The 228,283-nt window shown below is 66.0% G+C and carries 193 protein-coding genes and 11 pseudogenes (2 of these 204 running past the window's edge); 95 read left to right on the forward strand and 109 right to left on the reverse strand.

Translation table 11 applies throughout. The features are described 5' to 3' along the window. Window positions 1-94: the 5' portion of a phenylacetate--CoA ligase family protein gene (locus ACRQ5J_RS15260; protein WP_432377736.1), read on the reverse strand. It extends 596 nt beyond the left edge of the window; only the first 94 of its 690 coding nucleotides appear in the window; it begins with the start codon at window positions 92-94; the stop codon falls past the left edge of the window. Between ACRQ5J_RS15260 and ACRQ5J_RS15265 the strand changes: the two genes are divergently transcribed. Next, window positions 93-740 (forward strand): hypothetical protein, encoded by a 648-nt coding sequence (locus tag ACRQ5J_RS15265; RefSeq protein ID WP_432377737.1) that lies wholly within the window; start codon window positions 93-95, stop codon window positions 738-740. The two genes, ACRQ5J_RS15260 and ACRQ5J_RS15265, sit on opposite strands and share 2 nt — an antisense overlap. Window positions 741-844: 104 nt before the next feature. Here ACRQ5J_RS15265 and ACRQ5J_RS15270 read toward each other — a convergent pair whose 3' ends face one another. The 15 genes and pseudogenes from ACRQ5J_RS15270 to ACRQ5J_RS15340 form a co-directional block, all read right to left on the reverse strand. Continuing rightward, window positions 845-2,071, reverse strand: coding sequence for a glycosyltransferase family 4 protein (locus ACRQ5J_RS15270; protein WP_432377738.1), 1,227 nt, complete (start codon window positions 2,069-2,071; stop codon window positions 845-847). Beyond that, window positions 2,068-3,282: a TIGR04063 family PEP-CTERM/XrtA system glycosyltransferase gene (locus ACRQ5J_RS15275; protein ID WP_432383659.1), complete on the reverse strand. Its 1,215-nt coding sequence runs from the start codon at window positions 3,280-3,282 to the stop codon at window positions 2,068-2,070. Before ACRQ5J_RS15275 ends, ACRQ5J_RS15270 begins: the two co-directional genes overlap by 4 nt. Before the next feature lie 41 nt (window positions 3,283-3,323). Further along, window positions 3,324-5,219, reverse strand: coding sequence for an XrtA/PEP-CTERM system amidotransferase (locus ACRQ5J_RS15280; protein ID WP_432377739.1), 1,896 nt, complete (start codon window positions 5,217-5,219; stop codon window positions 3,324-3,326). Next, the gene (locus tag ACRQ5J_RS15285; protein ID WP_432377740.1) at window positions 5,207-6,382 is read right to left on the reverse strand and encodes a TIGR03088 family PEP-CTERM/XrtA system glycosyltransferase; all 1,176 of its coding nucleotides are present in this window, start codon (window positions 6,380-6,382) and stop codon (window positions 5,207-5,209) included. Before ACRQ5J_RS15285 ends, ACRQ5J_RS15280 begins: the two co-directional genes overlap by 13 nt. Next, window positions 6,379-7,989: an exosortase A gene (xrtA, locus tag ACRQ5J_RS15290; RefSeq protein WP_432377741.1), complete on the reverse strand. Its 1,611-nt coding sequence runs from the start codon at window positions 7,987-7,989 to the stop codon at window positions 6,379-6,381. Before xrtA (ACRQ5J_RS15290) ends, ACRQ5J_RS15285 begins: the two co-directional genes overlap by 4 nt. 88 nt (window positions 7,990-8,077) lie before the next feature. After that, complete coding sequence (locus ACRQ5J_RS15295; protein ID WP_432377742.1) at window positions 8,078-9,292, reverse strand: TIGR03087 family PEP-CTERM/XrtA system glycosyltransferase; 1,215 nt, start codon at window positions 9,290-9,292, stop codon at window positions 8,078-8,080. Between the two features lie 4 nt (window positions 9,293-9,296). Next, entirely contained in the window at window positions 9,297-10,379 is a 1,083-nt protein-coding gene (locus ACRQ5J_RS15300; RefSeq protein WP_432377743.1) for a FemAB family XrtA/PEP-CTERM system-associated protein, read from the reverse strand. After that, window positions 10,376-11,218, reverse strand: coding sequence for an XrtA system polysaccharide deacetylase (locus ACRQ5J_RS15305; protein WP_432377744.1), 843 nt, complete (start codon window positions 11,216-11,218; stop codon window positions 10,376-10,378). The genes ACRQ5J_RS15300 and ACRQ5J_RS15305 overlap by 4 nt, the downstream gene beginning before the upstream one ends. Then, on the reverse strand, window positions 11,215-12,375 hold the full coding sequence (gene wecB, locus ACRQ5J_RS15310) for a non-hydrolyzing UDP-N-acetylglucosamine 2-epimerase (protein WP_432377745.1): 1,161 nt from the start codon (window positions 12,373-12,375) through the stop codon (window positions 11,215-11,217). Before wecB (ACRQ5J_RS15310) ends, ACRQ5J_RS15305 begins: the two co-directional genes overlap by 4 nt. Further along, window positions 12,372-13,379, reverse strand: coding sequence for an XrtA/PEP-CTERM system-associated ATPase (locus ACRQ5J_RS15315; protein WP_432377746.1), 1,008 nt, complete (start codon window positions 13,377-13,379; stop codon window positions 12,372-12,374). Before ACRQ5J_RS15315 ends, wecB (ACRQ5J_RS15310) begins: the two co-directional genes overlap by 4 nt. Before the next feature lie 12 nt (window positions 13,380-13,391). Next, a complete protein-coding gene (locus ACRQ5J_RS15320) occupies window positions 13,392-13,997 on the reverse strand; it encodes a hypothetical protein (RefSeq protein ID WP_432383660.1) in 606 nt (201 codons plus the stop codon). Between the two features lie 55 nt (window positions 13,998-14,052). Further along, window positions 14,053-14,466 (reverse strand): annotated as a pseudogene (locus tag ACRQ5J_RS15325) (TIGR03016 family PEP-CTERM system-associated outer membrane protein); the annotation flags it as partial. A gap of 479 nt (window positions 14,467-14,945) precedes the next feature. Then, window positions 14,946-15,659 carry an XrtA-associated tyrosine autokinase gene (locus ACRQ5J_RS15330; RefSeq protein WP_432377747.1) on the reverse strand — a complete coding sequence of 238 codons (714 nt, stop codon included), beginning with the start codon at window positions 15,657-15,659 and terminating at the stop codon, window positions 14,946-14,948. 364 nt (window positions 15,660-16,023) lie between these two features. After that, a complete protein-coding gene (locus tag ACRQ5J_RS15335) occupies window positions 16,024-16,605 on the reverse strand; it encodes a GNVR domain-containing protein (RefSeq protein ID WP_432377748.1) in 582 nt (193 codons plus the stop codon). Next, window positions 16,602-17,546: an XrtA system polysaccharide chain length determinant gene (locus ACRQ5J_RS15340; protein WP_432377749.1), complete on the reverse strand. Its 945-nt coding sequence runs from the start codon at window positions 17,544-17,546 to the stop codon at window positions 16,602-16,604. The genes ACRQ5J_RS15335 and ACRQ5J_RS15340 overlap by 4 nt, the downstream gene beginning before the upstream one ends. Before the next feature lie 190 nt (window positions 17,547-17,736). On the opposite strand from ACRQ5J_RS15340, the gene ACRQ5J_RS15345 reads away from it, so the two are divergent. The 7 genes from ACRQ5J_RS15345 to ACRQ5J_RS15375 all read left to right on the forward strand — a co-directional run bounded on the left by ACRQ5J_RS15345 (window position 17,737) and on the right by ACRQ5J_RS15375 (window position 23,223). Next, window positions 17,737-18,501: a S1 family peptidase gene (locus tag ACRQ5J_RS15345; RefSeq protein WP_432377750.1), complete on the forward strand. Its 765-nt coding sequence runs from the start codon at window positions 17,737-17,739 to the stop codon at window positions 18,499-18,501. Between the two features lie 103 nt (window positions 18,502-18,604). Then, window positions 18,605-19,240 (forward strand): XrtA/PEP-CTERM system exopolysaccharide export protein, encoded by a 636-nt coding sequence (locus ACRQ5J_RS15350; protein ID WP_432377751.1) that lies wholly within the window; start codon window positions 18,605-18,607, stop codon window positions 19,238-19,240. A 162-nt stretch (window positions 19,241-19,402) separates the two neighbouring features. Then, window positions 19,403-19,963 (forward strand): hypothetical protein, encoded by a 561-nt coding sequence (locus tag ACRQ5J_RS15355; protein ID WP_432377752.1) that lies wholly within the window; start codon window positions 19,403-19,405, stop codon window positions 19,961-19,963. A gap of 31 nt (window positions 19,964-19,994) precedes the next feature. Beyond that, the gene (locus tag ACRQ5J_RS15360) at window positions 19,995-20,246 is read left to right on the forward strand and encodes an HPr-rel-A system PqqD family peptide chaperone (protein WP_432377753.1); all 252 of its coding nucleotides are present in this window, start codon (window positions 19,995-19,997) and stop codon (window positions 20,244-20,246) included. Then, on the forward strand, window positions 20,240-21,154 hold the full coding sequence (locus ACRQ5J_RS15365) for an HprK-related kinase A (protein ID WP_432377754.1): 915 nt from the start codon (window positions 20,240-20,242) through the stop codon (window positions 21,152-21,154). Before ACRQ5J_RS15360 ends, ACRQ5J_RS15365 begins: the two co-directional genes overlap by 7 nt. Further along, window positions 21,151-22,251: a nucleotidyltransferase domain-containing protein gene (locus ACRQ5J_RS15370; protein ID WP_432377755.1), complete on the forward strand. Its 1,101-nt coding sequence runs from the start codon at window positions 21,151-21,153 to the stop codon at window positions 22,249-22,251. Before ACRQ5J_RS15365 ends, ACRQ5J_RS15370 begins: the two co-directional genes overlap by 4 nt. 42 nt (window positions 22,252-22,293) lie before the next feature. Next, window positions 22,294-23,223, forward strand: a complete 930-nt coding sequence (locus tag ACRQ5J_RS15375) for a GAF domain-containing protein (protein ID WP_432377756.1) — start codon at window positions 22,294-22,296, stop codon at window positions 23,221-23,223. Here ACRQ5J_RS15375 and pepA read toward each other — a convergent pair. The 5 genes from pepA to prsT (ACRQ5J_RS15400) form a co-directional block, all read right to left on the reverse strand. Beyond that, the gene (gene pepA / locus ACRQ5J_RS15380; protein ID WP_432377757.1) at window positions 23,105-23,962 is read right to left on the reverse strand and encodes a flocculation-associated PEP-CTERM protein PepA; all 858 of its coding nucleotides are present in this window, start codon (window positions 23,960-23,962) and stop codon (window positions 23,105-23,107) included. The two genes, ACRQ5J_RS15375 and pepA, sit on opposite strands and share 119 nt — an antisense overlap. A gap of 167 nt (window positions 23,963-24,129) precedes the next feature. Then, window positions 24,130-25,182 carry a molybdopterin biosynthesis protein MoeY gene (locus tag ACRQ5J_RS15385; RefSeq protein WP_432377758.1) on the reverse strand — a complete coding sequence of 351 codons (1,053 nt, stop codon included), beginning with the start codon at window positions 25,180-25,182 and terminating at the stop codon, window positions 24,130-24,132. Continuing rightward, the gene (locus ACRQ5J_RS15390; protein WP_432377759.1) at window positions 25,179-26,810 is read right to left on the reverse strand and encodes an N-acyl amino acid synthase FeeM domain-containing protein; all 1,632 of its coding nucleotides are present in this window, start codon (window positions 26,808-26,810) and stop codon (window positions 25,179-25,181) included. The genes ACRQ5J_RS15385 and ACRQ5J_RS15390 overlap by 4 nt, the downstream gene beginning before the upstream one ends. A 42-nt stretch (window positions 26,811-26,852) precedes the next feature. Continuing rightward, the gene (locus ACRQ5J_RS15395) at window positions 26,853-27,632 is read right to left on the reverse strand and encodes a tetratricopeptide repeat protein (protein WP_432383661.1); all 780 of its coding nucleotides are present in this window, start codon (window positions 27,630-27,632) and stop codon (window positions 26,853-26,855) included. Continuing rightward, complete coding sequence (gene prsT, locus ACRQ5J_RS15400) at window positions 27,632-29,167, reverse strand: XrtA/PEP-CTERM system TPR-repeat protein PrsT (protein ID WP_432377760.1); 1,536 nt, start codon at window positions 29,165-29,167, stop codon at window positions 27,632-27,634. The genes ACRQ5J_RS15395 and prsT (ACRQ5J_RS15400) overlap by 1 nt, the downstream gene beginning before the upstream one ends. A 125-nt stretch (window positions 29,168-29,292) precedes the next feature. Here prsT (ACRQ5J_RS15400) and ACRQ5J_RS15405 point away from each other — a divergent pair, with 125 nt between their 5' ends. Next, on the forward strand, window positions 29,293-29,739 hold the full coding sequence (locus ACRQ5J_RS15405) for a hypothetical protein (protein WP_432377761.1): 447 nt from the start codon (window positions 29,293-29,295) through the stop codon (window positions 29,737-29,739). Here ACRQ5J_RS15405 and ACRQ5J_RS15410 read toward each other — a convergent pair. Genes ACRQ5J_RS15410 through ACRQ5J_RS15445 form a run of 8 tightly spaced genes read right to left on the reverse strand, consistent with a single transcriptional unit; the run spans window position 29,696 to window position 39,323 of the window. Further along, window positions 29,696-30,694, reverse strand: a complete 999-nt coding sequence (locus ACRQ5J_RS15410; RefSeq protein ID WP_432377762.1) for a glycosyltransferase family 2 protein — start codon at window positions 30,692-30,694, stop codon at window positions 29,696-29,698. The two genes, ACRQ5J_RS15405 and ACRQ5J_RS15410, sit on opposite strands and share 44 nt — an antisense overlap. Continuing rightward, a complete protein-coding gene (locus ACRQ5J_RS15415; protein WP_432377763.1) occupies window positions 30,691-31,908 on the reverse strand; it encodes an ATP-grasp domain-containing protein in 1,218 nt (405 codons plus the stop codon). The genes ACRQ5J_RS15410 and ACRQ5J_RS15415 overlap by 4 nt, the downstream gene beginning before the upstream one ends. Next, window positions 31,901-33,028 carry an acyltransferase family protein gene (locus ACRQ5J_RS15420; RefSeq protein WP_432377764.1) on the reverse strand — a complete coding sequence of 376 codons (1,128 nt, stop codon included), beginning with the start codon at window positions 33,026-33,028 and terminating at the stop codon, window positions 31,901-31,903. The genes ACRQ5J_RS15415 and ACRQ5J_RS15420 overlap by 8 nt, the downstream gene beginning before the upstream one ends. Beyond that, complete coding sequence (locus ACRQ5J_RS15425; protein WP_432377765.1) at window positions 33,025-33,633, reverse strand: hypothetical protein; 609 nt, start codon at window positions 33,631-33,633, stop codon at window positions 33,025-33,027. Before ACRQ5J_RS15425 ends, ACRQ5J_RS15420 begins: the two co-directional genes overlap by 4 nt. Further along, window positions 33,630-34,664, reverse strand: coding sequence for a hypothetical protein (locus tag ACRQ5J_RS15430; protein WP_432377766.1), 1,035 nt, complete (start codon window positions 34,662-34,664; stop codon window positions 33,630-33,632). Before ACRQ5J_RS15430 ends, ACRQ5J_RS15425 begins: the two co-directional genes overlap by 4 nt. Window positions 34,665-34,666: 2 nt before the next feature. After that, on the reverse strand, window positions 34,667-36,487 hold the full coding sequence (locus ACRQ5J_RS15435; protein ID WP_432377767.1) for an asparagine synthetase B family protein: 1,821 nt from the start codon (window positions 36,485-36,487) through the stop codon (window positions 34,667-34,669). After that, a complete protein-coding gene (locus tag ACRQ5J_RS15440; protein WP_432377768.1) occupies window positions 36,484-37,743 on the reverse strand; it encodes a pyridoxal-dependent decarboxylase, exosortase A system-associated in 1,260 nt (419 codons plus the stop codon). Before ACRQ5J_RS15440 ends, ACRQ5J_RS15435 begins: the two co-directional genes overlap by 4 nt. After that, window positions 37,740-39,323 (reverse strand): acyl-CoA ligase (AMP-forming), exosortase A system-associated, encoded by a 1,584-nt coding sequence (locus tag ACRQ5J_RS15445; protein WP_432377769.1) that lies wholly within the window; start codon window positions 39,321-39,323, stop codon window positions 37,740-37,742. The genes ACRQ5J_RS15440 and ACRQ5J_RS15445 overlap by 4 nt, the downstream gene beginning before the upstream one ends. Before the next feature lie 234 nt (window positions 39,324-39,557). On the opposite strand from ACRQ5J_RS15445, the gene ACRQ5J_RS15450 reads away from it, so the two are divergent. Genes ACRQ5J_RS15450 through ACRQ5J_RS15490 form a run of 9 tightly spaced genes read left to right on the forward strand, consistent with a single transcriptional unit; the run spans window position 39,558 to window position 48,141 of the window. Further along, window positions 39,558-40,106: an aminotransferase class I/II-fold pyridoxal phosphate-dependent enzyme gene (locus ACRQ5J_RS15450; RefSeq protein WP_432383662.1), complete on the forward strand. Its 549-nt coding sequence runs from the start codon at window positions 39,558-39,560 to the stop codon at window positions 40,104-40,106. Then, window positions 40,103-40,798 (forward strand): hypothetical protein, encoded by a 696-nt coding sequence (locus ACRQ5J_RS15455; RefSeq protein ID WP_432377770.1) that lies wholly within the window; start codon window positions 40,103-40,105, stop codon window positions 40,796-40,798. Before ACRQ5J_RS15450 ends, ACRQ5J_RS15455 begins: the two co-directional genes overlap by 4 nt. After that, complete coding sequence (locus ACRQ5J_RS15460) at window positions 40,795-41,853, forward strand: GNAT family N-acetyltransferase (protein WP_432377771.1); 1,059 nt, start codon at window positions 40,795-40,797, stop codon at window positions 41,851-41,853. Before ACRQ5J_RS15455 ends, ACRQ5J_RS15460 begins: the two co-directional genes overlap by 4 nt. A gap of 6 nt (window positions 41,854-41,859) precedes the next feature. Continuing rightward, window positions 41,860-42,111: an acyl carrier protein gene (locus ACRQ5J_RS15465; RefSeq protein ID WP_432377772.1), complete on the forward strand. Its 252-nt coding sequence runs from the start codon at window positions 41,860-41,862 to the stop codon at window positions 42,109-42,111. A 2-nt stretch (window positions 42,112-42,113) separates the two neighbouring features. Further along, window positions 42,114-42,965, forward strand: coding sequence for a hydrolase 2, exosortase A system-associated (locus ACRQ5J_RS15470; RefSeq protein WP_432383663.1), 852 nt, complete (start codon window positions 42,114-42,116; stop codon window positions 42,963-42,965). After that, complete coding sequence (locus tag ACRQ5J_RS15475; RefSeq protein WP_432377773.1) at window positions 42,955-43,788, forward strand: hydrolase 1, exosortase A system-associated; 834 nt, start codon at window positions 42,955-42,957, stop codon at window positions 43,786-43,788. Before ACRQ5J_RS15470 ends, ACRQ5J_RS15475 begins: the two co-directional genes overlap by 11 nt. Continuing rightward, window positions 43,782-45,080: a glycosyltransferase gene (locus ACRQ5J_RS15480; RefSeq protein WP_432377774.1), complete on the forward strand. Its 1,299-nt coding sequence runs from the start codon at window positions 43,782-43,784 to the stop codon at window positions 45,078-45,080. The genes ACRQ5J_RS15475 and ACRQ5J_RS15480 overlap by 7 nt, the downstream gene beginning before the upstream one ends. Beyond that, window positions 45,077-45,712, forward strand: a complete 636-nt coding sequence (locus ACRQ5J_RS15485) for a tetratricopeptide repeat protein (protein WP_432377775.1) — start codon at window positions 45,077-45,079, stop codon at window positions 45,710-45,712. The genes ACRQ5J_RS15480 and ACRQ5J_RS15485 overlap by 4 nt, the downstream gene beginning before the upstream one ends. Next, window positions 45,691-48,141, forward strand: coding sequence for a hypothetical protein (locus tag ACRQ5J_RS15490; RefSeq protein ID WP_432377776.1), 2,451 nt, complete (start codon window positions 45,691-45,693; stop codon window positions 48,139-48,141). The genes ACRQ5J_RS15485 and ACRQ5J_RS15490 overlap by 22 nt, the downstream gene beginning before the upstream one ends. Here the strand turns inward: ACRQ5J_RS15490 and prsR (ACRQ5J_RS15495) are convergent. From prsR (ACRQ5J_RS15495) to ACRQ5J_RS15520, 6 genes and pseudogenes are all read right to left on the reverse strand, one after another. Then, entirely contained in the window at window positions 48,107-49,480 is a 1,374-nt protein-coding gene (gene prsR, locus ACRQ5J_RS15495) for a PEP-CTERM-box response regulator transcription factor (protein WP_432377777.1), read from the reverse strand. The two genes, ACRQ5J_RS15490 and prsR (ACRQ5J_RS15495), sit on opposite strands and share 35 nt — an antisense overlap. 12 nt (window positions 49,481-49,492) lie before the next feature. Further along, on the reverse strand, window positions 49,493-51,517 hold the full coding sequence (prsK, locus tag ACRQ5J_RS15500; RefSeq protein WP_432377778.1) for an XrtA/PEP-CTERM system histidine kinase PrsK: 2,025 nt from the start codon (window positions 51,515-51,517) through the stop codon (window positions 49,493-49,495). 36 nt (window positions 51,518-51,553) lie between these two features. Then, window positions 51,554-52,957: a TIGR03013 family XrtA/PEP-CTERM system glycosyltransferase gene (locus tag ACRQ5J_RS15505; protein WP_432377779.1), complete on the reverse strand. Its 1,404-nt coding sequence runs from the start codon at window positions 52,955-52,957 to the stop codon at window positions 51,554-51,556. Between the two features lie 83 nt (window positions 52,958-53,040). Next, window positions 53,041-54,096 carry an SDR family oxidoreductase gene (locus ACRQ5J_RS15510; RefSeq protein ID WP_432377780.1) on the reverse strand — a complete coding sequence of 352 codons (1,056 nt, stop codon included), beginning with the start codon at window positions 54,094-54,096 and terminating at the stop codon, window positions 53,041-53,043. A gap of 2 nt (window positions 54,097-54,098) precedes the next feature. Further along, window positions 54,099-55,387, reverse strand: a pseudogene (locus ACRQ5J_RS15515) (nucleotide sugar dehydrogenase). A 203-nt stretch (window positions 55,388-55,590) separates the two neighbouring features. Next, window positions 55,591-56,550, reverse strand: a complete 960-nt coding sequence (locus tag ACRQ5J_RS15520) for a glycosyltransferase family 2 protein (RefSeq protein ID WP_432377781.1) — start codon at window positions 56,548-56,550, stop codon at window positions 55,591-55,593. Window positions 56,551-56,727: 177 nt separating this feature from the next. Here ACRQ5J_RS15520 and ACRQ5J_RS15525 point away from each other — a divergent pair, with 177 nt between their 5' ends. The 4 genes from ACRQ5J_RS15525 to ACRQ5J_RS15540 are packed head-to-tail and all read left to right on the forward strand — an operon-like array spanning window position 56,728 to window position 60,819. Further along, window positions 56,728-58,182, forward strand: a complete 1,455-nt coding sequence (locus tag ACRQ5J_RS15525) for a lipopolysaccharide biosynthesis protein (protein ID WP_432377782.1) — start codon at window positions 56,728-56,730, stop codon at window positions 58,180-58,182. Beyond that, complete coding sequence (locus tag ACRQ5J_RS15530; RefSeq protein ID WP_432377783.1) at window positions 58,179-59,096, forward strand: glycosyltransferase family 2 protein; 918 nt, start codon at window positions 58,179-58,181, stop codon at window positions 59,094-59,096. The genes ACRQ5J_RS15525 and ACRQ5J_RS15530 overlap by 4 nt, the downstream gene beginning before the upstream one ends. Beyond that, window positions 59,093-59,848: a methyltransferase domain-containing protein gene (locus ACRQ5J_RS15535; RefSeq protein WP_432377784.1), complete on the forward strand. Its 756-nt coding sequence runs from the start codon at window positions 59,093-59,095 to the stop codon at window positions 59,846-59,848. The genes ACRQ5J_RS15530 and ACRQ5J_RS15535 overlap by 4 nt, the downstream gene beginning before the upstream one ends. Further along, a complete protein-coding gene (locus ACRQ5J_RS15540) occupies window positions 59,845-60,819 on the forward strand; it encodes a glycosyltransferase family 2 protein (RefSeq protein ID WP_432377785.1) in 975 nt (324 codons plus the stop codon). Before ACRQ5J_RS15535 ends, ACRQ5J_RS15540 begins: the two co-directional genes overlap by 4 nt. Before the next feature lie 8 nt (window positions 60,820-60,827). Here the strand turns inward: ACRQ5J_RS15540 and ACRQ5J_RS15545 are convergent, their stop codons facing one another. Continuing rightward, window positions 60,828-61,478, reverse strand: a complete 651-nt coding sequence (locus tag ACRQ5J_RS15545; RefSeq protein ID WP_432377787.1) for a choice-of-anchor C family protein — start codon at window positions 61,476-61,478, stop codon at window positions 60,828-60,830. 203 nt (window positions 61,479-61,681) lie between these two features. Between ACRQ5J_RS15545 and ACRQ5J_RS15550 the strand changes: the two are divergent. Together ACRQ5J_RS15550 and ACRQ5J_RS15555 are read left to right on the forward strand one after the other, a co-directional pair. Then, window positions 61,682-62,260, forward strand: a pseudogene (locus ACRQ5J_RS15550) (DUF1349 domain-containing protein); the annotation flags it as partial. A gap of 43 nt (window positions 62,261-62,303) precedes the next feature. Continuing rightward, window positions 62,304-62,609, forward strand: coding sequence for a hypothetical protein (locus ACRQ5J_RS15555; RefSeq protein ID WP_432377788.1), 306 nt, complete (start codon window positions 62,304-62,306; stop codon window positions 62,607-62,609). On the opposite strand, the gene ACRQ5J_RS15560 is transcribed toward ACRQ5J_RS15555, so the two are convergent. Together ACRQ5J_RS15560 and ACRQ5J_RS15565 are read right to left on the reverse strand one after the other, a co-directional pair. After that, the gene (locus tag ACRQ5J_RS15560; protein ID WP_432377790.1) at window positions 62,610-63,638 is read right to left on the reverse strand and encodes an AraC family transcriptional regulator ligand-binding domain-containing protein; all 1,029 of its coding nucleotides are present in this window, start codon (window positions 63,636-63,638) and stop codon (window positions 62,610-62,612) included. Next, window positions 63,635-64,528, reverse strand: coding sequence for a GGDEF domain-containing protein (locus tag ACRQ5J_RS15565; protein WP_432377792.1), 894 nt, complete (start codon window positions 64,526-64,528; stop codon window positions 63,635-63,637). Before ACRQ5J_RS15565 ends, ACRQ5J_RS15560 begins: the two co-directional genes overlap by 4 nt. A 311-nt stretch (window positions 64,529-64,839) precedes the next feature. Here ACRQ5J_RS15565 and ACRQ5J_RS15570 point away from each other — a divergent pair, with 311 nt between their 5' ends. The 3 genes from ACRQ5J_RS15570 to ACRQ5J_RS15580 are packed head-to-tail and all read left to right on the forward strand — an operon-like array spanning window position 64,840 to window position 69,250. Beyond that, window positions 64,840-65,904 carry a TonB-dependent receptor plug domain-containing protein gene (locus ACRQ5J_RS15570; protein WP_432377794.1) on the forward strand — a complete coding sequence of 355 codons (1,065 nt, stop codon included), beginning with the start codon at window positions 64,840-64,842 and terminating at the stop codon, window positions 65,902-65,904. After that, window positions 65,847-67,400, forward strand: coding sequence for a TonB-dependent receptor (locus tag ACRQ5J_RS15575; protein ID WP_432377796.1), 1,554 nt, complete (start codon window positions 65,847-65,849; stop codon window positions 67,398-67,400). The genes ACRQ5J_RS15570 and ACRQ5J_RS15575 overlap by 58 nt, the downstream gene beginning before the upstream one ends. After that, entirely contained in the window at window positions 67,400-69,250 is a 1,851-nt protein-coding gene (locus ACRQ5J_RS15580) for a phytase (protein WP_432377798.1), read from the forward strand. The genes ACRQ5J_RS15575 and ACRQ5J_RS15580 overlap by 1 nt, the downstream gene beginning before the upstream one ends. 26 nt (window positions 69,251-69,276) lie before the next feature. On the opposite strand, the gene ACRQ5J_RS15585 is transcribed toward ACRQ5J_RS15580, so the two are convergent. Beyond that, on the reverse strand, window positions 69,277-69,855 hold the full coding sequence (locus tag ACRQ5J_RS15585; RefSeq protein ID WP_432377800.1) for a DUF6630 family protein: 579 nt from the start codon (window positions 69,853-69,855) through the stop codon (window positions 69,277-69,279). A gap of 96 nt (window positions 69,856-69,951) precedes the next feature. On the opposite strand from ACRQ5J_RS15585, the gene ACRQ5J_RS15590 reads away from it, so the two are divergent. Then, window positions 69,952-72,324: an acyl-CoA dehydrogenase gene (locus tag ACRQ5J_RS15590; RefSeq protein ID WP_432377802.1), complete on the forward strand. Its 2,373-nt coding sequence runs from the start codon at window positions 69,952-69,954 to the stop codon at window positions 72,322-72,324. Between the two features lies 1 nt (window position 72,325). On the opposite strand, the gene ACRQ5J_RS15595 is transcribed toward ACRQ5J_RS15590, so the two are convergent. After that, entirely contained in the window at window positions 72,326-73,132 is an 807-nt protein-coding gene (locus tag ACRQ5J_RS15595) for a ferritin-like domain-containing protein (RefSeq protein WP_432377804.1), read from the reverse strand. 177 nt (window positions 73,133-73,309) lie between these two features. Between ACRQ5J_RS15595 and ACRQ5J_RS15600 the strand changes: the two genes are divergently transcribed. The 7 genes and pseudogenes from ACRQ5J_RS15600 to ACRQ5J_RS15630 all read left to right on the forward strand — a co-directional run bounded on the left by ACRQ5J_RS15600 (window position 73,310) and on the right by ACRQ5J_RS15630 (window position 79,754). After that, on the forward strand, window positions 73,310-73,840 hold the full coding sequence (locus tag ACRQ5J_RS15600; RefSeq protein ID WP_432377806.1) for a PRC-barrel domain-containing protein: 531 nt from the start codon (window positions 73,310-73,312) through the stop codon (window positions 73,838-73,840). 154 nt (window positions 73,841-73,994) lie between these two features. Continuing rightward, window positions 73,995-74,369, forward strand: coding sequence for an Hpt domain-containing protein (locus ACRQ5J_RS15605; protein ID WP_432377808.1), 375 nt, complete (start codon window positions 73,995-73,997; stop codon window positions 74,367-74,369). 301 nt (window positions 74,370-74,670) lie between these two features. Beyond that, window positions 74,671-75,093, forward strand: a complete 423-nt coding sequence (locus ACRQ5J_RS15610) for a hypothetical protein (protein ID WP_432377809.1) — start codon at window positions 74,671-74,673, stop codon at window positions 75,091-75,093. Window positions 75,094-75,289: 196 nt separating this feature from the next. Continuing rightward, entirely contained in the window at window positions 75,290-77,245 is a 1,956-nt protein-coding gene (locus tag ACRQ5J_RS15615; protein WP_432377811.1) for a serine protein kinase, read from the forward strand. Between the two features lies 1 nt (window position 77,246). Continuing rightward, window positions 77,247-78,364, forward strand: a pseudogene (locus ACRQ5J_RS15620) (DUF444 family protein). Further along, window positions 78,361-78,576: a SpoVR family protein gene (locus ACRQ5J_RS15625; protein ID WP_432377813.1), complete on the forward strand. Its 216-nt coding sequence runs from the start codon at window positions 78,361-78,363 to the stop codon at window positions 78,574-78,576. The pseudogene ACRQ5J_RS15620 and the gene ACRQ5J_RS15625 overlap by 4 nt, the downstream one beginning before the upstream one ends. A 29-nt stretch (window positions 78,577-78,605) precedes the next feature. After that, window positions 78,606-79,754: a SpoVR family protein gene (locus ACRQ5J_RS15630; protein WP_432377815.1), complete on the forward strand. Its 1,149-nt coding sequence runs from the start codon at window positions 78,606-78,608 to the stop codon at window positions 79,752-79,754. Here ACRQ5J_RS15630 and ACRQ5J_RS15635 read toward each other — a convergent pair. Both ACRQ5J_RS15635 and ACRQ5J_RS15640 read right to left on the reverse strand, forming a co-directional pair. Continuing rightward, entirely contained in the window at window positions 79,711-80,772 is a 1,062-nt protein-coding gene (locus tag ACRQ5J_RS15635; protein WP_432377817.1) for an SDR family oxidoreductase, read from the reverse strand. The two genes, ACRQ5J_RS15630 and ACRQ5J_RS15635, sit on opposite strands and share 44 nt — an antisense overlap. Beyond that, on the reverse strand, window positions 80,772-82,052 hold the full coding sequence (locus ACRQ5J_RS15640) for a nucleotide sugar dehydrogenase (RefSeq protein WP_432377819.1): 1,281 nt from the start codon (window positions 82,050-82,052) through the stop codon (window positions 80,772-80,774). Before ACRQ5J_RS15640 ends, ACRQ5J_RS15635 begins: the two co-directional genes overlap by 1 nt. A 136-nt stretch (window positions 82,053-82,188) precedes the next feature. Here ACRQ5J_RS15640 and prsT (ACRQ5J_RS15645) point away from each other — a divergent pair, with 136 nt between their 5' ends. The 3 genes from prsT (ACRQ5J_RS15645) to ACRQ5J_RS15655 are packed head-to-tail and all read left to right on the forward strand — an operon-like array spanning window position 82,189 to window position 85,506. Next, on the forward strand, window positions 82,189-83,880 hold the full coding sequence (gene prsT, locus ACRQ5J_RS15645) for an XrtA/PEP-CTERM system TPR-repeat protein PrsT (RefSeq protein ID WP_432383664.1): 1,692 nt from the start codon (window positions 82,189-82,191) through the stop codon (window positions 83,878-83,880). Further along, window positions 83,772-84,731 (forward strand): tetratricopeptide repeat protein, encoded by a 960-nt coding sequence (locus ACRQ5J_RS15650; RefSeq protein WP_432377821.1) that lies wholly within the window; start codon window positions 83,772-83,774, stop codon window positions 84,729-84,731. Before prsT (ACRQ5J_RS15645) ends, ACRQ5J_RS15650 begins: the two co-directional genes overlap by 109 nt. 22 nt (window positions 84,732-84,753) lie before the next feature. Next, window positions 84,754-85,506 carry a S1 family peptidase gene (locus tag ACRQ5J_RS15655; protein ID WP_432377822.1) on the forward strand — a complete coding sequence of 251 codons (753 nt, stop codon included), beginning with the start codon at window positions 84,754-84,756 and terminating at the stop codon, window positions 85,504-85,506. Here the strand turns inward: ACRQ5J_RS15655 and ACRQ5J_RS15660 are convergent. Together ACRQ5J_RS15660 and ACRQ5J_RS15665 are read right to left on the reverse strand one after the other, a co-directional pair. After that, complete coding sequence (locus ACRQ5J_RS15660) at window positions 85,489-86,106, reverse strand: N-acyl amino acid synthase FeeM domain-containing protein (RefSeq protein WP_432377824.1); 618 nt, start codon at window positions 86,104-86,106, stop codon at window positions 85,489-85,491. The genes ACRQ5J_RS15655 and ACRQ5J_RS15660 overlap by 18 nt on opposite strands. Window positions 86,107-86,305: 199 nt before the next feature. Continuing rightward, window positions 86,306-86,899, reverse strand: coding sequence for an XrtA/PEP-CTERM system exopolysaccharide export protein (locus ACRQ5J_RS15665; protein WP_432377826.1), 594 nt, complete (start codon window positions 86,897-86,899; stop codon window positions 86,306-86,308). Window positions 86,900-87,026: 127 nt separating this feature from the next. On the opposite strand from ACRQ5J_RS15665, the gene ACRQ5J_RS15670 reads away from it, so the two are divergent. From ACRQ5J_RS15670 to ACRQ5J_RS15710, 9 genes are all read left to right on the forward strand, one after another. Further along, on the forward strand, window positions 87,027-88,526 hold the full coding sequence (locus ACRQ5J_RS15670) for an XrtA system polysaccharide chain length determinant (RefSeq protein WP_432377828.1): 1,500 nt from the start codon (window positions 87,027-87,029) through the stop codon (window positions 88,524-88,526). A 31-nt stretch (window positions 88,527-88,557) separates the two neighbouring features. Further along, complete coding sequence (locus ACRQ5J_RS15675) at window positions 88,558-89,292, forward strand: XrtA-associated tyrosine autokinase (RefSeq protein WP_432377830.1); 735 nt, start codon at window positions 88,558-88,560, stop codon at window positions 89,290-89,292. Beyond that, window positions 89,276-90,802 carry a TIGR03016 family PEP-CTERM system-associated outer membrane protein gene (locus ACRQ5J_RS15680; RefSeq protein WP_432377832.1) on the forward strand — a complete coding sequence of 509 codons (1,527 nt, stop codon included), beginning with the start codon at window positions 89,276-89,278 and terminating at the stop codon, window positions 90,800-90,802. The genes ACRQ5J_RS15675 and ACRQ5J_RS15680 overlap by 17 nt, the downstream gene beginning before the upstream one ends. Window positions 90,803-90,814: 12 nt before the next feature. Continuing rightward, entirely contained in the window at window positions 90,815-91,960 is a 1,146-nt protein-coding gene (gene wecB, locus ACRQ5J_RS15685; RefSeq protein WP_432377834.1) for a non-hydrolyzing UDP-N-acetylglucosamine 2-epimerase, read from the forward strand. A gap of 98 nt (window positions 91,961-92,058) precedes the next feature. Then, entirely contained in the window at window positions 92,059-93,315 is a 1,257-nt protein-coding gene (locus ACRQ5J_RS15690) for a TIGR03087 family PEP-CTERM/XrtA system glycosyltransferase (RefSeq protein WP_432377836.1), read from the forward strand. Continuing rightward, the gene (xrtA, locus tag ACRQ5J_RS15695) at window positions 93,312-94,889 is read left to right on the forward strand and encodes an exosortase A (protein ID WP_432377838.1); all 1,578 of its coding nucleotides are present in this window, start codon (window positions 93,312-93,314) and stop codon (window positions 94,887-94,889) included. The genes ACRQ5J_RS15690 and xrtA (ACRQ5J_RS15695) overlap by 4 nt, the downstream gene beginning before the upstream one ends. A 35-nt stretch (window positions 94,890-94,924) precedes the next feature. Next, window positions 94,925-95,116 carry a hypothetical protein gene (locus ACRQ5J_RS15700; protein ID WP_432377840.1) on the forward strand — a complete coding sequence of 64 codons (192 nt, stop codon included), beginning with the start codon at window positions 94,925-94,927 and terminating at the stop codon, window positions 95,114-95,116. Beyond that, window positions 95,113-95,655 (forward strand): hypothetical protein, encoded by a 543-nt coding sequence (locus ACRQ5J_RS15705; RefSeq protein WP_432377842.1) that lies wholly within the window; start codon window positions 95,113-95,115, stop codon window positions 95,653-95,655. Before ACRQ5J_RS15700 ends, ACRQ5J_RS15705 begins: the two co-directional genes overlap by 4 nt. Next, on the forward strand, window positions 95,652-97,538 hold the full coding sequence (locus tag ACRQ5J_RS15710) for a glycosyltransferase (RefSeq protein WP_432377844.1): 1,887 nt from the start codon (window positions 95,652-95,654) through the stop codon (window positions 97,536-97,538). Before ACRQ5J_RS15705 ends, ACRQ5J_RS15710 begins: the two co-directional genes overlap by 4 nt. 17 nt (window positions 97,539-97,555) lie before the next feature. Here the strand turns inward: ACRQ5J_RS15710 and ACRQ5J_RS15715 are convergent, their stop codons facing one another. After that, a complete protein-coding gene (locus tag ACRQ5J_RS15715; protein ID WP_432377846.1) occupies window positions 97,556-97,948 on the reverse strand; it encodes a hypothetical protein in 393 nt (130 codons plus the stop codon). Between ACRQ5J_RS15715 and ACRQ5J_RS15720 the strand changes: the two are divergent. Then, window positions 97,862-98,035 (forward strand): annotated as a pseudogene (locus ACRQ5J_RS15720) (class I SAM-dependent methyltransferase); the annotation flags it as partial. The gene ACRQ5J_RS15715 and the pseudogene ACRQ5J_RS15720 sit on opposite strands and share 87 nt — an antisense overlap. 240 nt (window positions 98,036-98,275) lie before the next feature. Here the strand turns inward: ACRQ5J_RS15720 and ACRQ5J_RS15725 are convergent. Genes ACRQ5J_RS15725 through ACRQ5J_RS15745 form a run of 5 tightly spaced genes read right to left on the reverse strand, consistent with a single transcriptional unit; the run spans window position 98,276 to window position 105,418 of the window. After that, on the reverse strand, window positions 98,276-99,433 hold the full coding sequence (locus ACRQ5J_RS15725) for a hypothetical protein (protein ID WP_432377848.1): 1,158 nt from the start codon (window positions 99,431-99,433) through the stop codon (window positions 98,276-98,278). A gap of 2 nt (window positions 99,434-99,435) precedes the next feature. Beyond that, the gene (locus ACRQ5J_RS15730; protein WP_432377850.1) at window positions 99,436-100,839 is read right to left on the reverse strand and encodes an MBOAT family O-acyltransferase; all 1,404 of its coding nucleotides are present in this window, start codon (window positions 100,837-100,839) and stop codon (window positions 99,436-99,438) included. Then, window positions 100,829-101,869: a glycosyltransferase family 4 protein gene (locus tag ACRQ5J_RS15735; protein ID WP_432377852.1), complete on the reverse strand. Its 1,041-nt coding sequence runs from the start codon at window positions 101,867-101,869 to the stop codon at window positions 100,829-100,831. The genes ACRQ5J_RS15730 and ACRQ5J_RS15735 overlap by 11 nt, the downstream gene beginning before the upstream one ends. 40 nt (window positions 101,870-101,909) lie before the next feature. Beyond that, entirely contained in the window at window positions 101,910-103,289 is a 1,380-nt protein-coding gene (locus tag ACRQ5J_RS15740) for a lipopolysaccharide biosynthesis protein (protein WP_432377854.1), read from the reverse strand. A gap of 50 nt (window positions 103,290-103,339) precedes the next feature. Next, the gene (locus ACRQ5J_RS15745; RefSeq protein ID WP_432377856.1) at window positions 103,340-105,418 is read right to left on the reverse strand and encodes a glycosyltransferase; all 2,079 of its coding nucleotides are present in this window, start codon (window positions 105,416-105,418) and stop codon (window positions 103,340-103,342) included. A gap of 91 nt (window positions 105,419-105,509) precedes the next feature. Here ACRQ5J_RS15745 and ACRQ5J_RS15750 point away from each other — a divergent pair, with 91 nt between their 5' ends. After that, entirely contained in the window at window positions 105,510-106,766 is a 1,257-nt protein-coding gene (locus ACRQ5J_RS15750) for a putative O-glycosylation ligase, exosortase A system-associated (protein WP_432377858.1), read from the forward strand. Between the two features lie 20 nt (window positions 106,767-106,786). Here the strand turns inward: ACRQ5J_RS15750 and ACRQ5J_RS15755 are convergent, their stop codons facing one another. The 3 genes from ACRQ5J_RS15755 to ACRQ5J_RS15765 are packed head-to-tail and all read right to left on the reverse strand — an operon-like array spanning window position 106,787 to window position 111,434. Continuing rightward, entirely contained in the window at window positions 106,787-108,643 is a 1,857-nt protein-coding gene (locus tag ACRQ5J_RS15755) for an asparagine synthetase B family protein (protein ID WP_432377860.1), read from the reverse strand. Beyond that, window positions 108,640-109,866, reverse strand: a complete 1,227-nt coding sequence (locus ACRQ5J_RS15760; protein ID WP_432377862.1) for a pyridoxal-dependent decarboxylase, exosortase A system-associated — start codon at window positions 109,864-109,866, stop codon at window positions 108,640-108,642. The genes ACRQ5J_RS15755 and ACRQ5J_RS15760 overlap by 4 nt, the downstream gene beginning before the upstream one ends. Continuing rightward, window positions 109,863-111,434, reverse strand: coding sequence for an acyl-CoA ligase (AMP-forming), exosortase A system-associated (locus ACRQ5J_RS15765; protein ID WP_432377864.1), 1,572 nt, complete (start codon window positions 111,432-111,434; stop codon window positions 109,863-109,865). The genes ACRQ5J_RS15760 and ACRQ5J_RS15765 overlap by 4 nt, the downstream gene beginning before the upstream one ends. Before the next feature lie 159 nt (window positions 111,435-111,593). On the opposite strand from ACRQ5J_RS15765, the gene ACRQ5J_RS15770 reads away from it, so the two are divergent. From ACRQ5J_RS15770 to ACRQ5J_RS15790, 5 genes are read left to right on the forward strand one after another with little or no spacing between them, the layout of a single operon-like run. Next, entirely contained in the window at window positions 111,594-112,322 is a 729-nt protein-coding gene (locus tag ACRQ5J_RS15770; RefSeq protein WP_432377866.1) for a hypothetical protein, read from the forward strand. After that, the gene (locus ACRQ5J_RS15775; RefSeq protein WP_432377868.1) at window positions 112,289-112,531 is read left to right on the forward strand and encodes an acyl carrier protein; all 243 of its coding nucleotides are present in this window, start codon (window positions 112,289-112,291) and stop codon (window positions 112,529-112,531) included. The genes ACRQ5J_RS15770 and ACRQ5J_RS15775 overlap by 34 nt, the downstream gene beginning before the upstream one ends. Then, window positions 112,528-113,373 carry a hydrolase 2, exosortase A system-associated gene (locus tag ACRQ5J_RS15780; protein ID WP_432377869.1) on the forward strand — a complete coding sequence of 282 codons (846 nt, stop codon included), beginning with the start codon at window positions 112,528-112,530 and terminating at the stop codon, window positions 113,371-113,373. Before ACRQ5J_RS15775 ends, ACRQ5J_RS15780 begins: the two co-directional genes overlap by 4 nt. Beyond that, window positions 113,373-114,200 carry a hydrolase 1, exosortase A system-associated gene (locus tag ACRQ5J_RS15785; RefSeq protein ID WP_432383665.1) on the forward strand — a complete coding sequence of 276 codons (828 nt, stop codon included), beginning with the start codon at window positions 113,373-113,375 and terminating at the stop codon, window positions 114,198-114,200. The genes ACRQ5J_RS15780 and ACRQ5J_RS15785 overlap by 1 nt, the downstream gene beginning before the upstream one ends. 17 nt (window positions 114,201-114,217) lie before the next feature. Then, entirely contained in the window at window positions 114,218-114,826 is a 609-nt protein-coding gene (locus ACRQ5J_RS15790; protein ID WP_432377871.1) for a tetratricopeptide repeat protein, read from the forward strand. On the opposite strand, the gene prsR (ACRQ5J_RS15795) is transcribed toward ACRQ5J_RS15790, so the two are convergent. Genes prsR (ACRQ5J_RS15795) through ACRQ5J_RS15805 form a run of 3 tightly spaced genes read right to left on the reverse strand, consistent with a single transcriptional unit; the run spans window position 114,827 to window position 119,614 of the window. Then, the gene (prsR, locus tag ACRQ5J_RS15795; protein WP_432377873.1) at window positions 114,827-116,167 is read right to left on the reverse strand and encodes a PEP-CTERM-box response regulator transcription factor; all 1,341 of its coding nucleotides are present in this window, start codon (window positions 116,165-116,167) and stop codon (window positions 114,827-114,829) included. Beyond that, the gene (prsK, locus tag ACRQ5J_RS15800) at window positions 116,139-118,241 is read right to left on the reverse strand and encodes an XrtA/PEP-CTERM system histidine kinase PrsK (RefSeq protein ID WP_432377875.1); all 2,103 of its coding nucleotides are present in this window, start codon (window positions 118,239-118,241) and stop codon (window positions 116,139-116,141) included. The genes prsR (ACRQ5J_RS15795) and prsK (ACRQ5J_RS15800) overlap by 29 nt, the downstream gene beginning before the upstream one ends. Further along, window positions 118,241-119,614: a TIGR03013 family XrtA/PEP-CTERM system glycosyltransferase gene (locus tag ACRQ5J_RS15805; RefSeq protein ID WP_432377877.1), complete on the reverse strand. Its 1,374-nt coding sequence runs from the start codon at window positions 119,612-119,614 to the stop codon at window positions 118,241-118,243. Before ACRQ5J_RS15805 ends, prsK (ACRQ5J_RS15800) begins: the two co-directional genes overlap by 1 nt. Before the next feature lie 165 nt (window positions 119,615-119,779). Between ACRQ5J_RS15805 and nadB the strand changes: the two genes are divergently transcribed. Beyond that, window positions 119,780-121,390: an L-aspartate oxidase gene (gene nadB, locus ACRQ5J_RS15810; protein ID WP_432377879.1), complete on the forward strand. Its 1,611-nt coding sequence runs from the start codon at window positions 119,780-119,782 to the stop codon at window positions 121,388-121,390. 166 nt (window positions 121,391-121,556) lie between these two features. Here nadB and ACRQ5J_RS15815 read toward each other — a convergent pair whose 3' ends face one another. The 4 genes from ACRQ5J_RS15815 to ACRQ5J_RS15830 all read right to left on the reverse strand — a co-directional run bounded on the left by ACRQ5J_RS15815 (window position 121,557) and on the right by ACRQ5J_RS15830 (window position 126,014). After that, window positions 121,557-122,294, reverse strand: a complete 738-nt coding sequence (locus ACRQ5J_RS15815) for a substrate-binding periplasmic protein (protein ID WP_432377881.1) — start codon at window positions 122,292-122,294, stop codon at window positions 121,557-121,559. A 94-nt stretch (window positions 122,295-122,388) separates the two neighbouring features. Beyond that, on the reverse strand, window positions 122,389-123,255 hold the full coding sequence (gene nadC / locus ACRQ5J_RS15820; protein WP_432377882.1) for a carboxylating nicotinate-nucleotide diphosphorylase: 867 nt from the start codon (window positions 123,253-123,255) through the stop codon (window positions 122,389-122,391). Beyond that, window positions 123,252-124,406, reverse strand: a complete 1,155-nt coding sequence (nadA, locus tag ACRQ5J_RS15825) for a quinolinate synthase NadA (protein ID WP_432377884.1) — start codon at window positions 124,404-124,406, stop codon at window positions 123,252-123,254. Before nadA ends, nadC begins: the two co-directional genes overlap by 4 nt. Window positions 124,407-124,412: 6 nt before the next feature. Further along, a complete protein-coding gene (locus ACRQ5J_RS15830; protein ID WP_432377886.1) occupies window positions 124,413-126,014 on the reverse strand; it encodes an ABC-F family ATPase in 1,602 nt (533 codons plus the stop codon). 500 nt (window positions 126,015-126,514) lie between these two features. Here ACRQ5J_RS15830 and ACRQ5J_RS15835 point away from each other — a divergent pair. Together ACRQ5J_RS15835 and ACRQ5J_RS15840 are read left to right on the forward strand one after the other, a co-directional pair. Continuing rightward, window positions 126,515-127,453 (forward strand): annotated as a pseudogene (locus ACRQ5J_RS15835) (acyltransferase family protein); the annotation flags it as partial. Window positions 127,454-127,639: 186 nt separating this feature from the next. Beyond that, window positions 127,640-128,005 (forward strand): Arc family DNA-binding protein, encoded by a 366-nt coding sequence (locus ACRQ5J_RS15840; protein ID WP_432377888.1) that lies wholly within the window; start codon window positions 127,640-127,642, stop codon window positions 128,003-128,005. Between the two features lie 25 nt (window positions 128,006-128,030). Here ACRQ5J_RS15840 and ACRQ5J_RS15845 read toward each other — a convergent pair. Next, a pseudogene (locus ACRQ5J_RS15845) lies at window positions 128,031-128,129 on the reverse strand (PEP-CTERM sorting domain-containing protein); the annotation flags it as partial. Window positions 128,130-128,748: 619 nt separating this feature from the next. Here ACRQ5J_RS15845 and ACRQ5J_RS15850 point away from each other — a divergent pair. Next, on the forward strand, window positions 128,749-129,207 hold the full coding sequence (locus ACRQ5J_RS15850; RefSeq protein WP_432377890.1) for a hypothetical protein: 459 nt from the start codon (window positions 128,749-128,751) through the stop codon (window positions 129,205-129,207). Here ACRQ5J_RS15850 and ldcA read toward each other — a convergent pair whose 3' ends face one another. Genes ldcA through queE form a run of 5 tightly spaced genes read right to left on the reverse strand, consistent with a single transcriptional unit; the run spans window position 129,208 to window position 132,688 of the window. After that, window positions 129,208-130,128 carry a muramoyltetrapeptide carboxypeptidase gene (gene ldcA, locus ACRQ5J_RS15855; protein WP_432377892.1) on the reverse strand — a complete coding sequence of 307 codons (921 nt, stop codon included), beginning with the start codon at window positions 130,126-130,128 and terminating at the stop codon, window positions 129,208-129,210. A 6-nt stretch (window positions 130,129-130,134) separates the two neighbouring features. Then, window positions 130,135-131,082 (reverse strand): alpha/beta fold hydrolase, encoded by a 948-nt coding sequence (locus tag ACRQ5J_RS15860; RefSeq protein ID WP_432377893.1) that lies wholly within the window; start codon window positions 131,080-131,082, stop codon window positions 130,135-130,137. A 48-nt stretch (window positions 131,083-131,130) separates the two neighbouring features. Beyond that, a complete protein-coding gene (gene tadA / locus ACRQ5J_RS15865) occupies window positions 131,131-131,613 on the reverse strand; it encodes a tRNA adenosine(34) deaminase TadA (protein WP_432377894.1) in 483 nt (160 codons plus the stop codon). Beyond that, window positions 131,603-132,052 carry a 6-carboxytetrahydropterin synthase QueD gene (gene queD, locus ACRQ5J_RS15870; protein WP_432377896.1) on the reverse strand — a complete coding sequence of 150 codons (450 nt, stop codon included), beginning with the start codon at window positions 132,050-132,052 and terminating at the stop codon, window positions 131,603-131,605. The genes tadA and queD overlap by 11 nt, the downstream gene beginning before the upstream one ends. Continuing rightward, the gene (gene queE / locus ACRQ5J_RS15875; protein ID WP_432377898.1) at window positions 132,053-132,688 is read right to left on the reverse strand and encodes a 7-carboxy-7-deazaguanine synthase; all 636 of its coding nucleotides are present in this window, start codon (window positions 132,686-132,688) and stop codon (window positions 132,053-132,055) included. 140 nt (window positions 132,689-132,828) lie between these two features. On the opposite strand from queE, the gene ACRQ5J_RS15880 reads away from it, so the two are divergent. Both ACRQ5J_RS15880 and ACRQ5J_RS15885 read left to right on the forward strand, forming a co-directional pair. After that, a complete protein-coding gene (locus ACRQ5J_RS15880; RefSeq protein ID WP_432377900.1) occupies window positions 132,829-133,602 on the forward strand; it encodes a sensor histidine kinase in 774 nt (257 codons plus the stop codon). A gap of 46 nt (window positions 133,603-133,648) precedes the next feature. Next, the gene (locus tag ACRQ5J_RS15885) at window positions 133,649-134,608 is read left to right on the forward strand and encodes a sensor domain-containing diguanylate cyclase (RefSeq protein WP_432377902.1); all 960 of its coding nucleotides are present in this window, start codon (window positions 133,649-133,651) and stop codon (window positions 134,606-134,608) included. A gap of 3 nt (window positions 134,609-134,611) precedes the next feature. On the opposite strand, the gene ACRQ5J_RS15890 is transcribed toward ACRQ5J_RS15885, so the two are convergent. The 3 genes from ACRQ5J_RS15890 to ACRQ5J_RS15900 all read right to left on the reverse strand — a co-directional run bounded on the left by ACRQ5J_RS15890 (window position 134,612) and on the right by ACRQ5J_RS15900 (window position 136,463). Further along, window positions 134,612-134,860, reverse strand: a complete 249-nt coding sequence (locus ACRQ5J_RS15890) for a hypothetical protein (protein ID WP_432377904.1) — start codon at window positions 134,858-134,860, stop codon at window positions 134,612-134,614. After that, a complete protein-coding gene (locus tag ACRQ5J_RS15895; RefSeq protein ID WP_432377906.1) occupies window positions 134,857-135,639 on the reverse strand; it encodes a DNA/RNA non-specific endonuclease in 783 nt (260 codons plus the stop codon). The genes ACRQ5J_RS15890 and ACRQ5J_RS15895 overlap by 4 nt, the downstream gene beginning before the upstream one ends. Before the next feature lie 152 nt (window positions 135,640-135,791). Next, the gene (locus ACRQ5J_RS15900) at window positions 135,792-136,463 is read right to left on the reverse strand and encodes an HAD family hydrolase (RefSeq protein WP_432377908.1); all 672 of its coding nucleotides are present in this window, start codon (window positions 136,461-136,463) and stop codon (window positions 135,792-135,794) included. Window positions 136,464-136,637: 174 nt separating this feature from the next. Here ACRQ5J_RS15900 and ACRQ5J_RS15905 point away from each other — a divergent pair, with 174 nt between their 5' ends. Beyond that, window positions 136,638-139,337: a PAS domain S-box protein gene (locus ACRQ5J_RS15905; protein WP_432377910.1), complete on the forward strand. Its 2,700-nt coding sequence runs from the start codon at window positions 136,638-136,640 to the stop codon at window positions 139,335-139,337. Here ACRQ5J_RS15905 and ACRQ5J_RS15910 read toward each other — a convergent pair. Next, a complete protein-coding gene (locus ACRQ5J_RS15910; RefSeq protein ID WP_432377912.1) occupies window positions 139,334-139,972 on the reverse strand; it encodes an FABP family protein in 639 nt (212 codons plus the stop codon). The genes ACRQ5J_RS15905 and ACRQ5J_RS15910 overlap by 4 nt on opposite strands. 98 nt (window positions 139,973-140,070) lie before the next feature. Between ACRQ5J_RS15910 and ACRQ5J_RS15915 the strand changes: the two genes are divergently transcribed. After that, window positions 140,071-141,366 carry an NCS2 family permease gene (locus ACRQ5J_RS15915; protein WP_432377914.1) on the forward strand — a complete coding sequence of 432 codons (1,296 nt, stop codon included), beginning with the start codon at window positions 140,071-140,073 and terminating at the stop codon, window positions 141,364-141,366. On the opposite strand, the gene ACRQ5J_RS15920 is transcribed toward ACRQ5J_RS15915, so the two are convergent. Further along, a complete protein-coding gene (locus ACRQ5J_RS15920) occupies window positions 141,354-141,635 on the reverse strand; it encodes a hypothetical protein (RefSeq protein ID WP_432377916.1) in 282 nt (93 codons plus the stop codon). The two genes, ACRQ5J_RS15915 and ACRQ5J_RS15920, sit on opposite strands and share 13 nt — an antisense overlap. Before the next feature lie 120 nt (window positions 141,636-141,755). On the opposite strand from ACRQ5J_RS15920, the gene ACRQ5J_RS15925 reads away from it, so the two are divergent. The 9 genes from ACRQ5J_RS15925 (at window position 141,756) to ACRQ5J_RS15965 (ending at window position 149,358) form a co-directional block, all read left to right on the forward strand. Next, entirely contained in the window at window positions 141,756-142,214 is a 459-nt protein-coding gene (locus tag ACRQ5J_RS15925) for an Lrp/AsnC family transcriptional regulator (RefSeq protein ID WP_432377918.1), read from the forward strand. 73 nt (window positions 142,215-142,287) lie between these two features. Then, the gene (locus tag ACRQ5J_RS15930) at window positions 142,288-143,091 is read left to right on the forward strand and encodes a beta/gamma crystallin-related protein (protein WP_432377920.1); all 804 of its coding nucleotides are present in this window, start codon (window positions 142,288-142,290) and stop codon (window positions 143,089-143,091) included. A 67-nt stretch (window positions 143,092-143,158) separates the two neighbouring features. Continuing rightward, window positions 143,159-143,668 (forward strand): sigma-70 family RNA polymerase sigma factor, encoded by a 510-nt coding sequence (locus ACRQ5J_RS15935; RefSeq protein WP_432377922.1) that lies wholly within the window; start codon window positions 143,159-143,161, stop codon window positions 143,666-143,668. Then, complete coding sequence (locus ACRQ5J_RS15940) at window positions 143,665-144,618, forward strand: FecR domain-containing protein (RefSeq protein WP_432377924.1); 954 nt, start codon at window positions 143,665-143,667, stop codon at window positions 144,616-144,618. The genes ACRQ5J_RS15935 and ACRQ5J_RS15940 overlap by 4 nt, the downstream gene beginning before the upstream one ends. A gap of 90 nt (window positions 144,619-144,708) precedes the next feature. Then, window positions 144,709-145,050: a hypothetical protein gene (locus ACRQ5J_RS15945; protein WP_432377926.1), complete on the forward strand. Its 342-nt coding sequence runs from the start codon at window positions 144,709-144,711 to the stop codon at window positions 145,048-145,050. Continuing rightward, complete coding sequence (locus ACRQ5J_RS15950) at window positions 145,026-147,155, forward strand: TonB-dependent siderophore receptor (RefSeq protein ID WP_432377928.1); 2,130 nt, start codon at window positions 145,026-145,028, stop codon at window positions 147,153-147,155. The genes ACRQ5J_RS15945 and ACRQ5J_RS15950 overlap by 25 nt, the downstream gene beginning before the upstream one ends. Before the next feature lie 18 nt (window positions 147,156-147,173). Beyond that, complete coding sequence (locus tag ACRQ5J_RS15955) at window positions 147,174-147,422, forward strand: DUF3649 domain-containing protein (protein ID WP_432377930.1); 249 nt, start codon at window positions 147,174-147,176, stop codon at window positions 147,420-147,422. Then, window positions 147,419-149,011, forward strand: coding sequence for a PepSY-associated TM helix domain-containing protein (locus ACRQ5J_RS15960; RefSeq protein ID WP_432377932.1), 1,593 nt, complete (start codon window positions 147,419-147,421; stop codon window positions 149,009-149,011). The genes ACRQ5J_RS15955 and ACRQ5J_RS15960 overlap by 4 nt, the downstream gene beginning before the upstream one ends. Beyond that, window positions 149,008-149,358: a DUF3325 domain-containing protein gene (locus tag ACRQ5J_RS15965; protein WP_432377934.1), complete on the forward strand. Its 351-nt coding sequence runs from the start codon at window positions 149,008-149,010 to the stop codon at window positions 149,356-149,358. The genes ACRQ5J_RS15960 and ACRQ5J_RS15965 overlap by 4 nt, the downstream gene beginning before the upstream one ends. Before the next feature lie 129 nt (window positions 149,359-149,487). Here the strand turns inward: ACRQ5J_RS15965 and ACRQ5J_RS15970 are convergent, their stop codons facing one another. After that, on the reverse strand, window positions 149,488-149,820 hold the full coding sequence (locus ACRQ5J_RS15970) for a DUF4124 domain-containing protein (protein ID WP_432377936.1): 333 nt from the start codon (window positions 149,818-149,820) through the stop codon (window positions 149,488-149,490). A 169-nt stretch (window positions 149,821-149,989) separates the two neighbouring features. Here ACRQ5J_RS15970 and ACRQ5J_RS15975 point away from each other — a divergent pair, with 169 nt between their 5' ends. Further along, a complete protein-coding gene (locus tag ACRQ5J_RS15975) occupies window positions 149,990-150,751 on the forward strand; it encodes a DUF481 domain-containing protein (protein ID WP_432377938.1) in 762 nt (253 codons plus the stop codon). A gap of 16 nt (window positions 150,752-150,767) precedes the next feature. Next, window positions 150,768-151,979, forward strand: coding sequence for a formate-dependent phosphoribosylglycinamide formyltransferase (gene purT / locus ACRQ5J_RS15980; RefSeq protein ID WP_432377940.1), 1,212 nt, complete (start codon window positions 150,768-150,770; stop codon window positions 151,977-151,979). 7 nt (window positions 151,980-151,986) lie between these two features. Here the strand turns inward: purT and ACRQ5J_RS15985 are convergent, their stop codons facing one another. From ACRQ5J_RS15985 to ACRQ5J_RS16010, 6 genes are all read right to left on the reverse strand, one after another. Then, on the reverse strand, window positions 151,987-152,751 hold the full coding sequence (locus tag ACRQ5J_RS15985) for a LytR/AlgR family response regulator transcription factor (protein WP_432383666.1): 765 nt from the start codon (window positions 152,749-152,751) through the stop codon (window positions 151,987-151,989). 20 nt (window positions 152,752-152,771) lie between these two features. Continuing rightward, a complete protein-coding gene (locus ACRQ5J_RS15990; RefSeq protein ID WP_432377942.1) occupies window positions 152,772-153,935 on the reverse strand; it encodes a sensor histidine kinase in 1,164 nt (387 codons plus the stop codon). After that, complete coding sequence (locus ACRQ5J_RS15995; protein WP_432383667.1) at window positions 153,932-155,170, reverse strand: carotenoid oxygenase family protein; 1,239 nt, start codon at window positions 155,168-155,170, stop codon at window positions 153,932-153,934. Before ACRQ5J_RS15995 ends, ACRQ5J_RS15990 begins: the two co-directional genes overlap by 4 nt. Next, the gene (locus tag ACRQ5J_RS16000; protein WP_432377944.1) at window positions 155,092-155,400 is read right to left on the reverse strand and encodes a hypothetical protein; all 309 of its coding nucleotides are present in this window, start codon (window positions 155,398-155,400) and stop codon (window positions 155,092-155,094) included. Before ACRQ5J_RS16000 ends, ACRQ5J_RS15995 begins: the two co-directional genes overlap by 79 nt. Before the next feature lie 12 nt (window positions 155,401-155,412). Further along, complete coding sequence (locus tag ACRQ5J_RS16005) at window positions 155,413-155,820, reverse strand: DUF2141 domain-containing protein (protein ID WP_432377946.1); 408 nt, start codon at window positions 155,818-155,820, stop codon at window positions 155,413-155,415. 82 nt (window positions 155,821-155,902) lie between these two features. Beyond that, complete coding sequence (locus ACRQ5J_RS16010; protein ID WP_432377948.1) at window positions 155,903-157,615, reverse strand: ATP-binding protein; 1,713 nt, start codon at window positions 157,613-157,615, stop codon at window positions 155,903-155,905. Window positions 157,616-157,733: 118 nt separating this feature from the next. Between ACRQ5J_RS16010 and ACRQ5J_RS16015 the strand changes: the two genes are divergently transcribed. The 3 genes from ACRQ5J_RS16015 (at window position 157,734) to ACRQ5J_RS16025 (ending at window position 162,019) form a co-directional block, all read left to right on the forward strand. Then, a complete protein-coding gene (locus tag ACRQ5J_RS16015) occupies window positions 157,734-161,264 on the forward strand; it encodes a CHASE domain-containing protein (protein WP_432377950.1) in 3,531 nt (1,176 codons plus the stop codon). Between the two features lie 87 nt (window positions 161,265-161,351). Next, the gene (locus ACRQ5J_RS16020; RefSeq protein ID WP_432377952.1) at window positions 161,352-161,726 is read left to right on the forward strand and encodes a group III truncated hemoglobin; all 375 of its coding nucleotides are present in this window, start codon (window positions 161,352-161,354) and stop codon (window positions 161,724-161,726) included. A gap of 11 nt (window positions 161,727-161,737) precedes the next feature. Next, window positions 161,738-162,019: a DUF1971 domain-containing protein gene (locus ACRQ5J_RS16025; RefSeq protein WP_432377953.1), complete on the forward strand. Its 282-nt coding sequence runs from the start codon at window positions 161,738-161,740 to the stop codon at window positions 162,017-162,019. A gap of 6 nt (window positions 162,020-162,025) precedes the next feature. On the opposite strand, the gene ACRQ5J_RS16030 is transcribed toward ACRQ5J_RS16025, so the two are convergent. From ACRQ5J_RS16030 to ACRQ5J_RS16060, 7 genes are all read right to left on the reverse strand, one after another. Then, window positions 162,026-163,372: an MATE family efflux transporter gene (locus ACRQ5J_RS16030; protein WP_432377954.1), complete on the reverse strand. Its 1,347-nt coding sequence runs from the start codon at window positions 163,370-163,372 to the stop codon at window positions 162,026-162,028. Between the two features lie 85 nt (window positions 163,373-163,457). Then, window positions 163,458-164,120 (reverse strand): hypothetical protein, encoded by a 663-nt coding sequence (locus tag ACRQ5J_RS16035; protein WP_432377955.1) that lies wholly within the window; start codon window positions 164,118-164,120, stop codon window positions 163,458-163,460. Between the two features lie 47 nt (window positions 164,121-164,167). After that, window positions 164,168-165,562, reverse strand: a complete 1,395-nt coding sequence (locus ACRQ5J_RS16040; protein ID WP_432377956.1) for an alkaline phosphatase — start codon at window positions 165,560-165,562, stop codon at window positions 164,168-164,170. A gap of 26 nt (window positions 165,563-165,588) precedes the next feature. Further along, window positions 165,589-167,049, reverse strand: coding sequence for an alkaline phosphatase (locus ACRQ5J_RS16045; RefSeq protein WP_432377957.1), 1,461 nt, complete (start codon window positions 167,047-167,049; stop codon window positions 165,589-165,591). 79 nt (window positions 167,050-167,128) lie between these two features. Continuing rightward, on the reverse strand, window positions 167,129-168,499 hold the full coding sequence (locus ACRQ5J_RS16050; protein WP_432377958.1) for a serine hydrolase domain-containing protein: 1,371 nt from the start codon (window positions 168,497-168,499) through the stop codon (window positions 167,129-167,131). Next, window positions 168,435-169,202, reverse strand: coding sequence for a hypothetical protein (locus tag ACRQ5J_RS16055; RefSeq protein WP_432377959.1), 768 nt, complete (start codon window positions 169,200-169,202; stop codon window positions 168,435-168,437). The genes ACRQ5J_RS16050 and ACRQ5J_RS16055 overlap by 65 nt, the downstream gene beginning before the upstream one ends. Then, a complete protein-coding gene (locus ACRQ5J_RS16060; protein WP_432377961.1) occupies window positions 169,192-172,167 on the reverse strand; it encodes a sensor histidine kinase in 2,976 nt (991 codons plus the stop codon). The genes ACRQ5J_RS16055 and ACRQ5J_RS16060 overlap by 11 nt, the downstream gene beginning before the upstream one ends. A gap of 52 nt (window positions 172,168-172,219) precedes the next feature. Here ACRQ5J_RS16060 and ACRQ5J_RS16065 point away from each other — a divergent pair, with 52 nt between their 5' ends. Further along, the gene (locus ACRQ5J_RS16065) at window positions 172,220-172,714 is read left to right on the forward strand and encodes a GNAT family N-acetyltransferase (RefSeq protein WP_432377963.1); all 495 of its coding nucleotides are present in this window, start codon (window positions 172,220-172,222) and stop codon (window positions 172,712-172,714) included. A 55-nt stretch (window positions 172,715-172,769) separates the two neighbouring features. Here the strand turns inward: ACRQ5J_RS16065 and ACRQ5J_RS16070 are convergent, their stop codons facing one another. Together ACRQ5J_RS16070 and ACRQ5J_RS16075 are read right to left on the reverse strand one after the other, a co-directional pair. After that, complete coding sequence (locus tag ACRQ5J_RS16070; protein ID WP_432377964.1) at window positions 172,770-173,312, reverse strand: GNAT family N-acetyltransferase; 543 nt, start codon at window positions 173,310-173,312, stop codon at window positions 172,770-172,772. Window positions 173,313-173,349: 37 nt separating this feature from the next. Then, window positions 173,350-174,969: a methyl-accepting chemotaxis protein gene (locus ACRQ5J_RS16075; protein WP_432377966.1), complete on the reverse strand. Its 1,620-nt coding sequence runs from the start codon at window positions 174,967-174,969 to the stop codon at window positions 173,350-173,352. 214 nt (window positions 174,970-175,183) lie between these two features. Here ACRQ5J_RS16075 and ACRQ5J_RS16080 point away from each other — a divergent pair, with 214 nt between their 5' ends. The 4 genes and pseudogenes from ACRQ5J_RS16080 (at window position 175,184) to ACRQ5J_RS16095 (ending at window position 178,125) form a co-directional block, all read left to right on the forward strand. Continuing rightward, entirely contained in the window at window positions 175,184-176,386 is a 1,203-nt protein-coding gene (locus tag ACRQ5J_RS16080) for a SpoIIE family protein phosphatase (protein WP_432377968.1), read from the forward strand. Window positions 176,387-176,398: 12 nt separating this feature from the next. After that, the gene (locus ACRQ5J_RS16085) at window positions 176,399-176,956 is read left to right on the forward strand and encodes a SiaB family protein kinase (RefSeq protein WP_432377969.1); all 558 of its coding nucleotides are present in this window, start codon (window positions 176,399-176,401) and stop codon (window positions 176,954-176,956) included. A 19-nt stretch (window positions 176,957-176,975) separates the two neighbouring features. Next, a pseudogene (locus ACRQ5J_RS16090) lies at window positions 176,976-177,361 on the forward strand (DUF1987 domain-containing protein). Beyond that, window positions 177,361-178,125, forward strand: a complete 765-nt coding sequence (locus tag ACRQ5J_RS16095) for a GGDEF domain-containing protein (protein WP_432377971.1) — start codon at window positions 177,361-177,363, stop codon at window positions 178,123-178,125. The pseudogene ACRQ5J_RS16090 and the gene ACRQ5J_RS16095 overlap by 1 nt, the downstream one beginning before the upstream one ends. Here ACRQ5J_RS16095 and yjjJ read toward each other — a convergent pair. Both yjjJ and ACRQ5J_RS16105 read right to left on the reverse strand, forming a co-directional pair. Further along, a complete protein-coding gene (gene yjjJ / locus ACRQ5J_RS16100) occupies window positions 178,085-179,455 on the reverse strand; it encodes a type II toxin-antitoxin system HipA family toxin YjjJ (protein ID WP_432377973.1) in 1,371 nt (456 codons plus the stop codon). The genes ACRQ5J_RS16095 and yjjJ overlap by 41 nt on opposite strands. A gap of 86 nt (window positions 179,456-179,541) precedes the next feature. Then, the gene (locus ACRQ5J_RS16105; protein WP_432377974.1) at window positions 179,542-180,492 is read right to left on the reverse strand and encodes a 2-hydroxyacid dehydrogenase; all 951 of its coding nucleotides are present in this window, start codon (window positions 180,490-180,492) and stop codon (window positions 179,542-179,544) included. A 126-nt stretch (window positions 180,493-180,618) separates the two neighbouring features. On the opposite strand from ACRQ5J_RS16105, the gene ACRQ5J_RS16110 reads away from it, so the two are divergent. Further along, entirely contained in the window at window positions 180,619-185,643 is a 5,025-nt protein-coding gene (locus tag ACRQ5J_RS16110; RefSeq protein ID WP_432377976.1) for a response regulator, read from the forward strand. 9 nt (window positions 185,644-185,652) lie between these two features. Here the strand turns inward: ACRQ5J_RS16110 and ACRQ5J_RS16115 are convergent, their stop codons facing one another. The 8 genes and pseudogenes from ACRQ5J_RS16115 to cyoA form a co-directional block, all read right to left on the reverse strand. Then, entirely contained in the window at window positions 185,653-186,234 is a 582-nt protein-coding gene (locus ACRQ5J_RS16115) for a 2'-5' RNA ligase family protein (protein ID WP_432377978.1), read from the reverse strand. Beyond that, window positions 186,231-186,770: a response regulator transcription factor gene (locus ACRQ5J_RS16120; RefSeq protein WP_432377979.1), complete on the reverse strand. Its 540-nt coding sequence runs from the start codon at window positions 186,768-186,770 to the stop codon at window positions 186,231-186,233. The genes ACRQ5J_RS16115 and ACRQ5J_RS16120 overlap by 4 nt, the downstream gene beginning before the upstream one ends. Further along, on the reverse strand, window positions 186,767-188,092 hold the full coding sequence (locus tag ACRQ5J_RS16125; protein ID WP_432383668.1) for an ATP-binding protein: 1,326 nt from the start codon (window positions 188,090-188,092) through the stop codon (window positions 186,767-186,769). Before ACRQ5J_RS16125 ends, ACRQ5J_RS16120 begins: the two co-directional genes overlap by 4 nt. Window positions 188,093-188,179: 87 nt before the next feature. Next, window positions 188,180-188,905, reverse strand: a pseudogene (locus ACRQ5J_RS16130) (SURF1 family protein); the annotation flags it as partial. Beyond that, complete coding sequence (gene cyoD, locus ACRQ5J_RS16135) at window positions 188,902-189,306, reverse strand: cytochrome o ubiquinol oxidase subunit IV (protein ID WP_432377981.1); 405 nt, start codon at window positions 189,304-189,306, stop codon at window positions 188,902-188,904. The pseudogene ACRQ5J_RS16130 and the gene cyoD, both read right to left, overlap by 4 nt. After that, on the reverse strand, window positions 189,303-189,932 hold the full coding sequence (gene cyoC / locus ACRQ5J_RS16140; protein ID WP_432377983.1) for a cytochrome o ubiquinol oxidase subunit III: 630 nt from the start codon (window positions 189,930-189,932) through the stop codon (window positions 189,303-189,305). The genes cyoD and cyoC overlap by 4 nt, the downstream gene beginning before the upstream one ends. Beyond that, on the reverse strand, window positions 189,925-191,925 hold the full coding sequence (gene cyoB / locus ACRQ5J_RS16145; RefSeq protein WP_432377985.1) for a cytochrome o ubiquinol oxidase subunit I: 2,001 nt from the start codon (window positions 191,923-191,925) through the stop codon (window positions 189,925-189,927). Before cyoB ends, cyoC begins: the two co-directional genes overlap by 8 nt. Before the next feature lie 2 nt (window positions 191,926-191,927). Next, window positions 191,928-192,929 carry a ubiquinol oxidase subunit II gene (gene cyoA / locus ACRQ5J_RS16150; protein WP_432377987.1) on the reverse strand — a complete coding sequence of 334 codons (1,002 nt, stop codon included), beginning with the start codon at window positions 192,927-192,929 and terminating at the stop codon, window positions 191,928-191,930. 133 nt (window positions 192,930-193,062) lie between these two features. Here cyoA and ACRQ5J_RS16155 point away from each other — a divergent pair, with 133 nt between their 5' ends. The 5 genes and pseudogenes from ACRQ5J_RS16155 (at window position 193,063) to ACRQ5J_RS16175 (ending at window position 198,420) form a co-directional block, all read left to right on the forward strand. Then, window positions 193,063-194,415 (forward strand): MFS transporter, encoded by a 1,353-nt coding sequence (locus tag ACRQ5J_RS16155; RefSeq protein WP_432377989.1) that lies wholly within the window; start codon window positions 193,063-193,065, stop codon window positions 194,413-194,415. A 204-nt stretch (window positions 194,416-194,619) separates the two neighbouring features. Further along, on the forward strand, window positions 194,620-196,413 hold the full coding sequence (locus tag ACRQ5J_RS16160) for a thiamine pyrophosphate-requiring protein (protein ID WP_432377991.1): 1,794 nt from the start codon (window positions 194,620-194,622) through the stop codon (window positions 196,411-196,413). A 129-nt stretch (window positions 196,414-196,542) separates the two neighbouring features. Beyond that, window positions 196,543-197,387 (forward strand): annotated as a pseudogene (gene ppk2 / locus ACRQ5J_RS16165) (polyphosphate kinase 2). Between the two features lie 161 nt (window positions 197,388-197,548). Beyond that, window positions 197,549-198,007: a hypothetical protein gene (locus ACRQ5J_RS16170; protein WP_432377993.1), complete on the forward strand. Its 459-nt coding sequence runs from the start codon at window positions 197,549-197,551 to the stop codon at window positions 198,005-198,007. A 35-nt stretch (window positions 198,008-198,042) separates the two neighbouring features. Then, window positions 198,043-198,420, forward strand: a complete 378-nt coding sequence (locus tag ACRQ5J_RS16175; protein WP_432377994.1) for a glyoxalase superfamily protein — start codon at window positions 198,043-198,045, stop codon at window positions 198,418-198,420. A gap of 1 nt (window position 198,421) precedes the next feature. Here ACRQ5J_RS16175 and motA read toward each other — a convergent pair whose 3' ends face one another. From motA to ACRQ5J_RS16195, 4 genes and pseudogenes are all read right to left on the reverse strand, one after another. Further along, on the reverse strand, window positions 198,422-199,282 hold the full coding sequence (motA, locus tag ACRQ5J_RS16180; protein ID WP_432377996.1) for a flagellar motor stator protein MotA: 861 nt from the start codon (window positions 199,280-199,282) through the stop codon (window positions 198,422-198,424). A gap of 73 nt (window positions 199,283-199,355) precedes the next feature. Then, window positions 199,356-201,023, reverse strand: coding sequence for a GH92 family glycosyl hydrolase (locus ACRQ5J_RS16185; RefSeq protein ID WP_432377998.1), 1,668 nt, complete (start codon window positions 201,021-201,023; stop codon window positions 199,356-199,358). A 34-nt stretch (window positions 201,024-201,057) separates the two neighbouring features. Further along, window positions 201,058-201,636, reverse strand: a pseudogene (locus ACRQ5J_RS16190) (glycoside hydrolase family 92 protein); the annotation flags it as partial. A 44-nt stretch (window positions 201,637-201,680) separates the two neighbouring features. Next, the gene (locus ACRQ5J_RS16195; protein WP_432378000.1) at window positions 201,681-202,907 is read right to left on the reverse strand and encodes a cyanophycinase; all 1,227 of its coding nucleotides are present in this window, start codon (window positions 202,905-202,907) and stop codon (window positions 201,681-201,683) included. A 157-nt stretch (window positions 202,908-203,064) separates the two neighbouring features. Here ACRQ5J_RS16195 and ACRQ5J_RS16200 point away from each other — a divergent pair, with 157 nt between their 5' ends. From ACRQ5J_RS16200 to ACRQ5J_RS16225, 6 genes are all read left to right on the forward strand, one after another. Continuing rightward, a complete protein-coding gene (locus tag ACRQ5J_RS16200) occupies window positions 203,065-204,399 on the forward strand; it encodes an amino acid permease (protein ID WP_432378002.1) in 1,335 nt (444 codons plus the stop codon). A 165-nt stretch (window positions 204,400-204,564) separates the two neighbouring features. Next, entirely contained in the window at window positions 204,565-207,312 is a 2,748-nt protein-coding gene (locus ACRQ5J_RS16205) for an NAD(P)-binding protein (RefSeq protein WP_432378004.1), read from the forward strand. Window positions 207,313-207,387: 75 nt separating this feature from the next. After that, window positions 207,388-207,894: a TspO/MBR family protein gene (locus ACRQ5J_RS16210; RefSeq protein ID WP_432378006.1), complete on the forward strand. Its 507-nt coding sequence runs from the start codon at window positions 207,388-207,390 to the stop codon at window positions 207,892-207,894. Window positions 207,895-208,045: 151 nt separating this feature from the next. Next, window positions 208,046-210,223 (forward strand): TonB-dependent receptor, encoded by a 2,178-nt coding sequence (locus tag ACRQ5J_RS16215; RefSeq protein WP_432378008.1) that lies wholly within the window; start codon window positions 208,046-208,048, stop codon window positions 210,221-210,223. A gap of 3 nt (window positions 210,224-210,226) precedes the next feature. Then, entirely contained in the window at window positions 210,227-213,307 is a 3,081-nt protein-coding gene (locus ACRQ5J_RS16220) for a response regulator (protein WP_432378010.1), read from the forward strand. Beyond that, on the forward strand, window positions 213,304-214,218 hold the full coding sequence (locus ACRQ5J_RS16225) for a diguanylate cyclase (RefSeq protein ID WP_432378012.1): 915 nt from the start codon (window positions 213,304-213,306) through the stop codon (window positions 214,216-214,218). The genes ACRQ5J_RS16220 and ACRQ5J_RS16225 overlap by 4 nt, the downstream gene beginning before the upstream one ends. Here ACRQ5J_RS16225 and ACRQ5J_RS16230 read toward each other — a convergent pair. The 6 genes from ACRQ5J_RS16230 to ACRQ5J_RS16255 all read right to left on the reverse strand — a co-directional run bounded on the left by ACRQ5J_RS16230 (window position 214,215) and on the right by ACRQ5J_RS16255 (window position 224,361). Then, complete coding sequence (locus tag ACRQ5J_RS16230; RefSeq protein ID WP_432378014.1) at window positions 214,215-217,658, reverse strand: DUF6250 domain-containing protein; 3,444 nt, start codon at window positions 217,656-217,658, stop codon at window positions 214,215-214,217. The two genes, ACRQ5J_RS16225 and ACRQ5J_RS16230, sit on opposite strands and share 4 nt — an antisense overlap. Before the next feature lie 12 nt (window positions 217,659-217,670). Continuing rightward, complete coding sequence (locus ACRQ5J_RS16235; RefSeq protein WP_432378016.1) at window positions 217,671-220,256, reverse strand: TonB-dependent receptor domain-containing protein; 2,586 nt, start codon at window positions 220,254-220,256, stop codon at window positions 217,671-217,673. 97 nt (window positions 220,257-220,353) lie between these two features. Continuing rightward, complete coding sequence (locus ACRQ5J_RS16240) at window positions 220,354-221,292, reverse strand: FecR domain-containing protein (RefSeq protein ID WP_432378018.1); 939 nt, start codon at window positions 221,290-221,292, stop codon at window positions 220,354-220,356. After that, window positions 221,289-221,801 (reverse strand): sigma-70 family RNA polymerase sigma factor, encoded by a 513-nt coding sequence (locus ACRQ5J_RS16245; RefSeq protein WP_432378019.1) that lies wholly within the window; start codon window positions 221,799-221,801, stop codon window positions 221,289-221,291. Before ACRQ5J_RS16245 ends, ACRQ5J_RS16240 begins: the two co-directional genes overlap by 4 nt. Window positions 221,802-221,919: 118 nt before the next feature. Beyond that, window positions 221,920-223,065 (reverse strand): glycerate kinase, encoded by a 1,146-nt coding sequence (locus tag ACRQ5J_RS16250; protein ID WP_432378021.1) that lies wholly within the window; start codon window positions 223,063-223,065, stop codon window positions 221,920-221,922. A gap of 9 nt (window positions 223,066-223,074) precedes the next feature. Continuing rightward, window positions 223,075-224,361 carry an MFS transporter gene (locus ACRQ5J_RS16255; RefSeq protein ID WP_432378023.1) on the reverse strand — a complete coding sequence of 429 codons (1,287 nt, stop codon included), beginning with the start codon at window positions 224,359-224,361 and terminating at the stop codon, window positions 223,075-223,077. Between the two features lie 130 nt (window positions 224,362-224,491). Between ACRQ5J_RS16255 and ACRQ5J_RS16260 the strand changes: the two genes are divergently transcribed. Next, window positions 224,492-225,601 carry a sugar diacid recognition domain-containing protein gene (locus ACRQ5J_RS16260; RefSeq protein ID WP_432378025.1) on the forward strand — a complete coding sequence of 370 codons (1,110 nt, stop codon included), beginning with the start codon at window positions 224,492-224,494 and terminating at the stop codon, window positions 225,599-225,601. A 169-nt stretch (window positions 225,602-225,770) separates the two neighbouring features. Further along, window positions 225,771-227,126 (forward strand): amino acid permease, encoded by a 1,356-nt coding sequence (locus ACRQ5J_RS16265; RefSeq protein WP_432378027.1) that lies wholly within the window; start codon window positions 225,771-225,773, stop codon window positions 227,124-227,126. Here ACRQ5J_RS16265 and tyrS read toward each other — a convergent pair. Next, window positions 227,123-228,196 (reverse strand): tyrosine--tRNA ligase, encoded by a 1,074-nt coding sequence (gene tyrS / locus ACRQ5J_RS16270; protein ID WP_432378029.1) that lies wholly within the window; start codon window positions 228,194-228,196, stop codon window positions 227,123-227,125. The genes ACRQ5J_RS16265 and tyrS overlap by 4 nt on opposite strands. Window positions 228,197-228,238: 42 nt before the next feature. Next, window positions 228,239-228,283, reverse strand: partial view of a GlxA family transcriptional regulator gene (locus ACRQ5J_RS16275; RefSeq protein WP_432378031.1) — the 3' end only. 909 nt of this gene lie beyond the right edge of the window; only the last 45 of its 954 coding nucleotides appear in the window; its start codon lies beyond the right edge, outside the window; it ends in the stop codon at window positions 228,239-228,241.

A 228,283-nucleotide genomic window follows, 5' to 3' on the forward strand; every position in this document is an offset into this window, starting at 1 on the left:
CCGGGCAGCCGAACACCTGCGCGATCAGCTCGCGCTGGGCGTCGTACAGCCGTTCGGAGGTGACGAAGGCCACCTTGATGCCAAGATCGTCCATGCGCTGGCCGCGCAGCTGCGCGGTGGCGCGCGATGTGCGACAGCGACGACGGATAGCCGAACAGCATGCGCGGCCGGCGCGCGCGGATCTGCGCCAGGTAGCCGTCCAGCCGTTCGGGCGACATGGCAAAGGCCGGCAGCAGTTCTGTGCGCATCAGCTTGTCACGGATGGCGCGCACGCGGTCCTGCGCGCCCAGCTCGATCGGCGAACCCCACACCACGATTTCCGGATCGCCGATGTCCACGCCCCACCAGCGCGTGGCGCGCCACTTGGCGGCAACGTCGTGGCTCACGCGCTCCCGGCCCAGCTGGAAAATCAGCGGCTCGCCGCTGGAGCCGCCCGTGTTGAAGCGCGCCAGGCCGACGGCGTCGTCTGCCTGCATGCGCTGACCCTGCTCGCGGATGATGCGCTTGTCCAGCAGCGGCAGGCGCGACAGGACGTCAAGCGAGGTGGCGTCACGCAGCGGGTCGAAGTCCAGGCTGGCGAACAGCTCGCGGTAGTACGGCACGCGCGTCTGCGCGCGCAGCAGCAACCGGCGCAGGCGCGACAATTGCAGCGTGCGCAGCCGCGAGGCGCTCCAGAACTGGCTCTGCTCCATCTCGCGCCGCGCCGCCACGGTCGTGTGGTGCTTCAGGCGTTCCTGTAGCGGGAACAACAGTTCCGCCACCAGCGTAGTGTAAAGGCCGCGCCGGGGCGGCGTCGGCGCGGCGTCGGGCGGCAGCGGCAAGGCGCCGGAAGTCACGCGATCGCTCATGCCTTGCTCCTGTGCATGCCGGGCTGGCCGGCGTGGTTGGCTAGCGCCTGCTGATAGGCTGCAAGCAGGCGCGGACGCACCTGCTGCCAGGTAAACTGGCGCACCATCTGCAAGCCGGCGGCGCGCAAGCGCCCTGCCAGCGCTGGTTCTTCCAGCAGGCGCAGCATAGCGGCGGCCATCGCCGGCGGATCGGCCGGCGGCACCAGCAAGGCGGTTTCGCCATGCTGCACGAGATACGGCACGCCGCCGACATTGGTGCTGACCACCGCCACGCCGCTGGCCAGCGCTTCCAGCACCGAATTCGGCATGTTGTCGACCAGGCTGGGATTGAGCATGATGTCCGCCGCGCGGTACAGGCCGGCCATCTCGGCGTTGCTGACGCGGCCGGTGAAGTGCACGGCCGCCGCGATGCCCAGTTGCGCCGCCAGCGCCTGCAGCGCCTCATGTTCCGGGCCGCTGCCCGCCACCACCAAGCTGGCGCCGGGATGGCGGGCCAGCACCAGCGCGAAGGCGCGCAGCGCGCTCTGGTTGTCGTAGATCGGCTCAAGGTGGCGCGCCACCAGTATCGATGGCGCGGCCTTGGCGCCCGGCTGGCGCTCGGCGGCGCTGAAGCGTTCCAGGTTGATCACATTGGGGATCACCGTGTTGTTGAAGCCATGGCGGTCGAACACCGCCGCCAGATAGCCCGACGGCACCAGCAGCGCGGCGCTGCGCGTCAGGCTGGGTGCAATCCATGCGCGGGCGCGCTGCAGGAAGGCGTCTGCCTCGCCGCCGCGGTAGTTGATCAGCACCGGGCAGCCGCGCAGGCGCGCCACCCAGATCACCGGCGCAGAAAACAAATGCCACGACCAGCCGGAATTGGCCATCACATGCAGCAGCTGCACGCGGCCGGCGGTTTGCCACACGCGCCACAGGTAAGGCAACAGGCGGACGCCGGCCCGCAGCAGCGGAATGCGGCCGGCCCAGGCCGGGCGATACGGCGCGTTCATCTGCACCAGTTCGACTTGATGGCCATCCTGTTCCAGCAGCCCGTGCAGCTGTACAGTCTGGTTGGCCATGCCGCCTGGCGGCGGCGGCAGCGGCCCGACCAGGCCGATATGCAGCGGCCCGGCCGGCACGTCCGCAGGCTCGGCGCGCGGCGGCCGCTGCGGCGCGCCAGCGGCTGTGCCGCCTGGCGGTGCGGGCTGCGCCGGGATCTGGCCGGCGGCGGAGGCTGCGTTCATTGCGCGCCGCCTTTGCGGGCGTTGCCGTAGACGGCGCGGTAGCGCGCCACGCTGGCGCCCCAGTTGCGCTCGTCCTCGACGAAGCGGCGGCCGGCGGCGCGCAGCGCCGGCCAGCGTTCCGGCGTCGCCAGCAGCGCCAACACCTGCGCCGCCAGCGCGCCGGCATCGCCGGCGGTGAACAGGATGCCGGTGCGGCCATCTTCGATCAGCTCGCGGTGGCCGCCGACGTCGGACGCCACCAGCAGGCGTCCTTGCGCCATCGCTTCCAGCGGCTTGAGCGGCGTGACCAGGTCGGTCAGGCGCATTTTTATGCGCGGATAGACCAGAATATCGACCAGATCGTAATAGCGCTGTACTTCGCTGTGCGGCACGCGGCCGGTGAAAATCACCTGCTCGGCAATGCCCAGCGCGGCTGCCTGCGCGCGCAGCGCCTGCTCCTGGGCGCCGCCGCCGACCAGCAACAAGCGCAAGTCCGGCGCCAGCCGCAACATGGCCGGCATCGCCTCCAGCAGCACGTGCAAGCCTTCGTAGCCATAGAACGAGCCGATAAAGCCCAGCACGCGCTTGCCGCACAGGCCCAGTTGCGCCGCCAGCGCCTCGTCCCGCGCACAGCCGACCGTGAAATCCTCGATGTCGACCGCGTTCGGGATCACCGTCACCTTGTTGGCGGCGATGCCGCGCGCGGCGATATCGTCGCGCAGGCCTTCGCAGATGGTGGTGGCGGCGTCCACCTGGCGCAGCGCGTAGGTTTCCAGCGCGCGCGTGGCGCGGTAGCGCAGGCCGCCGGCGCTGCTGGTGCCGTGGTCGACGGCGGCGTCCTCCCAGAACGCGCGGATTTCATACACCACCGGTATCCCCAGCCGCTTGCCGACGCGCAGCGCCGCCAGCGCGTTCAGCGCCGGCGAATGGGCGTGCAATATATCCGGCTGCAACTCGCGCGCCAGCCGTAGCAGGCGTTCCTCGAGCGCGTCGATGATGGCCACCTGGCGCAGCACCGGCAGCCGCGCTTTCAGCCCGCGCGCGGGGCCAGAGCGGTAAAACGCCAGCCCGTCGACCTGCTCGCAATCGCCGCTGCTGGGGCCTTGCTTGGGCCCGGTCAGCTGAAAGGTTTCCCAGCCGAGCAGCTGCTGCTGGCGCAGGATGGCGCGGGTGCGGAAGGTATAGCCGCTGTGCAGCGGAATCGAGTGGTCGAGCACATGCAGGATGCGCAGCGGTTGCTGCGCCAGGCCGGATGCGGCAGCGGGACGGGCGTTCATGCGTGGGCCTCCTTGCGCAGGAATGCTTCAAACATCAGCAGCGACCAGATCGGCGCGCTGTAGTCGCGCATGCCGGATTGATGCTGTTCGACCAGTTCGCGCAGATAGTGTTGGTTGAACATGCCGCTGTCGGCCAGCAGCGGACCGAGCAGCGAATCGCGCACGCGCTGGCGCAGCGGGCCGCGGAACCACGACGCCAGCGGCACCGAAAAGCCCATCTTGCGCCGGTACAGGATGTCGTGCGGCAGGTGCGGTTCCAGGCTTTTCTTGAAAATATACTTGCCCTCGCTGCCTTGCAGCTTCAGCGACGGCGGCAGGCCGGAAATCCATTCCACCAGCTGATGGTCCAGCAGCGGCACGCGCACTTCCAGCGCGTGCGCCATGCTGGCGCGGTCGACCTTGGTGAGGATGTCGCCCGGCAGATACGTCTTCAGGTCCAGGTATTGCAAGGTTGACAGCGGATCGCTGGCCGGCGCGTTGGCGGCGTGGCCGCGCATCACCTCGATGGCGCGGTAGCCTTGCAGGCCGCTGCGGAAACGGTCCGAGAACAGCTGGCCGCGCATGGCGTCGCTCATCAGCGACACGCCATGGAAATAGCCTTCGACCAGATCGCGCGACAGCGCCTCGAAGGTGGTCTTGGCGCGAAATACGCGTGGCGCCCAGTCGGCTTTCGGATACCAGCGGCCGAGCGTGCCGAACAACGGCCGGCGCAGGCCTTCCGGGATGCGGCCGCGCACCCGCTGCTCGGCCATGGCGTAGCGGTAGCGGCGGTAGCCGGCCAGGTTTTCATCGCCGCCGTCGCCGGACAGCGCCACCGTCACGCGCTGGCGCGCCAGCTGGCAGACGCGGTAGGTCGGAATGGCCGAGCTGTCGGCGAACGGCTCGTCATACAGGCCGGCCAGCGTATCGAGCAGGCCGTAGTCGTCCGGATCGACCTGTTCCATATGATGCGCGGTGCGGTGCTGCTGCGCCACCTGGGCGGCGTAGTCGGATTCGTCGAAATTCGGGTCCTTGAAGCCGATCGAGCAGGTATTCACCGGGCTATCGCTGAGGCCGGCCATCATGGCCACCACGGCGCTCGAATCGACGCCGCCGGACAGGAAGGCGCCCAGCGGCACGTCGGCCACCAGGCGGATGCGCACCGCCTCGCGCAGGCGCTCGATCAGCTCGTGCTGGACCTCGCCCTGGCTCATGCTGGCATGCGGCTGGAACGGCACGTCCCAGTAGCGCACCGGCTGCGCCGGCGGCGCGCCGACGCGCTGGGTCAGGATGTGGCCGGGCGACAGCTTCAACGCGCCGTCGTAGATGGTGCGCGGCTCCGGAATGTAGCCGTAGGCGAAGTAATCCTCGACCGCGCGCGGGTCGAGCTGGCGCGAAATGCCGGGCAACTGGCGCAACGCCTTCAGTTCGGAGCTGAAGGCGAGGAAGCCGTCGGTGGTGTGCGCGTAGTACAGCGGCTTGACGCCGAGCCGGTCGCGGCCGAGGAACATCAGTTGCTGGCGGCGGTCCCACAGGCCGAAGGCGAACATGCCGCGGAAGCGGTGCACGCACTGTTCGCCCCATTCTTCCCACGCGTGGACGATGACTTCAGTGTCGCAGCGGGTGCGGAACACATGGCCGGCCGCTTGCAGCTCGGTGCGCAGCTCGCGGAAATTGTAGATTTCGCCGTTGTAGCAGACCATGACGCTGCCGTCTTCATTGCCCAGCGGTTGCAGGCCGGAGGCGATGTCGATGACCGACAGGCGGCGGTGGCCGAAGCCGACGCCAGGTTCCAGGTACAGGTCGGCCTCGTCCGGACCGCGATGGTGCTGGGTCTCGTTCATACGCGACAACAGCTCGCGGTCGATGTCGCGCTTGCCGCGCACATCCAGCATGCCCACTATTCCGCACATGATTCGACCTGCCCTTTCAGTTTGAGTTTGCGTTTGCACAGTTCGTCGTACAGGCCTTGGTAGGCGGCCACCATGGCAGTCATCGCGTAGCGTTGCTGCACGCGGGCCCGTCCGGCGGCGCCGTGGGCGGCGGCCAGTTGCGGCTCGGCGGCGTAGCGTTCCAGTGCCGCCGACAGCGCCGCCGGGTCGTTCGGCGGCACCAGCGCGCCGCAGATGCCGTCGGCCACCACTTCCGGCACGCCGCCGACGTCGCTGCCGACCACCGGCACGGCGCTGGCCATGGCTTCCAACGCCGCTCCGGGCGTGCCTTCGGCTACCGATGGCAAGGCGAAGATGGCCAGGCCGCGCAGGATGTCGGCGACGTCGCTGCGGGCGCCGGGCAGCCAGGCGGCCGCGTCCAGGCCGGCTGCCTGCACGCGCGCGCGCAGTTGCGGCAGTTGCGGGCCGTCGCCGATGATGGCCAGGCGCAGCTTCGGCGCCAGGTCGGGCCGGCGCGCCGTCAAGGCGGCGAAAGCGTCCACCAGGCAGCCATGGTTCTTGACCGGCTCGACCCGGCCGACGCTGCCGATGACGATATGGCCGGGCCCGAAAATCTGTTCCAGCGGGCGGTTGCCGTCGTCGTGCGAGGCTGGGCGGTAACGTTCGGTGTCGATGCCATTGGGCAGCAGCGCGCTTTTATGCTGCGGTACGCCGATGACGTTGCGGTTCCACTGCTGCATTTCGGCGGAATTGGCGTAGCAGGTGTCGTAGAACGGCAGCATCAGGCGGCGCAGCAGGTTGTGCTTGCGGTTGCTGCCGGTCGGGTCGCCTGCGCTGCGGCCGTGGGCGCCGTTGATGCGCACCGGCACGCCGGCCAGCCAGGCCGCCGGGCCATATTCGATGGCCGACAGGTTGTAGCTGTGCAGAATGGTCGGGCGCAGCCGGCGCAGCAGGCGGTACAGCGCGGCGTGGGTGGCCAGCGCCAGGCCGGGCGGCTTGTGCAGCGCGTGCAGTTCGACGCCGGGGCGGCGGATGCGCTGGGCGAAGTCGGTGTGATCGGTCAGGCAGATGACGGCGTGGCGGTAGCTGGCGGGCGGCATGCGGTTGATGCGCTCGATCAGCAGGTTTTCCATGCCGCCGCAATCGAGCTTGTAAATCAGGTGAACCACCAGTGGCGCAGTCATGGCGTCGCTCCCGTTGCGCCGGCGCGACCGGCTGCGGGAGCCATCACGCCGCCGCCCGTCGTCTGGCCGGCGGCCGAGAGGGCCGCGTCTAGTGCAGCGGCGTTGGCGGCCAGGAAGTGGCGCAGTCCCGTGCGGGCGTCGTCCGGCTGGTCGTCGTAAGGCGCGTAGAGCATGACGGCGGCACCGTCGTCGTTGCCGGTGCGCAGCGTCTGCCAGACCTGCCGCAGTTTGCCGCGCGTGTCGCTGGTTTCGGTGTGGCCGTCAATCCAGTACCAGCTCCATACCAGCAGCTTGCCGCCGGGGCCAGTCAACACGGATTCACGCACATTCCGCTGGCCTGCGCCAACGCTGACACTGCGTACATCGCCCCCGGTCAGGTGCCAGGCGGACTGCACCATCGGTGTCAGCCGGTTGGTGGAGGAAATCAATTTGGCATGTTCGTCCTGATTGCGGTAATACAACACGGTCAGGCCGATGTTCTGGCCGTCTTGCAGATAGGCCTGGCGCAGGCTGGCCGCCGGCGTGGCCCACGCCGGTTGCCAGTCGGTAAACAGCGCCGCGCCCGGCGTAGCGGTAGACAGCGCCAGCGCCGCAGGCGCGGGACCATGCTGGCGCTGAAGTTGCCACGCATACGCCGGCCAGATGCCGATCGCCAGCAGCACACCGATGGCGATGGGCGCCAGCCGCGCGGGCGTGGGCCAAGCGGCCACATGCCCATCTCCAGGCTCGGCCGGGCTTGCCGGCGGCTGGCGCCAGCGGTTGCCGAGCCAGAACAACATCAGCATGACAAGACCAAAGAATACCCAGCCATATAACAGATGGTCGGCGCCGGTGGCGACAGTCATGTCGCTCATATGGCCGAGCATGACGATCATATAAGCGCGCAAGCCGTTGGCCAGCACCGGCACCAGCGCGGCGGCCAGCACGAACAGCGCGCGGCGGCGCCAGCTGGTATAGCTCAGGTAGGCGAACAGGCAGCCCAGCGTCAGCGAAGCGACCAGATAGCGCAGGCCGCTACAGGCTTCGACCACCGACCAGTCGCCGGTGGGCAGCGTGAAGTTGTTGCCCTCGTGGAGGACCGGCACGCCGCTCAGGCGCAGCGCGGCCACGGTGAATTCGGCAGTAAGGTGCATCAACGGTTCGATCAGGCTGTCGCCGACCGGGACGGCGAACAGCAGGAAGCACAGCGGGAAAGCCCATTGAGCGGCCATGCGGAGGCCGAGCACGGCAGCGGCGGTCAGCGGGATCATGGCGACGATCGCGTATTGCGCGGCAACCTGCACGCCAGCCAGGCGGGCCAGCAGCCACACCGCGCCACAGCCGGCCAGTGCCAGCAACGGCGGCCACCACGGGCGCGGCGACATCGTGGCCAGCACGGCGCGTTGTTGCCAGGCCAGCCACAGGCTGATCGGAACGATCAGGTAGCCGTGGGCGTAGGTGTCCGAACGCGCCCAGATGGCGACGATGGAGGCTGCGGTCGGCCAGTAGGCCAGCAACGGTGACAGCAGCAGCGCGGCCACCAGCAGCAGCGTAGCCGGGCGCGGCCCTGGACGGGCATCCGCCCCGCTGGCGTGCGGCGGATAAGCCAGGGCGGCGCGATTGACCATCATGCGCTCCTCGCCAGCGCATCGGGCTGTGCGGCGGCGGCCTGCTCTGCGCCGATGATACGCAGCGTCGCCTCGGCCGGCTCGGCGGTTAAGGTCTGCGGCGCGGTGGCGCTTCGGCCCTCCAGCAGTGCGGGAACGGCCTGCAGGTGCTGGTCCCAGCCGTAGCGGCGCAGCACCAGGTCACGGGCGGCGGCGCCGATGGCCGGATCGGGGCGCGCAGCGCGTCGAGGATGGCGGAAATGGTGGTGACGGCGTCCCCGGCCAGCAGCAGCTCGCGGCCGGGCACGGCGTCGATGCCCTCCAGCGCTTGCGGCGACACCAGCACCGGCCGCGCCATCGCCATCGCCTCCAGCACCTTGTTCTGGATGCCGCGCGCGATGCGCATCGGGGCGACGCACAGGGTTGCGTGCGCCACATACGGCCGCACATCAGGCACCGTGCCGGTCACGTGCACGCCCGGCAGTTCGGCCAGCTTTTGCACCGCCGCCGACGGCCGCGCGCCAACGATATAGAACAGCACGTCGCCGGCCGCCTGACGCACGGCCGGCAACACCTCCTGCGCGAACCAGGTGACGGCGTCCACATTCGGCCAGTAATCCATCGCTCCGGTAAAGACCAGCGCGCGCGCATCCGCCGCAAACGGCGACGGATAGCGGTGCGACGGCGAGAATTTGGCGGTATCCACGCCGTTGCTGTAGTGGCCGATGCGCGCCGCGCTCTCCGGCGCCAAGTCGCGGAACAACTGCGCCTCGGGCGAGGAAACGAACAGCGATGCATCGAAATCGCGCGCCACATCGCGTTCATACGCCAGCAGCAGGCGCGCCTCGCGCGCATACAGCCAGCGCGCGGCGCCGCGCCGGCCGGCCGCATATTGCCGCCACTTGTCCGAATCGACGTCAACGAAATCCATCACCCGCCGCGCCTGCGCGTAGCCGCTGACATACTGCGCCATGGGCGACGAATAGCACACCATCAGCCCGATCTGCTGCGCATCCACCGTGCGCGCTACCCACCCGGCCAGCGCCCGGTCGCTGTAATAGTCGACCGACAAGGCCCGGCCAGCCGCCAGCGCCCGCAGGCTGCGCACGCGCGCCTTCAGCGGCGACAGCGGCAAAGCCTTGACCTCGGCGCACAGGCCGCGCAACAGCGTCAGATGCTGCCAGTCGCGCTCATCGTCGACAAACGTGCCGAGATACACCTCGTAGCGTGTGCTAAGGTAGCGCAGCAGGTGGTAGGAACGGATTTTGTCACCCTTGTCCGGTGGATAAGGGATGCGATGCGTTAGCAGCAGCAACTTGTCCACGATATCAGCCCAGGTTCTTGACGATCAAAGGGCCGACCAGATTCGCCACCGGCAACGGCAAGCGCTGCCACAGGCGGATGAACAGCCGGTACTTGGGATTAAGCGGATTATTCTCCGGCACCGCCGGCGCCGCGTGCAATTGGTATTCATAGCCCAGCAGTTCCGGCTCGAAGCCCCAGTTCTTCTTGAAATCGAAGGCGCCGGTGCCCAGCTTGCTGCGGCCGAAGTCGAACAGGCGGCATCCGCGCGTGGCGCAATCCTGCATCAAGTCCCAGTACATGAAATCGTTGGCGGCCAGCGCGCGGGCGTCGTCGGTGCCGCCGCCGTAGTACGGCAACACCTGGTCGCGGAAGAAAAAGCTCATGACGGCGGCCACGGTTTTGCCCTCGTGGGTAATGACGCGCAGCTCGCAGTCGTCGCCGAACTCCTGCTTGAGCAAGGCGAAATAGCGGCGCGAAAACACCGGCGTCCCCAGGCGATGCACGCTGCTGGCGTAGGCATGATAGAAACGGCCGATGTCCTGGTCGATCTCGCCTTTCAGCCCGAACTTGATGCCTTTGCGGACCATGGCGCGCTGCTTGCGCGGAATGGCGTTCATATTCGCCTCGTTGTCGGCGACGATGGCCTTGCGGAAGGTCGCATACAGCGGCTTTACGTGCCAGGACGGATCGCCTGGATGGCTGGCCTGCACGCTGCGGTATTCCAGGTGCCCGACGCCCAGCTCGGCAGCCAGCGCCTGCGCGGCCTGGTCGAGCAGCGCGCGCGCGGCCGGCGTGGCAGCCGCTACGCCGCCATACACGCAGAATGGCAGCGCGCCCAGCCAGTCACCGAACAGCCGGCTCCTGACCCGGCACAGCGGCAACACGCCGACGATCGCGCCATCCTGCTCGACGTAGTAGAACCAGGTGCGGTGGCCCATGCCCTGCTCCAGCACGCGCTGCCAGCCGGCGCGGTGGAAAAAGGTCGCCTCCGGGCATTGCGCGACGAAGGCGTCCCAGCGCCGCTGGTCCTGCGCGTCCAGCAGCCGCAGCCGCAGCGCGGCCGTCGTGGCGGCGCGCGCGGTTTCCGGCGCCAGCGCCGTGCTCATGCGGCCTCCAGGAACAGGCGGTCCATGCGGTCCCAGGCGAAATCGCGCGTCAGCGCGCGAATCCGGTCTTCCATGCGACCCAGGTTGACGTAGTGGCGGAAGCGGGCTTTCCAGTGCAAGCCGCCGGGACGCGGCTGGTCCGGATCGATTTCCCACGGATGGAAATAGAAGATCGCCGGGCGCTGGTCCTGCCGGTTCACCTGGCGCATCATCCAGCGCGACATGGCGTACGGCATCAGGCGGAAATAGCCGCCGCCGCCGGCCGGCAGGTTGCGCCGCATCAGCCGCACGGTGGTGATCGGCACTTCCAGCAGCCCATCGGCGCCGTTCGGGTGGAAGGCGAAGCGCGGCGCATCGGGCATGCCGTAGTGGTCGTGGCGGATCGGATAGATGCTGGAGCTGTAGCGGTAGCCGGCCTCCTGCAGCGCGTCCAGCGCCCACAGGTTGGCCGGGCCGATGGAAAAGCTCGGCGCGCGGTAGCCCAGCACGCGGGTGCCGCTGATGTCTTCCAGTATCGCCTTGCTGGAAACTATGTCGTTGCTGAACTCGGCGCGGTCCTGGTCGGAGGCGCGCAGGTGGCTGTAGCCGTGGCTGGCCAGCTCGTGGCCGCCGGCGACGATGCGCCGCACCAGTTGCGGATAGCGCTCGGCGATCCAGCCCAGCGTGAAGAAGGTGCCGCGCGCCCCGCCCTGCTCCAGGATGGCCAGGATGCGCTCGACATTGGCCTCGACCCGGCATTCGCGCTCGGCCCAGCTGTCGCGCCCGATGTACGGCGCGAAGGCCGACACCTGGAAATAATCCTCGACGTCGATCGTCATGGCGTTGCGCAGCGCGTTCATGGCTGGTCCCCGGCGCGTTCCTGCAGCCAGCGCAGCAGGATGTGGGCGATGCGGCCGGCCGCCTGGCCATCCCAGAACAGCGGCACGCGGCCGGTCTTGCCGCCGCCGGCCAGCACCTTGTTGTAGGCCGCCATGATGGCCGACGGCTCGACGCCGGCGATGGTGTTGCTGCCCTGCTCCACCGTGATCGGCCGTTCGGTGTTCTCGCGCAGCGTAATGCACGGCACGCTCAGGGCCGTGGTTTCCTCCTGCACGCCGCCGGAGTCGGTCAGCACCACGCGCGCGCCGCGCATCAGGCCCAGCATTTCCAGGTAGCCCATCGGCGGCAGCGCCAGGATGCCCGGATGGTCGATCAGCGACTGCAGGCCGGCGCGCTCGATCATGGCGCGGGTGCGCGGATGCAGCGGGAACAGCAGCGGCGTGCGGTTGCCGATCAGGCGCGCCGTCTCCAGCAGGCTGCGCAGGATGGCCGGGTCGTCCACGTTGGCCGGGCGGTGCAGCGTCAGCAGCGCGTAGCCTTGTTCGTTGTCGGTGAAATGCGGGCGCCCGGCCAGCGCCGCCACCGTCGATGCCGGCACCGCGCGGTCCAGATTGGACAGCAGCGTGTCGATCATCACATTGCCGACGAAATGGATGCGGTCGCCCTCTATGCCTTCACGCAGCAACTGCTCGCGCGCCGAGCTTTCTGTGGTGAACAGCAGGTCCGACAGCTGATCGGTCAGCACCCGGTTGATTTCCTCGGGCATGGTGCGGTCATAGCTGCGCAGCCCGGCCTCGACGTGCACCACCGGGATGCCGCGCTTGCAGGCCACCAGCGCGCAGGCCAGCGTCGAATTGACGTCGCCGACCACCAGCACCGCGCTCGGTTTGACCTCGTCCATGGCCGGCTCGAAGCGGCGCATCACCTCGGCCGTCTGCTGGGCGTGGCTGCCGGAGCCGACTTCGAGGTTGATGTCCGGCGCGCGCATGCCCAGCGCCGAGAAATACTGGTGGTTCATCGCCACGTCGTAATGCTGGCCGGTGTGCAGCAGCACCGCCGACAGTTGCGGCGCCAGCGCATCGAAGGCGGCGATGATGGGCGCCATCTTCATGAAGTTCGGGCGCGCGCCCACCACGCACAGGATGCGGTGCGCCGCCGGGGAGGATGGATGGCTCATTCGATGTGGTCCAGATTGTTCAGGGTGGAGGGAGCGGCAACGATTTTCTTCAACACCTGCAACACCGACAGCACCGAGCGCTCGACCCGCAGCAGGCGCTCGTCGACGCTGGCAAAGGCATCGCCGCCGGCCTGGCTAGCGGAAGGCACGCCTTCGGCCGGGGCCTGGATGCCCTCGTCGGACGGCGCCAGCGCGCCTTCGGCGCGGATGTCGCGGATGGTGGCCTCGACGTCGGAGCCGTGAAAGGTGGTCAGCTGTTCCAGATAGCCCATCAGCATCAGCCGGTCGCACAGGTGATTGGTGGTGCGCGGGATGCCGCCGGCGTAGTCATAAATGGCGGCGTGGGCGGCGTCGGTGAAGCGCGGCGCGCCGCGCCAGTTGACGGTGCGCAGCCGGTGCTCGATGTAGGCGCGCGACTCCGGCGCCGTCAGCGGCCCCAGGTGGTAGGTGGCGATGACGCGCTGGCGCAACTGGCGCAGCTCCGGGCTGTGCAGCACATTGCGGAACTCCGGCTGGCCCAGCAAAAAGGTTTGCAGCAGGCACTGGTCGCGGCTGTGGAAGTTCGACAGCATGCGCAATTCCTCGACCGTGTGCGGGGTCAGGTTTTGCGCCTCGTCGACCACCAGCAGCGCCCGCTTGCCCTCGCGTTCGCACTGGTGCAGAAATTGTTCCAGGCGCAGCAGCAGCGCGCTCTTGTTGCCCTGCTCGGCCGGCTGGCCGAACGAGGCCAGCACCATGCGCAGCGTGTCCTCGGTGTTCAGGTAGGTATTGGTCAGCTGTGCCACCACGATCTTGTCGGCCGGCAGCCGCTCCAGCATGCTGCGCACCAGCGTGGTCTTGCCGGCGCCGATTTCCCCGGTGATGACGATGAAGCCCTCGCCCTGCGCCAGGCCGTAGTCGAGATACGACATGGCGCGCTTGTGGCCCTGGCTGCCGTAGAAGAAATGCGGGTCCGGCCGCAACTGGAAGGGCTTGGCGCTGAGGCCGTAATAATTCTCGTACATCGCCTCAGCTCCTCAAAAGCGTTGATTCAGATGAAATACAACAGCGTTTTCGCGGTAGCCGCCGACGCTGGCGCCGACTTGGCCGCGCTGGTGGCGCAGCTCGATATCGCCGCTGAGGCGGCGCCCCAACTGGTGCGTCAGGCCGATGCGGAACAGCCGGTTGGCGCTGGCCACGTCGTCGCTCAGCGAGCGGGCGCGCAGGTACGAGGCCGACAGGTTGAGCGCGCTGCGCGGCGTCAGGCGCAGATTCAGCGTGGCGGCGCCGCCCTGCTGGCGCGTGTTGTCATTGATGGTGCCGCCGAAGCCGCCCTGTAGCGCGCTGTCGGCCTGCACCTCGGACAAGGCGGTGCGGCGCGTGTCGTAAATGCTCAGAATGATCGCGCTGCGCGGCAGGTTCCAGGCGGTCGACAGCTGGAATTGCTTTTGCAGCACGTAGCGGTTGCTCATGTAGTTGATGCTGTCGGCCAGCGTCGGCGGCAAGCCGTTGGCGGCGATGAAGGCCTGCACCACCTGGCGCCGGGCCGCCTGGTCCGGCACGCTGGCGGCGAACATGCGGTCCAGCAAATCGGCGGTGGAGACGGCGGCCGGCAGCAGGAACTGGTCGCGCGTGGTGGTGATGTCGGTGGTGTAGCTGAGCTGTCCAGACCGTGCGCAGGCTGCGGTGGGCGGCGTTCAGGCTGTGGCTGTTGCCGAAATAGCGCTTGCCGAAGCTGGCCGCCAGGCTGGTGCGGCTGGTGGGTGTCCAGTTGAAGCCGAGCGACCACGATTTGCCGCCCGGCAGCTCGTTGAGCTGGGCTTCGTACTCATAGCGGTCATGGCCGGCGCTGGCCGTCAGCGCCAGCGCCGGCGACAGCCGCCAGCTGGTGCCGAGGTTGTACGTGGTGTTGGTGTAGCTGGGGCCGACGCCGGTGTCCAGTTCCTGGCGCGCGCCCTGCAAGCTCCAGGTCAGGCGGCCGCCGGCGGCACCGCCGGCAATGCTGGCCTGCAGCCGGTTGCTGTCGCTGTGGCCGAAGCCCTGCTGATCGGAGCTGACCGCGTCGTGGACATAATGCACTTCGGTCACCAGCGAGCCGCCCCAGCGGTGCACCGTAGGGACTGATGCGGTAGCTTTTCACGTGGGCGCGGTTGGTGGTGCTGTAGCCGCTGTCCGTGACCGGCTGGCCGAAGGCCGACACCGCCTGCTGGCTGTAGGCGCCGGCGGCGTCCAGATACAGCCAGTCGTTGATGGCCTCGGCGTGCAGGCTGCCCTGGAATTCCGAGTTGGCGCTTTGCGTGGCGCTCGGATCATCCTTCGAATAGCCGTACAGGTGACCCTGATAGCTAGCGTCGAAGCGCAGCCGTGGCGTCTGGTCGCTGACGCTGACGCGCGGCGCCAGCTCGGCGATCCACAGCGAGCGCTGCTCTCCTTCCGGCGCCAGGTTGACGTTGTCGGTATAGGTGGCGCGCGTTTCCACGGCGGTTTCGACCTTGACTGCGGCGTGCGCCCACGGCGCCGCCAGCGCCAGCAGCATGGCCGCAGGCAGCGGCCGCAGGACTGGACGCCAGGCTGGCCCGCGCGCGCCGCGCTCAGGCCTGGCCATTGTGGTAGTTGTATTTATATTGGTAGTCATAGGCGGCCGTGCCGGGGAACTCGCGGGTCTTGTTGTACACCAGGTTGACGTTGTGCAAGCCTTCCAGCTGGCGCAGCGATTCGCGCACGGCGTGCTGACTGGTCACCTCGGCCTCCACCACCACCACGATCTGGCCCATGTGGGCGGCCAGCACGTGGGCTTCGGTGGTGATCAGCAGCGGCGGCGAGTCGAAAATGATGATGCGGTCCGAATAGCGGTGCGCCATTTCATGCAGCAGATTGGCCATCGCGTGGCTGGCCAGCAGTTCGGTGGCGCGGGCGTTGCCGGTGCCGGCCGGCAGTACCGTCAGGCCGTCGATATTGGTGTGCAGCATGACGTCCGCCATGTCGACCTGGTCGTCCAGCAGCAGGTCCATCAGGCCGCGCTGGGACGGCAGGCCCAGGGTGCGCAGCACCGACGGGCGCGCGACGTCGGCGTCGACCAGCAGCACGGTGTGGTCCAGTTCCATGGCGATGCTCATCGCCAGGTTGATCGAGCAAAAGGTCTTGCCTTCGCCCGGCAGCGAACTGGTCAGCATGATCAGGTTGCCCGGCTGGACGCCCTTGGTGTTGGCGCCGAAGGCGCGCTTGATCAGCGGGCGCTTGATGGTGCGCACCTCTTCCATCAGTGGCGTGCGGTTGCCGGGCGTGATGAAGCCCATCGCGTGCATGCGCTCCTCGTCCAGCTCGACGCGGCGGCCGTTGCGCAGCGTGGCGGGCGCTGTCGAGGCGCGCGCCGGCTCGGCCGCGTGGCGCGCTGCGCGCTCGCCGTTGTTGCCGTGCTCGTTGCCGCGATGGCGTTCGGCCGGCGCTGCGGCGCGGGGGCGTCGGGCCTGTCGACGCTGGCGTGGGCCAGGCGCTCCTCGCCGTGCGCGTTGAGGTGCGTATCGGCATGGGGGCGGCGCGGCCGGGGGCTTGCGCGTCGGCTGGCGCCACGGCCGTTTCGACCCGCTGCTGGCGCTCCTCTTCCAGTTCCTGCAACATGCGGCTGGTGGCCCGTTCGATTATGCTCACGATGAGACTCCTGATTCAGATTCAGTGGCCGCCGGCCCACAGGGCCGAGGCCATCACCAAGCCATAGCTGCCGAAGAACAAGGACAGCGCCACGCTGAAGGCATACAGCCGGCGGCGCCGCTTGATGCGCTGCGGCTCGGTCCAGTTCATCGAGATGCCGCCCAGCACCGGAATGCCGGTCGCTTCACGCAGCGCGCGCTGGCTGACGAAGGTCGGACGGATCTGGCTCAACAACAACGCCACGCCAAGGCCGGCGGCCAGCGCGCCAACAAACACCAGGCTGGCCAGGCGCGGCCGGTTCGGGCCGGCCGGCGTCGACGGCACGCTTGGCGGATCGATCACGCGGATGGTCATGATGTCGCTCGCCGAGCTGAGGTCGCCGGACAGCCGCGCCGCCTCGCGCCGTTCCACCAGCTTGGTGTAATTCTCCTTGTTGATCTGGTAGTCGCGATTGAGCTGCGCCAATTCCGCCTCGACTTCCGGCGCCGCGTTGCTCAGGCTGCGCAGCGTCGCCAGCCGGTTGCTGTATTCGCGCACCCGCGCCTGCAATGCCGCCAGCCGCGCCTCCTCGACCGACAGCGCCACCGTCATCTGCTGCATCATCGGGCTGAAACTGGCGGTGCGGACTTTTTCTTTGCTTCTTCGCGCTTGCGCGCCTGTAACTGTTCGATCAGGCGCTTGGCCGACAGGATGTCCGGATGTTCCTCGGTGTACTGCATGCGCAGCTGGTCGAGATTTTTTTCCAGCGACTGGATGCGGGCGTCCAGCTCGGGATTGCCTTCGTCCTCGGCGGCGGCGCCCGCCACCGGCGCCAGTTCCTCGCCAGCGATCTGGCGCTTGATGGCGTTGCGCGACTGCTCGGCTTCCAGCGCGGCCAGGCGCGCCTGGTTGAGTTCCTCGGTCAGCTCGGCCAGCTTGCCGGCGTAATCGCCGCCCTGGCGCGGCATCAGGCCCATGTTGCGGATCTTGAAGTCTTTCAGCGCGCTTTCGCCGGCCGCCAGCTTGGCTTCATACGACTTGATCTGTTCCTCGATGAACTGCACCGCTTTTTCAGAATCGAGCTTTTTGCCGCCGACGCTGCCTTCGACAAAGATGGTCAGCAGCGACTGCACCACGTCCTTGCCCAGCTTGGGATTCGGATTACTGTAGGAAATCGTATAGATATCATCGCGGTCGGTGCCGCCGATGCGGATTTGCGAGCCGAGTTCGTCGATCAGCTGCTCGCGGTCCTGGTCGCCATGCGACTTGATGTCGAGGTCGACCATGCGGATCACTTTTTCCAGGTTCGGCCGGCTGATCAGCGTGCGCCGCATGAACGTCACCTGCTGCTCGACATTGGGCATGGTGGTCATGCCGGCCATCAGCGGCTTCAGGATGCCCTGGGTGTCGACGTACACCCGCGCCGAGGCCTGGTAATCGTCCGGCAGGCGGTACACGACGGCCCAACCCGTCAATGCCACGACCCAGCCCACAGCTACCGCATACCAGCGGTATTTGCCGATGGCCTTCAAAAAGGTCAGCAGCAATGCACTCAGTTCCGCCATCATCACCTCAGCTGAGACCGGCTCTGGAAGCTAGCCGACCAATTATCAAAACGGCATTTACCAAGGGCAATCATACAATAAAATTTTGCTATCTTCTTGCATATTTTTACATTATTTTTTAAGCTCGTTGCATTTAGTGAACACTGACTTTTATCGCTGAACTTTTCCATTCAAAAGGAGCGTGCCCGTCATGAATGCCCTGTTCTCCTGCCTGTTGCTGGGCGCCCTCCTGGGCCTGGCGCGGCCCGCCGCGGCCGGCCTGCCCGACACCGTGGCGATGGTCAAACCGGCGGTGGTGGCGATCGGCAGCCACCTGCCGACGCGCAGTCCCGCCATCGCCTACAGCGGCACCGGCTGGGTCACCGGCGACGGCCTCAGCGTCATCACCAGCGCCCATGTCTGGCCGCAGGCGCCGGATCTGGCGCGCCAGGAAAGCTGGGGCATCGTGGTCGAGGAGCGGGGCGTGGTGCGCTTCCGCCCGGCGACGCTGGCGGCGCGCGACAGCGAGCACGATCTCGTGCATCTGCGGCTCGACGGCGCCCCGCTGCCGGCGCTGACGCTGGGCGATTCCGGCGCGCTGCGCGAGGGCCAGGACCTGGCGTTCACCGGCTTCCCGCTCGGCATGGTGCTGGGACTGCGCCCGGCCACGCACCGGGCCACGCTGGCGGCCATCACGCCGCTGGTGGCGCCGGCCGTGTCGCCGCGCCAGCTTGACGCGCGCGCCGTGCAGCAGCTGCAAAAAGCGCCGGTCACCGTGTTGCAGCTGGACGGCACCGCCTATCCCGGTAACAGCGGCAGTCCGTTGTATGACCCCGACACCGGCGCCGTGCTCGGCGTCATCAGCATGGTGTACGTGCAAGGCCTGAAGGAAAACGCCATCAGCCATCCGAGCGGCATCAGCTACGCGATTCCTTCCAGCTATGTGCGGGCGTTGTTGCAACAACGAAGCCGTTGAGAAAAGCCATTTTCGGACTTGCCATGATTAAAAAGTCATGCAAAAATGAAAATAGAGTTGTTTTATTTTCGGCCAGCGCGCCGCCTGTTTAAGGACCTTCGAGATGCTTACTACCAGCCCCCGTTTTTCGTCCTCCTGGCGCGTTGGCGCCCTGCTGTCGCTGGCCGCCGCGCTGCTGCTGGGCGGCTGCGCCAGCACGCCGGCGTCGGCGCCGCCGTCGGCCAGCGTGGCGCAGCAGGATTACCTGATCGGGCCGGGCGACAACATCAGCATCAATGTCTGGCGCAACCCGGAGGTGTCGCAATCGGTGCCGGTGCGCCCGGACGGCAAGATCACCGCGCCGCTGGTCGAAGACCTGGAAGCCAGCGGCAAAACGCCGACCCAGCTGGCGCGCGATATCGAGCGCGCGCTGTCGAAATACATCCAGCAGCCGGTGGTGACGGTGATCGTGACCGGCTTCACCGGCACCTACGGCGAACAGATCCGCGTGATCGGCCAGGCCGCCAAGCCGCAGGCGCTGCCGTACCGGCGCGACATGTCGCTGATGGACGTGCTGATCGCCGTCGGCGGCGTCACCGAATTTGCCGCCGGCAACCGCGCAGCCATCGTCCGCACGGTCGATGGCAAGCAGCAAAAGTTCGTCGTCCGCCTGAACGACCTGATCAAGGAAGGCGATATCTCGGCCAACGTCCCGATGCGTCCGGGCGATGTGCTGATCATCCCGGAAAGTTTCTTTTAAACACGGCGTGAGTGTCGATTTTTTTACACTTTCATTTTGCGTGATCATAGGTTCTTCAGTAAGCCTTTGATTTAACGCAAACTAGTATCACGCTACAGCGACAGGCACGAGAATTGCTCACGACTAGGCAAGCGCAATAAACAACCATGAGGATGGGACGACGTGGCTAAGCAAACGCAAGACGAACAACGCGGTCAGCCGGCGCAGCCGAGCCGGCGGCGTTTCGGCCGCGCCAGCGTGGCCGGCGGCGTCATACTCACCCTCAAGAGCCAGTCCGGCATGGCCGGCGGGGTGTGCAAGTCGCCCTCGGCCGCGCTGTCGGGCGGCTTGAGCAGCCATCAGCCGGTGAAAGCGCCTGTGTGCCAGGGCCGCGGCCCCGAATACTGGCGCACCATCGGCGCCGCCGCCTGCGGCAACGGCACCACCTTTGGCATGGTGTTCCGCTGCAACGCGCGCTTGCAGATCTATGGCCGCAGCCTGCTGCTCACCATGCTCAGTCCGCAGAGATTCGATCCGGACCGGGTTGGCATGTACCTGGCGGCCGCCTACCTGAACGCCGTCAACAACCGCACCTCTTTTCTCAAGGTGCCGGCGGTGTACGCCATCTGGAACGAATGGCAGGCCACCGGCGGCAATGCCGGCGGCTATTACACGCCGATCGCCGGCAGCAAGCCGTGGAACTCGCGCCAGATTGTGTCCTACCTCGCCGGCACCATGACATGAGCATGGTGCGCCTGCTTTCCGTGGGCCTGCCATGTGGCGCGTGAGCGGCGGCCAGCAGTTGCGGCACCGCGTGTGGGCGCCCGAGTGCGTGCTGTATAACGACCTGTCGGGCGACACCCACGTGCTGGGCGCGGACGCGCTGGCCTTGCTGCTGCAACTGCGGGCCTGCCCGGCCAGCGAGGCCGACCTGGCGCGCCTGCTCGGCTATGGCGACGACGATGCGGCGCTGGCTGCGCTGCTGGCCCAGCTCGAAAACCTCAGCCTGGTCGAACGCGCATGTTGACGGTCGGCCAGCTGACCGCGCCGCAGCTGCGCCAGCGCATGGCCGGCGACGGCCTCTACCTGCGCACCGGCGCCTTCGTGACCTGCTTGCGCAGCAATATTCCGCAGGTGGTGCGCGCCATCGCCCTGATGTATCCCGATTACCCGCTGGCCAACGACGACGGCTACGCCGACTTCCATCTGCGCATGGTGCGGCCGTTCGGCTGGCGCCGCTGGTTCCGGCCCCAGGTGCAGTTGCTGTACGACGGCCAGCCGCCGTTCAAGCCGCTGCCGCTGGCGCAGGCCTACCCAATGTTCGAGTGGGGCTTGAACTGGTGCGTGGCCAGCCGCGCCCACAACTATTTGCTGCTGCACGCGGCGGTGGTCGAGCGCAACGGCCGCGCGGCCATCCTGCCGGCGCCGCCCGGCTCGGGCAAGAGCACGCTGTGCGCGGCGCTGGTCCACCGTGGCTGGCGGCTGCTGTCGGACGAGCTGACACTGCTGCGCCTTAGCGACGGCCTGATCATGCCGATGCCGCGGCCGATCAGCCTGAAAAACGGTTCGATCGAGCTGCTGCGCGCGATCCTGCCCTCCTCCACGTTCACGCCGGTGGTGCGCGACACCAGCAAGGGGGCGGTGGCGCACCTGCGCGCGCCGGCCGACAGCATCGCCCGCCACAACGAGCCGGCGCGGCCGGCATGGATCGTGTTCCCGCGCTACGAGGCCGGCCGGCCGGCGACGCTGGAGGCGCTGCCCAAGGCGCGCGCGCACCTCGAGGTGGCCGAGAATTCCTTCAACTACAGCCTGCTGGCGGCCGCCGGCTTCGAGGCGCTGGCGCAGCTGATCGCGCACAGCGACTGCTACCGCTTCACCTACAGCCGCACCGACGACGCGCTGGCCACCTTCAACGCGCTGGAGGCGCCGCCATGAGGCCGGCGCTGCTGGACGTGCTGCGCCAGCCGGCGGCGCTGGCCGCCTGCACGCTGGCCGAGGCCGACCTGGTGCTGCGCCAGGCCGAGAGCGCCGGGCTGCTGGCGACGCTGCACGCGCGCTGCGCCGCCGCCGGCCTGTTGCCGCGGCTGGCGGCGCCGGTGCACGCGCGGCTGGAATCGGCGTGGCGCCAGGCCGAGCGGCACAGCCAGGCGGTGCGCTGGGAAGTGCGGCAGATCCGCGCCGCGCTGGCCGGGCTGGAGGTGCCGCTGATCCTGCTCAAGGGCGCGGCGTATTCGATGGCGGGGCTGCAGGCGGCCGAGGGCCGGCTGTTTTCCGACATCGACATCCTGGTGCCGAAGGCGCGGCTGGCCGACGTCGAAGCGGCGCTGATGCTGCACGGCTGGGCCGACGTCGGCCATGACGAGTACGACCAGCAATACTACCGCCGCTGGATGCACGAGCTGCCGCCGCTGCGCCACATCTGGCGCGACACCGTGATCGACGTCCACCACGCCATCCTGCCGGAAACGGCGGCGGCGCGGCCCGACGCCGCCGCGCTGCGGCGCGAGGCCCGGGTGCTCCCCGGCTGGGAGGCGCAGGGGCCGCTGCCGGCGCTGCTGGTGCTGGCGCCGAACGACATGGTGCTGCACAGCGCCACGCACCTGCTGTACGAAAGCGAATTCGGCCACGGCCTGCGCGGCCTGGTCGACCTCGACCGGCTGCTGCACCAGCACGCCGCCGAACCGGGCTTCTGGCCGGCGCTGACGGCGCGCGCGCGCCAGCTGCAACTGGGGCGGCCGCTGTTCTACGCGCTGCGCCGGGCAGCGCGCCTGCTGGGCACGCCGGTGCCGGCGTCCGCGTTCGCCGAGCTGGAGCGGCCGGCCGCGCCGCTGCTGGCCGTCATGGATCAATTGCTGGGACGCGCCCTGCTGCCGCAGCACGCCAGCAGCGGCGGCGCGCTGCACGCGCTGTCGCGGCAGCTGCTTTACCTGCGCGGCAACTGGCTGCGCATGCCGCCGTGGCTGCTGGCGCGGCACCTGTGCCACAAGGCGGTGTTGACGCCGCTGCAGGCGGCACGCGCGCGCAGCCAGTGAGGCGGGCGCCTGCTACAATGGACGCACACAACGGAGGCCACCATGAGCGAGCGCGAGAACCTGTTGATGCGTCTGCAAGACCTGTCGCAATTTTTCAATGGCGACAGCCTCGATGACAACCTCAGCCGCCAGACCGAGCTGACCGCCCGCCTGGTCGGCGCGGAAACCTGCTCGGTGATGTTGCTCAACGGCGAGCCGGGCCAGGACCTGCGGCTGACCGTCTGCGCCCATTACGGCCCGCTGGCGGACGCCGCGCGCAGCGCCTCGGTGGGTCCAGGCGAAGGCATCGCCGGCCGCGTGCTCGACAGCGGCCGCTCGCTGCTGGTCGAAGACATCGCCCTATCGAGCTATGCGCCGCTGGCGCGCCGCGCCGGCAGCGCCGGCCGCAGCCTGATGATCGCGCCGATCAGCATCGACGGCCGCATCATCGGCATGCTGTGCGCCAGCGCGGCGATCGGCAAGCCGGCCTTCAGCGCCGCCGACCTGCACATGCTCGATGTCATCGCCCTGTTTGTCGGCAAGTCGATCCAGGTGGTGCAATTGCAGCGCATTATCGAATCGCGCTTCCTGCAACTGGCGCTATTGCAGGACGCCAAGGCGCACAGCGACAACCTGGCCAGCGCCTACCGCCAGCCCGACCAGATGGCGCGCCTGCTGGCCAAATCGCTGTACCGCGAAATGGCCAAGGCCGGGTTCGACTCGGCGCAGATCATCGGCGCCGCCACCGAAATCATCGACCAGCTCAACCACAACCTGCAACGCCACAGCGAACGCGCGGCGCGCCACGCGGCCGTGAAACGGCGCAACGCCCCGCACACGGCGTGTGCGGGGCGTTGCGGTTGCAGCGGGAAAATCAGGCTTTGCTGTTGCGGCGACGGGCCAGCACCACGCCCATCAGGCCCAGGCCCATCAGGGCCAGCGTGCCTGGTTCAGGCACCGGCGTCACGTCCAGTTTCAGCTGGCCGCCATTGACCACCAGGAAGTTGCCCGGTGGCGCGTTCGGCGCTACGCCGCCCAGCGCGGTCAGCAGGTTAGGGTCGACCGTGCACGATGGGCCGGGGCAGTTGTTGGACAAGTCTTGCGACGCGTTGGTGGTGACGAAGCCCAGCGTGGCGCCGACGTTCAGTGGATCGCCGTTGCTATCGAACCAGGTGTTGGCCAGGAAGTAGGTCGAGCGGAAGAACAGCGACAGGTCGCCGTTGGCCGCTGGCGTGCCGTCCGGGTTGACGTTGCCGCCGCCGCCAGCGATCTGCTGGAAGGTGGCCAGCAGCGTGCCGTCGGTGGCGCCGTAGCGGTTGGCCGCGGTGGTGCCATAGGTCACGGTCGGGTTGTAGTACACCTCCAGAACGCCGGTGTCGGTAAACGTGAAGTTACCGGTGTTCAGGTTGCCGCTACCGGTCGCGTCGCGGTAGTTCAGCGTCAGCTGACCGCCGCCCAGCAGCAGCGCACCGCCGACGTTCTTTTGCAGAATGTTGAACACGCCGGTGTCGGTGAACGTGAAGTTGCCGGTGTTGGTATCGACCGTGTTGACGATCGAGCTGGCGCCGTTGAACGAGAGGTTGTTGATGTTCAGGTTCAGTGGCGCCGCGCCCGGCAGGTCCAGCTGCCAGTTGAACAGCTGATCGGCGTACGCTGCTGGCGCGAACGTCACGGCAGCGGCGACTGCCAGGCCGGCGGCGTAGGAAGAAAGCTTGTTGGTAATCGATTTCAATTTAACCCCCTTGTTAGCAATTGGATTTCTGGTACTACGCTGCTCTATAAGCAGTAAGCGTGCCAGTTTGATAAGTCATTGATTTGACGGAAGTTCCTCAAAATGGTTTGTGCTGGATCAAAGAAAGTGTAAAGTTTTTCGACACCTGTTTGATCCGGCTCAACGCTTCAACGCATCAGGTCCTGCAAATCCTTGCGGATCGAGCGCGACTTGGACGCCGCGCCATAACCCAGCCGCCCCATGTACACGGCACGCTCGATCTCGCCGCCGAGCACCGCGCCCAGCTCGCGCGACAGCGCCTCGGCCTCGGCCGCGACCGCGCTGTCGTTGGTGAAGCGCACGCCGTCGCGCAGGTAGGCGCTGAAGATCAGCGGCGTCAGTTCGGGCTGCATCGCCAGGCCGAGGCTGGTCAGGGTCAGCCACAGGCGCTGCACGGCGCGGCCGGCGTCGACATAGTCATCGATGCCTTGCGGCGGCCGGGGCGCGCGCAGCACGTAGTGGGCGGCGCAGGCCAGCCCCGGCAGCAGGTCCATCTGCAGCCGCGGCGCCCACGTGCCCAGCAGCGCGTTCATCTTGCGCATGCGTTCCCAGCTGTGCATGCCCCAGCGCATCAGCTTGACCGTCATCGCGTCCACGCCCAGCGCGCCGGCCGGCACCTTGTCCTTGCTGCGGACGTTGTCCCAGTCGATGATGTCGCGGTGCACGGTGAACGCCTCCGGCATCGTCAGGCGCACGCGGGCGTTGCGGTACATCAGCCGCGCGGCGCCCGCGCGCGCCGGACCTTCCAGCCATTGCAGCGTGTAACCGGGACCGACCGCCGTCTCCAGCGCCCGCTTGTGTTCGGGCGTCAGCGCCTGGCGGCTCAACGGCCGCCGCTGCACCGAGCGCTTTTCGATGACGTCGATCAGCGGGCTGCGCACCAGCGCCGGATCGGCCTCGAAGCGCACCTCGAACACCGGCGCCTGCTCGCTGCCGGCGCGCGTCACCTGCGGCCGCAGCTGATGGGCGGTGGCGGCGATGGCCATGGTTTCCAGCAGCGCGCCGTAGGACACCTGGCTGGCGTGGCCGCGCAGGTCGTACACCACGTGGTCGCGCGTGTCGCGGCAATGGATGGCCACGTCCAGCGGGCCGCGCCGCTCGAAGCTCCACGGCTGCGTGTTGTCGCCGCTGGGCGCCCAGCGCGCCAGCGACAAAATCTCGGTCAGCGGATCGGTGCTCATGATTTGTTGTATGCCTTGCTGTACATTTTTACCCCCATCGATATGGCCAGGCGGTGCAGCGGGTGCCTGTTGCCGCCGGGCCGCCAGGTGTGCACCAGCTGGTTGCGGTAGGCGTCGAAATGCAGGCCGTGCGGCGCCGCCAGCACCTTGCCGCGCCCGAGGAAGATCTTCAGCGCCGCCGTGGCTGCCATGCCAGCGCACAGATTGATCGCCATGATGGTCGACGGCCCGCGCCGCTCGGCCAGGTTGATGGCCGACGGCACCACCAGGTAGCCGCGGTGCAGCCCGGCCGGCGCCAGCCCGACCATGAAGCGCACCGCCTTTTCCAGCTCGGAGCGCTGGCCCCACTGGAAATACTCTTCAAAGCTCATCTGGCCCGGCAGGAAGCTCAGCGTGGCGGCGCCGATGCCCAGCGGCGCCGCCGTGGTCGAGGGGATGCCGCGCCGTTCGCAGGCGTCGAAGGTCTGCTGGCGGGCGTCGAAGGCGAAGAAGTCGAGGCTGTCCACATACAGGTCGACGCCTTGCAGGAAGCGGTCCATATTGCCCGGATGGACGCCGTCGGCGAATACTTCGACCTCGGCCTCGGGATTGATGTCGCGCACCATGCGCGCCATGACCTCGACCTTGGGCTGGTCCAGCGTGCTCATGGTGGCGCCCACCTGGCGGTTGAAGTTGACCACGTCGAAGGTGTCGAAATCGGCCAGGTGGAACTTGCCGACGCCGAGCCGCGCCAACGTGGTGGCGTGGATGCCGCCGACGCCGCCGGCGCCGGCGATCGCCACGCGCTTGCGGCGCAGCAGCGCCTGCTCCTCCGGCGTCACCCAGCCGATGTTGCGGGAGAACGCCTGTTCATAGGAAAAGCGTGATGCCATATCACCCCTGTCGAGATTGCTCCGGTACACGCGGTCGGCCTCTTTCAGGCGGCCGATGATGCCCTCCTCCTCGCGCGGCGAGAAGAACAACGGATACAGCGAACGCTCGTTCTCGGCCGGCGGCTTGCCGGCCTTGAGCTGGATCTGCTCTTTCATGTAGGCCAGGCTGACCCAGAGCAGGTGCGCCGGCGCGTCGACGCGCGGATTGTGCTTGGGTTCGCCCAGCTGCTTGAAGCCCAGCATGTTCTGGTAAAACCGCCGGTGGCGCGGGTTGACCTCGATGAACATGTCGGTGCAGCCATGCACGTCATTGGCGATATTGATGGTGAAATGGATCAGCCCCGCCATCACGCTCTGCGACTGGATGTGCGAGGCGAAGGCAAACTTGGTGAATTCGCAGACGCGGGCGCCGCGCGCGCGGAAGGCATCGACCTCGTCCTTGAACAATTCGTCGGCCAGGATGCCGTGCTGCGGCGAATCGAGGCCGACGGTCAGCGTGCCGCACACCTCGCCCTGATGGGTGGCGATCAGCGTCACCCGGTTCGGGTCTTCCTTGAGCCGGTGGTTGCCGCTGTAGCCGCGCCACGAATACATCTTTTCGATCAGCACGCTGGCGCCGTTGCGGCCCTGCGCCGTGTCGGCCATGCGCAGGCCGAACTTTTTCTCGTCTACGACGACCTGCGCCAGGTCGCCGTCGTCGTCGTCGCCACTGCCTATCCTGTCGCGTGGCTCAAGGCTGTTCGGCTCGCTACCCATGTCTCGCCTCCTGTTCCGGACCTTTACCGGTTGTGCTTGTTTTTATGCCGTGCCAGGAGCGCCATCGAGTTTCTTGCGCAAATCCAACGCCTGCTGGCGCTGCGCGAACGGCAGCTTGCTCGACAGTGCCTGGTCCAGCTCCTTGCGCGCCTGCCCCCGGTCGCCGGCCTGGAACAGGCCATAAGCGAGGTGATACCGGTACGATGGCGCGTCGGGGGACTGCGTCACCGCTTGCTTCAACAGCTGCACGCCGCGCTCATGCTTGCCTTCCTGGAGCAGTATCCAGCCCAGGGTGTCGAGCACGGCGGGATTGCGGCCGTCCAACTGCAGCGCCTGCTCCGCAGTAGCGCGCGCCTGCGGATCTTGTTGCTGCTGGTATGCGTAAGCCAGGTTGTTGAGCGCGGCCACGTCGCGCGGCTGCTGCGCCAGCACCACGCGCAGCTGGCGCACGGCGGCGCCGTATTCTTTATAAAACAGCGCCGACTCGGCCAGGTAATGGGCCGCCTCGACATCGGCCGGCCGGCCCTGCAGCCAGCGCGCCATGCGCTCGTCGGCGGTGGCGCGCCGGCCGGCCTGGCTGAGCAGGATGTGCTGGCGTATCATCAGCCGCGTGGTCGGTTGCAGCGCAAACGCGCGCTCGTAGGCGGCCAGCGCCGGCTGCGGCTGGGTCGCGCTCAGCAGGTCGCCTTCCATCGAGTAGCCGGCGGCCGCGTTGTCGGGCTGGCGCTGCAGCTGGCGCGCCACGGCCAGCGCCTTGTCGAGCTTGTTCTGCCGCATGTACAGCGTCGACAATTGCAGCTGGGCCGGCACATAGGTCGGCATCAGCGCCACGGCTTTTTCAGGCTGTCCTCGGCGGCCGATTCGTTCCTGGTGGCCAGGTAGGCACTGGCCAGGCGGGCGTGGGCCAGCGGATTGCGCGGCGCCAGGCCGGTCAGCTTGCTGTAGCTTTCCAGCGCGGCCGGCGCGTCGCCGCCGGCCAGCTGCGCCTGGGCCAGCACGTCCAGTATTTCCTCGTTGGCCGGCTGCGCTGCATGTGCCTTGCGCAACAGCGTCAGGGCCTCGGCCTGCTGGCCGTTGGCCAGCAACTCGCGCCCCAGCGCCACCGTCGTGGCCGGCGCGTCGGGCTGAACGGCGGCGGCCTTGCGCGCCCATTGCAGCGCCTGGTCGCCGGCGCCGCGCGCGCGCGCCAGGTCGGCCAGCAGCGTCAGCGGCGCCACCTGCTTGGGCTGGGCGGCGGCGAAGTCGCTGAGGCGGCGCTGGGCCGCGTCGAGCTTGCCGGCCTGCGCGTCCATCCGCGCCAGCGCGGCCACCGCCGGGAAGTAATCGGCTTGCAGCGACAGCGCTTTCTCGTAGCTGGCGCGGGCCTGGGCGTCGTTCTGCTTGCCCTGGTAGGCGCCGCCGCGCAGCAGTTGCAGCACCGGGTCCTTGGGCGTGGCCTGCTCCAGCTGTTCCAGCGCGGCCAGCGCCTTGTCGTAATGCCTGGTTTGCAGCAAACTCGTGGCCAGCGCCAGGCGCGCCGCCGTGTCGGCTTTTTCCATCCGGGCGGCGGCGTCCATGTCGGCCAGCGCGGCGGCCTCCTGGCCCTGGCTCATGCGGCTCATGCCGAGCGCCGTGCGCAGCGCCGGCGAGTTCGGATTGGCGGCGGCCGCGCGCGCGAACACGGCGGAGGCGGCGTCGAACTGGCCGGAGGCGACATAGGCTTTGCCGGCCAGCGTCAGCGCCTCGATGTCGTGGTCGTCCTTCAAAAGCGGCGCCAGCCGGGCCAGCGCCTGCTCGCCCTGCCCTTGTCGCAGCAGCGCGGTGGCCAGCAGCTTGCGGGCGTAGCGGTTGTCGGGCGCGTCTTCCAGATAGCGCTCCAGGTCCTGTTGCGCCTGCGGCAACGCGCCCAGCGCCAGTTGCACCGCGCCCGACAGCAGCACCGACGGCATATGCTGTGGCGATTTGCTGAGCACTGTTTGCAGCCCTTCGAGCGCCTGCTTGTGGCGGCCGCTGTTGTAGTCGACGATGGCCTGGGCGTACAGCACGGCCAGGCTGCCGGGCGCGATTTTGGCGGCTTGCCTGACCTCCGCCTGGGCGCCGGCCTGGTCGCCCTTGACGCCCAGCAGGTAGCTGCGGACGATGTGCGGCTGCAACTTACCGGGGTCGAGCGCGCTGATGCGCGCATACGCGGCCAGCGCCTGGTCCTGCTCGCGCATCGCGTAAGCCAGGTCGGCCTTGAACTGCCAGGCGGCGGTGCTGTTCGGATGGCGCTGCACCAGCCGCTCGGCAACGCCGCGCGCGCCCTCGGCGTCGCCGCCGCGCATGGCCAGTTGGCCCAGTCCGGTGAGCGCTTCGATCTGTTCCGGGTCGCTTTGCAACGCCTTTTCAAAGCCTGGCGCGCCGGGTCGACGCGGCCAAGGCCAAGCAAGGCGCTGCCGCGCATGCTGAGCAATTCCGCCGTGGCCGCGCTTTCCGTCACCTCCACCACTTCCTTGAACTTGTTTTGCAACAGCAGCGCGCGCACCAGCACCGGCTGGGCTTGCTTGCTGTCGGCGCCCAGTTCGATGGCTTTGCGGATTTCCTTTTCGGCCGACGGGCCGTCGAAGCCGCGGTTATGCAGCTGCGCCAGCAACTGGCGCGCGGCCGGCAGCGATGGCTGTTGCTGCAACGCGCTCTTGACCTGGATGACGGCGGTTTTGTCGTCGCCCTGCTGATAGGCGCTCTGCGCTTTTTGCAGCAATACCTCGGGCTTTTCAGCGCTGCCGCAGGCCGCCACGGTGGCCACCGACAAGGCGCCGACGGATCGAAGGATGAGCTTGCCAACAACGCTAGACATGGACTGCACCTCTCAGAAATGGTCCCACCAGAATATCAGAAATTATCATTTTTTAATTCATTAAGGATAACTATTTTCTTGGCATGCACCGTTGCAACACCAAGCCCGCCGTGAGGGGCAGCGCGTATAAAAACGTCTGGGGATCGAGCCGCCACTGACGCCCCAGAAGACCCGGCGCCCAGCTGCGCCTGTGCAACAATCGATGCAGCAAATCAGCAACAAAACCCTGCCGAAGTTGCCTTACGGCCAGGCGATTCGCGCGCAGTTGCGGCGCCGACAGCGGAAACAGCCGCGGCAGCGATTTTTTGTATTTCATCTCATGGTGCAGCCGTAACAGCGAGGTTTCACTGCCCCAGCCCGAGCCGGCAAACACGTTCACGCCTTCGCCGTACGTGCATTCGACCTGCGCCGAGAAGACGATGCGGCCGGTGTGCCGCGTCAGCTCCAGCCAGAACAGATAGTCCTCGCCCGCGTACACGAATTCCTCGCGGAAGCGCAGCGCCGGCGCCGTGGCGTGGCGGTACACCACGGTCGAGGTGCCGATGATGTTGCCGCTCAGGATTTGGTCGAACATATCGCCTTCGTAGCGGTGCAATCCGGCGCCGCCGGTCAGCGGGGCGTGGCGCGCCACGTCGATGCGGCCGGCGCGCCGGAAGGCGCTGACGCTCTGGTGCAGCTGGTAATGGTCGGCGAAATAGAAGTCGCCGTCCTGCGCCAGCGCGGCCACCGCGCGCTCCAGGTGTTCCGGTATCCAGGCGTCGTCGGAGTCGAGGAAGGCGACGAAGTCGGTGCCGGGCGGAATCGCGTTCAGCGCCGCGTTGCGCGCCGCCGCCGGGCCGCCGTTGGCCTGTTCCAGCAGCGCGATGCGGTCCGGGTATTGCCCGATCAGCTCCGCCAGCTCATCGCGCGCCGGCACCGGCGAGGCGTCGTCCACCACGATGATGGTGCTGCGCTGGGTCCCGCGCTGCGCCAGCGCCGACGCCACCGCCTTGCGCAAAATGCCGGCGCGGCGCTGATAGTAGGGGATGACCACCGCCACCGTGGGCGTCGCCGGCGTCGCTTGATTCATGTGCTCTTCCTCTTCGGCGTGGCGGCCGGCAGGCGCAAGACGCGGCGCAGCATGTGCGTCAGGTCGGCCCACAGCGGGCCGGGATCGCGCCAGTCGTGCACGTAGTAGCGGGTGCCGGGGCGCACAAAGTCGATCAGGTAGGCGGCCAGCTCGCCGGCGCGTCCCGGCCGCCGCAGCACGCGCAGCAGGCGGCGCGTCTCGGGGATCATGAAACGGCAACGCAGGCCGGCGCGGTAGCTGGTTTGCGCCACCGGCCGGCCCAGCCCGTGCAACTGGTAGGCCAGCCATGGAAACGCCGCGCCCGCATGGCAGGCCAGCGGCAGGCTGCCCCAGAAGCGGCCGTTGACTTCCATCAGCGCCGATTGGCCGGTGGCTGGATCGTGCCGGTACTCGACCATCGCCACGCCGTCCCATTGTAGCGCCTGCAACAGCGCCACGGAGCGGCGCATCAGCTCCTCATGCTGGCCGAGCGGCAGCGACAGGCAAACGGTCGAGACGCCGCCTTCCGGCGGCCATTCGTGCAGGCGCCGGTGCTGGAAAAGATAATGCGGCTGGCCGTCCCGCATCAGGATGAACTGGCCGAGGCCGTAGCCGGCGCAGTACTCCTGCACCAGCGGATAGCGGCCGACCGCTTCGAACGGCCGCAAATAGGCCAGCAGCGCTGCCGCATCGGCGCCATACCATACCTTGTCCAGCGCCAGTCCCGCCTGGCGCAGCAGCGGCGCCACGCCGTTCGGATCGGCCCATTTCAGCACCACCGGATAGCGCAGCCGGCCTGCTTGCTGCGCCACATCGTCGATCGACGCCGGTTGCAGCGTGCGCGGCACGTACACGCCGACGCGGCTGGCCACCTCGTAGGTGGCGCCCTTGTCCAGCACGCGCGCCATCGCTTCCGGCGGCGCGAACAGCAGGCGGTAGCCGTGCAGTTGCCCGCGCTCGGCGTTCAAGGCGCTGATGTCGCTTTCCGAGATGGCGAACAGGCAGGCTTCGCCGATTTCCTCGCGCAACTGGCGCAACTGCGCCAGCAGGCCGGCCACGCCGCCGCCCGCGCGCAGCAGACCACGCCGCAAATAGCGCGACCGCAGGCCGATCGCATCGTCGCTGCGGGCGATGCCGTAGACCGGCACGCCGCGCCGGCCAAGGTCGCGGATGATGGCCAGCCCGATCGGCGTATCGATGCCCAGCACCACCGCCGGCAGCAGCGTCTCAGCCATGATCCCTCCCCGCCGGCGCCAGTCCGCGCGGCGCCCAGCCGCTGGCGGTCCAGCGCAGCAGCGCGGCCCGCACCACGGCGCGCCAATAATGGCGGCGCCCTTCCGTCACGCTGCCGATCGCCACGATGCTGGCCAGCGTCGCCGCCATGGTGGCCAGATAAAACCATGGCTGGCGCGGGTCGCCATTGAACAGCGCGGCGTAGAACTGCAACAGCGGCTGGTGCAGCAGGTAGGCGCTGAAGGTGTAGCCGGCCAGCAGGCGGATCGCCGGCCCGGCCCACAGCAGCGGCTTGCCGACATACGGCGCGATGGCGCGCATGCCGACGAAATTGCAGGCGACGATCAAGGCCAGCAGATAGTCGGTGAGGAAAAACTTGGAAAACGCCATCTTGTGATGCAGCGCGGGCCCGATCAGCTGGCGCAGCCAGTCGCTGCCGGTTTCGGTCAGTCCGTATGCGTGGAACAAGCCGTACGCCGGCAGCGAGCCGAGAAACAGCAGCGCGCCGGCCGCCGGCCCGGTCTGCTGCAGGCGGCGCCAGCGTTGCAGCAGCACGCCCAGCGCCCACACCGGCGCCAGCAGCATGATCTTGGGACCGAGCAGCAAGGCCACGGCGCCCGCCCAGTACCAGCGCGCGCGGCCACGCACAAAGGCGAGGATGGCGAACAGCGCGTAGTACCAGAACTCGTAGCAGAGCGACCAGTACGGCACATTCGAAAACGACATGATCGACGCCAGCCACACCTCGTTGAGGAAGGTCAGGCTGGTGGCGATGCGCAGCGCCGCCCAGCCGTGGGTGGTGGCGCCGTCGTAGAACTGCGGCGCCATCGCCTGTCCGGCCAGGTCCAGCAGCGGCGTCAGCAACACGGTCGGTATGGCCAGCGCATAAAAGCGCGAGAGCCGGCTAGCCCAGTATTCCAGCGGCGTGTTCTCGCGCTGCTGCGCGATGTGGGCGATGACGTAGCCGGACAGCACGAAGAACACCATCACCGCCGCGTGGCCGTGCTGGCTGAACGGCAGCTTGTCGGCGGTCAGCAGGCGCAGATTGGAGTGGTACAGGATCACCGCGCCGGCCGCCAGCACCCGCACCAGGTCCAGGTAAAGCGAAAATTCGCGTCTCATCGCCCTGCTCCGGCCGTGCGCCGCGACACTTGCGGCAGCGCCCGGTGCAAGGCGCGCACGGCGTCGCGCACGCGGCTGAAACACTGGTCGAAATAGGCGTCGCTCAAGGTGAAAGGATCGTGCAGGTGCGGCATCGGCGGCGCGCACCACAGGCCCAGCAGCGCCACTTCGACATCGTCGCGCGCGCCGAGCCGGCGGCGCAACTCGCGCGCCTGGCGCACTTCCATCACCAGCAACAGGTCGCCCGGGCGGACCTCGAAATCGCTCAGGTCGGTGGCGCGATGGGCCGCCATATCATAGCCATGGCGGCTGGCGGCACGCAGCGCGCTGTCGGGCGAGCCGGCGCCGGTGCTGGTCGACAGGCCCAGCGACGCCACCTCCATCTCCAGCCGCGCCGCCACCTGGTGGGCGAACGCGCTGCGGCAGATATTGCCGAGACAGACGAACACCACGCGCCGCACCCGGTGCGGATGGCGCAGCTGGAACGGCCGCAGCCGGCCGCTGGCCAGTTCCAGCCGCGCCAGCAGGCTGCGCACGCCGCCGCGCCAGGTGCCGTGGCGGCGGTCGACCCAGTCGGCCAGCGGCTTGAGCGGACGCCAGCTCATGCCGCCGCCCCCTGCGCCGCGCGGCGCGCCAGCCGCCACTCGCCGTAGCGGTCGTACAGCAGCTGGGTGGCGATGCGGCCGGCGCTTTGCCACGCCTGCCCGCGCAGCAGCGGATTGGCCGCCGAGGCGGCGCTCAGCGGCTGCGCCGCGGCCTGCGCCATGCCGCAGCCTTGGTATTGCTGGCGGTGCGCGCCCAGGTAGTCGCACAGGCCGCGCAGCCGGCGCTGGTTGACCGCGTGCGGCCGCAGCAGGCCGAAATCGTCGCCGCGGCTTTGCACATATTCAAACGGATGGGTCAGCAACACCACCTGCTCCAGCCCGGCGGCATGGGCGCGCTCCAGCAGCGTGATCGTCTCGGCCAGGCTGGTGCCGGAAATGGTCAGCGTCTTCAGGTGCGGGCGCCACAGGCGCCAGTCGCTGAAGGTCAGCACCGGGCATTCGAGCACGCCCTGGCGCAGATGGCGGCCGGCGTACAGCCGGTACTCGGGCAGGCCGCTGTCGTAAATCGCCAGGCCGACGTTGGAGGCGTACGGGATGCCGGCCTCGGCCAGCGCGGCGTACAGCGCGTCATCGTGTTGCAGGCTGCCGCTGCGGAATACCTGCGGCCGCGGCAGGCCCCAGTCGGCAAACGTCTCCAGCCCCTGGCGCAGCAAGGCGCGGGTGGAGGCGGGATCGCGGCCGGCGAAGTCGTCCTGGCGCGGCTGCCGCCGCACGCGCTCGGCCCAGTCGGGATGCTGGAACAGCGACCAGCACGGATGCTGGTGCAGCTGCACCTCGTGGCCGGCGCCGGCCACGCGCCGCGCCAGCGCGCCCATCGGGTCGGCGGCGCCGAAATAATAGCGTTGCAGGGTCTCGACGAAGAAGGTCGCCTGCAGGTCGTGACGGCCGAAGCAGTCGAGCATGAAGTCGAGCCCCTGCGAGCGGCCGTCGACGTCGCAGCGGACCATGGCCTCGCCCACCGGTCGGCGCGCCGGATCGGCAAAGGCGCCGCCAATGCTGAACTCGGTATCGATGGTGATGCACACGCGCATGGTCAGTCCTGGTGCTGTTGAAACCACTGTTCCAGCATCATCAGCACCCACACCATGGTGCCGTGGTAGCCGGCGTGCTCCTGCACATGGCGGCCCAGCAGCGCGTCGATGAAGTCGCCGCGCACCACGCCGCGCTTGCGCAGCGATTGCAGGCTGTCGCCGGCCAGCGCGCGCAGCCCCGGATGCTGTTGCAGCCAGACGCCGAACGGCAGGCCGAAGCCGTGCTTTTGCTTGTGGATGATCTCCTGCGGCAGGAAATCGTTGAGCGCCTGCTTGAAGAAGTAGCGCAGTTGCTGGCCGTTGAGCTTGTCGCGCGGCCGCAGCCGCGCCGAGAACGCCACCATGGCCTCGTCGAGAAACGGAAAGCGCACCTCGACGCCGGCCAGCGCGCAGGCGCGGCTGACCTTGGGCAGGTCGTTGTCGGCCAGCGTGATCTTCAGGTCCAGCGCCAGCATGCGGTTGATCAGGCTGGCGGCGTCGCTCTGGTCGTAGCTGTCGCGCAGGCTTTGCAGCGGGACGCTGGTGTCGGCGGCGGCCAGGAATTCCGGCGCGAACAGGTTTTCCGGCCCGTAGCGGTGCAGCAGGTTATAGGTTTCCAGCCGCGCCGGCATCGGCACGGACGCTTGCTCGACGTAGCTGCGCGCCTTGCGCAGCAACGCCACGCGGCCGGCGCCCGGCAGCCGCAAGGTCGGCTCCAGCACACCTTTGCGCAGCAGCGCCGGCACCTGCTGGTACAGGCCGAACAGTTGCTGGCGCGCGTAGCGCTCGTTGCCGCCGAATAGCTCGTCGCCGCCGTCGCCGCCGATCATGCAATCGATGCCGTCGGCGGCCGCCATGCGCGCGCAGTAATAGGTTGGCACCGCCGAGGCGTTGCCGAACGGCTGGTCGAACACGCGGGCGATGCGCGGAATGGCGTCCACCACATCGTCGGCCGTCACGTAGTACTCGTGGTGCGCGGTGCCGAAGTGCCTGGCGGCGATGCGGGCGTATTCCATCTCGTCGTAGCCGTCGGCCGCGAAGCCGATCGAGTAGGTCGGCGCCGGTCGCCCCAGCGTGTCGCACAGCACGCCGGCCAGCGTCGAGCTGTCGGTGCCGCCGCTGAGGAAAGCGCCGACATTGTGGCCGTCGGCGGCGCGGCCTACGCTGTCGCTCAACACCTGGCGAAAGCCGGACTTGAGCGTGTCGAACGGCGTTTCCTGGCTTTCCTCGAACTGCATGCGCCAGTAGCGCGCCAGTTCCACCCGGCCCTGGCGGTAATGCAGCAGGCTGCCCGGCAGCAGGCGCTGCTGATGGCGATAAGCGCTCAGCGGCGCCGGGATCATGTGGAAGAACACATAGTTGTACAAGCCCTGCGGGTCGATCTCGGCCGGCGCGCGCGGATGGCGCCGCAGCGCTTCGGCCGAGCTGGCGAACACCAGCGTCTCGCCGCTGTGCTGGTACAGCAGCGGATGCGTGCCGAGATGGTCGGTGGCCAGCAGCGCCTCGCCGCTAGCCTCGTCGATGACGCACAGCGCGAACGAACCGCTCAAGGCAGCGCACAGCGCCCGCGCGCCGGACTGGCGCCACAGCGCGGCCCAGGCCGGCCCCGGCGCGCCGGCGGCGCCGTTGACGTCGCGCAAACGCGCCTTGCCCCAGACGAGGATGGTCAGTCCGGCGCTTTCATGCAGCGTGGCGCCGCTGGCCGCGGCCGCGCTGGCGCGCCCGGCCCATACCTGCGGCGCGGCCGTGGCGCCATGCCCGGCCAGCGGCGCCGCCATGGCCTGGGCCAGCGCGTGGTTGCCACCGGCGTCGGCGTGACCTATCCATCCGCATACACCGCTCATGGCTGCTCCTTGCGTTCGCGTTCGCCCACCAGCACTTCCAGCGCGGCGGGATGGCCGAGAAAGGCCGTGGGACTGGCGCTCAAACCGTAAGCGCCCGATTGCAGCACCGCCACCAGGTCGCCGGGGCCGGCCTGCGCCAGTTCCATGCGCTCGGCCAGCAGGTCCAGCGGCGTGCACAGCGGCCCCACCACGCTGACTGTCTCGCGGGCGTCGCCGCGCACGCGGTTGCCGATCACCACCGGATAATTCTTGCGCAGCACCTGGCCGAAGTTGCCCGAGGCGGCCAGATGGTGGTGCAGGCCGCCATCGGTGACCAGATAGGTTTCGCCGCGCGACGCCTTGCGCTCGACCACCCGCGCCACGTAGACGCCGGCCTCGCCGACCAGATAGCGGCCCAGCTCGATGACGATGCGCGCCTGCGGCAGTTGCCGCTGCACGTCCGGCAGCAGCGCGGCCAGCGCGGCGCCGACGGCCGCGACGTCGAGCCGCTGCTCGCCGGGGAAATATGGAATGCCGAAGCCGCCGCCGATGTTAAGCAGGCGCAGCGGTCCGGGCGCGCGTCCGGCCAGCCGCAGCGCCAGCGCCAGCGTCTGCTGGTGGGCTTCCTGCAAGGCTGCCGCGCGCAGGTTTTGCGAACCGCTGAAAATATGGAAGCCTTGCCAGTCCAGCCCCAGCGCCGGCAGGCGCGCCAGCAGCGCCGGCACGCGCTCGGCGTCGATGCCGAACGGCCGCGCGCCGCCGCCCATGCGCATGCCGGACGATTTCAGCTCGAAGTCCGGATTCACGCGCAGCGCCACCTTGGGCCGCACGCCCAGCGCGCGGCCGGCCGCCGCCAGGCGTTCCAGTTCGTTTTCCGACTCGGCGTTGACGATGATGCCGGCGGCGGCCGCGCAGGCCAGTTCGGCGTCGGTCTTGCCGGGACCGGCAAAGCTGATGTCGTCCGGCGCCATGCCGCTGTCGAGAGCCAGCCGCAGTTCGCCGCCGGACGCGACGTCGAGGCCGTCCACCAGCCCGGCCAGATGCTGCACCACGGCCGGCATCGGATTGGCCTTGAGCGCGTAATGCAGTTGCACCGACGGCGGCAGCAGGCGCCGCAGCTCCGCCACGCGCGCGCTGATGGCGCCGCGGTCGTAGGCATAGAACGGTGTGCGGCCGACCCGCGCCGCCAGCAGCGGCAGCGGCACGCCGCCGACCACCAGTTGATCGTTCTCGACCGGGAACTGCAGCAGTTCCGCATGCTGGGCCGGGCCGCTCATGGCGCCTCCGTGGCAAAGGCGGCGGCATGGCGCTGCGCCAGCAGCTTGCGGTCGATCTTGCCGTTGGGATTGCGCGGCAGGCTGTCGCCGGCCATCACCACCAGCTGCGGCAGCATATAGGCCGGCAGCTGCGGCTTGCAGGCGGCCAGCAGGGCGTCGCCGTCCAGCGTGCTGCCGGGCCGGGCCTGCACCACCACCACAATGGCTTGCCCCAGTGCCGGATGGGGCACGCCGAGCGCGGCCGCTTCGGCCACGTCCTCCAGCGCGTACAGCACCGCCTCCACCTCGGCCGGGCTGACGCGGTAGCCGGAGGTCTTGATCATCTCGTCGTTGCGGCCAATGTAGTACAGGAAGCCGTCCTCGTCGCGGCGCACGGTGTCGCCGGACCAGACCGCCATCTCGGCCAGCGGCAGGCCGCCGGCGGCGCGCCACGGACGGAAGCGCTCGGCCGTGCGGGCCGGATCGTTCCAGTAGCCGAGCGACACCAGCGCGCCACGGTGCACCAGTTCGCCCGGTTCATTGGCGTCGCATTCGCTGCCGTCCGGCCGCAGCACCAGCACCTCGGCGTTGGGGATGGCCTTGCCCATCGAATCGGGCCGGCGTTCCAGCTCGGCTGGCGGCAGGTAGGTCGAGCGGAAGGCCTCGGTCAGGCCGTACATCAGGAACGGCTGCGCGTTCGGCAGCTTGGCGCGCAGCTGGTCCAGCGTGGCGCGCTGCAGGTGGCCGCCGGAATTGGTCAGATAGCGCAGCGTGCAGTCGGCCGGCCAGTCGAGCGCGGCCAGCTGTATCCACAGCGGCGGCACGCCGGCCAGGCCGGTGATGCGCTCGGCCTGCACCGCGCGCACCACGTCGCGCGCCAGCAGATGGTTGATCAGCACCACGCAGGCGCCGCGCAGGAAGGCGGTGGTCAGCTGGCTGAGGCCATAATCGAAACTCAGCGGCAGCAAGGCAAGCAGGCGGTCGCCCGCGTGATTTTCCAGATAGCTGGCGACGCTGTGGGCGCCAGCCACCATGTTACGGTGCGACAGCACCACGCCCTTGGGCTGGCCGGTGCTGCCCGAGGTGTACAGGATGGCGGCCACGTCGGTGTCGATCGCCCGCCTGTCTTGCGGCGCCGGCGCGGCGTCCAGCGCCGTGTCCCAGTCGAGCACGGCCGCCTGCGGCAGCTGCGCGGGATCGGCGCCAGCGCGCACCGCCAGCACCGTATGCAAGGCCGGGCAGCCCGCCAGGCTGGGCGCCAGCAGGCGCAGCCGTTCAGCGCTGGTGACCAGCACCCGCACCTCGCAATCGCGCAGGATGTAGGCCACCTGTTCCGGCTTGAGCAGCGGATTGACCGGCACGAACACCGCGCCGGCGGCCGCCGCGCCGAACAGCGCGCCGACCTGCTCCAGGTTTTTTTCCATGTAGACGGCGACCTGTTCGCCGCGCGCGACACCGCGCGCTTGCAGCAGGCCGGCGGCGCGACCGACATAGCGGGCCAGCGCGGCGTAATCGAGGCGGCGGGCGCCGTCCACCAGGGCTTCGGCCCCGGGAGTGGCGACAGCCGATGCGGACAGCAGGTCATGCACCAGATAGCTCATAGCAGCCCTTGCAAGCGTGGACACGCCGCACCGCCAACAGTGCGTGTGTTGCCGGCCGTGCCGACACCTTATCATTTAATCATGCAATTATTATGAAAACAACATAATTTGTGCGAGTGCGTTGCAAAATGTACATTTGCCCCGGCAACGGCGTTATACTCGCTGAAAAGTATCTAATTGGTAACTTTGTTGTCATATTGCTTCAGCCTTGAAGCCGATGGGAGCGTGACTGGCATGCTGAACCTGGAACACAACATCGCGCTGGCGCCGCCGCCCGCCGCCGGCACGGCGCCGGCGTTCCCGCCGCCGCCCATCCCGTTGGCGCCCGTGTTGTCGGCGGCCTCGTTCCGGCACCTCGGACTGCCGGCCGTGCGCGCGATCACCGACGCCGGCCCGGCGCGGCTGGTCACCAGCGGCCGCGTCGCCATCGCGCTTGCCCTGCGCGAAATGGGCGTCGGCGCCGGCGATCAGGTGCTGGTGCCGGCTTACCACTGCGGCTCCATGATCGAGCCGGTGATCTGGGCCGGGGCCACGCCGGTGTTCTACCGCGTCCATGCCGACACCTCGGTGGATCTGGACGACCTCGGCGCCAAACTGGGGCCGCGGGTCAAAGTGCTAATGGCCACCAACTACTTCGGCTTCCCGCAACCGCTGGACCGCCTGCGCGCATTTTGCGACCGCCACGGCCTGCTGCTGCTGGAAGATTGCGCCCACTCCTTCCTCGGCGAGTACCGCGGCCGCCCGCTGGGGGCTGGGGCGACTACGCGATCGCCAGCAGCATGAAGTTTTTCCCGATTTATGAAGGCGGCTGCCTGGTGTCTTCGCGGCTGGGCCGCGCTGCCGTGCCGCTGCGTTCGGCCGGTGCCGGCTTCGAGGCCAAGGCCGCCATCAACGCGCTGGAAGACAGTTGCGCGCATGCCCGGCTCGGCCTGCTGCGGGCGCTGCTGGCGCCGCCGATGGCGCTGAAGAGCTGGTTGTGGTCGCGCATCAAGGCGCGCAATCCGGCGCGCGCGCAGCCGATGGCGCCAGGCTCGTCCGACGGTGGCTTCAGCTTCGATCCGGCCTGGCTGGACAAGCGCTGTTCGCTGTTCTCACGGCTGATGGTGCGGCTGGTGTCGCGCCGCCGCATGGGCGCGCTGCGCCGCCGCCATTACCTGCGGCTGCTGCAGGAACTGGCCGGCCTGCCGGGCTGCCGCCCACTGCACGCGCAATTGCCGGACGGCGTTTATCCATGGGTGTTCCCGCTGTGGGTGGAGCAGCCGCAGCAGGCTTTTGTCGCGCTCAAGCAGGCGGCCGTGCCGGTGCTGCGCTTCGGCGAGTACCTGTGGCCCGGCGTCAACGCCGAGCTGTGCCCGAACAGCGTGGCCTTGTCGCGCCACGTGCTGCAATTCCCCTGCCATCAGGAGCTGACGCCGGACGAGCTGGGCTGGATGATAGGCCGCATCCGCGCGGTGCTGGGCGGAGGTGCGCCATGAGCTGGTCGCTGATCCCGGCCGCGCGCTATGGCGAGCACGCCGAAGACTGGGCCGCGCTGAACGTCGCCGGCCCTGCCGCCGCCCTGCTCGCGCCGGAATTCGTGCAGCCGCTGCTGACCGAATTCGGCAACGGCAGCGAACAACTGGCGCTGTGGCGCCAGCCCGACGGCCGCATCGGCGTGATGACGCTGCTTACCGCGCGCAAGCCGGGCGTTTGGGAAACCTTCCAGCCGTCGCAGGCGCCGGTGACGCTGTGGCTGGAGCGCGACGGCGCGGTGGCGCCGGACGGCCTGCCCGAACTGTTGCAAGCGCTGATGCGCGCCCTGCCCGGCAAGCCGCTGCTGCTGGGCGTGACGCAGCGCGATCCCGCCGTGCATCCGCAGCCGCTGGCGCACGCGCGGCTGGAAATCACGCCGTATATCGACACGGCGCGCATTTCGCTGACCGGCAGCTTCGCCGAATTCTGGGAGAAGCGCGGCAAGAACCTGCGCACCAATATGAAAAAGCAGCGCAACAAGCTGCAAAAGGAAGAGATCACGCCGCGCATGGAGGTGAGCCGCCTGCCGCAGCAGATGGCGGCGGCGGTCGACGACTTCGGCCGGCTGGAAAGCGCCGGCTGGAAGGCCGGCGAAGGCACGGCCATCCATGCCGGCAACGCCCAGGGCCGCTTCTACCGCAGCATGCTGGAGAACATGGCGCGCCAGGGTAAGGCGCGCGTCTACCGCTACTGGTTCGACCAGCGGCTGGTGGCCATGAATATCTGCGTCGAGGGCGACGACAGCCTGGTCATCCTGAAAACCACGTACGACGAGTCGCTGGGGGGCCAGTACACGCCGGCCTTCCTGCTGCTGGAGGAAATCTGCCAGCAACTGTACGCCGAGCGCCGCTTGCGCGGCCTGGAATTCTACGGCAAGGTGATGGAGTGGCATACCCGCTGGAGCGACGACATCCGCACCCTGTATCACATCAACAGCTACCGCTGGTCCGGCCTGCGCCGTCTGCACCAGCTGTGGCAGCAGCGCCGGCGTGTTGCCGCCGCGCCTCAACCGGAGTAAGCAAGCATGCACCTGGAATCCGTCAAAAACCTGCTGGCCGAGATCCTGGCCCTGAGTCCCGCCGCCGCCGGCGCCTTGCAGCGCGATTCCGCGCTGCTGGGCAGCATCCCCGAGCTGGACTCGATGGCCGTGCTGCAATTGATGGCCGCCATGGAAGAGCGCTACGGCTTCGCCATCGACGACGACGATATCGGCGCCAGCACCTTTGCCACCGTCGGCACGCTGAGCGATTTCGTCAGCGCCAAACTGGCCGCGTGACCATGTACACCGACGGCGCCGCGCCGCAGCCGTTCTTTCTGCCGGTGGAAGGCAGCGGCCAGCGCTTTTGCCTGTACCACGCGGCGGCCGCGCCGTGCCGCGGCGCGCTGCTGCTGGTGCCGCCGTTCGGCGACGAGATGAACAAGTCGCGCCGCATGCTGGCGCTGCTGGCGCGCGCGCTGGCGCGCCAGGGCGTGGCGACGCTGCAAATCGACCTGTACGGCTGCGGCGACAGCAGCGGCGATTCCGGCGACGCCCGCTGGTCGCTGTGGCTGGACGACCTGCACCACGCCAGCGCCTGGCTGCAAGCGCGCAGCGGCCACGCGCCCGCCCTGCTCGGCCTGCGCCTCGGCGCGCTGCTGGCGCTCGAATTTGCTGCCACGGCGCCGGTCACGCGGGTGCTGCTGTGGCAGCCGGTGCTCGATGGCGCCACTTTCCTGACGCAGTTGCTGCGCCTGCGCATGGCCGGCGCCATGCTGGAACACCCGGACGCACCGCGCGAAAACACCGCCGGCCTGCGCCGCCGCCTGCTCGACGGCGAGGCGATGGAGATCGGCGGCTACCTGATCGCACCGGAGTTTGCGCAAGCGCTAGAAACCCGCCGGCTGGGCAACTGGGGCCGGGCGGATTGTCCGCTACACTGGTTTGACGTCGGCCAGCCGGGCCGCGCGTGGCCGCCGGCGGCGCTCGCCGTGCAGGACGCGTGGCGCATGCGCGATATCGCGGTCGACGCGCACCTGGTGGACGGCCCGCAATTCTGGGGCACGCAGGAAATCACCACCAGCGCGGCCCTGATCGGCGCCAGCGCCGCGCTGGCGCCGCTGTTTGCCATGGAGGCCGCAGATGCACTTTGAGGAACAGGCGCAGACCATCGTCTGCGGCGACCAGCAGCTGATCGGGGTGCTGGCGCGGCCAACGCAGCCGGCCACGCGCGGCGTGCTGATTATCGTCGGCGGGCCGCAGTACCGGGCCGGCAGCCACCGCCAGTTCACGCTGCTGGCGCGGCATCTGGCCGGGCGCGGCGTGCCGGTGCTGCGCTTCGATTATCGCGGCATGGGCGACAGCGACGGCGACAGCCGCAGCTTCGAGGACGTCAATCAGGACGTGCGCGCCGCGATAGATCACTTCTTCGCCAGCGTGTCGCAATTGCGCGAGGTGGCGCTGTGGGGCTTGTGCGACGGCGCCTCGGCGGCGCTGTTCTACGCCGCCCAGGATGCGCGCGTGCGCGGGCTGGCCTTGCTGAATCCCTGGGCGCGCACCGAGGCCGGCGCGGCCCAGGCGACGCTCAAGCATTATTACCGCCGGCGCTTGCTGCAACCGGAGCTGTGGCGCAAGCTGCTGGCCGGCCGCTTCGACGCCGCTGCGGCCTGGCGTTCGCTGCGCGTCCTGCTGGCGGCCAGCCGGCAAGCCATGCCGGCGCAGGACCAGAGCCTGCCGGCCCGGCTCTACCGTGGCTGGCAGGCGTTCAACGGCCCGGTGCTGCTGATGCTCAGCGGCGCCGACCTGACCGCGCGGGAATTCGCCGCGCTGGCCGACAGCACGCCCGAATGGCGCGCATTGCTGGCGCGCGACGTCACCACGCGGCGCGAACTGGCCGGCGCCGACCATACCTGCTCGCGCGCCGTCTGGCGCGACCAGATCGCCGACTGGACAAGCGACTGGGTGCGCGCATGGTAACCCCACCTCGCACGGTGCTGATGATCGCCTTCCACTACCCGCCGATGCGCGGCAGCAGCGGCATCCAGCGCACGCTGAAATTCTCGCAATACCTGCCGCAAATGCACTGGCAGCCGGTGGTGCTGTCAGCGCATCCGCGTGCCTACGGCAATCCCGGCAACGACCAGATGGGCGAAATTCCGGCCAGCGTGCCGGTGTGCCGGCCGTTTGCGCTCGATACGGCGCGCCATCTGTCGTGGCGCGGGCGCTACCTCGGCTGGCTGGCGCTGCCGGATCGCTGGGCCAGCTGGCTGGTGGGCGCGCTGCCGGCGGGGCTGCGGCTGGTGCGCCGTCACCGGCCGCAAGTGTTGTGGTCGACCTATCCGATCGCTACTGCCCACCTGATCGGCTACGCGCTGCACCGCCTGACGGGCCTGCCATGGGTGGCGGACCTGCGCGACCCGATGACCGATGAGGGCTACCCGGAGCACGCGCTGACGCGCCGCTGCTATCTGTGGATCGAACGCAAGACGGTGCAGCACTGCACTTTGGCGGTCTGCACCACGCCGGGCGCGGTGCAGACCTACCGCCGCCGCTTCCCCGAGCTGCCGCCGGAGCGCTTCCGCCTGATCGAGAACGGCTACGACGAGGAAAACTTCGCCGACGCGATGGTCGACGCGGCGCCGCCGCCGGCGGGCAGCACGGCCGGCCGGCCCCTGGTGCTGCTGCACAGTGGCGTCATTTACCCGTCCGAACGCGACCCGATACCGATGCTGGATGCGCTGCGCGCGCTGCGCGGGCAAGGCGTCATCAGCGCCGCCACGTTGCGCGTGGTGCTGCGCGCCACCGGCCATGACGCTTACATCGAGCAGTTGATCGCCGCGCGCGACTTGCAGGACATGGTGACGGTGGCGCCGCACCAGCCCTACCGCGCGGCGCTGGCAGAAATGTTGTCGGTGGACGGTTTGCTGATACTTCAGGCCAGCAATTGCAACCATCAGGTGCCGGCCAAATTGTACGAATACCTGCGCGCCGGCCGCCCGATCCTGGCGCTGACCGACACCATCGGCGATACCGCCGCCACTTTGCGCGCGGCCGGCATCGACACCATTGCGCCGCTCGATTCGCAAGCCGGCATCGAACAAGGGTTGCAGCGCTTCCTGACGCTGCTGGCCAACGGCAAGGCGCCGCTGGCCAGCGACGCAGCGGTGGCCGCCCACTCGCGCCATGCGCGCAGCGTGGCGCTGGCGGCGTTGCTGGATGAAGCCGCCGGCTTTCCGGCCGCATTGAAAGTAGGAGCTGCAGCCGCATGAAATTCCGACTCTGTTTTTTCGCCGCCGTCTCGGTGCTGTGCGCCGGCCACGCCGCCGCCGCGCCGTCCAACCTGTGCGGCCAGCTGGCCAATTCCTTCGGCCCGTTCGATTACAACAATGGCGCCAACGCCACGTCGCTGCAAACGGTGGAGCCCTACCACTTCACCGAAGAGGTTGAGCAAGGCATACGCGGCGCCACCGGCCCGCTGGGTGGGGACATCGATTACACCTTGCGCGCCTTCCCCAACCATCCGCGCGCGCTGGCGACCATGGCGCGCATCGGCTTGCGCGACAAGGTGGTGCAGGTGCCTGGCGCCAAGTATCCGGTCGAGTGCTACTTTATCCGCGCGATGCAGTTCCGGCCCGATGACGCGACCGTGCGCGCCACCTATGCCAGCTACCTGCTCGGCCAGGGAAAAAACGAGGCGGCGCTGGAGCAGATGAAAGCGGCCGTCGAACTTGATCCGGAGAATCCGACCCTGCACTACAATCTGGGCATCCTGTATTTCAAGCGCAAGCAGTACGACCTGGCCAACCAGCAAGCGCAACTGGCCTACGCGCGCGAGTTTCCGCTGGCCGGCCTGCGTCAGATGCTCAAGGAGGTGGGGCAATGGAAGGAAGCGGCGCCTTGACGCGCGGCGTCGCCGGCAAGCTCGCCGCGCTGCCGGCGGCCGTTATACTGGCGCTGCTGCTGTGGGATTATCCGTTCCGGCCGTGGCTGGCGGGTTTGCTGACCATCGCCTATTGCGCCTTGCTGTGCTGGCGTCCCCGCTGGTGGCTGCTGCTGGTGCCGGCGGCGCTGCCGTGGCTGGACTTGTCGCCGTGGAGCGGCCGCTTTTATATCGATGAACTGGACCTGATGCTGCTGGCGACGCTGGCGGCCGGCTATTGGCGGCTTGCCGCCACGCCGCCGGATAGCCGCTTGCCGCGCACTGCGGCCGTGCTGCTGGCGTTGGTTGTCATCAGCACGGCGGTCGCGGCCTGGCGCGGGCTGCAACCGTGGGCGGCGCCGGACCTGAACAGTTACGCCAATTATCTGAGCCCGTATAACAGCTTGCGGGTGGCCAAGGGAACCTTGTGGGCGCTTCTGTTGCTGCCCTTGCTGCGGCGCGCCGGCGGCCCGGCGGGCATTGCTGCGCTGCTGGTGCCGGGCATGTTGCTGGGTTTGCTCTTCACGGGGCTGGCGGTGCTGTGGGAGCGCTCGCTGTTCCCCGGCCTGCTGAATTTTTCCAGCGATTACCGTCCTACCGCGCCGTTTGCCGCCATGCACACCGGCGGCGCGGCGCTGGACGCGTATCTGGCGATGAGCTTCCCGTTCGTGGCCTGGTGGCTGCTGCATGCGGCGCGGCGCCGGCAAATGGCGGCCGCGCTGGTGCTGCTATTGCTGGGATTGTTCACCGGCTTCACGCTATTTTCGCGCGACGTCTGGCTCGCCTACGGCGCGGCGGCGGCCGTGCTGGCGGCGCTGCACGCCGGGCCGCAGCTGGCCAGCGGCCGCTTGCGGCCGGCCAGTGTGGCTGTCGTCGCTGTGCTGATGGTGTTGCTGTGCGGCGTACTTGCGCTCGCCTTTTCCAGCGGCGGCTACCGCGCGCTCGGCACGCTGCTGGTGCTGTGGGCCGCCACGCTGGTGCTCGGCGGCCTGCCCCGCCGCCGCACCGACGGCGCCGGCATCGGCGGGCAGGCCGGGCTGGCGGGCGTGTCGGTCGCGGTGGCGATCCTGTTGGGGCTGGCCGCTGCGGCAGCGGTCGCGCTGTTGCGGTCCGGTGGTTTGCCAGGCTGGGCCAAGGGGCCGTATTTTGCTTTCCTGATGACGGCCGGCGCCGGCGCGGTAGCTTGCGTGCTGGCGCTCGGCGGTCCGGCCCGGTTGCGCGGCGTTGCACGGGCGGCGGCGCTGGGCGCGTATTTTCCGTTGGCCGCGTGCGCGGTGCTGGTCGCCTGGCATTGGGGCGGCGCGCCGGCCGCGCGCGACGCCGCATTGGCCGCACTCCCGGCCGTGGCGCTGTTGCTGGCGTCGCAGCTGCGACGTCAAGCGCTGTGGCAGTTGAACCGGGCCAGCATCAGCCTCGGCTGCGCGGCGGCGGCGGTGCTGGCCGCAGCCATCCCCATCCTGGCCAGCTCCTACATGGAAGAACGCATGAGCACCGTCGAACGCGACTGGCAACTGCGTGTGCGCCACTGGGACGAGGCGATCCGCATGATGCCCGACAGCTGGGACAACAGCCTGTTCGGCGTCGGTCTCGGCCGCTACCCCGCCACCTATTACTGGCACAACCTGCTGGGCGAGCAGCCCGGCAGCTATCGCTACGAAACCGAAGCCGGCGGCAATCGCTACCTGCGCCTGCTGCCGCCGCAACATCCGCGCGGCTATGGCGATCCGCTGCGCCACCTGCAACTGGTGCCGCTGGCCCCGCACACCGGCTACTTGCTGGAATTCGATGCCCGGCGCCACGGCGGCGACACGCGCCTGTCGGTGGTGGTGTGCCGCCGCTGGCTGCTCTATCCGCAAGATTGCGTGGTGCCGGGCGCCCCGGCCGCCGCCCCGCGCGACAACTGGCAGCGCTACCGGATGCAGCTGGACAGCGCCCGTCTTGGCAGCCGCCTGCCGGGCCTGTCGCAGCTGGAGCTGGCCGCGTTCGGCGAACCCGGCGCGGTCGATATCGACAACGTCAGCCTGCGCACGATGGACGGCAAGGAACTGATACGCAACGGCAGCTTCTCGCGCGGCCAGGACGGCTGGTTCTTCAGCAGCGACCGCGACCACCTTCCATGGCATATCAAGAATTTTTACGTGCACACGTATTTCGAGCAAGGCTGGCTGGGCGCCGTCGCGCTGGCCCTGCTGCTGCTCTACACGGGCGGGCGGCTGCTGGCGCGCGGCTGGGCCGGACGCGACGGCGCCGCCGTCTACCTGGCGGCGCTGAGCGGCGCGCTGGTGGTCGGCGCCTTCGACAGCCTGTTCGACGTGCCGCGCCTGACGCTGCTGTTGTTCCTGCTGATCGGCGCGGCGCTGATGAAGGAGCGCCCCGTCAGGCAGCGCCAACGACGCTCAGCTCCGGCCTGATGCCATGCCGGCCCATCAGGTCGTACAGCGTCGGCCGGGTCACGCCCAGCAGTTCGGCCGCGCGGGCGATATTGCCGTCGCAGCGCACCAGCGCCAGATTGATCGCCCGGCGCTCGGCCTCGTCGCGCACCTGGCGCAGGTTCAACGGCGCCGCATCGGCTTGCGGCGCGTCCAGGCCCAGGTCCTCGGCCAGTATCAGCGGGCCATCGGCCATGATGACGGCGCGCTTGATGCAATTCTCCATCTCGCGCACATTGCCCGGCCAAGGCCAGGCGTCGATGGCGGCCAGCGCGCCGTCGCTGAAATCGAGGCGGCTGCGGCCCTCGCGCGCGCTGAACAGATGCTTGAAGTGGTAAGCCAGCAGCACCGCGTCGCCCGGACGTTCGCGTAGCGGCGGGATCGGCAGCACGATTTCGGACAGCCGGTAGTACAAATCCTCGCGGAAGCGGCCCTGCGCGATCAGGCTTTTCAAGTCCTGGTGGGTGGCGCAGACCACGCGCACATCGACCGCGATCTCCTCGCGCCCGCCGACCCGCTCGATCACGCGCTGCTGCAGGAAACGCAGCAGCTTGGCTTGCAGCGCCATCGGCAGATCGCCGATCTCGTCGAGGAAGAAAGTGCCGCCGTGCGCCAGCTCGACCTTGCCCTTGGTCTGCTTGGCGGCGCCGGTGAACGCGCCCTTTTCGTAGCCAAACAGCTCGCTTTCCAGCAACTGCTCCGGTATCGCCGCGCAATTGATGGCCATGAAGCGCTCGCCGGCGCGCGGACTGAGCTGGTGCACCGCGCGCGCCAGCACCTCCTTGCCGGTGCCGCTCTCGCCAAGCAGCATCACCGTGGCCGAACTCGGCGCAACCTTTTCCACGCTGCGGCACACCCGCTGCATCGATGGCGCCTTGCTGACCAGCGCATTCAGCGGCATGTCGGCCTGGCGCTGCATGCGCCGGTGCTCCTGCTGCAAGCCGTGCAGGTAGAACGCGCGTTGCAGCACCAGCGCCAGCATGGCCGGATCGGCCGGCTTCTGGTGAAAATCGTAGGCGCCGATCGACACCGCCGCCAGCGCGTGGGCATGCTCCTGGTTGCCGGTGAGGACGATGACCTTGGTGTCCGGCGCCAGCGCCAGGATCTCGCGCAGCGTCGCCAGCCCTTCGGTGGCGCCGTCGGGATCGGGCGGCAGGCCAAGGTCCATCGTCACCACCGCCGGCTCGTGGCGGCGCAGCTGGGCCAGGGCGCTGGCACGGTCGTCGGCCAGCAGCACCTCGTAGGCGTCCAGGCTCCAGCGCAGCTGCTTTTGCAGGCCCGGATCGTCTTCGATAATCAACAGTTTCGCTTTAGTATTCACTGGTCCCCATCCTCATGCTGCCTGTTCTGCCGCCATCTCGTCCAGCCGCACGGCCGGCAGGATGACGCGGAAGGTGGTGCCGCGCTGCGGAACGCTGCTGACTTCCAGCCGTCCGCCCAGCTCGGCGATATATTCCCTGCTTTCAAAGGCGCCGATGCCCATGCCGGCGGTCTTGGTCGTGTCGAACGGCTTGAACAGGCGGTCACGCACGAATTCGGCACTCATGCCGTGGCCCGTGTCGGTGATCTCCACCACCACCTCGGCGCCTTCGCGGTACAGCTGCAACACCACCTGGCCGTCGCGCGCCACGGCGTCGATGGCGTTTTGCAGCAGATGGCCCAGCACCCGCTCCATGCGGTTGGCGTCGGCCAACACCAGCAGCCCGGCGGGCGCGCTGCGCAGCACCGGCACCGGCGCGACGCTGCCGCGCAAGGCCACCATGCGCGCCAGCAGTTGCGCCAGATCGAGCGCGGCCGGACGCTCCGGCAGGTCGCTGCGTTGCAGCTTGTGCAGCATCAGCCGCATTTTCTGCACCGCGTGGCCGAGGGTTTCCAGCATGTCCTGCTGGAATTCCGGATTGTCGCGGTGCTGGGCGGCGTTGGCGACCAGCAGCGACAGCTGCGCCACCAGGTTTTTCAGGTCGTGCACGACAAAGGTCGACATGCGGTGGTAGGACTCGAACTGGCGCGCCGTCGTCAGCGCCGACGCCGCCTCCTGCAAGGCCAGATGGCCGGCGACCTGGCTGGCGGCCACCTTGAGCAGGTCGATCACTTCCCAGTCCAGCGCCAGCTGGCTGCGCGGCTGCTGCAATACCAGCAGGCCGAACAGCCGTCCGTGCAGCATCAGCGGCACCGCCAGCCGGGCGCGCGGCACCGCCCGCAGCCAGTCCAACGCCGGGCCGAGGTCCGGCAGCGACAGGTCCAATATCCATTGCCGGCTTTCCAGCAGCCGGCAGCTGTCGCCATCGGCGGCGTTGACCAGTTCAGCCGGCACCGCCATGCCGGATTGCGCCGCCAGCGCCAGCCCGGCCGCACCGGGCCGTCGCAGCCAGAGCGCGCCGCCCGGACTTTCCACCAGCCCGGCCATGGCTTCGATGGCGCGCTCCGGCGGCGCCGCGCCCTCCTGCGACAGCGTGCGCGTGACGCGCTGCCATTCGCTGCGGTAGTCGTAGTGGTAGCGATAGAAATGCTTGCCGATGAAGACCTTCAGGTGCGAGCGGAAGGTGCCGGAAAACAGCACGCCGGCCAGCAGCAGCAGCGCCGACGCCAGAAACGCCACCTGCATCGCGCCGCCCCAGGCGCCACCGACGTAGCGCAGGTAGTAGCCGGCCAGCGCCATGGCCAGCAGGTAGGCCGCCGCGCCGCCCAGCGTGGCCGAATGGAACAGCGCCTGGCGCGACAACACCAGCCCGGACGGCCACGCGGCGCTGCGCGCCACGGCGATCCCCACCAGCCCCACCGCCAGCGCGTTGACCACGCCGCGCGCGCCCCAGATGTCCGCACTGAGCTGGCGCAGCAGCACGGCGTCGGTGTACAGGTAGAAGTCGTAGCCGAACATGGCGCCGGCGCCGAGGCAGGCATATTTGACGGCCCAGCGGCTTTGCTCGGATTTCTGCCGATACAGCTGCTCGGCCAGCAACATGCCCAGCACCGCCAGCAAGGCGCGGCTGCCCAGCGTCAGCGCCAGCGCCTCGCCCTCGGTGCCGGACAGGCGCCAGGCCGGCACCAGCACCGCCGCCATGGCCAGCGCGTAGGCCGCCACCGTGGCCAGCACGACGCCGCGATCGCCGGCCTGCGGGTAGCCGAGCAGACGCATCAGGAAAGCGGTCCAGGCGGCGCCGCGCGCCAGTTCGGCCAGTTCCAGCCAGACGCTCCAGCCGAAGGTGTCGATGCCGGCCGCCAGCCCCGCCCACAGCGCGCTGCACAGGCAGGCCAGGCCAAGCACGGCGGCGTGGCGGCGCCGGTTCCAGCGCAGCACCAGCAGCAGGCCCAGCGCGAGGAAGGCCAGTGCCGCCAGTCCGTAACTGATCAGTTCCATGCGGCCCGCCATGCCAGCCTCCTTCTCCCGGTCACGCTAGCGGCCGCTCCCGAACAACACCACCTTCAGCGTATCGATCAGCACCAGGATGTCGAGGAACAGGCTGTTGTTCTTGACGTAGTACAGGTCGTATTGCAGCTTCTGGATCGCGTCCTCGACCGACGCGCCGTAGCCGTAGCGCACCTGCGCCCAGCCGGTGATGCCGGGCTTGATGCTGTGGCGCACCTGGTAGTAGCGCAGCTGCGCATTCAGCTGCTCGACGAAATAGGGCCGCTCCGGACGCGGGCCGACAAAGCTCATCTCGCCCTTGAACACATTGGCCAGTTGCGGCAGCTCGTCGATCCGCACCTTGCGGATGAAGGCGCCGACGCGGGTCACGCGCGGATCGCGCTGCTGCGCCCATTGCGGCGCGCCGGCCTGCTCGGCGTTGATGCCCATGCTGCGGAATTTCAGGATCTCGAAGGTGCGGCCGTTCTTGCCGACCCGCTCCTGGCGGTACAGCACCGGGCCGCCGTCCTCCAGGCGGATGGCGATGGCGGTCAGCACGATCACCGGCAGCGCCAGCACCAGAATCACGGTGCTGACCACCAGGTCGAACACGCGCTTCATCAGGCCGCGCACCGGGCTCTGGTCGAAGCCGCCGCCGAACACCAGCCAGCTCGGCTGCAAGGAATCGACGCGGATCTGGCAGGTTTCGCGCTCGAAGAAGGTGGCGGCGTCGGTCACCGCCACGCCGTGCAGCTTGCATTCGAGCAGGTCCTTGATCGGCACGGCGCCGCCGCGGCGGTCGCGCACGGTGACGACGATCTCGCGCGCCTTGTGGCGCCGCGCCAGCGCCAGCAGCGAGCCGCCGCCCTGTTCCAGGTCCAGCACCGCGCCGCTCGGCACGCTGCACGCCTCGGCCGGCGTGGCGATGTAGCCGGCCACCTGGTATTTGGTGTAGCTGCGCCCGTTCAGGGCCAGGTCGCCGCACTCGCGCGCCAGCGCGCCGTGGCCGAGAAACAGCAGCCGCGAGGCGACACTGCGCTGCACGCCCGCCAGGTACAGCATGCGCACCGCCAGCACGCCGCACAGCGAGATCAGCAGTACCAGCAGCAGCACGCCGCGTCCCACGTACAGTCCCGGCGCCAGGTAGAACAGCAGCGTCAGCAGGCCGAAGGCCATCGCGAACGATGGCATCAGCTGCAGGAACAGGCGGTTGCGGAAATTGTAAGGCGCGTCCAGCTGGTACAGGCCGAAAGCGCCCATGCTGAACACGATGGCCAGCGCAAATGCCAGCGCCGACGCCAGGAAGTGCGTGGCTACCTCGGGCGGCAGCACCTCTTCCGTGGGCAGGCGAATCGCAGCGCCCGCGTAAAACGCCATCACCAGGATCAGCAACTCCGTCAACAGCAATCCCAGCGCCACCTTGGATATATAGTGATTGGCAATCTTCAACATAACCTGTCCCCCAGCAAACACCCTAACAACACGAGGACGGTGGGATGCGACACGCGCTCCGCCGTCCTTCTGATCCTGCTTATTTATTGGTTGCCCAGCTTTTCTACGTACCAGTCCATGGCGACGGCCAGGCCGTCGCGCAGGCGGTGGGTCGGCTGGTAGCCGAGCCGCTGCCTGGCCTTGCCGATGTCGGCCAGCGAATGGCGGATGTCGCCGGCGCGGAAATCCCCGTATTCCGGCCGGTGTGCGGCCAGTTGCGGGTAACGCCCGGCCAGCAGCGCGCACATATAGCCGTGCAGCTGGTTGAGCGTGGTCTGTTCGCCGAGCGCCACGTTGTAGACCTGGTTGACGGCGTCCGGACTGGTGGTCAGCGCGGCCAGCAGGTTGGCCTGCACCACGTTGTCGATGTAGCAGAAATCGCGGCTGGTTTCACCGTCGCCGTTGATGCGCAGCGGGGTGCCGGCGATCAGCGCCGCCACCCATTGCGGAATGACGGCAGCGTAGGCGCCCTGCGGGTCCTGGCGCGGCCCGAACACATTGAAGTAGCGCAGGCCGATGCACTGCATGCCGTAGCTGCGGGCGTAGACGTCGGCATACAGCTCGTTGATGTATTTGGTGACGGCATACGGCGACAGCGGCCGGCCGATGCGCTCCTCGATTTTCGGCAGCGTCGGCTCGTCGCCGTAGGTGGCGCTGGAGGCGGCGTAGACGAAGCGGCCGACGCCGGCGTCGCGGGCGGCGGTCAGGATGTTGATGAAGCCGTCGACATTGGTGGCGTTGGTGCCCAGCGGGTCTTCGATCGAGCGCGTGACCGAGCCGCGCGCGGCCTGGTGCAGCACGATGTCGACGCCGTCGCAGGCGCGCACGCAGTCGTCGAAGTCGCGGATGTCGCCGTGCTGGAAGCTGAAGCGCGCCCACGCCTGCGGCCCGGCCAGCGCGGCGATCTCGTCGAGATTGTGCTGGTAGCCGGTGTCGAAATTGTCCATGCCGGTGACGCGCTGGCCGAGCTTGAGCAAGGCCAGCGCCAGGTTCGAGCCGATGAAGCCGGCCGCGCCGGTCACCAGCCAGTGGCGCGGCTGCTGTTGCAGCGCGGCCAGCAGGTGCGCGTACGACGCGCGTTCGTTCGCTTGGTCAGCCATGATCACAGGCGCCAGACGCAGTGGCCGGCGGCCGCCAGCGAACTCAGGTCGAAGGCCGATTTGACGTCGATGAAGCAGCCGCGCGGGCTGAGCTTGGCCTGCAGCTCGCTGGTCGGCAGCGCCAGCAGCTCGCGGTGCGGCACGGCCGCCACGATGGCGTCGGCGCGCGGCAGGTAGTCCCAGCCCTCCAGCTCGACGCCATACTCGTGGTAGGCCTCGGCGCCCACCGCCACCGGATCGTAGACGTGCACTTCGACGCCGTAGGATTTCAGTTCGGTGATGATGTCGGCCACCTTGGAGTTGCGCAGGTCGGGGCAGTTTTCCTTGAAGGTCAGGCCCAGCACGTTGACGCGCGCGCCCTTGACATAGCAGCCGGCGGCAATCATGCTCTTGACGGTTTTTCCGCCACGAACTTGGCCATGCCGTCGTTGATGCGGCGCCCGGCCAGGATCACCTCCGGATGGTAGCCCAGTGTGGCCGCCTTGTGCGTCAGGTAGTAAGGGTCGACGCCGATGCAGTGGCCGCCCACCAGGCCCGGCCGGAACGGCAGGAAGTTCCATTTGGTGCCGGCGGCCTGCAACACTTCCAGCGTGTCGATGCCGATGCGGTCGAACAGGATGGCCAGCTCGTTCATCAGCGCGATGTTGAGGTCGCGCTGGGTGTTTTCGATCACCTTGGCGGCCTCGGCCACCTTGATGCTGGAGGCGCGGTAGACGCCCGCCTCGACAATGGATTCATACAGCGCCGCCACCCGCTCCAGGGTCGGGCCGTCGTCGCCCGACACCACCTTGACGATGGTTTCCAGCGTGTGCTCCTTGTCGCCGGGATTGATGCGCTCGGGCGAAAAGCCGACGTGGAAGTCTTCGCGCCATTTCAGGCCGGAATGCTGTTCCAGCAGCGGCACGCACACTTCCTCGGTGGCGCCCGGATAGACGGTGGACTCGAACACCACCACCGCGCCCTTGCGCAGCTGCTGGCCGACGGTGCGGCTGGCGCCCGCCAGCGCGGTGAAGTCCGGATTGTGGGCCTCGTCGACCGGCGTGGGCACGGCCACCACGTAGTAATCGGCGCCGGCCAGTTCGGCCGCATCGGCGGTCACGCGCAGCTGGCTGGCGGCGCGGAACTCGTCGCTGGCCACCTCGCCGGTCGGGTCGATGCCCTCGCGGTAGCTGGCGATTTTGCCCTGCGCCAGATCGAAGCCGATGGTGTTGCGCTGTTTGCCGAAAGCGATGGCCAGCGGCAGGCCCACATAGCCCAGGCCGATGACGGCGACCGTGGTGTTTTTATCCATTGCAAAGCCTCAATATGTAGTAGTTGGCGACGCGATGCTGCAAACTTGCACAAACATTGACTGATATCAAAACGACAGGACAAATATTCTTTTTGCATCTCTATAGTTATAGAAACAACAAATAAACGCAAGCACTAAATGATCAGCCTGCTTTATTTTTGAGGCAGTGTCGGGTTTCCGCACCCGCCACTTGACACGCGGATTTATCCCATCCGCATGCCGCTGGCCAGCAGCTCTTTCCACGCCGACAGCTTGAGCGGGCGCTGCACCAGCCAGCGCGCGGCGCAGCGCAAGGCGCTGGCGTAGCGGCGCCGGCCGCGATAGAAATAACAATGGTCCTGCATCACCATGTCGAGCCGCTGCAACAGCAGCGGCCTGTGCGGCTGCCAGCCGGGACTGCGCATCAGCAAGTTCAGCATGCTGTCCTCGTGCAGGAAGCGCGGCGCGTCGCCGTGCGTCAGGCTGGCGGGGTGGATGCGGTAGTGGGCCAGCTGCCCAGGCACCAGCCACAGGTCGGTGTCCAGCGCGCAGCGCAGCCACAGGTGGTAGTCCTCGGCGCGGCGCAGGCGCTCGTCGAACAGGCCCTTGCGCTCCAGCAGGCGGCGCCGTATCAGCGTGGTGGTCGGGATGACGATGCATTCGCGCGCCAGCGCCTGCACCGGGCGCACCAGGCGCTGCGCGGCAGCGGCCAGGTGTTGCGCCTGTACGTCGTCCAGCCCGCTTTCGGCCTGCAGTTGCGCCAGCGGCGCGAAGCCGTCCTGGCCCGGCCGCCACAGGCGGATGCCGCCGGCGATCCATTGCGCCTGCGGCTGCCGCTGGCGCACCAGCCAGCGCTGCGCCAGCGCATGCGGGAACCAGATGTCGTCGGCGTCGAGGAAGGCGATCCAGTCGCCGCGCGCGACGTCGATGCCGGCGTTGCGCGCGCCGGCGGCGCCCTTGGCGCGGTGATTGCGCAACACCGTCACCTGCGGCCAGGCGCCGATCTCGTCGAGGATGCGCGGCGTCAGCGCGTCGGTGCTGTGGTCGTCCACCACCAGCACCTCGAAGCCGGGCAAGGCCTGCGCCGGCAGCGGTTGCTGGCCCAGCACCGACAGCACCGCCTCGCGCAGATACGCGCCGGCGTTGTAGACCGGGATGACGACGGATACGGCGGCGTGGGTCATGGGCTCTCCTGCGCGGTGGCGGGCGCAACGCCTGGCGGAAAATCCGCAACCGGCACTTGACGCTCCGCAAACCTTCCGCGACAATCGACATAATAGCTTATTGACAATCCAAATTGATAATATATTTTGTCGAGGCGCTATCATTCCGGGCGCCGCCCGGACCTCCAGGAGACTGTTTTGAGCCAGATCAACCAACGCATGGCCACCGGCATCGTCTGGATGATCGGCGCCCGTCTCACCGACCGCGCCATCGGCATGGTCAGCACGCTGTTGCTGGCGCGCCTGCTGGCGCCGGACGATTTCGGGCTGGTGGCGATGGCCACCGCCATCGGCGGCATGCTGGACCTGCTAGGCTCCTTCAGCTTCGACCTGGCGCTGATCCAGAAGCAGAACGCCAGCCGCCGCCACTACGACACGGTGTGGACGCTGAACGTCATCTTCGGCCTGCTGTGCTGCGCCGCGATGGTGGCGCTGGCGGTGCCGGCGGCGCAGTTCTACCGCGAGCCGCGCCTGAGCACGGTCATGTATGTGCTGTCGCTGATGTATCTGGTGAATGCCTTCGCCAATGTCGGCGTGGTCAATTTCCGCAAGGAGCTGAACTTCCGCCAGGAATTCATCTTCATCTTCGCGCGGCGGCTGGTGACGTTCACCATCACCGTCGGCGCCGCGCTGCTGCTGCACTCCTACTGGGCGCTGCTGCTCGGCATGTGCATCGGCCGCTGCGTGACCGTGGCCATGAGCTATATGATGAACGATTACCGGCCATGGTTCTCGCTGGCGGCCGTGCGCGAGCTGTTCCATTTCTCCAAATGGATGTTGCTCAACAACGCGCTCGGCTTTCTGCGGCATGACGGCTGCACCTTCATCATCGGCCGCCAGTTCGGCGCTGCCGGCCTGGGCGTGTATTCGGTGTCGTATGAAATCTCCAACCTGCCCTCGACCGAGCTGGTGGCGCCGATCAACCGCGTCACCTTTCCCGGCTTTGCCAAGATGGCCGAGCCGGCGCTGATACGGGCTTCCTACTTCCGGCTGCTGGGCATGATCGCGCTGCTGATCCTGCCGGTCGGCATCGGCATCGCCAGCGTGGCCGAGCCGCTGGTGCTGGCCATGCTGGGCGACAAATGGCTGCAGGCGCCGGGGCTGATCGCCATCCTTGCGATCAGCGGCGCCATCTGCGCGACGCAAACCAACAACGCTTCCGTCTGGCTGGCGCTGGGTCGGCCGCGCCAGGTGGCGGTGGTGCAGGCGGTGTATCTGGCGGTGTTGTTTCCGTCGCTGTATTTCTTCATGCAGCGGGATGGCATCGTCGGCGCCGGCTACGCCTACCTGTGCGCGCAACTGGTGGATGTGGCGATGGAGATGAGCGCCTCGCGCCGCATGCTGGATTTCGCCTGGCGCGACGTGCTGGCGGTGGTCTGGCGGCCGCTGCTGGGCGTGACGCTAATGTATCTCGCCGTGCGCTGGCTCGACCATCGGTTGCTGGACTGGCACCCGTGGCCGCGCCTGCTGGTCGACGCAGCCGCCGGCGCGGCGGTGTACATCGCCAGCGTGGTCGGCCTGTGGTGGCTCAGTGCGCGGCCCAACAGCGCGGAACATTTTTGCCTGCAACGCTTGAAGGTGCTGCCAGCATGAACCTGCCCGAACCATTGCCGCTGGTGAGCGTCATCATTCCGACCACGGCGCAGGCGTCGCGGCGCCACGAACTGCACCGCTGCATAGGCGCGCTGCGCGCGGCCAGCACGCTGCCGCTGACCATCATCGTGGTGGTCAACGGCCAGCGCTCCGACGCCGGCCTCTGCGACTGGCTGCGCGCCCAGCCGGATGTGCAGTATTTCTACCTTGAGCAGCCGTCCGCGCCGAATGCGGTGCTGCACGGCCGGCGTCAGGTGCGCACGCCCTATTTCTGCGCCGTCGACGACGACGATGAATACCTGCCGGCGGCCATCGACCAGCGGCTGGCGGTGCTGAAGGCGCAGCCGGACGCCGACCTGGTGGTGACCAACGTCTATCGCCGCTGCGACGGCCGCGACCAGCTGATGTACGGCCACCTGCGCGATGTGCCGCGGCAGCCCTTGGCCATGCTGTTCCTGTCGAACTGGCTCTACAACGGCAACGCGCTGTACCGCAGCGCCGCGGTGCCGGTCAGCTATTTCGAGGATTACCGCGCCTATGCCGAGTGGACCTGGCTGGCCTACAAGCTGGCCCTCGACGGCAAACAGGTGGCGACGCTGGAGCAGCCGACGTTCCGCGTCCACGTCACGCCCGGCTCGCTGTCGCAATCGCGCAACTATTCGGACAATTACCTGACGCTGTTCCAGGACATGCTCAACGCCGGCCCACCGGCCGACATCGTGCGCCTGATCCGCCGCAAGCTGTCCGCCGCCCAGCACGACCATTCGGTGCAGGCGCTGGCCGACGGCCGCCGTGGCGACGCCTGGCGCTGGCACCTGCGCAGCCTGCGCCATCCCGGCGGCCTGCGCTATCTCGGTTACACGCGGCGCCTGCTGGCGCGCCCCGCCGCCCCTCTGATTGGAGAACGCACATGAACCTGAGCGAACCGGCCGCACCCACCGTGCTGGTCGATCATTACCGCGAGTCGGCGCATGGCCGCGCCTCCAACGTCACCTACAAGGGACTGGCGATCCACGCCTGGCCGGGCCTGCACGAGTACGCCTTCGAGCAGTTCGCGCGCCACGTCGCGCCCGGCGCCGGCGTGCTGGAACTGGCCGCCGGCAGCGGCGCGATGAGCCTGCGTCTGAGCGACGCCGGCTACCGCGTCACCGCCACCGACTACGTGCCGGAAAATTTCCGCCCGCGCGACAGCATTCCGTTCTTTAGCTGCGACCTGAACGCAGCGTTCGCCGCCGGGCGCGAGGCCAGCGTGGACGCCATCTGCGCGCTGGAAATCATCGAGCACCTGGAAAATCCGCGCCATTTGCTGCGCCAGTGCTTCCGCGCGCTCAAGCCCGGCGGCATCGTGCTGCTGTCGACGCCGAACCTGGACAACGCCGCCTCGCTGGTGTGCTTCCTGCGCGAACGCAGCTTCCAGTGGTTTTCCGACCAGGACTATGCGCATGACGGCCACATCACGCCGGTCAGCCAGTGGCAGATGCACAAGAGCAGCGCCGAGGCCGGCTTCGAGACCGTCTGGCGCGGCTCCTTCGGCGACCAGTTCCAGCGCCTGCGCGGCTCGCCGCGCCTGTACTGGCTGGCGCGCGCGCTGGACCGGCTGATGGTGCGCGAGCCGGGCCTGACCGGCCAGATCTACCTGACCGTGCTGCGCAAGCCGCAGGCGTGACGACCGTGCGCATCTCGGTCATCATCCCCGCGTACAACGCGGCCGGCTTCATCACCGAAGCGCTGGACGGCGTGCTGGCGCAGAGCGTGGCGCCGCATGAAATCGTGGTGGTCGACGACGGCTCGGCCGACAGCACCGCCGCCGTCGTCACGCAATGGGCCGCCGACCACCCTGCGATCGCGCTGCGGCTGCTGCGGCAAGCCAACGGCGGCATCTCGTCCGCGCGCAACACGGCGATAGGCGCCGCCGGCGGCGACTGGCTGGCCCTGCTTGATGCGGACGACGTATGGGAAACCAGCCACCTGGCGCTGCTGTGCGACGCGCTGGCGGCGGCGCCGGACGCGCTGGCCGCCTACGGCGCCGGCCGGCTGCTGGTGGACGGCATGGTGCAACCGCGCCTGTATGACGATTTCTGGGACCAGCCCGCGCGCAAGCTGGGGCATCCGGTAGCCGGCACCGGCTTCCTGCGGCTGGACCGGGCCATCATCGGCCGTCTGCTGAAGGGCAATTTCATCAAGCCGTCCAGCATACTGATGCGCCGCGACGCCGCCGTGCGCGCCGGCCTGTTCGACCCGGCGCTGCGCGCCAGCGAAGACCGCGATTTCCTGATCCGGCTGGTGCTGGACGGCGACATCGTGTATGTGCCGCAGCCGCTCACGCGCTACCGCTGGCACGACGACAATCTCACCGCCGGCAAGCACGCGCGGCGCAATATGGAGGCCAGCCTGCAAGCGTTGTCGGCGATCCAGCGCCATAGCGGCGAGCGGCTCGACGCGGCCCAGCACGCCGTGCTGCATTCCGAGCGCGGCGCCGCCATCGGCGCCTATCTGTACACCTGCGCGCGCGGCGGCTGGCGCCAGTACCGCGCCGGCCTGCGCTATGTATTGCAGCTGTATGGCGCGCGGTTGCTGGTGCCGCGCCTGCATCCCAAGCATTTGCTGCACTGCCTGGCGGCGCCGCTGCGCGCCTGAAGCGGCGGTCAGCTTGCGCTGAACGGCGCTTCGCGCTGCGATTCGCCGCGCCGCGCGGCCAGGCCCATCAGCCCGGCGCCGACCAGCAGCATGACGTAGATCGAAGGTTCCGGCACGGCGGTGGTGACGACGATGTTGTCCAGCGCGGCGCCGCCGACGCCGTTGCGCGCATCGCCCTGGAAGAACAGCGTGCTGTTGATGCCGGACGCGACGAAAGAGAAACGCTGCTCGCTCCAGCCCATCGCATACGTGGCGCGGTGGACGGTGCTGAATTCGTAAGCGTGGCTGCCGTCGCCGACAATGCCGGCCTCCAGCCACTTGGTCTGGCCGCCGATATCCGGGTTGCCGGCCAGCCAGAAGCTGACCGTGTAAGCCTGGCCGGCAACGGTAGAGAACGACTGCGAGATGCGGCCTTCGCCATTGCCGTTCAGGTCGATGCTGTACTGTCCTTCAGCCGCCGTCCAGTAGCTTTTGATCAGGTCGACGCTGCCGCTGACGTTCCAGGGCGCGATCAGCGTGCTGCCTTGATTGACGTCGGTAAAATGGCTGCCGCTGTAGCTGGTTGTCTCAAACCCGCCGTTCTGAATCAGATTCGCGTGCGCCATCGGCATGGCCAGCAACAGCGCCGCAGCGCTTGCGATTGCTTTTAATCCGCACATGATTTTCAGCCTTTTCGATTAACAGGTTTGACAACTAAAATGTCTTCTTGGAATCTATGGTAGTGGATTGCATAGAAAACTCAACAACAAAGATGAAAGCACGCGAAGCCATTGCCGGTTGGTGGTAAAAAAACCACCAAAGTTACACGAGCGCAATCAATATCGCGCTGTTATCATAATCAACCGACAAACTTGATCAAACCGCCATGCATGCAGACTTTTACTGGGTGAACGAACCGCGCGACTGGCAGCGCGAAGCCGGCAAATTGTCGGTGACGACCGACGCCAACACCGATTTCTGGCGCAAAACCTGGTACGGCTTCGAGCGCTTTTCCGGCCACTTCTTCGGCGCCGATGTCGTGGGCGACTTCAGCTTCCAGGTGAAAGTGCGGGCGGAGTTCGAGGCGCTCTACGACCAGGCCGGCATTATGCTGCTGGGCGATGCACATCACTGGCTCAAGGCTGGCGTCGAGTTCAACGACGGCGCGCCGGCCATCGGCAGCGTGCTGACCTTGCAGCATTCCGACTGGGCCACCGGCGTTTTTCCCGGCGACGCCGGCACGTTCTGGATGCGCCTGACGCGCAGGGGCGACGCGCTGCGATTGCAATACTCGGCCGACGGCCAGCACTGGCCGCTGCTGCGACTGGCGCACTTCCCCGGCTTCGACCAACTCGCTGTCGGCGTGATGTGCTGCACGCCGGAGCGCGCCGGCCTGCGCGTGCAATTCGACGAGTTGCAACTGACACCGCCGCTCGACAAGGACTTGCATGACCTGACCTGAGCACAGCTATAATTATCGTGACGCGTTACATTAAAGGGAAGCCATGAAGCAAGCGGGGGACCACAAGACCATGGAGCTGGACATGCCGGGCGCGAAACGCGGCCGTGGCCGGCCCGTCACCGGCAACGCCATGAGCAGCGCGGAACGGCAGAAAGCCTACCGCGACCGCCGGCGCGAGGAAAAAGCCGCCATCATCGTCTCCCGCAGTACGCTGGAGGCGCCGCCCGACGATGGCTCGCCGCGCCGCCTGATCGCCGAACTGGACAAGGCGCAGCGCACCGTCGAGCGCCTGGAGCGCGAGAATGCCTTGCTGCGCGAGGAGCTGGCGGCGCTGAAGCTAGCGCGCTGATCAGGATTGCAGCAGCGCGTTGCGCAACAGGCTGGGCACGAGCCCGGTCCAGCGCTTGAACGAGCGGCGGAAATTGGTGGCGTCGTGGAAGCCCAGATAGTCCGCCACCGCTTCGTTGTCGTAGCCGCGCATCTGGAACAACTGCATGGCGACGTGCGCCCTCACGCGGTCCAGCTCGGCCTGGAAGTGGCTGCCGTGGCGGGCCAGATGGCGCTTCAAGGTCGCCGGACTGGTGCCGAAGGCGGCGGCGCTGCCTTCCAGCGTCGGTCCCATCCGTATATGTGCCAATAGATAGTCGTACAGCGCCGTCAGCAGGCTCGGCGTCAGCGACGCCGCATCGGCTTCGGGGCTTTGCAGCGCGACCGACGCGGCCATCGCGTTGCCGCGCGGCCAGGGCCGATCGAGCCAGCAGGGATCAATCAGCATCGCGTCCAGATGGCAGTTGAACCGCAGGTCGCTGCCCAGATGCACCTCGTGCTGCTCGACATGCGCCGGCGCGCTGCGGTTGATGCAGTAGCGCCACGGCAGATGCTGGCCGCCGAGCCAGCGGCACATGGCGGTCACGGCCGTCATGTGCATTTCCACCAGCGCCGGCAACTGGCTCGGCGCGCCGAAGCTGTCGGTCCAGTACAGCACGGCCAGGCCGCCCTCCTCGCGCAGGCGCGGCGTCAGCAAGGGGCATAGCCGGGCGTGGCCCAGGCACAGTATGTCCAATGCCTGCCGCAGGTTCTGCGCCTGCAACAGGGCGTGGCTGAGGGCGCCGTAGTGGCCCGGCAGCATCTGCTGACCGAGCATGAAGCTGCTGTCGGCGCTGTCGAGCGCGCGCATGATGTTTGACAGCAGTTGCAGGTATTCCTGTGGCGTCAGCAGCTTGTCGGCGGCGGGCATGTCCCAGTCGTGCAGGCCGGTGCCGCGCAGCAGCTGGTCGCCGCCGGCATGCAGCTCCTGGTTGCACGCATAGTCCAGCACCAGCGCCGGATGGTGGCGCGCCGGGATGAAGCGATCGCCGCTTTGGCGGTACAGGGTCACGCCACCGCTCCGGCGGCGCACTGCTCCGCCTGCAAGGAGAGCTGCCGGCTCAGTTCGGCCAACAGTTCGTCCGGCGGCGCGGCGGCGCTGGCGGTGGCCTGGCGCATGCTGATGTGCACGCGGCCTGCCTTCGCATGGTGGCGCATCTGGCCGACCATGCCGACCAGATGGCGCGCCAGTGCGTCGGCCTCGGCGGCGCTGGTGTCCGGCATCAGCAGCGCGAAGCGGTCGCCGGCGTAGCGGCACAGCAGGTCGTCGTTGCGCAGGTTGAGCAGCAGCATGTGGCCGACCGCTTGCAACACGCGGTCGCCCTCGCGCTGGCCGAATTCGCGGTTGATGCGGTGGAAGCCGTCGATGTCCAGCAATACCAGTGCGCACGGCTGGCCGGCGCGGTGCTGCTGTTCGTGGCGGATCTGGCGGCGCAGGTAGTCGGCGTTGGCCAGTTGCGTGATGCGGTCGAACGCGCGGTGGTCGCGGAACAGGCGCTCGCGCTTCTGCAGGTGTTCGTTGAGGCGGAATTGTTCGTGGCGCCAGTAATACATGCCGCCGGTGATGAACAGCATGCCAAGCGGCACCAGCGATTCCAGCCAGTGATCCCAGCGCGCCGCCTTGCTGATCGCGTAGAACTCGTCCATGCAGTCGGCAAAGGAGCCGATCATGATCATCGCCAGGCCGCCGGCCAGCAGGCGCGTCACCAGGCCGCCGGGGCGGCTGCTCAGCGTGAACAGCAGCCAGCAGCCGGCCATGACCGCCGTGCCGCCTTCGCTGACGATGTCGGTCCACTTCCATAGGTCGAAGGGCTTGGCCGCACCCAGCGTCGCGTACAGGAATACGCACATGGCCAGGGCCAGGCCGGAGACGGTCAGCGTAAAGCGGTGTAATTGCAGCATATGTGTGTGTCGGCGTGATGGGTGCGCGCGATGGTAGCTGCCGCTTGTGACCGCCGTGTGACAAGCGGCCATATTGGCGAATTCCCAACACTTGCCGGTAGACGGGTGCAAACGGCTCACCTGCCGCGCGCCGCACGCCGCTGCCGCCTGCGTCTACCCCGCAAGCGGCAGTGGCGTGCGGGTCATTCAAGCTCAAACCCGGCGTCGGACGGCGGTTCTGGCGGTGGCGGGCGGCCGGCTGTCATGCAATTGAAATATTGCCTACATAAAATTCGCCCCGTTCTCCCTTCCACTCACGGTACACAATGAAAATGACTGCACAGAAGAATTCGACGCCGCGCCTGTCGGCCCTGACCATCGGCGTGCTGGCCATGCTGGCCGGCGCCACCCACGCCACCGCCCAGACCGGCGCGCAAGCGGAAGCCGGCAACGCGGCAGCCGCCTCGCTCGGCGCCAGCGCCAACAGCGTGGTGATCGCCGGCCAGCGCTCCAGCCTGCGCAACGCCATCGCCGCGCAGGAAAAGGCCGACAATATCGTCAGCGTCATCAGCAGCGATGACATCGGCGGCCTGCCGGACAAGAACGCCGCCGAAGCACTGGCGCGCCTGCCGGGCGTGTCCGTGCAGCGCGACCAGGGCGAAGGCCGCTACGTCAGCGTGCGCGGCCTCGGCCCGGACCTGAACGCCGTCACCATCAATGGCGCGCTGGTGCCGTCGCCAGAAGCCGGCCGTCGCGCGGTGGCGCTGGACGTGCTGCCTGCCGGCCTGATCCGTTCGCTGGAAGTCAGCAAGACGCTGACGCCCGACCAGGACGCCAATTCGCTGGGCGGCACGGTGGAAGTCAAAACGCTGTCGGCCTTCGACCTGCCGGGCAAGCTGCTGTCGGGCTCGATTGGCGCCAGCCGCGACCAGAATATCGGCAAGACCAGCCCGAACGGCAGCGTCCTGTTTGCCGACCGCTTCATGAACGGCAAGCTGGGCGTCGCCGGCGGTCTGAGTTTCGAGAAGCGTGAATTTGGCTCGGACAACGTGGAAACCGGCGGCGCCTGGGACAATGGCAAGCTGACCGGTGTTGAACTGCGCGACTACCTGCCCACCCGCGAGCGCCGCGCCGCCGCGCTGAACCTGGATTACCACGTCGACGAGCACAGCAAATACTTCCTGCACAGCTTCATCAGCGATTTCAGCGACGACGAGGTGCGCGACCGCCTGACCATCAGCAATATCGCCGGCGATGGCCTGGCCGCGGGCGCGACCGCCACCGCCCGTGGCGAGCGCCGCCTGCGCCAGCGCAAGATACCCAGACCATCAGCTCGGTCGTGGCCGGCACCGAACAGAAATGGGACCGCTGGAAGCTGGAGGTGTCCGGCGGCATGAGCAAGGCCAAGGATGACGCGCCGGAGTCGATCAACGACGCCCGCTTCCGCGGCAAGAGCAATTTCGCCAATGTCGGCTTCACCGACACCCGCATCCCGCGCCTGACCGGCCCGGACGGCCTGTACGACGCGGGCAACTACAAGCTCAACGCGCTGGGCCTGAAACAGAGCTACGCCGAGGACAAGGAACACCACATCCGCTTCGACCTCGGCCGCAAATACGATCTCGGCGAAGGCAGCGGCAAATTCAAGTTCGGCGCCAAGCTGAGCCGCCGCGAAAAGGACACCGACACCGAAGCCTGGTCGTACAGCAGCAGCCAGATCGGCGCCGCCAGCACCGCGCTGGCAGATTATGTGACCGGCAATGACCTCGACTTCAAGCTGGGCCGCATCGGCAAGGCCATGGACCCGGCCAGGATCCGCCAGCTGGTTAACGGCCTGAGCCGCAAGGACGCGCGCGTGCTGGCCGACTCGACTGCCGACGACTACGGCCTGAACGAAGACATCGACGCCGCCTACCTGCAACACAGCTACGATATCGAGGCCTGGCACCTGCTGGCCGGCGTGCGCGTCGAGCGCACCCGCTTCGAGGCGCGCGGCAACGATATCAATGAGGAAGAAGAAACCATCGCCGCCGTCCAGCGCAAGCGTTCCTACCGCAACTGGCTGCCGACGCTGCAGGCGCGTTATGACATCGACGGCAAGACCAGCGTGCGCGCCGCATGGACGCACTCGGTGGTGCGCGCCAATTTCGACCAGCTGAAACCGGGTGTCAGCCACGCCAGCGACACCGAGGCGACGATCGGCAACCCGGACCTGGCGCCGCTGAAATCGACCAACCTCGACCTGGGCATCGAGCGCGTGCTGGGCGAGGACGGCGCGGTATCGGCCTACGTGTTCCACAAGGACATCAAGAACTTCACTTACACCACCAACCTGGCCGGCAGCGGCGCCTGGGCCGATTACAGCTCGGCGATCACCTACGCCAACGGCGACAAGGCCAAGGTCAAGGGCATCGAACTGTCGTACACGCAGCCGCTGCGCATGCTGCCGGCGCCGTTCAACCACCTGATCGTTGGCGCCAACGGCAGCCTCACCCGTTCGGACGCAGACATCGCCCGCTTCGATACCGACCTGGGCCGCATGCGCTCGCGCAGCATCAAGTTGCCGGGCCAGTCGGACCGCGTGATGAACCTGATGCTGGGCTATGAAGACGGCCCGCTGAGCGCGCGGATCGCCGTCAACTACAAGTCGCCGTACACGCTGGAACTGGGCGAGGACATCCTCGACAGCCAGCAGGACCGCATCGTCGATACGCAGAAGCAGGTCGATTTCTCGGCCTCGTACCAGATCAACAAACAGGTGCAGCTGAACTTCGAAGCCGCCAACCTGAATAACGAAAAATACTACACCTACCTCGGCAGCAAGGCTTACAACGCCCAGTACGAGCAGTATGGCCGCACCTACAAACTGAGCCTGAAAGTGAGCCTGTTCTAATGAAGAAATCTGTTATCGCGACCGTTATTCTTGCGGCGCTGGCGGCCGGCGCCCAGGCGGCGCCGCTGCCGGGCCTCACCGCGCAGGCGCATGAGCTGTCGGCCCTGCCCGGCGGCGGCTGGCTCAGCATCGACCAGACCGCGCTGCGCCTGCTGGACGCCAACGGCGCCGAACGTGCCCGCATCGACGTGCGCGCCAAGCATCTGGATACCCGCCCGCTCGGCGGCAAGGTGCTGGCGGTGATGGTAGACGCCAACAAGGAGCAGGCCGTGCCGGTGCTGGTCGATCCGCAGGCCGGCACGCTGAGCGCGCAAGCGCCCTTCCCGGCGCCGGCCTTCGGCATCGAATCGGCATGCCTGTACCGCGACGCGCAGCAGCTGGACCACCTGTACCTGATCGCCAAGGATGGCCAGGCCGAGCAGTGGGTGATGCAGGGCCAGCAGCGCCTGCTAGTGCGCAAGCTGGCGCTGCCGCCGCACAGCAAGCACTGCCGGGCGGACGACAGCGCCCATCAATTGCTGGTCAGCGAGCAAGGCATGGGCGTGTGGGCGTACAACGCCGACGCCGAGGGCGTGCCGGGCCGCGAGGCGGTGCTGCTGAAGCGTCCGTTCGGCGCGCTGGACAAGGGCGCCGGGGCGCTGAGCGTGCTGCCGGGCGGCGTTGCCGTGCTGGACGCCAAAGGCAGGCAGCTGCACCTGCTGCGCCGCGATGGCGGCAAATGGAACGCCGTGTCGGCCACCGATACCGGCGTCCACGGCGCCGAACAGCTGGCGCCGCTGATGGCCAGCGACGGCAGGCTGCAACTGGCGGTGGGCGGCGAAGATGCCGGCGGCTGGCAGTTGCGCGCGCCGGCATGGAGCGGGATTGCGGCAGCCGCTGGCGACGGCAAGGCCATCGTCATGCCGCGCGCCCAGACCGGGCCGGTGGCGCGCCAGGGCGACGCCGCCGATGACCCGGCGATCTGGCGTCATCCGGCCGAACCGGGCGGCGCACGCATCCTCGGCACCAACAAGAAGCAAGGCTTGCTGGTCTACGATCTGCAAGGCAAGCAATTGCAGCTGCTGGAAGTCGGCCGCCTGAATAATGTGGATGTGCGCCAGCAGGTCAGCATCGGCGGTCGCAAGCTCGACGTCGCGGTGGCGACGCAGCGCGATGAAAACAGCGTGATGCTATTCGCTATCGACGCTGAGGGCAAGGTGACGACGGCCGGCTCCTTCCCTACCGGCTTGAAGAATATCTACGGCATGTGCCTGTACCGGCCGGCCGATGGCGGGCTGGAAGCCTTCATCAACGACAAGGACGGTACTTTCCTGCAATACCGGGTGGAAGCCAACGGCGACGCCATGACCGGCAAGCTGCTGCGCCGCTTCAAGGTGGAGACGCAACCGGAGGGCTGCGTGGTCGACGACCGCAACCACCGCCTGTTCCTCGGCGAAGAACGTCGTGGCGTGTGGACCGTGTCGGCCAAGGGCGATGCGCCTGCCAAGCTGAGCATGATCATGCCGGCCGGCCCGCAACTGGTCGCGGACGTGGAAGGCATGGGCATCTACCACGGCGAGCGAGCCGATTACCTGGTGGTGTCCAGCCAGGGCGACAATAGCTACCTGGTAATGGACGCCAAGGCGCCGTACAAGGTGCGCGGCAGCTTCCGCGTCGGCTTCAACCTGGCCGCCGGGATAGACGGCACCTCGGAAACCGATGGCCTGGAAGTGAGCTCAGCCAACTTTGGCGGCCCCTACAGCAAGGGCATGCTGGTGATTCAGGATGGCTACAAGCGCCTGCCTGACGGCCCGCAGAACTTCAAGTACGTGGCCTGGGAAGACGTGGCCAGGGCCCTGAAGCTGGACTGATACGTGGGCTGATCCGGTGACGCGGATCAGCCGGGTTGCGCGTCTTCGTCCTGCTGCCGGATCAGGAAGTCCCGGTGCGAACAGACTGCGAGGCCGGCGGCGACGCCAAGTTCGATCGCCTTGCCGGCCAGGTCGCGCTCGACAAAGAACGCCTGGTAGTCGTCGCCACCCGAGTCGATGTGCAGCAGCGCCAGGCCGTGCGGCTGCAGCCAGCGTTCAAGCGACTTGAGGGCATTGATCACGGTCCGCTGGCGCCGGTCTTCCGGCATTTCCCATTGCCAGCGCTCTTCGATGCCGCGTCCGGCCAGCAGCACGTCGGCCTGCCAGTCGATTTCATCGTAGGCTTTCCAGTCGACATCGATAATCACGCGGATGCCGCCATCGCCGTAGTTTTCGAAGCGCAGCGCGTACAGCGGCTCTTCATCCGACGTCAGCACTTCCTGCACCAGCGCCTCGGCAGTTTGCTCGCCCAGGTGGCGCGTGATGAGCCGCACGAAATCGGCCAAAGCAGCGTCGTTGCGGTGGTCTGGAACAGGCTGCTGCTCCTCATCGCCGGAGGGGCTGGCTGCTGGTGGAGCCAGGAAGCGAAATAGTCGGTTTAACATGGTTGAAATCCTAGCACATGCTTTCGCTATGAGCGCAAGCGTACAGTAATCGTGCGCGGGCCGCGCTATCTTCGGGCAAACTACAAGGAGAGCGTCATGGTCCTATGGATAATCTTGGCCGTCGTGGCCGCCGCCATCATTATTGTGCTCGCCGCGCCGCCGCTGCGCCGGCGCTGGATTACCCCGCATATCTACGGGCTGTTCAAGCGCATTTTGCCGCCGATGTCCGATACCGAGCGCGACGCGCTGGAGGCCGGCACCACGTGGTGGGACGCCGACCTGTTCTCCGGCCGGCCGGACTGGAAGAGATTCATGCAGTTGCGCCACCCTGCACTGACCGCCGAAGAGCAAGCCTTCATGGACAACGAGGTGCGCCAGCTATGCGAAATGGTCGACGACTGGGAGGCGACGCAGGTGTGGCAAGGCCTGCCGGCCGCCGCCTGGCAGTTCGCGCGCGACAAGGGTTTCCTCGGCATGATCATTCCCAAGCACTATGGCGGCAAAGCCTTCTCGGCTTATATGCACTCGCAGGTGGTGATGGCGCTGTCGACCCGTTGCTCGGCGCTGGCGGTGCAGGTGATGGTGCCCAATCCGCTGGGGCCGGCCGAACTGCTGCTGCACTACGGCACCGATGAACAAAAGGATTATTATCTGCCGCGCCTGGCCAAGGGCGAGGACATCCCCTGCTTCGCGCTGACCAGCCCGTATGCCGGCTCGGACGCCGCCGCCATTCCCGACGTCGGGGTGGTCTGCAACGGCGTGCACGAAGGACGCGAGACGCTGGGCCTGCGCATCAGCTGGAACAAACGCTACATCACGCTGGGCCCGATCGCCACCCTGCTCGGCCTGGCCTTCCGCGTGGAAGATCCGGACCGCCTGCTGCCGCCGGACACCCAGCCCGGCATCACCTGCGCGCTGATTCCGACCGATCATCCGGGCGTGGTGATCGGCCGCCGTCACTGGCCTCTGAACGCGGTGTTCCAGAACGGTCCGACCAGCGGCAAGGATGTTTTCATCCCGATGGAATGGATCATCGGCGGGCCGAAGCAGATCGGCAAAGGCTGGCGCATGCTGATGGAATGCCTGGCCGCCGGGCGCGCCATTTCCCTGCCGTCGGCCAGCGTCGGCACGGCCAAGCTGGCCGTGCGCGGCACCAGCGCCTATTGCGCCATCCGGCGCCAGTTCAATACCGCCATCGGCAAGTTCGAGGGCGTGCAGGAAGCGCTGGCGCGCATGGGCGCCAACCTGTACATGATGGACGCGGCGCGCCGGCTGTCGGCGCTGGCGGTGGACCTGGGCGAGAAGCCGGCGGTGATTTCGGCCATCGCCAAGTATCACGTCACCGAGCGTGGCCGCGAAGTGGTCAATGACGGCATGGATATTCTCGGTGGCAAGGGCATCTGCATGGGGCCGTCCAATTTCCTGGCGCGCGCCTATCAGCAGATTCCGATTGCGATCACCGTTGAAGGGGCGAACATCCTGACGCGCTGCCTGATCATCTTCGGCCAGGGCGCCATCCGCGCCCATCCATATGTGCTGCGGGAGATGCGCTCGACCGCCGACAGCGACCAGCAACGCGGCCTGCGCGAATTCGACGCCGCCTTCTTCGGCCACATGGGCTTCACCATCGGCAACGCCGTGCGCGCGCTGTGGTACGGACTGACCGGCGGCGTCACCGCGCCTGTGCCGCGCCAGGCTGCCGATGAGATGGCGGCCTATTATCGCGCCGTCGGCCGGCTGTCGACCGCATTCGCACTGATGACCGACCTGTCGATGTTCACGCTTGGTGGCGACCTGAAGCGGCGCGAGCGCATCTCGTCGCGTCTCGGCGATGCGTTGTCGATGCTGTATTTGGTCAGTGCCACGCTCAAACGCTACGAGGATGAAGGCCGCCAGGACGCCGACGCGCCGTATGTCCACTGGTCGATCCAGGATGCGTTGTGCAAAGCGCAGCAGGCGCTGGACGGCGTGCTGGCGAATTTCCCGAGCCGCATCGCCGCCGGGCTGGCGCGCCTGCTGGTATTCCCGTTCGGCCTGCCGTATGCGCCGCCGGCGGACCGCATCGGCGAACAGGTCGCCAAGGCGATGCAGACCCATAACGCCGCCCGCGAGCGCTTGCTGGCCGGCAGCTTCCTGGCCGACGACCTGCGCGACCCGGTGGCCTGCGGCGAGCTGGCCTTCGGCCTGCTGGCGTTCGTCGACAGCATCGAGCATCGGCTGAAACCGGCGATCAAGGAAGGCAAGCTGCCGCCGATACCGCAAAACCTGCCGGCGATGGAAGGCTGGATCGCTCAGGCCGCCGCGCAAGGCATGGTCACGCCCGAGGAGCGCCGCGCCCTGTCCGATTTTGCCCGCTACACCGACCTGTCGGTGCATGTCGATGATTTCCCGCCGGATCTGAACGCGGCCGCCGACGCGGCGAAACGGCGCCAGATGGCCACGCCTGCCGCCACCGCCGTCGAGGCCTGAATCAGCGCGGCGACAGCGCCTGCAATTCCTCTTCGGTAAAACCAGCCTGACGCCGCGCTTCCAGATTGAACGGACCGCGCGGCGTCGGCGCGTTGTACTGGCGCGCCAGCTCGGCGTAAGCCGGGATCAGTTCCAGCCCGCGCTGCCGGCACAGGTAGCCGTACCAGCGGTTGCCGATTTCCACATGGCCGATCTCGTCGCGCAGGATGATGTCCAGAATCGCCGCCGCCTCGCGGTCGCCGGCCTGGAACAGCTTGGCGCGCAGCGGCGGATTGGCGTCCAGGCCGCGCGCTTCCAGGGTGCGCGGCACCAGCGCCATGCGCGCCAGTACGTCGTCGCTGGTCTTTTCGACCATTTCCCACAGACTGTCATGAGCGATGAAATCGCCATAGCTGTAGCCCAGCCTTTGCAGATGTTCCTGTAGCAGCGCGTAGTGGTAGGCCTCTTCCCTGGCCACTTGCAGCCAGTCGGTGTAGTACGCGGCCGGCAGGCCGGGAAAGCGCCAGACGGCGTCCAGCGCCAGGTTGATGGCGTTGAATTCGATATGCGCGAGCGCGTGGATCAGCATGGCCCTGCCCTCGGGCGTGTTCATCGCGCGGCGGCCGACTTGTAGCGGCGGCACCAGCTGCGGCCTGTCGGGCCGGCCCGGAATGCCGGCCGCGGACGCCAGCGCGGCCTGCGGATCAGCCGTGCATTCGCCCTGCGCCGACGCGGCCGCCAGCGCATATACGGCCGCCACCTTGGCCGCCGGGTCGCGCTCGATCAGGCATTGCAGCGCGCGGGCGCGGAGTTCCTGTGCTACGGCCATACTTGTCCTTCCAATTTCACGAGGGCGATAGTTTAACACTACGTTCTTCAGGAACTAAGCTCTGTCCTACACCCACACCGCACGAACACCTATACCTCAACTGTCGTGCGGCCCCCATCATATCGTCTGTCACCGCGTTACCGACGCGGGACCTTACTAACCATCATGGAGACCATCATGAGCTACCTCGACCGCGACACCTATGGCATCTATCGCAGCGACAACTACGTCGACACGGACAACACGGGCCCGGGCCCACGCCTGATGGGCGCCGATACGCTGATCGGCGAAGATGTCTACAACCGCCAGGAAGAAGACCTTGGCGACATCAAGGAAATCATGCTGGATATGCGCAGCGGCGAGGTCGCCTACGCCGTGCTGTCGTTTGGCGGCTGGCTGGGCATGGGCGACAAGCTGTTCGCCGTGCCTTGGCAGGCGCTGCAACTGGATACCGTCAACAAGCGCTTCCTGCTGGACGTGTCCAAGGAACACCTGAAAAACGCCCCGGGCTTTGACAAGGATGACTGGCCGGACATGGCCAGCACCGAATTCAACACCCAGCTGCACAGCTTCTACGGCACCCAGCAGAATATCGCCGGCGGCGTCACCTCCAGCGGCAGCGTCATGGGCAGCAGCTCGGGCAGCCTGCAAAGCGATCCAGGCTACGGCAGCAGCATCGGCACCGGCAGCGGCAATCTGTCGCGCTAAACCGGCTTGAGCAGCAACACCGGACGTGCGTTACGCGCCGTCCGGTGTTTTTGTTGCTGAAAACCAACGGTAGCAAGATGCCAGTCAATGCGGACCGACCAATGCGTTGCGACCGCATGTGATAGGATAAAAACAACCTGTCATGGAGTGGGGCATGAGCGAAGAAAGCATCTTTTCGGTCGATACGCTGGTGAAATATATGGGCAATGACGACAAGGCCGTGGGCGTCGTCGCGAGGATCGTCCGCGATGCCGTCGCGCCCGGAATGGCGCCGTTGCAACAGGCCGGCACGGCGCTGCGCGAGGAGCGTTTATCCGAGGCAGGCAAGATCTTTCATAGCGTGCGCGGCTCCATCGGCGCGCTAGGCGCCAAGCGGCTTGTGGCCGCGTCGCTCAAGCTGGAACAGGCGATCGTCGAACGCCAGAGCGAGGCGATTCCACCGCTGTTCGCCAAGCTGGAATCCGAATACCAACTGGTGCTGCGGCACGCCGACGACTGGCTCCGGCACCACGCGCCGTCGGGCGCCTGACTTCATAGAAACCGTCCCTTTTCAATTGGTCTGGCGATGTTGCATTGCACAGTAAATTTTGCCGGAAATGGCGAATCTCCATTAACGAATCGTTACAATTGTTACCCGCGTTTGTAAGCTCTATACGAATTGCTCAAAATCTTCATGCTAATATCGCCACGACTCGCAGTGATGAACGAATAGTTTCATTAATAGAGGTATTATTTAACCGACAATTTGCCCGAGAGTAAGTATAATGGTGCATCGCGTCGAATCATGGCATATTGTTACTGCAGCAGTTTTAATCGAGGGCATCTGATTTATGGAAATATTCAACAAGTCTGGCGTATTGATATCCGCGGTGCTGGTCAGTGTCGGCGCCTTGATAGCCTGCCAGGCTCAAGAAGATGCCATCCCCTCTTCCAACGTGATCGAAGCGGCCGCCATGCAAATCGGTCCGTCCGGCCAGGTCGCCGCCGAGCGCCGGCTGCAGGAATGGGCCGACCAGGGTTCGCCAGTGGCCCAGCGTGAACTGGCCTTGCGTTACCTGTCCAATCCGGAAAAGCGCCGCGAGGCGATGCAGCTGTTTGAACGCGCCGCCAGCGCTGGCGATGCCCAGGCTGCAGACGGGCTGGTTGGCATGACCCATGGTGCTGGCGGGCCCATCGGCGCTTCGGGTCCCACCGCGCTGAATCCGGGCCGTATGCTGAAGGAAGCGGCTAACGGCAGTTACATGGCCCGTTGATTTCAAATCGCTTTAGGCAACCAAGCCGCCCACCCGACCGGTGCGCGGCTTTTTTTGTTGCCGATTGAGGCTCCCTGAGCTGTCGGACCCGCCACGTGGCCCCGTACTGAATAAAGTTCCCTTTTTTCGTTTGAGGCAAATCATCTGAGCCTGCGCCCCAGCGCCGATACTCCAAGCTTGCGGAGGACAGGCGACGATGGACAAGGCGGCAAACACAGAGGCGGATACGCCGTCGCGCGAACAGTTTCATGAGCAGTTGCGCGCATTCACCCTGCAACATCGCGCCGGCCACTGGTCGGGGAGCTTTGCAGAGTTCATCGAACAGGTGTTGCCGGCAGCCCCTGCGCAGCTGGGGCGCAGCTCGCACCAGTATATCTGGGACATGCTGCGCTGGAGCGGCAAGGAAGGCGACGACGGCAAGCTGCGCTGCTCGCTGTTTGCCGACGAGTTGTTCGGCATCGACGACGCGCTGGCCCGCGTGGCCGACTACTTCAAGGCTGCGGCCGCCGGCTCCGAGGTTGGCCGGCGCTTGCTATTGCTGCTGGGCCCGCCGTCGGGCGGAAAATCCACGCTGGTGATACGCCTCAAGCGCGGACTGGAGGAATACAGCCACACCGGGGCCGGCGCCATGTACGGCATCGCCGGCTGTCCGGTGCGCGAATCGCCGCTGCATCTGGTGCCGCACACGCTGCGCGGCGGCTTCCGCGAGCATTATGGCGTCGACGTCTGCGGCGAACTGTGCCCGCACTGCCGGGTGCGGCTGGAGAACGAGTTTGGCGGTGATTTCCTGCGCATGCCGGTCGAGCGCGTCTTCATTTCCGAAGCCGGACGCAGCGCCATCGGCACCTACGCGCCGCATGATCCGAACACCGCCGATATTGCCGACCTGGTCGGTTCGGTCGACCTGGCGCGCGTGGCGGAGTACGGCGACGAAGGCGATCCGCGCGCCTGGTCATGGTCCGGCACGGTGTACGCCGCCAGCCGCGGGCTGCTGGAAATGATCGAAATCCTCAAAGTGAAGCGCGAATTCCTGTATTTGCTGCTGACGCTGACGCAGGAAAAAAACGTCAAGGTGGCGCGCTTTCCGCTAATTTATCTCGATGAAACCATCCTTGCGCACACCAACCTGGCCGAATTCCGCAAGTTTTTGCAGGAAAGCGAAAACGAGGGCCTGCTCGACCGCATGGTCATCGTGCAAGTGCCCTACACGCTGAATTATCGCGAGGAGGCGCGCATCTACCGCAAGCTGATTTTGTCGGCGCCAGCGTTCCGCGATGTTCACCTCGACCCGCACGTGCTGCATGCCGCCGCCATCTTTGCCGTGTTGAGCCGGCTGCACGAGGGCGAGGAACGCGACGCCGATCTGGCCCGGCGGGTGCGCGTCCATGGCGGCGAAGACGTCGACGGCGTCCACCAGGCGGAGGCGCTACGGGTGCGCAACAAGGAAAAGGCGCCGGACGAGGGCCTGGCGGGCGTGTCGCCGCGCTTCGTCATCAACGGCTTGTCGCACGCGATCATCCAATCGGAGCGCCACAGCATCAGCACCATGGACTTGCTGCTGGCCTTGAAGGATGCGATTGACAGCGACGCCCGCATCGAATCGTCGCGCAAGCGGCGCTGGGTCGACCATCTGGTGCTGACCCGCAAGGAGTTCTACAACCGCTGGGTGAAAGAGGACGTGCACAAGGCTTTGTTCGTGTCGTTTGAACGGGAAGTCGCCGATCTGCTGGACAAATACCTCGACGAGGTCGAAGCCATGCTCGACAACCGCCAGATCAAGGACCCGATGACCAACGAGGAGCGCCGGCCTGACGAGCGCTTCCTGCGCGCGGTGGAGGAAAAGATCCACATTTCCGATTCGGGCAAGCAGTCGTTCCGGCAGGAGGTGGTGCGCAAGGCCATGAGCGCCTACAAGCGCGGCGAGCGATTCGGCCTCGGCAGCCACGCGCAGTTGCGCGACGCCTTGCAGCAATACCTGTTCGAGCAACGGCGCGATGTGCTGCGTTTGGTCAGCTCCTCCAAGCGGCCCGACGACGAGGTGCGCGCGAGGATATCCGCCGTCGAGCAGCGTCTGGTGGACGAGTATGGCTACGACAGCCACGGCGCGCGCGAGGCGCTGAACTACGTCACCACTTTGCTGGCACAGGAGTGATATGCGCAACGACTGGTACGACCTGTTCTCGCGCGGCGCCCGCGACTGGCTGCGCCACAACGACAAGGTGCGCGACGCCGTGCGCGCGCACTTGCCTGAAGCGCTGTCCGCGCCGGACCTGATGACCGGTGCCGGCCAGCGCGGCGTGCAGGTGCCGGTGAAGCTGCTGGAACACGCGCGTTTTCGCCTGTCGGAAGACTATGCGCGCACCGGCGCCGGCCAGGGTCCCGGCCAGCCGGGCCACATCTTGCGTTCGCCCTACTTTGATGATGACAACGGCGCCGGCAACGAGGACGGCGCCGTCACGTTGCTGATGGAATTCTCCATCGGCGAGATCATGGACTGGCTCTGGGAGGACCTGCAACTGCCGCAACTGGAGCCGCGCGGCGAAGCCACCCTCGACGACGCTGACGCGGTGCGCTCGGGCTGGGACAAGCGCGGCGCGCGCTCGCGGCTGGACCGCCGGCGCACCGTCAAGGAAGCCGTCAAGCGCCGCGCCGTCCAGACGGCTGCGGCAGCCTTCACCAACGAGGACCTGCGCTTTCGCCAACTGGCGGCGCAGCCTCGGCCCGGTTGCAGCGCGGTGGTGCTGTTCATGCTGGATGTGTCGAGCAGCATGACGGTAGCCGAACGCCGGCTGGCCAAGACCTTTTTCTTCCTGGCCCTGCAGGGCTTGCGCCGCAAATACCGGCGCATCGAAACGCGCTTTCTGGCCCACGCGGCGGAGGCGTGGGAATTTAACGAAGGGGATTTTTCGAAGCCAGCGGCATGGGTGGCACCATGGCCTCGACCGGCTTCAGGCTGGCGCTGGAGATGCTGCAACAGCACTACCATTCGGCCAGCTGGAACAGCTATGTGTTCTATGCCTCCGACGGCGACAACTTCTCGGAGGACCGCCACAGCGCCAATATCCTGCTCGGGTCGCTGGCCGGCGAGGCCAACTATCTCGGCTACATCGAGACGCTGCCCGGCATGCCCCGCATTCAGGAAACTGAAATGAGCCGGTTGTGGCGCGAGCGCGAGCGCCAGGGCTTGCCGATGTCTACCGCCGTGCTCACCAGCGGCGATGACGTGTTCGATGCCATCCGCCAGTTCCTTGTCCGGCAGGCGCGGGCATGAACCTCGAACAGCTCAGCGACAAGCTGCGGGCGCTGGCTGCCCGCCTCGGGCTGGATTACCACCCGGTCGATTTCGAACTGGTGCCGCAGAACTTCATGCTGGAAATCGCCGTCTACGGCATGCCAGTCCGCATGCACCACTGGTCGTTCGGGCTGCGCTACATCCACCAGTTGCTGCATCAAAAATGGGCCATGCGCGCATCTTTGAGGTGATGTTCCCTGGCGATCCCTGCCGTGCCTACATGATGGATCACAACTCGCTGGCGGAAAACGTGCTGGTCACCGCCCACGTCATCGGTCACGCGGACTTCGTCAAACGCAACGAACTGTTCGCCCGCTTCATGCGCATGGCGGGCGGCCACATCCTGGAGCAAAGCGCAGCACGTGCGCACAGCCTGGAAAACGCGCTGCTGCGCCATGGGCAGGAAGCCGTCGAGGCCGTGCTTGATGCGGCGCTGGCGCTGGAGCCGCATATCGATGTCCACCAGCCGTTGTACCGTGCGCCCTACCCCGAGTCCGCTGATGCCGCGGCAGCGCCTGAAAGCGACACCTTCCGCCAGCGCTACCAGGCCCTGCCCGGCGAAACAGCGCCGGCGCCGCCACCGCCGCCCGCCGGCCGGCGCGCGATTCCGCCGTATCCCGAGCAGGATTTGCTGTGGTTCATCGCCCGTCACGCCCCCGAGTTGAAGGATTGGGAGCGCGATATCTTGCTGGCCGTGCGCGAGGAAGCTTTTTACTTCTTCCCGGTCCACGCCTGCCAGATCATGAATGAAGGCTGGGCGTCCTACTGGCATGCGTGCTTGCTGCGGGAAGCCGAATTCCTGCCGCACGATCTGTATCTGCAAGCCTTGCGCGTCCATTCCGACGTGGTGCGGCCCTACGGCAACGAGCAGCAACTGGCGCTGGCCATCAACCCCTACCATCTCGGCTTTGTGCTGTGGGAGGACATCATCGCGCGCGAGGGGCTGGAGGTCGCCCGTCGCATCTGCGCCGAGGAAGATGATTTCGGTTTCATCCGCAACCACCTGAGCGCCGCCCTTGCGGAAAAACTGGATTTGTTCAGCTATCAGGAACGCCACGATGGCGAAACCCGCGTCCTTAGCCGCAACATCCATGAGGTGCGCGAAGCCATCCTCGGCCCCAAGTACAACTACGGCGCGCCCAGCATCGTGGTGGAGCGCATGAACGATGATGCCAGCCTGGTGCTGCGCCACGACCATGCCCGCGACGGCCGTGGCCTGGACCTGTCGCAGGCCGAGCAAGTGATGCATTATGTGGCGCGCATCTGGCGCCGGCCGGTCACGCTGCATACCGTGGACTTTCGCGGTACACCGCGCAGCGTCGAGATCACGCCGCCAGACGCCGCTCGTACCAGCGCAAAGCGTGTCTGAGGCCGCGCCGCAGGTCGTGTGTCGGCGCGTAGCCCAGCAAGCTGGCGGCCTTGCCGATGTCGGCCTGCGAATGCCGCACATCGCCGGGCCGGAACGGCGCATATTGCGGCTGGTAATCATGTAAATGCGGGTGGCGCTCGACCAGCAGCGCATGCAGCAGCAAATACAGCTCGTTAAGGCTGGTACGCGCGCTGGCCGCCACGTTGTAGACCTGGTTGACGGCCGCCGGCTTGCCGCACAGCGCCGCCAGCAGGTTGGCTTGCACAGCATTGGCGACATAGCAGAAATCGCGGCTGCTCTCGCCATCGCCGTTGATGGTCAGCTGGCGCCTGCCGATCATCGCCGCGATCCATTGCGGAATGACGGCGGCGTAGGCACCGTTGGCATCCTGACGCGGCCCGAATACATTGAAGTATCGCAGGCCGATGCTTTCCAGTCCATAGCAACGGGCGTAGACGCCAGCATACAGCTCGTTCACATGCTTGGTCAGCGCATACGGCGACAAGGCGCGGCCGATGTGCTGTTCCTGCTTCGGCAAGCCGGGATGGTCGCCATAAGCGGCGCTCGAAGCGGCGTACACCACGCGCCTGACGCCGCCGCGCCGCGCCGCATCCAGCACGTGCAGGTGGCCGGTAACGTTGATGTCGTTGCACAGCAAGGGATCGTCCAGCGAGCGCCCGACCGAACCCAGCGCGGCCTGATGCAGCACATAGTCGGCGCGGTCGCAGGCTTGACGGCAGACGGCCTGGTCGCGTACATCGCCTTCGATCAGCTCGAAGCGGCGCCACGCGGCGGGCCCAACCTGGTCGCACACCTCATCGAGATTGCGGCGATAGCCGGTAAGGAAGTTGTCGACGCCGACAACCTGCTGCCCCAGCTCCAGCAAGGATTGCAGCAGGTTGGAGCCGATGAAGCCGGCAACGCCTGTGACCACCCAGCGCGATTGCTCGCTGCTGAGCCGCTCGCGCACCTGCTGATAAGCGCTGGTGGCGGGCGTGCCGTTTTCGTAGTCGCTCATCACAGCCTCCATACGCTGAGGCCGCTGTCGCGCAGCGCGGCCGGATCGAATTGGGATTTGAGGTCGATAAAGCAGCCGCCTTTGGCGACCTTGTCCAGCATCTGCGGCAGGCGCCGCGCCGCCAGTTCACGGTGCGCGACGGCGCAGATCAGCGCCTCGGCGGCCGGCAACTGTTCCCAGGATTGCAGTTCCACGCCATATTCGCGCAGCGCCTCGTCGGCGTCGGCCACCGGATCGTGGACATGCACCTGAAGGCCGTAGGATTGCAGTTCATGGATAAGGTCGGCCACCTTGGAATTGCGCAAGTCGGGACAGTTCTCCTTGAACGTCAGCCCCAGCACGTTGACATGGCAGCCTTTGAGCTTGAAGCCGGCACGCACCATCTGTTTGACGGTTTTTTCGGCTACAAACTTGGCCATATTGTCGTTGATGCGGCGGCCGGCGAGGATCACGTCCGGGTGATAGCCCAGCATGACGGCCTTGTGCGTCAGGTAATACGGGTCAACGCCGATGCAGTGCCCGCCCACCAGCCCGGGCCGGAACGGCAGGAAGTTCCATTTGGAGCCGGCCGCTTGCAGCACCTCCAGGGTGTCGATGTCCATGCGGTCGAAGATAATGGCCAGCTCGTTCATCAAGGCGATGTTGAGGTCGCGCTGGGTGTTCTCGATGACCTTGGCCGCCTCTGCCACCTTGATGCTGGAGGCGCGGTGCACGCCGGCCTCGACCACGCTTTCGTACAGGGCGGCCACCCGCTCCAGCGTGTCGCTGTCATCGCCGGACACCACCTTGCGGATGGTCGCCAGCCGGTGCTCCTTGTCGCCGGGGTTGATGCGTTCCGGCGAAAAACCGACGTGGAAATCGCGCTGCCAGCGCAGCCCCGAGCATTGCTCCAGTATCGGCACGCAGATTTCCTCGGTGGCGCCCGGATAGACGGTGGATTCGTAGATAACCACCGCGCCCGCCTTCATGTGCCGCCCAACCGTCTGGCTGGCGGCTTGCAGCGCGCTGAAATCCGGCTTGTGCGCCTGATCCACCGGCGTCGGCACCGCCACCACGATGTAATCGGCCTCGGCCAGCGTGACTGGATCGATGCCCATCTCCAGCCAGCGCGCCTCGGCGAACTGCGCGGCGCTGACCTCGCCGGCAGGGTCTACACCGCGCCGGTAGCTGACAACCTTGCGCGCGGACAAGTCCAGGCCGATGGTGCGCCGCTGCGCGCCAAACGCCACCGCCAGCGACAAGCCCACATATCCAAGTCCCACCACGGCAACAACTTCCATATCGGCACCCCTCAGTCGGTTGAACACCTGCGTCAACCGATTCTAAGAGCGCCTTTTGCTCTGCCGTTTGCGGTCGATCAACGAGTGCAGCGCCGATCGTTCCTACTCTGTGGTTTTCAGGGAGGCTGACATGGCGATGCTGCGTGTTTGGTGGATAGTGCTCTTGCTTGCCGGATGCGGCCGCACCCACAGTGAAAGCGATCTGATGGCTCAAGCCACGCGTCATGCGGCAAACGGCGAGCCAAAATCCGCCGTCATTCAGCTGAAGAACGTGTTGCAGCGAACGCCCGCCAACGGCAAGGCCAGGCTGATGCTCGGCCAGTTGTATCTGGACACCGGCGACGTGGCGTCGGCGGAAAAGGAACTGCGGCGCGCACAGGAACTGGGCGTCAACCCTGGCGATGTGCTGCCGCTGCTGGGCAAGGCGCTGCTGCAGCAGGGGCAATATCAAAAACTGCTGGACGACCTGCCGGCAGATGAACAACAGCCCCAGTTGCAGGCGCTGCGTGGTCACGCGCTGCTGGGGCTGAACCGTGCGGACGAAGGCCGCGCGGCGTTTGCGCAAATCATGTTACGCCATCCGGGCAGCCCGCCAGGCCTGCTGGGCCAGGCGCGCCTGGCTTTGCTGGACGGCAATCAGGGCGATGGGCTATCACTGGTGCGGCAGGCGCTGGCGCAGCAGCCCGACAACATCGATGCGCTGCGCCTGCATGGTGACGTGTTGCGCCTGCTGGGCAAGAATAGCGAGGCGATGGCGGCGTACCAGCACATCCTGAAGCTGCGCCCGGCCCATCTGCAAGCCCACGTCGATCTGGCCAATCTGTACATCCAGTCCAACCAGCTGAGCGAGGCGCGCAAGGAACTGAACCTGGCACGCATTTCTTCTACCAACAGCCTGATGTTGATTTATACGCTGGCGCTGGTGGAGTTCCGTGAGAACAAGATGGCTGCTGCCCAAGATCACCTGGCCATGGTGTTGCGCGCCGCCCCCGACCATCTTGCCAGCAATCTGCTGATGGGCGCGGTACTGCGCAGCAGAGGCGCTTACACAGAGGCCGAACAGCATCTGCGCAAATTCCTCGAAGCCCATCCCGGTCATCCCTACGCCAGCAAGGTACTGGCGTCCGCGCTGCTGAATGGCGGCTCGGCCGAGCAAGCGCTGGAGGTTGTTTCGCCGCTGCTGGAAAGCCAGCGGCAGGACCTCGAAATGATGATGCTCGCCGGTGATATTTACCTTAAGCTGCGGCAATTCGGCAAATCGGCAGAGTATTTCGACCAGGCCAGCAAACTGGCTCCCAAGACACCGATGCTGCATGCGGCGCTGGCCATGAGCCATCTCGGCCTGGGCGACAACGAACGCGCCGTGGCCGAACTGGAACACGCTGCCACACTGGACGCCAGGTCCTCGCGCGTTGCGGCCATGCTGGTGCTGAGCCTGGTACGCAATCGCCAGTACGACAAGGCGCTGGCAACCGTCCGGCGCATGGAAGCGCAAAGCCCGGATAACCCGATGGTGCATAACCTCAAGGGCAGCGTGCTGCTGGTGAAGCAGGATGTGGCCGCCGCCCGGACCAGCTTCGAGCGCGCGCTGGCGCTGGACCCGCTGTTCGTGCCGGCGCTCGATAATCTGACCGGCATCGATGTGAAGGAAAAAAGCCCGACCACGCGCGCCAGCGCCTGGAAGCATCGCTGGCCAAGGACAAGAACAACGTCGACATCATGCTTGCCCTGTCCAATCTGGCGCTGGGCCGGGGCCAGGCTGCGGCGACACGGAGCTGGCTGGAGCGCGCCGTGCAGGCGCGCCCGGACACGCTGGAGCCGTCGCTGAAGCTCGCGCACTTCTACGCCCGCAGCGGCGACGTGCCCAAGGCACTGGTGCTGGGGCAAAAGCTGTTGGCCACCAATCCTTCACATCCGCAAGTGGTGGCGATGGTGGCGGCCTTGCAGTCGCGCGCCGGCCAGGCAGACGCGGCGCTCGATAGCTGGGCCAGGCTGGCGGCGCTGCAACCGAATTCGGCGATGGTGCAGCACCAGCTGGCCGGCGCCCGTGCCGAAGTCAACGACAAGCAAGGCGCCGCGCAAGCCTTGGCCAAGGCACTGCTGCTGTATCAGAAGGAATACGAACAGCGTCCGTCGGCCACCGGCCTGCTGGCGTATTACGGCGCCTTGATTCAAGCCGGCAAGCTCGATGAGGCGCGCGCGCTGGTGCGGCAGTGGCTGAAGGAGCACGCTGGCGACATCACCACCCGCACCTACTTTGCCAGCAGCCTGCTGGCGCAGAAGGAATACGTCTTGGCCACCGCGCAGTTCGAGGAAGTGCTGCGGCAGTCGCCCAAGCAAGTGATCGCGCTGAATAACCTGGCCTGGCTGTACCAGCAACAGCGCGACCCGCGCGCCTTGCCGTACGCAGAACAGGCGCACCAGCTGGCGCCGAAAAGCGCTACCGTGACCGACACGCTGGGCTGGGTGCTGGCAGAACAAGGCCAGCTGGAACGCGCCGTGCCGCTGCTCAAGCAGGCATCCGCGCAGCTGCCGGCCAACAACGAGGTGCGCTATCACTACGGCGTCGCGCTGGCGCGCTCGGGCGACAAGCCTGGTGCGCGCGAACAGCTGGCGCCGCTGCTGGCAGAGCGCAATTTTGACCGCCATGACGCGGTGAAGGCCTTGCTGGCGCAGTAGCGCCGGCAGGCCCGCGTTCATCATGAGACTGCTGCTATTGCTGTTTAGCCTGCTTGCGCCGGCCGACGCGGCTGAATTGATGCGCACCATTGACGACGTCAAGCCATCCATCGTCGGCATCGGCAGCCTGCAACAAACGCGTGGACCGGCGATTGGCTTCGTCGGCACCGGCTTCGTCATCGGCGATGGCCTGACGGTGGTGACCGCAGCACATGTGGTCAACGATCTGGTCAACAGCGGTCAAGGCGCAACGTTGGGCGTGCTGGTGCGTAGTGGCGACAGCGCACAATTTCGCGCCGCCAGGGTCGTCGCCATGGACAAGGAACACGACCTGGCGCGGCTACGCATCACCCAGGGCGACGCCCTGCCCGCCTTGCGCCTGGGCGATTCAGGCAAAGTCCGCGAAGGCCAGGAGCTGGCGTTTACCGGCTTCCCGCTGGGCATGGTCCTCGGACTGCATCACGTCACACACCGCTGCATCGTGTCCGCCATCACGCCTTTGGCCACGCCGGCCATCACGGCGCGTCAACTGGACGGCAAGACCGCGCGTCAGCTGCAAAAGCCGCGCTACGCCGTGTTCCAGCTCGATGGCACGGCTTATCCCGGCAGCAGCGGCAGTCCGCTGTTCGATCCGGCCAATGGCGAAGTGGTGGGCGTCGTCAACATGGTGTTCATCAAGGGCGTCAAGGAGTCGGCAATCAGCGCGCCGAGCGGGATTACCTACGCTGTCCCGGCCAATTACCTCAAGTCGCCCCCGTCACCAGGCGGCCGGTGATGCCCGGCTCATCCCAGGTCGGGAAAAATAGGGATAGAACGAGCGCTCGTTCCCATGTTGTTCCATCAGGCCGCCGAACTTGCGGATCTGTTCGCCCATGTATTCGAGCTCCAGCCGCAACAGCACGGCCGGCGCGCCGACGCGGGTGCACTCGCGCTCGCCGCCAAAGTCGCGGAAGCCCAGCATGCGCTTGTAAAACATCACGTGGCGCGGATTGACCTCGATGACATAGTCGGTATAGCCGTGGATATTGTGGGCATAGATGTAGGAAATGTGGATCAGCGCCGCGAACACGCGCTTGGACACGCCCTTGTCGATCGCCAGCCGCGACGGCTCGCACAGGCGGCGGTGATGGGCGCGCAGCTCGTCGAGCTTGTCGCGGAAATTTTCGTCGGCGGGCAAGCCGATTTCGTCGTTGTCCAGGCACAGCGACATGGTGCCGACGGTATCGCCGCCGGTTTCCGCGAACAAGGTGATCTTGTTCGGTGAATGCACGGCGTTCGGGTCGACCGAATAGCCGCGCCAGCCGTACATTTTTTTCAACAGCAGACTGGCGGATTCACGGCGGCCTTGCGAATTGGCCATGCGGATATGAAACATTTGCTGGTCCAAAGGATGATCCAAAGCGGCTTCGTCCTTTCCTTCGCCGATAACAAGGTCGCGCATATCGCTGATGACCTCGAACGAAACTATAGCGTCGTCATGTTGCACGATGGGCTTCCTGTCTTGTGGTACATAACCATCAGACCGCCGCTCAGTTTTAAAGTTCCCGCAATATTGAAAGAATTTGTCGCTGCGGTTAGAACCAGCCTTCCGGTATGACCAGGATATCGCCCGGAAGTACCGCCACATTGGCGGAAATATCGCCGTTGCGCAACAGGTCCTGTAGCCGCACGGGCACTGTCTGCCGTTTGCCCTCGACCACGCGGATGATGTTGGCCTTGTTGCCGGCCGCAAAATCGGTGATGCCGCCGACGGCGATCAGCACGTCCATCAGCGACATGCCCTGCCGGTAAGGCAGCGCCTGCGGCCGCGCCGCCTGGCCGATCACGCGGATCTGCTGCGTATAGGGGCCGACGAAGCTGGTGACAATCACCGTCACCATCGGCTGCTGGATGTACTTGCTGAGCGCCTTCTCGATATCGCGCGCCAGCTCGGTCGGGGTTTTGCCCGCAGCCTGCAAATCCTCCACCAGCGGTGTGGTGATCTTGCCATCCGGCCGCACCGGCACGCTGAGCGACACCTCCGGATTGCGCCAGACGTTGATATTGACCACATCGCCCGCGCCGATCTGGTAGTCGCCCTGCAGCGGCACATCGTCCGGCAAATCCAGCGAGACGCGGCTGGCGCAACCGGCCAGCAGCGCGATCAGCAAACAAAGCAGTGCACGCATGATGTTTCCTCCTCGTTGCCAATGATTCAGAAAACTCGCCGGCCTCTGCTTGATGTGGCTCAACGACTACCCAGTTAAGAAAAATATAATCTGAATTCCGCGCCGACCGTCACTGGAGAGATGCATTATGGAGGAGCTCATCAGCCAGCTGATAGCCAGTCTGAAAGGCATATGGAAATACCGCTGGTACGCCATTTCCATTACCTGGCTGGTGGCCACGCTGGGCTGGATCAAGGTGGCCTTGCTGCCGGACGACTACCAGTCCTCAGCCAAGGTGTTCGTCGATACGCAAAGCATCCTCAAGCCGCTGCTGGCCGGCATGACCACCGTGCCCAATATCGAACAGCAGGTGGCCATCATGAGCCGGACACTGCTGAGCCGTCCGAATATCGAACGCGTCACCCGCATGGTCGACCTGGACATCGCCGCCGCCAACACGCGCGAGCAGCAGAAGCAGATGGACGAGCTGCTGAACAAGATCCGCGTGGTCGGCAGCGGCAACGATATCTACAGCATTACCTACAACCACAGCAAGCCGCAGCAGGCGCGCGACGTCGTGCAGTCGCTGCTGACGATCTTTGTCGAGAGCAGCTACAAGGGCAAAGGGGGCGAAACCCGCAAGGCGGTGCAGTTCATCGACGACCAGATCCGCGCCTATGAGGAAAAGCTGACTGCGGCGGAAAACAGCGTCAAGGAATTCCGGCTGAAGAACAACGGCCTGCTGCCGCGCCAGGGTGTCGATTACAACAGCCAGCTGATGCAGTCATCCGACGCCCTCAACGCCGCGCGGCTGGAGCTGGCCGAGGCCGAACAGGCGCGCAACGCCATCGCCAGCCAGATCAGCGGAGACGAACCGATACTGGGCGCCGACATGGCGCCGGCCGCCATCGACAATCCGGAGCTGGACGGCCGTATTTCCGCGCTCAACAAAAGCCTGGACGCACTGCGCATGCAATATACCGAGCTGCACCCGGACATCGTGGCGGCCCGGCGCCTGGTGGCGCAGCTGGAGGAACGCAAGCTAGAGGAAAGCAAGCGCAAGCAAACCGGCGATCCCGGCAAGAACTACAGCCCCATGCTGCAACAGCTGAAGGTGGCGCAGACCGAGGCAGAGGCGCGCGTGGCCTCGATCAATGCCCGCGTCCAGGAATACAGCCTGCGCCACCAGCGCCTGCTGGCCCAGGCCAACGCGGTGCCGGAGGTGGAAACCGAACTGGCCCAGCTCAACCGCGACTACCAGATCAACAAGGACAACTATGAGAAGCTGATCGGCCGGCGCGAGGCAGCCAAGCTGTCCGGCGACCTGACGTCGACCACTGACATGATGACCATCCGTATCATCGACCCGCCGACGCTGCCGCTGACGCCGATCGGCCCCAACCGCGTGCTGCTGTACTCGATCACGCTGGGCGCGGCGCTGCTGTGCGGCGTCGCCGCGGCATTGCTGATCAGCCAGGTGCGGCCGACCTTCCTCAGCCCGGAAGAACTGCATAGCCGCACCGGGCTCCCGGTACTGGGCACGGTTGCCATGAACTGGACCGACCATGAAAAAGCAAGCGCCGGCACGGCGCCTACTGGTTCGGCGGCGCCACGTCCTGCCTGGTGGCGGCCTACGGCGGCGTGCTGACTACCGCTTTGCTGCGCTGAGGAGACTGCCCATGGAGCATAATCCACGTCATGTCGAGATCAATCTGGCCCGGCTGCATCAGCTGGGCATGGTCACGCAGGATGGCGGCCGCACCTCGGTGGCTGAAGACTTCCGCATCATCAAGCGGCCCTTGCTGCACAAGGCGCGCGGCGGCGCCGACGTCGCGGCCATCCGCCATGGCAACCTGATCGTTGTCACCAGCGCCATGCCGGGCGAAGGCAAAACCTATTGCGCCGTCAACCTGGCCATGAGCATCGCCATGGAAATGGATATCACGGTGCTGCTGGTCGACGCCGACGTCGCCCGGCCGTCGGTGCTCAAGGTGCTGGGCCTGCCGCCGGAACCGGGCCTGATGGACATCCTGCTGCGCGAAAAGACCGGCCTGGCCGACGTCATCCTGCGCACCAATGTGCCAACGCTGAGCGTGCTGCCGGCCGGCCGCGCCAACAAGCACGCCACCGAACTGCTGGCGAGCCGCAGCATGAGCCGGCTGCTGACCGAGATCGCCGAGCGCTATGCCGACCGCGTCGTCATTTTCGACTCGCCGCCGCTGCTGATGACCACCGAGGCCAGCGTGCTGGCAGCGCAGATGGGCCAGATCGTGATGGTGGTCGAATCCGAGCGCACCAGCCAGCACGCCGTCAAGCAGGCGCTGCGACGGATCGAGCAATGCCCGAACATCAGCCTGCTCTACAACAAGAGCACGGCCTTTCCCGGCGCCGCATACTATGGTTATTATGATTAGCCTGGCGCGGCGCGGCGCAACGGGCGGCTGCGGCTTGATGCTGCTGATGCTGCCGGCCATCGCCGCGCCGGCCGACTGGAGCGTCACACCCACCGTGCGCTTGCGAGAAAGCTACACCGACAATATGAACCTGGCCCCGGACGGGCAGGCGCGCGGCCAGTTCGTCACCGAGCTCGCGCCGGGCGTGCTGGTCAGCACCACCGGGCCGCGGCTGCAGGCGGCGCTGTCCTACACGCTGCAAAAGGTCGCTTATACCCGTCAAGCGGACCGCACCAGCCAGCAACTGGACGCCCATGGGCATGCGGAAGTGCTGCCGGACTGGCTGTTCGTTGACGCCCGCGCCGGCATCACCCAGCGCAACGTCTCGGCCTTCGGACCGCAGCTGGTAGACCCGGCTATTAGCAACAGCAACACCAGCACCGTGCGCGCCCAGGCCTTCAGTCCGTATCTGCGCCATCATTTCCGCGGACTGGCGACCGCGCTGTTGCGCTACGACTATCAGCATGTGGGCAGCGGCGGCCTGCTGGATGTGCGCAGCCGGGCAGCCACGCTGCAACTTACCGGCGACAACGCCGGACGCGGCTGGAACTGGGACCTCCGGCTGCGCCGCTCGGAAATAGACGACGCCGCACTGGCGCCGGTCACCATGAGCGACGCCTCGCTGACGCTGAGCCATCCGATCAATAACAGCCTGGCCGGCTTCGGCACCATCGGCTACGAAAAGCAGGACTATCATTCGCTCAGCGCCCAGCCGCAGGGCAAATACGGCACGCTGGGCGCGGTGTGGACGCCGTCGCCGCGCACCCGGCTGTCTGCCAGCCTGGGGCGGCGCTATTTCGGCAAAACCTATGGCCTGGAGGCCAGCTACCGGCTGCGCAGCATGTATTGGACGCTGGCCTACAGCGAGGACATCACCACCACGCACGGCGAGTTCCTCAGCATTCCACCGGCGGGCCTCAGCGATTTCCTGTTTGAATTGTGGGCCACGCGCATTCCCGATCCGCAACTGCGACTGAAGACGATACAGGTCTTCCTGGCGATTTCGCAGATGATGGGGGCGGAAGGCAATGTCAACTTCTTCAGCCATCGCTATTATTTGCAGAAGCAGGGGCGGCTGTCGGGCGTCTACAGCACGCCGCGCAGCGCACTGGCGGTGCACCTGGCCAGCACCGGACGCACCGGGCAGACCACCAATGCCATTGACAGCGTGCTGCTGGGTCCGGACCAACTATCGCTGACCGACCGCACCCGCCAGACCAGCCTGCAAGCGGGATGGAACTGGCGCATGTCGGCGCGCGGCAATCTTACCGTGGGCGCCAGCCACAGCCGCGCAAAATCCCTGACCACCGGCCGCGAGGACCGCAACAGCGCCGTCACGGTCGGCCTGACGCGGCAACTGTCCGCCCGCATCAGCGCCAGCGCCGACCTGCGCCATGTCCGTCACACCAGCAACGCTGGCGGCAACTACCGCGAGAACGGCGTCGGCGCGTCCTTCATCGTCGCGTTTTAAGGAGAGCTGGCCATGTCGCGCCCTTACCGCATTGTCTGTGTCGTCGCAGCCCGCCCCAACCTGGTCAAGATAGCCCCGCTGCTGGCGGCCTTCCAGCCGCCGCAAACCCAGGTTGAAACCGTGCTGGTGCACACAGGCCAGCACTACGACGCCGACATGGATGCGCAGTTCTTCAACACGCTGGCGCTGGCCGAGCCGGACTTTCGCCTGCAAGTCGGCTCGGCCAGCCACGCGGTCCAGACAGCCGAGGTGATGCGCCGCTTCGAGCCGGTACTCGATCAACTGGCGCCCAGCGCCGTGTTGGTGGTCGGCGATGTCAATTCGACGCTGGCCTGCGCGCTCACGGCGGCCAAGAAACAGATCCCCGTGCTGCATGTGGAAGCCGGCCTGCGCAGTTTCGACCGCACCATGCCGGAAGAAATCAACCGCGTGCTCACCGATCAGCTGTCGGAGCTGCTGTTCACCAGCGAGGCCAGCGGCACCAGTAACCTATTGCGCGAGGGCATCCCGCCGCACCGCGTGCACTTCGTCGGCAACGTCATGATCGATACCTTGCTGGGCCAGCTACCAAGGGCGCCATCGACCGCTTCCGTGCTGCGCCAGGCGCATCTGGCCGGCTTCATCGGCGACGGCGCTCATTACGCGTTGCTGACACTGCACCGGCCGTCCAATGTCGACGATCCGCGTCGCCTGCGCGCGCTGATGACCGCCATGGTCAAGCTCAGCGAAGACCTGCCGATCCTGTTTCCGCTGCATCCCCGCACCCGCGCCATGCTCAAGCAACACGAACTGGCGTCGCTGCTGGACGCGCCACGCATCGCCTGCCTGCCGCCGCAATCCTATCTGAACATGCTGGGGCTGATGAAACATGCTTGCGTGGTGCTGACCGACTCCGGCGGCATGCAGGAGGAAAGCACCGTGCTGCGCGTGCCGTGCCTGACGCTGCGCGAGAACACCGAACGGCCGGTCACCGTCAGCGAGGGCAGCAACGCCATCGCCGGCCGCGACCCGGCCGTGATCCTGGCCTTGTGCCGCGACATTCTGCGCTACGGCGGCAAATCCGGCCGCATCCCGCAGTACTGGGACGGCCACGCGGCCGCACGCATCGTCACCGCCACCACCAACTGGCTGCAAACACGGCGCGAGCGCCGCGCGTGACACAGCAGCCGCGCCCGCGTCGCGCCGGGCTTTGCGGCGGATCAATCCGCAAGATGGTCAAGCTGGCATATTGGACTTTCACCCTCGGGAACTCGATCATGCGCGATCTGCTTTTCCTTTGCCATCGGCTGCCATTTCCGCCCAACAAGGGTGAAAAGATACGCGCCTATCACGCGCTGCAATACCTGCGGCGGCATTTCCGCGTGCACCTCGGCAGCTTTCTCGACTACGACGAGGACGTCGGTGACGCACGTCAGCTGGCGGCCGAGTGCGCCAGCAGCTGCTTTGTACGCATGCCGCCACATTGGGCACGGCTCTCGGGCCTGTCGGCCCTGCTACGCGACGAAGCGTTGAGCCTGCCATATTTCCGTCACGCGACTTTGCAGCGCTGGGTGAACAAAACGCTGGCCGAGCGGCGCATCACCACCTGCCTTGCCTATTCCGGGCCGATGGCGCAATACCTGCCTTCCAGTACGCAGCACGGTCCCCTGTGGCGGGTGCTGGACCTGGTTGACGTCGATTCGGAAAAATGGCATGGCTATGCCGACGACAAGCCCTGGCCCATCTCCGGCCTGTACCGCCGCGAAGGGAGGCTGCTGCTGGAATTCGAACGCAAAGCCGCTGCCGAGTTTGACCGCGTGCTGCTGGTTTCGCCGGCAGAGGCCGATCTGTTCAAGCGTCGTGCGCCGGAATCGGCCACCAAGGTCGATTACTACAGCAATGGCGTGGACAGCAGCTACTTTGCGCCCTTGCCAGCACATCCGTCGCCGTTTGGCGGCGCGCCGGCCATCGTCTTCACCGGCGCGATGGATTACGAGCCCAATATCGAGGCCGCCAGCTGGTTTGCGCAGCGCGTGATGCAGCAGTTGCGGACGCAGCATGCCGACCTCGAATTTCACATCGTCGGCTCGCGCCCGACCGCTGCCGTGCGCGATTTGCGCCACTTGCCCGGCATCAAGGTCACTGGCACCGTGCCCGATGTGCGCCCCTATCTCCAGCACGCCGCGCTGGTAGTCGCACCGTTACGGGTGGCGCGCGGCGTCCAGAACAAGGTACTTGAAGCGATGGCGATGTGCAAGACCGTGATCGCCTCGCCGCAGGCGCTGCAAGGCATAGACGCGACGCACGGGACCGAAGTGCTCTGTGCCGACGGCGGCGCGGAATTCATCAGCGTGATCTGCCGCCAGCTGCATGCGCCGGACGCCGGCATCGGCGTTGCCGCGCGCCGGCGCATCCTTACCGATTATGTCTGGGGCAGGAACCTGCAACGACTCGGGCGCGTGCTTGGCATCGGCAGCAGCACGCCGGTGCCGGTGCCTGAAATTCATCGCACATCGATGGAGCGCACATCATGAGCGGCGCCCACCCCGCCCTGCTATCGCCGCTGCCACCCACGCCGGGTCCGCAACCGCTTGCCAGCCTGCGCTGGGCGCACGCCAGCCTGGCCGTCACGCTGCTGGCGCTTTTGCTGATCTACCTGCCGACGGCCAGCACCGTCGTTAGCGTGTGGTGGCGCTCGCCGACCTTCAACCACGGCTTCCTGATCCTGCCGCTTGCCGGCTGGCTGATCTGGCGGCGGCGTGCCCTGCTGTCGACGCTGCCGCGCGCGCCGTGGCTCCCTGGCATGGCCGTGCTGGCCTTGCTGGGCGCGGCATGGATGGTGTCCGCGGTCGCCAATGTGCGTGTGCTGCAACAATATTGCTTGGTGCTGATGTGCATTACGGCAGTGGCCACCCTGCTGGGCCGCAAGATAACGGCGGCGCTCGCCTTTCCGCTGGCCTATACGCTCCTCGCTGTGCCGTTCGGCGAAGTCCTTATGCCGCCGCTGGTCGATTTCACCGCCACCTTCACCGTGACGCTGCTGCAACTGGCCGGTATTCCTGTTTTCCACGAAAATAACTTTATTGCGCTGCCAACCGGCAACTGGTCGGTGGCAGACGCGTGCAGCGGCCTGCGCTACCTGATCGCCTCGCTCGCGCTGGGCATGCTGTACGCTTGCATAAATTACCAGAGCACGCTGAAGCGCACGATATTCATCGCCATTTCGCTGCTGCTACCAGTCATCGCCAATGGCGTGCGCGCGTGCATGGTGGTGCTGATCGGCCATTGGAGCGATATGAAACTGGCCGCCGGCGTTGACCACCTGATTTATGGCTGGGTATTCTTCGGCCTTGTGATGGCGCTGTTGTTCAGGTGCGGCGCGCACTGGCGTGATCCAGATGCGCAGCGATCGATGCCTGATGCCGTCACCGCGCCGTCGCGCCTTGAGCACGCTCCCGCTGCGCACTTCGCACGCACCGCCACCGCAATCGTCAGCGTCAGCGCCATCTGGCCGCTGCTGGCTGCGATGGCGCTGCGCGCGCCGGTGGACCTGTCGCCGGAACCGATCCTGTCGTTGCAGCCGCCGCCGGCGCCATGGCGCGCTAGCGCGATGCGTGCCGGTGACTGGCACATGCTGCATCGGGGCACGCCCCAGCGCGTATCCAACAACTACAGCGACGGCCGCCGCAGCGTGTCGCTGCAACTGACGTGGTATCGCCATCAAGCGGAAGGCGCGGAGCTGCTGGCGCCGGTGCGGCGCACCGTCGTCTCCGGCGCGCCGCAGTGGGAGGAAGTGGCGTCCAGGCACCGCACTATCACGATCGGCGGCCGCCAGTTGGCGGTGCGACAGTCGGTGCAGCAGGCGGCCAACTACAAACTGCTGGTCTGGCGCTGGTATCGCCAGGACGGAATCGACACCGCCAGCGCGCAACTGCTCAAGCTGCTGCTGGCCAGGGCCAAGCTGTCAGGAGGCAACGACGCCGGCGCGGAAATCGTTGTCGCCTCCGTCTATGAGGAGCAGCCGGTGCAGGCAGAGGCCGCCATGCGCGACCTGTTGGCCGCCTTGCTGCCTGCCATAGACCAGGCGCTGCGCCATGTCGAGCGCTGAATGCGATATCGCCAATCATTGAAAAAGGGATAGCCATGTGTACCATCGCCGGGATTTTTGATCTCGATCACCAGCCGGGCGTCGGACTAGTCCATTGGCGGATGCCGCTCGGCGACCTCGGCGACGGCCAGCATCCAGTGTCCAACAATGGCACCACCATTGGCGTCGTCTCTAATAGAAACGATCCCAGCGCCGCGCTCTGCTCCCTGCTGGCGTCTGCCGCATGAACGGGCTGCGCATTGCCCTGATCGGACCGCTGCCGCTGCCGGCAGGAAGCACGGCCAACCAGACGCTCCAGCTGGCCGAGCTGCTACGCGGTGCAGGGGCTAAGGTCGAACTGGTGCAGATCAATGCACCGTGCTGGCTGGCCTGGGCTGCGCAAGTACGCGGTGTGCGCGCCGCGCTGTATCTGCCGCCGTATCTGTGGCAACTGTGGCGCGCGGCCGGTCGCGCCCAGCTGTTGCATGTGATGCCCGGCGCGGACTGGTCATGGCGCCTGCATGTGGCGCCGGCCATCTGGATCGGCCGCATGCGCGGTAAAGCGGTGCTACTCAATTATCGCGACGGCGGAGCCGCTGCATTCCTGGGCAGCAGCGCCGCCAGCGTCCGTTTCACCCTGCGCTGCGCCCATGCGGTGATCGTTCCGTCCGCCTATCTTGCGCGCATGTTTGAAGAATATGGCGTCAGCACACAAATTGTGCCCGATGTCGTCAATCTGGACCATTTTTTCCTGCGGTTCAGCGTCCGCGCCAAGCCCGCATTTTGATCGCGCGCCACCTTGAACCACTGTACGATCACGCCACCGCCCTGCACGCGTTCGCGCTGGTGCGCAAGCGCCTGCCGCACGCGCGGCTTACCATCTGTGGCGAAGGGCCAGAACTGCCGCGTTTGCAACGCCTGACCGAGGCGCTGCAACAGCCGGCCGCCGTGCATTTCGCCGGCAAAACCGACAACATCGCGATGGCGGCTCACTACCAGCAGGCTGATCTGTTGCTCAATCCCGGCCTGGCCGACAACATGTCCAATTCCGTGCTGGAAGCGTGGGCATGCGGCGTGCCGGTGGTCAGCACCCGCGTTGGCAGCGTGCCGGATCTCGTGCAGCACGACCGAAACGGCCTGCTGGTGCCTCCCGGCGACGTCCAAGCCATGGCCGATGCCATGTTGTCCATCCTTACGCAGCAAGGCACTGCTGACCGGCTCGCCACCGCCGGCCTCGCCGCGGCCCAGCGCTACAGTTGGGAGCGTGTGGCGCCCTTGTTGAAGGCGCAATACCGCCGAATAATCAGGCGCCCGTCGCAAAGTGCGTACACGGCGCTGGTGTCGGGCTTGCTGTTCCCGCTACACGAATGGCTCAAGCGCCACAACAGCCCGGCGCTGCGGCGGCACATGGAAGCAACACAATGGTGGCCGCGCGCCCGCATCGAGGCCTTGCAGGTGCAGCGCCTGCGCGCGCTGTTGTTGTACGCCTCGGAGCACGTGGCGTACTACCGGCAACTGTATGCGCGCATCGGCTTCGACGCCAGCCGCGTGAACGATCTGAGCGACTTGCGCTGCCTGCCGATACTGCGCAAATCCCACATCAACGACCGGCGCGATGATTTCTGCGCCGACGGCAGCGGCCGCATGCAGCTGTTCTCCACCGGCGGCTCCAGCGGCGAACCGCTGATTTTCTATCTTGGCAAGCAGCGCATCAGCCATGATGTCGCTGCCAAGTGGCGCGCCACCCGCTGGTGGGGCGTCGACATCGGCGACCGCGAGGCGGTGATGTGGGGTTCGCCGATCGAACTGCACGCCCAGGACGCATGGCGCGCTCGGCGCGACAATATCATGCGCAGCGACTTGCTGCCGGCATTCGATCTGTCCCCCGCCCGGCTGGACGATTACCTGTCACGGCTGCAAAAGCGGCGGCCGGCCATGCTGTTTGGCTATCCGTCGGTGATGTGCTTGATGGTGCAGCACGCGCAAAAGCGCAACATTGCGCTCGATCGCCTCGGCGTGCGGGTCGTGTTCGTTACAGCCGAACGACTGTACGAACACCAGCGCGCGCTGTTGAGCAACGCCTTTGCCGCGCCGGTCGCCAACGGCTATGGCGGGCGCGACGCCGGCTTCATCGCCCACGAATGCCCCGAAGGCGGCATGCACATCACGGCCGAGGACATCATCGTCGAGATTCTCGATCCGCATGGCGAGCCGGTACCTGCGGGCGAAAGCGGCGCCATCGTCATCACTCACCTTGCCAGCCGGGACTTTCCGTTCATCCGCTATGCAACCGGCGATGTCGGCGCGCTTGATCCGCGCCCCTGCCGGTGTGGACGTGGCTTGCCATTGCTGCAACGGGTGGAGGGCCGCGTCACCGATTTCGTCGTCACGCGCGACGGCACGGTGATGCATGGACTTGCCCTCATCTACATCCTGCGCGGCGTGCCGCAGGTGCGCGCCTTCAAGATCATCCAGGAAAGCCTGGAGTGCACCCGCGTGCTGCTGGTGAGCGTGGATGGCCTGCCGCCGGCACAGCGGCTCAGCATCGTGACGCAGTTCCGGGCACGGCTGGGAGACAGCGTGGAAATCGTAATCGAAGAGGTGGCGGCGATACCGGCCGAGGCGTCCGGCAAACATCGCTATGTGGTCAGCAAGGTCGCCAGTCACTGAGGAGCTATCGTATGCCGTTAATCATCCACGCCGTAACGCTGGTGCTGATTTTGTACAACTTGTACAAGCTGCGGCAGGCCCATCTGCTGCTCTACGAGCTGCGCGACCAGTCGCGCCAGGATAATGCCACGCTGTTCCGCCAGCTGGAAGCGCTGCAGGGCTTGTACGCCGAACTGAATCTGAAAAACAGCCTGCCGCCAACACGTGGCTGGGCGGCGTCGCCGGATTTTCTGCTCGAACTGGCGCGTCACGCGCGTGGCGCCCGGCCGCAGCACGTGGTCGAGTGTAGCAGTGGCGCCTCGACGCTGGTGCTGGCCCGCTGCATGCAGATAAACGGCGCCGGAAAGGTATTCAGCCTTGAGCATGATCCGCACTACGCGGCGCAGACCCGCGCGCAGCTTCGCCATCATGGTTTGTCGGACTGGGCCCAGGTGCTCGACGCACCGCTGATGCCGCACCGGCTGAGCGACGAGGACTGGCTTTGGTATGACCTGCGCGCGCTGCCGGCGGACATGCCGATCGACCTGCTGGTCATCGACGGCCCGCCTCAAGTGACCCGCAAACTGGCCCGCTATCCGGCCGGCCCGCTACTGTTCCCCGGCTGGCGCCCGGCGCGCAGATTTATCTGGATGACGCCGCCCGCGACGACGAGCAGGCCATCCTGCTACGCTGGCAACAGGAGTTTCCTGCCCTTCAGCAGTCGCAGCGCATGTGCGAGAAGGGTTGCGCCGTGCTGGTCAACGCTCCCTGACCATGGCGGTTTCTATAGGATGCGTCTGGTGATAGGCGTCACGCGCCGCGCGCTGTGCAGCCTGGTGCAGGAACACAGATGCCGGAGTCAACTCAACGCCAAAGCTGCCCACGCCGCCGGACATCCGTTCCAGCACCATCTGGCCGACGTTGGCGCGGTAGTGCGACGTTTCCCAGTAGTTGACCATCTCCGGCCTGCCGCCCGCTTGCGGCGGCGGCTCCGTGGTCACATCGTTGAAGCCGGAAAAATCAAACACGCGCACGTCGCATCCCTGGCGGCGGCGTTCCTCGGCGAGCGCCGACAGCTGCGATTGCCAGGCCTCCATCACCGGCCACTTGCCGGCCCAGTACAAGGCGTCCGCCGTCATCGCGTGCGTGGGATTCACGTACAGCATCACCCGCGTACCGGCGCGGCACAGGCCGGCGACGCTCTCATCCAACTCCCGCATAGCGTCCGCAGTCGGCCCCGCACCGCGCGCAAAGTCGCGCACTCGCGGCAAAATCGCAGCGCTGGTGCCGCCAAGGCTATCGATGCGCTCCCGCACGCAGCGGCCATCCCGCTGACCGTACAGCGCCAAGCTGGACTGGCAAACCGCGCCAAACGTTCCACGCAGCACGCGGATCGCATCCATGGTCATATCAACGCTGATGGCGCGCTTGAGATTAATCATCAAGCGGCGCAGGAAATAATGCTTGTCCTCCGCCACCAGCCCACGTTCAAAGTCGGTATTCCCAAGCTCCATGGAAAACGACGGCGCATCGATGCCCCATACCACGGTATCGAGCCTGCTGACGGCAGCCGCATGGCGCACCATCGCTGCCGCGTCCCCGAGCGAGGCGCCTGACAACGCGGCGTTGAACACGCGGCGCTGGCCGAAGACCACGCTGTTCACGGGCAAGCCCAGCTCCGTGCGGGAATTTCCGACGTATAGCACCTCGGGCCGGAAGCGCGCCAGCGCATAAGTTTTCCCCCATGGACTGAGTTTTTCCCGTCCCGGCAGCAGGCGCTGCACATTCGGCGTGTTCCATTGATGGATCAGGTACGGGTCGACATGGTAGTTGAGCGCTGCCACCGCCACTGTCGCCACCAGGCTGATACCGCAAAAAATTGCGACATAGCGTCGCCAGTCGGCTTGAGCATGCATGGTCAGAATTGGAAATAGAGGAATTCACTGACCCTGTTCATATTGAACAGGCAGCCCAGGAAAGCACATGCCATCAGCGCGCCGCGCCACAGCGCCGGTGGCCACTGAAAGCGCAGCCCGAACAGCTCCTGCGTGTTGGGCGCCCAGAACGCCAGTCCCATCGCCAGCAACAAGGCCGGAATGGCCGGTCCGCTGAAATCGATCCAGCGAATGCCATCGAAAAAAGGCTGCCAGCCGAGCATGCCAAGTTCCCCGGACCAGCGCGCCAGCCCGCGCGGCAGCGAAACCCCATTGGCGCCAGCCAGGCCTTGCAGCACTTCCCCAGCGGTGGCGAGGTCAGGTGCGCGAAATATCACCCAAGCGATCATCACCGCCAGCAAGGTCAGCCAGCGTCCCCACCAGCGCGATGGGCTTGGCCGGGCCAGTGCCTGCCAGCCGTGATGCAGCACCAGGTAAGCACCATGCAACGCCCCCAGACAACGAACGTCCAGCCAGCGCCGTGCCACAGGCCGCCGAGCAGCATCGTCAGCATCAGGTTGCGGTAACGGCTCGATGTGCCGTGACGATTGCCGCCCAGCGGAACATACAGATAATCGCGCAGGAAACGCGACAAGGTCATATGCCAGCGCCGCCAGGAATTCGCTGATGTTCGCGGCCTTGTACGGCGAATTGAAGTTCAATGGCAAGCGCACGCCAAACAGCCGCGACAAGCCGATGGCCATGTCGGAGTAACCGGAAAAATCGAAATACAGCTGCATGGTGTAGGCCAGCGTGCCGATCCACGCCTCCACCAGCTGTGGCTGGCCGTTGGGCGCGAACACCGGCGCCACCAGCACGGAAATCGGATCGGCCAGCAGCACCTTTTTCGCCAGGCCGATCACGAAAATTGACAGGCCAATGCCGATGTCTTCCATATTAAATCGGGCCGGATGGTCGAACTGCGGCATCATTTGCTTGTGATGCAGTACCGGACCGGCTATCAGATGCGGAAAATAGCTGACAAACAAGGCATACTGCACCAGCCGGTACTCGCCCTTTCCGCCTCGGTAGCAATCGACTAGGTAAGCAATTTGGGTAAAGGTAAAGAATGAGATGCCGACCGGCAGAACAATATCCCAGCCCGGCCCTGGCAGTAAGAAGTTGGCGTACTTGTAGTAGCCCAGCAAAGCCAGGTTGGCAATCATGCCAAACACCAGCAGGCGCCGGTACTGCGCGCACCAGTAGTTGAACAAGATCGACCCTAGCAGCAACGGCAGATAGCGCTGGTCCCAATAGCCATAGAAAAACAGTGACGCCAGCGCGAGCCATGCGGCGATCCAGGCCGGGCGCCAGCGCAGCAGCACAAAATAGCCTGCCAGCACCACCGGCAGGTAGAGAAACAGAAAGCTGAACGAGTTAAACAGCATCGCCAGCCTCTCGCTTGCTGAGCTTGTGCAGATCCTGGTAACAATCAGCGATGCTCAGCGCCACGCGCCGCCAGGTAAAGGCTTGTACCAGCAACCGCACCTGCGCGCGCGGCGGTGGCCGCGTGAGGAAGGATTGAATTGCCTCGCACAGCGCCTGCGTATCGTTCCAGCGCAGTTGTTTCAGCGCGAAGCCGCTGTCCGCCAGGCTCAAGGCGCTTTCGTCGGTCATGACCACCGGCGTTCCGGCAGCCAGCGCTTCCAGTACTGATAACGGATAGACCTCGCCCTGGCTGGGCAGGGCCAACACGGAGGCCGCAGCGTAGGCGCTGGCGAGCAACTGATCGTGGTGTTCCAGTTGGCCCAGCCACATCACCTTTGGTGATTTTAGTAATTGCTGCAGATAGCCCTGATGTTGACGTTGGGCCTGGCCGATCAACACTACCGGCAAGTCCAGCCTTTCCAGCGCGCGCACCAGTCCCTGTTGATTCTTGTACGGCGAAATCGCCCCGACCATCAGCACAAACGGCCCGTCAAGCCCGGTGTGGCGGCGGAAGGAGCTCGCATCCGCGCGGAAAAAGTGGCCCGCTATGCCGTTGGGCAGCACGCGGATGCGCGACGGCTCGACTCTGAAGCCTTCAACCAGCGATTTCTGCTCTGCCTCGCCCAGCGCCACTACCGTCTGTGCCAGTTGCAGGGCGCGCTTGGTCTGGGCGTAACTGGTCTGCACATTCCACTGTGTAAGCCGTCCGGTCAGGCGCTCCGCGATGCGCGCGCGCAAGGCAGAGCGCTTGTTCCAGCCAGGCGACACCAGCGCCGACAGCACCACCGGCACGCCCAGTTCATGCGCCATCTCCACCACCCGATAATTGCCATTAATCGCTGAAAAGACGTGAATGACATCGAAACCGTCGATCCGCTGTCGATTCGGGTCCACCAATTCAACCTCCAGCGACGGCAAGGCCAGCTGGCGCAGCGCGGCGATAGTCGAGCGTACCTGCACTTGCAGGCCGCCCTCGCGCTGGAACAGCATGGGATAGGACAAGATGCCAACTCGCATAAATGTTTCCTCCTCACCTGTGTAGCAGCGCCCAGGCCTTGCGCGCCGCCAGTTTGCATTCATCCGCCAGCGCGTGGCGGACATATTGAATGGCAGCCAGCCACAGCAGCGAACACACCAGCGCCGCCGCCAGCAATTGCGTCGCCGGCGCTGCGGCCAGCGAGCGCACCGCCAGCACGCCGGCCAGGCAGATGACTGCGACAGTGGCGCTGCGCTGGACCGCCGCCATCAACTCCGCGCCCCGCACGGCGATCAGGCGGCGCAGGCAAAAATACGTCAGGCCGCTGCGAAACGTCGCGCCCAGCACCACCGCCCAGCCGACCCAGTACAGGCCGAACGGCGCCGCTACCAGCACCGCCGCCACGCGCACCGGCACCGCCATCGCGTCCAGCCGCGCCTGTGCCTTCACCTCGCCCATCGCCACAAACAGATAGCGCGCCATGCCAAACATGCTGTACAACGCCGACCCCATGCAAATGACGCGGATGACCGGCACGGCAGCGTGCCACTGGTCGCCGTACAGCAGGTGCACCAGTTCCGCCGCCATCAGCGCGACGAAGCCGAAAAACGGCCAGGCCAGCGCCGTCACATAACTTACGGTGGTCAGATAGGCTTGCCGCAAGTCGCGGCCTTCGCGCGCCTGCGCGGAAAACAGCGGAAAGATCACCGGTGAAATGGCGGCGGTCACCAGTTGGTTGAAGACATTGATGACGCCCATGGCCTTGCCGTAAATACCAACCTCGGCCAGCCCGGCTATCTTGCCGATGATTAGCTCCGGCGCCGCCACGCCGGCCTCGTCGATCAAGGTTCCCGCCGTCGACACCGAACCGAAAGAAATAATGTCGCGCACGCCGTGCCACGACGGCAGCCATGGCAAGCCGGCCGGACGGCAGCACAAGGTCGCCAGCAGGGTCGCCACGCCACCCGCCAGCGCACCCAGCGCGAGGCTGAGATAACCCCAGCCGCTGATCGCCAGCGCGACGGCAAACAGCATCTGCGTCGCGCATTGGCTGGTATTGATGGCGAAGACCGCTGAAAAACGCATTTGCCGGCGCAAATACGGCAGGGCGATAGCACTGAACGGCATCAGCACGAAATTGATCGACAGCAGTTGCAGCACGGTTAGCAGACGCGGCTCACGGTAAAACCATGCGGCTGCATAGCTGCCGGCCATCACCAGCACGGCCAGCGACCAGCCGACTACGATGCTGACGCACAGCGCCGCGCGCAACTGCTGCTGGTCCAGCGTGCGCGCCTGGATGATGTAGGCGCCGACACCGAAATCCCGCAACACCTGCACCAGCGCCGCCAGCACCGCGCCGACCGCGTAGACGCCAACCTCGGACGGGGTCAGCAAGCGCGCCAGTACCATCGCCCCGATGGTATTCAGCACGAGCGAGGTATATTTCTCGGAAAACGAGAAGACCAAGGAGAGCCGTGGCCTCATAGCAATCCGTCGTAGAAGTCCCGCACCTGCCGCCCGACCACCACAGTGCTGTAACCCCGCACCACCTCGTCCCGCCCTTGCCTGCCCATCTGCGCCCGTCGCGCCGGGTCCCCCAGCAGTTCGGCCACGGCTTTCGCCGCGCCGGCCAGATCGTGTGCCGGAATCAGCAAGCCGCCAGCACTGTCGCGCAGGATGTCGGCGCTGCCCGGCACCTCGGTTGCCACGGCCGGCACGCCGCACGCCATCGCCTCGATGGTGGCGATGCCGAATCCCTCGTTGCGGCTCATCAGCAGATGCAGATCGAGCGCCGGCATCAGTTCGTGCACCGCCTCGACAAAGCCCGTGAACACCACCCACGGCAACAACTCCATGCGCGACGCCTGCTGGCGCAGCGCTTGCTCCAGCGGACCGGTGCCAGCCAGCACCAGATAAAGTTCCGGGAACCGCGCGCGCAGCATGGCGAATAAATCCAGCGCCATGTCTGGCCGCTTCTGCACGGACAGCCGAGCCACGACGCCGATCACCAGCGCCTGCTGCGGCAATTGCAGCCGCTGACGTGCCTGCAATCGCACCGCCATCGATGGCCGGAAACGTTCCGTATCGACGGAATTCGGGATCACCGCCACGCGGGTGTCCGACGGCATGTAAGGCTGGTAGATCGCCATAAAATTCTGCAACGCCGATGGCGACACCGCGTAGACGCCGCGCACGCCACGAAACGCCTGGTGCAGCAGCCTGTCGTGCCAGTCGGTCAGCGCCGTCGGCGCAAAGGCGTTGTGTACGCTGATCACGGTCGGCAAGGCGCAATGCGCGGCAAGCCAAAGTATGGAAGCCCCGTAGTTGGTCCAGCAAAACGCCACATGCACAAGGCTGGCCTGGAAAGACCGCAAGCGGCCGGCGGCGCCGCGCGCCCGCAGCAAATGCCACCGACGCCAGCGCCAGTCGCCTTCGAAGACCGGTGGCGGATTGAATTGCGCCAGCGTGATTTGCTCTCCGGCCAGCCGGCGCGACCAATCGTCAACGCCGTCGAAGCGCCGCATCGCCAGCGTTGCCGCGTAACCGGCCGCAAGCAGATAGCGCACTTCCTGCGCCATGCGCAGTTCCATGCCACCGAGCTCGCCGGAATAGCTGGTGACCAGCACCGTGCGTTGCCGGCGAGGTTCGCCGCGCCAGGCCTCATAAAAATAGCCGCGCAGAAAAGCCAGCTCCCAGCGATGGCGGAAAGTTTTCGCCACATCGCGCAGGACGGCCGCACGCGCCAGCGACGCCAGTTCCAGCAGAAAGCGCATCAGCATCCAGCGCGGCACGCCCAGTTGTTCGACAAACTTGCCCGGACGTTCCTGCCGGAATTTGCCTCGCCCGAAGCGCCACGCCTTGAGCAGGATGTAATCGGGCTGCACCTGGTGCCGGCGGATATGATGTGACACCCGCGCCGCACGACAAAACCATGGCCGCAACCCTGCCAGCGCCAGTCGCCGCGTCAGCTCGGTCTCGCTGCCCATGGCGTAATCTGCGCCGTTCGGGCCGATCGTGGTGTCGAAGCGATGGCCGGCATCAAACGCGGCTCGACGCACCGCCATGTTGGCGCCCCACACCAGGCCGGGGAACACCGGACCGTCCGGCAGGGACGGCGATGTCAGGCCGTAGGTCAGTCCGGTCGGGATCAGCGGCAACAACCACGATGCCGGCGGCTCTGCCCAGTCCGGAGCGATCATTCCACCGAACACGGCGTAGTCGGGATGCGCCGCCGCGCAGGCGTGCCACTGCAACAGCCAGTCAGGTGCGGGAATGGCATCGTCGTCGGTGAAAATATAGAGCGTGCTGTCGATATCGGCCAGTGCCATTTCCAACGCGCAGTTCAGCGCACGGTTCTTGCCGGCCTGTGGCTCGAGCAACACCTGGAGCGGCAGCCGGCCGGTATAGCTCGCCAGCAGCTGCGGCGTGCCGTCGCTGCTGCCGTTGTCGACCACCAGCAGGCGCCAGCCGCCGGCCGGCGTCGCCAGACGACAGTAGGCGTCCAGCACCTTCGGCAACGTTGCGGCGCCATCGCGGGTCGCCATGAGTACGGTCAACAAGGTCCTGTCTCCCCTGTTTTATGATTGCCAAGGCAAAAGCCCAGTGTACTGACAGGCTCGAACCCATCGTTGAGCCGCATCAATGACTGCCATGCGCGACATACTTGTTACCCTCATCGTGTTTGCCAGCTTGCCGCTGATAATCAAGAATCCTGTCAACGGTGTGTTGATGTGGATCTGGATCAGCGTCATGAACCCGCACACCCAAGGCTGGGGCTTCGCCCCCACCTTCCCGTTCGCGCAGATCATTGCCGTCATGACGCTGTTCAGCCTGGCAACGTCACGCGCGCCCAAGACCTTGCCGGCCGGCGGCATCACCTTCGCGCTGCTGGCCATGGTGCTGTGGATGAATGTCACCACGCTGTTTGCCATCTTCCCTGCGGCGTCGCAGGTGCAACTGGCCAAGGTGATGAAGATTATGCTGATGAGTCTGGTCACCATGGTGGTGATCCGCAGCCGTCAGGATGTGCACCGCATGATCTGGGTGCTGGTGATTTCGCTGGGTTTCTACGGCATCAAGGGCGGCATTTTCACGGTGCGCGAAGGCGGCAACTTTCGCGTCTGGGGGCCGATCGGCACTTTCATCGGAGGCAACAACGAAATCGCGCTGGCACTGATCATCGCCATCCCTCTGATGCGTTATCTTCAGCTGAGCACCGGGCGGCGCTGGGTCAGGCATGGCCTGACGATCACCATGCTGCTCTCGTGCATGGCCGCGCTGGGCTCTTACTCGCGCGGTGCGCTGCTGGCGATTGCCGCAATGCTGGGGCTGATGTGGCTGAAAAGCCGTAGGAAAATGCTGGGAGCCGCGATCATCGCCCTGCTAGCCCCGCTGGTGCTGCAATTCATGCCGGAACGCTGGATGGAGCGCATGGACAGCATCGCGGAGTATGAGGCGGACACCTCCGCCATGGGACGCATCAACGCCTGGCACATGGCGTACAACCTGGCCAAGGACCGCTTCTTCGGTGGCGGATTCGAGATTTCCGAGCCGTTCGTGTTCCACCTGTACGCGCCGAATCCGGGTGCTGTGCATGCGGCGCACAGCATCTATTTTCAGGCACTGGGCGAACACGGCTTTGTCGGCCTGGCGCTGTATCTGCTGCTCGGTACGCTAACCTGGCGCTCGGCCTCCTGGATCGTCCGCAACAGCGGTGACGATCCGGAACTGCAATGGTCGAGCAACCTGGCCAAGATGATACAAGCCAGCCTGATCGGCTTTGCCGTGGGCGGCGCCTTCCTCAGCCTGCTGTATTTTGACGTGCCCTATTATCTGATGGCCGCAGTGGTCGCCACGCGCGCGCTGACCGAGCAGCGGCTGGCCAGCCGCCTGATCAAGGCGCGATGACGCTGCTGGAAACGGTAGCGCTAACGCATGCCGGCCGGCTGGCTCGCCGAACTTTCCGCCAGGTCTGTTCGCGCGGTGGCGACTGACGATTCAGCATGGTTCTGCAGCCACTGTTCCAGCATCATCAGCACCCACACCATGGTGCCATGATAGGCGGGATGCTCATGCACGCGGATTTGCGTCAGCTGATCGATGAAATCGGGCCGGACGATCTGGCGCGCCTTCAAGTCGCTCAGGCTGTCGTAGGCCAGCGCGCGCAAGCGTGCGTCTTTCAGCAGCCATTGCCCGAACGGCATGCCGAAGCCGTGTTTCTTCTTGTGCAGTATCGCGCGCGGCAAATGGTCGCGCAGCGCCTGCTTGAAGAAATATCGCAAGCGCGTGCCGTACAGCTTGTCGCGGGGCGGCAGGCGCGCCGAAAACGCCAGCAATTCGTCGCTGAGCAAGGGAAACGCCGCCTCCACTCCGGCCAGCTGGCATGCGATGCCGACCTTGCGCAAATCGTTATCGGCCAACGTGTAACGCGAGTCCAGCGCTTGCATGCGGTTGATCTGGCTCAGGCCGTGCGATTCCCAATAGGCGGCATTCAGCTGGCCAAGCGGCGCGCCGGCATCGACGCCCGCGAGGAAATCCGGGGTCAGCATCCGCGCCGCGCCGTAGCGCGCCAACAGGTTATAGCTTTCCAGCCGTGCCGGCATCGGCACCAGCGCCTGCTCGACATAGCGCCGCGCCTTGCGCAGCAGTGCGACATCGAGCCGGCCGGCAAGGCCAAACAACAGCGGTTCCAGCACCAGTTGGCGGACAGTGGACGGCAGTTGCTCGTAGCGCGAAAACACGGCTTGAAGCGCGTAGCGCTCGTTTCCGCCGAACAGCTCGTCACCGCCATCGCCGACGATCAGGCGGGTGACGCCGTCCGCGCGCGCCATTTGCGCGCAGAAGTACGCCGGCACGATGGACGAGTTGCCGAAAGGCTGGTCGCAGACAGCGGCGATGCGCGGGATGGCATCCGCCACATCGCTGGCGGTCAGATAATATTCGTGATGATCGGTCTGGAAATGCCGCGCGGCGATGCGGGCGTAGGCCATTTCGTCATAGCCGTCGACATCGAAGCCGATGGAATAGGTGCGCGCCGGCCGTTCCAGCAGGCCCGCCAGCGTCGAGCTGTCGGTGCCGCCGCTGAGAAAGGCGCCGACGCGGCCATCGCCGTCCGCAGCCTGCCGCACCGCATCTGTCAGCGCGGCGCGAAACTGCTGCTTCATCACCGGAAACGGCACCGCGCGCTCCTCGCGGAAACGCATACGCGAATAGACGCCGCGCTCGCTCCTGCCGCGCCGGTACAGCAGGTACTCGCCCGGCAGCAGTCGGTGCTGATGCCGGTAGATGCTGCGCGGCGCCGGTATCATATGAAAATACAGATAGTCGAACAGCGCTCGCGGATCAAGCGCGTGGGCGGGCCAGGCGACGGCGGACGAGGCAAACTTCAGCCCTTGCGGCGTGTTCTGATAATACATCGGGTGCACGCCGCTGCGGTCCACTGCCAGCAGCACGGTCCCGGCAGCACTGTCGATGACGCCAACAGCGAAATGGCCGCCTAGTTCGGCGCAGGCCTGGGCGCCGCGCTCGCGCCAGGCGGCGCAGAAACGCGCCGCCACCTGTTCGCCGCTACTGCCCAGCGTGGCGCGGCCCCAAACTGCGACCAACAGTCCCGGCTGCTGGTGCAGGCTGACGCTGCCGCTTTGCGCGGTGATGGCCAGCCCGCAGGCGCCGTCCACCAGGCTGTAGACCGGGCTGGTGTCGAAACGTGCGAGTGAGGACGCGGCGCCCGCCAGCGCAGACGGCGCGCCACGCAACAGGTCCAGATAGCCGCACATGCCGCTCATACCAATACCTCCAGCGGCGGCGGATGCCCAAGAAATGCCGTCGGGCTGGCGCTCAGTCCGTAAGCGCCAGACTGGAACACCACCACGTAATCGCCAGGCTCGGCACGCGCCAGTTCCATGCTGTCCGCCAGCATGTCCAGCGGCGTGCACAGCGGCCCGACCACCGTGGCCACCTCGCGCGGCGAGGCCAGCATGCGGTTGCCGATCGCCACCGGATAATTCTTGCGTATCACCTGGCCGAAATTGCCGGATGCCGCCAGATGATGATGCAGGCCGCCGTCGGTAATCACAAACACCTGGCCGTGCGACAACTTCCGTTCCAGCACCCGGCAAACGTAGACGCCGCCCTCGGCGACGAGATACCGACCCAGCTCCAGCACCAGCCGCGTTTGCGGCGACGCGGCGGCCAACGTTGCGGCCACTTCGTGCAGCCCCGCCGCCACCGCCGGCAGGTCCAACGCTTTTTCGCCCGGAAAATACGGAACGCCGAAGCCGCCGCCGATATTCAGCATCCGGACCGGCGCCGGCGCATACTCCGACAGCCGCAAGCCCAGTTCAATACACAGGCGCTGCGCCTCGCAGATCGCCTTGGCGGACAGGTTTTGCGCGCCACAGAACAGGTGAAAGCCCTGGAAATCCAGTTCCAGCCTGCCCAGCTTGCGCAACATCGCCGGTACCCGCGCGGCGTCAACGCCGAACTGACGCGCGCCGCCGGCCATCTTCATGCCAGCTTGCTTCAGCTCGAACTCGGGATTGACGCGCACCGCCACCCGCGGCGTGATACCCAGCAGCTCGCCGATGCGGGCGACGCGCTCCATCTCGTCCTCTGATTCCAGATGCAACACCACGCCAGCCGCCACCGCGCTGCGCAACTCGCTATTGCGCTTGCCGGGGCCGGCGAAACTGATGCCGGCCGGCGCCATGCCAGTATCCAGCGCGGTTCTCAGCTCGCCGGCGGAGGCCACATCGAAGCCGTCCACCAGCGGCGCCATCATCTGCACCAGCGCAGGCATCGGATTGGCCTTGATCGCATAATGCAAATGCAAGCCCGGTGGCAAAGTTTCGCGCAGCAGCGCCACCCGAGACTGTATATGATTGCGCTCATACGCGTAAAACGGGGTTTGCCCGACCCGTTCGGCTAGGCGCGTCAACGTGATACCTCCCAGCAGCAGACAATCGTCCTGCACCGGAAACTGGCGCAATTCCGCGTGCGAGGCCGTCATCGCCGCGCCTCCAGTTCCAGCGCCAGCAAGCGCCGGTCAATCTTGCCGTTGGCATTGCGCGGCAGCGGCTGTGCGCGCACCTCCAGCTGGGCCGGCACCATGTACGGCGGCAGCGCCCGCTTTAGCGAGGCCAGCAGTTCAGCGCTATCGAGCTCGTCGCCAACTGCCACCAGCGCGATCGCCTGGCCCAGCGTCGGATGCAGCATGCCGAAAGCGGCCGCCTCGATCACCATGCCGGTGTCGTAGGCCACTTCTTCCACCTCGGTCGGGCTGACGCGGTAACCGGACGTCTTGATCATGTCGTCGCTACGGCCGATGAAGTAGAGAAAACCTTCCCGGTCGGCGCGTACGGTATCGCCAGACCACACCGCCATTTCCGGTAGCGGCAAGCCGCCGCTGCGATCCGGCAGCGGCCGGAAGCGTTCCGCGGAGCGTTGCGGATCGTTCCAGTAACCCATCGCCACCAGCGCGCCGCGATGCACCAGTTCTCCAGGCTCATCGGGCTGGCATGGCGTGCCGTCAGCGCGCAGCACCAAGACTTCGGCGTTGGGAATGGCTTTGCCGATCGAGTCCGGGCGGATGTCCAGCTGCTCCGGCGCGAGATAGGTGGAGCGGAATGCCTCGGTGAGGCCATACATCAGGTAAATTTGCACGTGTGGCAACGCCTTGCGCAGCGCCCGCACCGTATGTTGCGGCATCGCGCCGCCGGAATTGGTGATGTAGCGCAGGCGGCGCGCGTGGCGCCAGTTTAATTCGGCCAGCTGTATCCATAGCGGCGGCACCCCGGCCACGCCGGTAATGCGCTCCCGGTCCACCGCTTCGATCACCTCGCGCAACAGCAGGTGATTGAGCAGGATCGCACAGGCGCCGACCGCAAACGCGGTGGTCAGCTGGCTCAGGCCGTAATCGAAACTGAGCGGCAGCACGCACAGGATACGATCCTCGTGCGTGTTGCTCAGATAACTGGAAACGCTGAGTGCGCCGGCCACGAGGTTGCGGTGCGACAGCACCACGCCCTTGGGCTTGCCTGTGCTGCCGGAGGTGTACAGAATCGCAGCCATGTCGGCGTCGATGCGACGATGCGGCGTTTGATCGTCATGCTCGGCGGCAGCCTGCAGGCTGGCGCGCCAGCCGTGCACCAACACGTCCGGCGCCGCTGCCAGTCCTTCCGTCGGGCCGGTGACAATAACCGTATGCAGGTCCGGGCAGCGCGCTAGCCCGGCAGCCAATTGATGCAGCCGCTCGCGCGACGTTACCAGAATGCGGACATTGCAGTCGGCAAGGATGTAAGCCACCTGCTCCGGACGCAGCGCCGGATTCACCGGCACGAATACGCCACCGGCCGCGGCGGCGCCGAACATCGCCACCACGGCCTCTTCGCGCTTTTCCAGATACACTGCCAAGCGCTCGCCGCGTTGCAATCCGTGCCGCAACCATGCGCTGGCGGCCTGCCGCACCAGCTGCGCCAGCGCGCCGTAATTCAGTCCCAGTCCCTGATAGCCGAGTGCCTGGCGCTCAGGCGCCGTCCGCGCCGACTCAAAAATGAACTCGTGGATAAGCTGCGCCATGGCGATCGACCTTCACGTTGGACGGTCCTCCATCATCGGACAAACTACCGGGCCGGCCTTGACGCGCATCAAACGCGTCGCGCGCTTGTGCTGGCGCAAACCGTGCGCGATGACGGCATAGTCTAATCGGCATCCTGCATGCCTTACGGATCGACTGCCATGAGCGAACGTCTGCGTCTCACCATCGCGCAACTGGGTTGGCTGAACGCCGCCTTGTACTGGCTCGCGCGCGTGCTGGCGCGAACCAGCGGCGGGCGCTGCTCGTTGTACCGCTACATCTTCGTCGCCCAATACGTAAGCGACACGCCCATCACGCCGCTGCGCGGCGCCGACATCCACATCACGTCCCCCGGCGCCGGCGACCTGCTGCCCAAAGACTACCCGCGCCCCGCCGAAGTGGTGCGCGACCGCTACGCACAAGGCTCGCGCACCTTGTCCGCCTGGCGCAACGGCCGGCTGGCCGGCTTCATCTGGCTGATCCAGCATGCGTATCAGGAGGACGAGGTGCGCGTCCGCTACCTGCTGGTCTCTCCGCACGCCAGTTGGGACTACGACGTCTGGGTGCGGCCGGAAGAGCGGCTTGGCTGGGTATTCCGCCGCCTGTGGGAATCGGCTCGCCACCATCTGCGCCAGCGCGACATCCGCTGGACTTGTAGTCGCATCTCCGCCTTCAACGCCGGCTCGCTGCGCGCGCACGCGCAGATCGGCGTGGTGCGATTGGGGCACGCGCTGTTCCTGCGCTGCGGCGGCTGGCAGTGGATGGTCGCCAGCATGCGTCCCTACGTCCATCTATCGCGCAGCAGTAACGTCTTCCCCCAACTGACCTTCGACAGCAGCGCATTACAGGAGCCGCCATGTCACAACTCACGCAAGTCAGCCACATACTGAGAACCACGCTGGGCCTCGGCCCGGTGACGCTGGCGGAAACCACGCTGCTGCTCGGCAGCCTGCCGGAACTCGATTCGATGGCGGTGGCCAACCTGATACTCGCACTGGAACAGCACTACGGCTTCGAGGTGCGCGACGACGAGATCAGCGCGCGCCATTTCGCCACGCTTGGCGCCCTGACGGCATTCGTCGACAGCAAACTGGCGTGATCGTGGAAGCCGCCGGTCTTGCCGCCCTGCCGTTCTTCCTCAGCGCTGACGAGGGCGAACGCTTTTGCCTGTACCACGAACCGGCGGCCGGTGTGCCGTCGCGTGGCGCCATCCTCTACGTCCAGCCTTTCGCCGAGGAGTTGAACAAAAGCCGGCGCATGGCCGTGTTGCAGGCGCGCGCCTACGCGCAGGCGGGATACGGCGTGCTGCAAATCGACTTATACGGTTGCGGCGACAGCAGCGGCGAGTTCGCGCAGGCGCGCTGGGACGTGTGGCTCGACGATCTGGCGCGCGCCTGGCAGTGGCTGGAGCGCCGCAAGCTCGGTCCGCGCTATCTGTGGGGACTGCGATTGGGCGCGCTGTTGGCGCTCGACTTCGCCCGCCAGGCCCATCCCGCCGGCCTCATATTGTGGCAGCCGGCCATCAGCGGCCGTGCGCATCTGCGCCAGTTCGAGCGATTGCAAAGCGCGACGCGCCTGTTCGCCAGCGATCCAGTGGCGGAGCAGGACAGCGAAATCGCCGGCTATCTGATGTCGCCGTCCTTGTCGCAGTCCATCGGCCAGCTCGATGCCGCCGCCATGGCGCCGCGCTGCCCGGTGCAGTGGCTGGAACTCAACAGCGGGCCGCAAGACGCACCCGCCGCCGCATATGCGCGGGCAGCGGGTGCGCCACCGGCATTACAACCGGCATCCTCCCTGCTGGTCCAACGCTGGCGCCATGAGGGTGTTCAGGTACACGCGCACGCCGTCAACGGTGAGCCATTCTGGAGCAACGCCGAAATTGGCGTCTCGGCGGCGCTCCTGGCCGCCACCACCGCAGCGGCCGGCGCGGAGCGACCGTGATGGCAGAACAACGCGTACTCCACTTCACCTGCCACGATTGCTGGCTGTTCGGCATACTGCATGTGCCGGAAGAGCCTTTGCAGCGTGGCGTGCTGATTGTGACCGGCGGCCCGCAATATCGTGTCGGCAGCCACCGTCAGTTCGTCCTGTTGGCGCGCCATCTGGCCGAGCAGCGGATACCGGTGATGCGCTTCGACTATCGCGGCATGGGCGATAGCGAAGGCGAAGCGCGCGATTTCGAAAACATCCAGGACGATCTGGAGGCGGCGATCTGCGAATTCTTCACCGCCATGCCGCAGCTCAAAGAGCTGGTGCTGTGGGGCCTCTGCGACGGCGCCACAGCCGCCGCCTTTCACGCCCATACCGATCCGCGCGTCGCGGGGCTGGTACTGGCCAATCCATGGGTGCGCACGGTGCAAGGACAGGCACGCACCACGCTGCGCCACTACTATCTGCAACGTATCCGCGACCGCGAGTTCTGGCACAAGCTGGCGCGCGGACGTTTCGGCATCAGGCGGGCAGTCGCTTCATTACGTCAGATGGCGACTGCGGCACGCCAGCCGTCGTCGCAGGTCGAGCCGCTGCCGGAGCGCCTGTACCAGGCCTTGCAGCGCTTTCGCGGCCAGGTTCTCATCATCCTCAGCGGGGCAGATCTGGGGGCGCGTGAATTCATGGCCCTGGCACGCCAACAGCCCCATTGGCGCGGCCTGCTGGCATCGCCGCGCATAAGGCAGATCGTCATCATCAATGCCAACCATACCTTTGCCCGCCAGGCCTGGCGCGACGAAGTCGCCGACATGTGCGCGCGCTGGATGCGGACATGGTGAATCGCACAAGGAAATCCATGAAAACCTGCCTGCTCGTCCTGTGTTTAGCCTGCATGGCCGCACATGCCGCCGAGGACTGTCCCGCCTACGTAAAGCATGATCCCGGCGGCGACTATACCAATGCCGATGACCGCCAGGGGCTGGCCGTGGTCGAAAATTTCCATTTCACGCCCAGTGTCGAACGGCTGACGCGCGGCGCGACAGGGTCGCTCGGCGCCGATATCAGCTATACGCTGGAGCACTTCCCCAACCATCATCGCGCACTGGCCGCCATCATGCGCCTGGCGCTGCGCGACAGGAACCGCAAGCCGCACGGCGCGCGTTACACGGTCGAATGCTTCTTCGACCGCGCCTTGCGCTACCGCCCGGAAGACGCGCGCGTGCGTTCGCTGTACGGCAGCTATCTGCTGGCCCTCGGACAGGCCGACGCGGCGCTCGGCCAGCTGGAGGAAGCGGCCAGGCTGGAGCCGGAAAATCCGACCGCGCACTATAACCTCGGCCTGCTATATGTGAAGAAGAAAGAGTACGACAAGGCGCGCGCCGCCGCGCAAAAAGCCTACGCCATGGGCTTCCCACTGGCGGGCCTGAAAAACCAGCTGAACGCCGCCGGCGAATGGCGCGATTAGCTATTTCAAGCCATGGTGGCTCATTAGATCGTACAAGGTCGGCCGGCTGATACCCATCAGCTCCGCAGCCTTGACGATGCTGCCGTCGGAGCGCGCTAGCGCCTGCACCATCACGTGGTACTCGACCGCCTCGCGCACCTGGCGCAGGTTCAGGTTTTCCTGCGCGCCGTCCGGCAGCCCGAGGTCGGCCGGCGTAATCTGCGGCCCATCGGCCATGATGACGGCCCGGCGGATGCAATTCTCCATTTCGCGCACATTGCCCGGCCAGGTGTGGGCCTCGATCGAGGCCAATGCTTCGGCACTGAAGGTCAGCGGCGAGCGCGATTCTCCGGCGCAGAACTTGTTGCGGAAGTGGTGCGCCAGAAGCGCCCTGTCACCGGCGCGCTCGCGCAACGGTGGAATCGTCAGCACAATCTCGCTCAGCCGGTAATACAGGTCCTCGCGGAAGCCGCCCTGCGCCGCCATCATCTTGAGATCGCGGTGGGTGGCGCACACCACCCGCACATCGATGCTGATCTCCGCGCGGCCGCCAACCCGTTCAATCACCCGCTCCTGCAGAAAGCGCAGCAGCTTGGCCTGCAGCGACATGGCCATATCGCCGATCTCGTCGAGGAATAAGGTGCCGCCATGCGCCAGTTCCAGCTTGCCCGGCGTTTGCCGCTGCGCGCCGGTGAATGCGCCCTTTTCGTAGCCAAACAGTTCGCTCTCCAGCAGATGCTCTGGAATCGCCGCGCAGTTGATGGCGACAAAGCGCTTGTCGTGGCGAGGGCTCAGTTGGTGCAGGCCGCGCGCGATCAGCTCCTTGCCGCTGCCGGAGTCCCCTTGCAGCATGACCGTGGCCGACGATGGCGCCACCTTCTCCACGTTGCGGCACAGCTTCAGCATGGCGGGATCGCGGCTGACGATGCCGGCCAGCGGCGAATCAGACTGGATTTGCAGCATGCGGCGGTTTTCCTGCTGCATGGCGTGAAGGTAAAAGGCGCGCGCGATCACCAGCGACAGCGTATCCGCATCCAGCGGTTTCTGGTGAAAATCATACGCTCCCATGGCGATGGCTTTCAGCGCGTTGCCGCGTTCCTGATTGCCGGACAGGATAATCACCTTGGTATCCGGCGCTACCGCCAGTATCTGCGCCAACAGCGCCAGGCCCTCGGCCGCGCCGTCGGCATCGGGCGGCAGGCCAAGATCCATGGTGATTACCGCCGGCTGATGGCGGCGCAGTTGCGCCAGTGCCGTTTCGCGGTCATCGGCCGTCACGACATCGTAGGCGTCCAGGCTCCAGCGCAGCTGTTTTTGCAGCCCCGGATCGTCTTCAACCACCAGTAGCTTGTTCTTGCCCATGCTGGACCTCCTTATGCAGTGGCAGCATCACGCGAAACGTGCTGCCTTGGGATGGGACGCTGGCCACCTGTAACTGGCCGCCGATCTCGCGCAGATATTCGCGGCTCTCAAACACCCCTATGCCCATGCCGGCCGCCTTGGTCGATACAAACGGCTGGAACAATCGCTCGCGGATAAATTGTTCGCTCATGCCGTGGCCGGTATCGGTCAGTTCGATGATGGCCGCGTCTCCGTTTGCCGCCATGCGCACGGAGACGCGGCCTGCACGCGGGGTCGCATCCAAGGCGTTTTGTATCAGGTGGCCGATGACACGCTCCAGCCGCTGGCCGTCCGCCAGCACAGTCAGGCCGGCGGCGCGCAGTTCCAGCGAAGGCCGGGGCTCGCTGGCGGCATAGTTTTGCACGATGCGCATCAGCAGCGCGTCGAGGCGCAGCGGCGCCAGCGCCTCCGGTGCGTCGTTGCGGCGCAGTTTGAGCAGCAGCTGTTTCATCTTCGTCAGGGAATGCGACAGGGTGTCGAGCATGTCTTGCTGAAAGGCGGGATTGGACTGGTGCTTCTCCGCGTTCGCCAGCAGCAGCGACAGCTGCGACATCAGGTTCTTCAAGTCGTGGACAATGAAGGTGGACATCCGGTTAAACGATTCGAACTGGCGCGCCACCGCCAGGCTGTCCGCCGAGGCGCGGTGCGCGAGGTAGCTGGCTGCCTGGCTGCCGGCGATTTTCAGCACGTCGCGCACCTCCCAGTTCAGCTGCAACGGCGTGCGCGGCGGCGCCAGGCAGATAAAGCCGAACAGGCGGCGCTCCAGCATCAGCGGCACGATCAGCCAAAGTTCCTGCGCCCAGGCGGGCACCGGCAGATCATCATAGCGGCTGGCGTCAAGCCGCCATTCGGCCAGATCGATGACCCAGCCGCGGCCGGCCAGCATGTCACATAGCGGACTGTCGGCCCCCTCCTCGGCTTGCGGCAGCGGCCAGTTCCAATGGGTGGCCGGGCGGCAGACATCGTCATCGCTACGCAACCACAATATGCCAGCGGGACTTTCCACCAGCGCCGCCACCGTCTGGATGGCCCGCTCGGACAAGCCGCCTGCATCATCGGCCAGCGCCCGGGTAACGCGCTGCCACTCCTCGCGGTAGTCGTAGCGCCCCTGGTAAAAATGCTTGCTGATGAAAAGCTTGAGCCTTGCGCGCATGGCGCCTGAAAACAGCACGGCAGTCAGCAACAGGCCGGCGCCGCACAGGCAGGCCAGCTGCATCAGCGCGCCCCATGCGCCGCCCACGTAGCGCAGATACCATGCGCTGAGGGCCATCGCCATCAGGTACATGGCGGCGCCCAGCAGCGCGGCCGAGTGAAACATGATCTGGCGCGAGAGATGCAAGCCGGGCGTCCATGCCGGCCCGCGCGCAATGGCAATCGCCAGCAGCGGCGCGCTGAGGGCATTGACGATGCCGCGCGCCGCCCATATCTCCTGGTTCACGCGACGCAGCAGCATGGCGTCGCTGTACAGATAGAAATCGTAGGCAAACAGGGCGCCAATGCCGAGGCAAGCGAACTTGATGCCCCAGCGCGCATTCTGCGCCGCGCCGCGATAGAGATGTTCGACCAGCAGCATGCCCAGCACCGCCGACGCCAGCGGCAGCGCGGCGCGCAGCAGCGGCGACGCCTCGCCGTGCAGCGCCGCCGCCAACGTGGCTAGCGGCAGCAGCATGGCCGCCGCCACCAGCCGCCAGCCGGCGCCGGCCAGCAACAGCAGCAAGGCAATCCAGCAGCCGGTGCGCAAGGCCTCGGGCGCCTCCAATAGCGCGACCGCCAGCCATAGCGGCGCGCGCGACGCCTCGGCCGCCACGCCCGCCTCGGACACCAGCGCGGCCTCGGTGACCGGGCCGGTCGCGCCAGGCGGCCACACGGCTGCGGCGAACAGCGCGCATCCGGCCCATAAGGCGGTGGCCAGTGCTGCGGCGGCCATGGCGCGCGGACCGCCGCCACGCAGCAGCATCGCCGCCAGCAAGCCGAAAGCAACAGCGGCGACGCCGTGGCTGAAGCCCGCAACCGCCGCTGCGCCGGCCCACTGCATCAGCGCCCGCCTTTACCGAACAACACCACCTGCACCGTGTCCACCAGAATCAGCAGATCCAGAAACAGGCTATTGTTCTTCACATAATATAAATCGTATTGCAGCTTTTGCAGCGCATCCTCCACCGAGGCGCCGTAGCTGTAACGCACCTGCGCCAGACCGGTGATGCCCGGCTTGATCCCATGCCGCACGTTGTAATAGGCAATCTGCTCGCAGAGCTGCTCGACGAAATAAGCCCGCTCCGGGCGCGGTCCGACAAAACTCATCTCGCCCTTGAACACATTCAGCATCTGCGGCAGTTCGTCGATGCGCAGCTTGCGTATCCAGTGCCCCACCACGGTCACGCGCGGATCGTTCTGCTGCGCCCACTGCGGCCGGCCGTCGCGCTCCGCGTCCTGGCGCATGCTGCGGAACTTCAGCACCTGGAACAAGCGCTTGTTCCGCCCCACGCGCTCCTGCCGATAGAATACCGGGCCGCCGTCCTCGATCTTGATCGCCAGCGCTGCGGCCACCATCACGGGCATCGCCAGCAGGCCGACTGCGGCGCTGGCCAGCAGGTCGAACAGCCGCTTGACGGCGGCGCGCGCCATGCTCTGATCGAAACCACCGCCAAATATCAGGTAACTCGGTTGCAGCGAGTCGACGCGGATCTGGCAGGCCTCGCGCTCGAAGAAGGTGGCGGCATCGGTCACGACCACGCCGCCAAGCGCGCATTCCAGCAACTGGCGTACCGGAAACGCGCCGTTCCGGCGGTCGCCCACGGTGACGACGATTTCGTCGGCCGCGTAGCGCCGCGCCAGTGCCAGCAGCGGCAGGTCGGCCGGCAGCAGCATGGCAGGCGGCACCGCCCGCATTTCGCCCGGCACCGGCACGAAACCGACCACGCGGAACGGATGAAAACCGGGACTGCTGGCCGCCAGCTCCAGGCATTCGCGCGCGATGGCGCCGTCGCCGACGATAATCAAGCGCTGTTCCAGCATGCGCGATTGCGCCGACGTGAACACCACCAGCCGCGCCAGCAGCACCGCGCCGCCGCCCAGCAGGAACACCATGCTGCCGAGCCGGCCGAGTTGCATCTCAGGCAATACAGCTGCCAGCGCCCGCATCAGCGCGAAGCCCAGCACGAAAGACGGCATGATGCGCAGCAGCGTGCTTTTGATGTCCTCGCGCGACCGGTCGTGCTGGTACATGCCCAGCGTACCCATGCTGAATACCATCACCAGCGCGAACGCCAGCGCCGGCGCATACAGGTGGCCGGGGTCGTGCAGCCACAGCGGTGCACTGGCGACCGCCGCCGCCAGCAGGATCGACAGCTCCAGCAACAGCAGCATGAAGGCTATGCGCGATACATAATGATGAAAGATGCGGATCACGATACGCTCCCAGGACGGAGCTTCCATGATGGGCAACACTGGCGCGCCCGCTTTGAGGCTCAGCAATCGTCGCGCAATCCACCTCGTCAAAAGGGCTTTTTATGACGGAACTATGGCAAATCGTCTATAGTCGTGGTTCATTTACCTTCACGTAACTACGTAATCATGAAATTTGATGTTGCAATTGTCGGCAGCGGACTGGCCGGCCTCTCGGTCGCCCTCCACCTGGCTGAGACGCGAACCGTCGCGATTGTTTCCAAACGTGCGCTGAAGGATGGCGCCAGCAACTGGGCCCAGGGCGGCATCGCCGCCGTGCTCGATTCCGGCGACAGCCACACCCAGCACATTGACGATACGCTGATCGCCGGCGGCGGCCTGTGTGACGAAGGCGCCACGCGCTACATCGTCGAACACGGGCGCGAGGCGATCGAGTGGCTGATCGGCCAGGGCGTGCCGTTCACCCGCGACGATTCGGCGGAACTGGGCTTTCACCTGACCCGCGAAGGCGGCCATAGCCAGCGCCGCATCATCCACGCGGCCGACGCTACCGGCAGCGCGGTGCAAGCCACGCTGGAAGAAAAAGTCCGCGCCCACCCGAACATCACGCTGTTCGAGCACCATTGCGCCATCGACCTGATTACCTCGGACAAAGTCCACCCGCTGAAGAAGAATGCCCAGCCGAAGTGCTACGGCCTGTATGTGCAGGACGAGAAAACCGGCCAGGTGCTGACCTTTGCGGCCGAACACACGGTGATGTGTACCGGCGGCGCCGGCAAAGTGTACCTGTACACCACCAATCCGGACACCGCCAGCGGCGACGGCATCGCCATGGCCTGGCGCGCCGGCTGCCGCGTGTCGAACATGGAGTTCATCCAGTTCCACCCGACCTGCCTGTACCACCCGTACGCCAAGTCCTTCCTGATCACCGAGGCGATCCGCGGCGAAGGCGGCTTGCTCAAGCTGCCGCCGGAAGCCGGCGCCGCCGCCGGCCAGCGCTTCATGCTGGCGCACGACGAGCGCGCCGAGCTGGCGCCGCGCGACGTGGTGGCGCGCGCCATCGACTTCGAGATCAAGAAGCGCGGCCTCGATTACGTCCACCTCGACATCAGCCACAAGCCGGCCGACTTCCTCATCGAGCATTTCCCGACCATCTATGCGCGCTGCATGGAGCTGGGCATCGACATCACCAAGGAGCCGATTCCAGTGGTGCCGGCCGCGCACTACACCTGCGGCGGCGTGGTCACCGACATGCAGGGCCGCACCGACCTGCCCGGCCTGTACGCGGTCGGCGAAACCGCCTGCACCGGTCTGCACGGCGCCAACCGCCTGGCCAGCAATTCGCTGCTCGAATGCGTGGTGATCGGGCGCGCCTGTGCCCTCGACATCACCGCCAAGGAAAAAGGCGAAATCCCCTACCTGCCGGATTGGGATGAAAGCCGCGTCACCGACGCCGACGAGGAAGTGGTCATTGCCCACAACTGGGATGAGCTGCGCCGCTTCATGTGGAATTACGTCGGCATCGTGCGCACCACCAAGCGGCTCGAGCGCGCGCAGCACCGCATTACGCTGCTGAAGGAAGAAATCGACGAATACTACCGCAACTTCCGCGTCACGCACGACCTGCTGGAGCTGCGCAACCTGGTCGATGTGGCCAGCCTGATCGTCAACAGCGCGCTGCTGCGGCGTGAAAGCCGCGGCCTGCACTTCAGCCGCGATTACCCGGAAACGCTGGCCAAGGCGCTGCCGACCATCCTCACGCCGCCGGCGCGAAAATGATGCGCTGAAATGCTGGTCCGCGACGCCGCGCACGCCGGCATTCCGGTCATCGACGCGCCGCGCGCAGCAAGCGCGGCCCCGCTGCCTTGCCGGACCCGTCCAGGCAAGCGGCGCGTAGTCGCGCCTTCTTCGCCGGACCGGCTGCGGGGCGCCATGCGCACGCCGATCAGGGCGGCGTAGCGCCGTGGCGGCGCGCCAGTCTTTGCAGCTCGCCGCTCTTCTTCTTCTCCGCCAGCAGCTGGTCCATCTGCGCCGCCAGCCCGCTGTAGCGCGGCGCCAGCGGATAGGTGAAGTACGCGTGCATCACCTCGATCAGCGGCGCCAGCGCGGTCACCCGGTCTTCGAGTCCAAGCGCCTTGATCACCGGTTCGGTGTCGCGCCGGTTGGAGGCAAACAGCTCGACATGGCCGCGCGCCAGCATCTTCAAGCCGTTTTCCACCGAATTCGTCACGCTGATGAGCAATTGCGGCGCGGCCTGCGTGAACGCCGGGCCGTAAGCCCAGCCATTGATCACCGCGATGCGGCGCCCTGCGAGCAGCGCATAGTCGCCCTGCCATGCGGGCAACGCATCGGCGCGGGCATAGAACGCCACGTCGTCACGGAAAAAGTCCTGCTGGCTGTAACGCATGACGCGCTGGCGCTCGGCCGTTTTGTACGCGGCCGCCAGCATGTCCGCCTGGCCGCCGGCGACCACTTCCAGCGCGCGGCGCCATGGATAGATCTGGAAACGGACGTGGTAGCCGTGGCGTTGCGCCAGCAGCCGTATCAGCTCCACCGCCATGCCGGCGAATTCGCCGTTGGCGTTGCGTTCAAAGATGCCTTCGTTGCGGGTGCCGGCCGCCACCAGCTCGCGCACGGGCGGCTGGCGCGCCAATGAAAACAGCGGCAGAGCGCTCAGCGCCATGCCGCCCAAGCCTGTCAAACAAAGTCGACGTGCTTTCCGCAAGCGGGCCTCCCTCGCCGGAAATCCGGCCTCCTGCGGTTCATTCTAGCGCGGATTAGCCGATGATGCGCAAAGAATAATCGGTCGCGCGCACATCCTTGGTCAGGCTGCCGATCGAGATGCGGTCGACGCCCGTTTCGGCGATCGCGCGCACGGTGTCGAAGTTGATGCCGCCCGACGCCTCCAGCAGCGCGCGGCCGGCGTTGACCGCCACCGCTTCACGCATCATGGCGGTGCTGAAGTTATCCAGCAGGACCGAAACGGCACCGGCGTCCAGCGCCTGCCTCAGCTCATCGAGCGACTCCACCTCGACCTGGATCGTGACGCCCTTGTTGAGCGCTTTCGCCGCCAGCACCGCATTGGTGATGCCGCCGGCCGCGGCGATGTGGTTTTCCTTGATCAGAATGCCGTCGTACAGCGCCAGGCGCTGATTCCTGCCGCCGCCGACACGCACTGCGTACTTCTGCGCCAGGCGCAGTCCCGGCAGGGTCTTGCGGGTGTCGAGGATGGCGGCGCGGGTGCCGGCGATAACGTCCACATACTTGCGCGTGGCCGTGGCCACGCCGGACAGCAGCTGCAGGAAATTCAGCGCGCCGCGTTCGGCTGTCAGCAGCGCGCGCGCCGGGCCTTCGATGGTGCAGACCACGCTGTCGGCCGTCATCATGTCGCCTTCGGCGTACTGCCAGTCGATTTCAATCCCGGCCTGCATGCAGTTCATGATGCCTTCGAACCACGGCGCGCCGCACAGCACCGCGTCCTCGCGCACGATCACGCGCGCCTTGGCGCGGCCGCCTTCCGGCACCAGCAGGCCGGTCAGGTCGCCGCTGCCAACATCCTCCAGCAATGCCGACAGCAGGTTGGCCTCGAAGGCCGATTTCAGCGCGTCGTCGAACGGCGCGAACTTGTTGATCAAAGTGCTCATGCAGGACCGATTCCCGAAAACAGTTTAGCTTCTTGCGCCAGATCCGGGCCTGGCAGCACCTTGGCCTTCCTGGCCGCCGCGAAGTCCAGCATGCGGGTGATCGAGGTCACCGCCTGCTTGCCGATTTCGGCGTCGACGAAGACTTCGTTGGCCGCGCTGATGGCCGGGCTGTCGATATTTTCCAGCAGGCTGGCCAGGTTCTGCAGGCCGTTCATCGCCATCCACGGGCAATGCGCGCAGCTCTTGCAGGTGGCGCTGTTGCCGGCCGTCGGCGCGACGATGAAGCGCTTGGTCGGCGCGGCCGCCTGCATCTTGTGCAGGATGCCGTTGTCGGTGGCGACGATGAAGGTATCGGCGTCCGACTCGACGGCGGCGTTGATGATCTGCGTGGTCGAGCCGACGACATCGGCCAGCGCCACCACATTGGCCGGCGACTCCGGGTGCACCAGCACCTTGGCGTCCGGGTACTGCGCCTTCAGCAGGTCCAGCTCAACGCCCTTGAACTCATCGTGCACCAGGCAGGAGCCCTGCCACAGCAGCATGTCGGCGCCGGTCTGCTTCTGGATGTAGGAACCGAGGTGCTTGTCCGGCGCCCACAGGATCTTCTTGCCCTGCTGGTGCAGGTGCCTGACGATATCGAGGCCGATCGACGACGTCACCATCCAGTCGGCGCGCGCCTTGACGGCGGCGCTGGTGTTGGCGTACACCACCACCGTGCGGTCCGGGTGCTGGTCGCAGAAGGCGGTGAATTCGTCGGCCGGGCAGCCCAGGTCCAGCGAACAGGTGGCGTCCAGGTCCGGCATCAGGATGCGCTTTTCCGGGCTCAGGATCTTGGCCGTTTCGCCCATGAAGCGCACGCCGGCCACGATCAGCGTGGTGGCCGGATGATCCCGGCCGAAGCGCGCCATCTCCAGCGAATCGGACACACAGCCGCCGGTTTCCTCGGCCAGGTCCTGCAGGTCGGCGTCGACGTAGTAGTGCGACACCAGCACCGCCTGCTTTTCCTTCAGGAGGCGCTTGATACGTTGCTTGAGTTCCGCGCGCTCGGCGGCGCTCGGCGTTGCTGGCGTGCGCGCCCACGCATGGGCTACGCAGCTGGCGCCGTCTTGCGGATGTTCATACTCGACGGGTTTGATCTCGATGGCTTGCATAGTGTGTTAGTCGATGCCTTGGCTGGACAGGTAGTCTTCGTAGCCGCCGCGGAAATCGACGACTTCATTTTCTTTGATCTCGATGATGCGGTTGGCCAGCGACGACACGAACTCGCGGTCGTGCGACACGAAGATCAGCGTGCCGGCGTATTTGTCCAGCGCGATGTTCAGCGACTCGATCGATTCCATGTCCATGTGGTTGGTTGGCTCGTCCAGCAGCAGCACGTTGTGACGGCCCAGCATCAGCTTGCCGTACATCATGCGGCCCTTCTCGCCGCCCGACAGCACCGTGACCGACTTCTTCACCTCGTCGCCGCCGAACAGCAGGCGGCCCAGGATCGAGCGCACGGCCTGGTCGTCGTCGCCTTCCTTGGTCCACTTGCCCATCCAGTCGGTCAGCGTGATCTCCTTGGCGAAATCTTCGGTCGGGTCCTGCGGCATGTAGCCGACGTTGGCGTTTTCCGCCCATTTGACGGTGCCGTGGTCCGCGCTCAGGCCGGTGATCTCCTCGCCGCCGATGCAGCGCAGCAGCGTGGTCTTGCCGGCGCCGTTGGCGCCGATGATGGCGATGCGCTCGCCCGCTTCGACCATGATGCTGAAGTTGTTGAACAGCGTGCGGTCGTATTTTTTGCTCAGGCCCTCGGTCTCCACCGCCAGGCGGTGCAGCTTCTTCTCGCCCTCGAAGCGCACGAACGGATAGGCGCGCGACGACGGCTTGATGTCCTCGACCTTGATCTTGTCGATCATCTTGGCGCGCGACGTGGCCTGGCGGGCCTTGGACTTGTTGGCCGAGAAGCGGCGCACGAAGTCCTGCAGCTCGGCGACCTTCTCTTTCGCCTTGGCGTTGTTGGCCAGCTGCTGGTTGCGGGCCTGGGTCGACGCCAGCATGTAGTCATCGTAATTGCCCGGATAGATCTTCAGCGTGCCGTAGTCCATATCGGCCACGTGGGTGCACACCTGGTTCAGGAAGTGGCGATCGTGGGAGATGATGATCATGGTGGAGTTGCGCTCGTTGAGCACATCTTCCAGCCAGCGGATGGTGTTGATGTCGAGGTTATTGGTCGGCTCGTCGAGCAGCAGGATGTCCGGATTCGAGAACAGCGCCTGCGCCAGCAACACGCGCAGCTTCCAGCCCGGCGACACGGCGCTCATCGGGCCCTGGTGCAGGTCGATGGCGATGCCCACGCCCAGCAGCAGCTCGCCGGCGCGCGACTCGGCGGTGTAGCCGTCGTACTCGGAGACTTTACCTTCCAGGTCGGCGGCGCGCATGTAGTCGTCGTCGGTGGCATCCGGATTGGCGTAGATGGCGTCGCGTTCGGACATGGCGGCCCACATCTCGGTGTGGCCCATCATGACCACGTCGAGCACGCGCATCTCTTCATAAGCAAACTGGTCCTGACGCAGCTTGCCCAGGCGCTCGTTCACATCCAGCATCACATTGCCAGCCGACGGCTCCAGATCGCCGCCGAGGATTTTCATGAACGTGGACTTGCCGCAACCGTTGGCGCCGATCAGGCCATAACGGTTGCCATCGCCGAACTTGACGGAGATGTTTTCAAACAGCGGCTTGGCGCCGAATTGCATCGTGATGTTTGCTGTAGAGAGCATTGTAGATTTGGACTTTTCTGAATTAAATCATGCCATTAGGCGGAAACGCAGCATTATACAGCACCCATCACAAACCACTGTATAGCACCGTAAAAATGAGCGATTGATCAGCGGTGTATTTTAAGCGATCAATAACGCGGCTAGTGATGAACGAGCGCCAACTGCTTCCCTGCCGCCCGCGTGTGCCTGCCCGTCGGATCGGCCTCAATTCTTCGCTTTAACAGGAAAGATTGGTATCATGGCAGCCTTCGGCTAAATGCTACCTTGCGAGACACGTTGTATTTTGCATAGGGCCAGTCTCAACTCCAGTGTTTTAACATAACTAAAATTCGAAAGCATGACGTCTCGACATCGTTCCCCGCATTTAGACGGACTGCGTGGCATCGCCGCTGTGGCTGTGGCCCTGCTTCACTTTTTGCGCTCTTTCGATAACACGCAGCTAGGGCCGAGTTAACAGCCTCAACTATTCTCCGTTCAGCGCGTTCTGGAACGGACATTTTGCGGTATCGATATTCTTCACGATGAGTGGCTTCCTGTTCTTTCGGAAGTTTTTCGGCGCTGAGGGAACCGCCTGCGTTAGAGCAGCGGTAAAGCGGTATTTTCGGCTTTCGGTTCCTATTCTGGCACTGTCGCTGATCGCTTTCTTGCTGCACCTGGGCGGCTATATGCAGAACGCCGAGGCAGCCGCCATCAGTGGCTCGGATTGGCTCGTGAAGTGGTACCGCTTCTCGCCGGATATCGGCTTGGCGATTGGTGAACCGATGTACTCGGGATACGTTCACTTTGATGCCGCCCGCTCCTATAACACCAATCTCTGGACAATTTCCTACGAGCTATTCGCCGTCTTTGCCGTCATAGCGCTGGCGTGGCTTTGCGGAAGAGTTAAGCTCGCAGCACAGATAGCCTTGGCCATCGCTGCAGTTGTATTGTCCTTCGGCACCCATTATTGCGAGTTCTTTCTGGGCGCCCTTCTGGCGCTGGGACTTCAGTTACGGACAAGCGACATCACGCTGCCGGCCGCCCTGTCAGTTGTAATCATTGCCCTGACGGCGGCGCGCTTGCACCAAGGCCCTGTACCCCATGCGGTGGTAGTGAATATTATTTACCCAATTGCCAGTATGGCGGTAATTTTTGCCGTCGAGAAAAGTGCTGCGATGCGAAGCTGGCTTTCCACCAAGTGGCTCATGTGGCTGGGCCGGATCTCGTTCGGGGTGTACCTGGTTCATTTCATTGTTTTGAGTTCAGGCGCTTCTGCCGTATGGCTCGCCTCCAGCTCCGTCACGCTCACCTTTGCCGCGTACGCGATTATGACGATGCTGGGAGCGATATTGTTCTTCGCCGCTATCGACCGGCCGTGGCTGGCACTCCTTGACCTCGTCTTTGATGGCCGACGTCGATTGCGGCAAACGAATCCTGCTGCCAAGCCCGTGCAGCAATAATTATGGGCGGCCATTGGCGGCATCACCAAGCGGCGATGGCGCCCGTCTGACGGCGCCCGCTAATGGGCGTGGTCCGATGAATGCCAAGGCGCCGGATCGCCCCGATCTTGCACATTAATCTAGGATGTCACTATTTCTTCGTGATCAGTCACTAGAATCTTTGTGCGGTAAGTGACAAGATAGTGTATGTCCGACATTTACCGAAGCCAATTCCGTATGCCGCTAGCCCTCTTCGAAAGATTGAAGGCTGAAGCCGGCAAATCCAAGCGTAGCGCGAACGCCGAACTGGTGGCCCGTCTCGAACGGAGTCTGGCGGACAGCTCGAACGAGATCGATCTGCGCATCCTGTTTGAGACGCTGGAGCGGCTCTCCCTGCGCAATCCAGCGATGCGTTACAGCTTCGGCGTTAACCTCGGAGGCAAGCTCGATGAGCGTCCGGCGGAAATCGTCGGCGGCAAGTGGGTGCTGGAACCGGAGCCGGGTGACGCGCTGGCCAACTTTGTGGCCGAGCAGAGCTCGCAGGCGGTGCGCACGGCGAAGGCAAAAGACTAAGGGTGCCCGCAGCTGCCCGCGCGGATCAGGCGCGATCATGGCGCCGTCGCGACAGCGCGCCTACCATCCCCAGACCAGCCAACAACAGGCCATAAGTCGCCGGCTCCGGCACGGCGCTGGTAATGTCCGTGACAGTCAGCGTGTACTGCGCGGAACCGCCATCGAGGTGCAGCAGCGCAAAAGTGCCAAGCCTGAAGAACGGCGTGCTGGCGTCGCCTGTGTACAACACCGGCCCGGCCGCATCGAATACGCGGTCATTGTTTAGCAAATTCAGAATGCCGAACGCACCGCCTTGGCTGTCATCGTAAAAAGTCAGCGCGTGAGCCGTACCGGAAATCGTCGTCTCGACCGTGAAGCCGGACGGTCCCGACGTGCTGGGCGTCGGACGGGGGTCCAGCACCCACTGTGCAGCATAATCCCCGGACAGCGTAAATTGATAGAGCGCCGCGCTAGCCGCGCCGGTCCACAGGAGAGCGAACAGCATCGCTCCGCATCGCACAAGCCGTTGCACTTTCGCCTTCATGTAGCCCTCCCAGAATTACGCCGGCGTTATCCGAGACAACAAATTCATGCTATCGTAAAATTAAATTTTCGGCATCTCAAACACACAATCTTTACATCTTGTGTCTCTTTCCCGCCCTTTCGCATTGAGGGCGACTGACGGGCCGCAGCGGCGCCAACTGTCGTTATAATCCTGCCACGAGGGCGCCCACTCGAAGGCGCCCGTTATTGGGAAAAGTTCGATGAAAGCTTTGCTTGTTTTACTGGCAGTATCGGGTTCCGCGCTGGCCGATGACGCCGATCTGCTGCGATGCCGCGCCATCGCCGATGTCGCTGCGCGCGTGGCGTGCTACGACGCGATTCCGCTCGCCGTCAAGACGGCCGCGCCTGCCGTGAAGGCCGCGCCTGAGGCCAAAGCCGCGCCGCAGCCGGCCAGCTTCGGCCTGACCGCCAGGCAGATGCGCAAGGCGGACGAACCCGACTTCATCGAGTCGTCGCTGCTCGGGCGCATCGACGGCTGGGGCCCGACCACGCAATTCCGCCTGGCAAACGGCCAGGTCTGGCGCGTGGCCGACGACAGCTCGGGTTCGCTCATCGAGCGCGAGAACCCGAAAGTCAAGGTCACCCGCAACGCGCTCGGCACGCTGTTCCTGGAAATCGAAGGCAGCAAGCAGGCGCCGCGCGTGCGCCGGCTGCAATAATCACAGCGTCGGGTAGTCGCTGACCGTCAGGTCGAAGCCGCGCGCGTCCGACTTCAGATGCGCCATGCCGCCATATGGCAGCGTGGCGCGCTCCTTGATATGGCCGAACGGCAGCCCGGTCAGGACCGGTATCGGCAGCCGCTCGCGCAGATAGGCAAGCATGGCCTCGAAATCATAGCCATTGTCCATGGGGCCGAGCTTGTAGCCGGAGAAATCGCCCAGCACCAGCGCCTGCTGGCCATCGAATGCGCCGGCGTAAAACAATTGCAGCACCATGCGCTCGACCCGGTACGGATGCTCGCTGATATCCTCGATGAAGCAGATGCCGCCCTCCAGCGCCTGGAAATACGGCGTGCCGAGCAGGCTGACCAGCATCGCCAGATTGCCGCCCCAGAGCTTGCCCCGCACCTCAACCGGCGGATTGTCCGACCCACCCTCCGCCACCGCGCCGCACACCGCATGGACCGGGCCGCGCAGGCAGTCCCAGAACTGCCGCAGCGTATATTCGACCGGCTCGGGACGAATGAAGTCGTCGCACATCATCGGCCCGGCAAAGCTGATGCGGCCGGTCTGCCGGTGCAGCGCCATCTGGAAGGCGGTGAAATCGCTGTAGCCGACGAACAGCTTGCCGCTATCGGCCATCTTGTTGAAATCGATCTGCGGCAGCAGGCGCGACATGCCATACGAACCACGCAGCGCCACCACCACCTGCACTTGCGGATCGGCGGCGGCGGCGTTCAGTTGCGCCAGCCGCCATTCGTCGGTGCCGCCGAAGCGCTGGAAGCGTTTATCGTCGTCGTAGTAGTTGTGGACCAGGAAGCCCTGCTGTTCCAGGCGCCGTACGCCTTGCAGCAAGGCGTCGTTGTCCGGCGCGCGGCCGCTGGGCGCCGCGATGGCGATGCCGATTTTCGAAGTGCTCAAAATATCTCAGTCATGGTGGGTGCCGCTGCCCGCCCGATGCTGGGTCAGCGGAGGAAGTTGCGCCGTCATATTACCGCGCAGGTGCTGGTCCAGCAAGGCAAGCAGGCGCTCGATCAGCTGCGCCGGCAAATCGTGACCCATGCCCTCGATGATGTGCAGCCGCGCGCCGGGGATGGCCTGCGCCGTGTCGATGCCGCAGGCGACCGGCACCAGCGGATCGGCGGCGCCGTGGATTACCAGCGCCGGGCAGCGGATCCGCCGCAACAGCGGCGTGCGGTCGCCGCTGGCGACGATGGCCACCAGCTGCCGCGCGATGCCGTCGGGGCTGACGCTGCGTTCCAGCGCCCGTTCGACCGATGCGCGCAGCGTGCGCTCCGGCGTCGGAAACGACGGGCTGCCGATCACACGGAAGGTGGCGACGCCGCGTTCGACCACCTCGGCGCGGTGCGCCGGCTGCGGCGGCGCTTGCATTAGCGCGGCGCGCGCGGCCGGCGTCGGTCCCGGCAGGCCACGGCGGCCGCTGCTGGACATGATCGAGGTCAGGCTCAAGATCCGGCCGGCAAAGCGCGCGGCGAAAATCTGCGCGATCATGCCGCCCATCGACACGCCGATCACGTGCGCCCTGCCGACGCCCAGCGCGTCGAGCAGGCCGAGCGCATCGTCGGCCATGTCGTTCAGCGTATAGCCGGCGTCCTGCTTCCAGCCCACCAGCGATTTCAGGTAGGCCCACAACAGATTGGGTTTCTTGTGATGATGGAGCTTGCTCGACAGGCCGACGTCGCGGTTGTCGTAGCGGATGACGTAATAGCCCTGCTCGACCAGGCCGTCGACCAGGTCCTGCGGCCAGGCGATCAGCTGCATGCCCAGCCCCATGATCAGCAACACCGGCGGGTCAAGCGGACTGCCGCTGGTTTCATAGGCAATCGTGATGCCGTTTGCATGCGCGGTGGCCAAGTCACTCTCCTCAATCCCAGTCAAGACCCTGGTTCGAGGATACCACTTTTACTCCTGGCTGGCGCGCCTGGCTGCGGCTGCCGCGGCGCGGCGGGCGGCGAAGAAATTTTTCAGCATGGCGCCGCACTCGTCGGCCAGCACGCCGCCTTCGATTTCGGTGTGGTGATTCAGTTGCTCCTGCTCGAACAGGTTGACCACCGAGCCGCAGGCGCCGGTTTTCGGGTCGGCGGCGCCGTACACCACCTTGGCCAGGCGCGCATGCATCATCGCCCCGGAACACATGACGCACGGTTCCAGCGTCACGTACAGCTCGCAGCCGGGCAGCCGGTAGTTGCCCAATTTTTCAGCAGCCGCCCGCAGCGCGACGATTTCCGCGTGCGCGGTCGGATCATGCCTGCCGATCGGCTGGTTGCAACCGACGGCAATCACCTCGCCATCCCTGACGACCACGGCGCCTACCGGCACCTCGCCAAGGTTCCACGCCTGTTGCGCCTGTTCCAGCGCCAGGCGCATGTAGGCGTCAGACGCCATCGGTGATTTCAGCCCAGCAATTCGGCGTTTCGTGCAGCACCAGCTTGTGCAGGTGCAGGCCGGTGCCGTAGCGGTCCTTGTAGGCCGCCTTGAGGATGCCGAACGCCACGTGCGCCAGGTTTTCCACGGTCGGGATGCGATCGATCACCACGGTTTTATGGTTCGGCAGCGTGGCCAGGAACTCACGCACCGCGTCGTCTTTTTCGTAGACGATGAAGGCGTGGTCCCAGACGTCGACCAGGTGTTCCTTGGCCAGCGCCTTGATGTCGGAAAAGTCCATGATCATGCCGTTGTCCGAATTGCCTTCGACATCGATGATGTTGCCGGTCAGCGTGATTTCCAGCGTATAGCGGTGGCCGTGCAGATTGCGGCACTGGCTTTTGTGGTCGGGAATACGGTGGCCGGCGTCGAATTCCAGCTTGCGGGTGATGGTTAACATTTAAGGTATCTGTAAAAGTTTATGGGTTTGCAAGCTCAGCTTCCACTTCGGGTTGCGCTTGCAGGTCTCGATGGCCAGCTTGATGTTGAACTCGGCCAACGGGCCGTCCATGGCCTGCACGAAGAAATTCTCGAAATCCAGCTGTTCGTAGACGGACAGGTCCTGATTGGCCTGCGGCACCACCACCTTGATCTCGCTGCCGCGCTTGACCACCAGCTCGGAACCCATTTTCGGGCTGACGCAGATCCAGTCCACGCCTTCCGGCACCGGCAGCGTGCCGTTGGTTTCGATGGCAATGGTAAAGCCGACCGCATGCATGGCGTCGATCAACGGCTTATCCAGCTGCAACAGCGGCTCGCCGCCGGTGAACACCACATACTTGCTGGCGGTGTAAGTTTCCGGCCACAACGCATTGATCGTGGCGGCCAGCTCTTCGGGCGACTTGAACTTGCCGCCGCCCTCGCCATCGGTGCCGACAAAGTCGGTGTCGCAGAACTGGCACACGGCGCTGGCGCGGTCGCTTTCGCGGCCGGTCCACAGGTTGCAGCCCGAGAAGCGGCAGAACACGGCCGGCCGGCCGGCATGGGCGCCCTCGCCTTGCAACGTGTAGAAAATCTCTTTGATGCTGTAAGTCACGATAGTTCCTGATAGGACAACCCTCAATTATATCTCACCGCCCAGTTTTCCGAAAAGCAGCAATGAAAGTTGACTTTTCACAATGCTTCCTCAAAGCATGACCGCTAAGGTAGCTGTGGAGCCATCCTGGGAGGAACACCGTGAGTTATGCGCCGCCCCTGCTTGAAATCGATGTCGTCTGCGCCAGCGCCTGCGTGCTGGCAGGCGCCGCCTGCCTGCTGCTGTGGTGGCGCCAATGCCTGCGCAGCCAGCGCGCGCTGGGCGAGGCGCGCCGCCAGATTGCCCGCCTGGCGGCCAGCCAGCAATCGCTGCGCGACGCCGACCGCCGCCGCATCGCGCGCGACCTTCATGACGACCTCGGCCAGCATTTGCTGGCGCTCGGCATGGATGCAGCAGCGTTGGCCACCCGGTATCCGGCGCTGCGCGCGCCGCTGGTGCAACAGGAGCAGCGGGTGCAGCAGGCAACGCGCGCCTTGCGTGCCATTGTCCACGATTTGCACGCGGAAGCGCTGGAATCGGGCTTGCAGGGGGCGCTGCAACAACAGTTGGCGCAGTTTTCCCGCCTCAGCGGCATTCGCTGCCGGCTCGACGCCGCGCCGGAGGCGTTTGCCGCCACGCCCACCGGCGGCGTCGACAGCGTGGTCTATCGCGTGCTGCAGGAATCGCTCAGCAATATCGTGCGCCATGCGCAAGCATCCGAAGTCTGCGTCGGCCTGTGCCGGCAGCCGCACAGCCTGGACCTGACGGTGCGCGACAACGGCGTCGGCCTGCCGCAGGCGGCGGCCGGCGGCAGGCGCGGCCACGGCCTGCGCGGCATTGCCGAACGTGTCGCCGAGGCCGGCGGACGCTTCGACATTGCCAGCGCGCCCGGCGCCGGCACGGCGCTGACCATGTCCTTCCCCATTCCATCGTAACGACCAGGGCGCCCTCATGACAGGAACACAAAACATCCAGCACGTAATGGAATTCTCGCAAACGGATCAACAACACGGCTTTGCGCTCAGGATGATGGAGCTGCTGGTGATCCCCACCTTCGTCATCGACACCCACGGCCGCGTCATCATCTGGAACCGCGCCTGCGAACGGCTGACCGGCACGGCGGCGTGGGAAGTGCTGGGCACGGCGGATCACTGGAAGAGTTTTTATCAGGAAAAACGGCCGACGCTGGCCGATCTGGTGATCCAGGGCCGCAGCGCCGAGCTGCACCGGCTGTACCGCCAATACGCGCGGCGCAGCGAGGCCGACGACCATCTGGGCGCCGAGAACTGGTGCGACATGCCGCGCGTGGGCCGGCGCCGCTACCTGGCGGCCGACGCCAGCCCGATCTTTGACAGCGAGGGCAAGCTGGTGGCCGTGGTGGAAACGCTGCGCGACGTGACCGATGAAAAGCGTGCGCAGGTGGCGCTGGAACAGCTGGCCACGCGCGACGGCCTGACCGGCCTGGCCAACCGCCGCTGTTTCGACGACACGCTGGGCGCCGAGTGGCAGCGCGCGCTGCGCAACCAGCAGCCCTTGTCGCTGTTGATGGTGGATGTCGACAATTTCAAGCAGTACAACGATGCCTACGGCCATCTGGGCGGCGACGAGTGCCTGCAGCGCATCGCCGGCGCGGTGTCCAGCGAAATGCGCGCCAACGACCTGGTGGCGCGCTACGGCGGCGAGGAGTTTGCGGTGATACTGCCCAACCAGTCGCTCAAGGGCGCTGCCATCGTGGCCGAGCGCATCCGCTGCCGGGTGGAGCAACTGCGCTTGCCTAACATCGGCAGCAAGGAGCACCTGGTCACGGTGAGCATCGGCGCGGCGACCGCGCTGGCTTCGCCCGAAACCGACGCCAGCCAGCTGGTGGCGACGGCCGACTCGGCGCTGTACCGCGCCAAGCACATGGGCCGCAACCGCATCAGCCTGCCGGACACCGATTAGGCGTCAGGCAAACGGATTGCTGACGGTGGTGATCGCCGGCGGCGGCAGTTCCTTCGGCAATTGCCGGGCCGCCAGCGTTGCCACCACGTCGCCGAGCAGCTGGTGCAGCGCGCGCGCGTCGGCCAGGCCGGCCTGGTCGGCCGTCAGGTCGATATCGCCGGCGATGGTGATGCGGTCCAGCCGGTTCTCGATGGTCAGGCCGCCGATATGCAGCACGGCCGACTCGTTCTGGTAAGGGATGAACTTGCTCATTTTTTATCCTTGCGTTGTCTTACGTTCGGCAGCCGCAGCATCTGTTGCTTTTGCGCCGGCGTCAGCGAGGGCAGCAGGTTGATGCCGATCTTGTCTTCCAGTTGCGCCACGCTCAGCGTTTCGTACTGCGCGTCGCCCCGGTTGGCGATGAAGAAGGCGCCGCCGGCGCGCTGGCGCGGGCTGTACACCAGTTTATACAAATGGGTGGGCACCAGCACATTGCCCACCTTGCGCAAATCGCTGCCGAGAAAGGCCGGCCCGGTAATGACATACAGATCGCCCTCCTTTTGCGCCATCTTGCGCACCACGCCTTCGATGCCGGCCCAGATATGGCGGTTCACCTCGGCGTCCTGCGGCACCATATTGGCCAACGTGAAGCTTTCGTGCTGGGCGGCGCGGTCCGGCATGTCGCCGTTTGGCGCCATGTGGCCGCGGTCGTAGCCGCTGCGGGCGTAGTCGGCCAGTTCGGCGCGCGCCGACGACGGCAGCCGCGACTCCGGATGGAAGGAATTTTCACGCGACAGGTTCCTGGCGGCGGCGATATTCTCCGCGGTCAGGTGTTCCGCCGACCACAGCGGCGTGCGGGTGATTCCCGAATGCATCACGCCGAACACGCCATAGCACAGCTCGGTAGTGGCGGCGCTCATCCTGGCATTGCGAATTTCCGGCAGGCGGCCGTCGACGTAGTGGGCCGGGCATTCGCCGGCAGCGGCGAGGCTGACGGCAAGCAGGCCGCCTGCCAGCGTGGCGGCGGCCACGGCACGTTGAATCAAATACATAATTTCCTGAGGCTCATAAAATGTCGCCGCATTCTAGCGGAGCCACCGGCAAACAAAAAGGGCCGGCATTCTATCGAACGCCGGCCCTCTTCAACATCCAGCCCTACCAAGGCTATGTTTTTGCATTTCAATTGCAATAACAATTGTTGTCATTATACCTCGTTTGCCGGGCCGTCCGCAAGCAGCAGCGTTTCGACTTCCGCGCGCACCTGCGCCATGCTGTCCACCACCCGCCAGGCGCCGGCAAAGTCGTGGTGGCGCGTCAGTGCGTTGCGCAGGATGATGCAGCGGAGGCCGGCCGCCGTGGCCGCCTGCAAGCCGCGCGGCGAGTCCTCGATCACCAGCGCCTCGTCGGCGCGCACGCCGAGGCGTTGCAGGCCGAGCAGGTACGGCTCCGGCGATGGCTTGCTGCACGTGTAGGATTCATGCGTCAGCACGAACTCGAAATGCCGGCGCAGGTCCAGCCGGGCGTGGATGATGTCGAAATGCTCGGCGTTGGAACTGGTGACCACGCCCATGCGCAGGCGCGGCGCCAGCGCCGCCAGCACGTCGGCCGCGCCGTCGATGGCGGGAATATGCGCGGACGCCAGGCGCGCGGCGTAATGCGCATTGCGCGCGCCGCGCTCGGCCGCGATCGCCTCCGCGCTCAGCGGCGGTTGCAGCAGATGCCAGGCGCCGCAATTATCGGCCAGATACCAGTCGAAGAAATGCTGTGCGCTGAGCTCCAGGCCCAGTGGCCGGAACAGCTCCCGGTTGGCCTCGTAAAACAGCTGTTCGGTATCGACCAGCACACCGTCGTTATCCCACAAAATCGCCCGCAGCATACTCCGCATTCCTTGTAAAGAACGGCGCGCCGACTGTGGCATTGCCGCTGCCCGCATTGTACCTTCCGGTGGGCTGTGACATACTCGGAACCACCGCAGACCACCCATCGCAACATGGCCGTTTTTGCAACGCTACCGCGCAGTCTCCAATTTCGTATGACCGGCGTGGTTGTCATGCTGGTGCTCACCGCCACCCTGATCGTCACGCTGGTCGCGCTGTTGCTGGCCGAGCGCGATATGAAAAACGTCATCGGCGACCAGCAATACGCCCTGCTCGCCTCGGCCGCGGCGCAGGTCGATGCGCAGCTGGCCTCACACAAGGTGCTGCTGGCCAGCCTGGCCGACACCATGCCGCCCGACGCCGCCGACGACCCGGCGCTGATGCAGGCCTTCGTCGACCGCCATCCTGCGGCGCGCGGGGAGTTCCTCCACCTGCACCTGTTTTCGCCGCAAGGCACGCTGCTCAACACCGGGCCCGATCGCGCGGCCGCCGCGCTGTCGCTCAACCCGCGCGTGCGCGCCTTCCTGGAAAACGCGCTGGCCGCCGGCAAGACCGTGGTTTCGCCGCCGTATCGAAGCACTGAAACCGGCCTGCCGTCGATCATGATCCTGCAACCGGTGCGCGACGCGCAGGACCGCGCAGTCATGCTGCTCGGCGGCAGCATTGACCTCAGCAGCACCGACTTCCTCGACCGCATCGCCGCGCAAAAGCCAGGCGACACCGGCTTCATATTCATCATGACGCGCGACGGCACGCTGCTGCACCATCCAGATGCCAGGCGGCTGCTGGACAATGTGAACGCGCGGCCCGGCCACGACCGCGCCACCGAGATGGCCTTGCGCGGCTTCGAGGGCTGGACCGAGGCGGCCAACCGCGACGGCGGCAAGGACATCTACGCCTACCGGCAACTGCAACAGGCCGACTGGATCATCGGCGCCCGCTTCCCGGTCGACGAGGCGTTCGCGCCGATGATACGCATGCGCCAGCACGCCATGCTGGCGGCGGCCATTTTCGCCGCCATCGCCGGGCTGGTGGCGTGGCGCGCGGTGCGCGACCTGCTCAAGCCACTCGGGCGGCTGCACCGCAACATCAACGACATCCGCGCCGGCAAGGCCGACATCGGCGTGCTGCAACTGCGCGGCAGCGACGAAATCGGCGAGTTGAGCACCGCCTTCCATGAACTGATGGCCGAGCGCGAGCTGGCGCAAAAAGCCACGCGCGACAGCGAATCGCTCATCAGCAGCATCCTCGAACGCGCGCCCGACCCTTTCGTCAGCTGCGAGCACAGCGGCATCGTCACCAAGTGGAACGCCGCTGCCGAACGCACCTTCGGCTACACCCGCGACGAGGCGGTCGGCCGCGACATCGCCGAGCTGATTGTGCCGCCGGCGCAGCGCGGAGCGCACCGCAGCGGCATGATGAACTTCGCCCTCGGCGGCGGCGGGCCGATGGTCAATGCGCGGGTGCGCATGTCGGCGATGCACAAGGATGGCCGCGAGATCCCGGTCGAGCTGTCGGTCGGCGCGCTGCGCCACGACGGCGCCTACTACGCCACCGCCTTCCTGCACGATATTACGGAACGGGTGCTGTACGAGCAGCAGATCGCCGCCAGCGAGAAGCGCCTGCGCACCGTGGCCGACAGCATGCCGGCGCTGATCGCCTACATCGACCGCGACCTGCGCTACCGCTTCACCAACGAGCATTTCCGCGCCCTGCTCGGGCATGACCCGCGCGCCATGCTGGGCAAGACGCTGCACGAAGTGCTGGGCGCAGAATTCGCCGACAGCCTGGCCTATCACGGCGAGGCCGCGCTGCGCGGCCAGCGCGTGCACTACGAGCGCGAAGGCGTGCACAAAGGCGTCAAGCGGCAGATGATGGGCGACCTGGTGCCCGACATCGGCGCCGACGGCACGGTGGCCGGCTTCTACATGATGGCGCTCGACATCACCGAGCGCAAAAACGCCGAGTTGCGGCAGGCCGCCAGCGAGCAGCGCCTCAAGCTCCTGACCGACAACCTGCCGGCGCTGATCGCCTACCTGGACCGCGAACGCAAATTCCAGTTCCTCAACGCGACCTTCCAGCACTGGTTCGGCGTCGACCCGCGCCGGCTGATCGGCCGCCACGCCTCCGAAGGCATCGGCCCGGATCATTACTACACGGCCGAGCCGCATCTGGACCGCGCCTATCGCGGCGAGATGGTCACCTACGAACTGAAGACGCGCATCGGCGACAGCCTGCATACGCTGGAAACCACCTTCGTGCCCGATGTCGGAGAAGACGGCGAGGTAGTGGGCCTGTATTCGCTGACGCATGACACCACCCACGTCAAGGAAATCGAGGCGCGGCTCAAGCAACTGGCGCGCATCGACAACCTGACCGGCATCGCCAATCGCCTGATGTTCGAGGAAATTCTGCAACTGGCGATCGTGCGCGCGCGGCGCAGCCGCAAGGCGATGGCGCTGGCCTACCTGGATATCGACCACTTCAAGGACATCAACGATACGCGCGGCCACGGCGCCGGCGACCTGGTGCTGAAGGAATTCGCGGCGCGCCTGATCGGCAGCGTGCGCGCCTCGGACACGGTGGCGCGGCTGGCCGGCGACGAATTCGTCATCGTCTTCGAGCAGGTGGCCAACGCCGGCGAGGCGGCGCGGCTGGCCGCCAAGATCGTCGAGGCGGTGCGCAAGCCGTTCACGCTTGAAGGCGCGCCGCGCCACGTCACCACCAGCGTCGGCGTGGCGCTGCACGAGGGCGGCGACGAGCCGCCGACCGAACTGCTGGCGCGCGCCGATTCGGCGCTGTACCAGGCCAAGCGCAATGGCCGCGACGGTTACGCCATCGCCGCCGGGGCGCAGGCTCAGGATCAGGCTTAGGCGGGAACGCCGCTGGCCAGCGGATTGGCGAGCGGCTCGGCCACGCGGTGCAGCAGGTTGCGGTCGCGGTGGTGGAACTCTTCTTCGCCGCGCAGCAGCATGACCGTGTCTTCCTCGTAGCCCCAGGTGCCGTCGTCGTTGATGGTGACCTTGATGCGGTACTCGGTGGTCTTGAAGCCGAATTCCAGGAAGGGATTGGAACGGATGCCGTAGGTGTCGGACTCCAGCCGCGCCACCAGCTCGAACTCCCTGGCGTCCGGCTCCACCACCGCCGACGCCATGGCGATCTGGCCGCGCGGGATGCCCAGCGTCTGGATCACGGTTTTGGTCTTCGGCTCCCACAGCCAGTAGCCCACCTGCTCGTGGTAGGTCTTGACGTTATCCGGCTTGTTGACGATGATCAGGTAGCGCAGGCCGTAGAACAGCTGCGGGCCGTTGGTCACCGGATCGATCGGATACAGCTCGATGCGCTCGACGTAGGCCTGCTTGCGGGCGCCGTCGGCCTTCGGCTTGATATCGAGGCCGCGCTCACCTTTCCAGATGCCGGCCATCGGCGCCAGCGGGCCAAGGTTGTTGAGGGTATTGACATCGATCGGATGCGGTTCGGTGTAGATATCGTTGGAAAACTCGGTCATGCCTGGTCCTGTGATTGGGGTGGCGTATTATAGCGGCGGTAGCAGCGCCATTTCCATCCGTGATATTCTTCGCCCTCGTAATTAGCAGGAGCGCGCACATGCCGTCACTAAATCAATATTTCAAGCTCCCAGAGCACGGCACAACCGTCCGTACCGAAGTCGTCGCGGGGTTCACCACGTTCCTGACGATGGCCTACATCATCTTCGTCAACCCGGCCATTCTGGGCGACGCCGGCGTGCCCAAGGATGCGGTGTTCGTCGCCACCTGCCTGGCCGCCGCGCTGGGCACCATCATCATGGGCGTGTACGCCAACTACCCGATCGGCATGGCGCCGGGCATGGGCCTGAACGCCTACTTCGCCTACGCCGTGGTGCTGGGCATGGGCGTGCCGTGGCAGACCGCCCTGGGCGCGGTGTTCATTTCCGGCTGCCTGTTCATCATCGTCAGCCTGTTCAAGATACGCGAGCATATCGTCAACGGCATCCCGCATTCGCTGCGGGTGGCCATCACCGTGGGCCTGGGCCTGTTCCTGGCGCTGATCGCCATGAAGAGCGCCGGCCTGGTGGTGGCCAATCCGGAAACGCTGGTGCGCGTCGGCGACGTGCACAACCCGCACACCATCATGGCCATCTTCGGCTTCCTGCTGATCGTCACGCTGGACCGCCTGAAGGTGCCGGGCGCGCTGTTGATCGGCATTGTCGCCGTCACGGTGCTGAGCTTCTTCTTTGGCGGGAATACCTTCCACGGCTTCGTCTCGCTGCCGCCGTCGATCGCGCCGACGCTGTTCCAGCTGGACCTCAGCGGCGCCGTGCATATGGGCTTGTTCAACGTGGTGCTGGTGTTCTTCCTGGTCGAACTGTTCGACGCCACCGGCACGCTGATGGGCGTGGCCTCGCGCGCGGGCCTGCTGGTCAACGGCCGCATGGAGCGCCTGAACAAGGCGCTGCTGGCCGATAGCACCGCCATTGTCGCCGGCTCCGTGCTGGGCACGTCCAGCACCACCGCCTACCTGGAAAGCGCCGCCGGCGTGCAGGCCGGCGGCCGCACCGGCCTGACCGCGCTGGTGGTGGCGGTGCTGTTCCTGGCCGCGCTGTTCTTCGCGCCGATCGCCGGCGTGGTGCCGGCCTACGCCACCGCGCCGGCGCTGCTGTTCGTCGCCTGCCTGATGCTGCGCGACCTGATCGACGTCGACTGGAGCGACACCACCGAGAGCGTGCCGGCGGCCATTACCGCGCTGGTGATTCCGTTCACCTACTCCATCGCCCACGGCATCGCCTTCGGCTTCATCACCTACGCCGGCCTGAAGCTGCTGACCGGCCAGGCGCGCCAGGTCAGGCCGGTGGTGTGGATCATCGCCATCGTCTTCCTCGTTAAATACGCCTACGTCGCCTGACGCAGGCGGTTATCGACCACCAGGGTCGGCATTTCGCGGATAGGCAGGATGCCGATCAGGTTGTGCAGCCGCATGCGGCACAGCGTCAGAATATCCTCCTCCGGCGCCGCCAGCCGGACCTGTACCTCCATCCCGTACGGCGTGGCCGTGGTGCGCAGGCTGCGCAATTCAATATCGAGCCGTCGCACCACCTGCAAAACCGCCTCCAGCGTGGCAATCGGCGCATCCGGCTCGATGCAAAAACGGTAGCTTCTTTGTGTGGTATCCATGCCACCAGCATAGCCAGAAATGCCAAAAATAGGCTTCCTGAATATATGCCGTTTTGCCGTTTTACTTAGCAGGATATCCTGCCGCATGTAGAATATACGGAATATTTTTCTTGGATGCCTATGGAAATTGATGAAATGGACCGCCGCATCCTGCGCGAACTGCGCAACGACGGCCGCCTGAGCAACACCAAGCTGGCGGAAAAAGTTGGCCTCTCCACCACGCCGTGCTGGAACCGCGTGCGCGCGCTGGAGGAAGGCGGCATGATCGAGGGCTATACCGCGCTCCTCAGCCAGAATGCGCTCGGCTATCCGGACACCGTCATCATCGAAGTGACGCTGGACCGCCACGACGACGACATCTTCGACAAGTTCGGGGCGGCGCTGGCAGGCCTGCCGGAAGTGATGGAAGCTTATCTGCTGACCGGCGACTATGATTACCTGATCAAGGTGGCGGTGGCCGGTACCGCCGGCTACGAAGAATTCCTGCGCAAGAAGCTCTACAAGCTGCCAGGACTGAAACACAGCCGTTCCACCTTCGTGCTGCGCTGCCTGAAGCGCACCCATTCGGTCGAACCATGACTTTGTACGCTTGCGTACAGATAGCACGGAAGAAAAAGTTCATTCTCAAGCTTCATCCCAACAGGAGAAGACAATGAACAACACCATCAAGCTCGCCGTCGCCGCAGCCGCCATGGGCTTCGCTTCGCAGGCGGCGCTGGCACAAATCACATTCTATGAAGGCGACGGCTGGCGCGGCCGCGCATACAGCGCCAACGGCCAGGTGCGCGACCTGGCGCGCGTCGGCTACAACGACCGCGCTTCCTCCGTGGTGGTCGACCGCGGCCGATGGGAAGTGTGCGAAGACGCCAACTTCCACGGCCGCTGCGTCGTGCTGCGCAAAGGCAGCTACGACTCGCTGCGCGGCATGGGCCTGAATAACCGCGTCTCGTCGGTGCGCCCGATCAAGGCGCGCGACCGCTATGAAAACGAAGCGCCGCCGCCGGTCGCCCAGCCGACCTACGAATGGCGCCGCCGCCCGAGCGAGCGTATCGTCCAGGTGCCGGTGGCCAACGTGCGCGCCGTGGTGGGTACGCCCGAGCGCCGCTGCTGGGTCGAGCGCCAGCAAGTGAGCGAGCCTTCGCGCCCTAACGCCGGCGGCGTGATCGCCGGCGCGCTGATCGGCGGCATCCTCGGCCACCAGGTCGGCGGCGGCAGCGGACGGGATATCGCCACTGCCGGCGGCGCCATCGCCGGTGCGGCGGTCGGCAACAACGTCGCCAACCGCAACAACACCTACACGCGCGACGTGCAGCGCTGCGAAAACGTCAGCAATCCGCAGCCCGAATACTGGGACGTCAGCTATGACTATCGCGGCGTGCGCCATCACGTGCAAATGAGCACGCCACCGGGCAACAGCATCGCCGTCAACGCCAAAACCGGCGAGCCGCGCATGTAAGCCCGGATGCTTGCGGCGGCGGATTGCCTCATGTACAATTAATGAGAATAATTCCCATTCTCAAAACATGACCGCCGCCGCAACGCACCCGCATTTCACCGCCCTCTACAGCGACCATCACAGTTGGCTCCACCGCTGGCTTAGCGTCAGGCTGGGGAATGCCAGCGATGCCGCCGACCTGGCGCAAGACACCTTCACCCGCATCCTCGGCCGCGCCGACCTGACCGGCGTGCACGAGCCGCGCGCCTTCCTTACTACCGTTGCCAAGGGTGTACTGGTCAACTGGTATCAACGCCAGGCGCTGGAGCGCGCGTACCTGGAGGCGCTGGCCGCCCTGCCCGAGCCGACCGCCATCTCGCCGGAACAGCGCATGCTGGTGCTGGAGACGCTGCACGAAATCGACGCCATGCTGGACGCGCTGCCGCCCAAGGTGCGCCAGGCCTTCCTGATGGCGCAACTCGATGGCATGGCCTACGCCGACATCGCGCGGCAGCTGGACCTGTCGCTCATCACCATCAAGCGCTATATGAAGCAGGCTTTCCTGCGATGCCTGCTGGCGATGGAGGACGCCCGGTGACGGCCAGCGTGTCGCCCAAGGCGCTGGAACAGGCGGCCGAGTGGCTGGTGCGCCTGCAGGACGGCGCCAGCAGCGCCGACCATGCCGCCTGCGAAGCGTGGCGCAGCAGCGATCCGCAACACGCGTTGGCATGGGAGCGCGCCGAGCGCCTGCTGGGCAAACTCGGCGCGCTGCCGCCGGAACTGGCGATGCCGGTATTGAGCCGCGCGCCGGACCGTGCGCGCCGCAGCGCCGTCACGCGCATCGTGGCGCTGATGCTGACCGTGCCCGCAAGCTGGGCCGGCTGGCGCTATGCGCAGTCGCAGCCGTGGTCCGGCGAGTTGCACACCGCCGTCGGCGAGCATCGCACAACGACGCTGGCCGACGGCACCACCGTCACCCTCAACACCGCCAGCGCGATCGACGTGCGCTTTACCGAAACCGAGCGCCGCATCGTGCTGCGCAACGGCGAAATCCTGGTGCGCAGCAGCCGGCAGGCGGATGCGCGGCCGCTGCGCGTGGCCACCGCCGAGGGCACGATGCAGCCGCTGGGCACCGTGTTCAATGTCCGCCGCCACGAATGCAGCACCGGTCTGGCGGTGCTGGAAGGCGCGGTGCGCATTACCCCCGCCAACGCAGGCGGCGCCGCACAGGTCATCGATGCCGGCAGCCAGACGCGCTTCAACGCCAGCCACATCGCCCCGGTGCGCGCCGCCGATCCGGCCATGACCGCTTGGACCACCGGCATGCTGCTGGCCGACCAGATGCGCCTCGACGAACTGGTGGGCGAGCTGTCGCGCTACCGTGGCGGCCTGGTACGGGTCGACCCGGCCGTGGCGGGGCTGCGCGTCTCGGGCGCCTTCCCCATCAGCGACAGCGAGCGCACGCTGGACATGCTGATTTCCACTTACCCGGTGGACGCCGTGCAGCGCCCGCGCGGCTACTGGATCACGCTGATTCCGCGCGGCTAAAAATATTTTCGCATTGTGCTGATACTTTTTGAATCCTGGCTGGCATACAGGCAGAAACCCTCCATCCGCCACCGAAAGGAAGTAACCGGAATGTCTGCCCAACGCCCCAACCCGTCCGAGCGCCGCCTTGCGCGCGCCGTTCGCATCGCCGTCTTCAGCATGACGCTGGCAGCCGGCCACGCCGCCGTCCCGGCGATCGCCGCCGAAGCGCCGGCCGCCGCCCAGCAAACGTACCAGTTGCCGGCAGGGCCGTTGGGACGCACGCTGTCCAGCGTGGCGGTGGGGGCAGGAGTGCCGCTGTCCTTCGATCCCGCGCTGACGGCGGGCCTGAGCAGCCCTGCCCTGCAGGGCAGCTACACCCGCGCGCGGCGCTGGAACGCCTGCTCGAAGGCAGCGGCCTGGCTTTGGTGGCGCGCACCGATGGCACGCTGACGCTGCAAAAGCAGGCCGCGGCGCCCAGCCACAGCGCCGCAACGGCAACGCCTGCCGCTGCGACTACGCTGGCTCAGGTGGAAGTCCGTGGTATGGCCGACGGCTCCCCTGGGCAGGCGCGCAGCACCGGCGCCACCGGGCTAGAACTGTCGGTGCGCGAGACGCCGCAAGCGGTCAGCGTCATGAACCGCCAGCGCATCGAAGACCAGCGTCTTGAAAACCTGCAGGACGTGGTCGGGCAGACCACCGGCATCACGCTGGAACACTCGTCGTCCAGCCGGGAAACCGACGTGATGTACTCGCGCGGCTTCGCCATCGATACCTATATGTTCGACGGCATCCCGACCACCAAGCTGGTGGAACCGGCCGGCTTCGACGCCAGCATCTACGAACGCGTGGAAGTGGTGCGCGGCGCAGCGGGGCTGATGGGCGGCAACGGCAGCCCCGCCGCCGCCGTCAACCTGGTGCGCAAGCGCCCGACGCGCGAGCTGCATGCGGAAGCCGAACTGCAGGCGGGCCGCTGGGACAAGTACCGCGCGCAGGCCGACGTATCGGCGCCGCTGAGCGAAGATAAGCATGTGCGCGGCCGCGTGGTGGTGGCGCAGCAGAACGCCAATTCCTATATCGACCGCTATCATCAGGACAAGGATCTTTTCTACGGCATCGTGGAAGCGGACCTCGGCGCATCGACGTTGTTGAGCGCGGGCTTCAGCTACCAGAACGAAAAGCTCGACGGCGCCAGCCGCATTTTCGTCTCGTACTACAGCGACGGCACCAAGACTTCCTTCCCGCGCTCGATCAACAGCGCTTCCAGCTCCACCTACTACAACCGCAAGCAAAGCCTGGGCTTCGCCACGCTGGAACATGACTTCGGCAATGAGTGGACCGGCAAGATCGCGCTGAACTACGCCGCCAACCAGTATGACGCGGTACAAGGCTATGCCGCACGCGGTTCACTGGACCGCCTGACCGGCGCCGGCCTGTCGCTGTGGCAGACCAAGTGGAACAGCAAGCCGGAGCAGCTAACCATCGACGCCTTCGCCAGCGGCCCGTTCCAGGCCTTCGGCCGCAAGCACGAGCTGGTGGCCGGCATCAGCGCTTCGGACATGAAGAACACCGGCCCAAGCTATCCGGCTTGGGTGCTGCCGGGTTACGACGCCACGGTGCCCAACTTCTACACATGGAATGGCAATTCGCCGACGCCGAACTACGTCGGCACCATCAGCGGCAGCTACACCGAGAAGGAAAAGCAGCTGGCCGGCTATGGCTCGCTGCGCCTGCGTCCGAGCGACGACCTGTCGCTGATTCTCGGCACGCGCATCGCCAACTGGCAGCGCAACACCGAGAGCGTGACCTGGGGCGCGCCGACCATTTCCGACGAGCTGAAAACCACCGGCAAGGCGACGCCATACGCCGGCGTGGTCTACACCATGAATCCGCAATGGTCGGCCTACGCCAGCTACACCGGCATCTTCCTGCCGCAGACCTACCGCGACCGCAACAACCGCGTGATCGATCCGCTGGAAGGCAAGAACGCCGAAGTCGGCATCAAGGGCGACCTGCTGGATGGACTGCTCAGCACCAGCATCTCGCTGTTCCGCATGCGCCAGGACAATCTGGCAGAGATGGACGCCGACCAGCTGGTGCTGCCGGACGGCTCCACCGCTTACCACACGATCAAGGGGGCGACCGCCAAGGGCTTCGAGGTCGAGGTGTCCGGCCAGATCCAGCGCGGCTGGCAGCTGACCGCCGGCTACGCGCACTCACGCATCGAAGACCCGCAAGGCAAGCGCCTGCAAACCAGCCAGCCGCTGAACAACTTCAAGCTGTGGACCAGCTATGATCTCGAACAGCTGCGCCTCGGCGGCGGCATCAACTGGCAGGGCGACATTTATCAGGAAGGCGTGGGGCCGAACGGCGAGCGCTTCACGCAGCACAGCTACGCCCTGCTCTCGCTGATGGCGCGCTACCGCATCAACAAGCAGCTGTCGGCCACCGTCAACGTCAACAACGCGCTGGACAAGAACTACTACGCCAATGGCTATGGCAACTTCTACGGCGACCCGCGCAATGTGCAGGTATCGTTGAACTACCGCTTCCGCTAAGCTGACCCGGGACACGCCATGAACCGCATCGCTGCCGCCATCCTGGGCGGCTACCTGTTCGCTTCCACCGCCGCGGCCTTGCTGTCGGCCTTCCATGGTCCCGGCAGTGACGCCATGCTGGGCGGCGCGCTGCTTGGCCTGGCGTTGTACGCGCCCGCCATTATCTGGGCCTTCGCCACCAGCAGCACGCGCCGCGCCTGGGCCGGCCTGCTGGGTTCCAGCCTGGTGTTCACGGTGCTGACCGCGATTGCGGGAGCGTCGTCATGACCGGCGGCCTGCGCCAGCGCATGGCGTGGCTGCATACCTGGGCGGGATTGTGGGTATGCTGGCTGGCTTTCGCCATTTTCCTGACCGGCACCCTGAGCGTGTTCGTCCACCCGATTTCGGACTGGATGCGCCCGGAGCAGGTGCAGGAGCACCAGCAGGCGGCGTTCACCGGCCCGCTGGATCACGCGCGCCAACTCCAGCACGGCTTGCGCTACCTGGAACGGCATGCTGCCGATAGCAAGATGTGGGAACTGTGGCCGCGCGCCGACGAAGAGGAATTCCAGGTGTTCTGGCTGAACGAGCGAGGCTTCTACGAAGACGCCCATCTATCCACGGCCACCGGCGCGGCGCTGCCGGAACCAGCCAGCACGGTGCGCGACACTTTGGGCGGCACCCACTTCGTCACCTTCCACCACGAACTGCACGCCGGCCTGACCGGCTTGTGGATCGTCGGCGCGGCGTCGGCGGCAATGCTGGTGGCGCTGATTTCCGGCGTCATCACGCACAAGCGCATTTTCCAGGATTTCTTCACCTTCCGTCCGGCCAAGGGCCAGCGTTCCTGGCTCGATGCGCACAACCTGGCGGGCGTGCTGACGCTGCCCTTCCTGTTCATGATCGTCTACAGCGGCCTGGCGATCAGCTGGGCCACGTATATGCCGGCGGTATCGTTCGCGCAGGAACTGCGCACCGGCGAGGCGGCGCATGTGCGCGAGTTCGGGCCGGAGAGCAAACCTGCCGGGCGTCCCGGCGTGCTGGCGCCGCTCGATCCGCTGGTGCATCAGGCGGAAGCCACCTTCCGCACCACGGCTTTCGCCGTGGTGGTCAACCATCCCGGCGACGCCGCGATGACGGTCGATATCTACAGCACCAATACGCCCGACACGCAGGACGGCAACCTGTTGAGCAAACGCGGGGTGATGAAATTTAACGGCATCAGCGGCAAGCTGCTGGAAACCGAAATGCCGCACCGCGCACCGCCGAACGGCGCCCGCGCCACCATGGCCACGCTGGACGAGCTACACCGGCTGCACTTCGCCGGCGCGGTAATACGCTGGATCTACTTTGTCGCCGGCATGGCGGGAACGGCGATGATGGCGACCGGCGCGATTCTGTTCATGGTCAAGCGCCGCCAGAAGGCGCTCAACGAATTCGGCGCCGCGACGCAGCGCGTGTATCGCCTGATCGATGTGCTGAATGTGGCGACCATCGCCGGCCTGGCGCTGGCGTGCATCGGTTTCCTGTGGTCGAATCGCCTGTTGCCGCTGGACCTGGTCGAGCGGCACGAGTGGGAAGTATCGGCCTTTTTCGGCGTGTGGCTGCTGGCGTTGGCGCATGCCGCGCTGCGGCCGGCGCCGCAGGCGTGGCGCGAGCAGCTCGGGGCCGGCGCCGCGCTTTGCATGCTGCTGCCGTTGCTGAACGTCGCCACCACCGGGCAGCATGTGCTGGGCTATCTGGCGCGGCGCGACCTCGAACGCGCCGCCGTCGAGCTGACCGCCATCGCCGTCGGCGCCCTGCTGGCCTTTGCCGCCTTGCGCGTCGGCCGGCGCAAGGCGTCCGCCGCAACCGTTATCAGAAAGGCCGCATCATGACTTATGGATTGATTGTCCTGACCGCGCTGGGATTGTGCTTTGCCGGCATGGCCGCGCTGTCGCTGGCGATAGACCGGCACCACCGCCAGGTATATGGCGACGACGCGCCGGCGCGCAAACGCCTGCTGCTGCGCACCGGCGCCGTGCTGCTGCTGGCGTTGGCCATCGTGCCGTGCGTGGTGCTGTGGGGTGCCGGCGCCGGCTTCGTGGCGTGGATCGGCATGCTGACCATTGGCGCCTTGCTGGCCGCCGTGCTGCTGCCGTACTGGCCAAGGCGCGTAGCGCCGCTGGCCGCCGCTGCCGGAGCCTTGAGCATCGCCGGCCTGGCCAGCCTAGCGCTGACCTGATGGACTGTCAGCCTGTGCGCACAGCTTGACCGGCCCTGCGCAAAGCAGGCGTGCAGCAGGCGTGCGCTACACCCACGCATCGTCACGATCCCCGGTGCACGGTGTCCGCCGCCGCGCGTGCGTTGCGGCTCAACGGGAACTGACGAGCCGCCGCTGCTTGTGCATTTCGTCCTGCACCAGCAAATTCTGGCGCGCCGCCTGCAGGGTGGCGACATCGGTGCTGACCGTCTTGCGCAGCAAGGGGCGCGGCAGGTCGGCCCAGCGGCTGCGCGGCGTCGGCGCCGCCGCCAGCTGGGTGTTGGCCGACACCGGAACGTGCTCCGTGTAGTCCTCGCTGCGGCTACCTTGCGGGCACTCGGCATCGGTCAGCAACACCTCGCCGTTGGCGTCCACGCATCGGTTGACCGTGGCGCCGGCCAGCTCGGTCATCGCGGCCAGTGCCGCGCACAGGATGATTTTCATGATCGATGCCCCTTTGACAAGAGCTTCCATCATGCGGGCCGCCGCGCTCCGCGTCTGTACGGCCACGCACACGCCAAATGCGCCGCATATAATCCATGTCGGTTACAATAACGCCTTCTTTCTGTATCACGATACGTGGTGCCGTAGCGCGGCATCGCTCCATCTGCCTATGAAATATCTCCTGATCTTTTCCGCGCTGGCGGTAGCCCACGGCTATGCGACAGCAGATTCGCTAGACCCAGTCAACGCCCGTGGCTGGAATACCTCCGCTGAACTGGGCGCGATTTCCACCTCCGGCAACACGGTCGGTACTTCGGTGACCGGAAAGATCGACGCCAAGCAGGAGACAGCCAAGTGGAGCAACGAGTACATCCTGGCCGGCTATTTCAAGGACGAGGAAGTCACCAACGACGACGGCGAAAAAGTGCGCGAGCGTTCGGCGCAGCGCTACTCGGTGTCCGCCAAAGCCGGCTACAAGCTGCTGCACGACGACCACGGCAAGCTGTTCGCGCTGGCCACCCACGTCGACGACCGCTTCGGCGCCTACACCCGCTACTCGACCATCGGCATCGGTTACGGCACCCAGACCTACCAGTCGGACACCCACACGCTGGACGTGGAAATCGGTCCGGGCTACTTCCGCGGCGTGCGCGTTGAAAACGATGTGCAGGTGGTGGAAACCGGAGGCACCATCCGTGGCGCGGCCCTGCTGAAATGGAAACTAAGCGAGAACGCGCAGTTCAGCCAGAACCTGATCGTCGAGCGCGGCACCAGCAACACGCATTCGATCGCCGAAACGGCGTTACGCACCAAAATCAACAGCACCATGCAGATGAAGGCTGCCTTCAACATCCGCAACGACACCAACGTCCCTGCCGACAAGAAGAACACCGACACGCAAACGTCGGTCACCCTGGTTTATTCTTTCTAACTTAGTTAAGCATCCAATGAACACTCCACGCACTCTCGGCACGCCCCTGTCCCCAACCGCCACCAAAGTCATGCTGCTCGGCTCCGGTGAACTCGGCAAGGAAGTCATCATCGCGCTGCAGCGCCTGGGCGTGGAAGTGATCGCCGTCGACCGTTACCCGAACGCGCCGGGCCACCAGGTGGCGCACCGCGCCCACGTCATCAACATGACCGACGGCGAAGCGCTGGCCGCCCTGATCGCGCAGGAGAAGCCGGACCTGGTGGTGCCGGAAATCGAGGCCATCGCCACCGACAAGCTGGCGCAGCTGGAAGCCGCCGGCGAGATCACCTGCATCCCGACCGCGCGCGCGGCGCAGCTGACCATGAACCGCGAAGGCATCCGCCGCCTGGCCGCCGAGACGCTCGGCCTGGCCACCTCGCCATACCGTTTCGCCAGCAGCCTGGAGGAACTGGAAGCCGGCGCCGCCGCTGTCGGTTTCCCATGCGTGGTCAAGCCGGTGATGTCGTCGTCTGGCAAGGGCCAGTCGAAGGTCGATTCCGCCGCCGACGTCAGGGCCGCGTGGGATTATGCCGCCGCCGGCAGCCGCGTGGACTCGGGCCGCGTGATCGTCGAAGGCTTCATCGACTTCGATTATGAAATCACCCTGCTGACCGTGCGCTCGCTGGGCGCCGACGGCAAGGTGGTAACGCAGTTCTGCGAACCGATCGGCCACGTTCAGGTGCAGGGCGATTACGTCGAATCATGGCAGCCATGCCGCATGGACCCGGTGGCGCTGGATCGCGCCCGCGACATCGCCGGCAAAGTCACCGGCGACCTCGGTGGCCTGGGCCTGTTCGGCGTGGAGCTGTTCGTCAAGGACGATATGGTGTGGTTCTCGGAAGTGAGCCCGCGCCCACACGACACCGGCATGGTGACCATGGCAACGCAGGTGCAGAGCGAATTCGAGCTGCACGCCAAGGCCATCCTCGGCCTGCCGGTCAACGTGGCGCTGAAGGCGCCCGGCGCCTCGGCCGTGATCTACGGCCAGCACGAAGCGGCGGGCATCGCCTTTGAGGGCGTGGCCGATGCGCTGCGCGTGCCGGATACCGATATCCGCCTGTTCGGCAAGCCTGAATCGTTCGCGCGCCGCCGCATGGGCGTGGCGCTGGCGACCGCCGCCGACGTCGACACGGCACGCGTGAACGCCAAGCTGGCGGCATCCAGGGTCAAGCCGGTCGTCGCCAGCTAAGCTAGCGCTACATGCCCCGGAACAGATCGACGTAGTTGCGGCTGACCACCAGCTGTTCCGGGCGGCCCTTCAGCTGCACCATCAAACGCCCGCGGAAATCCTGCCGGGTGCCCGCCACATGGTGCGCCGCGACGATCACGCTGCGGTGGATCTGCCAGAATTTCTGTTCGTCGAGCTGCTCGCGCAGTTTGCTGATCGGCGTGCGGATCAGGCTTTCGCCGTCCGCCAGAAATACGCTGGTGTACTTGTCGTTACTCTGGAAGTAGATCACCTCGTCGACCGGAATCAAGCGCGTCTGGTCGCCATGCGTGGCGCGTATCCATTGCAACGGCGCCGCCGCCGGCGCGGGAGCAGGCGCCAGCGCGGCGCTGCCGCCGGCCGCCAACTGCGCCAGCAAGGCCTGCAGGGCCGCCGCCGGCGCCGCGCCCTCGCCCGCCGCTGGCTTCAGGCGCGCCTTCAGTTTCGCCACCGCCTTCTCCAGCCGTTCCAGGCTGGCGGGCTTCAGCAGGTAGTCCAGCGCCGAATGCTCGAACGCCTCCACCGCGTACTGGTCATAGGCGGTCACGAACACGATATGCGGCGGCTTCGGACTGTCCACCAGCCTGGCGGCGACATCGAGGCCGGTCATGCCCGGCATGCGGATATCGAGGAACACCACGTCCGGCGCCTCCTCGTCGATCATGCGCAGGGCTTCCAGGCCATTGGCGGCGCGCGCCACCACGCGCAATTCCGGCCAGACGGTTTTCAGCTGGCCTTCCAGGTATTCGCGCAGATGGGCTTCGTCATCTGCGATCAGGGCTCGGACGGTATCGATGTCGGACTCGCGTTCAAAGGCAGCATCAGGCGCACCGTCATGCCGCAGGGTTGATTTTCCAATAATTCTACCTTAGCCGCGCCGCCGTACAGGCTGCGCAGCCGCTCGCGGATGTTACTCAGCCCGACGCCGCCGCCCGGCTTGCGCGGCGCCGCGTCGCTCAGACCGACGCCTGTGTCGCTGACGCGGATCGCCACGTGCTGGCCTTCGACGCCGGCGCTGAACACGATCTCGCCGCCCTCCACCTTCGGCTCAAGCCCGTGTGCGACGGCGTTTTCAACCAGCGGCTGCAACAGCATCGGCGCCATTCTGAACTGGCGCAGTTCGTCCGGCAGCTCGATGCGGTAGCGCAGGCGCTCGCCCATACGCACCGCCAGCACGTCCAGATAGGCGGCGATCAGCGTCGCCTCGGACGCCAGCGTCGCCTGGTCGCTGCGGCTGGCCGCGAGGCTGGCGCGCAGGTAATCGATGAAGCGCTCCAGCATGTGCTGCGCCCTGGCCGGCTGCGGGCCGATCAGGCTGACCACATTGGCCAGCGTGTTATACAGGAAGTGCGGCTCGATCTGCGCCTGCAAGGCGCGCAGCCGCGCCTCGGCCAGCATGCGCGCGCTGGCCGCTGCGAACTCCTTCTGCCGCGCCTCAGCCACCGCGCGCGCCGCGCGCCGCTCGGCGGCGCGCCGCACCGTGTACAGCAGGAGGGCCACCACCGCTGCGACGACCAGGCCCTGCATGACGATGCCGCGATGGCTCAACACCTTGAGCGGATCGGTGCCGTTCAACAGCAGATTGCCGACGCTGATGCCGAACAGGACGCTGAAACTCATCAGCGCCATGCTGAACAACACGCGCGGCAGCCCGCGCGCGCGGCGCGGCCAGCCGTTCAGGAGGCGATTGGACATCGTTGTGCCCAGGTGGATCATGGCGCCGATCAGGTTGGACATCAGCAGCATCGGCCACACGCGCCCGCCGAGCGGCGCGCGGTAGCCCAGCAGCCATTCGACGGCCAGGAACGCGAACGCCATGGCGCAGCTCCAGATCACGGTGTACACCACGTTGCGGAACCACGACGGCGGCCAGCGGCGGAACAACGGTATCAGTTCCATCGGGTGCGCCATCGGCGCAATGCTTGTTTGCTCGGTCATGCCTGAAAATTACCATGAAAGCAAACCGGCGCGCGATAAGGCAGTCGCGCCAGCGCCCGCGGCCCGGCCTTGATGTTGTGCGCATCAAACACCGTCAGCACACTCTGGGCGCGGCGCGTATCCTGCGCCACGCCGACCACATAGCCGTCCGTTTCCGAACGCGCGCCGCGGCGCGGCACCAGCACATGCTCCTCCACCTGCCAGCCGGCGCCGAAGTGATAGCCATCGACCTTGCCGCTGTCGGTGTCGATCAGGTTGACGCTGTCGAGTATCAGTTCGCGGCCGCCGGCGCCCAGCACCAGCAGCTTGCGATGGCGCGAAGACACCACCTGCGGCATCACGCGCGGGAACTCGCTGACGCCGAACAGCCGCGCCTCGCGCGCCTGGCCGCTGGCGTAGTCCAGCGTGATCTGCACCGTGGCGGCGGGATTGTCGGACACCATGCGGCTGTCGCCGCGCATCGGCAGCGCCACCTTGCGCAGGGCGTCGCCCTCGTGCAGCACGGCGTCGAAGCGGGTGCAGGCGCCGTCTTCATACGCGTTCCCGAAGTGGAAGACCGAACGCGCCGGCAACTCGAACACCTGGCGCAGCGCCAGCGTGTCCTTGGAAATGACCAGGGCGCGCATCGGGCGCTGGCCGCCGGCCCAGTGCAGGCTGTCGGCGAAGCTGGTGTCGGCGCCGGGCCGCATGTCGTAAGGCGCGATCAGGAAGATCAGATGGCGGCCGCTGACCACGAAGTCGTGCACCATGTTCAGCTGCGGCACGCCCAGCATGGCGGTGCGCGTCACCTCGCCGGCCGCATTCAGGCGGTAGATAATCAACTGGTTCGCGCCCGGCGCGGTGCCGAAGTTCCACATGCCGCCATCGGGGTCGATTTTCGGATGTGCGGAAAACGGCATGGCTTTCAGGTCGCCGCGCCAGGTCTTGATGCCGCGCGTGGCCAGCGTTTGCGGGTCGATCTCGGTGGCCGAGCCGCCCTCCCACAGCGCATACAAGCGGCCATTCAGCGGCACCAGGTTGGTATTGGCGACATTGCCGGTATCGCTGTTCTTCAAGCCCTTGCGGCCTACATGCGTGCCGAACGCCGGGTACAGGAAGCGCCCCGCCTTGCTTTCCTCAATATACTTCTGCGTGGCGACGAAGCGGCCGATGTGGCTTACTTTGCCGCCGCCGATCTGCCAGCGCTGCACAAACCCGTCGCCGTCGAACCAGTGATGATAGCGTTCGCCGCCCAGCTCGAAGCGCCCCGGCCCGTTGCGGTAAAAACCCCGTTCAGGTCTGCCGGCAGGCTGCCGAGCACCGTGGCCTCGCCCGACAGGTCGCCGCTATGGTCCGCATAGACCGACAGGCGCGCATTCTGGTCCAGCGCGGCGTGGAAGCTCTGGTAAGTCAGGCTGTCGGCCAGCGCCGGCGACGAGGCCAGTCCGAGGGCGGCGACACTGAGAAACTGGCGGCGGTTGGTCATCTCGGCCTCCGTTCAGCGCAGATTGATGGTGGTGGCGGCGCCGGCTTCCGGCAGCGCGATGCGCGCCTCTTCGTAGCGCGGCGCGCCGCGCTTGCCCATGGCGTTATTGCTGAAGGCATAGTCCTCGGTCGGCATGCCCATGGCGTTGCGGTCCATTTGGCCGTTGCTGTTCTCGTCGTGATACACGGCCAAGGCGTATTCGCCGGCCGGCAGGCCGCTGACGGTCAGCTGCACCGTGCCCTCCTGCGCCGGCGCCGCCGCGCCGCGTACCGGCTTGGCGAGGAAGGTGGCGGCCGAATTGAACACGGCGACTTTCACGTCGCCCTGCGCATTGGCGACACCCTCAACGCGGATGGTCAGGTCGGCGGCATGGGATGGCAAGGCGGCGGCGAGCAGCACGGCGAGGATCAGGCGGGACATATCGGACTCCTGTGTGGGTTAAAGTGTGATGTCACTTTAACCAGCCCACAGTGACGCCGCTGGGCCTTGCGACGAAATGCGCCTAGCGGGAGCGAACTGCATCCCAATGGCGCGAAATGGCGTCCAGCATCTGTTCCACGTCGACCGGCTTGGCGATGAAATCGTCCATGCCGGCGGCAATGCACTGGTCCTGCTCCGACTTCATCACGCCCGCCGTCATGGCCAGCACCGGCAGTTTCAGGCCGAGCACTTGGCGGATCTGGCGCGTGGCCTCGTAACCGTCCATCACCGGCATCTGGACGTCCATCAGCACGATATCGTAGTCGGCGGCGCGCTCGCGCAGCCGGTCCACCGCCAACAGGCCGTTTTCCACCAGATCCACCTCGGCGCCGGCGTGTTCCAGCATGCCGCGCGCCACCACCTGGTTCAGCGGATGGTCTTCCACCAGCAGCAGCCGCACGCCACGCAATCGCGGTCCCGCCGGCGCGGCTTCCAGCTCCGGCTCGGGCCCCGCAGGCACTTCCGGTAGCACCCAGGCGTCGTTGGCGGCGCCTTGCCAGAGCGGATGCGCCGGCTGCGCGCCCTCTTCCGCCACCGCGAACGGCAGCGTCACGACAAATTCGCTGCCGGTGCCCAGCGTGCTGCTGACGGTGATGCCGCCGCCCATCAGCTCCGCCAGCCGGCGGCTGATCGCCAGTCCCAGCCCGGTGCCGCCGAAACGGCGCGTGGTCGAGGCGTCGGCCTGGTTGAAGGCCGAGAACAGGCGGCTTTGCTGCTCGTCGTCCATGCCGATGCCGGTGTCGCGCACAGCGAAGCGCACGGCGGCCGCGCCGCCATGCACGGCGCCGTCCAGCCGCACGCGCAGCGACACGCCGCCGCGCTCCGTGAACTTGACCGCGTTGCCGACGAGGTTAATCAGGATCTGTTGCAAGCGCATGGCGTCGCCGACCAGCATCGGCGGCACCTGCTCGTCGGTGCTGATGGCCAGCGTGATGCCGCGCGCATTGGCGTGCAGGCCCATTACATTAGACACCGCGTCCAGCACCTCGGCCAGCAGGAAGGTCTGGGGCGCCAGTTCCATACGCCCGGCTTCGATCTTGGAGAAGTCCAGCACATCGTTCAGTATCCCCAGCAGCACCTGGCCGGACGACCGTATCATGCCGACATACTGCTTCTGCGACTGGCTCAACGGCGTATTCTCCAGCAGGTAGGCCACCCCCAGCACCGCGTTCATCGGCGTGCGGATCTCGTGGCTCATATTGGCCACGAACTCGCTCTTGGCGCGGCTGGCCGCTTCGGCGCGCTGCTCGCTCTTTTTGCGGTCGGTGATGTTCATCGCCGTCAGGTAGAAGCCTATCACCTTGCCATCCTGCGCCAGATCGGGCACCAGGTCGACCAGGAAGTGGCGCGTGCCGTCGACGCCGACGAAGTCGCGCTCGTAATGCAAGCGACGCCCGGCCAGCGCCGAACGCAGTTCGCCCAGCCACGGTTCGGCGGCCGGCCCGAATACTTCGCTGACGGTTTTGCCCAGCATCGCCTGCGGCTCCAGCCCGAACTGGGTGCGGAAATGGGCATTGACGAAGCGGTAGCGCAGTTCGCGGTCAAGGTAAGCGATCAGCAGCGGCAGCGTATCGGCCAGCACGCGGGCGCGCCGCTGGCTGTCTTCGGTACGCTGATGCGCCGCCTCGCGGCTGGCTTTCTGACGGGCGTTGCTGACCAGGGACAGCAGGCCGACCACCGCCGCAAACACCACCGATACAGCAACGATCAAGGTATCGTTGGAAGGCAAGGACAAAGTTCACTCACTTTAATCGAAATGGACAAAATATACCGTGCCGGCGGCCGGAACGCCAAACCATTATGACAATATTTACGTTATAGTGGCTCATCGTTGACAACCACAGAACACTGCCATGCGCGCGCTTGTGCTGCTTACGCTGTGCTACGCAATGACCGCCCACGCCAGCCTGCTGCTGGCGTTCGCCCATACCAATGCGACGCCCGTGTGGCCGCCGTCCGGCATCGCTTTTGCCGCGATGCTGGTGATGGGCTACCGCGCCTGGCCGGCTATCTTTGCGGGAGCCTTGATCGCCAACCTCACCACCTTCCACGCCAACGGCGTCGCGCTGCACGCCAACGCCATCCTCGCCACGCTATGCATCGCCTTCGGCAACGTGCTGGAAGCGCTGACCGGCACATGGCTGGTGCGCCGCTATTTCGACGTCAAGGCGCCTATCGGACAGCAGCAAAACGTGTACAAGTTCGCGCTGGTGGCGATGGCCATGTGCTCGGTCAGCGCCGGCATCGGCAGCACCAGCATGGTGCTCAGCGGCCTGGCGCCGGCCGCCGACCATGCGGCCATCGCCCTGACCTGGTGGGTCGGCGACACCGCCGGCGTGCTGCTGATCGGCCCCGCCATCATCGTCTGGTGCGTGCGGCGGCTGCCGCGCTGGCGCTGGCGCGGCGCGCTGGAAATCGGCGCCTCGCTGCTGGCGCTGGTGCTGGTGTCGTATGCGATGTTCAGCCGCCACTACTCGTTCGACGACGGCCTCGGATGGCTGCCCTATTTGTTCGTGCTGGCCATCGCCTGGGCTTCCTACCGCTACGGCCTGCGCGGCGCCAGCATGGTTTGCCTGATCGCCGCCGGCGGCGCGGTGCTGGGCACGATCCATGGCCTCGGCCCGTTCGCGGTCGGCACGCTGAACGACGCGCTGATCGCGCTGGCCAGCTTCATCATGCTGTGCAGCCTGATCGCCATGGTGCTGTGCGCCGACGTCAGCGAGCGCAAGCGCGCCGGCGACGACGCGGTCAGCTACAGCGCCGCGCAATGGGGCACGCTGCTGGCCGGCGTCGGCCTGACAGTGGTGGTGTGGCAGCTGCTGTCGGCCAGCACCGAACGGCGCGCGCACGAGCAGTTCGAGGCTGAATGCGCGGACATCGCCAAGCGCATCGCGCGCCGCATGACGCTGTACGAATCCGGCTTGCGCGGCGCGCAGGCGCTGTTCAAGGCGCAGCAGAATCCGAGCCGCGACCAGTGGCGCGACTTCGCCGAGGGCATGGACCTGCAAAACAACTTCCCCGGCGTGATGGGGCTGGGCTACGGCATGTTCCTGCGCGCGGACCAGCGCGCGGCCACGGAAAAGGAGATCCGCGACCAGGGCTATGAAGATTTCCGCATCTGGAACAATGGCGCCGTTCACGATCCAGGCATGTCGGTGGTGGTGATGTATCTGGAGCCGTTTGCTGGTCGCAATCTGCGCGCCTTCGGCTACGACATGATGTCCGAGCCGACCCGGCGCCTGGCGCTGATGGAGGCCGCGCGCAGCGGCACGCCGGCGCTGACCGGCAAGGTGGTGCTGGTGCAGGACGACCAGAAGGCCGGCCTGCCCGGCTTCCTGATGTACTTCCCGGTCTACCGCCGGGACGCGCAACTGGCGCCGGCCGCCACGCCCGCGCAGCGCATGGCGGCGCTGCAGGGCTTTGCCTACAGTCCGATCCGCGCCGACGAATTGATGCAGGACTTGCTCGGCCCCGCCGACCGCAGCGTGCGGATGGAGATTTTCGACGGCGCCTCCACCGCGCCGGAGGCTCTGCTGTTCGCCAGCGAGCGCCCGCCGGCCGATCCGCGCCAGTATCCCAACCCCTACCAGCGTACGCTGACGCTGGAACTGCTGCACCACCAATGGACGCTGCACTTTGCCTCGCAGCCGGCGTTCGAGGACGCCATCGATCGCCAGAAATCCCATATCGTGCTGCTGGCCGGCGTGATTATCAGCCTGCTGTCATTCGGCGCGGTGCGCGCGCTGACCGCGCGCCAGGTCTACGCCACCGCGCTGGCGCGCCAGATGACGGGGGCGCTGCGGCAGTCGGAAGGCTCGCTGATCGCTGCGCGCGACCAGGCCGAAGCGGCCAGCCGCGCCAAGAGCGAATTCGTCGCCAACATGAGCCACGAGATCCGCACGCCGCTGAATGCGGTGCTGGGCATGGCGCATTTGCTCGGCAACACCGCGCTGTCGCCGGAACAGCAGAAGTACGTGGAGATGATACGGTCCTCCGGCCATTCGCTGCTCAGCATCCTGAACGACGTGCTGGATTTCTCCAAGATCGAAGCGGGCCGCATGGAGCTGGCGCCGGCGCCGTTCCAGTTGTCCGCGATGCTGGAGGCGATCGCCACCATCATGACCGTCAACGCCGGCGAGAAGGACCTGGAACTGGCGATCGGCGTCGAGCCGGGCGTGCCGCCGCTGCTGGTCGGCGACAGCCACCGGCTGCAACAGGTGCTGGTCAACCTGGTCGGCAACGCCATCAAATTCACCGAAAGCGGCGCGGTATCGCTGCTGGTGGAACTGGCGCAGGCGCCGGCCACGCTGCGCTTCACGGTGCGCGACAGCGGCATCGGCATCCCGCCGGACCGGCTGGCGCAGTTGTTCGCGCCATTCTCGCAGGCCGACGCTTCGATGACCCGGCGCTTCGGCGGCACCGGCCTGGGGCTGGCCATTTCGCGCCGCATCGCCGCGCTGATGGACGGCGCCATCGACGTGCGCAGCACCCAGGGCGCCGGCAGCGAATTCATTCTCACGGTGCCGTTGCAAACCGGCGTGGAGGCGGCGCACGAGCGCATGGCGACGGTGCAGCACCTGCTGGTGGTGGACGACGACAGCACCAGCGCCGATTACCTGTGCCGCACCATCCGCGCGCGCGGCTGGAGCTGCGACAGCGCCGCCACCGGCGAACAGGCGCTGGCGCTGCTGCGCCGGCGCGAGGCGCGCTACGATGCGGTGCTGGTCGACTGGAACATGCCCGGCATGTCCGGCCTGGCCACCATGCAGGCCATCCGCGCCGACGACAGCATCGGCCGGATGCCGGTGATCCTGATGATCAGCGCCTTCGGCCAGGGCAAGCTGCTGCACACCGACGGCGCCCAGGCCGCGGACGCTGTGCTGCTCAAGCCCCTCACCGGCAGCCGCCTGGCGGAAACGCTGCAACAGCTGCAGGCCCACGGCCGCGACGCCGTCCCTGCCGCCGATGCCGACGCCGGTCAGCGCCTCGACGGCGTGCGCATCCTGCTGGTGGAGGACAACCCGGTCAACCAGCTGGTCGCCAGCACCATGCTGGGTCACGCCGGCGCGCTGGTGAACACGGTGGACAACGGCCGTCTCGCCGTCGACCATTTGCGCACCGAGGCGCAGCGCTACGATCTGGTGCTGATGGATGTGCAAATGCCGGAAATGGACGGCTTCGAGGCCACCAGCCTGATCCGCGACGAGCTGGGACTGCACCTGCCGGTGCTGGCCATGACGGCCGGCGTGCTGGCCTCCGAGCGCGAGCACTGCCTCGCCTGCGGCATGAATGACTTCATCGCCAAGCCGATCGACGTCGAGGAAATGCTGCGCGTGATCGCCCGCAACCTGCCGCCCAACCTGCACGCCGCCAGCGCCGGCTGAGATTTGAAACAACAGGTGAAACAACAGGTGCGCGCCGCGCGAATTTAATGTAGTATTTCACATATATCTTTAAAAGACGCCGACGCCATGACTTTGCCGCTCACCACAGAATCCATCGTCACCCTGGTCCACGAGTTTTACGACGGCGTGCGCGCCGATCCGGAACTGGGCCCGGTATTCGACGCCGCCATCGGCGACAACTGGGACCCGCATCTGGCGCGCATGGTCGACTTCTGGTCCACCGTGATGACCGGCAGCCGCAACTTCCAGGGCAACGTCTACGGCAAGCACATGCTGCTGAACGGGATCACGCCAGACCACTTCCAGCGCTGGCTGCACATGTTCGTCGCCACCACCAACCGACTGTTCGCGCCGAAGGACGCGCAGGAATTCCAGATCGTCGCCCGCCGTATCGCCGCCAGCCTGCAACTGGGCTTCTTCGGCGAAGTCAAAGTCTCATAAGGAGTCGCACCATGAAAACCATCCCCGCCAACGTCACCTTCTACAAAAGCACGCCGGTCTTCACCGAGGACAGCGTGCCCGCAGCCATCCAGCGCGGCCACACCACCGCCGACGATGTCTGGGCGCGCATCCGCATCCTTGAAGGCAGCCTGCTTTACCGCATCACCGACCCGCGCGTGCCAGCGGAAGAAGTGCTGCTGACGCCAGAGCATCCCGGCGTGGTCGAGCCGAAAATCGAACACCAGGTCGAGCTGGTCGGCCCGGTGCGTTTTCAACTGGACTTCCACCGCTAGGCAGCGCTAGCCCTCGATCACCAGCGGATCGCGCAGGCGCTTGCGCGAGCTGCGCGCATGCGGCACCCAGGCGTGGGTTTGCCAGCGGCGCCACATGATCAAGCCGCGTATCCATTCGTCGGCGGCGTAAGCGATCCATACGCCGGGCAGGCCCCAGCCGAGGACCACGCCCAGCAACCAGCTGCCGCCGGCCAGCACGAACAGCATCGACAAGGCGCCCGCCATCACCGGGAAGCGCGCGTCGCCGGCGGCGCGCAAGGCGTTGATCACCACCAGGTTGAAGGTGCGCCCCGGCTCCAGCACCACGGTAATCCATAGCAGCGTGGCGCCGGCGGCCAGGATTCCGGCATCCTGCGTGAACCAGCCGAGCAGCCACTTGCCCAGCAGCGCGGCGCCGGCGGCGATCAGCAGGGACACCACCAGCCCGCGCGCCAACGCCCGTTTCACGACGCGAGAAGCCTCGCGCAGCCGGCCGGCGCCGATCAGGTAACCGACGACGATTTCCACCGCCAGCCCGGTGGCGATACTGAACATCATCACGCCGCCCATCAGCTGCAACACGTAAGCCTGCGTGGCCAGCGCCCTGGCGCCCAGGTCCGCCGCCGTCGCCACGCTGACCATGAAGGCCAGGCGCCAGGCGATATTTTCCGCCGCTCCCGGCAAGCCGATATGCAGCACCGCCGCCAGTTCGCGGCGCGGCAGCCGCCACCAGTCGGCGCGCGCCAGCGTAATGCCCAGATGGACGCGCCACATCAACAAATGCAGCGCCAGGCCGAGCATGCGGCTGAGCGCCAGCGCCAGCGCGAAACCGGGCAGGCCGAGCGCCGGCGCCGGCCCCCAGCCGTACATCAGCGGCAGCGACAGCGCCAGATGCGTAACGTGCATGATGACCAGCACCACCAGCGTATCGCGGGTGCGCAAGTGCGCGCGCATCACGCCCGCCATGGAAGCGTTCCAGGCGTCGAACAGCATGGCGGGACCGAGCGCGATGAGGAATGGCGCCGCCAGCGGGAATACTTCGGCCGGCGTGTTCAAAAGATGCAGCAGGCCGTTGGCGCCCAGCATGGCGATCAACGCGGTGACGGCGCCCAGCCAGCTGCTGGCGCCGACCACCGCGCGCGCGACCTTGTTGGCCGCTTCGCGCTGGCCGCCGCCCATATTCTGCGTGACCACCACGCTGACGCCGGCGCCGATAATCCGGAACAGGATGAACAAGGCCGCCGACACCTGGCTGGCGATGGCAAACGCGCCGCCGGCCTCGTCCGAAATGCGCGCGGCCAGCGCCGTGCCGATCACGCTGGACGCAATCGCCAGCCCCAGTTCGACCAGCAACGGCCAGGCGAGGTTGAACATGGGCGGCGTCTGGACTGGCGTTCTGGAAGAGGACATGAAAGAAAATATAAATTATTGCCAACTAAGGCATAGTTTATATCAAGTTTCAATCCAGAAAGTCAGAATACTCCTTCTGCGCGTAGCCCTTGAGTTTTTGCCACGGCAGATCGCGCGTCACGCCAGGCTGGATGGCGATGTCGACGCGGTTGAAAAAGGTGGCGGCCTTGTCGCCGCTCTCGATAATCAGCGGCACCTGGCGCTGCTCGTCCCACAGCACGCGCTCGAACAGGCCTTTCTCTTCGCGCTCACGCCAGCGCGCGCCCGCCACCGTCGAAGCGCGCGACGACAGCGGCATCGCCTTCAGGCGCTTGCTGTCCAGCAGATAGTAGGCGTGGTCCCAGGAACCATCGAAATTGACGTTGCCGTATTCGGCCGGCGGGATGGCCACCACTTCCCTGTCATGCGCGTCGATAAATTCGATGCGCGTCTTGCCGCCCTCCTGCACCACATGGCGCGCCAGCACCACGTGGTTAAAGTGCCTGTGCGCACCCTGCTTGTGTTCGTCGTGCGCCCCGGCGTGGGCCGGCAGCACGCGCATGGTCCAGACATGGGCGGCGCGGCGCAGCATCTGTTCCTCATAGCGCGCTTCGCGGGTAACGCCTTCCGGCGTGATTACTTTGCTGTAATACGTCACCTTCAAGTCCAGGTCGGAGGCGGAAGCGACAAAGGCCACGCTCAACGTGGCCGCCAACAATAACAGTTTTTTCATGCGACTCTTCAAGAAAAAGGGAGCAGGCCCGGCCTGCTCCCCGGTCATTACAGGCCGAAGGCCGATTTCAGCAGGCTGAACACCTTGGTGTTGTCCAGCGTGCCCTTGAAGCTCTTGGCGCCGGCGCCGGTGGCGAACAGCTTGACGTCGCCGCCGCCGTGGGTTTCGCTGGCCAGGCGCACACCGGTTTCCTGCAGGTAGTTATCGGCCAGCACCGTGTTGCTGTCCAGGCTCACGCGGGTGTTCGGACGGTTCGGGCCGTTGCCGAAGACCAGCGTGGTGTAGGTGTTGCCGTCGGCGTCCTTGGCCGGCTGGTTGTCGCGGTAGCCGCGGTTGATGTCGAGGATGGGATTGCCCTTCTTGCCGTAGCCGTTGAACGCCAGCGTGTGGTCGTGGTCGGCGGTGACGACGATCAGCGTGTTGGCCAGCGTCGGGTCGGTCAGCCTGGCCTTGTCCAGCGCGGCCTTGATGGCGTCGTCGAAAGCGATGGTATCGGTCAGCGCGCGCTTGGCGTTGGTGGCGTGCAGCGCGTGATCGATGCGGCCGCCTTCGACCACCAGGAAGTAGCCATTGCTGTTGGCCGCCAGCAGATCCATGGCTTTGACGGTCATCTCGGCCAGGCTAGGCTGGCTGGCGCCCTCTCCGGCCGGCGGCGTGGCTGTGCGGTCCAGTTCGTATTCCAGGTGGCTCTTGCTGCTGTACAGGCCGATGAATTTCTTGCCGGCGCTGGCCGCGTTCATCTCGGCCTTGGTGGCGGCCACGGTGTAACCCCTGGCGGCCAGCTCGGTCAGCAGGTTGCGGCCGTCGGCGCGGCCGGCCGTGTTGCCGGCGCCGTAAGGCGTGAAGTGGTTGCGGCCGCCGCCCATCAGCACGTCCACGCCATCGCCCAGCGCGGTGTTGAAGCCGGCGCCGCCCGGCACCAGTTGCGCGGCGATGTGGTACTGCGCGTTGCGGTTGCAGATGTGCGACCAAGCCGTGGCCGGGGTCGCGTGGGTCAGCTCGGTGGTGGTGATGGTGCCGACCGCCTTGCCCTTGGCCTTGGCCAGTTCCAGGATGGTGGTGGCGCTGGCGCCGTTGCCGGCGGCGCAGTTATTCACGCCGAGGTTGCCGTTGGCGTCCTTGCCCGGATTGGTGGCCACGGTTTCCGGCGACATCGAGATGACTTCGTTATTCATCTTCACGCCGGTCATGTAGGCGGCCATCGACGGTGCGCTGTCGGTGGTTTGCGCATCGTGCGAATAGGTCTTGATGCGGGCGGTGCGCTCCAGCGTGTCCATGGTCAGGCTGCCGGCTTCGCCGTATTTATAGATGCGCGAGGCGGTGATGGTCGACGGCCCCATGCCGTCGCCGAGGAAGAAGATGATGTTCTTGGCTTCGCCGGCGGCATGCGCGGCCTGGGTGAAGGACAGCGCCAGCGCGGCGGCTACGAGAGTGCGTTTCATATGTGGTTCCGTTCTTTAAATTTGACTCACAGGCCGGCGGCGGTTTTCACCAGCGAGAACACCTTGGTGTTGTCGATGGTGCCGGTGAAGCTTTCCGATCCCTTGCCGATGGCGCCCAGGAAAACGTCCGTGCCGCCATGGGTTTCGCCGCCGGCGCCCATGCGGATCACCGCCTCCTGGTGATAGGTGTTGGCGCTGGTGACGCTCTCGTCCAGCGACGCCTGGCTGGCGCGGCTGCCCTGCACGCGGTTCTCGCCGTTGCCGAAGCCGATGATCGGGTATGGCGCGCCGTCCAGGTCCTTGTCGACCGCGCCGGTGACGTAGTTCTTCACCACGCCCAGCACGCCGGCGTTGGCGCTGGTGGTTTTGCCGGTGCGCTTGGCGTAACCGTTCAGCACCAGCGTGTGATCGTGGTCGGCGGTAACGACGATCAGCGTGTTGGCCAGCGTCGGGTCGGTCAGCTTGGCCTTGGCGATGGCGGCCTTGATGGCGTTGTCGAAGGCCACGGTGTCCTGCAAGGCTTTCTTGGCGGTGGTTTCGTGCAGCGCGTGGTCGATGCGGCCGCCCTCGACCATCAGGAAATAGCCCTTGCCGTTGCGGGCCAGCACGTCCATGGCCTTGGTCGTCATCTCGGCCAGGCTTGGCTCCTTGGTCGCATCGCGGTCCAGGTCGTAGCTCATGTGGCTGGAGGTGAACAGCGCCAGCAGCTTGTCGGATTTGCTGCCGTCAATGGCGTTGAACTCGGTGGTGTTGCTGGCGTAGGCGTAGTTCTTGGCCTTCAGTTCGGCGATCAGGTCGCGGCCGTCGGCCCGCTTGCCGCCGTCCTTCACCGGCTTGAAGAACTGGCTGCCGCCGCCCATGATGACGTCGATGCCGCTGGCGCCCAGCGCGCTGTTGTAGCCAGCGCCGCCTGGCACCAGCGCTGCGGCGATATCGTTTTCCAGATCGCGGTGGCAGATGTGGGCGTAGGTGGCGGCCGGCGTGGCATGGGTGATGCGCGCGGTGCTGACCACGCCCGTGCCGAGGCCGGCGGTCTTGGCCAGTTCCAGCAGCGTGGTGGCGGCGGTGCCGTTGCTGGCGCCGCAGTTGTTGCCCAGCTTGTTGCCGGCCGCGTCGGTGATCGGGTCGATGGCGGTGGTGTTCTGCGACATCGAAATGACTTCGTTATTCATTTTCACGCCGGTCATGTAGGCGGCCATCGAAGGCGCGCTGTCGGTGACCTGGGCGTCGTTGGAGAAGGTCTTGACGAAAGCCGTTTCCGGCAGCGTGTCCATGGTCAGCTCGCCGTCCTCGCCCACCGAATAGATGCGGGCGGCGGTCATGGTGGTCAGGCCCATGCCGTCGCCGAGGAAGAAGATCACGTTCTTCGGCGCAGCCGCCACCGGCGGCGTGGTCGGCGTGGCGGTGCCGCTGTTGTTATCGCTGCTGCTGCAGGCGGCCAGGAAAGCGGCGCTCAATGCAGCGATCAAAAGAGACTTACGGTTCATGTCATCAATCCAGCTTGTTATAAAGATTTGCAAGATAACAAGCCATTGTTACAAGTCTATGACGACAACAACCTGCCGCCTACTCGGGGAACATGCGCAGCGCCGAGATCTGCCCTTCCTGATTAATCTGGCAGGTGACGATCAGGACGTCCCCGGCGAAAATGAAGCGGTAGCGATAACTGGACGCACCCGCCTCATCCTTGTGCGACAGCAGTTCGGACGATTTCAGTTCGCCCAGCTCCTTGAGTCCGGTGCTGAATCTTGCCACCGTGGCCGGTTCGAAGACCTTGGCGACGGCCGGCGTCAGGCCGGCCGGCTGCTTGTTGGCGATCAGGCTGGCAATCGCGGTGCGCAGCCTGGCGGCGACTGCCGGACTGGTGTCGGGGATCGCCTTGGCCGGCGCGACCGCCAGCGCCGGCATGAAGTGGCCGGCGACCATGTCGGCAAACTTGCCCGGCCTGGCGCTGGCCGAGTTGGCCAGTACGATCACGGTGAACTTGTCGTCGACATAGCGGCTGATCTGCGACTTGAAGCCCTGCCATGAGCCGCCGTGCGACAGCAGGCGATGGCCATTGCGCTCGTCGATCTCCCAGCCATAGCCGTAGCCGGAAGCGCGGCCGTTGGCGAGTTTGGGCGGCGTCCAGCTGGCCGCGCGGATGCGTGCGTTGAGGATGGCGTCGCCATACAGTGCCCGATCCCACTTGGCCAGGTCGCGCGCGGTCAGATACAGGCTGCCGTCGGCGGTGGTGTTCAGTTTGGGCGCCACCCAGCTCTGGTTGCGCAGCGCGCCGTCCTTCCATTCATAGCCGGCGGCGCGGTGCGGCACGATGTCCGCCTCGCTGATGATCCGGGTTCCCATGCCGAGCGGCGCGAAGATGCGTTCTTGCAACTGGTCCGCGTAAAATTTGCCGCCAGCCTTGTTGCAGATAAAGCCGAGCAAGTGATAGCCCATATTGCTGTACGAGAAACGCTCGCCGGGCGCGAACAGCACCGGAATCCGGGCTTCCAGCGCGATCAGTTCTTCGTCCTCGTAATCCTTGCGGAAATCCAGCACCGTGTACGGGTCACCCAGGCCGGATGTGTGCGTCAACAGGTGGCGGATGGTGATGCCGGCCCACTCCGGCGGCGTGTTGGCCAGATGGCGCGAGATCGGGTCATCCAGACTCAGCTTGCCGTCTTCGGCCAGCAGCATCACCAGCGCGGCGGTGAAGGTCTTGCCTACCGAGCCAGACTGGAAAACGGTCTTCTCGTCGACCGGCACATTGTGCTCGACATTGGCGTAGCCATAGCCTTTTTCCTTGATTACCTTGCCATCGCGGATGACCAGCACGCTCACGCCGGGCACGTGGCGCCGCGCCATTTCCCGCGCGATCTTATCGTCCAGTTCATCGGCATGCGCGTGCGCCGAGGACAGTACAGCGGTAATAGCCAATAGTGGTAAAAGACGCATAAAGTATCCTTATGGAGAATGAATATGACGCGACGCGCGCAAAGCCAGTGGCACCGCCATGAGTGGCAAGCCGGCATGGATGACGATCAGCCACCACAGGCTGTTGGTCAACGCATACGCGGCCGTAAAAATGAATGCTGAAATGATCGAGCCGATCAGCCGCTTCGGCCCATCGTAGCCATGCGCCAGGCCATAGGCGATGGCGGAGAACGCGATGGCCGCCGCCAGGCCGGTATGCGGCGCAAGCCACAGCAGAATGAAGCCCCTGTAAAACAATCTCCCAGCCGGCCGTCATGAGCGAGATGCTGACGATGAACGCAAGCGCCTCGGGGCCGGTACGCGGCCAGGGGAACGACGATGCCAGCAGCTTGCGCTCGGCCTCAACACGCTTCTCCGGCGCAGACCGGCGCTCCATGATGCGGTTCGCAGCCAGCAAAATGGCAAACAGCGCGACAGCAAAGCCCATGCCCCACGCGCCCGCGTTCGACAGGGGAAGGTCGAACCCCAGGTCGCGCGCACCGTAACCAGCCTGCCATGAGCCGGCGGCCAGCAGCGCCAGCATCACCACCGTTTTCCAGATCATCGTCCAATAGCGGCGCATGAGGGCGCGTGGCGGACCATCCGCCTTCGGGCGCAGGCTGCGCCACATATTCTGCGCCGGCAAAACCAATAGCAGGTAGGCTGCGAGCAGGCTATTGAGCATGCGCACTCGCGTTCGGGTACGCCAGCCGTGCTGGCAGGGTCAGTTGCCAGCGTGTTCCATTCCCGGCAGCCGACTGGCATTCCAGCGTGGCATCGATTTTACGGGCGCGCTCGCGCATGCCTGTCAGGCCCCAGTGCCCTTCCCGCCCGCCTTCGGCCAGGACAGCGGCTGGAATGCCGTGGCCGTTGTCGCTTACGGTCAGCTGGAACTCGCGCGCACCGTAGCGGACCTCGACCTGTATGTGCGTCGCTTGCGCATGCTGGAATGCATTCGCCAGCGCCTCCTTGCCGATGGCGCGGATTTCTTCCCCGACGACCGGGTGCAGGCGCCGCCGCTCGCCATGCAGCACCGGGGTAAACCCACACGGGCCATGCTGGGCCAGCTGCGCGCCGAAGGCACTCAGCCGGTCGAACAATTCGCCGGCGCTGTCGGCCTGGCGCAACCCCTGCACATGGTCGCGGCCCTCCTGTATCGCCAGCTCGGCGCGCTCCAGCGCGCTTTCGATGTCGGCCTTTTCCTGCGGCGACGTGAGGCGGCGCGCCGCGTTGCCGATGATGAGCATCATGGCCTGAACCGACTGCAACAAACTGTCGTGCAACTCGCGTGCGATGCGTTCGCGCTCATCGAGCCGCTCCTCGAACTTCATGCGTACCTGTTTCGCCACGTGATACAGGCGCAGGCGATGGACGCCCCAGATGAACAGCAGCACGATGAGCAGCAAGGCGCCCTTGAACCACCACGTCTGCACGATGGTCGGCTTGATCGAGAATGTCAGAACAGCAGCGGTGTCGTTCCACACGCCGTCATTATTCGACGCCTGCACCTCGAAGCGGTAGGTGCCGGCGCCCAGTTCGGTATAAAAGGCCGAGCGCTGGTTGACCGCTTCCTGCGCGTACTCGTCCACGCCATGCAGCCGATAGCGGAAACGCATGCGTTCCGGCATGGTCAAACTCAGTGCCGTGTAGTCGAGGCGTACACGGGTGGTGCCCGCCGGCAGCGTTATCCCGGGTTCCGCCGCGTACGTCACATCGTTGGCCGTCAACCCGTTGATGACCACGGTTGGTTTGGCCTTGTTCAGTACCGTGCGAGCCGGGTCGATCCAGAACACGCCGGACGTGGTGGACAGCCATATCCTGCCGCGCGCGAAAACCATCGAGCTTGGCCCGCCCGACTGCGCCGCCACGCCCCGCAAGCCGTCCTGGTGGTTCAGCACTTCAAAGCTGACCTTGTAAGCGGGATTTTTCAGCAGCTCTTTTTGCTGTTGCGACGAAATTCGGAAGACGCCGGCGCCGCTATTCAGCCATAAATCACCGTCGGCCGAGCGCGCAATGCCGGTGGTGCCAAGAAACTGCTGGCCACCGATGCCCTGCACTTTATAAAAGCGCCGGCCATCGCCGAACATCACGCCATTGTTGCCGCCTACCCAGAGCGTTGGCCCGTCCGCATAAAACTGGCTGATCGCGCCAAGCTGGACGCCATCCTTCTCATCGTAGGTCAGCAACTGGTCGCCGCGCAGCGAAAAGATCAGATTCTTGCGGGTGCCAAACCACAGCACGCCGTTCGGTGCACTACAGATGCTGGTATAGCCCGTCTTCGGCAAGTCCTTGCGGCCGCCGTCGCGGCTCCACTCGCCGTCCTTGTAGCGATACAGATTGGCGCGGAAGATCGCCCAGATGCCGCCGTCCGCATCGGCGCCCAGGCCCGGCCCGGGGATGGCGCCGCCTTTCGGCAAGTCGGCAGGCGGCGCGATAACGGTGCGCGTAAAGCCCTGCGCGGTCCTTTCGATGCGGCTCAGCGCATCAAAGCTATGCGTCCAGTAGCGGCCTTGTGCGTCGACGAAGTCCGCCACGGTGAAGTTGGTCGGCGTGGGCGCCGTCTTGTCGTAAATGACAGGCGGCGCGTCCGGGCTGTCGAACACCTGCTTGTCGCTCCACACCTCGCCATTCTTGCCGACCGCCAGCGGCAGCGCCTGGCCTTGCGACGGCATGGCCGGATAGGCGGCCAGCTTGTTCTCGCGGAAGCGGTCCAGCCCGCCATTGGTGCCGACCCAGATGTTGCCCTCCCTGTCGACCAGGATCGCCGTGCCGGTTTCGCCGCTCAGCCCCTGCTGGAAACTGAGCCGCTGCGATGCCGCCGCGGGATTGAGCATCTCAACGCCGTCCGGCCGCAGGTTCCACAGCCGCCCGGCATGATCGACGGCCATCTGGCCGGTCGGGCCGGGCGATGGGCGCCAGTCCTTGGGGGCCGCGCCGCCCCGAGGCGGCTGCAACAGGCGCACTCCGCCGACGCCGTGGTCATTGGCCGCCACGCTGCCGTCCGGTTGCAGCAGCAGGCCGCCCCAGCCCAGCTTATCTGCCACCAGCCTGAATGGCGCGGCGCCGCTTGCGCTGTGGTAGATGCTGTCCGGGCTGCGCAGCCAGAAGCCGCCGCGCTGGTCGACCAGCATCTGAATTACCGCCAGTTGGCTGCCGAGGTCCACCGGCACGGGCCGGAAGGTGTCGTCCTTCAGGGCGTACAGTCCGCGCGCGGTGGCGGCCCACAGCTGACCTTTGGCGTCCCTGGCGAAATCCCAGGTGGTGCCGTTCAGCGCATCCTTGTGCGCCGGATAGTGTTTGACAATGCGGCCCTGGCGGACCAGCGTGGCGCCGCCGTAGCGGTATCCTACCCACACATCGTCTCCCAATGCGCGGACGCTGCTGATGTCGGTGTACAGCAGTTGCTCGCCGCCGGCGCCCGGGAACGCTTCAAACCGCACGCCGTCAAATCGATACAGACCAATGGAGGACGCAACCCACAGCCAGCCGTCGGCCGACTGCGCCAGCGATGTCACATACGACGGCGCGCCATCGCTGGGCAGCCAGCGGGTGTGGTGCAGCGAAATCCTTGGCGCCTCGGCAGCGGCCCCGGCGCAAGTCATCATGAAGAACAGGCAGTGCGCGAACAGGCGAAGGAGTTTGCGGGGCATGGAACGCGGAGCGGGTTAAAATCAACATCTTACCAGATAGGCAACACTATAAATGCATCAACCAGTTGAATTACCGCAATTAAAGAGCCGCCAGCTGCTGCTGAGGGAGATGATGGACGATGACGCCGCCGCCCTGCTGGAGATCTATGGCGATCCGCGCGTCATGCACTATACCGACGAGCCGCCATTCCCCGATCTGGCCACCGTCAGCGTGATGCTGGCCAGCGTACGCAGGCTGCGGAACAGCGGCGAATCGCTGGAATGGGCCATCGTCTTGCGCGGCACGGATGAGTTGATCGGCACGTGCGGGCTGCATGCCTTCGATGGCGCGCGGGCCGAGATTGGTTGCTTGTTGAAACAGGCGGCGTGGGGCAAGGGCTACATGGCCGAGGCCATCAACTTGCTGACGCAACACGCAGCGCACACGCTGCAATTGACGGAGCTGCTGGCCGACGTCGCGCCCGCCAACAAGCGGGCGCAAGGTCTGTTCCGGAAACTCGGCTATCTGGCGGACGATAACAAGCTTCTGCGTCACGTTTTACGCTGAAGCCCTGTTGCGGCAAACGCGGCAAGCAATGGCCGGCGCCAGCCGATGCGGCCGGCTATCGGCAGCGGGCATACATATAGGAGGCGCGCGGCTCGGGGCTGAGGTTGGGCAGGACGGTATGACGCTCCAGGCGCCCCTCGCGCAGGAAGCCGGATTTTTCCAGTGTGCGGGCCGAGGCCTGGTTTTCCGTGTCGCATGTAGCCTGCACGCGGAAGTATTCCGGCAGCGCCAGCGCCATGTCGCTGAAGGCGATGATCGCTTCGGGCATCAGGCCTTCGCCCCAGCGGCTGCGCTGGAGAACATAGCCGATGTCGATTGTGTGCGCCTGCAGACGCGCGTCCAGCATGCCGACCGGAACGTCGTCATTATCGTGCGGCACCAGCAGATAAGGGCGGCTGCGGCCTGCCGACCAGCCCTGTATGCAGTAGTCGATAAAAGCCGCCGTCTGCGACAGCAGGGTTTGCGGCCGCCACGTCATGTAACGGGCGACCACGCTATCCTGCGTGTAGGCGGCGAACAGATGTGGCGCGTCGCCGGGACGTGGCGCGCGCAGCGTCAGGCGCGGCGTGCGCAATTGGTCTGGGAGCGATGAAGTCATGCCGCGAGTGTAACGGATTGCCGCGCGCGGCAGCAAATCAGGCGGCGTAGCGGAAGCCGGCGTCCGATGGCGACGGCAAGCAGGCGCGCGCCGGCAGCGGCTGGATGTGCGCCGAGTCCAGCTTGAACGAGCCGACCAGCTGCGCCAGTTCGCGCGCCTGCGCCTGCATGGCGGCGGCCGCAGCGGCGGCTTCCTCCACCAGCGCGGCGTTCTGCTGGGTGACGTCGTCCATGTCGCCTATCGCCGTGTTGACCTGCTGGATACCATGCTCCTGCTCGCTGCTGGCGGCACTGATCGCGCCGATAATCGCCGTTACCTTGCCCACGCTTTCGACAATCTCCGTCATCGTCGCACCGGCCGTCTCGGCCAGCTCGGCGCCACTGGCCATGCGTTCGGCCGAATCGTTGATCAGCTTCTTGATCTCCTTGGCCGCCTCGGCCGAGCGATGCGCCAGATTGCGCACCTCGCCGGCGACCACCGCAAAGCCGCGCCCCTGTTCGCCGGCGCGCGCCGCCTCGACCGCCGCATTCAGCGCCAGGATATTGGTCTGAAACGCGATGCCGTCGATCACGCTGGTGATATCGACGATCTTGTGCGCATAGTCGTTGATGCTGGCCATGGTGCGCACCACTTCCGACACCACCGCACCACCCTTGCCCGCCACCGCGGACGCCGACAGCGCCAGCTGATTGGCTTCGCGGGCATTGCCGCTGTTCTGCTTGACCGCCGAGGTCAGCTCCTCCATCGCCGACGCCGTTTCCTCCAGCGCGCCTGCCTGGTGTTCGGTGCGGCGCGACAGATCCATATTGCCGTTGGCAATCTCGCGCGAAGCCGAATCGATGGCCACCGCGCCATCGCGCACGCGGCCGACGGTATCGGCCAGCCGCGCGGTCATGTGGCTGAGGGCATCGAACAGTTTGCCGATCTCGTCGCTGCGGCCATGCGAGATCACCGCGCGCAACTCGCCGCCGGCCACCTGTTCAGCCAGCGCCACCGCCTGCGTCAGCGGATGGACGATGCTGCGTGTCAGCATCCACGCCAGCAGCGCACCGAGCGCCAGCGTCGCCACGCCGAGGCCGAGCAGCAGCGCGCGGCTGCCGGCATACTGGCTGTCCGACTCGGCGGCCAGCGCCCTGGCCTGCTGCGTCTGATATGCCAGCAGCTTCGCCAGCGCCCCCGAGTATGCCGAGAACACGCCCTGCCACTTGTTATCGAGCAGATCGCCGGACTCCTGGATGCGGCCGGTATCCTTGTACTTGAACAGCTCGCCGCGCAGCGCCATGAACGCCGCCTTCCTGGCCGCCACCGCGCGCAGCAGTTCAGCTTCCTCGCCGGACGCCGGCAACGCCGCCAGCTTGCGCTCCATCCCGGCCGCGAGCTTGTCGCCGGCGGCCAGCTGGGCCTGGAAGATATCCGACACCTCCAGGCTGTCGCTGCGGCCGATCGAAATCGCCCGCAATCCGTTGAGTTCAGTCACGCCCAGCAGCTCGGACGTCAGCTGCTGCCGCGACAGCTTTTCGTTGACCAGGTTGGACGCCGTGTCGTTCGCCGTTTGCAGCCGCCACAGCGATACGGCGGACATGCAAGCCATCGCCAGTAACAACGCTGCAAACGATGCGACCACGCGCATACCGGTATTTAGCTGAGGGAATTTCATAGCCGTTCCATGAGAAAAAATGCGCCCTGCGCGCGAATTCTCTCCAATGTACACAGCAAATATGACACGGATATTACCCCATGGAAATACATGGGTAAAATAATCCAATATTTCCTCTAAAACAATAATGTAATCAGGATGTAACAATTTCTGCGTAGTATGGAGGACTCCGTGTTGATAAAGGTTCCCGGCCGTGGAGTTCAATGCCTCTCGTTTGCATCTGCCCCGTTTTCGTCTGTCGATTGCCGCCGACCTGTGCGTAGAAACCGTCTCGGTGCTGTCCGACACCACCAACTTCGCCGTGCTGGAACTGTTCACCGAGCGCCGCGATTTAATGAGCCTGCCCGTGATCGAGATGGGCCGCCCGATCGGTCTGATCAGCCGCAACATCTTCATGTCGCAGATGTCCAAGCCCTTCTATCATGAGCTGTACGGCAAGAAGAGCTGCATCGCCTTCATGGACAAGGAGCCGCTGATCGTCGACGCCAACATGACCATCGAGGCGCTGACCTTCCGCGCCGTGGAGTCGGGCGAGAAGGCGCTGGCCGACGGCTTTATCGTCACGCGCGACGGCACGCTGGCCGGCGTCGGCTTCGGCCTGCAACTGATGAACGTGGTGGCCAATATGCAGGCGGAAAAGAATCGCCAGATCATGCACAGCATCGACTATGCCAGCGTGATCCAGCGCTCGCTGCTGCGCCCGTCCAACCTGGCGCTGGTCGACACGCTCGACGACGCCCACCTCGAATGGCAGCCGCGCGACGTGGTCGGCGGCGACTTCTATCACTTCGCCCGCTATGACGACGGCTGGTTCGCCGCCATCGCCGACTGCACCGGCCACGGCGTGCCGGGCGCCTTCATGACCTTGATTTCCTCGTCGACGCTGGCGCAGGCCTTGCAGCAAATGGGGCCGCGCGACCCGGCCGCGCTGATCGCCGAAGTCAACCGCGGCGTCAAGGGCATGCTGGGCCAGGTCGAAGGCCACGGCCAGGCCGAGTCCAACGACGGCCTCGACGCCGCCTTCCTGTGGTTCGACAACGCCACGCGCCAGCTGCGCTTCGCCGGCGCCAAGCAGGCGCTGTTCCAGCTCGACCCGGACCAGCAGGCGGTGCAAACGGTTGACGGCGAGCGCATGGGCATCGGCTATGTCGACACGCCGATGGACTATGCGTGGACCAACAAGAACCTTCACATCCCCGAAGGCAGCCTGCTGTTTTTAAGCACCGACGGCCTGATCGACCAGATCGGCGGCGCCAAGGACATCGCCTACGGCAAGCGCCGCATGCGCGACGTGCTGCTGGCCCGACGCACCGAATGCGCGCGTCACGTGGCGCAGGCGATGCTGGATGATTACCAGGCGTGGCAAGGCGAGCAGCCGCGCCGCGACGACCTGACCTTTTTCTGCTTACGTCCCTAAGAGGAACACGACTTGTTGTACCAAGAATTCAACGATTTTTATGAAGTGGCCCGCAAGCGCCACATCATCTTTTTCTACGTCGGCTATTTTTCCCAGCCCGTGGTGGCAGCCATTTCGGAAACCATCAAGGCGCGGCTGGACACGGCCGGCGCCGGCGGCCCCACGCGGCGGCGCATCTTTTCCTCGTTTGTCGAGATGTCGCAGAACATCATGCACTACTCGTCCGACACGCTGACGCCCGACAACGCCACCGACAAGCAGATGCGCCGCGGCTCGTTCTGCATCGGCATGAAGGGCGAGAGTTTCTTCCTGCTGTGCGCCAATCCGGTCGACAGCCTGAACGTGGAGCGCATCCGCAGCCGCCTCGATCCGCTGCACACCATGACCATGGAAGAGATCAAGCTGGCCTACAAGAAGGCGCTGCGCGACGAGACGCCGGCCGACAGCAAGGGCGCCGGCCTCGGTTTCCTGACCATGGCGCGCGACGCCAGCGAGCCGCTGGAATTCGAGTTCGTGCCGGACGAGCACAATCCGGGCTCGACGATCTTCTGCATCAAAGCGATTATCTGAACCAATACCGAGAACTATAATGGAACCACTTTTTATCGCCGCCTCGCCCACCTCGCCGGAAATCGACTTTCGCTTCGACCAGCACACGCTGTCGATCAAGGGCGAATCCTATCCGGAGAACGCCGCCGCCTTCTACGGCCCGATCATCGCGCGCGTGCAGGCCTACCTGGACGACAGCAAGGGCGCCGAAATCACCGTGCACGTGTCGCTGGCCTACTTCAACAGCTCCAGCACCAAGATGCTGTTCACCTTTTCGAGGCGCTCAACAACGCCGCCATGGCCGGCAGCCAGGTGCGACTGAACTGGTATCACGACGAGGACGACGACACCATCCTTGAATTCGGCCAGGAATTGCAGGACGATTTCGGCGCGCTCGATTTCCACGACCACGCAGTGAGCAACTGATGACGCCCAAGGCCGACGCCGACCTGTTTGCGCTGGAAAGCGCCGCTCTGGCCAACGCCAGGGCGGCCCACGCCGATCCGCACGCGGACGCCCGCGCGGCCCTGGCCGAAATGATCGTTCACTACGAACGCCTGATGCGCGAAAGCCGCCGCCTGATCCGCCGCAGCGACCGCGCGGAATTCGACATGAACCAGATGAACCGCCAGTTGCAGGAATTGGCGCAGCAGCTGGAATACCGCGCCACCCACGATCCGCTGAGCGGCGCCTTGAACCGCGCGGCCGTCATCGACAAGGCCACCGCCTGCCTGGACGGCGCCGACATGGCGCTGATCGTGCTCGATATCGACCACTTCAAGTGGATCAACGACGACTTCGGCCACCCGGCCGGCGACACCGTCATCAAGACCGTGGTGAGCTGCCTGCGCAAGCTGCTCGGCCCCGATGTCGCCGTCGGCCGCGTCGGCGGCGAGGAATTCTCGGTAATCTGGCCGACCTCGGACGCCGACGAGGCGCGCGAGGTGGCCATGCATATTTGCGACGCCATCGCCGACCAGGTGTTCGGCGCGCCGATCGACCGCCAGGTGACGGCCAGCGTCGGCGTCAGCTGGAACGCGCGCGGCACCAGCTTCGAGCTGGCCTACAGCCGCGCCGACGAAGCGCTGTACGCGGCCAAGCGCGCCGGCCGCAACTGCGTCAAGGTCCACTCGCAGCTGCCGTTGCCGGTCACGCCAGCGCCTTCAGACGCGTCAACTCCCTGCCATTAGCCGTGCAGACGGCGCGGAACGCCGCGCTGATGCGGGCGTCGCCGGCGGCGGCATGCCAGAACGCGATGGCCGCATCGACCGCCGCCAGCCAGTCCTCCCGCTCCGCCGGCAAGGGCAGCGCCGGCGCGAACGCGCGCTGCGGCAATTCGACGCCGCGCGCCGGCGCGTACAGCATCGGCAGCATGTCGTAGGCCGGCGCCAGCGCCAGCGGCGCCTCGCCCACCGCGCCGGGAACGAAGGCCAGGTTGCCCTCGTGCATATCGGTGTTGGCGATCAGCCGGCCGAAATGCCACAACCGGTTGATGGCCGCGTGGGTATCGGCGCCGATGTAGCGCCCGGCCCACAGGCGCGCCGCCGCCCGGCTCCAGTTTTCGCCGGCCATGCCGAACAGGGCAGCGTCCAGCGCCGCCCAGCTGCACACCGCCGAGCGGCCGAACTCGCCGTGCCGGTCGAAGCGCTCCACCTCCAGAAAAGTGCGGTGATCGGCGCGCACGATGCGGCTGCGCGCGGCCGCCAGCCCCAGGCCGGCGCCGATGGCTTGCAGCGCCAGATGCTCGCACACCAGCAGGTCGGCCCAGCGCTGCACGCCCGGCGTGCCGTCATTGCCGGAGAATTTGACGATGACGTGGGCGCGCTGGCCCGCCTGGTCGCGGAAGGCGGTAAATTTGGGAAACTCGCCGCCGGCCGAGGAACCGGCGTCGCCGGCCTGCATGGCAGCCGCCGCCAGCTGCGGATACTTCGCCGGCGCCACCGCCACATGGCCCTGCTGCATGGTGTCCAGGTGGCGGCGGTACGCGGCCTCGCCGACGATGTAGTTGCCGGCGCTGTCGGCGCCGAGGTTGGACAATACGTAGAGGACATCGTCCTCCGGCCATTTTTGCGGATCGGGCCCGACTTGCAGCAGGCTGGCGTAGTTGCGGGCGAAGTTACGCCCGAGGAAGCCCTGCGGCCGCATGTCGTCCAGCGGATACGGCAGGCCGGGGAACCAGCCGTCCTGCATCTCGGGCGCCAGCGGCCATTCCAGCGGCTGCTCGTAGCGCAGCGCGCAGCCGGCCGGGTAGATCGGGTCCATGGTGGCGATCTGCACGCCGCGTCCCTCGCGGTCGATGCGATACACGGGCAGCGGTGCGCTGCTGCCGCGCAGCGGACGGCGGGCGGCGTAGCTGGTACGGCGGGCGGCGCCGCGCACCACCACCTGATCGCCCAGCGCGCGCACCATGCGCATCATGGTGGCGCGGCTGAGCGTCGGGCGGCTTTTTTGCAGCCGTAGCAGCAGGTCGGCGCCGGACATCACGCGGGCCAGCCGGAGTAGATGCAATATATCGGTCATATGAAACGTTTTATGAAACGATTCTAATGGCGTAAATATAGCATATTCAACGACTTATGCCCATTTTGCGCAGAGAAATGAAACGATTACCTAACGGGTGTGAGCAATGCTTTGCCGTCGAAATGCGCACGCAGGTTGTCCACCACCAGCTGGCCCATGGCGTGGCGCGTCTCCACCGTCAGGCTGCCGACGTGCGGCGTCAGCACCACGTTGTCCAGCGCGCGTAACGCGGCCGGTACGCGCGGCTCATCGGCAAACACGTCCAGCGCGGCGAAGCCCAGCGTGCCTGCGCCCAGCGCGGCGATCAGCGCCTCCTCGTCCACCAGCGAACCACGGGCGATATTGACCAGCGTGCCTTGCGGACCCAGCGCTTCCAGCACCTCGGCGTTGACCGTGTGGTGCGTGGCCGGACTGCCCGGCGCCGCCACCACCAGGTAATCGCTGGCCCGCGCCAGCGCCAGCAGCGACTCGGCGCGCGGCGCGGGCACGCCGTCGATCGCGCGTGGCTGGAAGTAGTGCACCTGCATGCCGAACGCCTCTGCGCGCGCGCCGATCGCCTGGCCGATGCGGCCGTAGCCATAAATGCCGCACACCTTGCCGCGCAGCGCGCGCGTGCTGGCAATCGGTTTGCCGGCTTCCCAGCTGCCGGCGCGCACATAGGCGTCCAGCGCCGGCAGCCGGCGCGCGGCCGACAGCAGCAGCGTCAACGCCAGGTCGGCCACGTCGTCGGTCAGCACGCCGGGCGTGTTGGTCACCTGGACGCCGCGCGCACGCGTCGCATCCAGGTCCACCGCGTCGGTGCCGATGCCGTTGACGGCGACAATTTCCACCTTGGGCAGTTGCGCCAGCAGGCCGGCCTTCATGCCGATTATGCCGGTGGTCAGTACGCCGCGCACCTCGGGCGCCACGCCGGCCAGCCACGCCGCCTGCTGCTCGCGCGGCTGCTGCCACCAATGGCGGCAATCGAAATGCTGTTCCAGCTGCGCCATCACATCGGCCGAGGGACTGGCCGCCATCACTAATACTACAGGTTTCATATCAATACCTACGTTGGTTGGCATGTGGCGATTGTACAAGCACCAACGATTTCCTGTTGCGCGTCGTAGACTTTCGGTCAGCATTTCCGTATGCTTGAACGGTCAACCTCAGGAGCGCGTCCTGATTTGAAAGCTCTCGCCCCCACCCTATCCTTCCTGGCAGCCGTGCGGCAACGGCTGGGTGCGGCCGTGCTGGCGACGACGGCCTGGCTGCTGGCCTGCGGCGCCGTCCACGCCGGTCCGGAGCGCTGGGATCAACTGTCAACGCCACTGTTCGAGCACCTCGGGCTGGAGCAAGGCCTGCCGCATCCTGTCGGCATGGCGCTGGCGCAGGACGGCGACGGCTATATCTGGATCGGCACGCAAAGCGGCCTGGCGCGCTGGGACGGCTACCGCGTGCGCAGCTTCCATCACGACGCCGGCGATCCGTCCAGCGTGCCCGGCGACTTCGTGCAGGTGCTGCATGTCGATGTCGCCGGCCGCCTGTGGATCGGCACCGCCGCCGCCGGCCTCGCCCTGTACGACAAGCAGAGTGAAAGCTTTGTGCGGCCGCTGGACGAGCTGACGCGCGGCCTGGTCAGCGCCATCGCCAGCGACAGCAAGGGCAACCTGTGGATCGGCACGGCCAACGGCCTGAAATACTACGACACGGTCAACCGCAGCATCCGCCGCTACAGCCACGAAGACACGCCCGGCCTGCCGGACAACCAGATCCGCTCGCTGCTGCTGGACCGCAACGGCACGCTGTGGATCGGTTCCAGTACCGGCCTGTCGCGCATGAACGCGGGCGGCGCCATCGTCGGCGTGCCGATCCGCGCCGAGAACGGCCCCGGCTGGAGCGACGCCGTGCTGGCGCTGGCAGAAAACAGCCGTGGCCAGATCGCTTTCGGCACGCTCAAAAGCGGCCTCGGCATCGTCGAGCCGGGCGCTGACAGCGGCCGCATTGCCGTGCTCAAGGGCGTCAAGGAGGCCGACGCCCACATGGTGCTGGCCGTGATCGAAACCGTGCCCGGCGTCTGGTGGGCCAGCACCTACGGCGGCGGCGTGATCGAATACCGCAGCGAACCCAATCGCGCCACCCGCATCCTCCACCAGCCTGCCGTGTCCTTCAGTCTCAGCAACGACCGCACCGCCGCCCTGCTGCGCGACCGCAGCGGCATGATCTGGCTCGCCACCGAGCGCGGCGTCGATATCCACGACCCGCTCAGCAAGGCCATCGACGCCGTGTTCGGCGCCGTCGGCGCGCTGGAAGCCGGCGTCTCGGCGCTGATGACCGACAGCCGCGGCAACGTCTGGATCGGCCTGGCCGACCAGGGCGTCGACATCGTCGCGCCCAACGGCGCGCGGCGCATGGCGCTGCGGCCCGACGCGCGTCGCCCGGAAACCGCGCTGCCCAACCGCGTGATCCTGGCGCTGGCCGAGGCGGCTCCCGGCGAAGCCTGGATCGGCACCCAGCTCGGCCTGTACCGCACCAGCGGCAACGGCAGCGCCGTCAAGCGCATCGCGCTACCGCAGGGCAATCCGTATCCGCGCATCGGCACCATTCTCGTCCACAAGGGCGAGCTGTGGCTGGGCACCTTCGAGGGGCTGCTGCGCTACAACCCGGCCAGCAACGCGGTCACGGCCTACGTGCAGGGACCGCAGGAAAGCGGCAGCCTCAGCGACAACCGCATCCACGCCGTGGTGGCCGATGCCGACGGCGCGCTGTGGGTCGCCACGCGCGACGGCCTCAACCGGCTTAATCCGGACAGCGGCAAGATCGAGCAAATCCGCGCCAGGCCGGGCCAGCCGGACGCGCTGTCGGAGGCGGTCATCAGCTCGCTGGTGGTGGACCGCGGCGGACGGCTGTGGGTCGGCACCTATGGCGGCGGCATCTGCGTCATGACCGGGCGCGACGCGCTGGGCGAACCGGTGTTCGAGCGCGTCGGCACGGCCGCCGGCCTCACCGCCGGCACCATCATGGCGCTGCAATCGGACGCGCTGGGCCGGGTCTGGGCCGCCACCTCGGACAGCATTGCCGTGATCGACACGGTGACGCTGCGCGCGCGCTCGCTCAGCCGCGGCGACGGCCTGCCGTTCCGCACCTTCTTCATCGGCGCCAGCACCGTCACGGCCGAGCGCGACCTGGTGTTCGGCGCCACCTCCGGCATGGCGGTGCTGTATCCGGGCCTGCTGACCGACTGGACCTACCAGCCGCAACTGGTCATCAGCGAGGTGCGCGTCGACCAGCGCGCGGTGCGGCCGGCCGCGATGGCAAGCAAGGACGGGCCGACACTGGTGCTGCAGCCGTCCAGCCAGAGCCTGGAGGTGGAACTGGCGGCGCTCGATTATTCGGCGCCGCAGCGCAACCGCTACGCCTACCTGCTGGACGGCGTCGACCAGCGCTGGATCGAGGTCGACGCCAGCCGCCGCATCGCCAGCTACACCCGGCTGCCGCCCGGCAGCTATGTGCTGCGCATGCGCGGCAGCAACCGCGACGGCATGTGGAACGCGGAGGAGCTGACGCTGCGCGTGGTGGCGCTGCCGGCCTGGCACCAGACCTGGTGGGCGTGGCTGATCTACTTTGCCATCACCTGCGCGCTGGCGTGGGCGCTGATACGCTGGCGCATGCTGCGCCTGCACCGCAAGCAGGAAGCGTTGCAGGCGGTGGTCTACGCGCGCACGCAGCACCTGGAAAAACTGCACGCCATCGTCAAGTCGATCAACGAACAGATGGACTTCGACGCGCTGCTGCACACCATCCTGCACGAATCGACCATCATCAAGGGCATCGACTCGGCGCTAGCGCTGGTGCGCGAGCAAGGCAGCGACACGTTCAGCCTGCGCGCGACCTGGGGCCGCATCGACGCCGCCGGCGACAGCTACCGCATCGACCTGCGCAACGCCGAGCTGCGCTACGCGCCGGCCAACTGCATGATCGCGCCGGATATTTTCGAGGTCTACTACCCGCACCCGCTGCCGGGCGAAGTGCGTGCGCTGCTGTCGGTGCGGGTGGTGCTCGACGGCCAGGTCGAGGGCTACTTGGTGTTTGAAAACTACCAGTACCAGGCCCGCTTCGATGCCGACGACCTGTATCTGCTGAAGGCGCTCAAGGAGCCGTTCTCCACCGCCTTCCTGAAGGCGCGCGCGATCCGCATGATCGAGCAGGCGCGCATCAACGCCGAGGCCGCCACCCGCGCCAAGAGCGAATTCCTGGCCAATATCAGCCACGAGATCCGCACGCCGATGAACGCCATCCTCGGCTTCGCCGGACTGGGCACCCACCTGGACCTGGCGCCGCAGCCGATGGACTACTTCCGCAAGATCAGCCGCGCCGGCCAGAGCCTGCTGCAAATCATCAACGATGTGCTGGACTTTTCCAAGATCGAGTCCGGCAAGCTGGAGCTGGAGGCGCTGCCGTTCGACCTGCTCGACACGCTGAACCAGATCGCCGACCTGTTCGCCTGGCGCGCCGCCGAGCGCGAGCTGGAACTGGTGATCGGCGCCGCCCCGGACGTGCCGTGCAACCTGCTGGGCGATCCGCTGCGGCTGGGGCAGATCCTGGTCAACCTGGTCGGCAATGCGCTCAAGTTCACCGCGCGCGGCCACATCGAGCTGCGGGTGGAGGTGGACGCGGCCAGCCCACCGGTGACGCCGGGCGGTCCGCTGCTGCTGCGCTTCACGGTCGAAGACACCGGCCTGGGCATCAGCGAGGAACAGCAGGCCCGGCTGTTCCAGGCCTTCGCCCAGGCCGACGCCAGCACCACCCGGCTGTACGGCGGCACCGGCCTCGGCCTGGCCATCTCGCAGCAGCTGGTACGCAAGATGGGCGGCGAGTTCCGCGTCGACAGCGAACCGGGCGTCGGCAGCAGCTTCAGCTTCACGGTACAGCTGCATGCGGCGCCCGAGCAGGCGCAGCGCGTGCAGCCGGTGCCAGCCGCCGCGCAGGGCAAGCGCATCCTGGTGGTGGACGACAGCGAGGCCACGCGCCACACGCTGCGCGTCCAGCTCGGCATGCTGGGCCTGAAGGTGCGCGCCGTGCCGTCGGGCGCGGCGGCGGTGGCGGCGATGCAGCTCGACAGCTATGACCTGCTGCTGATCGACGCCGCCATGCCGGACCTGGACGGCATCGACACGCTGCGCCGGATGGCCGAGGACGCCGAACTGGCGGCCGTGCCGGCGGTGCTGATGGTGACCGCCTACACGCGCGAACACAACCAGGATGTCATCGAGCAGACGCGCCACATGCCGTTCATCGACAAGCCGGCCAATCCGCAGCAGCTGCGCAGCGTGATCCTGTCGGCATGGGGACTGGAAACGGCGGCGCCGGTCAGCGTCGCCAGCGCGCCGCAGTCGGTGGCGACCCAGCGTATCCGCGGCGCGCTGGTGCTGGTGGTCGACGACAACGCCATCAACCAGCAGGTGGCCAGCGAAATCCTGCAGCGGGCCGGCGTGCGCGCCGATATCGCCTCCAGCGGCGCCGAGGCGCAGCGCATGGTCGAGGCGCGCGCCTACGACGCGGTGCTGATGGATATCCAGATGCCGGACCTGGACGGCTACCAGGCCACCGCGCTGATCCGCAAGGACCAGCGCCACGCCGGGCTGCCGATCATCGCCATGACCGCGCACGCCGTGACCGGCTACCGCGAGCGCTGCCTCGACAAGGGCATGAACGACTACGTCACCAAGCCGATCGACCCGGACACGCTGTACGCCGTGCTGGCGACCTGGGTGCAAGCCGACCCGGCGCGCGGCGCCGCGGCCGACGCGCTGGAAGCGCAAGCGGCCGCCTCCCGCGGCGCCAGCGCGGACCAGCCGGCGCCGGCGCCGCGCGCCGGCATCGACATGCAGGCCGCCATGGCGCGCCTGGGCGGCCACGACGCGCTGCTGTCCAAGCTGCTGGGCCTGTTCGCGCACGACTTCGACCCATCGCTGCAACAGATACAGGACGCCATCCACACCGGCGAGCTGGCGCGCGCGGCAGACCTGGTGCATAAAATCCGCGGCGCAGCGGGCAATATGTCGGCAAGCGCGCTGTGTGAAGCCGCCGCCGCGCTGGAAGAGCGCCTGCGCGCCGAGCCGCAGGCGCTGGCGGGGCTGCTGCGCAGCTTCGCGCAAGAGTTCGGCATTGTCATGGAAGCAGCGCGCGCCGAGAGCGCGCCCAGCAAGTAGGCGCGGGCCTCAGAAGCGCCAGCGGCCGAGCACGTTATACGGGCGCGCCTGGCCGATGTGGCTGTGCAGTAGCAGCAGCTCCCGCACCGGCCATTCGACCGGCGCCACCGCGGCAGGGGCGGCGGTCACGTCGTCATACAGCAGCGTCACGTGCGGCGTGTAACCGGCCGGGTTGCCGCGGATGCCGGCCTGCAGCAGCGCGCCGGCCAGCTCGCGGTACAGGGCGATGACGCCGCCGACGCCGTTGCCGCCGGTCAGCACCAACGGGCGGTTGCGGGCGCGGCTGATGAAGGTTTGCGCCGTGTCGAAACTGGCGGTGAACGGTTGCGTGCCGGCCGCCACCAGCGCGGCGGCCTGCGCGGCGCGCGCCAGCAAGGCGTCCGGCATGGCGGCAAAGTCGCCCAGGTTGCACAAGGTGCAATGCAGCTTGGCGCCGGCGATCGGCCTGCCGTGCATGCCGTGCTGCGCCTTCAGCGCGGCGCTCAGCGCGTGGATGGCGGCCATCGCCCCGGCGTCCGGCGCGATGGCAAAGAAGATGCGCTCCGTCAGCTTCGGCGGCGGCGCAAAGTCGAACAGCGAGGCCTGGCTCATTTGACGCGCTGCTTCTCTAGCTTGCGCGCCAGCGTGCGGCGGTGCATGCCGAGCCGGCGCGCCGCTTCGGAGATATTGAAGTCGGTTTCGGCCAGCACCGTGTGGATGTGCTCCCACTCCAGCGTCTTGACCGAGGTGGCGCGCGAGGTCAGCTCCAGCTCGGCCGCGCCGGCCACATGCTCGAACGCGGCTTCGATATCGTCGGTGTTGGACGGCTTGGCCAGGTACTGGCAGGCGCCCAGCTTGATCGCCTCCACCGCCGTGTTGATGCTGGCAAAACCGGTCAGCACCACGATCAGCATGTCCGGGTCGTGCTCGTGCAGCATCTGCACGCACGCCAGCCCGGACGAGTTGCCCTTGAGTTTCAGGTCGACCACCGCGTAGCCCGGCGCATTATCGACCAGCAGGGCGCTGGCGTCATCCACATTCTCGGCCAACAGCACCCGGTAGCCCCTGCGCTCGAACGAGCGCCCGAGGGTGCGGGCGAAGGCGGCGTCGTCCTCCACCAGCAGCAAAACTCTTTCTTCAGTCGTCATTGTTGTTCCGCTTTGATTTCGATGGCCGACAGCGGCAGCGTCAGGCGCACCATTGCCCCGCCCTTTTCCATATTGGTTGCCGTGACCTCGCCGCCGAGCGTGCGCGCCACATTCACCACCAGGAACAGCCCCAGCCCGCCGCCCGCGCGGCCCTTGCTGGAATTATAGGGCTTGCCGAATTCCGCCAGTATAGCCGGTGCGAAGCCCGGCCCGTTATCGGTCACTTCCAGCACCAGCATGCCGCCGGCAATGCTCGCTTCCAGCCGCAGCCACGAAGGCGAGGCCTCCAGCGCATTATCGAGCACATTGCAGATCATTTGCTTGAGCGTCGAATCGGACACCACTGGCAAATCCAGCGCGATGTGGTTGTCAAACTCGAACATGACGATCTGGCGGCCGATATGCCATTCCGCCACCACCTCCTCCAGGAAGGTGTTGATGGTGGTGGCGGCCGACGATTCGCCGCGCGCCTCGCCGGCCGACATCAGAATGCCGCTGACGATGGTTTTGCAGCGTTGCAGCTGCGTCTGCATCTCGGCGATTTCCTCCAGCAGCACCGGATTGCCCTTGAACTCGCGCATGCGCTTCCAGTCGCCGAGGATGACGGCCAGCGTCGCCAGCGGCGTGCCCAACTCGTGCGCCGCGCCCGAGGCCAGCAGGCCCATGCGCACGATATGCTCCTCCTCGGCCGCGCGCTGGCGCAGGTCCGACAGCGCGGCGGCGCTGCTGCGCATGTTCTGCATGATGCGCGTGATAAAGAACACCAGCAGCGCCGCGTCCAGGATGAAGCACAGCAGCATGCCCTGCACATACAGGCTGAAAATGCCCAGCGCGTGGTCCTGCGGCAGCGGCAGCGGCTCGGAAAACAGCGCCAGCCCGGCGATGCAGGCGCCGGTGACGATCACAATGGTCCAGGTCGACCAGCGCTCGAGCAGCACCGCGCCCAGGATCACGTGCAGCAGGTACAGGAAGACAAACGGGTTGGTGGCGCCGCCGGTCAGGTACAGCTGGGCCGTCAGGATGGCGATGTCCACCGTGAGCGCCAGCAGCAGCTCGCTGTTGGAGACTTCCTGGTTTTCCTGCCAGCGCAGAATGCTGGCGACGTTGAAGGCGATCAGGCAGGCCAGCATATTGAGCATGGCCGGCATCGGCAATTGCACGCCCAGCAGTATCGAGGCGGTGGCGATGGTGGTGATTTGCCCGACCACGGCGATCCAGCGCAGCTGGATCAGCTGCTGCATGTTCTTGTGCCCTGCCGCGTGGGTGATGGTGCTGGCGGAGGCGTTTGCCGACGCCAGCGGTTCGACGACCGGCAGCCGCATGCGGCCGCCGTCTTCCTGACTATGTTTTTGTTTTCGCGCATCTCGGATGACCCATACCGTCGCCCCGGCCACCATCAGGGCCAGCGCGTACCAGGTGATAGCATAAACCAAATGGTTGTTGACGAAGGAAATCACCGTCAAGCCGCCAATCGGCTGCTCACCCGCCACCGGTCCCGCGGCCAGCGCCGTCGGCGCGTCGGCGTCGACAAAGTACGGCGCCACGTGCGCCTGGCCGAGGCCGCGCGCCTGGGCGATCGCCTGCACCTCGCGCGTGTACCAGTAGTTGCGCGCCGGCTCGTTCTTGCGCAGACGGCCGGCAAGCTCGGTCATGCGCAGCAGGCCGCTGAAGCGCACCGCCGGTCCCTGCGCGCCGGCACAGGCATCGGCCGCAGCCGGCGCCGGCGCCGGCTGCGGTTTCCAGCCGCTGACGCCGGCCGGTATGAAGCCGCGGTTGATCATCACGATGCCGCCGTCTGGCGTGCACAGCGGCGTGACCACCCAGTAGCCGATGCCGCGTTCCAGCGACGCCAGCACTTGCGTGGTGGCGCCGTCCAGCAGCACGCCGCCCAGCTCGACACGGCGGTAGTCGTCGTTCTCCGCGTTCAGCCGCGGCCATTGCGCCATCGTCGGCGCCGGCCCCGGCGCGCCGTGCACGCGCTGGTCGACGCGCTCGATCAGCGCCAGTTTCCATTGCAGCCTGCTGACTTGCCACGTTCCTAAAGCAAAAAACCCCGCGAACATCACCCCGGCCGCGAGGGCCAGGATGACGCGCAGGGCGCGGGAACGTTGGCGCTTAGTTGCGCCGTCCGTCATTGCATGTCTTGCATGTTATGAACATCGTTGCCCATCGACGGCATCATGTTCTTGTTCATGTGGTACATGACCCAGATCGAACCGGCCAGCACGATGACCAGCAGCACGACGGTAAACACGGTCGACAGCATCGACCAGCCGCCTTCGACCTTGTTGTTCATGTGCAGGAAGTAGACCATGTGGACCACCACCTGCACCGCCGCGAAGGCCAGCACCACCAGCGCGGTGGTGCTCGACTTGTCGAACACCTTGGCCATCACCAGCCAGAACGGAATCGCGGTCAGGATCACCGACAGGATGAAGCCGATGGCGTAATCCTTCAGGCTGCCGTGGTTGCCATCATCGTCATGGCCGTGGTGGTCGTGGTGGTCGTGCTCAGAGTGGTTGTGTGGTGCGCTCATGGCAGAACTCCCATCAGGTAGACAAAGGTAAAGACGCCGATCCAGATCACGTCCAGGAAGTGCCAGAACATCGACAGGCAGGCCATGCGGCGCTTGTTCTCGACGGTCAGGCCGTGCTTCTTCAGCTGGAACACCAGCGTCACCAGCCAGATGGTGCCGAAGGTCACGTGCAGGCCGTGGGTGCCGACCAGCGCGAAGAACGCGCTCAGGAAGGCGCTGCGCTGCGGGCCGGCGCCTTCGTGGATCAGGTGCAGGAACTCGTACATTTCCAGGTACAGGAAGGCCAGGCCGAACACGCCGGTGACCAGCAGCCAGCCGATGGTGGCGTTCAGGTTCTTGCGCTGGGTGGCGATCATGGCGAAGCCATAGGTGATCGACGACAGCAGCAGGAAGCCGGTGTTGATGGCCACCAGCGACAGGTCGAACAGCTCGGCGCCGGACGGGCCGCCGGCGTAGCTGCGGCCCAGCACCGCGTAGGTGGCGAACAGGCCGGCGAACAGCAGGCAGTCGCTCATCAGGTAGATCCAGAAGCCCAGCAGCGTGCCGTTCTCCGGATGGTGGTCACGCACGTAGTAACGCGCGCTTGGGTCTGCGCTCAGGGCGCCGTTTGCGTTAATTTCAGACATGGCTTTCCAGGAAACGAGTATGCGCGTCTTCGGTACGGGTCACTTCATCGGCTTTGATGTAGTAGTCGCGCTTGTAGTTAAAGGTGTGAACGATGATGGCGCCAACCATGACCGCGAAGGCCAGCGCTGCCGGAATCCACATCTGCCATACCATGGCGAAGCCGAACGCGAACGACAGGGCCGAGATCACGAAGCCAGCGCCGGTGTTTTTCGGCATGTGGATGTCGACGAAGCCTTTCAGCGGACGCTGATAATGGTTGGCCTTCATGTCCGCCCAGCTGTCGCTGTCGTGCACCACCGGGGTGAACGCGAAGTTGTAGTCTGGCGGCGGCGACGAGGTGGCCCACTCCAGCGTGCGGCCTTCCCATGGATCGCCGGTGACGTCGCGCAGCTTGGCGCGGTCCTTCCAGCTCAGGAAGATCTGCAGGATGAAGGCGCCGATACCGCCGGCGATGATCACCGCGCCGATGGCGGCGATGACGAAGTAGATCTGCAGCGACGGATCATCGAAGTGGTTCATGCGGCGGGTGACGCCCATGAAGCCCATGATGTACAGCGGCGTGAAGGCGACCCAGAAGCCGACCAGCCAGCACCAGAACGACACCTTGCCCCAGAACTCGTTGAGCTTGAAGCCGAAGGCTTTCGGGAACCAGTAGTTGATGCCGGCGAACAGGCCGAACACCACGCCGCCGATAATCACGTTGTGGAAGTGGGCGATCAGGAACAGCGAGTTGTGCAGCACGAAGTCGGCTGGAGGCACGGCCAGCATCACGCCGGTCATGCCGCCGATGACGAAGGTCAGCATGAAGCCCACGGTCCACATCATCGGCACGGTGAAGCGGATGCGGCCCTTGTACATGGTGAACAGCCAGTTGAAGATCTTGGCGCCGGTCGGGATCGAGATGATCATCGTGGTGATGCCGAAGAACGAGTTGACGCTGGCGCCCGAACCCATGGTGAAGAAGTGGTGCAGCCATACCAGGTAGGACAGCACGGTAATCACGACGGTCGCATACACCATCGAGGTGTAGCCGAACAGGCGCTTGCCCGAGAAGGTCGAGACGATTTCCGAGAACACGCCGAACACCGGCAGGATCAGGATGTACACCTCAGGGTGGCCCCAGATCCAGATCAGGTTGACGTACAGCATCGGGTTGCCGCCGAGCTCGGTGGTGAAGAAGTTGAAGCCGGCGATACGGTCCAGCGACAGCAGCGCCAGGGTGATGGTCAGGATCGGGAAGGTGGCGACGATCAGCGCGTTGGTGCACAGCGCGGTCCAGGTGAACACCGGCATCTTCATCATCGACATGCCCGGCGCGCGCATCTTGACGATGGTGGCGATCAGGTTGACACCGGATAGTGTGGTACCGACCCCGGCCACCTGCAATGACCAGATGTAGTAGTCGACGCCGACATCGGGCGAGGCCTCGATGCCCGACAGCGGCGGGAACGCCAGCCAGCCGGTCTTGCCGAATTCGCCGACGAACAGCGACACCATGGTCAGCATGGCGCCAAACGTGGTCATCCAGAACGAGAAGTTGTTCAGGAACGGGAACGAGACGTCACGCGCGCCGATTTGCAGCGGCACCACGTAGTTCATCAGGCCGGTCACCAGCGGCATCGCCACGAAGAAGATCATGATCGTGCCGTGGGCGGTGAACACCTGGTCGTAGTGGTGCGGCGGCAGGAAGCCCGGATTGTCGCCGAAGGCGATGGCTTGCTGCGCGCGCATCATCAGCGCGTCGGCGAAGCCGCGCAGCAGCATGACGATGCCCAGCACCATGTACATGATGCCGATTTTCTTGTGGTCGATGGAGGTGATCCAGTCGCGCCACAGCGGGCCCCACAGGCGGAATTTAAACATGGCGGCCAGCAGCGCGAGGCCGCCGATCGCCACCATGGCGAAAGTACCGATCAGGATGGGCTCGTGCAGCGGAATTGCTTCCAGCGACAGCCGTCCGAAGATCAGATTGGTCAGGTTCAGATCAGACATGGTCATTCTTTACGGGTAGGTTGAGCAGTTGCGGCGACCTCGGTCGGCTCGCACACCTCGTCTTTAGGCAGTTTCTGCGTTGCCACGGCAGCCTTGATGCGGTTGGCATCCTGGTGCATCTGGACATTCATGCAGACTTTGCCGTCCTGCACGCAACGGTTCAGGATGCGGCTGTACAGGTCAGCATCGACGGTACCGAAGTGCATGATCGGGTGCTTGATGGTCGGCTTGTCCAGCGCCAGGAACTCGGCGCGGTCCAGCTTGGCGGTGGAGGCCTTGGTCTTGGCGACCCAGGCGTCGAAGTCGCCCTGCGACACGCCGTGGTACTTGAAGCGCATCTGCGAGAAACCGGCGCCGCTGTAGTTGGCCGAGAAGCCGTCGTACACGCCGACCTTGTTCATTACCGCGTTCAGCTGCGTTTCCATGCTTGGCATGGTGTAGACCATGCCGGCCAGCGCAGGAATGTAGAACGCATTCATCACGGTGGTCGAGGTCATGTGGAAGCGGACCGGCACGTCAATCGGCGTGACCAGCTCATTGACCGTGGCGATGCCTTGCTCTGGGTAAATGAACATCCATTTCCAGTCCATCGACACCACCTGCACTTCCAGTGGCTTGACGTGCGGGGCCAGCGGGCGATTTTCATCGATGCGGCTCAGCGGACGGTAAGGGTCGAGCAAGTGGGTGTAGATCCACGTGATCAGGCCCAGCACGATGATGATCAGCAGCGGCGCGCCCCAGATCAGCAGTTCGAGCTTGGTCGAGTGGTCCCAGTCCGGCTTGTATTCGGCGGCGGTATTTGACTTTCTATAGCGCCAAGCGAACAGACAGATGAGGAACATGACAGGTACGATGATCAACAGCATCAGCAAGGTTGACACAACAACAAGGTGTGCCTGCTGCGCTGCGATATCCCCGGACGGATTCAGCACGACCGTATCGCAGCCAGCGAGCCACATTAACGGTGCGAGGAGCAATCCACGACGAACGATAGGAGGAATCATGCGGTAATTTAGATTACAGATTATTGGGAACATGCTACTGTACTCACGACGGACTGTTCTTGCCATTGGACACTTTGTCCTACCCGCCTGGACACCGCCGTGATAACAATTACTTAACACGAGACAAGAGACTATGGCTAACACGACTTCTATTAGTGACGTCCAAGCTGGCGTCCGCGACCATCATCAAACGAGCCCCGGCGCACGCAGCATCAATGCCAGGGATGGACATATCTCTCCCGGAGAAATCGCAATTGGCGTGGTCATCGGGCGCGCCTCCGAGTACTTCGACTTCTTTGTCTACGCGATTGCGTCGGCCCTGGTGTTTCCGTCGGTATTCTTTCCATATGACAGCAGGCTTGACGGCACACTATACGCCTTTGCGATTTTTGCGCTCGCGTTTATTGCGCGACCGATCGGAACTGTCGCATTTATGGCAATTCAACATCGCTTCACCCGTGAAACCAAGCTCACGCTGGCCCTGATGATTATGGGCGTGTCCACCGCCGGCATCGCCTTCCTTCCGGACTATGCCAGTTTGGGGACCGCCGCCATCGGCTGGCTGGCGGTGCTGCGGATTGGACAAGGCATCGCCCAGGGTGGTTCCTGGGACGGCCTGCCGTCGCTGCTGGCGCTGAACGCACCTGAGCACAAGCGCGGCTGGTACGCCATGCTGGGCCAACTGGGCGCGCCGGTCGGCTTCGTCATCGCGGCCGGCCTGTTCTCCTACCTGATGGCCAACCTGAGCACGCTGGACTTCCTCGAATGGGGCTGGCGCTTCCCGTTCTACGTGGCCTTCGCCATCAACGTGGTGGCGCTGTTCGCCCGCCTGCGCCTGGTGACCACGCACGAGTACTCGCACCTGCTCGACGAGCACCAGCTGGACCCGGTGCCGGCCGGCGAACTGCTGTCCTCGCAGAAGCGCAACATCATCATCGGCGCGCTGGCGGCGCTGGCCAGCTACGCGCTGTTCCACCTGGTGACGGTGTTCCCGCTGTCGTGGATCACGCTGACGTCGCAGCGCTCCATCGCCGGCTTCCTGCAGGTGCAGATGGTCGGCGTGACGCTGATGGCGATCGCCATCATCATCTCCGGCTACCTGGCCGACCGCGTCGGCCGCCGCCGCACGCTGGGCACGCTGGCGACGATGATCGGCATCTTCAGCCTGTTCGTGCCGTTCCTGATCGGCGCCGGCGAAACCGGCCAGGACGCCTTCATCCTGATCGGCTTCGCGCTGCTGGGATTGTCCTACGGCCAGGCCTCGGGCGCGGTGACCGCCCAGTTCCCGCAGCGCTACCGCTACACCGGCGCCGCGCTGACCAGCGATCTGGCGTGGCTGATCGGCGCCGGCTTCGCGCCGCTGGTGGCGCTGGGCCTGTCGTCGCACTTCGGCCTGGCCTACGCCGGCGTCTACCTGCTGTCAGGCGCGGTCGCCTCGCTGGCCGCCCTGAGCATCAACCGCGCATGGAACATCCGCGATAACTAAGCGGCTCCGCCCCGGCCGCCCGGCCGGGGCATTCCTGTTGCGACGCCACCACACGCCCTTCCCTGCGCCCTACCTGTCTCCTTTCCCGGTTTGCGCTTTATTTAAGCTTGACCGCACTGCAACATGGCGCGCACGTTATCGCTGCGCAACTGTCGGCCTCGCCGCTAGAATCGGCCTTCAACGGATGACGGCGAGGTGACTAGCATGGCGACAGTGGGCGACTTTGTATTGAAGCGGTTGGCGGCCTGGGGCGTGAAACGCATCTACGGTTATCCCGGAGACGGCATCAACGGCGTGGTCGGCGCCTTCGGCCACGGCGACACCGGCATCGAATTCTTCCAGGTGCGCCACGAGGAACTGGCCGCCTTCATGGCCTGCGCCCACGCCAAGTTCAGCGGCGAGCCGGGCGTGTGCCTGGCCACCTCCGGGCCGGGCGCCATCCACCTGCTCAACGGCCTGTACGACGCCAAAGCCGACCACCAGCCGGTCGTCGCCATCGTCGGCCAGCAGAGCCGCATGGCGCTCGGCGGCGACTACCAGCAGGAAGTCGACCTGATGGCGCTGTTCAAGGACGTCGCCCACGAGTTCGTGCAAATGGCCAGCACGCCCGAGCAGGTGCGCCACCTGATCGACCGCGCCATGCGCATCGCCATCGAGCGCCGCACCGTCACCTGCGTGATCCTGCCCAACGACGTGCAGGAGATGAAGGCGGTGGAGACGCCGCCGCGCGAGCACGGCACCATCCACAGCGGCATCGGCTACACCGGCCACGCGGTGGCGCCGCGCCATGAAGACCTGCAACGCGCGGCCGCCATCCTCAACGCCGGCAAGAAAGTCGCCATCCTGGCAGGCGCCGGGGCGCTGCACGCCACCGACCAGCTGATCGCCGTGGCCGAGCGGCTCGGCGCCGGCGTCGCCAAGGCGCTGCTGGGCAAGGCCGCCGTACCGGACACGCTGCCGTATGTGACCGGCGCCATCGGCCTGCTCGGCACCAAGGCCAGCTGGGACTTGATGAACGAGTGCGACACGCTGCTGATGGTCGGCTCGGCCTTCCCCTACTCCGAATTCCTGCCCAAGGAAGGCAAGGCGCGCGGCGTGCAGATCGACATCGACGCCCGCAAGCTCAACCTGCGCTACCCGATGGAGGTCTGCCTGGCCGGCGACAGTGCCGCCACGCTGGAGGCGCTGCTGCCGCTGCTGGAGCAGCAAACCGATAGCAGCTGGCGCCAGCGCATCGAAAGCAATGTGCGTGACTGGTGGCGGGTGCTGGAAGCGCGGGCCATGAACGCGGCGCGGCCGATCAATCCGCAGCGGGTGTTCTGGGAACTGTCGCCGCGCCTGCCGGACGATGTGATCCTCGCCTGCGATTCCGGCTCCTGCGCCGGCTGGTATGCGCGCGACCTGCGCTTCCGGCGCGGCATGATGGGATCCGTCTCGGGCGGGCTGGCGTCGATGGGCTGCGCCCTGCCCTACGCGCTGGCCGCCAAGTGCGTGCATCCGGGCCGCCCGGTGATCGCCGTGCTGGGCGACGGCGCCATGCAAATGATCGGCATTAATTCGCTGATCACCATCGCCGCCCGCTGGCGCGAGTGGCGCGATCCGCGGCTGGTCATCATGGTGCTCAACAACGGCGACCTGAACATGGTCACCTGGGAGCAGCGCATCACCGAGGGCGACGCCCGGCTGCCCGAATCGCAGCAATTGCCCGGCTTCCCGTATGCCGCCTACGCCGAGCTGCTCGGCCTGCGCGGGGTGCGGGTGGACGACCCGTCACAGGTGGCGGCAGCGTGGGACGAGGCGCTGTCGGCCCAGGTGCCGACGGTGCTGGAGATGGTTACCGATCCCGATGTGCCGCCGCTGCCGCCGCACGTGTCGGCGAAACAGGCGGCGCACTACCTGCGCGCGATGCTGCGCGGCGACCAGGAGGCGGCCGGCGTCATCACGGCCACCATCAAGGAGGTGTGGGATGGCCTGTTCCCGGACAAGCAGAAGTCATAGCGCCGTCACAATAGCCGCGTACCCTGCTCCTCACCTGAAAATGAGGAGTATTGCGTGAACTTGAACGAGCACGAATTGCTGGAGCGCGTACAGCGCGAACTGACCGACAGCTACGACGAAGAACTGGAGATGGAGCTGGAAGACCGCGAGATCGATCCGCATACCCGCCAGGTCGTCGAGCGCGAGCGCAGTGCCGAGGCCAAGGAAGAACGCCGCATCTACTTCCGTGAGCTGTTCCGGCTTCAGGCCGAGCTGGTCAAATTGCAGGATTGGGTGGTGCATACCGGGCACAAGGTCGTCATCCTCTTCGAGGGGCGCGATGCCGCCGGCAAGGGCGGCGTCATCAAGCGCATCGTGCAGCGTTTGAATCCGCGCGTGTGCCGCGTGGCCGCGCTGCCGGCGCCGAACAACCGCGAGCGCACGCAGTGGTACTTCCAGCGCTATGTGTCGCACTTGCCGGCTGCCGGCGAGATCGTGCTGTTCGACCGCAGTTGGTACAACCGCGCCGGCGTCGAGCGCGTGATGGGCTTCTGCACCGACGAGCAGTACGAGGAATTCTTCCAGACCGTGCCGGAATTCGAGCGCATGCTGGTGCGCTCGGGGATACAGGTCATCAAATACTGGTTCTCGATTTCCGATGAGGAACAGAATGCGCGCTTCCTCGGCCGCATCCACGATCCGCTGAAACAGTGGAAGCTCAGCCCGATGGATCTGGAATCGCGCCGCCGCTGGGAGGAATATACGCGCGCCAAGGAGGTGATGCTGGAGCGTACCCATATTCCCGAGGCGCCGTGGTGGGTGGTGCAGGGGTGGACAAGAAAAAGGCGCGGCTGAATTGCATTCATCACCTGCTGGCGCAAATGCCGTATGAAGAAATCGCGCACCCGGCGATTGAGCTGCCGGAGCGCGAATATCATGACGATTATGTGCGGCGCCCGGTGCCGCGGGAGATCATTGTTCCGGAGGTGTATTAGTTCTTGTCGTTGCCGAGCGGGCGCGGCTGTGGACGGCGTGCCGCACGCTCAGCATGGGTTCCCGCCTGCGCGGGAACGACGGGCGTGTAGTAGTGGTGATATGATTTGGTGCTCCGCAACGCGGATGGGCTTCGAGGGCGCCTGCCCTTTCAGGACCGCACATGAAAATCCGTTCCCGCCTCAAGCACGTAGCCTCCGGCCTGCTGGCCCGATTCATCGGCCGCAACAATGATTACCAGGGTTTCTGGACATTGGGCGTGCTCTATCGCACTGTGCACGCGGCGCCGTGGCGCATCGAAATCGATCTGATTACCGGGCAGGCCTGCCCCGGCAATGAAGTCGCCGCCAGCGTCGCCGCCGAGCAATCGGCATACTTGCGCGCCGCGCTGTCAAAGCAGAACATCCCCTGGCTTGCGCTACACCGCGCAACGCTCACCGTGCAGTTTAACGCCGACGTACAGGCCGGTTACACTGGCACTGTTGGAGAACCTTTTGTATGTACCGTCACCCTTGATTCCGCAACTGGACACAGCGCCACCGCCAGCTTCACAGGCCGTTGCGCCATGTGGAAGCCGGGCCATTTTTCCGGAAGGGCCGGGTGCAGCGTCCCATACGTGTAATATGCAGTCCGAACCATACAAATAGAGGAGACAATATGAGCCTGGGCACCATCACTCCTGTCCTGCGCTGCTTCGACGAAGCGAAAACGCGGGAGTTTTTTCTGGATTTCCTCGGCTTTAAAGTCGATTGGGAGCATCGTTTTGAGGACGGCATGCCGCTGTACATGGCCGTCTCCAAGGACGGTTGCGCGCTGCATCTGACCGAGCACCATGGCGACTGCTCGCCCGGCGCCGCCATCCGCATCGCCACCACCGACGTCGACGCCTACCAGCAGGAACTGATCGCCAAGCACTACAAGAATGCCCGTCCCGGCGTGGAAGAAATGCCATGGGGCGGCCGCGAAATGACGATCAAAGACCCTTCGGGCAACCGCCTGGTCTTCTTCAACCGTGCGCCGGAAATCTCGGCCTGAGTTACCGCGCCCTCTGCTGCCTGAAATGGCTTTCCATCTCGGCAAACGAGGGTCGTTGAACGGCCGAAATCACCTTGCGGCCGAACTCCACGGACAGCGTCGGCGCGTAGCCGTTCAGGCTGGCGATCAGCATGACTTTGACGCACTGGTAAATCTTGGTCGACTCCTGTAGCTTGCGCTCCAGCAGGCCGGCGATCGGACTGACCACGCCGTAAGCCAGCAGGATGCCAAGGAAGGTGCCGACCAGCGCTGCGGCGATCAGGTTGCCCAGCTCCGCCGGCGGCGCGCCCACCGAACCCATGGTGTGCACCACACCCATCACCGCCGCGATGATGCCGAACGCCGGCAAGCCATCGGCCACCTTGTTGATCGCCTGGATGGGGATTTCGCCGTCCTGGTGATGGACTTCGATTTCGTTGTCCATCAGGTTCTCGATCTGGTACGGGTCCATATTGCCCGAGACGATCAGGCGCAGGTAGTCGGTGATGAACTCGGTCAGTTCATGGTCCGCCAGGATGCCTGGAAACTTCAGGAACAAGGGGCTTTTATGCGGCGCATCGACATCCGTTTCGACCGACATCAGCCCCTCCTTGCGGATCTTGAACAGAATATCGTACATCAGCGACAGCAGATCCATATACAGGGCGTTGGTCTGCCTCGCTGTCTGGAACAGGGTTGGAATCGCGGCCAAGGTCGCGCGCCGCGACTTGGCGTCGTTGGAAATCACAAAGGCGCCCAGGGCGCCGCCAGCGATCATCATCAGCTCGAACGGCTGGAACAACGGCACAAGGTGGCCGCCAGTCAGGACGTAGCCGCCAAACACGCCCACCAAAACAATCACGATCCCAATGACAACGGACATCCGGCACTCCACGGTTGCTCAGTGATAAACGTAAACTTTACCACAGGCAACTGTGAATTAACGAAAAGAAATATTAATACTTTGTCTGCGTGTACGGGCGAGCGTTGATCGACTTGCCCCACTCCTTGTCTGGCTGCCCGGACATGGTGAAGACCAGCTCGCCACCGGCGGTGATCTGCTCGTGGCGCAGATAGGTTTGGGCCAGCGGCTTGCCGTTCAGCGTGACGCTGGCGACAAAGGCGTTCTGCTTGCTCAGGCCCGGTGCGCGGATGGTGAAGCGCTTGCCGTTCGGCAGATTCAGCACCGCCTTGTCGAGGAACGGCCGGCCGATCACGTATTCGTTGCTGCCCGGCGCCACCGGATAGAAGCCCAGCGCGGTGAATGCGAGCCACGCCGACATCTGCCCCAGATCGTCGTTGCCGGACAGGCCGGCCGGCGTGGTGTTGTACTGGGTCGCCACCACCTGCGTCAGGCGCTGCTGCGTCTTCCACGGCGCGCCGGCGTAGTTGTACAGGTAGGCCACATGATGCGAGGGCTCGTTGCCATGCGCGTAATGGCCGATCAAGCCGGAGATATCCTCCATGTGCGCGTAGACGTTGTCGTCCACCTTGGCGTCGAAAACCTGGTCGATCTTGTCCTGCAAGGCCTGGTCGCCGCCCAGCATCTTGATCAGGCCTGCGTTATCGTGCGGCATATACCAGGAATACTGCCACGCGCTGCCTTCGGTGTAGTCGCTGCCAAAATTCGAGCGCACCGGGTCGAACGGTTCGCGGAAGCTGCCGTCCGACTTGCGCGCCCGCAGGAAGCCGGTTTTCACATCGAACGAGTTGCGGTAATTCTGCGCGCGCTGATAGTATCGGGCGGCGATATCCTGCTTGCCCATCTTCTCCGCCATGCGCGCGATGGTCCAGTCGTCGAACGCATACTCCACCGTCTTGGAAGCCGCTTCCGGTTCCAGATCGATCGGCACATAACCCAGCTTCATATAGTGTTGCAGGCCGCCGTAAGGGCCGTACTCGGCGCTGCTGGTCATGGCCTTCAGCGCCTCGTCCGCGTCGAAACCTTTAAGGCCTTTCATATAGGCGTCCGCGATCACCGGCACCGCGTGATAGCCGATCATGCACCACGTTTCCAGTCCATGGAACTGCCACACCGGCAAAATGCCGTAGGGACTGGCCTGCTGCGACGCCACCAGCGAACGCACAAAGTCCACATTGCGCTGCTCCGGCTGCACCAGCGTCAGCAAGGGATGCAGCGCGCGGTAGGTGTCCCACAGCGAAAAGGTCGAGTGATAGCGGAACCCTTTGGCCTGATGCACCTCGTTGTCCGGGCCGCGATAGCGGCCGTCGCGGTCCATGAACAGGCTGGGCGCAAGCATGCTGTGATACAGCGCCGTGTACACCATCTTGCGCATCTCCGGCTCGGCCTCGATGGCCACCGCGCCGAGCGCCTCGTTCCACGCGGCCGAGGCCCTGGCGCGTTCGGCGTCGAAGTCCCAGCCCGGCATCTCGGCCAGGTTGGCGATGGCGCCCTCCTCGCTTACGCCGGATATGGCAACCTTGATTTGCAACTGTCCATCCGCAGGCACACCGAAGTCCAGCGCGCCGACCAGCGCCTTGCCCTCCACCACCGCCTTGTCGCCCGGACCGCTGCCCGGACCGGCGAAGCCCTTGTACTCGACATCGCGCTCCATATTGCGCAGCGAGCGCGATGACAGCGGAGTGCGAGAACTGGATCGCAAAATACAGCTGCCGCCCGGGCGCCCAGCCGCGCGTCTCTCGCATGCCGGTGATGAGCGTGTTATCCCGCAAGCGCAGGCGTGACCACAGATTCTTGTTGGCGTAATCGTAAATGCTGGTGCGCAGATCGAGCATCACCTTGGCCTCGGCGCCGCTGGCATAGCGGTAGCGGTGCAAGCCGACGCGCTCACTGGCGGTCAGCTCGACCTGCACCTCGTGGTCGGCCAGCCTGACGGCGTAATAGCCCGGCTCCGCGCGTTCGTCCTTGTGGCTGAAGCGCGAACGGTAGCCACTGAAGGGCCGTTCCGGATAGCCCGGCTCCCATTTTGTCTCGCCGCTGTACGGCATCAGCAGCACGTCGCCCAGGTCCGAATGCCCGCTGCCCGAAAAATGCGTGTGCGAGAAGCCGAGGATGCTGTCGTCGTCATAACGGTAGCCGGACGCCCACGGATAGCTCTGACGGAACGGCCGCACCTGCGTATCGGGACTGAGCTGCACCATGCCGAACGGCCGCGCCGCGCCGGGGAAGGTATGCCCGTCGCCGCCGGTGCCGATAAACACATCGACCGCCGCGGCGGGCGTGCCCGGCGCGGCGGCGAAGGCCGGCAGCGCCATCGTCGCGGCCAGCACGCCGGCCGTCAGCAGCGAGCGCGCGCCGCTCATTGGTACCACGGCCGGGTGATTTTCAATGGGCGCACATCCATCCGCACGTTCAGGATGGTGTAGGCGTCGGCGGTGGCCGATTCGTAGCCGACGCTTTCGCTGTCGCGCGTCAGCTTGAATTCGAAGCCGAGGTCCTCGCGCGGGTCGCCCGGCGCCGCCATGGCGATGCCGATGGCCGTGTCGCGGGCGTTGTTGATCAGTTTTTCCATCATCACCAGCACGGTGTTATGGCCCAGCATATCGGCCGAATATACCTGTTCATTCAGAAACGGCTTGGCCGGATCGAGCTTGCCGCCTGCCTTGTCGGCCGATGGCGTGTACTGGCGCGTCAGCAGGTTATAGCGGTCGCCGCGATCCAGATAGCTGATGCGCGCGTTCGACAGGTTGAAGTCCTTTTCCCTGCCGTTGGTGGTGGCCAGCGCCAGGTCCAGCAGCAGCGCGCCCTGATAGCCGATCACCTCCACCTCGTGCTTGCCGTTGATGATGACCGCCGTGTTTTCATCAATGCCCAGGCCCTGCTTGTAGCCCTTCTTCAGCATGGCCGGCAGCATGCGTGCGAAGCGGCCGCGCGCCAGCAAGTGCTGGTCGACGAACAAGTCCTTGCCAACAAAGCCCAGGCCAGGCGCCAGCTCGCGGCCGTCGTTGACGCCCACGCTCAGGGTGCCCAGCACGGTCTTGGCCTCGTAATACATGGTGCTGCTCATGATGGCCGCGCCGGCGCTGCTGCCGCCGATCACGCCGCCCTTTTGATACACGTCCCAGATAGCTTGCAGCACGGCGGTGCGCGTACCGTCCGGCCGCACCAGCGCCTTGGTGATCAGGCCCTGGTCGCCGCCGGCGAAGTAGACGCCGCCCGCATCCCGGATCGACTGGGCCACGGCGGCATCCTCGGCGTCGCGCGCGTAGTCGCGGTCCTTGAAGCGCACCGCCACCGGCACGGCGAAGGCCTGGGCGCCGTATTTGTTCAGCGTCGCCACCAGGTTGGTGCCGGAGCGCAGCGGGTTGCCGGCGGCGCTGGGCATGACGGCGATACGCGCGCCCTTGCCGCCCGCCAGCTCCACCAGTTTGCTCCACACTTCGGTGTTATCGGCACGCACCGCGCCGCCGGCGATCAGCAGGTGGCCCTTGGGCGGGCTGTCCGCCTCCGCCGCGTGTGAAACCAGCACTACGAACGACACCAACGATGCGCACAGCATGCGCAAGGCTTTAGCAAAACTCGTCATACGAATATCCCTGTCTTTGGTAAGGTCCGCGCCCACCGTCGGCGGCGCAACTGATGCATATAATTATAAATCGGAAGTCGGCGCCCTCCCTGTGCACGATGACTGAGCTGTGCGAGAATGAATCCTTTTTGATCCCTTAACCTCGCACAGGCAGAAGATGAGTGAACTCAAACGCGGGCTGAAAAGCCGGCATATCCAGTTGATCGCGCTGGGTGGTGCCATCGGCACCGGCCTGTTCCTCGGCATCGCCCAGACCATCCAGATGGCCGGGCCGTCGGTGCTGCTGGGCTACGGCGTGGCCGGGCTGATCGCCTTCTTCATCATGCGCCAGCTGGGCGAGATGGTGGTCGACGAGCCGGTGGCCGGCTCCTTCAGCCACTTCGCCGACAAATACTGCGGCCACTGGGCCGGCTTCATGGCGGGCTGGAACTACTGGGTGCTGTATGTACTGGTCAGCATGGCCGAACTGTCGGCGGTCGGCATCTATATCCAGTACTGGTGGCCGACGGTGCCGACGTGGATGTCGGCGCTGGCGTTCTTTGTCATCATCAACGCCATCAGCCTGTTCAACGTCAAGGCCTTCGGCGAGATGGAATTCTGGTTCGCCATCATCAAGGTGCTGGCCATTGTCGGCATGATCCTGTTCGGCGCCTGGCTGCTGGCGTCCGGCGACGCCGGGCCGCAAGCCAGCATCGCCAACCTGTGGCAGCACGGCGGATTCTTCCCCAACGGCGTCGGTGGCCTGGCGATGGCGATGGCGGTAATCATGTTCTCCTTCGGCGGGCTGGAACTGATCGGCATCACAGCCGCCGAGGCGGACAATCCGTCGCAGTCGATTCCCAAGGCCACCAACCAGGCCATTTACCGCATCCTGATTTTCTACATCGGCGCGCTGGCGATCCTGCTGTCGCTGTATCCGTGGCAGAAGGTAGTCACCAGCGGCAGCCCGTTTGTGTTGATTTTCCATGCGCTCAACAGCAACCTGGTGGCGCATGCGCTGAACGTGGTGGTGCTGACGGCGGCGCTGTCGGTATATAACAGCGGCGTGTATTCCAACACGCGCATGCTGTACGGTCTGGCGAAGCAAGGCAATGCGCCTAAGGCGCTGTTGACGGTGAATGCGCGCGGCGTGCCGCTGACGGCACTGGGCGTGTCGGCGCTGGCCACCGGCATCTGCGTGGCGGTCAACTACTTCATGCCGGCCAAGGCCTTCGGCTTCCTGATGGGGCTTGTGGTGTCGGCGCTGATTATCAACTGGGGCCTGATAAGCTGGATCCACCTGCGCTTCCGCGCGCAGAAGAAAGCGGCCGGCCAGGTGACGCTGTTCCGCAGCCTCGGCTACCCGGCCACCAATTACCTGTGCCTGGCGTTCCTCGCCGCCATCCTGGTGGTGATGTACCTGACGCCGGACCTGCGGCTGTCGGTCTACCTGATTCCGGTGTGGCTGGCGGTGCTCGCCATCGGCTACAAGATGGGCGTCAAGCGCGGTTAGCCGGACTTGCTGTGCGGCGCGCCGGTGATATCGGTACCGACCGAGGCGCCGCCGCGTCCAGCGCGTTCTCCAATTCCGGGCGGAATTGAACTGAAAAGTGGCCCGATCGTTGATAGCATGTCTGCACTTTTTTGCATCGGAAGTGCTCACGACGAGGAGAACGCCATGCCCACGATTATCGTATTCAGCCATCTGCGCTGGGACTTTGTCTATCAGCGCCCGCAACAACTGCTGACGCGGCTTGCGCCGCATTTCCGGATCGTTTACGTGGAGGAGCCGCTACACAGCGACGGCCCGCCGCATCTGACCACCTCGACGCCAACGCCGAACCTGACGGTGGTGCAGCCGCACACGCCATCGCACACCAGCGGCTTCCATGACGATCAGATCCCGCTGCTGCAACCGCTGCTGGCCGCGCTGGCGCCAGCCGGCGAGGAAATCATCGCGTGGTTCTACACGCCGATGGCGCTGCCGCTGCTACCAACGCTGCCAGCGCGGCTGGTTGTGTATGACTGCATGGACGAGCTGTCGGCCTTCCTGCACGCGCCGCGCCAGCTTATGCAGCGCGAGACGGCGCTGCTGAAGATCGCCGATCTCGTGTTTGCCGGCGGGCCCAGTCTGTACAACGCGCGCCGCGCGCGCCATCCGAACGCCCATTGTTTTCCCAGCAGTGTGGATGCGGGGCATTTCCGCCAGGCGCTGGAGCGAGGCCTTGAGCATCCGCTACAGGCGGGCATTCCGCGTCCTCGGCTGGGCTACTTTGGCGTGATCGACGCGCGCTTCGATACCGCGCTGCTGGCGGCGCTGGCGGACGCGCGGCCCGATTGGCAGCTGGTCATGGTCGGGCCGGTGCTGAAGATAGCGCCGGCGTCGCTGCCCCGGCGCGGGAATATTCACTACCTCGGGCGGCAGCCGTATCAGGAGCTGCCGCGCCTTGTCGCCGGGTGGGATGTATGCCTGCTGCCGTTCGCTCTGAATGAGGCTACATGCAACATCAGCCCGACCAAGGTGCTGGAATACATGGCGGCCGAACTGCCGGTCGTCAGCACGGCGATTACCGATGTCGCGCGCGCCTACGGCGGCGTGGCGGCCATCGCCCATGACGAGGCTGGCTTCATCGCGGCGTGCGAGGCGGCGCTGACGCAAACGCCCGGACAGCGCGCGGCGACGGCGCAGCGCATGCGCGCGATCGTTGAGCAGACGTCATGGCAAGCCACCGCCGACGCCATGCGTCGGTTGATCGAGCAGGCGGCCGCCAGCCGCCAGCCACCACACAGCCCAGCGACCGCGACGCAAGCCCACACTGAGAATGCAGAGCGCGCAGGAAATGCGATGCGCGCCGGCGCTCGCGAAACGACCAAGGCGGAAATGGCGGGCAAGGCGAGTGGCGCGGGTGGCGCGGGTGTCACGAGCGTGACGGGCATGACGAGCGTAGCGGGCGTGGCGGGCGTAGCGGCAGTCGCGCATGCGGGGCCGCGTGGCGGCGTGCACACGGGCTGCATCATTATCGGCGCGGGGCCGACCGGGCTGTCGGCCGCCTACCATCTGGACGCCGACACGCTGCTACTGGAACGCGCCGCCAGCGTAGGCGGCTGGTGCCGCTCGATCCAGGACCACGGCTTCACCTTCGACCACGCCGGCCATATCATGTTCTCCAACGACCCCTACGTGCTCAAGCTCTACGACATCCTGCTGGGCGACAACCAGCACTGGCAAATGCGCGAAGCCTGGATCTACAGCAAGCAAGTCTACACCCGCTACCCCTTCCAAGGCTCGCTGCACGGCCTGCCGCCCGACGTCATCCGCGAATGCATCATGGGCGCCGTCGCAGCGCGCTACACCGCACCGGCGCCGCGTCCCGCCAACGCACACTGCGCCACGCCAGTGCCGGACTGCTGCGCCGACGGCACCACCGACACCGCCAACACCCCGCGCGCCCTGCCCGCCCGGCCACCCAACAACTTCGAAGACTTCATCCACAAGGTATGGGGCGCCGGCATCGCCCGCCACTTCGCGCTGCCCTACAACCGCAAGCTCTGGACCATCCCGCTCAAGGAAATGGAAACCTCGTGGCTCGGCGGCCGCGTGCCCCTGCCGGACCTCGATGAAATCGTCGACGGCGCGCTGCAACCAACACCGCGCCCGATGGGTCCCAACGCCCGCTTCGGCTATCCGCGCCGCGGCGGCTTCCAGGCGCTGATGTCCGGCTTCCTGCCCCACATCCGCGGCAAGATCGAACTCAACGCCAGCGTCACCGCCATCCTGCCCGACGAGCACACGCTGATGCTGGCCGACGGCCGGCTGCTGCACTACGACCACCTGATCAGCACCATGCCGATGCCGGAGCTGGTGCGCCTGATGGGCAACGCGGTGCCGGTCAGCCTCAAGCTGGCGGCCGGCGCGCTGCGCCATGTCTCGATCCGCTGCGTCAACATCGGCGTCAACCGGCCCAAGCTCACCGACAAACACTGGATCTACTATCCCGAAGACACGGTCTACCACCGCATCTTCGTGCAGGGCAACGCCAGCCCGGACTGCAACCCGCCCGGCGGCTTCGGCTTTACATGCGAAATCTCGTATTCGCCATCCAAGCCGCTGCCGGCCGAAGGCGACGCCCTCATCGCGCAATGCCTGGCCGACTGCGTGCGCACCGGCTTCCTGTCCGAAGACGACCAGGTGCTCACCGCCAACGAGGTCGACATGCCGTATGCCTACGTCGTCTACGACCACGCGCGCGCCGGCAACGTGGCCGCCATCCGCGAATGGATGGCGCGCCACGACATCCTGCTGGCCGGCCGCTACAGCGAATGGGAATACTATAATTCCGACCATGCCTTCCTGGCCGGCAAGCGGGCTGCCGAACACGTACGCGCGCAACGCAGCAGCCGCACCCGCGCGGCCGTCTCGACCTGACCGTTGCATGCCGCACAGACCGGCCCCATTGCCGAGGCCACCATGAGGCCAACCCAAGTTCCAAAGGAATATGTCATGTCGACCCACGCTAACGCCCCGCACCGGCCCTTGCAACTGCCTGCACTGGCAGGCTGGCTGGTGCTGACCTTTATCTTTGCCGCCATCGGCGCCTTCGCCTCGTCGCAGGCGGCCGAGTTTTACCAGCAGCTCGACCGCCCCGAGTGGGCGCCGCCGCCGTGGCTGTTTGGCCCCGCCTGGACCGTGCTGTACCTGCTGATGGCCATCGCCGCCTGGCGCGTGCAGCGCGCCGCCGCCCCCGGCAGCGCGCGTCCGGAGCTGACGCTGTACGTCGTGCAACTGGTGCTCAACGCGCTGTGGACGTGGCTGTTCTTCGGCTGGCACCTCGGCGGCGTAGCATTTGCGGAAATATTGCTGCTATGGCTAACGATCGCCGCCACCATCCGCGCCTTCTGGCGCCGTGACCGCTGGGCCGGACTGTTGTTGGTTCCCTACATCGGCTGGGTGACTTTCGCCACCTGCCTCTGCTACAGCATCTGGCAGCGGAATCCAGCCATCCTCTGACAGTGATTTTTTATCCAGATAGTTGCCACCATTACTACTAATGTGCAAGCCAACCTGATACACTCTCAGGTTTTGCATCTTAAACGCAACTATCGTTTAAAAAATAACAATGAAGAAAGCAAGGGCGCCGGCCACTCATTCCCTCCTGATATTGTCCCTGTCGCTGCCGGCGGCGGGACTGGCGCTCGCGCAGATTCAGGAGGTCACGGTCACCGCCCAGCGCCGGCCGTCGCCGGAATCGACAACGCCGGTGGCCATGAGCGTGTTGCAGTCCGACGAGCTGAACCAAGCCGGCATCGACAGCCCGGCAGCCATCGGCGCGCGGTTGCCGAATGTACAGCTGGACAATGCGGCCGACGGCCTGCACATCACCATGCGCGGCGTCTCCAGCGCGGACACCACGGAAAAAGGCGATCCCTCGGCCGCCTTCCTGCTGGACGGCGTCTACATCGCCCGGCCGCAAATCCAGAACCTCAGCTTCTACGACCTCGAACGGGTGGAAGTGCTGCGCGGGCCGCAAGGCACGCTGTACGGCCGCAATACCACCGCCGGCGTAGTCAACGTCATTTCCAAAGCGCCGGTCGATCAGTTCGAAGCCTGGGTGGCCGGCGAAATCGGCAACTACAACAGCCGCAAGGCCAGCGCCATGCTCAACGTGCCGGTCAATGACATGCTTGCCGTGCGCGCGGCCCTGTCGGCCAACCGCCACGACAGCTACCTGCGCAACGCCCAAGGCACCACCAACGAACTGGGCAAGGACCGCGATGACCTGTCCGCGCGCCTGTCGGCCCGCCTGCGCCTCAACCGCGACGCCACGCTGCTGCTGCGCTACGATCACAGCAAGGTGGACGATAACAACGACAGCTTCGTCCCCGACACCAATTTTTATAGCGGCGTCGCCAGCGGCCGTCCGCTCTGGCGCGGCGCCGGCCGCGACGCACAACTGACCAACGCCTTCGTGCCGCCGAACGCGGCGCCGGAACAAGGCTACAGCCACAAGACCACCTCCGGCATCGGCGCCGACCTGGCCTGGGACCTCGGCCCCGCCACGCTGTACTACCTCGGCGCGCACCGCAGCTACACGCACGATGCGCTGGCCAATTTCTACTACCGCGTGGCGCCGGCCATCGCGCTCGGCGTACGCCAGAACTTCGGCGGCGACTACTCGCAGAATTCGCACGAGCTGCGCCTGGCCAGCAACGGCGACGGCGCGCTCAGCGCGCAGGCCGGCCTGTACTACTTCCGCGAGCAGTCTTCGCAGACCTACACCTTCCGCGACCTGCAACTCATCGGCCTGCCGCCCTACTACGTGTTCCCGCACGGGCCGACGGTGGCGGACAGCAAAGCCGTATTCGGCCAGGCCACCTACCGCATGACTGATCGGCTGAGTCTCACCGCCGGCGCGCGCTACACGGCGGACAAAAAGTCGCGTGTCGGCTCGACCAATTTCCAGCAAGGGCCGGTGTTCAATCCCGCCACCGACTTTGCGCTGCTAAATGCCGCCAGCCTGCGCGCGCACCAGACCACGTGGCGCCTCGGCGCCGACTACGGCCTGGCGCCATCGACGCTGCTGTACGCATCGGCCGCCACCGGCTACAAGGCCGGCGGCTTCAATGACGGCTGCCTGGCCGGCGCGGTCGAGGCAGGCCTCGCCTGCCCGGGCGCGCTGGCGGTGCCGGCGGCCACGCTGCTGTACCAGCCGGAGACTGTGCGCTCCTACGAAGCCGGCGTCAAAACCCGCTTCTGGCACGACAAGGCCAGTCTGAACCTGGCGGCCTTTCATTACGACTACCGCAACCTGCAACTGTCCGGCGTCGCCATCGTCGCCGGCGCGCCGCGCTTTGTCACCGCCAACGCCGGCGAGGCCAGCGTCAAGGGGCTGGAAGCGGAAGGCCGCTTGGCGCTGACGCCACATGACCGCATCAGCTACGCGCTGGCGCTGCTCGATGCGCACTACGTCCGCTACTCCCCGGACGGCGTGCACGACTGGTCCGGCCATAAACTGGACCGTTCGCCATCGCACGCCTTCACGCTCGGCTATGAGCACAGCTTCGCGCTGCCAGCCTGCGAACTGGCGGCCGGCCTGCGCTCGCGCCGCAGCGCCGCCGCCATCATCGCCGTGCCGACGCAGCTGCTGCAATACCGCGTGCCCGCCTACACCGAGAGCGAGGCGACGCTGCATTACCGTCCGCGCGGCGCGCAATGGAGCTTGCTGGCGCGCGTGAAGAACATCGAAAACAAGGTGCGGCCGATCGCCATCGACAGTTTCGGCATGGCCGTGCCGAGCGATCCGCGCACGCTGGACGTGCGGATGGACTACCGCTTTTAAGCCATGCTGAATCATTTTTACCGTTTCCTGTTGCTGCTGGCCGCCCTGGCGCTGTCGCCGGCGGCTTGCGCCAATGGCGGCCCGCTGATGCTGGACGCGCACCTCGACCATGTAGACGCCTGGCCAGCGGTCAAGGTGATGTCCGATCCCGATGGACAGCTGACGCCCGCACAGGCGCTGGCCGCCGACGAGCATTTCGCCACTCCCCGATCGGCCTACGCCACGCTGGGTGTGCACAAGGACGTGGTGTGGCTGCGCATACCGGTCACGCTGCCGGCGCACGCCGACGGCGAATGGATACTGAATATCGATTACGCGGTGCTGAACCGCATCGACATCTACGTGGCGCGCGATGGCCGCATCGGCGAACATCAGCTGATCGGCAACCTGCAACCGGAGCCGGAAGGCGCGCCGCGTGGCCGTGTGCCCGCCGCGCTGCTGCACCTGACGCCCGGCGCCGACCACGTGCTGCTGCTGCGCGTGGAAAACGTCGGCGCGATGATACTGCCGGTCAGCCTGTCGCGCCCCGCCAGATTCCACGGCGCCGCGCTCAACGAGCAGATGCTGCAAGGCGTCCTGACCGGCCTCAGTCTGTGCCTGCTGCTTTACAGCCTGGCCCAGTGGCTCACGCTGCGCGATCCGCTGTACGGCAAGTTCGCGCTGCTGGTGGCGGGCACCACGCTGTTTTCGGTGGAGTTTTTCGGCCTCGGCAACCAGTATCTATGGAAGAGTAACGCCTGGATCAGCATCCACGCCGGCGGCGTGTTCGCCCTGATGGCGTCCTGCGGCGCCTACCTGTTCGTCGAGCAGGCGCTGGCCCGCCAGGGCAAGGACCGCGTTTTCAGCCGCCTGATGGAGGGCGGCGCGGCGCTCTGCATCATCAGCGCACTGGCCTACGCCACCGGCATCATGAGCGTGGCCACGCTGGTCATCATAGTCAGCACGCTGGGCGTGATGCCGATGCTGCTTGGCCTGCCGGGCGCGTACCACCGCGCGCGCGGCGGCGACGCCGTCGGCGTCTACTTCCTGATCGGCTGGGGCGTGAGCTTCGCCTCGTCGGCGACCCTGAGCCAGGTGATCACCGGCCAGGTGGGCGCCAACTTCTGGACCATGCACGCGCTACAGTTCGGGAATATCTTCGACATGCTGGTGTTCACCCGCATACTCGGCTTGCGCACCAAGGCGATGCAGACCGCCATGCTGCGCGCCGAGGAAGCGACCCGCACCAAGTCCGAGTTCCTGGCCCACATGAGCCACGAGATCCGCACGCCGATGAACGCCATCATCGGCATGAGCCGGCTGGCGCTGATGACCGAACCCAATCCCAAGCTGCAAAACTACCTGGGCAAAATCCTCAACGCCGGCGAACACCTGCTGGCGGTGATCAACGATATTCTCGATTTTTCCAAGATCGAGGCCGGCAAGCTCGGACTGGAGTCGGCGCCGTTCGGGCTGCGCGAGATGCTGGACCATCTGGCCTCGCTGACGGTAATTAAATCCGACGCCGCGCGGGTGGAACTGAAAATGCGCGTCGACGACAGCGTACCGTCACGCCTGGTCGGCGATCCGCTGCGACTGAGCCAGGTGCTGATCAACCTGACCAGCAACGCCGTCAAGTTCACCGAACGCGGGGAGATCGTGGTGGCGGTCGAATTGATGGACCGGACGGCGGACACGGTGGCGCTGCGCTTCTCGGTCAGCGATACCGGCATCGGCATGCGGCCCTCGCAAGTCGAAGGCCTGTTCGAATCGTTCAACCAGGCCGGCGCCACCACCACCCGCAAATACGGCGGCACCGGTCTTGGCCTGAGCATTTCGCGCCAACTGGTGCAACTGATGGGCGGTGACATCGACGTCGCCAGCACGCCCGGCATCGGCAGCCGTTTCGGCTTCATCGTCCGTCTCGGCATCGCCGCCGACAACGCGGCGCCGGTCGACTGGCCGCTGGCGCCGCAACAGCAGCCGCGCGAAATGCGCCGTTCCGACCGCGCCGGCCTGGCCATCCGCGACCTGTCGGCGCTGGACGGCGCGCGCATCCTGCTGGTGGAGGACAACGCCAACAACCGCGAGGTTGCGCTGGACTTTCTGGCCGCCGCGCGCATGCAGATCGACGTCGCCGAACACGGCGGCGAGGCCGTGCGCATGGTCGAACAGGCGGACTACGACCTGGTGCTGATGGACGTGCAGATGCCCGAAATGGACGGCCTGACCGCCACCCGCCGCATCCGCGCCATGGAGCGCCACAAGCATCTGCCGATCATCGCCATGACCGCCTACGCCATGGCCGGTGACCGCGACAAGAGCCTGGCCGCCGGCATGAATGACCACCTGACCAAGCCGATCGCCCCTGAGCAGCTGTTCCGCACCTTGATCAAGTGGATCGCGCCATCGCGGCTGAACGCGCGCCGGGTGCAATCCCGCGCCACGCTGCAAACTCCGGCTTCGCCGCCACCGGCCGCCCAGGCGCCAAGCGCGCCAAGCGCGCCGCTGCCGTCGATACCGGGCGTAGACTGGCAACTGGCGCTGGAAAGCGTCGACCATCAGCGCGCGCGCCTGGACAAGCGCATTCGCGGCTTCCTGCACGAATACCAGCCGTCGGCACAGGTGGTGCGCGAGGCGATCGCCAGCGGCCATCACGAGGCGCTGTACCCGTTGACGCACAACCTGCGCGCGACCGCCGCGTACATCGGCGCCTTTCACCTGGCCTCGCAGGCGCAGGCGCTGGAACAGGCGCTGCGCAACGAGCGCGCCGACCGCATCGCCATGCTGGCGACCGAGCTGGCGGACGGCCTGGAACTGGTGCTTGGCGGGCTGGCGCAAATGGCCGAGCCGCCCGCGCAGCCGCGCTACCGCGACGGCGACGCCACGCTGCTGATCGCGCGGCTGGAAGCCTATTTGCGGGCCGACGACGCGCGCGTCGAAGACGTGCTGATGGAACTGTCCGCGCTGGCGCCGGTCTTACGGCATGCGGACCTGCTGGAGACGATCCGCAAAGCGGTCGAAGAAATCGAATATCAGGCCGCGCTGGCGCCGTTGAGCGCACTGGCGCGCACGCTGCAAAACGAACTGGAAGACAATCCATGAATTTCGCGGGAACCCAAAAGGTGCTGGTGGCCGACGACGACATCGTGAATCGCCAGGTATTGGCCGAACTGCTCAAGCCGGAGCACACCGTGCTGCTGGCGAAGAACGGCGAGCAGGCGCTGGAGCGCGCCGCGCGCCACCTGCCGGACCTGATCCTGCTGGATGTGATGATGCCCGACATGGACGGCTACGAAGTGCTGCGCCGCCTGCGCGCCGACGCCCAGACCGCGCACATCACCGTCATTTTCATTTCCGGCCTGTCGCAGCCTGCGGACGAGGCCAGTGGCCTGAAGATGGGCGCCGCCGACTACATCTCCAAGCCGTTCAACGAAACGGTGGTGATGGCGCGGGTGGCGATGCACCTGCAAATGGTGCGCCAGCGCCGCATGCTGGAGCACCTGGCCCACGTCGACGGCCTGACCGAACTGGCCAACCGCCGCCGCTTCGATGAGGTTTACGAAGCGGAATGGCAGCGCAGCCGCCGCAGCGGACGTCCGCTGTCGCTGGCGCTGCTCGATATCGACGCCTTCAAGCAGTACAACGACCATTACGGCCATCCGGCGGGCGACCGGGCGCTGCGCGCCGTCGCCCGCACCGCCGCTTCCGGCCTCAGACGCCCCGCCGACCTGGCGGCCCGCTACGGCGGCGAGGAAATGGTGCTGCTGTTGCCGGACACCGAGGCGGCCCAGGCGCAGCAGGTGGTCAGCTGCATTTGCGGCGCCATCGCCGATTTGCAGATTCCGCATGAGGCATCCTCGGTGGCGCCGATGCTGACCGTGAGCGCCGGCGGCGCCACGCTGAACGGCGCGGCCAGCGAGACTGGCACCGAACTGTTCGCGGCAGCGGACGCCCTGCTGTATCGGGCCAAGAAGGCCGGCCGCAATCGCATCGAGTGGCGCGCGGCCTTCTAGGCTACGCGCCGCACCGTGAAATGCTCGACCTTCTGGCGCGACTGCGTGCTGCGGAAACCGAAATAGCCGCCGCCCAGCAGAGGGCCGGGCGCATTAAAGTATTCCCGGTCGTCGACATACAGCCGTGTGCCGCGCGCATCGACCACGATCCGGATGCGGTAAGGGTGACCGGCTTTCAGCAGGTAGTCCGCGGCCGTATATTCCTGTAGCAGCTTGCGCGCGCCGCTGCCGTCGTAGTAGCGGAAGCGCGTGGTGCTGTTGGTGTTGCCGCCGATGCCGGCATAGAACAATTTCAGCTTGTCGTATTCTTCCAGCTTGCCGGATTGCGTGAAGCCGCGCGGCAGCTGCGCCTCCCAGAAGAAGTTCAGGTCCGACAGGCGGCCGTCGGCCAGCACCGTGCGCGTGAAGCTGATTTCGTAGTGGCCAAGCAGCTGCTGGCGCAGCCACACGGTCAGTCCCCGATCGGCGCGCAGTATCAGCGCGCCTTGTTCGACGTAAGCGGCCGCGCGGGCGTCGCCCGATTCCGCCTCAACCGCCCACGCCTGGGCGTCGAAGCGTTTGAACTCGTCGCGCGCCAGCGTGGACTCGGCCGCCTGCGCCGCCAGCGCCAGCATGCCGATGGCGCCCAGCCCCCATTGCGCGACGGCGTTGGTTGACAGCGCGGGCGCTTCCTCCACGTCGTTCAGCACCAGCGGCGGTTTCACGCGGCGCGATACCAGGTCTTTGTCCTTCAGTCCCGCGCGTCCTTCGTGGAATTGCGCCCATGCGCGCTTCAGCATCGCGCCGTCCTGATTCTGCACGGCGGTGTAGGCAAGCAGGCGCGCGTGGCCCTGGCCGAGATTGAGCTTGCCCAGGTCGCGCCCCAGTTCCGCCTTTTGCTCCTCGGGGCTAGCGCTATACAGGCGGCAGTAGAGCAGCCAGGCGTCACGGAAGGCCGGCTGGGGAACCGTGCGTATCAATTCGCTGGCGATTTCCGGCAGGCCGAACACCGCGCTCAGATGTGAAACGCTGATTTTCGCGTCGGCGTCCGGCAGATAGACACCGGTGCGCAAATCCATGATGCCGCCGCCGGCCAGGAAGCCCAACGGCCGCGCGGCGATGCTGGCCATGCTGTTCAACAGCTTGTCGCGGTACTGCGGCTGGCCGGTGCGCTCCCATTCGGTGAACCACGCGGCAGCCACCGCGCCCCAGTCGGTGCCGAAGGCAACGCTGGCGTGGGTTTCCGGCTCATGCTCGGGCGCTTTCTGGCCGATCTTGCGGCCGGGGATGATGGTACGCAGCCGCTCGACCGCGTCGGTCTGTTCGCGCAGCAGGTCGCCGGTGCGCTCGTCGGCGCTCAGGTAGTAGAAGAAGCGGCGGTTGATGGCGGTGGAAACCCGCAACTGCTTGGCGCTGTCGCTCCAGTGCTGCACGCCATGGCGCGTGCCCAGCGGGCTGTATGGGCCGATGTGGTGCACATCGACCTCGCCGGTGTGGCGCGTCATGGCTTCGGCCACGCGGAAAGCGTCGGCGCGGCCGCTGTGCAGGTAGTAGTGCCACAGCCAGATCTCGGTGCTCAATTCCGAATTATCCCAGGCGAAGCCGCCGACGTCGTAGCGCCAGACGTGGCGCTGGTTGTCATAGGTATGCATTACGTCGCCATAGTCCCAGAAGCCGTACCAGCGGCGGTCCTCAATCTGGTTGCGATAAAAATCGAAGGCCCAGCCAAGCTGCTGCTCCAGCCTTGCAGGTTTGGGCGAAGCCGGGCGCCAGTATTCGCTGAATACGCCGGCGCTGTGCAGCCGCTGTGGCGATGCGGTCAGCAACGGTGGCGACTGAAGACGGCCGCTGACCGCCACCAACTGTTCGTGCGTTGGCGTCGCCGCAAACAGCTGCAATTCCAGTTCGCTGGTGCGCGCAACGCCGTAGGGCGTGCCGAATTCCGGTTCGTAGTCTTCGTAGGTGATGTCGAGCGCGTCGCGCTGTTTGGCGTGGTCGGTTTCGCCCATGCCGTCGTGGTAGAAGCGCAGGTCCATCGGCTGGGCCTTCGGCGCCCACAGCCAGAGCGTGACGCTGGCGTTGCTGGTTTCGGCGCCCTGGATGTCGATCTGGCCGGGATAGCTTTGCCAGAAGTTGCGCACGCCGAAGGCGATGCCGCCGTCCGGCGTGCCGAGGTAGCCGGTGCCGGCGGCGCGGTGGCCGCTGGCCGCCTGTATCCAGCCGTGGCCTGGGCTGGTGCGTTTGCTGATGCTGTAGCCGTCCGGGTGCGACTGCAGCAGCGTGTAGCTGCCGAAGGCAGGTATGTAGCGCAGATTCTTGCTGACGTTGGCAGGCATGGCGCCGGCCGCGACGCCGCGGCCCTGAAGTTGCGCGTCCGCCGCGGCGCCGGCGTCGCGCCGCAGGCCGGTGAGGCCTTGCACGGCTTCTGCGAAGACGCCGCCGTTGGCGCCGACAAAACGGATGTAGCGGTCGTGCAGCGGTCCGGCCATTGGTACGTCGAAGCGCAGGCCCACGCCTCGGATGTAAGCCCGGTTCGGGTCGGCGTCGTAGACCAGCGTATGTACGATGCGGATGGCGTCCGCGTTGCGGTAGAAGTACAGCCGTACGGTGAACGGCAGCAGTTTGGCGCCGTCCGCATGGCTGTGGGCGCCGGTGATGCGCACCACCGCGCGCTGTGGGCCGTTCTGCTCCAGCGTGGCCGATTCGATGGCGCTGGTGAACGCCCGGCGGCCGGCCGGCGCGGCCTCGTCGTCTGCCGCGTCATCCACCAGCAGCACCAGGCGTCCATTCTGCAACTGGGGCTTCCCTGCGCGCTGTATCTCGTTGAGCAGGATCGCGCCTTGCCGCGCTATCCTGCACTGCAATTTGCCGGTGTTGACGACGATAGCGCCATCGCCTTCCAACGCCAGCAACCCGGACGCCGTGCCGGCGGTGGCGCGGGGGTCGCTGGCGGCATGGCCGGCGGCGTCGGGCAACGGCGCAAGCGTGTAGCCGCCAGCCGGAAGCGCGCCACTGGCATCCGGCGCCAATGCGTGCGCGGACCATTTGAGCGTACCGTCCGGCCAGTACGCCAGCGGCCATGACTGCACCGCCACCGTCGCGCCGCCAGCCGGGCGCGCGCGGGCGGCGTCGGCTGCTTGCAGTGCGGCGGCCGGCGCCAGCACGAACGCGCGGGTATCGCCGGGAACGCGCCCCTGCGGCCAGGGCACGCCCCATGTCGCGCCCTGAAAGCTGGCTGGCGCGCCGTCAAGCCAGTGCAACGCCGTCTGCCCGGCGGCTTCGCCGTCCACCGGCTGCGCGGCTGCTCCGCTGCCGGCGGCCTCGCCCGAGGCGGGGCCGATAGCGCTGTCGTCGCCGGCGCCGGTCCCGCCAATGCCACCGTTAGCGACGCTGCTTGCCGCGCCGCCCGTCAGCAGCGCAGCCAACTTGAAGAACCGCCGACGTTCAAGCGATGCACTCATCCCGCAAGCTCCTTAATATTTGTACGACAGCGTAGCGCCCACAGTACGAGCCTCGCCCAACCAGGCCCACACCGAGCCATAATCGCCATTGCCCACGCGACGGTAATACTGCTTGTCGAACGCATTGTTCACCCACACCGAAGCGTTCCACTCGCCGCGATCCAGCTTGCCGCCGGTGCCGGCCGAGAAACCGGCCAGGCCATAGCCATCCACCCGCGTCAACCGCGAGTTATCGACCGTACCATACATCCAGCCGCGATAGGAGTAACGCGCGCTCACGAAATTGATTAATCCATTCTCGCTGCGCCACGAGTAACGCGTATTCGCATTCCACGTCACCTTCGGCGCGTTGAACACGCGCTCACCGGTCAGATTGCACGATGCCGGCGGCTTCGGCGACAGCGTCACCTCCGCCGGGCAGCGCGCGTTCTGATAATCGGTATAGCGCGCGTCGTTATACACGCCAGCCACGTTCACCTGCCAGCCTTTGGCTACCGTCGCCGCAATGCTGGCCTCCGCACCGCGCGAACGGAAACTGCCGGCGTTCATCAGGTAAGTCTGCTGGTCGTCCGGGTTATAGCCCTGCGTCTGGAAATCGGTAATCTCGGTCTGGAACAGGTCCGCCTTCAGATTCACCTTGTTATCCAGCAGCGAGCCCTTGATGCCCAGCTCCACGCTTTTGGTTTTCTCCGGCTTGATAAACAGCGTATCGTAGCCGGCCGCCTTGGCCGCACCAGCCGAAATATTCAAGCCGCCCGACTTTTCGCCATAGGAGCCGGCCAGGTAAGAACTCCAGCCCGCGCCCAGGTGGCGCTTCAGCACCAGCGTCCCGGAAGGCAGCACATGATATTCCTGCAGATTGCCGGAGTTGAACGATGCGCGGTTATAGCGGATGAAATAACCGCCCTTCTCCTGGTAATTGGCGCGCACGCCCGCCACCAGGTCCCACTCCGGCGTGATATGCCAGGTGCCTTGCGCATATGGCGACAACATATAGTCATGCACCTGGCCGACCCGGATCACATCCAGCCCGTTATAGCTGGTCGAATCCAGATAGACGCCGGCCAGCTTATTGTTGGTATAGCGGGTGTGCGCCAGCGTATCCAGATGCTCGCCAAGATAGGTCAGGCCCAGCGCATAGTCAAAGCGCTCGCCGGCCGGCGAATCGAGACGAAAATCCTGCGACCAGCTACGGTCGATCACGCGCGTGCCCGTATTGTTATAGACCCCCACACTCAGGCCGTCGGCCACATTCGGATCGGAACGGAAGTAGCGATACGACGTCACGGAGCGCAGCTTGTAGCCGTTATCGAACAGCCAGTTGGCCTCCGCCGAGGCCCCGCCCTGCTTCACATGCACGGTGTTCTCGTCATCGAGATCCACGTTCGGGCCGAATACCACATGGTTGCCCACGGCGGCCGAGTGCTTGAGGAAGCTGTCCACGCCACTGAATACATTGGTCGACAACAGTACCGGCGTTGGCTCGCTATTGGTCACGTTGATGTCGGCCGTCAGGCGCAGATTGAAGCCTTCGCCACGCTTGTACAGCAACTGCCCGCGCGCGCCGGTGCTGGTGACACCGGCCAGCGTATTGCCGTTGCGGACGTTGGTTACCGGTCCATCGTTATTGGTATAGACCAGATTCACACGGCCTGCCCAGTTGTCCGTCAGTGCGCCGGACAGCATGGCGCGGCCGCGGACATAGCCGTTCTGTCCATACGACACGCTGGCCGATGCCTCCGGCGTAAAACTCGGCTCGCGCGTGTGAATATTGACCACGCCGCCGGTGGCGTTGGCGCCAAAGGTCGTGCCCTGCGCGCCGCTCAGGACCTCGGCATAGGCGATGTCACCCAGGCCGCTGCTCAACATGCCGGCGCGCGGCAGGTATACATTGTCGACATAAATCGCCACGCTGCTCGGCATGCCGATATTCTGGTCGCCACTGGCCTGTCCGCCGCCATCGCCGATGCCGCGTATCGTAATCTGCGTATCCGAGGGATCGGTGCTCTGAATCACCAGGCCCGGAACCAACTGCTGCAAATCCTCCAGCGTCGTCGCGTTGTGCTCTTCCAGCTCTTCGCCACTGATGCGGTACGACGACGTCGGCGCGCGCTGCACATCGTCCGATTCCTGCTGCGCGCCCGGCCGCCGGGAACCGTTGACCGTAACGCGGGCCAGCACCTCCGGCGGCTGCGCCGCAACGGCAGCCGCCGCCGGGGCGGCGCGCAAGGCCACCGGCGTAATCAACGGTTGCACCGCCGGACGTGCGGCCGCCGGCGCCACCAGCGCGCGGCGGATGGTCAGCGTGCGTCCGCCGCCGGCGCTCACCAGCTCAAAGCCGGTGCCTTCCAGCGCCCGGGTAATCGCCTCGGTGGCGCTGTAGTTGCCGTTGACTGGCGCCGAGCGCACCGTCTCCAGCAGCTTGGGATCGTAGGCCAGCGCCACGCCGCTTTCGGCGGCGATGCGCAGCAGGGTCTTGTCCAGCGGCGCACCGGCCAGCTGGTATTGATGGCGAGTCGCGTCCTGCGCCATCGCGGCCGGCAGGGCGAGCAACTGGGTCACGGCCAGGATGGCCAGGATGTGCTGTGGTTTTTGCAAAACAAGCCTCACAAGGTTACGACGCCTCGACCGAGGCGCTTCACCAACCATGTGCAACGAGATTCGAAAAGTGACACCGGAATCTGAAAATATTTTTTCAGGCCGCTGCGAGCACCGTCAGATAGCCGCCGTAGCGCTGGATGCGCACTGGCAGGATGTCCGCCACCTGCATCAGCGCGCGCTCGATATCGTCCAGCCGGAACACGCCGCTGATTTGCAGCGACGTGGCGCGGCCGCTGACGCGCAAAAGCCCTTTGCGGTAGCGGCTGAAAATCTCCAGCAGCTCGGCCAGCGGCGTGCGGTCCGCCACGCAGACGCCACGTATCCAGGCGCTGACCGCGCCGAATCCCGTTTCCGCCTGTTGCGCGCTCTTGCCGTCAAAGTAGAACGTTTCCCCTTCCGATACCAGCACCGGCCTGCCGCCGTCCGGGCGCAGCAAGGCGCTGCCGCTGCTGACCGACACCACGCTGCGCGCATGCAGCTTGCCGACATTGAAGGTGGCGCCCTCGGTGGAAACGCTGCCATGCGCGGTGGAGACGGTCAGCGCATCATCGCGCGCCGGCCACGATTTGAGCAGTACCTGTCCCTGCTGAAGCTTCAGTAGCGGGCTTTGCGCGCTGCCGGCGAGGTAAATGCGGCTGTTGGCGTCGAAGGCCAGCGGCGTGCCGTCGGCCAGCCGGCCCTCGCCCCGCTCGCCGACGGCGCTCTGCCAGTCGGCATCCATTCCGAGGCCGTGCATGCCCTCGCGGATGCCCCATGTGCCGGCGCCCAGCACCAGCAGGCCGAAGGCCGCGCGCAAGGCGCGGCGCCGTTCGGTGGCAGGTGTGCGCAGCGCCTGCGCCATGGCCAGCGACGCAGGCGAGCGGCCGCCGCCGAAGCGCGACAAACGCTGCTGCAAGGCGTTCCACGCCTGTTCATTGACCGATTCGGCGCGGCGCCATCGATCGAACTCCTGTAGCACGGCGGCGCCGATCTCGCCTTCGCGCAGCCGCACCTCCCACATCACCGCCTGGTGTTCGGCCGGCGCCAGCTTCATGCCAGCGCGCAGCAGGCGGTCAATGCCTGCGCCATGTACTTGCGCACCATGCTGACCGAGACGTCCAGGCGTGCGGCGATATCGGCATAGCCCAGTTCTTCAAACTGGCTGAGGATAAAGGCCTCGCGCGCCTTGGCGCTGATGGTTTGCAGCGCCGCGTCGATGCGCAGCAATTCGTCGATGGCTTCGCAAATCTGTTCCGGCGAGGCGTCGGAAAACTCCGGCGCCTGCGCCAGCTGTTCAAGATAGCCGCGTTCGAGGTCGCGCCGGCGCCAGAACTCATAGGTCAGGCGGCGGGCGATGGTGGTGAGCAGTGCGCGCGGCTGGCGGATATGCGTGACATCCTCCATGCCGGCCAGTTCGGTGAATGCCGATGCGGCCAGGTCTTCGGCGTCATTGCGCGAGCCGACCAGGCGGTGCACGCTGGCCGTGAGCCAGCCATAGCTGCGGCGGAATTCACCGCCGAGGAACTGGTCGCGCGCGGCGGTAGCGAAAGAAACGGTACTCATGGCCGCCAATATAAGCCGGCGGCCAGCGTAATAAAACGATTAAATCCAAATAAGCATTTTAGAAATTATCGCAGTAAGGCGCCGCGCATGGCGCCCGGCGCTGCGCAGACGCCGGCCGTCAACCAGGCAGGCGAGCGCCCAGTTGCAGGGCGGCGGCGATGTTGCGCGCCGCGCCGCGCACGTTGGCGGCGGCGCCGGCCAGCGCTTCTTCCACCGTACAGGGCCGGCTCACCGAGCCGAATACCGCGCTGATGCCGTGTTCGTGCACCGCCGCCGCGTTGGCGCCGAGCGAGCCGCCCAGCGCGATCACCGGCTTGCCATGGCGCTGCGCCACGCGCGCCACGCCAACCGGCGTTTTGCCGTTGACGGTCTGGCCGTCGACGCGGCCTTCGCCGGTAATGACCAGGTCCGCATCGGCCACCGCCGCATCCAGGCCGACGGCATCGGTAACGATTTCGCTGCCCGGCCGCAGGCTGCCGCCCAGGAACACCAGCATGGCCGCACCGATGCCGCCACCGGCGCCGGCGCCCGGCACGTCCGCCACATCCTTGCCCAGATCGCGGGCGATGACGGCGGCGTAGTGGCGCAGATTGTCGTCCAGCCGCGCCACCATATCCGGCGTCGCGCCCTTCTGCGGGCCGAAGATGGCCGACGCGCCTTGCGGGCCAACCAGCGGGTTGCTGACATCGCAGGCCACCTCGAACACGCAATCCTTGATGCGCGCATCGAGTCCGGACAGGTCGATGCGCTCCAGCTTATCCAGCGCGCCGCCGCCCGGCGCCAGGTCGGCGCCGCCGGCGTCCAGCAGGCGGCCGCCCAGCGCTTGCAGCATGCCGGCGCCGCCGTCATTGGTGGCGCTGCCGCCGATGCCCAGCACGAAGCGCCGCGCGCCGGCGTTGAGCGCATTGAGGATCAACTGGCCGGTGCCAAAGCTGGTGGTGCGCAGCGGATTGCGCTGCGACGGCAGCACCAGTTCCAGGCCGCTGGCGGCGGCCATCTCGATCACCGCCGTCTGGCCGTCGCCCATCAGGCCATAAAAGGCCGACACTGGCGCGCCAAGCGGACCGCTAACCTGCAACGCTACCAGCTTGCCGCCGCTGGCGTCGATCATCGCCTGCACCGTGCCTTCGCCGCCATCGGCCACCGGCAGCTTGCGGTACTCGGCGTCCGGGAAGATTTCGCGGAAGCCCGCTTCGATCTCGTTGGCCACGGCCATCGCCGTCAGGCTTTCCTTGAACGAATCGGGCGCTATGACTATCTTCATCGTTGACTCTTATCGGTTGACCAGTTTGGCGGGGATGCGCAGCACCAGTATCGCACCAAGCAGCAGCACGCTGGACAAAATATACAGCGCGGCGTCGGTGCTGTCGGTCGCGTCCTTGATCCAGCCGACCAGGAACGGGCTGACGAAACCGGCGATCTGGCCCAGCGAATTAATCAGCGCCAGGCCGCCGGCGGCTGCCGCGCTGCCGAGGAAGGCCGCCGGCAGGGACCAGAACTGCGCCAGCGCCGCCAGCGCGCCCATGGTCGCCATGCTCAAGCCGATCATGACGATCAGCGCATTGCTGGAGAAATTAGCCGCCATCATCAGGCCGATCAGGCCCATGACCATCGGCAGCGATACGTGGAAGCGGCGCTCGCGGCGTTTGTCGGCGGAACGGCCGGCCCACACCATGAACACCGCGGCCAGCAGGTAAGGCACGGCGCTCAGCCAGCCGACGGTGACCGCGCTCTCGAAGCCCAGCGATTTGATAATCGACGGCAGCCAGAAGTTGATGGCGTAGACGCCCATCTGGATGCAGAAGTAGATCACGCCCAGCATCCACACGCTGCCGTTGCGCAGCACGGCGCCGAAGGAATCGCCGGCGCTGCTGGTGGCGGCGCGCTGCTGCTCGTCGGCGACCAGCGCCGCGCGCATGGCCGATTTTTCCTCGTCGCTGAGCCACCCGGCCTGCGTGATGCCGTCATTCAGGTAGAAATACACGCCCACGCCGAGCAGCACGGTGGGCAGGCCTTGCAGCAGGAACAGCCACTGCCAGGCCATCATGCCGCCCTGGCCCGCCGAGAAGTGCGACAGCATCCAGCCGGACAGCGGACCGCCGATCAGGCCCGAAATCGGAATCGCCGACATGAACAGCGCCATCACCCGGCCGCGCTTCTGCGTCGGGAACCAGTGGGTGAAGTACAGCACCATGCCGGGGAAGAAGCCCGCTTCGGCCACGCCGGTGAAGAAGCGCAGCACGTAGAACGAGGTTGGCGTGGTGACGAACAACATGCAGGCCGACAGGCTGCCCCACGCGATCATCATCACCGAAATCCAGCGGCGCGCGCCGATTTTGTGCAGGATCAGATTACTCGGCACGCCGCTCAGCACGTAGCCGATGAAGAAAATGCCGGCGCCTAAGCCGTACACGGTATTGCTCAATTTGAGCGCGTCGAGCATCTCCAGTTTGGCGAAGCCGACGTTCACCCGGTCCAGGTAATTGAACAGGTAGCAAACGAAGATGAAGGGGATCAGGTGCCAGCTGGCCTTTTTATAGGCGCCGTCGAGAATGGACATGCGAGTCTCCAGTGTCTTTTAATGATACCCGGGATTATCTGGAATCGATCACAAAAAAGCATTGGCCGCACGCCCGAATCTGCCGCCGTCCGCGCCACAATTTTTGTGCAAATGCCCTAAAATAGCGGCCATGGACATTTTAAGCACGGCCCTGGCGCAGGACATCGTCACCCGCACCATGCGCATCATTCCGTATAACGTCAACGTCATGGACGCCAACGGCAGCATCATCGCCAGCGGCAATCCGGCCCGCCTGGGCGAGCTGCACGCCGGTGCGCTGCTGGCGCTGGCCAAGAAGCTCACGGTGGAAATCGACGAAGCCAGCGCGCGCAACCTGCACGGCGCCCAGCCGGGCATCAACCTGCCGCTAACGGTGCACGGCCAGTTGTGCGGCGCGGTAGGCCTGAGCGGCGCGCCGGACGAGGTGCGCCAGTTCGGTGAACTGGTGCGCCTGACCGCCGAGATGATCCTCGAACAGGCGCAACTGGCCGGCGAGCTGCAACGCGATTCGCGCTACCGCGAAGCCTTCGTGCTTAACCTGATCAACGCCGACCGCGCCGGCGCCGACCAGGCGGACCTGAACGCATGGGCGCACCGGCTCGGCGTCAGCTTCGACCGGCCGCACGCGGTTCACCTGCTGGAACTGGACGACAGCGCCGCACTGGCCGAGCTGCAAGGCCTGCAACTGCGGCTGCAAGCGGCCGCACCGTCGATGCTGACGGCGGCGGCAGGTCCGCACGAACTGGTGATACTGGACTTCGACGACCAGCCGCAGGACGCGCTGGCGGCGCTGCTGCGGGAGATCTGTCCGCAGCCGCACTCGCTCACCAGCGGCATCGCCCTGCCCGGCCTGGCCGGCGTGGCCACCTCCTTCCACAGCGCCCGGACGGCGGCGCGCATCGGCCGCGCGCGCGATGCGCGCCGTACCGGCCAGCGCCGGTACAGTTACTACGACCACACGCTGCCTGTACTGCTGTCCGGCCTGGACAGCGGCTGGCAGGCGGCCCAGTTGCGCGCGCCCGTCGAAAAGCTGGGCAAGCACAAGGACATGCTGCGGCGCACACTGGAAGCCTGGTTCGCGCACGACGGCCATCCGGCCGCCACCGCCGAGGCGCTGCACATCCACCGCAACACGCTGGACTACCGGCTGCGCCGTGTCGGCGAAATCACCGGGCTGGATCTGGCGCGGCTGGAAGACCGCTTTCTGCTCTACATTTCCTTGCTCTTGTCTAGCCCCTGAAACTATCTGATACAGATAAAACAACAAGTTCGGAAATGCTGAAAACTTGCTGTATTATTCCCGCTTGCCCGAAAAGCAGCCCACAAGGCCCGCCTTGGGACACACGATAAAACACAAAAAAGCACGGGAGCTATTTTGAGCATTTTTTAGAACGAAGAATCTGGATGAGATGATTGCCAACGCCCGCAAGCCGGGCGGCCTGGCAAAGGTGCTTGGTCCGTTCGACCTGGTTCTGATGGGCATAGGCGCCATCGTCGGTACTGGCATCTTCGTGCTGACCGGCACTGGCGCCGTTACCGCCGGCCCTGCGCTGACGCTGTCCTTCGTGGTCGCCGCCGTCGCCTGCTGTTTCGCCGCGCTGTGCTACGCGGAATTCGCCTCCACCGTGCCGGTGGCCGGCTCCATCTACACCTACTCCTATGCGACGCTGGGCGAACTGGCCGCGTGGATGATCGGCTGGGACCTGCTGCTGGAATACGGCCTGGCCACGTCCGCCGTGTCGGTCGGCTGGTCCGGCTACTTCCAGTCGCTGCTGTCGGGCTTCGGCTGGCACCTGCCCGATGCGCTGAGCGCCGCGCCGGGCGCCATTCCAGGCAAGGAAACACTAATCAACCTGCCGGCGCTGTGCATCATGCTGCTGCTGACGGCGATGCTGAGTCTCGGCGTGCGCGAATCGGCGCGCGTCAACAACGTCATGGTGGTCATCAAGGTCGGCGTGGTGCTGCTGTTTATCCTGGTCGGGGCGCGCCACGTAACGCCGGCTAACTGGACGCCGTTCATGCCATACGGGATGAACGGCATGCTGAGCGCCTCGGCACTGGTGTTCTTCGCCTTTATCGGCTTCGACGCCGTGACCTCGGCGGCGGAAGAAGTGAAACGTCCCGAGCGCGATCTGCCGATCGGCATCATCGGTTCGCTGGCCGGTTGCACCGTGCTGTATGTGATCGTCTCGGCGATCATGACCGGCATCGTGCCATACAAGGAATTCCTCGGCATCGACCACCCGGTCACGCTGGCCCTGCAACGCGCAGGCGAAAACTGGTTCGCCGGCTTCGTCGACCTGGGCGCGATCCTCGGCATGACCACCGTGATCCTGGTCATGGCTTATGGCCAGACCCGCATCATCTACGCCATGTCGCGCGACGGCCTGCTGCCGCAACGCCTGTCGAAGGTGCATCCACGCTTCCAGACGCCGTTCTTCGCCACCTGGCTGGTCGGCATCGTGTTCGGCCTGATGGCTGCCTTCGTGCCGCTGAATGTCCTGAGTGAGCTGGTCAACATCGGCACGCTGGCGGCATTCACGCTGGTGTCGGTCGCCGTGGTCATCCTGCGCAAAAAGCGCCCGGACCTGCCGCGCGCGTTCCGCTGCCCGGGCGTACCGGTGATTCCGGCGCTGGCCGTGATCTTCTGCATCACGCTGATGGCTTACCTGAGCTGGCACACCTGGGTTGCCTTCGGCATCTGGATGGCAATCGGCCTGGTGATCTACTTCACCTACGCCCGCCAGCGTTCGCTGTTGAACTAAGCACCTGCACGTGGCGCTTGCGGCCTGCCGACAAGCGCCACGGCCCCTCGCCGGCCGGCAGCAAGCGGTCGGCGCCCGCCACCTCCCCATCCAGGCGCAAGCCGCCACCTTCGGCCAGCCGGCGCGCCGCGCGAGGCGGCCAATCCCGATTCCACCGCCAGTTCCGCCAGACTTACACCGGCATCGATGCGCGCACGGTCCAGCACCAGCTGCGGCACATCGACCTGCGCCTCGCCATGCGCCAGCCGCGTGGCTTCGTCGGCGAGGATGATCTTGGCCGCGTTCAGCTCCTCGCCTTGCAGCGCGCCCAGTCGCCTTACCTCGTCCATCGGCAGCTCGGTGAACAGCGCCAGGAAGCGGCCGACGTCGCGGTCGTCGGTATTGCGCCAGAACTGCCAGAAATCGAACGGCGCCAGGCGATCCGCGTTGAGCCACACGGCGCCGCTGGCCGACTTGCCCATCTTGCGGCCGTCGCTGGTGGCCAGCAGCGGCATGGTCAGCCCGTGCAGCGCCAGGCCTTGCTGGCGGCGGCTCAGGTCGACGCCGTTGATGATGTTGGCCCACTGGTCGGCGCCGCCGATTTGCAGCGTGCATTGGTGGCGCCGCGCCAGTTCGACAAAGTCGTATGCCTGCAGCAGCGTGTAGCCGAATTCGAGGAATGACAGCGAGTGTTCGAGCCGCGTGCGGATCGCGTCGAAGGTCAGCATGCGATTCACGCTGAAATGGCGGCCGACCGTCGACAGGAATTCAAGATAGCCCAGGCCGTCGAGCCAATCGGCATTGTCGACCACTTGCACCTCGTCGCCGAGGTAGCGCTGGAAAGCGCTGCCGATGCCGCGCATGTTGGCGGCGATGGCAGCGGCGTCCAGCAACGGGCGCGAACTGTCGCGGAAGCTCGGGTCGCCGATGCGCGTGGTGGCGCCGCCGATCAGCAACAGCGGCGTATGGCCGGCGCGCTTGAGCCAGCGCATCAGCATCAAGCCTTGCAGGTGGCCCACATGCAGACTGTCGGCAGTGGCGTCGAAGCCGAGATACGCGGTGACAGGGCCGGCGGCAAAAGCCTGGCGCAAGCCATCGGCATCGGTACACTGGTGGACAAAAGCGGCGCGAGGTCAAGTCACGTGGAACTTCTTGCGGTAGGCAGCGGGCAGCAGTCC

Source organism: Duganella sp. P38, from assembly GCF_050859475.1.
Taxonomy (GTDB): Bacteria; Pseudomonadota; Gammaproteobacteria; order Burkholderiales; family Burkholderiaceae_D; genus Rugamonas.

Coding starts and splice junctions, on each gene's coding strand:
- ACRQ5J_RS15265 (WP_432377737.1), top strand. CDS start 93: ATGCGCTGGCCGCGCAGCTGCGCGGTGGCGCGCGATGTGCGACAGCGA.
- ACRQ5J_RS15270 (WP_432377738.1), bottom strand. CDS start 2,071: ATGAACGCAGCCTCCGCCGCCGGCCAGATCCCGGCGCAGCCCGCACCG.
- ACRQ5J_RS15280 (WP_432377739.1), bottom strand. CDS start 5,219: ATGTGCGGAATAGTGGGCATGCTGGATGTGCGCGGCAAGCGCGACATC.
- ACRQ5J_RS15285 (WP_432377740.1), bottom strand. CDS start 6,382: ATGACTGCGCCACTGGTGGTTCACCTGATTTACAAGCTCGATTGCGGC.
- xrtA (WP_432377741.1), bottom strand. CDS start 7,989: ATGGTCAATCGCGCCGCCCTGGCTTATCCGCCGCACGCCAGCGGGGCG.
- ACRQ5J_RS15300 (WP_432377743.1), bottom strand. CDS start 10,379: ATGAGCACGGCGCTGGCGCCGGAAACCGCGCGCGCCGCCACGACGGCC.
- ACRQ5J_RS15305 (WP_432377744.1), bottom strand. CDS start 11,218: ATGAACGCGCTGCGCAACGCCATGACGATCGACGTCGAGGATTATTTC.
- wecB (WP_432377745.1), bottom strand. CDS start 12,375: ATGAGCCATCCATCCTCCCCGGCGGCGCACCGCATCCTGTGCGTGGTG.
- ACRQ5J_RS15315 (WP_432377746.1), bottom strand. CDS start 13,379: ATGTACGAGAATTATTACGGCCTCAGCGCCAAGCCCTTCCAGTTGCGG.
- ACRQ5J_RS15330 (WP_432377747.1), bottom strand. CDS start 15,659: ATGCACGCGATGGGCTTCATCACGCCCGGCAACCGCACGCCACTGATG.
- ACRQ5J_RS15335 (WP_432377748.1), bottom strand. CDS start 16,605: ATGATGCAGCAGATGACGGTGGCGCTGTCGGTCGAGGAGGCGCGGCTG.
- ACRQ5J_RS15340 (WP_432377749.1), bottom strand. CDS start 17,546: ATGGCGGAACTGAGTGCATTGCTGCTGACCTTTTTGAAGGCCATCGGC.
- ACRQ5J_RS15345 (WP_432377750.1), top strand. CDS start 17,737: ATGAATGCCCTGTTCTCCTGCCTGTTGCTGGGCGCCCTCCTGGGCCTG.
- ACRQ5J_RS15350 (WP_432377751.1), top strand. CDS start 18,605: ATGCTTACTACCAGCCCCCGTTTTTCGTCCTCCTGGCGCGTTGGCGCC.
- ACRQ5J_RS15360 (WP_432377753.1), top strand. CDS start 19,995: ATGTGGCGCGTGAGCGGCGGCCAGCAGTTGCGGCACCGCGTGTGGGCG.
- ACRQ5J_RS15365 (WP_432377754.1), top strand. CDS start 20,240: ATGTTGACGGTCGGCCAGCTGACCGCGCCGCAGCTGCGCCAGCGCATG.
- ACRQ5J_RS15370 (WP_432377755.1), top strand. CDS start 21,151: ATGAGGCCGGCGCTGCTGGACGTGCTGCGCCAGCCGGCGGCGCTGGCC.
- ACRQ5J_RS15375 (WP_432377756.1), top strand. CDS start 22,294: ATGAGCGAGCGCGAGAACCTGTTGATGCGTCTGCAAGACCTGTCGCAA.
- ACRQ5J_RS15385 (WP_432377758.1), bottom strand. CDS start 25,182: ATGAGCACCGATCCGCTGACCGAGATTTTGTCGCTGGCGCGCTGGGCG.
- ACRQ5J_RS15390 (WP_432377759.1), bottom strand. CDS start 26,810: ATGGGTAGCGAGCCGAACAGCCTTGAGCCACGCGACAGGATAGGCAGT.
- ACRQ5J_RS15395 (WP_432383661.1), bottom strand. CDS start 27,632: ATGCCGACCTATGTGCCGGCCCAGCTGCAATTGTCGACGCTGTACATG.
- ACRQ5J_RS15410 (WP_432377762.1), bottom strand. CDS start 30,694: ATGAATCAAGCGACGCCGGCGACGCCCACGGTGGCGGTGGTCATCCCC.
- ACRQ5J_RS15415 (WP_432377763.1), bottom strand. CDS start 31,908: ATGGCTGAGACGCTGCTGCCGGCGGTGGTGCTGGGCATCGATACGCCG.
- ACRQ5J_RS15420 (WP_432377764.1), bottom strand. CDS start 33,028: ATGAGACGCGAATTTTCGCTTTACCTGGACCTGGTGCGGGTGCTGGCG.
- ACRQ5J_RS15425 (WP_432377765.1), bottom strand. CDS start 33,633: ATGAGCTGGCGTCCGCTCAAGCCGCTGGCCGACTGGGTCGACCGCCGC.
- ACRQ5J_RS15430 (WP_432377766.1), bottom strand. CDS start 34,664: ATGCGCGTGTGCATCACCATCGATACCGAGTTCAGCATTGGCGGCGCC.
- ACRQ5J_RS15435 (WP_432377767.1), bottom strand. CDS start 36,487: ATGAGCGGTGTATGCGGATGGATAGGTCACGCCGACGCCGGTGGCAAC.
- ACRQ5J_RS15440 (WP_432377768.1), bottom strand. CDS start 37,743: ATGAGCGGCCCGGCCCAGCATGCGGAACTGCTGCAGTTCCCGGTCGAG.
- ACRQ5J_RS15445 (WP_432377769.1), bottom strand. CDS start 39,323: ATGAGCTATCTGGTGCATGACCTGCTGTCCGCATCGGCTGTCGCCACT.
- ACRQ5J_RS15450 (WP_432383662.1), top strand. CDS start 39,558: ATGCTGAACCTGGAACACAACATCGCGCTGGCGCCGCCGCCCGCCGCC.
- ACRQ5J_RS15455 (WP_432377770.1), top strand. CDS start 40,103: ATGAAGTTTTTCCCGATTTATGAAGGCGGCTGCCTGGTGTCTTCGCGG.
- ACRQ5J_RS15460 (WP_432377771.1), top strand. CDS start 40,795: ATGAGCTGGTCGCTGATCCCGGCCGCGCGCTATGGCGAGCACGCCGAA.
- ACRQ5J_RS15465 (WP_432377772.1), top strand. CDS start 41,860: ATGCACCTGGAATCCGTCAAAAACCTGCTGGCCGAGATCCTGGCCCTG.
- ACRQ5J_RS15470 (WP_432383663.1), top strand. CDS start 42,114: ATGTACACCGACGGCGCCGCGCCGCAGCCGTTCTTTCTGCCGGTGGAA.
- ACRQ5J_RS15475 (WP_432377773.1), top strand. CDS start 42,955: ATGCACTTTGAGGAACAGGCGCAGACCATCGTCTGCGGCGACCAGCAG.
- ACRQ5J_RS15480 (WP_432377774.1), top strand. CDS start 43,782: ATGGTAACCCCACCTCGCACGGTGCTGATGATCGCCTTCCACTACCCG.
- ACRQ5J_RS15485 (WP_432377775.1), top strand. CDS start 45,077: ATGAAATTCCGACTCTGTTTTTTCGCCGCCGTCTCGGTGCTGTGCGCC.
- ACRQ5J_RS15490 (WP_432377776.1), top strand. CDS start 45,691: ATGGAAGGAAGCGGCGCCTTGACGCGCGGCGTCGCCGGCAAGCTCGCC.
- prsK (WP_432377778.1), bottom strand. CDS start 51,517: ATGGAACTGATCAGTTACGGACTGGCGGCACTGGCCTTCCTCGCGCTG.
- ACRQ5J_RS15505 (WP_432377779.1), bottom strand. CDS start 52,957: ATGTTGAAGATTGCCAATCACTATATATCCAAGGTGGCGCTGGGATTG.
- ACRQ5J_RS15510 (WP_432377780.1), bottom strand. CDS start 54,096: ATGGCTGACCAAGCGAACGAACGCGCGTCGTACGCGCACCTGCTGGCC.
- ACRQ5J_RS15520 (WP_432377781.1), bottom strand. CDS start 56,550: ATGACCCACGCCGCCGTATCCGTCGTCATCCCGGTCTACAACGCCGGC.
- ACRQ5J_RS15530 (WP_432377783.1), top strand. CDS start 58,179: ATGAACCTGCCCGAACCATTGCCGCTGGTGAGCGTCATCATTCCGACC.
- ACRQ5J_RS15535 (WP_432377784.1), top strand. CDS start 59,093: ATGAACCTGAGCGAACCGGCCGCACCCACCGTGCTGGTCGATCATTAC.
- ACRQ5J_RS15545 (WP_432377787.1), bottom strand. CDS start 61,478: ATGTGCGGATTAAAAGCAATCGCAAGCGCTGCGGCGCTGTTGCTGGCC.
- ACRQ5J_RS15555 (WP_432377788.1), top strand. CDS start 62,304: ATGAAGCAAGCGGGGGACCACAAGACCATGGAGCTGGACATGCCGGGC.
- ACRQ5J_RS15565 (WP_432377792.1), bottom strand. CDS start 64,528: ATGCTGCAATTACACCGCTTTACGCTGACCGTCTCCGGCCTGGCCCTG.
- ACRQ5J_RS15570 (WP_432377794.1), top strand. CDS start 64,840: ATGACTGCACAGAAGAATTCGACGCCGCGCCTGTCGGCCCTGACCATC.
- ACRQ5J_RS15580 (WP_432377798.1), top strand. CDS start 67,400: ATGAAGAAATCTGTTATCGCGACCGTTATTCTTGCGGCGCTGGCGGCC.
- ACRQ5J_RS15585 (WP_432377800.1), bottom strand. CDS start 69,855: ATGTTAAACCGACTATTTCGCTTCCTGGCTCCACCAGCAGCCAGCCCC.
- ACRQ5J_RS15590 (WP_432377802.1), top strand. CDS start 69,952: ATGGTCCTATGGATAATCTTGGCCGTCGTGGCCGCCGCCATCATTATT.
- ACRQ5J_RS15595 (WP_432377804.1), bottom strand. CDS start 73,132: ATGGCCGTAGCACAGGAACTCCGCGCCCGCGCGCTGCAATGCCTGATC.
- ACRQ5J_RS15600 (WP_432377806.1), top strand. CDS start 73,310: ATGAGCTACCTCGACCGCGACACCTATGGCATCTATCGCAGCGACAAC.
- ACRQ5J_RS15605 (WP_432377808.1), top strand. CDS start 73,995: ATGAGCGAAGAAAGCATCTTTTCGGTCGATACGCTGGTGAAATATATG.
- ACRQ5J_RS15610 (WP_432377809.1), top strand. CDS start 74,671: ATGGAAATATTCAACAAGTCTGGCGTATTGATATCCGCGGTGCTGGTC.
- ACRQ5J_RS15615 (WP_432377811.1), top strand. CDS start 75,290: ATGGACAAGGCGGCAAACACAGAGGCGGATACGCCGTCGCGCGAACAG.
- ACRQ5J_RS15625 (WP_432377813.1), top strand. CDS start 78,361: ATGAACCTCGAACAGCTCAGCGACAAGCTGCGGGCGCTGGCTGCCCGC.
- ACRQ5J_RS15630 (WP_432377815.1), top strand. CDS start 78,606: ATGATGGATCACAACTCGCTGGCGGAAAACGTGCTGGTCACCGCCCAC.
- ACRQ5J_RS15635 (WP_432377817.1), bottom strand. CDS start 80,772: ATGAGCGACTACGAAAACGGCACGCCCGCCACCAGCGCTTATCAGCAG.
- ACRQ5J_RS15640 (WP_432377819.1), bottom strand. CDS start 82,052: ATGGAAGTTGTTGCCGTGGTGGGACTTGGATATGTGGGCTTGTCGCTG.
- prsT (WP_432383664.1), top strand. CDS start 82,189: ATGCTGCGTGTTTGGTGGATAGTGCTCTTGCTTGCCGGATGCGGCCGC.
- ACRQ5J_RS15650 (WP_432377821.1), top strand. CDS start 83,772: ATGCTTGCCCTGTCCAATCTGGCGCTGGGCCGGGGCCAGGCTGCGGCG.
- ACRQ5J_RS15655 (WP_432377822.1), top strand. CDS start 84,754: ATGAGACTGCTGCTATTGCTGTTTAGCCTGCTTGCGCCGGCCGACGCG.
- ACRQ5J_RS15660 (WP_432377824.1), bottom strand. CDS start 86,106: ATGTTTCATATCCGCATGGCCAATTCGCAAGGCCGCCGTGAATCCGCC.
- ACRQ5J_RS15665 (WP_432377826.1), bottom strand. CDS start 86,899: ATGCGTGCACTGCTTTGTTTGCTGATCGCGCTGCTGGCCGGTTGCGCC.
- ACRQ5J_RS15670 (WP_432377828.1), top strand. CDS start 87,027: ATGGAGGAGCTCATCAGCCAGCTGATAGCCAGTCTGAAAGGCATATGG.
- ACRQ5J_RS15675 (WP_432377830.1), top strand. CDS start 88,558: ATGGAGCATAATCCACGTCATGTCGAGATCAATCTGGCCCGGCTGCAT.
- ACRQ5J_RS15680 (WP_432377832.1), top strand. CDS start 89,276: ATGGTTATTATGATTAGCCTGGCGCGGCGCGGCGCAACGGGCGGCTGC.
- wecB (WP_432377834.1), top strand. CDS start 90,815: ATGTCGCGCCCTTACCGCATTGTCTGTGTCGTCGCAGCCCGCCCCAAC.
- ACRQ5J_RS15690 (WP_432377836.1), top strand. CDS start 92,059: ATGCGCGATCTGCTTTTCCTTTGCCATCGGCTGCCATTTCCGCCCAAC.
- xrtA (WP_432377838.1), top strand. CDS start 93,312: ATGAGCGGCGCCCACCCCGCCCTGCTATCGCCGCTGCCACCCACGCCG.
- ACRQ5J_RS15700 (WP_432377840.1), top strand. CDS start 94,925: ATGTGTACCATCGCCGGGATTTTTGATCTCGATCACCAGCCGGGCGTC.
- ACRQ5J_RS15705 (WP_432377842.1), top strand. CDS start 95,113: ATGAACGGGCTGCGCATTGCCCTGATCGGACCGCTGCCGCTGCCGGCA.
- ACRQ5J_RS15715 (WP_432377846.1), bottom strand. CDS start 97,948: ATGATGGCGAAGCTGCGCGCGGGTCTGCGCCGCGTAGTGCGGATCATG.
- ACRQ5J_RS15725 (WP_432377848.1), bottom strand. CDS start 99,433: ATGCATGCTCAAGCCGACTGGCGACGCTATGTCGCAATTTTTTGCGGT.
- ACRQ5J_RS15730 (WP_432377850.1), bottom strand. CDS start 100,839: ATGCTGTTTAACTCGTTCAGCTTTCTGTTTCTCTACCTGCCGGTGGTG.
- ACRQ5J_RS15735 (WP_432377852.1), bottom strand. CDS start 101,869: ATGCTGTTCCAGCGCGAGGGCGGCCTGCAAGTGCAGGTACGCTCGACT.
- ACRQ5J_RS15750 (WP_432377858.1), top strand. CDS start 105,510: ATGCGCGACATACTTGTTACCCTCATCGTGTTTGCCAGCTTGCCGCTG.
- ACRQ5J_RS15755 (WP_432377860.1), bottom strand. CDS start 108,643: ATGAGCGGCATGTGCGGCTATCTGGACCTGTTGCGTGGCGCGCCGTCT.
- ACRQ5J_RS15760 (WP_432377862.1), bottom strand. CDS start 109,866: ATGACGGCCTCGCACGCGGAATTGCGCCAGTTTCCGGTGCAGGACGAT.
- ACRQ5J_RS15765 (WP_432377864.1), bottom strand. CDS start 111,434: ATGGCGCAGCTTATCCACGAGTTCATTTTTGAGTCGGCGCGGACGGCG.
- ACRQ5J_RS15770 (WP_432377866.1), top strand. CDS start 111,594: ATGAGCGAACGTCTGCGTCTCACCATCGCGCAACTGGGTTGGCTGAAC.
- ACRQ5J_RS15775 (WP_432377868.1), top strand. CDS start 112,289: ATGTCACAACTCACGCAAGTCAGCCACATACTGAGAACCACGCTGGGC.
- ACRQ5J_RS15785 (WP_432383665.1), top strand. CDS start 113,373: ATGGCAGAACAACGCGTACTCCACTTCACCTGCCACGATTGCTGGCTG.
- ACRQ5J_RS15790 (WP_432377871.1), top strand. CDS start 114,218: ATGAAAACCTGCCTGCTCGTCCTGTGTTTAGCCTGCATGGCCGCACAT.
- prsR (WP_432377873.1), bottom strand. CDS start 116,167: ATGGGCAAGAACAAGCTACTGGTGGTTGAAGACGATCCGGGGCTGCAA.
- prsK (WP_432377875.1), bottom strand. CDS start 118,241: ATGCAGTGGGCCGGCGCAGCGGCGGTTGCGGGCTTCAGCCACGGCGTC.
- nadB (WP_432377879.1), top strand. CDS start 119,780: ATGAAATTTGATGTTGCAATTGTCGGCAGCGGACTGGCCGGCCTCTCG.
- ACRQ5J_RS15815 (WP_432377881.1), bottom strand. CDS start 122,294: ATGGCGCTGAGCGCTCTGCCGCTGTTTTCATTGGCGCGCCAGCCGCCC.
- nadC (WP_432377882.1), bottom strand. CDS start 123,255: ATGAGCACTTTGATCAACAAGTTCGCGCCGTTCGACGACGCGCTGAAA.
- nadA (WP_432377884.1), bottom strand. CDS start 124,406: ATGCAAGCCATCGAGATCAAACCCGTCGAGTATGAACATCCGCAAGAC.
- ACRQ5J_RS15830 (WP_432377886.1), bottom strand. CDS start 126,014: ATGCTCTCTACAGCAAACATCACGATGCAATTCGGCGCCAAGCCGCTG.
- ACRQ5J_RS15840 (WP_432377888.1), top strand. CDS start 127,640: ATGTCCGACATTTACCGAAGCCAATTCCGTATGCCGCTAGCCCTCTTC.
- ACRQ5J_RS15850 (WP_432377890.1), top strand. CDS start 128,749: ATGAAAGCTTTGCTTGTTTTACTGGCAGTATCGGGTTCCGCGCTGGCC.
- tadA (WP_432377894.1), bottom strand. CDS start 131,613: ATGGCGTCTGACGCCTACATGCGCCTGGCGCTGGAACAGGCGCAACAG.
- queD (WP_432377896.1), bottom strand. CDS start 132,052: ATGTTAACCATCACCCGCAAGCTGGAATTCGACGCCGGCCACCGTATT.
- ACRQ5J_RS15885 (WP_432377902.1), top strand. CDS start 133,649: ATGGAATTCTCGCAAACGGATCAACAACACGGCTTTGCGCTCAGGATG.
- ACRQ5J_RS15890 (WP_432377904.1), bottom strand. CDS start 134,860: ATGAGCAAGTTCATCCCTTACCAGAACGAGTCGGCCGTGCTGCATATC.
- ACRQ5J_RS15895 (WP_432377906.1), bottom strand. CDS start 135,639: ATGTATTTGATTCAACGTGCCGTGGCCGCCGCCACGCTGGCAGGCGGC.
- ACRQ5J_RS15900 (WP_432377908.1), bottom strand. CDS start 136,463: ATGCTGCGGGCGATTTTGTGGGATAACGACGGTGTGCTGGTCGATACC.
- ACRQ5J_RS15905 (WP_432377910.1), top strand. CDS start 136,638: ATGCTGGTGCTCACCGCCACCCTGATCGTCACGCTGGTCGCGCTGTTG.
- ACRQ5J_RS15910 (WP_432377912.1), bottom strand. CDS start 139,972: ATGACCGAGTTTTCCAACGATATCTACACCGAACCGCATCCGATCGAT.
- ACRQ5J_RS15915 (WP_432377914.1), top strand. CDS start 140,071: ATGCCGTCACTAAATCAATATTTCAAGCTCCCAGAGCACGGCACAACC.
- ACRQ5J_RS15920 (WP_432377916.1), bottom strand. CDS start 141,635: ATGGATACCACACAAAGAAGCTACCGTTTTTGCATCGAGCCGGATGCG.
- ACRQ5J_RS15925 (WP_432377918.1), top strand. CDS start 141,756: ATGGAAATTGATGAAATGGACCGCCGCATCCTGCGCGAACTGCGCAAC.
- ACRQ5J_RS15930 (WP_432377920.1), top strand. CDS start 142,288: ATGAACAACACCATCAAGCTCGCCGTCGCCGCAGCCGCCATGGGCTTC.
- ACRQ5J_RS15935 (WP_432377922.1), top strand. CDS start 143,159: ATGACCGCCGCCGCAACGCACCCGCATTTCACCGCCCTCTACAGCGAC.
- ACRQ5J_RS15945 (WP_432377926.1), top strand. CDS start 144,709: ATGTCTGCCCAACGCCCCAACCCGTCCGAGCGCCGCCTTGCGCGCGCC.
- ACRQ5J_RS15955 (WP_432377930.1), top strand. CDS start 147,174: ATGAACCGCATCGCTGCCGCCATCCTGGGCGGCTACCTGTTCGCTTCC.
- ACRQ5J_RS15960 (WP_432377932.1), top strand. CDS start 147,419: ATGACCGGCGGCCTGCGCCAGCGCATGGCGTGGCTGCATACCTGGGCG.
- ACRQ5J_RS15965 (WP_432377934.1), top strand. CDS start 149,008: ATGACTTATGGATTGATTGTCCTGACCGCGCTGGGATTGTGCTTTGCC.
- ACRQ5J_RS15970 (WP_432377936.1), bottom strand. CDS start 149,820: ATGAAAATCATCCTGTGCGCGGCACTGGCCGCGATGACCGAGCTGGCC.
- ACRQ5J_RS15975 (WP_432377938.1), top strand. CDS start 149,990: ATGAAATATCTCCTGATCTTTTCCGCGCTGGCGGTAGCCCACGGCTAT.
- purT (WP_432377940.1), top strand. CDS start 150,768: ATGAACACTCCACGCACTCTCGGCACGCCCCTGTCCCCAACCGCCACC.
- ACRQ5J_RS15990 (WP_432377942.1), bottom strand. CDS start 153,935: ATGACCGAGCAAACAAGCATTGCGCCGATGGCGCACCCGATGGAACTG.
- ACRQ5J_RS16000 (WP_432377944.1), bottom strand. CDS start 155,400: ATGACCAACCGCCGCCAGTTTCTCAGTGTCGCCGCCCTCGGACTGGCC.
- ACRQ5J_RS16005 (WP_432377946.1), bottom strand. CDS start 155,820: ATGTCCCGCCTGATCCTCGCCGTGCTGCTCGCCGCCGCCTTGCCATCC.
- ACRQ5J_RS16015 (WP_432377950.1), top strand. CDS start 157,734: ATGCGCGCGCTTGTGCTGCTTACGCTGTGCTACGCAATGACCGCCCAC.
- ACRQ5J_RS16020 (WP_432377952.1), top strand. CDS start 161,352: ATGACTTTGCCGCTCACCACAGAATCCATCGTCACCCTGGTCCACGAG.
- ACRQ5J_RS16025 (WP_432377953.1), top strand. CDS start 161,738: ATGAAAACCATCCCCGCCAACGTCACCTTCTACAAAAGCACGCCGGTC.
- ACRQ5J_RS16030 (WP_432377954.1), bottom strand. CDS start 163,372: ATGTTCAACCTCGCCTGGCCGTTGCTGGTCGAACTGGGGCTGGCGATT.
- ACRQ5J_RS16035 (WP_432377955.1), bottom strand. CDS start 164,120: ATGAAAAAACTGTTATTGTTGGCGGCCACGTTGAGCGTGGCCTTTGTC.
- ACRQ5J_RS16040 (WP_432377956.1), bottom strand. CDS start 165,562: ATGAAACGCACTCTCGTAGCCGCCGCGCTGGCGCTGTCCTTCACCCAG.
- ACRQ5J_RS16045 (WP_432377957.1), bottom strand. CDS start 167,049: ATGAACCGTAAGTCTCTTTTGATCGCTGCATTGAGCGCCGCTTTCCTG.
- ACRQ5J_RS16050 (WP_432377958.1), bottom strand. CDS start 168,499: ATGCGTCTTTTACCACTATTGGCTATTACCGCTGTACTGTCCTCGGCG.
- ACRQ5J_RS16055 (WP_432377959.1), bottom strand. CDS start 169,202: ATGCTCAATAGCCTGCTCGCAGCCTACCTGCTATTGGTTTTGCCGGCG.
- ACRQ5J_RS16060 (WP_432377961.1), bottom strand. CDS start 172,167: ATGCCCCGCAAACTCCTTCGCCTGTTCGCGCACTGCCTGTTCTTCATG.
- ACRQ5J_RS16065 (WP_432377963.1), top strand. CDS start 172,220: ATGCATCAACCAGTTGAATTACCGCAATTAAAGAGCCGCCAGCTGCTG.
- ACRQ5J_RS16070 (WP_432377964.1), bottom strand. CDS start 173,312: ATGACTTCATCGCTCCCAGACCAATTGCGCACGCCGCGCCTGACGCTG.
- ACRQ5J_RS16075 (WP_432377966.1), bottom strand. CDS start 174,969: ATGAAATTCCCTCAGCTAAATACCGGTATGCGCGTGGTCGCATCGTTT.
- ACRQ5J_RS16095 (WP_432377971.1), top strand. CDS start 177,361: ATGACGCCCAAGGCCGACGCCGACCTGTTTGCGCTGGAAAGCGCCGCT.
- yjjJ (WP_432377973.1), bottom strand. CDS start 179,455: ATGACCGATATATTGCATCTACTCCGGCTGGCCCGCGTGATGTCCGGC.
- ACRQ5J_RS16105 (WP_432377974.1), bottom strand. CDS start 180,492: ATGAAACCTGTAGTATTAGTGATGGCGGCCAGTCCCTCGGCCGATGTG.
- ACRQ5J_RS16115 (WP_432377978.1), bottom strand. CDS start 186,234: ATGAGCCAGGCCTCGCTGTTCGACTTTGCGCCGCCGCCGAAGCTGACG.
- ACRQ5J_RS16120 (WP_432377979.1), bottom strand. CDS start 186,770: ATGACGACTGAAGAAAGAGTTTTGCTGCTGGTGGAGGACGACGCCGCC.
- ACRQ5J_RS16125 (WP_432383668.1), bottom strand. CDS start 188,092: ATGCGGCTGCCGGTCGTCGAACCGCTGGCGTCGGCAAACGCCTCCGCC.
- cyoD (WP_432377981.1), bottom strand. CDS start 189,306: ATGAGCGCACCACACAACCACTCTGAGCACGACCACCACGACCACCAC.
- cyoC (WP_432377983.1), bottom strand. CDS start 189,932: ATGTCTGAAATTAACGCAAACGGCGCCCTGAGCGCAGACCCAAGCGCG.
- cyoB (WP_432377985.1), bottom strand. CDS start 191,925: ATGTCTGATCTGAACCTGACCAATCTGATCTTCGGACGGCTGTCGCTG.
- cyoA (WP_432377987.1), bottom strand. CDS start 192,929: ATGATTCCTCCTATCGTTCGTCGTGGATTGCTCCTCGCACCGTTAATG.
- ACRQ5J_RS16155 (WP_432377989.1), top strand. CDS start 193,063: ATGGCTAACACGACTTCTATTAGTGACGTCCAAGCTGGCGTCCGCGAC.
- ACRQ5J_RS16160 (WP_432377991.1), top strand. CDS start 194,620: ATGGCGACAGTGGGCGACTTTGTATTGAAGCGGTTGGCGGCCTGGGGC.
- ACRQ5J_RS16170 (WP_432377993.1), top strand. CDS start 197,549: ATGAAAATCCGTTCCCGCCTCAAGCACGTAGCCTCCGGCCTGCTGGCC.
- ACRQ5J_RS16175 (WP_432377994.1), top strand. CDS start 198,043: ATGAGCCTGGGCACCATCACTCCTGTCCTGCGCTGCTTCGACGAAGCG.
- motA (WP_432377996.1), bottom strand. CDS start 199,282: ATGTCCGTTGTCATTGGGATCGTGATTGTTTTGGTGGGCGTGTTTGGC.
- ACRQ5J_RS16195 (WP_432378000.1), bottom strand. CDS start 202,907: ATGACGAGTTTTGCTAAAGCCTTGCGCATGCTGTGCGCATCGTTGGTG.
- ACRQ5J_RS16200 (WP_432378002.1), top strand. CDS start 203,065: ATGAGTGAACTCAAACGCGGGCTGAAAAGCCGGCATATCCAGTTGATC.
- ACRQ5J_RS16205 (WP_432378004.1), top strand. CDS start 204,565: ATGCCCACGATTATCGTATTCAGCCATCTGCGCTGGGACTTTGTCTAT.
- ACRQ5J_RS16210 (WP_432378006.1), top strand. CDS start 207,388: ATGTCGACCCACGCTAACGCCCCGCACCGGCCCTTGCAACTGCCTGCA.
- ACRQ5J_RS16220 (WP_432378010.1), top strand. CDS start 210,227: ATGCTGAATCATTTTTACCGTTTCCTGTTGCTGCTGGCCGCCCTGGCG.
- ACRQ5J_RS16225 (WP_432378012.1), top strand. CDS start 213,304: ATGAATTTCGCGGGAACCCAAAAGGTGCTGGTGGCCGACGACGACATC.
- ACRQ5J_RS16230 (WP_432378014.1), bottom strand. CDS start 217,658: ATGAGTGCATCGCTTGAACGTCGGCGGTTCTTCAAGTTGGCTGCGCTG.
- ACRQ5J_RS16240 (WP_432378018.1), bottom strand. CDS start 221,292: ATGAAGCTGGCGCCGGCCGAACACCAGGCGGTGATGTGGGAGGTGCGG.
- ACRQ5J_RS16245 (WP_432378019.1), bottom strand. CDS start 221,801: ATGAGTACCGTTTCTTTCGCTACCGCCGCGCGCGACCAGTTCCTCGGC.
- ACRQ5J_RS16250 (WP_432378021.1), bottom strand. CDS start 223,065: ATGAAGATAGTCATAGCGCCCGATTCGTTCAAGGAAAGCCTGACGGCG.
- ACRQ5J_RS16255 (WP_432378023.1), bottom strand. CDS start 224,361: ATGTCCATTCTCGACGGCGCCTATAAAAAGGCCAGCTGGCACCTGATC.
- ACRQ5J_RS16260 (WP_432378025.1), top strand. CDS start 224,492: ATGGACATTTTAAGCACGGCCCTGGCGCAGGACATCGTCACCCGCACC.
- ACRQ5J_RS16265 (WP_432378027.1), top strand. CDS start 225,771: ATGATTGCCAACGCCCGCAAGCCGGGCGGCCTGGCAAAGGTGCTTGGT.